The following is a 216,038-nucleotide window of genomic DNA, read 5'->3' on the forward strand; positions in this document are numbered from 1 at the left end:
GGGGGGGGAAGAGACGAATGCGCGCTTGCCCTCCCCAAAGGGGAGGGTCGGAAACGGCAAAAGGGAACGGTTCCGTTGGGGGGTAGGAACTTCACGGTTCCGGCCACCCCGGCGGCTTTCTGCGGGGCTCCAGGGTCTCCCGGGTCCAGGAATGCCTCAGGGCCCACAGCGTGTCGCTGTGGGCCCTCCGGCGAGTTCGCGGCCCCCCAGGGGCGCGAGGAAATGAGCCACAGACGGCCCGCGGGCCGCACGGCCCGCAGTCCCCGCTCTCCGGCGGAGCTATTCGCGGCGCAGCGAGGGCTTCAGGTCCTTGAGGCGGCCGAGCAGCCCGTTCACGAACGAGGGTGACTCGTCCGTGGAGAACTCCTTCGCCAGCTGCACCATCTCGTCGAGCACGACGGCGTCCGGGGTCTCGTCCACCCAGATCAGCTCGTAGGCGCCCAGACGCAGGATGTTGCGGTCGACGACCGGCATCCGGTCGAGCGTCCAGCCGACCGAGTACTGCGCGATCAGCTCGTCGATGCGCGTCGCGTGCTGCGCGTAGCCCTCGACCAGCTGCATCGTGTACTCGCTCACCGGCGGCTGCCGGGTGTCGGTCCGGGAGAGCCGGATCCAGTCCGCGAGGACCGTCAGGACATCGGCGCCGCGCTGGTCGCCCTCGAAGAGGATCTGGAAGGCACGCTTGCGGGCCGTGTTGCGGGCAGCCACGGTTAGCTGTTCACCCGGCCGAGGTAGTCGCTCGTGCGGGTGTCGACCTTGATCTTCTCACCGGTGGTGATGAAGAGCGGGACCTGGATCTGGTGGCCGGTCTCCAGGGTGGCGGGCTTGGTGCCGCCCGTGGAGCGGTCGCCCTGGACGCCCGGCTCGGTCTCCTGGACGACCAGCTCGACGGCGGCCGGCAGCTCGACGAAGAGCACCTCGCCCTCGTGCTGCGCGACGGTGGCCGTGAAGCCCTCGATGAGGAAGTTGGCGGCGTCGCCGACGGCCTTGCGGTCGACCATCAGCTGGTCGTACGTCTCCATGTCCATGAAGACGAAGTACTCGCCGTCCATGTACGAGAACTGCATGTCGCGCTTGTCGACAGTGGCCGTCTCGACCTTGACGCCGGCGTTGAACGTCTTGTCGACGACCTTGCCGGAGAGCACGTTCTTGAGCTTGGTGCGCACGAAGGCCGGGCCCTTACCGGGCTTGACGTGCTGGAACTCGACGACGGACCACAGCTGGCCGCCATCGAGCTTGAGCACCATGCCGTTCTTGAGGTCGTTCGTGGAAGCCACGGTTGCGGAATCTCCTGGACTGACGTGGACGACCCCGGCGCCCGCACCTGCCTACAGGGCGAGCAGCTCCTTGGTCGTGATGGTGAGTAGCTCTGGTCCGCCGTCCGCCTCGGGGCGGACGACGAGCGTGTCATCGATCCGGACACCGCCCCGGCCCGGGATGTGGACCCCCGGTTCGACGGTGACCGGCACGCAAGCGTCCAGTTTACCCATGGCCGAAGGGGCCAGTTGCGGGTCCTCGTCGATTTCGAGTCCGACGCCGTGCCCCGTCAGGGCCGGGAGGCCCTCGGTGTGGCCCGCCGAATCCAGCACCTGACGTGCGGCGCGGTCCACGTCGCGGTAGGCGGCACCGGGGGCCAGTGACTCCCGTCCTGCGCGCTGGGCGGCGAAGACGAGGTCGTACAGCTCGATCTGCCAGTCCGCCGGCGACGTACCGATGACGAAGGTACGGCCGATCTCGCAGCGGTAGCCGCGGTAGGTCGCGCCGAGGCAGACGGAGAGGAAGTCACCTTCCTCGACGCGCCGGTCGGTGGGGCGGTGGCCGCGTCTTCCGGCGTTCGGGCCGGTGGCGACGGAGGTGGCGAACGCGGGGCCGTCGGCGCCGTGGTCCACGAGCCGCCGCTCCAGTTCGAGGGCGAGGTGCCGCTCGGTACGGCCGACGAGGATGGACTCGAGCAGCTCCCCCAGCGCCTGATCGGCGATCTCGGCGCCGATGCGCAGGCAGGAGATCTCCTCTTCGTCCTTGACGACCCTGAGCTGCTCGGCCGCGCCGCCCAGGTCGGCCAGGCGCAGCCGGGGCACCACCGAGCGGATGGCGCGGTGCCGGGCCACCGTGAGGTGGTGCTCCTCGACGGCGAGGGAATCGGCGCGTTGGTCTTCGGCGAGATCGGCGGCGGCGACGGCGGGGTCACCGCCGGGTGAGGGCAGCACATGGGCGCGCAGCGTCTCGTCGAGGCGCCCCTGGCTCGGGCGGTCGTCGGGCGGGCTGGTGCACACCAGCAGGTCCTCGCGTTTGCCGAGCAGCAGGACGGCGCCGTGCGGGGCCGCTCCCGCGAGATAGCGCACATTGGCGGGGCGGGTCACCAGCGCGGCGGCGCTACCGCTTGCGTTGCAGCGTTCCCTCAGCCGGGTTCGGCGGGTCGTGTACACCTCTGACATGAGATGAGCGTAGGAGCTCCGCGGGGTTGGCGCGTTTTGAGCGAGGCCGACTGAGGGGCGCCCATCGGAGGACGGGGTACGGGGGGCGTGCCGGCTGCGGGCGGTGGGGGCTTGTCACGCCGTTCCCCGCGCCCCTTCAGGTCGGCGCGGTCCCCGTGCTACCAGTTCGGCGGGCTGGCTATCGAGCGTGCCAGGACGTCGTCCAGGACCTGGGCCGTCCGGGGGACGTCGAGCTGGGAGTTGTCGATGATCGGGAGGCCCGAGCCGTACCAGCCGGCCATGCGGCCGTGGATGCGGGCGACCTCCTCGTCGGTGAGGCGGCGGTTGCCGGAGCGTTCGGCGTTGCGCTCCAGGACGATCTCCAGGCCCGGCAGGAGGACGACCGGCAGCAGGCCGGGGCCCACGTGGCGTTTCCAGCCGCCCAGGCCGACGACCGGGCGGTCGGGGAAGACCGCGTCGTCGAGGATGCACGAGATGCCGTTGGCGAGGAAGTTGCGCGCGGCGAAGCCGCAGGTGCGGCGGGCGAGGCGGTACTGCGCCTCGGAGTTGTCGTTCCACCCGGACTGCGGGTCGGCGAAGCCCGAGCGGACCCATTCGCGTACGTCGTCGAGGCTTATGTGGGCGGTGGGGACCCGGCGGTGGTCCGCCCAGTACTTGGCGACGCTCGTCTTCCCCGCGCCCGCGGGGCCGATGAGCAGCACCGCGAGGGTCGTGCCGGCCGGATCGGGCGCGGCGGGCGGGGCACTGGGCATGGCGACGGGTCCGCCGGGCGGCAGCGGCACATGGCCCGTGGTGTCGGGAGCCGGCGGGGTCTGCGTGCGCGGCCCGGGCGGGGCCGGGGCGTGTTGCGGGGCGGGCGGGACCGGGCCGCCGGGCGCCTGGGTGAAGCCGTGTGCCGGCGGCGGTGGCACGGGGGCGGAAGCCCGGTGCGCACCCGGGGGATGCGGACCCGGGTGGTGTGCGGCCGGCGACCAGCCGGCGGCCGGTCCGTGCCCCGGCTGGTGGGGCGGCGGCAGCGGAGAGCCCACTGCGTCCTGCATCCGGTGCCACTCCGTCTCGTGTCTTTTGGCTCTTTCGCCTCCGGGGCGCCCCGTCGGCTCAATCGCCGCAGGCCATCGGCGTGGCAGCGGGGCGAACCCCGCTGCCTGTCGAACGGTACCGTCCCCGGCCGCCGTTTGGTGTAACGGCCGGGGGCGACCCGAAGTGCCCGTGCCCGTGAGCGAGGTCGGACGGAAGGCTGTCCGGCGGACTACTCGCCCACTTCGCCGTACGCGGCGAGCAGTACGGCGGGGTCGGGTCCCTCCAGGACGGTGGGCTTGGCCAGCCCGTCCAGGACCACGAAGCGGAGCAGGTCGCCGCGGGACTTCTTGTCGACCTTCATGTTCTCCAGCAGCTTGGGCCACTGGTCGTGGCGGTAGTGCAGCGGCAGCCCCACCGACTCCAGGATCGTGCGGTGGCGGTCGGCCGTGGCGTCGTCCAACCGGCCTGCGAGACGGCCCAGTTCGGCGGCGAAGTGCATGCCGACCGAGACCGCCGCGCCGTGGCGCCACTTGTAACGCTCGTTCTTCTCGATGGCGTGGCCGAGGGTGTGGCCGTAGTTGAGGATCTCCCGCAGGCCCGCCTCCTTCAGGTCGGACGAGACGACCTCGGCCTTGACCCGGATGGAACGCTCGATGAGCTCGGCGGTGTGCGGACCCGCGGGGGTGCGGGCGGCCTCGGGGTCGGACTCGATGAGCTCCAGGATCGCCGGGTCGGCGATGAAACCGGCCTTGATGATCTCGGCGAGTCCGGAGACGTAGTCGTTGACCGGGAGGGAGTCCAGCGCGGCCAGGTCGCACAGCACGCCGGCCGGTGGGTGGAAGGCTCCCACCAGGTTCTTGCCTTCGGCGGTGTTGATGCCGGTCTTGCCGCCGACGGCAGCGTCCACCATGGCGAGGACCGTGGTCGGGACGGCGATCCAGCGCACGCCGCGCAGCCAGGTCGCGGCCACGAAGCCGGCGAGGTCGGTGGTCGCGCCGCCGCCGACACCGACGATGACGTCACTGCGGGTGAATCCGGACTGGCCGAGTGCCTTCCAGCAGTAGGCGGCGACCTCGGCGGTCTTGGCCTCCTCGGCGTTCGGCACCTGGATGGCGACCGCCTCGTAGCCCTGCCCGGCGAGATCGGCGCGCAGCGCCTCACCGGTCTCGGCGAGTGCCTCGGGGTGGACGACGGCGACCCGCTTGGCCTTGTCGCCGATCAACCCGGCGAGTTCACCGAGGAGCTGACGGCCCACCAGGACCTCGTAGGGCTCACTGCCCGCCGTGCCGCCGACCTGGATGCGGGTGACTGCCTCGCTCATGCTTCTTTCAACTCCAGTGCGTCCAGAACTGCTTGGGCGACCTCTTCGGGGGTGCGGCCGTCCGTGGGCACGACGGCGCTCGCGACCTCCGTGTACAAGTGGCGCCGCGCCTCCATCAGTTCGCGCCACTGCTTGCGCGGGTTGACCGCGAGCAGCGGACGGGCGGCGTTCAGGCCGGTGCGCTTGACGGCCTCCTCGACGTCCATCGAGAGGTAGACGACATGCTGCCCGTCGAGCAGCGCGCGCGTGTCCGCGTCCAGGATCGCGCCGCCGCCCAGCGCCAGCACGCCGTCGTGCTCCGCCAGCGCCCGGCGCACGGCCCGCTTCTCGATCGTCCGGAAGGCCGCCTCGCCCTCGTCCACGAAGATCTCGGCGATGGAGCGGCCCTGCTCGGCGACGATGTCGTCGTCGGTGTCCCGGTAGCCGGCCCCCAGGCGCTCGGCGACCAGCCCGCCGACGGTCGACTTGCCGACCCCCATCGGGCCGACCAGGACGACCACAGGCGCTGCGTTCACCGGATGGCCAGATTGTCGAGGTACGACCGGACGTTGCGGCGGGTCTCGTTCACCGAGTCCCCGCCGAACTTCTCCGCGACCGCGTCCGCGAGGACGAGCGCGACCATCGCCTCGGCGACGATGCCGGCCGCCGGGACCGCGCACACATCGGAGCGCTGGTGGTGCGCCGCCGCCTGCTCGCCGGTGGACACGTCCACCGTCTTCAGGGCCCGCGGCACGGTGGCGATCGGCTTCATCGCGGCGCGCACCCGCAGCAGTTCACCGGTGGACAGTCCGCCCTCGGTGCCGCCGGAGCGGCCCGACGTCCGCTTGATGCCCTCGTCGGTGGCGACGATCTCGTCGTGCGCCTTCGAGCCCGGCACCCGCGCCAGGTCGAAGCCGTCGCCGAGCTCGACGCCCTTGATCGCCTGGATGCCCATCAGCGCGCCCGCCAGCCGGGCGTCCAGCTTGCGGTCCCAGTGGACGTGCGAGCCCAGGCCCACGGGCACGCCGTACGCCAGCACCTCGACCACACCGCCGAGCGTGTCACCGTCCTTGTGGGCCTGGTCGATCTCCGCGACCATCGCCTTCGACGCGTCCGCGTCCAGGCAGCGCACCGGGTCCGCGTCCAGCTTCTCGACGTCGGCCGGCGTCGGGTAGATGCCGTAGGGCGCCTTGGCGGCAGCCAGTTCGACGACATGGGAGACGATCTCGATGCCGGCCGTCTCCTTCAGGTACGAGCGGGCCACCGCGCCGAGCGCCACCCGGGCCGCCGTCTCACGTGCCGACGCGCGCTCCAGAATCGGCCGGGCCTCGTCGAACCCGTACTTCTGCATGCCCGCCAGGTCCGCGTGGCCGGGCCGCGGCCGGGTCAGCGGGGCGTTGCGCGCGAGGCCCGCCAGGATCTCCGGGGCGATGGGGTCGGCCGCCATGACCTGCTCCCACTTGGGCCACTCGGTGTTGCCCACCATGACCGCGACCGGCGAGCCGATGGTGAGGCCGTGCCGGACGCCGCCGAGGAAGGTGACCTCGTCCCGCTCGAACTTCATCCGCGCACCGCGCCCATAGCCCAGCCGCCGCCTCGCCAGGTGGTCCGCCACCATCTCCGTGGTGATCGGCACGCCGGCGGGAAGGCCCTCCAGCGTCGCCACGAGTGCGGGACCGTGGGACTCCCCCGCGGTCAGCCAGCGCAACCTGCTCAACGGTGCTCCTCAGTGCTCGCGCCCTGGTACTGCCCTGCGTACGCGCGTCCTCGCGTACCGGCGACGGCGTGGCCGGGTGCGCGGCCCCGGCCCGCCATCCCTGATCCTCCCACGTCGCACCCCCATAGCCGACCGCCGTCCCAGCAAGCGGACCACAACTCTATCTCGAAAACCTCAAACGGGACATCCAGAAGGAAAACGTCAATCGTGCAACCTATTCGTTCGGTTGACTTTACTGATCGTTCACTACTAACGTACTCGAACACGATAATACAGGAGGTAGTTCGTGCGTTCAATTAGCAGGCTTTTCCTTTCTCTCATGACAGCCATAGCGGCGATGATGGTATTCACCAGCCCCGCACACGCCATCGACGAGATGCGGTGTTCCGGCACTCAGCACCGCGAGTTCAGTACACCCGGGGAGGATGTCGACGTGTATATAAATGTATGCGTGTGGCGAACCGGATCGCGGTACGACGCAAGCGTGAGCGGGGAGTGGTTTGACGCTGGCGGTATTCGTAAATTCGACGCGTTTCGCATAGAAACAAGGCTCGAAAAAAATGACAACGCGATCACTTACAACGACTGTAATTTCCTCAGCGCCATCAACAGTGACAGCGAAAGCGGTTTCGAGTGTGGTACGACTTCGGCCACTGGCAGCGGAAGCGGTTGGACCGGGGACGGAACCGTCCTTTACAACATCGATTTGGACGGTGAAGGGGAAAAATTCTGGAACCTGACCGGGTCGCCCCAGATCTGAACCTCAAGGGGTAAGCTCCGAAACTCAGTGGCGCTCACCGCTATCGCAATGAGCGCCACTCAGGCTTTCTGAGACGCGAGGGATCGCTCACCGACCTCGCGGATCAGCTCCACAGAAACCGAATGCCCAGTCATCATTTCTACTTGCAGCACCGCCTGGTGCACCAGCAGGTCGAGGCCGCCGACCACGGCCCCGCCGTACGCCGACCAGCGGGCCGCGAGCTCGGTCGGCCACGGGTCGTACAGCACGTCGAAGAGGGTGGCGGGCCGCTCGGGCACGGCGGAGCCGAGCGCGTCGGTCGCACCGGCCGGGGTGGTGGCGACGACAAGCGGGAAGCGCAGCGCCTCGGCCGCGTCCACCCAGTCCGCCGTACGGACCTCCACGTCGAGCCGCTCGCCCCACTGCCGCATCTCGGCGGCGCGGGCCTCGCTGCGCACATAGGCGACGACCTCCCCGGTGCAGATCCGGGCCAGCGCGGCCAGTGCGGAGGAGGCGGTGGCGCCGGCGCCGAGGATCGCCGCGGTGTCGACCTGCTCGATGCCGCGCTCGCGCAGCGCGGCGACCATGCCGGGGATGTCGGTGTTGTCGCCCACGCGGCGGCCGTCCTCGGTGAACACGACCGTGTTCACCGCCTCGACCGAGGCCGCCGTCCCGGTGATCTCGTCGAGCAGGGGGATGACGGCCCGTTTGAGCGGCATGGTCAGCGACAGCCCCGCCCACTCGGGCCCCAGCTGCGCGAAGAACCCGGGCAGAGCCGCCTCATCGATGTCGAACCGGTCGTACGACCAGTCCGTGAGCCTCAGTTCCTCGTAGGCGGCGCGGTGCAGCACCGGCGAGAGGGAGTGCGCGATGGGCGAACCGAGCACGGCCGCCCGGCGGGCTTCAGTTGCCCGTGCCCGTGCTGTCATTGAACTTTTCCCTGAGCCTCTTGAATTCGACGTATGTCTTGGCGAATTCTGTCTTGTTCACACCGTCAGTCGCCACGAAGTAGAGCCAGCCGTCGTCGGTCGGATCCAGTGCCGCCTTCAGTGCCGTGTCACCGGGATTGCCGATCGGTCCTGGCGGCAGACCCTTCTGCGTGTAGGTGTTGTACGGGTCCGTGTTGCTGTTGATCTCGGACTCGCCGATGTGGATGTTACTCTCGTTCTTCAGGTAGTTGAAGGTCGAGTCGAACTGGAGCAGCTGGTTGGTCTGAGTGTTCGTGGGCTTGAGGCGGTTGTAGACCACCTCGGCCATCTTCCGGAAGTCGTCGTCCGTCTTGCCTTCGGCCTGGACGAGGCTGGCGACCGTGACGACCTGCAGCGGGCTGTCTAGATTGAGGGCCTTGGCCTTCGCCGACAGCTCGTACTCGGCGTACTGCTTGGCGGCCCGGGTCACCATTCCCTTGAGGACCTTCTCAGGCTTCATGCCCTTGGCGGCCGCATAGGTGCCGGGGAAAAGGAAGCCCTCCAGCGGGTCCTTGATCTCCCTGTCGTCGTTCGCCCACGACGGAAGTCCGAGACTCTTGAATTCCTTCTCGGCAATTTTCCTGGTGCTGCCGGACGACAGATCGAGCTTCTCGTCGATGGCCTGGTAGACCTGAATATTGCGCTGCCCGGGAGTGACCAGCACATTGTTCTGGCTCTTGGGGTCGAGCATCAATTCGACGGCACTCGCGGCAGACATCTGTTTCTTCATCAGATAGGCGCCAGCCTGGATACTGTTCCCCTTGGGATTGCTCTGCTGAGCAGCCACGAAAGCGTCGACGCTCTTGACCACTCCCGCCTCCTTGAGCTTCTGGCCGATGACCGACCCCAGTGCTCCCTTGGGGATGACTACGGTCACGGTCTCGCTCGTACCGTCCCCGGCGTAGTCGGGCGCCTCGGAGAAACGTTCCTGGTAGAACTGGTAGGCGAAGTATCCGACCCCGGCGACACCGCCGGCGAGGATCACCGTGAGCACCAGACAGGCGCATCCGCTGCGTCGTTTCTTCGGCTTCCTGCCACCGCGGCCCTTGCGGTTGGCGCGGTTGCCGCGCGGGTGGTCGGAGTCGTCGTCCTTGTCGTCACCACCGGCGAAGAAGGCGTGTTCGCCCTGGTCGGGCCCGGGATCCCAGTCGGTCTCCGGCTCCGGTTCGGCGCGCCTGCGACCGGGCGGCTCCGGCGGCGGGTACGCGTCCGGGGTGCCGTAGTGGTCGGGCTGCTGTCCCTCGTAGGCGGCGGACTGCTGCCCGTACGGGTCGGTGTACTGGATCTGCGTGTGCGTGCCCGTGGCCCAGCCGCCGTTGTCGTACGACTGCTGCCCCTGACCTGCGTAGAAGTGCTGCTGCTGACCGTACTGGTTCGGGTACTGCTGCTGCGGGTGACCGTATGCGGCCTGCTGGTCGCCGTCGGCCCAGCCGCCGTACTGCTGCTGCTGCTCCGGATAGTGCTGCTGCTGGCCGTCGTAGGCGGACGGCTGACCCATGTGGGCCTGCTGGCCGTCCCATCCGCCGTCCCCGTACAACGGGTCCTCCGGATGCCACGGTTCGGAGCCTTGGCCCCGGCCATACTCAGTCATCGATCCCCTAGAGCCGCGAGGCGGCGGTTGCGCGGCTTGTAAGCCCGGCTCCCGTTCCGCTTCTACGTTGTGCGGCGGCTGTTCGAACACCGCCGCATCGCGCGGAACGTTACCGTATCGCGATCAGATGACCATCTCGACGCCCTCGCCGGGTGCTTTGCCTGACACCCGTTCGGATTCGAGCGCCTGCTGCAGGATGATCACAGCGGCTGCCTGGTCGATGACCGACCTGCCTTTCTTGGACTTCACGCCCGAGGCACGCAGTCCCTGACCGGCCGTCACCGTGGTCATCCGCTCGTCCACGAGCCTGACCGGGACGGGCGCGATGCCCTTCGCGAGCTCCTGCGCGAAGCCGCGAACCTTTACCGCGGCCGGGCCCTCGCCCCCCTTGAGGGAACGAGGGAGACCCACGACGACCTCGATCGGCTCGTACTCCTCGACGATCTGCCTGAGCCGACGGTGCGCGGCCGGAACGTCCCGGCCCGGCACCGTCTCCACCGGGGTGGCGAGGATCCCGTCGGGGTCGCACGAGGCGACCCCGATGCGGGCGTCCCCGACGTCGATCGCGAGCCGGCGTCCTCTGCGCATCGCCGCTGCCCTACTTCGCCGTCTCGGCCACGAGCCGCTCGACGGCCTCGACGGCCTCGCCGACCGCGGCCGGGTTCTGGCCGCCGCCCTGGGCGACGTCCGGCTTGCCGCCACCGCCGCCGCCGAGGGTCTTGGCGGCCGTGCGGACCAGGTCGCCGGCCTTGAGGCCGCGCTCGCGGGCGGCCTCGTTGGTGGCGATGACCGTCAGCGGCTTGCCGTTGCTGACCGTGAACACGGCGACCACGGCGGCCCGTCCGCCCTGAATACGGCCGCGCACGTCGAGGACCAGCTTGCGCAGGTCGTCGGGGGTCGTGCCGTCCGGGACCCGGCCGGTGACCACGGCGACACCGCGTACGTCCTTGGCGGACTCGGCGAGACCGGCGGCGGCCTGCAGCACCTTCTCGGCGCGGAACTTCTCGATCTCCTTCTCGGCGTCCTTCAGCTTGCCGAGCATGGCGGAGACCTTCTCCGGGAGCTCCTCCGGACGCCCCTTGATCAGCTCCTGGAGCTGGGCGACGACCGTGTGCTCACGGGCCAGGAAGTTGTAGGCGTCCACGCCGACGAGGGCCTCGATGCGGCGCACACCGGAACCGATGGACGACTCACCGAGCAGCTTCACCAGGCCCAGCTGGGCGGTGTTGTGCACGTGCGTGCCGCCGCACAGCTCCTTGGAGAAGTCGCCGATGGTGACCACACGGACACGCTCGCCGTACTTCTCGCCGAACTCGGCGATGGCGCCCTGCTTCTTGGCCTCGTCGATGCCCATGATGTCGGCGCGCACGTCGAGGTCCCGGGCGAGGACCTCGTTGATCTTCTGCTCGACGTCGGTCATCACGGCCGTCGGAACGGCGGACGGCGAACCGAAGTCGAAACGGAAGCGGCCGGGCTGGTTCTCGGAACCGGCCTGGGCGGCCGTGGGGCCGAGGGCGTCGCGCAGCGCCTGGTGGGTGAGGTGCGTGGCCGAGTGGGCGCGGGCGATGGCCGTGCGGCGGCGGCCGTCGATCGAGGCGTGGGCCTTGGCGCCGAGCGTCACCTCACCGACCTGGACGACTCCCTTGTGGACGTAGACGCCGGGGACCGGCTTCTGGGTGTCGCGGATCTCGATGACGGCACCGGAGTCGGCCCTGATGCGGCCGGTGTCACCGATCTGGCCGCCGCCCTCGGCGTAGAACGGGGTGCGGTCGAGGACGATCTCTACCTCGTCGCCCTCGGTGGCGGCCGGGGACGAGAGACCGTCGACGAGGATGCCGACGATCGTCGACTCGCCTTCGGTGTCCGCGTAGCCGATGAACTCCGTCTCGCCGGCGGAGTCGGCGATCTCGCGGTAGGCGCCGGCGCCGGCGTGGCCGGTCTTCTTGGCCCGGGCGTCGGCCTTGGCCCGCTCCCGCTGCTCCTTCATCAGACGGCGGAAGCCGTCCTCGTCCACGGAGAGGCCCTGCTCGGCGGCCATCTCGAGGGTGAGGTCGATCGGGAAGCCCCAGGTGTCGTGGAGCAGGAAGGCCTTGTCACCGGCGAGGACCGTGCCACCGGCCGACTTGGTCTCGGTGACGGCGGTGTCGAGGATGTTGGTGCCGGCCCTCAGCGTCTTGAGGAAGGCGTTCTCCTCGGCGAGGGCGACCTTCTCGATGCGCTCGCGGTCGGTGACGAGCTCGGGGTACTGCTGGCCCATCATCTCGATGACCGTGTCGATCAGGTCCTTGACGACCGGCCCGGTGGCGCCGAGCAGGCGCATGTTGCGGATGGCGCGGCGCATGATGCGGCGCAGGACGTAGCCGCGGCCCTCGTTGCCGGGGGTCACGCCGTCGCCGATGAGCATCACCGAGGTACGCATGTGGTCGGTGACCACGCGCAGGGACACGTCCGAGTCGTGGGCGTCGCCGTACTCGACGCCGGTCAGCTCCGTGGCCTTCTTGATGACGGCCATGGAGGTGTCGATCTCGTACATGTTCTGCACACCCTGCAGAATCATGGCGAGCCGCTCCATGCCGAGGCCGGTGTCGATGTTCTTGCTCGGCAGCTCGCCGAGGATCTCGAAGTCCTCCTTGCCGGTGCCCTCGCCGCGCTCGTACTGCATGAAGACGAGGTTCCAGATCTCCACGTACCGCTCGTCGTTGACGGCGGGGCCGCCCTCGGCGCCGAACTCGGGGCCGCGGTCGTAGTTGATCTCGGAGCACGGGCCGCAGGGGCCCGGGACCCCCATGGACCAGTAGTTGTCCTTCTTGCCCAGGCGCTGGATGCGCTCGGCAGGCACGCCGACGACGTCGCGCCAGATGCGCTCGGCCTCGTCGTCCTCCAGATAGACGGTGATCCAGAGCTTCTCCGGCTCCAGGCCGTAACCACCCTTGTCCTGGGGCGTGGTGAGCAGCTCCCAGGCGTACTTGATGGCGCCTTCCTTGAAGTAGTCGCCGAAGGAGAAGTTGCCGCACATCTGGAAGAACGTGCCGTGCCGCGTGGTCTTGCCGACCTCTTCGATGTCGGGCGTGCGCACGCACTTCTGCACGCTCGTGGCGCGCGAGAACGGCGGCTTGACCTCGCCGAGGAAGTAGGGCTTGAACGGCACCATGCCGGCCGGAACGAGCAGCAGAGTCGGGTCGTCCGCGATGAGCGACGCCGAAGGGACGACGGTGTGACCGCGCTCCTCGAAGAAGCTCAACCAGCGGCGGCGAATCTCAGCCGACTCCATCAGTGGTCCTCATTCCGGTTGTACGAGTACGTCGTCCTGTCGCTGCCGACGGACTTCGGGTTGTTGCGGTCCTCGATGGCGGCGTGCCGCCGGGGTGCGGGGAGTTCGGGGTCGACGGGTGCGCTGATCCCCAGCGCGTCGCCGAGTTCGGCCTCCCGCTGTGCCATGCCCGCCCGGACGTCGAGGGCGAAGCCCACCGCGCTGTCCTTGATCCGGTGGCCCGCCTCGATCGCCTTGTTCGCCGCCTGCGCGGCGAGGTTCTCGGGGGTGAGCTGCTTCAGCTTCCGGTTGACCTTGGTGGTGGCCCACACACCGGCGGCGACGCCCGTGGTGAACCAGAACGTACGGCGGAACATCGCTCGGTCAGTCCCTCTTTCCCGGGTTTCCCCGGTTGTTCCGCTTCTCCCGCCGCTGGGCAGGGACGGTGCGGCCCACGATCACGGTACGCCGGGGTGCCTTGGCGGGCGCGTCCTCCCGGCGGCCGCCGAGGGCACGGCGCACGCCGTAGCCGAAGGCGGCGACCTTGACCAGGGGGCCGCCGAAGGTGGACGCGACGGTGGTGGAGAGCGCGGATGCGTTCGACGTGACTTCCTGGACGTCCGACGCGATGGCGTCGACCCGGTCGATCTGGGTCTGTGCGGAGCGGACCGCCGCCGAGGCGTCGGCCAGCAGCGGGACGGCCTGGTCGGTCACGTCCGCGACGAGCTTGGTGGTCGCCTTGAGCGTCTGGGCCAGCCTCGCCAGGGCGACGGCGAGGAAGGAGACCAGGATCGCCCAGAACACGGCCACCAGGATCCCGGCCACCTCTCCACCGGACACTGTGTGCACCCGCTCCCTGAAACGTCCTTCAACATCGAAAAAGTCGTGGCACGAGCCTATCGCGCCGGGGGTGCCGCTCCGCACCGGTATTACCGCCCGGAGCGGCTGTACGGAGTGAGTACGGTTCAGTACGCTCCGTGTTCCATGCGAGCTCATCAGCCCGGCGAGGCCCCCGGCGGCGGCAATCTCCCCTTGGAGACCGACGCGTTCGTGGGTCGCTCGGCCGAACTCGCCTGCCTGCGGCAGGCGCTCGACGTTTCCCGGCTGGTGACCTTGACGGGCGCCGGGGGCGTCGGCAAGTCGCGGCTGGCGGCGCACGCGGCCGCGCGGTGCGCTCCGCGTGACGGGGCGTGGCGGGTGGAGCTCGCTGCCGGTGTGCGATCCGCAGTTGGTCGACCACGCCGTCGTGGAGGCCCTGGGGCTGACGGACCACACGACGCGGCCGCCGCGCGACAGCCTGCTCGCTCATCTCGCGGGGCGACGGCTCCTGCTGGTCCTGGACGGGTTCGAACATCTGGTGGACTCCTGCGCCGCGTTGGTGACCGACCTGCTGCGTCAGGTGTCCGGCCTCCAGGTGCTGGCTGTCGGGCGCAGGCCTCTCGCCCTGGCCGGGGAGCGGGTCTTCCCGCTCGCGCCCCTCGGCGAGGACGAGGCGGCACAGCTCTTCGTGGACCGGGCGGCACAGCAGGGGCCGCCAGTCGAGGACGGCCGGGAGGTACGGGAGTTGTGCCGGCGCCTGGACGGGATCCCCCTGGCGGTCGAACTGGCCGCGGGACGGCTGCGGGCCCTGTCTCCCGCACAGCTCCTCGATCGGCTCGACGACCGGTTCCGGCTGCTGACCGGCGGCGGGCGGGACGTCCTGCCGCGCCACCGGACGCTGCGCACGGCGATCGGCTGGAGCCACGAACTGTGCACGCCCGAGGAGCGGCTGCTGTGGTCGCGGCTGTCGGTGTTCACCGGGCGGTTCGAGCTGGAGGCCGCGGAGTACGTGTGCAGCGGCGGCGGCCTGGACTCGGACGACGTCCTCGACGTCCTCTCCGAGCTGCTCGCGCAGTCCGTGCTGGCCCGCGAGGAGACCGCGACGGGTGTGCGCTACCGCATGCTGGACACGATCCGGGCGTACGGAGCCGACTGGCTGGAGGCCACGGGGGACGCGGCCCGGCTGCGGCGTCGGCACCGCGACTGGTACGTGGGCCTGGCCACCTGGTGCGAGCTCGAGTGGTTCTCGCCGCGGCAGAAGGAGGTGGCCGCACGCGTCGAGGCCGAGCTGCCGAACCTGCGCCACGCCCTGGACCACTGCCTGACCGAGCCGGACGGGGCATCACTGGGCCAGTACCTCGCGGGGTCGCTGTGGTTCTACTGGGCCGGCTGCGGCCGGCTGTCGGAGGGGCGGCACTGGCTGGAGCAGGCCGTGCGGCTGGAACCGGAGAGGGCGGCCGGCGAGCAGCCCCGGCTGAAGGCCCTGTGGGTGCTCGGCCATGTGGCGATCCTGCAGGGCGACACCGTGCCCGCGCTGGCGGCGCTGCACAGGAGTGCCGGGAAGAGGCGGAACGGGTCGCGAACGCCACGGCGGTGGCATACGCCGAACACCGCGCCGGCTGCCTGGCCCTGGTCACGGACGACATGGCGCGCGCTGAGACGCTGCTGCGGTCGGCGCTGGAGCGCTACGAGGAGATCGGCGAGCTCAACAGCAACGTGCTGATGGCTCAGGTCGAGCTGGCGATGGCGCGGGCGTTCCAGGGCGATCTGCCGGACGCCGTGCGGCTCTGCGAGGACGTCCGCCGGGTGTGCGAGGACCACGGCGAGCGGTGGGCGCGCGGCTACGCGCTGTACGTCCTGGCCTACGCGGCCTGGAGCGAGGACGACCCGGCGCGCGCCCGCGAGCTGCTGACGGAGTGCCTGGGCGCCGCCCACGCCTTCCGCGACCTGCTCGGCTCGGTGCTGACGATCGAACTGCTCGCCCTGGTGACGGCGACCGAGGGCGACGCCGCGGAGGCCACGGTGCTGCAAGGCGCGGCGGCCGCGATGTGGCCCTCGGTGGGCCTGCCGCTGTTCGGGTCGGCGTACTTCAACGCCCCGCACGAGCGGTGCGAGACGACGGCCCGCGAGCGGCTGGGCGACGAGCGGTACGAGGAGTGCGTACGGCAGGTCGCACGGCTCGGCCGGGAGGCGGCGGTGTCCCGGGCGCTGGGGCGGGCACGCGAAAGCCCGCCGCCCCGCCCGCCCGGAAGGGCGGGGAGGCAGCGGGCTGATGCGCAGGTGGTGCTACGCCCCGGGAATCAGCGGGCGTAGTACTCGACGACGAGCTGCTCGTCGCAGATCACCGGGATCTCCTTGCGGTTCGGCTCGCGGTCCAGGCGGAACGCCAGGGCCTTGAGGTTCACCTGGAGGTAGCGCGGGGTCTCGCCCTCGGGGGCGAAGCCGCCCTCACGGGCGATCGAGAACAGCGTCTTCTCACGGCTGCGCTCGCGCACCATGACGACGTCGTCGGGACGGACGCGGAAGGACGGCTTGTCGACCTTCTGGCCGTTGACCTCGATGTGGCCGTGGACGACCATCTGGCGGGCCTGGTAGATCGTGCGGGCGATGCCCGAACGCAGGACCAGCGCGTCGAGACGGCGCTCGAGCTCGATGATCAGGGCCTCACCGGTCTTGCCCTGGACCTTGGAGGCACGCTCGTAGGCGCGGACGAGCTGGCGCTCGGACACGTCGTACTGCGCGCGCAGACGCTGCTTCTCCAGCAGACGGACCTTGTAGTCCGAGTTCTGCTTGCGGCCGCGGCCGTGCTCACCCGGCGGGTAGGGACGGGCCTCGAAGTACTTGACGGCCTTCGGGGTCAGCGCGATGCCGAGGGCACGCGACTTCTTGACCTTGGGGCGGGACTGATTCGCCACTGTCTTTTCTCTTTCCTGGGTTTCGGCTCACCAGAGTTAGAGGAGGTCGCATCCGCAGCCTGGGAAACCCGCTGTCGTCCTTGCGGACGTGGCGGGCAGCCGCTCCCTGGTCTGGGCACATACGTGCAGCACGCGAGTGGCCCACCGACCGTTCCCGGAGACCGGGTGGTGGTGGGCTGCCCGCGACACCTTCGGAGGTGCGCGACGCTCCTGGAGTCCCCTGTGAGGGGGATTCCGGCTGCATGTCCCGTTCTGGTGGTGCCGGCCGGAGCCGGACACGGGACGCAGCGCTTCGCGCCATCTTACAGGCTGCTCAGGACCGCCTGCGCCCGAGGTGCTTCCTGGTCCATTCGACCGCGTCCGCGTACCGGGCCTCGGCGCCGTGCCGGGTGGGTTCGTAGTACTCGCGGTCCTTGAGGGCGTCCGGAGCGTACTGCTGGGTGGCGATGCCCTCGGGCAGGTCGTGCGGGTACACGTACCCCTGCGCGTGGCCCAGTTCGGCCGCGCCCTTGTAGTGGCCGTCGCGCAGATGCGGCGGCACCGGGCCCGCCAGTCCCTTGCGTACGTCCTCCATGGCGGCGCCGATCGCCATGGTCGCGGCGTTCGACTTGGGGGCCAGGGCGAGGGCGATGGTGGCGTGGCTGAGGGTCAGCGCGGCCTCCGGGAAGCCGATCAGGGCGACGGCCTGGGCGGCGGCGACGGCTATGGGCAGGGCGTTCGGATCGGCGAGGCCGATGTCCTCGCTGGCGGAGATCATCAGACGGCGGGCGATGAAGCGGGGGTCCTCGCCGGCCTCGATCATCCGGGCCAGGTAGTGCAGGGCCGCGTCCACGTCGGAGCCGCGGATGGACTTGATCAGGGCGCTGGCCACGTCGTAGTGCTGGTCGCCGTCGCGGTCGTACTTCACGGCGGCGCGGTCGACCGTCTCCTCCAGGGTCCGCAGGCCGATCTCCGTTTCGCCCTTGTCGAGCGCGGCCCCTGCCGCGGCCTCCAGGGCGGTCAGCGCGCGGCGGGCGTCGCCGCCGGCGATCCGCAGCAGGTGGCTCTCGGTGTCGTCGGGGAGGGTGACGGCGCTCCTGAGGCCGCGCTCGTCGGTCAGGGCGCGCTTGACGAGACCACGCACGTCGTCGTCGGTGAGGGGTTCGAGGGTGAGGAGGAGGGAGCGGGAGAGCAAGGGGGAGATCACCGAGAAGTACGGGTTCTCGGTGGTCGCCGCGATGAGCGTCACCCAGCGGTTCTCGACCGCGGGGAGCAGTGAGTCCTGCTGGGCCTTGCTGAAGCGGTGGATCTCGTCGAGGAAGAGGACGGTCTCCTTGCCGAAGCCGCCGGTGGCACGGCGGGCGCCCTCGATGACCGCGCGGACCTCCTTCACGCCGGCGGTGATCGCCGAGAGCTCCACGAAGCGTTTGTTGGTGGCCTTGGAGACGACGTAGGCCAGGGTCGTCTTGCCGGTGCCGGGCGGGCCCCAGAGGATCACCGAGGACGGTCCCGCCGGGCCGCCCGCGCCCTCGCCGACCAGTCTGCGCAGCGGCGAGCCCGGCTTCAGAAGGTGCTGCTGGCCCACGACCTCGTCCAGGGTGCGCGGGCGCATCCGGACCGCCAGGGGGCTGCCGGTCGGATCCTTCTCCTGGCGTTCTTCTGCTGCGGCGGTGAACAGATCGGGCTCCACGCTGAAACCCTAAATCACGGCACCGACAATCCCGTCCGGGCCGTCGGACGGCCCGGTTCCGGGGGCTGTCAGCTGGTCCAGAAGTCCCACCAGCGCGTCATGATCAGGACACCGATGATGCCGATGTGCAGCACGGGCAGCACCCAGGTGAACTCGCCGAAGAAGCCCTTCATCCAGCGCGGGGCGGGCAGGAAGCCGTTGCGGACGTTGAACGACGTCACGTACCAGAACATGATGATCGTCGCGACCCACGCCAGGGAGCACCACAGGCACAGTGCGCCGATCCGGTACAGGGACTGGAACTGCAGCCAGGTGCAGAAGCCCACGCCGAAGAGCGTGCCGAAGTTGAAGGGCAGCCAGTACCAGCGGGGGAACCGGGCCCGGCCGAGCAGGCTGATGCCGACACAGATCACGATGCCGTAGCAGACCAGGCCGAGCATCGGGTTGGGGAAGCCGAAGGCGGCGGCCTGCTCGCTCTCCATGACGCTGCCGCAGGAGACCACGGGGTTGAGGCTGCAGCCGGGCGTGAACGTCTTGCCGTCGACCTTGGCCTCTAGCAGCTTGAACTTGTCGATCGTGATGACCCACGCGGCGAGCAGCCCGGCCGCGCCGGTGATCACCAGGAGCAGTGCGAACGCCAGGCTGCCGCCCGCCGTGCGCGGCTCGGCGGCGTCGCGCTCCGGCTCGGGCTCGGTCGAGACGTCCTTGACTGTCGTCTTGCTCATCACGCCGATTCCGTCACTTGAGAGGTGGACCTTCTTCGGGATGGGGCCATTGTGCCGCACCCACGGGCTCGTCCACCGTTCGGCGGACACAAGGAGGTACGAACAGCCGCCCCGGAGCGTTCGGTTCAGGACACGGAATCATCCGGCAGGACGAATCCGCGCCTGCGGAGTTGACTGAACACCCGGCCTTTCCGGCGTTTGAGGAGCGGGGCGGCGGGGGCGAGGACAGCCCGGTTCACCGCCCCTGCACCCTCAGCCCAGCCTCGACTCCAGCTCCGCGACGATCTCGTTGACGCCGATCGCCGTCTGCTCGCCGGACTCCATGTCCTTCAGCTGGACGACCCCCTCGGCGAGGTCGCGTTCACCGGCGACGATCGTGTAGCGGGCACCGCTGCGGTTGGCGTTCTTCATCGCGCCCTTGAGGCCCTTGGCGCCGTAGGAGAAGTCGGCGGCGATGCCCACCTTGCGCAGCTCGGTGACCTTCCCGAACAGGATCCGGCGGGCCTCCTCGCCCAGCGGAACCGCGAACACGCTGGTCGTGGAGGGGAGTTCGAGTTCGACGCCCTCCGCCTCCAGGGCCAGGACCGTGCGGTCGACGCCCAGGGCCCAGCCGACGGACGGCAGCGCGGGGCCGCCGATCATCTCGGACAGGCCGTCGTAGCGGCCGCCGCCGCCCACCGCGGACTGGGAGCCCAGCCCGTCGTGGATGAACTCGAAGGTCGTACGGGTGTAGTAGTCCAGGCCGCGGACCAGCTTGGGGTCGTCCTCGAAGGCGACGCCCGCCGCCGTGATCAGCTCGCGCACCTCCTCGTGGTACGCCTTGCAGGCGTCGCAGAGGTAGTCGCGCAGCAGCGGGGCGTCCCCGAGCTGCTTCTGGACCGACTCACGCTTGTCGTCCAGGACACGCAGAGGGTTGATCTCCGAGCGTCGCAGAGTGTCCTCGTCGAGGTCCAGGCCGCGCAGGAAGTCCCGCAGCGCGGCCCGGTACACCGGGCGGCACTCCTTGTCGCCCAGGCTGTTGAGGAGGATGCGGAAGTTGCGCAGTCCCAGCGTGCGGTACGCCTGGTCCGCCAGGATGATCAGTTCGGCGTCCAGGGCCGGGTCCTCGGCGCCGATCGCCTCGGCGCCCACCTGGGAGAAGTGGCGGTAGCGGCCCTTCTGGGGGCGCTCGTAGCGGTAGTACGAGCCTGAGTACCAGAGCTTTACGGGGAGGTTGCCGGCCTTGTGCAGGTTGGCCTCGAGCGCGGCGCGCAGGACGGAAGCGGTGCCTTCGGGGCGCAGCGCCAGCCTGTCGCCGCCCTTGGTCTCGAAGGCGTACATCTCCTTCGTCACGATGTCCGTCGACTCACCGACGCCGCGCGCGAAGAGTTCCACGTTCTCGAAGCCCGGCGTCTCGATGTAGCCGTAGCCCGAGTTGCGCAGGGGCGCGGCGATCGCCTCGCGGACGGCGAGGTACTTGGCGGAGTCCGGCGGGATCAGGTCGTAGGTGCCCTTGGGGGCCTTGAAGGTGCTCACGGAAGGTCTCTTGTCACATTCCTCGTCGGGGAGCGTCGACGCCGCTGCGATCTCGGCGGCCTGCGGCCACTTGTCGCAGATACGGGTTGGTGGCGCGCTCCTGGCCGATGGTCGTCTGGGGGCCGTGGCCGGACAGCACCACGGTCGAGTCGTCGAGCGGCAGGCACACGCGGGCCAGCGAGTCGAGCATCTCGTCCATGTCACCGCCGGGCAGGTCGGTGCGTCCGATGGAGCCGGCGAAGAGCAGGTCGCCCGAGAAGAAGACCGACGGGATGTCTGATCCGTCGCGGGCTTCAGGCATCCTGAACGTCACCGACCCCTTGGTATGGCCGGGCGCGTGCGCGACGGACAGCTCCAAGCCGGCCAGTTCCAGCTTCGCGCCGTCGGTCAGCTCCTTGACGTCGTCCGGCTCCCCCACGGTCAGCTCGCCGATCAGCGGCATCCCGATGGAACGCCCGAGCGCCTTCTCCGGGTCGTTCATCATGAACCGGTCCTCGGGGTGGATCCAGGCCGGTACGTCGTGCGCGCCGCACACCGGGACGACCGAGGCCACGTGGTCGATGTGGCCGTGGGTGAGGACGACGGCGACGGGCTTGAGCCGATGCTTCTTCAGCGCTTCCTCGACTCCCTGGGCGGCCTGGTGGCCGGGGTCGATGATCACGCACTCCTCACCGGCGGCGGGGGCGACGAGATAGCAGTTCGTCCCCCAGGCCCCGGCGGGGAACCCGGCAATGAGCACGATCGTCCTTCGTTTGTATCGGTACGGGTGGCTTCGAAATGGCTGCGCCTGTGGTCAGAGACTACCGGCGCTGCCGATTCCTCAGCGAACCCATATACGGTACGGGGCACACGCAGGCGGTCGGCTCACAAGACGCACGCGTCCCAGTCGGCGTACGAGACGCACGAGGAGAGAACCCGGTGGTCACCCAGGAACAGCGGAAGCGGCAGCTCGCGCGGGAGAAGTTCTTGCGGCAGCAGCAGCGGCGCACGGCCGCGCGGCGCAAGGCGCGCATGCGCAACTCGGTGATCGCGTCGGTTCTCGGCGTGATCCTGGTCGGCAGCGTGGCGCTGTACACGACCGGGGTCCTCAAGGACGACGACAAGGCCGACACGAGCGCGGAGGCGACCCCGAGCGCGGAGGTGCCCAGCGAGGCGCCGGACCCGTGCGAGAAGCCCGCGTCGGGCAAGGTCAAGACGCTGAGCTGGAAGAAGGAGCCGGCGGTCACGATCGACAAGTCGGCGAAGTACACCATGAACCTCGCGACGACGTGCGGTGACATCGGCATCGCGCTGAAGGCGTCGGCGGCCCCGCACACCGTGAACTCGTTCGACTTCCTCAGCGGCAAGGGCTACTTCGACCACACGAAGTGCCACCGGCTCACGACCAACGGCATCTACGTGCTGCAGTGCGGCGACCCGACGGGCGCGGGCAGCGGCGGCCCCGGCTACACGATTCCGGACGAGAATCTGAAGGACAAGAGCCTCAAGGACAACGTCTACCCGGCGGGCACGGTCGCCATGGCGAACACCGGGCAGGCGCACACCGGCGGCAGCCAGTTCTTCCTCGTGTACCAGGACAGTCAGCTTCCGCCCAGCTACACACCGTTCGGTACCGTTTCCGAATCCGGCATGAAGGTCCTGAAGAAGATCGCCGCCGCAGGCGAGAGCACGGGCGCGGGCGACGGGGCTCCCAACGCAACGGTCGTGATCAACAAGGCAACCGTCACGAAATCCTGACCCCCCAACTGCGAAATTTCGGTCGCGCGGGATGCGGACAGGCAACCCGCCGGTCGCCTATGTTGGCCGTGACGAAACTGTGGACGATGCTCGGGGGCGCTGGAGCCCTCGCAGGCATCATGTGGAGGAGGCGCTGTGAGCAGCGACCCGTGGGGCCGCGTCGACGAGACGGGGACCGTGTACGTGCGTACGGCCGACGGCGAGCAGGTCGTCGGTTCCTGGCAGGCCGGCTCCCCTGAGGAGGCGCTGGCCTACTTCGAGCGCAAGTACGAGGGCCTGGTTGTCGAGATCGGCCTCCTCGAGAAGCGAGTGAAGACCACCGACCTGTCCGCGAAGGACGCCCAGGCCGCCATCGACCATATTCGCGAGCAGGTGGACGCCCACCACGCGGTCGGTGACCTGGACGCGCTGCGGAAGCGGCTGGACAAGCTCGTCGAGACGGTCGAATCGCGCCGCGAGGAGCGCAAGGCGCAGCGTGCGAAGCAGTCCGACCAGGCGCGGCACGCCAAGGAGGCGCTGGTCCAGGAGGCGGAGGAGCTGGCGCAGTCCGATCAGTGGCGGGCGGCCGGTGAGCGGCTGCGTTCCCTGGTGGACACCTGGAAGGGCCTGCCACGGCTCGACCGCAAGTCGGACGACGAGCTGTGGCACCGCTTCTCGCACGCGCGCTCGGCGTTCTCCAAGCGCCGCAAGGCGCACTTCGCGTCGCTGGACGCTCAGCGCGAGGAGGCCCGCCGGACCAAGGAGCGGCTGGTCTCCGAGGCCGAGGCGCTGTCCGGTTCGACGGACTGGGGTCCGACGGCCGCCCGCTACCGCGAGCTGATGGCTGACTGGAAGGCCGCCGGCCGCGCCCAGCGCGAGCACGAGGACGACCTGTGGAACCGTTTCCGCGGCGCCCAGGACATCTTCTTCGCCGCCCGCAGCTCGGTCTTCGCCGAGCGTGACGCGGAGCAGTCCGAGAACCTGAAGCTCAAGGAGGAGCTGGCCGGGGAGGCCGAGAAGCTCCTGCCGGTCACGGACCTGAAGGCGGCCCGCGCCGCGTTCCGCTCGATCAACGAGCGGTGGGAGGCCATCGGCCACGTGCCGCGCGACGCGCGGCCCAAGGTCGAGGGCCGGATGCACACCGTCGAGCGGGCCATCCAGGAGGCCGAGGAGTCCGAGTGGCGCCGGACGAATCCGGAGGCACGCGCGCGTGCCGAGGGTCTCACCGGCCAGCTCCAGGCCGCCGTGGACAAGCTGAAGGGCCAGATCGAGCAGGCGCGCGCCCAGGGCAACAACGCCAGGGCGGACAAGCTCGAGCGTGAGCTGGAGGGCCGCCAGGCGCTCCTGGACCAGGCGCTGAAGGGCCTGCAGGAGTTCGGCGGCTGACGGCCGCACGAGCCAGGCATACGACGAGGGGCTCCCGCGCTTTCCGGTGCGGGAGCCCCTCGTCGTGCCGTGCGGCCGCTGCTCCGCTACCTGCTGCGTGCGGACGTCACCCGGTACACGTCGTAGACGCCCTCGACGCCCCTGACCGCCTTCAGGACGTGCCCGAGGTGCTTGGGGTCGCCCATCTCGAAGGTGAAGCGGGAGGTGGCGACGCGGTCGCGGGAGGTCTGGACGGCCGCGGAGAGGATGTTGACGTGCTGGTCGGACAGGACGCGCGTGACGTCGGACAGGAGCCGGGAGCGGTCCAGTGCCTCGACCTGGATGGCGACCAGGAAGACCGAGGACTGCGTCGGCGCCCACTCGACTTCGAGGATGCGCTCGGGCTCGCGGGACAGTGACTCCACGTTCACACAGTCGCTGCGGTGAACCGATACTCCGCTACCGCGAGTGACGAAACCGATGATCGGGTCACCGGGGACGGGCGTACAACAGCGGGCCAGCTTCACCCACACGTCGTCGACGCCCTTGACCACGACTCCCGGGTCGTTGCTGCTGCGCCGCTTGCGCCCACGGCCGCGCGCGGGCGGTACCGCCTCGTCGATCTCCTCGGACGCGGCCTCCTCGCCGCCGAGGGCCTGCACCAGCTTCTGCACCACGTTCTGCGCGGCCACATGGCCCTCGCCGATCGCAGCGTAGAGCGAGGAGATGTCCGGGTAGCGCATCTCGTGGGCGAGTGTGACGAGCGAGTCGCCGGTGAGGATGCGCTGGATCGGCAGGTTCTGTTTGCGCATCGCGCGCGCGATGGCGTCCTTGCCGTGCTCGATCGCCTCGTCGCGGCGCTCCTTGGAGAACCACGCCCGGATCTTGTTGCGGGCGCGCGGCGACTTCACGAAGCCGAGCCAGTCGCGGGAGGGGCCCGCGCCGGCCGCCTTGGAGGTGAAGACCTCCACCAGGTCGCCGTTGTCCAGGGTGGATTCGAGCGGTACGAGACGGCCGTTGACCCGCGCTCCTATGGTGCGGTGGCCGACCTCGGTGTGGACCGCGTACGCGAAGTCGACGGGGGTCGCGCCCGCCGGGAGCGCTATGACGTCGCCCTTCGGCGTGAAGACGAAGACCTCGTTACGGGAGAGGTCGAAGCGCAGGGACTCCAGGAACTCGCTGGGGTCCTCGGTCTCCTTCTGCCAGTCCAGGAGCTGCCGCAGCCACGCCATGTCGTTGATGGCGTCCTTGTCCTTGCCTGACGTCCTGGGGACGTCGGTGCGGACCTTGGAGGCACCGGCGACGGCCTCCTGCTTGTACTTCCAGTGCGCGGCGATGCCGTACTCGGCCCGGCGGTGCATGTCGAACGTTCGGATCTGGAGTTCGACGGGCTTGCCGTTGGGGCCGATGACCGTCGTGTGGAGCGACTGGTACATGTTGAACTTGGGCATCGCGATGTAGTCCTTGAACCGGCCGGGGACCGGGTTCCACCGCGCATGGACCGTGCCGAGAGCGGCGTAGCAGTCCCTGACCGTGTCCACGAGGACGCGGATGCCCACCAGGTCGTAGATCTCCGCGAAGTCGCGGCCGCGGACGATCATCTTCTGGTAGACGCTGTAGTAATGCTTCGGGCGTCCGGTGACGGTCGCCTTGATACGGGCCGCCCGCAGGTCGGCCTGGACTTCGTCGGTCACTATGGCGAGGTACTCGTCGCGCTTGGGGGCGCGCTCGGCGACCAGGCGGACGATCTCGTCGTACATCTTGGGATAGAGGATCGCGAAGGCGAGGTCCTCCAGCTCCCACTTGATGGTGTTCATGCCCAGGCGGTGGGCGAGCGGCGCGTAGATCTCCAGGGTCTCGCGCGCCTTCTTCTCCTGCTTCTCGCGCTTGAGGTAGCGCATGGTGCGCATGTTGTGCAGACGGTCGGCGAGCTTGATGACCAGGACGCGCGGGTCCTTGGCCATGGCCACGACCATCTTGCGCACGGTCTCGGCCTGCGCTGCCTCGCCGAACTTGACCTTGTCCAGCTTGGTGACGCCGTCGACGAGCAGGCCGACCTGGTCGCCGAAGTCGCGGCGGAGCTGGTCGAGGCCGTACTCGGTGTCCTCGACCGTGTCGTGCAGCAGGCCCGCCATCAAGGTCGCCGGATCCATGCCCAACTCGGCGAGGATCGTGGTCACCGCGAGCGGGTGGGTGATGTACGGGTCGCCGCTCTTGCGCTTCTGGCCGCGGTGCCAGCGCTCGGCAACCTGGTAGGCCTTCTCGATCTGGCGCAGCGTCGCCGTCTCGATCTTCGGGTCGTTGCTGCGCACTATCCGCAGCAGCGGCTCCAGGACCGGGTTGTACGGGTTGGAGCGCTGGACGCCGAGGCGGGCCAGGCGGGCGCGGACACGGTTGGAGGAGCCGGAGCGCGCGGGCTGGCCGGTGTTCGGGCGGACCGCGGGAGGCGCAGGCGTGGGGCCGGTGGGCTCAGGCTTGGGGCGCGACTGCTCGGCCGACTTGTCGACGGGCGCGGACTGGGCGTGCTCGACCGGCCCGCGGGTGTCGTTCTTCGCGTGCGGCGCGGTCGGCGCGGGCTTGGCCGCGGCTGCCGAGGCGGACTCGGGCTTGGCGGCGGTCAGGTGCTGGGCCTCGTCTGGCAAGAGGGCTCCTCGTGCGCGATCCGGGTCCCCCGGTCAGGCTCCGGAGACCCCATGGTAGCGAGCCTGGGCCCCAGGATCGCCTTCAGGCCACTGTGAGGGCCGTCCACCGGAGAAACACGAGAGGCGGGCGCCGGATTCCTCCGGCGCCCGCAAGCGCGGTGTCCTGCGGGTGGCAGACGTCTTGCGCAGGGCTTTCGCGGGGATGCTCAGAGACTGAGCAGCGCCTCCAGCGGGGCGCCCGCGAGGGCCGGTTCCAGGCGGGCGCGGCCGCCGAGGAAGCCGAGCTCCATCAGGACGGCGACGCCCGCGACCTCGGCGCCCGCTCTGCGGATGAGCTGGATCGACGCCTCGGCGGTGCCACCGGTGGCGAGGACGTCGTCAACGACCAGAACACGGTCGTCACCGCTCAGGTCCTCGGCGTGCACCTCGATCTCGGCGGAGCCGTACTCCAGGTCGTACGCCTGGCCGAGGGTGGCTCCCGGTAGCTTGCCCGCCTTGCGTACGGGGATGAAGCCGACGCCGGCCCGGACGGCGGCCGGGGCGCCGAGGATGAAGCCGCGGGCCTCCAGGCCTACGACCTTCGTGGCGCCGGAGCGCTCGGCGATCCCGGCCAGGGCGTCGGTGAGCGCGGTGAACGCCGCCGGGTCGGCGAGGAGCGGGGTGATGTCCTTGAACATCACGCCCGGCTCCGGGTAGTCGGCCACGTCGCGGATGCGGCTGAGGAGCAGCTCTTCGATGCCGGTCATCGGCGCTTCCCCGACGGTCGGCCACGGCCCCGGCCGCGGGACGCGGGCTGGCTGCGCGGGCCGACGACCGCGGGGGCGCTGTCCTCCTGCTCGTGGTCCAGCGGCTGGCCGGCGACGTCGGTCTGCAGCTGTTCACCCTTCGCGCCGGCCTGGGCCCTCTTGGCGAGGACGCGCTTCCTGAGGGCCTTCATCTGCGGCTCGCGCTCCTTGAGGTCGGCGACGAGCGGCGTGGCGATGAAGATCGAGGAGTACGCGCCGGCCGCGAGGCCGACGAACAGCGACAGCGAGATGTCGTTGAGCATGCCGGCGCCGAGGACACCGCCGCCGATGAACAGCAGGGCCGCCACCGGCAGCAGCGCCACCGCTGTGGTGTTGATGGACCGCATCAGGGTGCTGTTGATCGAGCGGTTGGCGACGTCGCTGTACGTCCAGCGGGTCTGCTTGGTGATGTCCTTCGTCTGCTCCTTGAGGCTGTCGAAGACGACGACCGTGTCGTAGAGCGAGTAGCCGAGGATGGTCAGCAGACCGATCACGGTGCCCGGCGTGACCTCGAAGCCGACGAGGGCGTAGATGCCGGTGGTGATGGTGATGTCGTGGATCAGGGCGACAAGCGCCGCGAGCGCCATGCGCCACTCGAACGCGATGGCCAGGTAGATCACGACGAGGATCATGAAGATCGCCAGACCCTGCCAGGCCTTGTTGGCGATCTGGTCACCCCAGCTGGGGCCGACCAGGTCCGCGTTGATCTGCTCCGAGTCGACCTTCAGGTCCTGGGAGAGCTCGTCCTTGATCTTGTCGGACGTGTCGGTGTCGATGCCCGCGATCTGGATGCGCAGGCTGCCGTCGCCGAGCTTCTGGACGATGGCGTCGTGACCGGACGCCTCCTCCGCGTACGTCTCGGCCTGGGCGACCGAGACGGACATGTGCTTCGGGGTGGTGAAGACCGCACCGCCCTGAAACTCGATGCCCATGTTCAGGCCGCGCACCGCCAGGCCGAGGATGGCCGTGATGGTGATCAGGATCGAGATGCCGTACCAGATCTTGCGGTTGCCGACGAAGTCGTACCCGACCTCGCCTCGGTGCAGTCGGGCGCCGAGGTTGCCGAGCTTCGACATCTCACGCCTCCTTCGGGTCGACAGGGCCAGCGGCAGGGTGGGCGGGACGGCGCGTGCGGCGAAGCGGCGGCTTGGCGCCCAGAGCCTTCGGGTCGAGTCCGGACCACTTGTGGCCGTTCGCGAAGAACTTCTTCCGCGCGAGAAGCGTCATCAGCGGCTTGGTGAAGAGGAAGACGACGACGACGTCCAGCACGGTGGTCAGACCGAGCGTGAACGCGAAGCCCTGAACCTTGCCGACGGTGACGATGAACAGCACCGCGGCGGCGAGGAACGACACGAAGTCGGACACCAGGATGGTGCGCCGGGCGCGCGGCCAGGCCCGCTCGACGGCGGGGCGCAGCGAGCGGCCCTCGCGGATCTCGTCCCGGATGCGCTCGAAGAACACGATGAACGAGTCCGCCGTGATGCCGATCGCGACGATCGCACCGCACACGGCCGGCAGGTTCAGCGCGAAGCCGATGGCCGGGCCGAGCAGCGCCATGATCACGTACGTGAGCATCGCGGAGACCAGCAGCGAGGGGATGGCGATGACCGACAGACCGCGGTAGAAGATCAGCAGGTAGACGACGACCAGCGCGAGGCCGATCGCGCCCGCGATCAGACCGGCGTGCAGCTGCTCGCCACCGAGCGCGGCGGTCACCGTGGTGACGCTGTCCTCCTTGAAGGTCAGCGGCAGGGCACCGTAGGACAGCATGTTGGCGAGGCCCTGGGCCTCCTCCTGGTCGAAGCTGCCGGAGATCTCCGCGTTGCCGCCGGTCAGCGCCTGGCTGACGTACGGGTCGGAGACGACCTCGCCGTCCAGGACGATGGCGAACTGGTTCTGCGGGGACTGGTTCTGGGCCAGTTTCCCCGTGATGTCAGCGAACTTCTTGCTGCCCTTGGACGTGAAGTTCATGGTGACCGTCCAGCCCGCAGCGGTCTGCGTGTTGAAGACGGCCTGGGCCTTCTTGACGTCCGTCCCGTCGACCGCGGCGGGGCCGAGGACGTACTTCTGCCACTGGCCCTGCGAGTTCTGGCCGCAGGCGACGGTCGAGTCGCTGGGCTTGGAACCCTTGCCGGCGGTGGAGCGGGCCGACTTCTTGGTGCAGTCGAGCGCGGCGTACTGCGCCTGGAGCTTGGTGGCGGCGGCGTCGGCGGCGGAGCTGCTGCTCGCGGACGGGGAGGCGCTCGCGGAGGCCGAGCTGCTCGCGGACGGCGAGCTGTCGGCCTTCAGGGCGTCGGTGACGGCGCGGCCCTGCGTGGTGGAGGTCGCCGACGGGGTCGCGGAGCCGGAGGGGGACGAGGACGAGGTCGCCTTGTCGGTCGCCTTGTCGGTGGCCTTGCCCGAGGCGCTGCTGGAGGCGCTCGGCGAGGGGCTCGTGGTGGCGGCCGCGCCGGACGCCTCGGTGGCGATCACCGGGCGGAAGTACAGCTTGGCGGTGGTGCCGACCTGGTCCCGGGCCTCCTTGGAGTTTGTGCCCTTGGGGATGTTGACGATGATGTTCCTGGTGCCCTGGGTCTGGACCTCGGCTTCCGAGACACCGAGACCATTGACACGGCGGTTCATGATGTCGACCGCGGTGTCCATGTTGGTCTTGTTGATCGCGGATTCCTGGCCCGCCTCCGGGACCGCCCGGAGCGTGATACTCGTACCGCCGGCAAGGTCGATGCCGAGGCGCGGAGTGGTGTGCCCGGAGGCGAACATCCCGCCGGTGAGCGCCACGATGGCGATCAGGATCAGGGCCAGCGAGCGCCCCGGCTTGCTCTGGGCGCTCGCGCTCCGGCCCTTTTTAGGTGCTGCCACCTTCTCGTACTCCCTCTCGGGCCGCCGCGCCCCGGTCTGCGGGCGGGGCGGCCATCACATGGTGTCGGGATCCCGTGCGAGCTGCGCATGCCCCGGGGCGCGGGGAGCCGGCCCGCGCGCCCTGGAGTGCGGCTACTTCGCGTCGGGGTCGCCGTCGGTCTTCTTCGGCTCGTCGTCCGTCTTCGCCTCGGCGGCCTCGGCCGGCGCCTCGGCGGTCTCCTTCTTGCCGAGGTCGACGGACTTGTCGTCGGAGGCGGCGGCAGCGTCGTCGACGGAGTCGTCGGACTCGGTGAGGGAGGAGGCGTCGTCGGGGACGACGTCGGTGTCGGACTTCAGGTCGTGCTCGATGCCGTGGACGATGCGGTTGTACTCGTCGTCGCTGAGGACGGCGCCGATCGCGTTCTTGGCGAAGAGCAGCTCGACGCCCGGGCCGGCGTCGACGAGGACCGTGTCCTCGTTGACCTCCTTGACCGTCGCGTACATGCCCCCGATGGTGCGGACGCCACTGCCGGGCTGCAACTGGTTCCGCATCTCACTGGCCTGCTGCTGCTTGCGCTTGGCCGACCGGGTCATCAGGAACATGGCCCCGATGAGCACGATGAAAGGGAGGAGCATGCCGATGTTATTCACGGGACGGAATTTCCTTCGCACGACCGCGGAGGTGAGCGGCCTGTTGGATGGGGGTTTGTTTGCCGCCGACAACGGCGGCATCGGCGGAGTCTAAGCGAGTCCACGCGCATGGAACAACGCTCAGCATGGCACCTGGGTTCCTGACCGGGCCAATGCCCTCGCCGTCACGCCCCGAACAGGTCCTGTTGTCCGTTTCCCCCGTTTGACGCGCCGGGCGGGGTGAGACCGAGATGCGCCCATGCCGCTGGGGTGGCGACGCGCCCGCGCGGGGTGCGGGCCAGCAGCCCCTCCCGTACGAGGAACGGCTCGGCGACCTCCTCCACGGTCTCGCGCTCCTCCCCCACCGCGACGGCGAGCGTGGAGAGGCCGACGGGACCGCCGCCGAACAGCTTGAGCAGGGCCTCCAGGACGGCCCGGTCGAGCCGGTCGAGGCCGCGGGCGTCGACCTCGTAGACCGCGAGGGCCGCCGCCGCGATGTCCTTCGTGATGAGCCCGTCGGCCTTGACCTGGGCGTAGTCGCGTACGCGGCGCAGCAGGCGGTTGGCGATGCGGGGCGTGCCGCGGGAGCGGCCGGCGATCTCGGCGGCGCCGTCGGCCTCGATCTCCACGTCGAGCAGGTTCGCGGAGCGGTGGATGACCCGCTCCAGCTCGGCGGGCTCGTAGAACTCCATGTGCGCGGTGAAGCCGAAGCGGTCGCGCAGCGGGGGCGGCAGCAGGCCCGCCCGCGTGGTGGCGCCGACCAGGGTGAACGGGGGCAGTTCGAGGGGGATGGCGGTCGCCCCCGGGCCTTTGCCGACGATGACGTCGACGCGGAAGTCCTCCATCGCCATGTAGAGCATCTCCTCGGCGGGCCGGGACATGCGATGGATCTCGTCGAGGAAGAGAACCTCGCCCTCCTGGAGGGAGGACAGGATCGCGGCGAGGTCGCCGGCGTGCTGGATGGCCGGGCCGCTGGTGATGCGGATCGGGGCGCCCATCTCGGCCGCGATGATCATCGAGAGGGTGGTCTTGCCGAGGCCGGGGGCGCCGGAGAGCAGGACATGGTCGGCGGTGGCGCCACGCGCGCGTGCGGCGCGCAGGACCAGGTCGAGCTGTTCGCGGACCCTTTCCTGACCGATGAACTCGTCCAGGTCCTTGGGCCGCAGCGCGGCCTCGACGGCCTGTTCCTCACGGTCGGCGACAGGGCCCACCAGCCGCTCCGCGGCGGGGCCGACGAGCCCCTCGGACGCGGAGGTCTCGGTCGTGTCGTCCCAGTTCATGTGTGCCTCGGGGGGATGGTGGGTCAGCGGGCGCGGTTCATGGTCTGCAGGGCGGCCTTCAGCAGCTGGCCCACCTGGGGCGTCCCGCCGGCCGCTTCCGCCTGGGGGGCCACGGCGGACAGGGCCTCGTCGGCCTCGCGGGTCGCGTATCCCAGGCCGATCAGGGCGGCGTGCAGCTGGTCGCGCCAGCCCTGGGTGACCGGGACGCCGACCACGGGAGCGCCGACCGGCTCGCCGAGCCGGTCCCTCAGCTCCAGCAGGAGCTTCTGGGCGCCCTTCTTACCGATGCCGGGGACGGCGGTCAGCGCCTTCTCGTCGTCGGTCGCGACGGCTCTGCGCAGGGCGTCCGGGCTGTGCACCGCAAGCATGGCCTGGGCGAGGCGGGGGCCGACGCCGCTGGCGGTCTGCAGCAGCTCGAAGATCTGGCGTTCGTCGTCGTCCGCGAAGCCGTAGAGCGTCAGCGAGTCCTCGCGCACGACGAGGGACGTGGCCAGCTTGGCCTGCTGCCCCATGCGCAGCGCGGAGAGCGTGCCCGGCGTGCACTGGACGGCGATGCCGATCCCGCCCACCTCGACCACGACGGAGTCCGGGGCGAGGGCGGCGACCGAGCCGCTCACGAAGGCGATCATCCCGTACGGCCTTTCGATGTGTGCAGGGCGACGGCCTGCTGGAGTCGGCTCTGGGCGGGGGAGCGCCAGATGTGGCAGATGGCGAGCGCGAGGGCGTCGGCGGCGTCGGCGGGCTTCGGCGGTGCGCTCAGCCGCAGCAGGCGGGTCACCATCGCGCCGACCTGGGCCTTGTCGGCGCGCCCGCTGCCGGTCACGGCGGCCTTGACCTCGCTCGGGGTGTGCAGGGCGACGGGGATGCCGCGCCGGGCGGCGCAGAGCATGGCGACGGCGCTGGCCTGGGCGGTGCCCATCACGGTCCGTACGTTGTGCTGGCTGAACACCCGCTCCACGGCCACGAATTCGGGCCGGTGCTCGTCCAGCCACGCCTCTATGCCCTGCTCGACGGCGACGAGGCGCAGCGCCAACTCGGCGTCCACCGGCGTCCGTACGACACCGACTCCGAGCATGGTGAGCGGCCGTCCGGGGACCCCCTCGACGACACCGACACCGCATCGCGTGAGTCCGGGGTCCACCCCGAGTACCCGCACGCGCCCCCTCCCTTCGATCGCCTGTTTGTGCAGGCTATCGGGTGCCACCGACAACGGCCGCCACCGACGCCCGGCAACGCGACGGGCCGACGGGTGTGTCCCGTCGGCCCGTTGAGCCGTGCAGCCCGCGGCAGCGTTACGCGTCGACCTTCTCCATGATCTCGTCGCTGACGTCGAAGTTGGCGAAGACGTTCTGCACGTCGTCGCTGTCCTCGAGCGCGTCGATCAGTTTGAAGATCTTCTTGGCGCCCTCCTCGTCCAGCTCGACCTGCATGGTCGGGACGAAGTTGGCCTCGGCGGAGTCGTAGTCGATACCGGCGTCCTGGAGGGCGGTGCGGACCGCGACCAGGTCGGTGGCCTCGCTGAGCACCTCGAAGGACTCACCGAGGTCGTTGACCTCCTCGGCACCCGCGTCCAGGACGGCGGTGAGGACGTCGTCCTCGCTCAGCTCGCCCTTGGGGACGATCACTACGCCCTTGCGGTTGAAGAGGTACGACACCGAACCCGGGTCCGCCATGGAGCCGCCGTTGCGGGTCATGGCGACGCGGACGTCGGAGGCGGCGCGGTTGCGGTTGTCGGTGAGGCACTCGATCAGCACCGCGACGCCGTTCGGGCCGTAGCCCTCGTACATGATCGTCTCGTAGTCGGCGCCACCGGCCTCGAGACCGCCGCCGCGCTTGATCGCGGAGTCGATGTTCTTGTTCGGAACCGACTGCTTCTTGGCCTTCTGGACGGCGTCGTAGAGCGTAGGGTTGCCGTCGAGGTCGACACCGCCCATTCGCGCCGCGACCTCGATGTTCTTGATCAGCTTCGCGAAGAGCTTGCCGCGCTTGGCATCGATCACGGCCTTCTTGTGCTTCGTCGTGGCCCATTTAGAGTGGCCGGACATCTGCCTGTCTCCTTCGCGTAACCCATCCAGATACGAACGCCAGAGATCCTACAAGGACTCCGCTGTCCGGTTGGCGCGCACCATGTCGACGAACAGGGAGTGCACGCGGTGGTCGCCGGTCAGTTCCGGGTGGAACGACGTGGCGAGGGCGCTGCCCTGGCGGACCGCCACGATGTGGCCCTCGTGCTCGGCGAGCACCTCGGTCTCGGCGCCCACGGACTCGACCCAGGGAGCGCGGATGAAGACACCCTCTACAGGATCGCCCTCGACGCCCTTCACGTCGACCGCCGCCTCGAAGGACTCGTTCTGACGTCCGAAGGCGTTGCGGCGCACGATCATGTCGATGCCGCCGATCGTCTCCTGGCCCGAACGCGGGTCGAGGATCTTGTCGGCGAGCATGATCATGCCCGCGCAGGTGCCGTAGACGGGCATGCCTGCCCGCACGCGCGCGCGGAGGGGCTCCATCACGCCGAAGAGGACGGCGAGCTTGGAGATGGTGGTGGACTCGCCGCCGGGGACCACGAGGCCGTCCACCTCGGCGAGCTCTTCGGGGCGCCGTACCGGCCTGGCCACGGCGTCCGCCGCGGCCAGGGCGATGAGGTGCTCCCGTACGTCGCCCTGGAGTGCCAGGACGCCTATGACAGGTGCGTCGGTCATGTAGGTGCAGTCCTCAGGGGGTGACTTACCAGCCGCGGTTGGCGTAACGCTCGGCCTCGGGGAGGGTGTCGCAGTTGATGCCGACCATGGCCTCGCCCAGGTTGCGGGACGCCTCCGCGATGATCTTCGGGTCGTCGTAGAACGTGGTCGCCTTGACGATGGCGGCGGCGCGCTTGGCCGGGTCGCCCGACTTGAAGATGCCGGAGCCGACGAAGACGCCCTCGGCGCCGAGCTGGCGCATCAGCGCGGCGTCGGCAGGGGTGGCCACGCCACCGGCGGAGAACAGCACGACCGGCAGCTTGCCGAGCTCGGCGACCTCCTTGACCAGCTCGTACGGAGCGCGCAGCTCCTTGGCGGCGGCGTACAGCTCGTGGTTGTCGAAGCCGCGCAGCCTGGCGATCTCGTTCTTGATCTGGCGCAGGTGGCGGACGGCCTCGACCACGTTGCCGGTGCCGGCCTCGCCCTTGGAGCGGATCATCGCGGCACCCTCGGCGATGCGGCGCAGGGCCTCGCCCAGGTTGGTGGCGCCGCAGACGAACGGGGTGGTGAAGGCCCACTTGTCGGAGTGGTTGACCTCGTCGGCCGGGGTGAGGACCTCGGACTCGTCGATGTAGTCGACGCCGAGGGACTGCAGGACCTGGGCCTCGACGAAGTGGCCGATGCGGGACTTGGCCATGACCGGGATCGAGACGGCCTCGATGATGCCCTCGATCATGTCCGGGTCGGACATGCGGGCCACGCCGCCGTCCTTGCGGATGTCGGCCGGGACCCGCTCCAGGGCCATGACGGCGACGGCGCCCGCGTCCTCGGCGATCTTCGCCTGCTCCGGCGTGACGACGTCCATGATCACGCCGCCCTTGAGCTGCTCGGCCATACCGCGCTTCACGCGCGCGGTGCCGGTCTCGGGGGCCTGGTTTTCGGAGAGCGTGCTGGACACGGGTGACCTCACTGGAGTGGAAGAGGATTACTGCAGCATCGAGGAAACGTGAGGGGACCAGGCCACAGCAAGGGCCAATGGGAAGCCGGTGGATCGTTTTGCGGTCGCCGCGGGTACACCGGGGGTTCAGGCAGCCCGGTCCGCCAGCGCCGCCGGCGGCTCGTCGTCCATCTCGAACGCCATCGGGAACGGCGCGTGGCCGGCCAGCCTGAACCAGCGCACCTTGCGGTGCTCACGCAGCCTCCGGGCGGCCCCCACCGCGTCGTTGTGGAAGCGCCGGGCCATCGGCACCCGGCGTACCGCCTCGGTCAGCTCCCGGGCGGCGGCCTCTCCCCCGGGCGCCTCCCGCACCGCCTCCACCTGCTGCGGCTCCGCGAACACCGCACGCAGCGCCTGGCTCAGCTCGCTCTCGGCGACCTCCCGCTGCTCCTCCTCGGCCTGCCGGGCGGCGTGCGCGGCCTCGTACAGCACGATGGAGGCGGCCGGGTCGAGCACCCCTGAGGTGGCCAGTTCCTGGGCCACCGAGGCGCGGCGCAGCAGCTGGGCGTCGAGTGCGGCGCGCGTCGCGTCGATACGTGCGTGCAGCCTGTCCAGCCGCCCCGCAGTCCAGCTCAGGTACAGGCCGATCGCGACGAGGACGACGACGGCGACGAGGGTCCAGATGAGGGTTGCGGTCACGGGCGGCAAGGCTACCGGGACGTTCCACCGGGTCAGCCGGGTCCCCATTGGCGCGCCGTCGACCGGGGGCTGCCGCCCCCGGACCCACCCCCGGACCCGCGCATCGGCCTGGACGGCCTCGTCCTCGAACGCCGGACGGGCTGCCGGTGCCCGGCGCCCTCCGAAGTCCGTCGCCCTCGGCTCAGTCCCGCGCCAGTCCCAGCCGCGCCATCAGGCCCGGCGTCCGCTCGTCGGCCGCCGCCACCGCCGTCGTCCCGTCGGTCACCGTCTCGTACACCGACAGGATGTCCGCGCCGACCGTGGACCAGTCGAACCGCCGGACGTGGACGCTGCCGCGCTCACGGAGCTCGGCCCGGCGCTCCGGGTCGCCGAGCAGCCGTACGGCGGCCTCGGCGAGCGCGTCCGAGTCCTCGGTGGCGAACAGCTCCCCCGCCGCGCCCCGGTCGAGCACCTGCTCGAAGGCGTCCAGGTCGGAGGCGAGGACGGGAGCCCCCGCCGACATGGCCTCGACGAGGATGATCCCGAAGCTCTCGCCGCCGGTGTTGGGTGCCACGTACAGGTCGACGCTGCGCAGCAGGCAGGCCTTGTCCTCGTCGCTGACCATGCCGAGGAACTCGACGCGCGCGCGCAGTTCCTTCGGCAGGCTCTCGACGGCCTCCTCCTCGTCGCCGCGCCCCGCGACGAGCAGCCGGGTCTGCGGGCGCTCGGCGAGGATCTTCGGCAGGGCCTTCATCAGCACGGGCAGGCCCTTGCGGGGCTCGTCGATGCGCCCTATGAAGCCGATCGTGTCGCCCTGCCACTCGGCCTTGGGCTCGGCCTCGGCGAAGAAGTCGACGTCGACGCCGTTCGGGATCACCACCGCGTCGCCGCCGAGGTGTTCGACGAGCGTGCGGCGGGCGTACTCGCTCACGGCGATCCGGGCGCTGATCTTCTCCAGGGCCGCCTGGAGGATCGAGTACGCGGCGATCATGGCACGGGAACGAGGGTTCGAGGTGTGGAAGGTGGCGACGATCGGGCCCTGTGCGGCCCAGCAGGTCAGCAGGCCGAGCGACGGCGAGGTCGGCTCGTGGATGTGGACGACGTCGAACGCGCCGTCGTGCAGCCAGCGCCGCACCCTTGCCGCCGACAGGAAGCCGAAGTTCAGACGGGCCACCGAGCCGTTGTACGGCACCGGCACCGCGCGGCCGGCCGAGACGACGTACGGCGGGAGCGGGGTGTCGTCGTCGGCGGGGGCGAGGACGGACACCTCGTGCCCCAGGCGGATGAAGTAGTCGGCGAGATCGCGGATGTGGAACTGGACGCCGCCCGGCACGTCCCAGGAGTACGGGCAGACGATGCCGATCCTCACGGCCGCTCCCCGTCCGCTCCGTGCGCCGGGCGCGGTTCCAGGTCGGCGAGCCACAGGCGCTGCAGCATGTGCCAGTCCTCCGGATGGTCGGCGATCCCCGTGGCGAAGGCATCGGCCAGTGCCTGTGTCATGACTGACGTCTTCTCCGCCCGCGTGCCTGTCTCGGGCACCTCGACCGGGGGATGCACCCGGCCCTGCATCACGGGTGAGTCGTCGTACCAGAGGGTGACCGGGAGCAGCAGTGCGCCGGTCTGCTGGGCGAGCAGCGCCGGACCGGCGGGCATCCGGGTGGCCTCGCCGAAGAACGTGACCTCGACGCCTGAAGCGGACAGGTCGCGCTCGGCGACCAGGCAGACCAGGCCGCCGTCGCGCAGCCGCCGGGCCAGGGTGCCGAAGGCGGAGCCGCCGCTGTGCGGCAGGACCTCCATGCCGAGGCTCTCGCGGTAGGCGACGAACCGGTCGTACAGCGTTTCCGGCTTGAGGCGTTCGGCGACGGTGGTGAAGGGCGTCTCCAGCTTGGTGGTGACCCAGGCGCCGGCGAGGTCCCAGTTGGCCATGTGCGGCAGCGCGAGGATAACGCCCCGGTCGGAGGCGAGGCCGTCGGTGAGGTGGTGGACGTCCTTGGCGTAGAAGCCCGCCCTTATGCGTTCGGGGCTCCACGCGGGGAGCCGGAAGGACTCCATCCAGTAGCGCAGGTAAGAGCGCATGCCGGCGCGGGAGAGTTCGGCCAGGCGCTCAGGGGTCGCATCGGGCTCCACGCGCGCGTAGTTGCTCTCCAGCCGCTGCACGCCCTTGCCGCGCCGCTTCCAGACGAGGTCGGCGATGCCGCGGCCGAGCCGTACGGCGACCGGCTCGGGCAGCTTCTTGACCGCTGTCCAGCCGACGCCGTAGAGCGCGTCCGTAAGCCGCTCCCGGGCACTCACTTCGCCGCCTCGCTCCCCCGGGAGGCGTTCGGCTGCGTCTCCGCGGCCTCGGCCTCCGCGGCCTCCACCTCGGCGGACTCCCGGCGGACCGTGACGACCCGCTGGATCAGCGTGACGAGGCTGCCCACGGCGACGATCCACAGGGCGACCGGCAGCAGGTACTGGATACCGGGCACGCCGAACTTGTGCAGGCCCGCCAACCCGGCCGCGACCAGCGAGACCACGAGCCGCTCGGCGCGCTCGACGAGGCCGTTGACGGCGACCGGCAGGCCGATCGACTCGCCGCGCGCCTTGGTGTACGAGACCACCTGGCCGCTGGCCAGGCAGAAGATCGAGACGGCGCACAGGACGTTGTCGTCGCCGCCGCCCGCGTACCAGAGGGCGAAGCCGCCGAAGATCGCCCCGTCGGCGACCCGGTCGAGCGTGGAGTCCAGGAAGGCGCCCCATCGGCTGGTACGGCCCAGCTGGCGGGCCATATTGCCGTCGACGAGGTCGGAGAACACGAACAGTGTGATCACGACCGTGCCCCAGAAGAACTCGCCCCGGGGGTAGAAGACCAGCGCGCCCGCCATCACGCCGGCGGTGCCGAGCAGCGTGACCGTGTCGGGGCTGACGCCCCGCCGGATGAGAAACGCGGCGAACGGTGTGAGGACACGCGTGAAGAATGCACGCGCGTACTTGTTCAGCATGGCCTTCCCGAGGGTCGGTGTAGCCGAGCGGCCCCTGCTGGCCGTCGGCTGGCCCATCGTAGCCACGCGCGCGCGTGGGCGGCGGCCGGGCACCGTCGGCCCGGAGCCACGGCAGGACAGCGTCCGGGACACGGCGCGATCACGTCCCTCGTATGGACGCACCGTGACGGGAGTGGAAAGCTCGAAGGACCGCGGGCGTCACCGGAGCCGCCACCGCACGCGGACCGGTATGTCCGCGCCCACAGTGACCTCACCGTGCACGGGAGGCAAGGCCATGGGCGACAAGGCGAACACACACCCCGGAGCCGCCGGCAGGGCAACGGCGGCCGACCACCCCGCGTCCGTACGGAATGTGGTGCTGGTCGGCCACAGCGGATCCGGCAAGACGACCCTGGTGGAGGCTCTCGCACTCACAGCGGGAGCGGTGAACCGGGCGGGCCGCGTGGAGGACGGCGGCACCGTCTCCGACTACGACGACATCGAGCACCGGCAGCAACGTTCGGTGCAGCTCTCCCTGGTCCCCGTCGAATGGGACGGGATCAAGGTCAATCTTCTCGACACCCCCGGATACGCCGACTTCGTCGGGGAACTCAGGGCCGGTCTGCGAGCGGCGGACGCGGCCCTTTTCGTCGTCTCGGCCTCGGACGGCGTGGAAGGCTCGACCCGCATGGTGTGGGAGGAGTGCGCGGCCGTCGGCATGCCGCGGGCCATCGTCGTCACGCACCTGGAGGCCGCGCGCGCGGACTTCGAGGAGATGACGCGGATCTGCGCGGAGGCCTTCGGCGGGGACGACCCCGACGCCGTGCTGCCGCTGTACCTGCCGCTGCACGGCCCGCAGGGGCCGGACGGGCACGCGCCCGTGACCGGGCTGACCGGGCTGCTGTCGCAGAAGCTGTTCGACTACTCCTCCGGGGAACGCAAGGAGTCCGAGCCGGGCGAGGACCAGCTGCCGGGGATCGAGGAGGCCCGCAACCGGCTGATCGAGGGCATCATCTCCGAGAGCGAGGACGAGACCCTCATGGACCGCTATCTCGGCGGTGAGGAGGTCGACGTCAAGACGCTCATCGAGGACCTGGAGCGGGCCGTCGCGCGCGGCGTCTTCTTCCCCGTCCTGGCCGCCGCCCCCGCAGCCGAGGGCGCCCGGCAGGGACTGGGCACGGTGGAGCTCCTGGAGCTGATCACCGGCGGTTTTCCGACACCGCTGGAGCACGAGGCGCCCCGCGTGACGACGGTCGACGGCAAGCCGCGGGAGCTGAAGACGTGCGACCCGGACGGTCCGCTGGTCGCGGAGGTCGTGAAGACGGCGTCCGACCCGTACGTCGGCCGGGTCTCGCTCGTGCGCGTCTTCTCCGGCACCCTGCGCGCCGACGCGACCGTACACGTCTCCGGGCACGGGCTCACCGACCGCGGGCACGAGGACCACGACGTGGACGAGCGCATCGGCGCTCTGTCCGCGCCGTTCGGCAAACAGCAGCGGACGCTCACCCACTGCATCGCCGGGGATCTGGCGTGCGTGGCGAAGCTGAACCGCGCGGAGACCGGCGACACGCTCTCGGCCAAGGACGACCCGCTGCTCATGGAGCCGTGGGAGATGCCCGACCCGCTGCTGCCGCTCGCCATCCAGGCGCACAGCAAGGCGGACGAGGACAAGCTCTCCCAGGGCCTCGGCCGACTGGTCGCCGAGGACCCGACCATGCGGCTCGAACAGAACCAGGACACACACCAGGTGGTCCTGTGGTGTCTGGGCGAGGCGCACGCCGACGTCGCCCTGGAGCGGCTGCGCACCCGCTACGGCGTCCAGGTCGACGTCGTACCGCACAAGGTGTCCCTGCGGGAGACGTTCGCGGGCAGGTCCGCGGGGCGGGGCCGGCATGTGAAGCAGTCCGGCGGGCACGGGCAGTACGCCATCTGCGAGATCGAGGTGGAGCCCTTGCCGGGCGGCTCGGGCATCGAGTTCGTGGACAAGGTCGTCGGCGGTGCGGTGCCGCGTCAGTTCATCCCGTCCGTCGAGAAGGGAGTGAAGGCCCAGGCCGCCAGGGGAGTTGCCGCGGGCTATCCGCTCATCGACGTCCGTGTCACGCTGCGGGACGGAAAGGCGCACTCCGTGGACTCCTCGGACGCCGCCTTCCAGACCGCCGGCGCGCTCGCGCTGCGGGAGGCCGCGGCCGACGTGAAGATCCACCTGCTGGAGCCGGTGGCCGAGGTGACGGTGCTGGTCGGCGACGAGTACGTGGGCGCCGTGATGAGCGACCTGTCCGGTCGGCGCGGCAGGGTGCTCGGCACCGAGCAGACCAGCGGCGGCCGCACGCTGGTGCGGGCCGAGGTGCCGGAGATCGAGATCGGCCGGTACGCCGTCGATCTGCGCTCCCTCTCGCACGGCACCGCGCGCTTCAACCGCTCGTACGCGCGGCACGAACCCATGCCACCGCAGATCGCCGAAAGGATCCGTGAAGAGGCGCGCGACGCCTCATAGTTGGCGCCGGGCGCCACCAAGTGGCGTTCGTGGAACGCTCCCCTCCGCGTCGGCGGGCGGCTGAAGGGCACCGAAGAGGGTGCATTCGGCCGTCCGCCGACGAGCCGTCAGTGCCTGCGGATACGCTGATGACCTGATCAACATGTGTGCCAAGCACGGAAGTCGGGAAAGCCGCAGAGCGAGAGCAGCGGCGATCGGGGGCGGGAATGACCGTTGAGAGCGGTTACGCGGACATCTTCGGTCCGCAGGTGCCGCGCACGGGCGACGAGGGGCAGACGGCGACGTTCGCGCTGGCCTCGGCGGCGTACCGGGACAATCCGGTGGAGGACATCCTCAAGGCCAACAGCGAATGGCACCAGTCCGCCGTCAAGGGCGGCAAGATGGCGCTGTTCAAGCCGAACCTCGGCGAGGCCTTCTCGCGGGCGGTCGTGGACCGGATGCTGGGCGCCGGCCGCAAGCCGCTGATCCAGTCGTTCGGCACCGAGCCGCAGGCCGTCGTCGAGCACTGTCTCGCGGCCAACCGCATCCGCAGGGAGCGCGACAACTGGCTGAGCGCGGTCATGGTGCTGTGCGGACTGCTGTTCCTGCCGGGGCTCGTGGTCTGGCTGCTGATCTTCCAGATCCGCACGACGGTCGCCAAGCGCGAGGACAAGCGGGCCGGTGCGCTCGCCACGACGCTGCTCGTCGCGGCGGGCGCCCTCGCCGTGATCTTCCTGATCCGCATGCCGTTCTCGGGCTTCTGGGCCTGGTATGCGCGGGGGGCCGTCGTCGCCCCCGTGGCCGGATGGTTCTGGGCCAGGCAGATCTGCGAGCGCACGGCGAAGGACCTGCGGGAGCGCTGGGACAGCCTGCTCTCCGGCAGCAGTGTCGGCGCCAAGGTTCCCGAGGCGGTGCCGAGCAGCCCCGGCGAGACCGCGGCCGAGGCGCTGCGCCAGTCCCTGGCCAAGCTGAGCGCCGAGCAGCAGTCCAACTCCGTCTTCTACGCAGGCCCCAAGGGCGTGCTCGGCATGGGCACCCGCTGGGGCAGCTGGCAGCTCGCCGAGGACCTGGTGCCCGCTCAGGCCGGCCGGGAGATCCACCCCTTCCGCAGCTGGGACGTCATACGCTCGGTCCACGACAAGCTGCGCATGCTGGAGCGCGGCCCCCTGAACACCGGCGGTTTCCCGAAGGCGTCCATACGGCACTGGATCGTCACGCCGATCGGGGAGAACGCCGACGCCGTGTCCCGGCCCGAGGGCACGGACGTGGACGCGTACCAGGTCAAGTCGCACGCCATACAGGACATCTGCAACAAGCAGCAGTTCGGCGCCGGTGACCGGCACTACCTGGGCGTCCAGTGGACCCTGTGGGACGGCCAGCTGGTCATCACCATGATGATCACCGTGACGGTGCTGCACGAGACGCTGCGCATCGAGGTCACCGGGCATGCGCTCGGGCCGGTGCACTCCCTGTTCACCTCGAAACCGGAGGCGAAGGAGAAGGAGGTCCAGAAGTCGGTCAGGTTCTGGGAGACCCGGAAGGTGAAGCTCCCGCTGGTCGATGCCGACGAGGTGGTCCGCCTGGCCGCCCGCGCGCCGCTGACCTGGTATCCCCCGCTGCTGAACTGGCTCGGCGGCACCGTGGCGCTGCCCGAGCCGTTCGGGCTCAGGCACGCCTGGGCGGACAAGCCGTGGCGCCACCGCTTCATGGCGGACGACGCGCTGCGCGCGGCCACGCCGGTACTGCGCGTGGTGCACGCGGCGGCGATCAGGGTGCTGGCGGAGAACGGCGTGGACACGGAGAAGTTCGGGACGCGTTCGGCGTTCCTCAGCACGGCCGTGCAGGACGCGTCCCCCAGGAAGGCGGACGTCTACGACGCCTAGGCCTGCGGCGGTCGGGCCGGGTGTGTGCGGGTGGTCCGACCGCCCGGGGGCAGTGCCCCCGGGCCTCCCGTTCGGCCTGAACGGCCTCGGCCGCAAACGCCGGACGGGCTGACTCTCGCCGGCCCCGACCGGAAGTCAGCTCGCCGGCCAGGCCTCCGCCAGCATCTTGCGGGTGTCCGCCAGCAGCTGCGGCAGCACCTTCGTGTGGCCGACCACCGGCATGAAGTTCGTGTCGCCGCCCCAGCGGGGGACGATGTGCTGGTGGAGGTGGGCGGCGATGCCGGCGCCGGCCACCGTGCCCTGGTTCATGCCGATGTTGAAGCCGTGGGCGCCGGAGGCGGTGCGCAGGGCCGTCATGGCCTGCTTGGTCAGCGCGGCGAGCTCGCTGGTCTCCGGGGCGGTGAGGTCCGTGTAGTCGGCCACGTGCCGGTAGGGCACGACCATCAGGTGGCCGCCGTTGTACGGGTACAGGTTGAGCACCGCGTACACCCGCTCACCGCGCCGGACGATCAGCCCGTCCTCGTCGGACTTGGCCGGGATCGAGCAGAAGGGACAGCCGTCGTCGGCACCCGGGCCACTGGGCTTGTTCTCGCCCTGGATGTAGGCCATCCGGTGGGGTGTCCACAGACGCTGGAACGCGTCCTGCGTCCCCACTCCCAACTGCTGCTCCGGCTCACTCGTCATGCAGTGCAGCATATGGCTTCGCCCGTTCGCGGCGTGTCGCCGGGGTTGCGGGAGAGGCCTCCCAGGCCAAGCTGGGCCGATGGACGACGACAACCGGACGGCACGCTGGGAGAGGCGGGCCGGGACCCCGCTCGCGGTGGCATCGCTGCTCTTTCTCGGCTCGTACGGGGTGCGGGTTCTGGGAGAGGGGCTGCCCGATGCTGTGCTCGATCTGTGTCTGGCGGTCCTGTACGGGGCCTGGGCGCTGTTCATCGTGGACTACGTGGTGCGCTGGCGGCTGAGCGGCGAGGGACCGGGTTTCGTCCACCGGCACTGGCTGGACTCGCTGGTCGTCGTGCTGCCCCTGCTGCGGCCGGTGCGTATCGTGCGGGTCTACGACGCCATGCAGGGCCGCCGCCAGGGCGAGCCCCGGCTGGCCCTGCAGGCGCGGGTGATGCTGTACGCGGGCCTGTCGTCCACACTGCTCGGTCTCTCCGCCGCCCTTGCCGTGTACCACTACGAGCACACCGCTTCGGGCGCGACGATCCGCACGTTCGGCGACGCGCTGTGGTGGGCGGCCGCCACGCTGTCGACTGTCGGCTACGGCGACGTCGTCCCCGTGACGCCGCAGGGGCGGCTGGTCGCGGCGGTCCTGATGGGCTGCGGGCTCGCCCTGCTGGGTGCGGTGACGGGTTCGTTCTCGTCGTATCTGATGCAGCGGTTCGCACGTGCAGGGGACGACGTGGGGCCCCCGGAGAGGTGAAGTCCCCGGCGGCCCCACGTCACCCGCGCATCAGACCTGCGCCCGCTCCGCCACTACCTTCTCGATCTTCGCGATGGCGTCCTCGAACGGGATGCCGTTCTCCTGCGAGCCGTCGCGGTAGCGGAACGACACCGAGCCGTTCGACATGTCCTCGTCGCCCGCGATGACCATGAAGGGCACCTTCTGCTTCTGGGCGTTGCGGATCTTCTTCTGCATGCGGTCGGAGGAGGAGTCCACCTCGACCCGCAGCCCCTTCCTCCTGGCCGCCGCGGCGAACTTCTCCAGGTACTCGACGTGCCCGTCGCCGATCGGGATGCCGACCGCCTGGACCGGGGCCAGCCACGCCGGGAAGGCACCCGCGTAGTGCTCCAGGAGCACCGCGAAGAACCGCTCGATCGAGCCGAACAGAGCCCGGTGGATCATGACCGGGCGCTGCTTGGCGCCGTCGGGGCCGGTGTACTGAAGGTCGAATCGCTCCGGCAGGTTGAAGTCCAGCTGCACGGTCGACATCTGCCAGGTGCGGCCGATGGCGTCCTTCGCCTGCACGGAGATCTTCGGCCCGTAGAAGGCGGCGCCACCCGGGTCCGGGACCAGCGGGAGACCCTGCTTCTCGGCCACCTGCCGCAGCGTCTCGGTGGCCTCCTCCCAGACCTCGTCGGAGCCGACGAACTTCTCCGGGTCCTTGGTGGACAGTTCCAGGTAGAAGTCGGTCAGACCGTAGTCGCGCAGCAGGTTCAGGACGAAAGTGAGCGTCTTGTCGAGCTCGTCGGCCATCTGCTCGCGCGTGCAGTAGATGTGCGCGTCGTCCTGGGTGAAGCCGCGGGCGCGGGTCAGGCCGTGCACGACGCCCGACTTCTCGTACCGGTACACGGTCCCGAACTCGAAGAGGCGCAGCGGCAGTTCACGGTAGGACCGACCGCGCGCGTCGAAGATCAGGTTGTGCATGGGGCAGTTCATTGGCTTGAGGTAGTAGTCCACGCCCTCGTCGAGCTGCATGGGCGGGTACATGCCCTCGGCGTACCAGTCGAGGTGGCCCGAGGTCTCGAAGAGCTTCCCCTTCGTGGCGTGCGGGGTGTAGACGAACTCGTAGCCCTCTTCCTCGTGGCGGCGCCGCGAGTAGTCCTCCATGACCCGGCGGACGATGCCGCCCCTGGGGTGGAAGACCGCGAGGCCGGAGCCGATCTGCTCCGGGACGGAGAACAGGTCCAGCTCGTTGCCCAGCTTGCGGTGGTCGCGCTTCTCGGCCTCGGCGAGGAAGTCGAGGTGCGCCTTCAGTTCGTCCTTGGACGGCCAGGCGGTGCCGTAGATGCGCTGGAGCATGGGGTTCTTCTCGCTGCCGCGCCAGTAGGCGGCGGCGTTGCGCATCAGCTTGAACGCCGGGATGTTCCGGGTGGTGGGCAGGTGGGGACCGCGGCAGAGGTCCTTCCAGCACAGCTCGCCGGTCCTGGCGTCCACGTTGTCGTAGATCGTCAGCTCGCCGGCGCCGACCTCGACGTCCGCGCCGTCGGCGCCATCCTGAACGGAGGCCGAGCCCTTGAGGCCGATCAGCTCCAGCTTGTACGGCTCGGCCGCCAGTTCCTCACGGGCCGCATCGTCGGTCACCACGCGGCGCGAGAAGCGCTGACCGCGCTTCTGGATCTCCTGCATCTTCTTCTCGATGGCCTTGAGATCCTCGGGCGTGAACGGCTTCTCGACGTCGAAGTCGTAGTAGAAGCCGTCCTTGACCGGCGGGCCGATGCCCAGCTTGGCCTCGGGGAAGAGCTCCTGCACGGCCTGGGCCATGACGTGCGCGGTGGAGTGGCGCAGGATGTTCAGGCCGTCCTCGGAGGAGATCTCGACGCCCTCGACCGTCTCGCCGTCCTGGACCGCGTACGCGAGGTCCTTGAGCTCGCCGCCCACGCGCGCGGCGATGACCGAGCGCTCGCCGGCGAACAGCTCGGCGGCCGTGGTGCCCGTCGTCACCGTGCGCTCTTCCCGCTCGGAATCGCGTTGGATGATCACACGGACGTCTGACACCGGTCTCTCCTGACTGAAGGTGGGTGCGGCGCCGTACGAAGAGCGCGCGCATGACTGGGATCGTACCGACCCCGGGCCGCCCACCGCGAAATCAGTCCCCGCCGCAGGCCTCCTCGAAGAAGGCCGTGATCTCCGCCGTCTCCTGCACCGACTTCATCAGCCGGTCCCGCTCCGCCTCGTCCACCTGCACGGGTACGACGCCGGAGGCGCCGGTCAGCCGCCGGAAGCCGCCCCGGCTCTCCAGCCGGCCGTGCACCCGCACCGGCAGGCCGACGAGGTGCGCGTGCCCGGCGATCCGGTACGCCTCCTCGTCCAGTGTCAGCCGGACGTGCGGGACCTCGGCGCCGGCGAGCACCCTCAGCCGTACCGCGCCCTCGCCACGCGGGCCCGACCTGCGCATCCGCACCACCGTCCCCGTGATCCGCACGGACACGGAGGGTTCCGCGCGCAGATAGCGGGCCCCGGCCTCGCGCAGGACGGGCAGGTCGCCGGGGGAGAACTCGACGGGGCCGGCGGCGGCGCAGTCGTCGGGTACGCCCGCGGCGGGAGCCCACTCGACGCCGATCCGGGCGCCCTCGGTGCCGCGGACGAGCGTGATCAGCGCCTCGGTGAGCTCTCGGCTGACGCCGGCCTCGACGGCGCCGTCGAAGGCGTCCATGCCGCCGGTGGCCCGTTGGTAGTCGATGGCCTCGCGTGCCGCGTACAGGGCCTGGTGGAGACGTACGGCGAGCGGACGCGCCGCGCTGACGGGCACGAAAGCGGTGAGGCGGTGTCCGCCAGCCGCGGAGCCGACCAGGAGGCTGTCCAGCGACGCGGCGGCGGGCCTGCGGTACCGGGCGCCGTAGTAGCCGGCACGCGCGCGCGTGGCGAGAGCGGCGGCGAGCAGCGTCTGCCGGGCGGCGCTGCGCAGCTGTTCCTCGGCCGTCCAGGACGCGGTGGCGGCCGGTCCCGTCGGGACGTCGCGCCACCAGCGGATCTCGTCGCTGGGCACGGAGAGCCCGACCAGCACCTCGTGCGCGGAGGCCGTGCCGGTGCGGGCCAGCGCGAGGAGCGCCTCGCCGAGCAGGTCGTCGCTGTCCGGGAAGGCGCGGCTCTCGGGCACGAGCAGACTCGTCCCCCCGCCGCCCGGTCCGGGCGGGGTCCAGCGGCCGTAACGTCCGGCGGCTCCCCCGCGCCGCTGCCAGCCGTGCCGCAGCAGCAGGGCCCCGAGGACGGCGGGGTCGACCTGGTCGGGATCGGGGGGACGGTTCCAGCGGGCCTCGTCAGGGTGCGGCCTGACCGGCCGCAGCGGTTCGCCGAGCGGGCGGTGGGTCATGGTCTGCCTCCCGTCCCGACCCGCGTCATGATCTCGCAGAGCGCCCGGTCGTCGAAGATGCGCGAGGTCGGTATCCGCACGGTGGTCCGGGTCCGGCCGGTTACCGGGTGACCGGCGAGATTGGTCCAGTAACAGCAGTGCCTGAGGTCGAGCCGGTCGTGGCTGGCGCGCAGCCAGTCGTCCTGGGACCGCGGGACGAGCATCACGACGAGGATCTTGTGGACCGAGACCGGGGTGCGGGCGAGCTTCCGCAGGTGGTCGTTGTCGAGGGTGAAGGAGAAGGAGCGGCCGGGCGGGTTCGGCGCGATCTGGTACGTGCACTTCAACTGCACCTTGATGGTCACCTCGTCGTCGACGGTGTGCCCGGGTGCGCTGTGACTGACGTGCCAGTCGATGCCGTTGTCCGGAAAGGGCTGCGACAAAGAGCAGCCGGCGGCGGCCGCGACCGCGTGCAGGTAGCCCACCTGCAGTGTCTCCATGCACGCGGTGGTGGCGAGTGTGCCGCGATGGGGTGCCGTCCGCTCGGGCAGCAGCCCGCCCCGCTCGGGCTGCGCTATCGCCATGACCAACAGCCTTCCAGACCGGATGTTTCCTCGCTCCGGGCCGCTGAACTGCAAAGACCCGTACTCCTGTTGTGTCCTTCCGGCGTACGGCGCAAACAGCCCGGGTATCACCAAACGGGGCAGAAGACGGTGCGTCAGCTGCCGTGGCTGAACGAGGAGTTGTGTAGGTATGACGTGCTGGTACGAGGGCCCGCTGGCCGCGTTCGACACCGAGACCACGGGCGTGGACGTCGAGACCGACCGGATCGTGTCGGCCGCCGTAGTCGTCCAGGACTCCCCGGGCACCCGGCCGCGGGTGAGCCGGTGGCTGGTGGACCCGGGTGTGCCGGTGCCCGCCGCGGCGACGGCGGTGCACGGGCTGACGGACGAGCATCTGCAGCGCAACGGCCGCTGGCCGGCGCCGGTGATGCACGAGATAGCGGAGGAACTGGCCGAACATGCCGCCGCGGGCCGCCCGTTGGTGGTGATGAACGCGCCGTTCGATCTGACGCTCCTGGACCGCGAGTTGCGCCGCCATCGCGCCTCGCCCCTGGACCGCTGGTTCGAGACGACACCGATGCACGTGCTCGACCCGCGGGTCCTCGACAAACAGCTGGACCGCTACCGCAAGGGCCGCCGCACCCTCACCGACCTGTGCGCGCACTACGGCGTCACGCTGGACGGCGCGCACGACGCGGGCGCGGACGCACTGGCCGCGCTGGACGTCGTACGGGCGGTGGGGCGCCGTTTCGCAGCCCGGCTGGAGCGGTTGTCCCCGGCCGAGCTGCACACCCTGCAGGCGGTGTGGCACGCGGCGCAGGCGCGGGGCCTGCAGGCGTGGTTCGCGCGCAGCGGCACCGAGGAGGCGGTGGATCCGGCGTGGCCGCTGCGTCCGGATCTTCCGGCGGCAGCATGAAGAAGGCCGGCCCGCCTGCTGGCGGACCGGCCTTTCCCGGTGGGCGATACTGGGTTCGAACCAGTGACCTCTTCGGTGTGAACGAAGCGCTCTCCCACTGAGCTAATCGCCCGGGAACGCACTGAACAATACAGGTCCCCGCGGCCTTCCTTCAAACCGCTTCCAGGTACTTCACGAGGCCGCGCCGTCCGGCCCGCATCATCAGCCAGTGGTTGGCGCGGAACACCGGCCGTCCCGGCACGGCGAAGAGCCTGAGCAGCGGCTTGCTGACGTCGACGACCTGCTCGTAGCTCGCCAGGCTGCCAAACCGGTCGCGGGTGATCGTCCACCGCGCCCATCCGTCGATGTCACCGGACAGGACGACCTCCAGCACCCCGGCCGCCGGATCGCGGCGCACTTCCCGCGCGGTGAAGGTCACGTCGTAGGGCAGGAGGGAGCGGACGCGGACGACACCGGCTGTGTCGTCGGTGCGCCGCACCCCGCGCACCTGGCGCCACCAGCGCGGGTAGTCCTCCACCCGCTCCAGGGCGTCGTACACGGCGGCGGGCGGCGCGGGCAGGGCCCACCGGCTGCGGAAGCGGTAATGGGTCCAGTCCATGTTTCGAGTCTGCCCGTACGCAGACGTGAAACGCCGCATCTGAGTACGTTCTGAGTAGCCGGACTCATGCCGTGCCAGGTGACGCCGACCACACTCCAGGGCATGACGCACATCCCGCCCCCGGCCGAGGAGTTGCGGCTCCTCGACACTGAGCTGTGGCACCTGGACGCCCGCCGAACCCAGCTGCTGGCCCGGCGCGCCTGGCTGGTCACCGCGCTTCAGCCGGTACGGCCGCTCCCTCCGGCGCCCGCGGGGCCGCCCCGCCCGGACGCCACTGCCCCGGGCGTGCAGAACGTCCTCCTCCTGCTCGGGGGCGTTTTGCTCACCATCGCGGCGATGGTGTTCACACTGGTCAGCTGGGGTCATCTGGGGATCGCCGGCCGGGCCCTGGTGCTCGGCGCCGTCACCCTGGCGGCGCTCGCCGCGCCCGTGGCGCTGCTGCGCCGGGGCCTGCGTTCGACCGCCGAGTCGGTGGCGGCCCTCGGACTCGCGCTGACGCTGCTGGACGCGTACGCCCTGTACGAGGTCGCGTTCACGGCGGCGGACGGCGTGACGTACACGGCTGCCGCGGCGACGGTGCTGGCCGCGGTGTGGGCGGCGTACGGCATGGCGCTCGCCGCCCGCCCGGCCGCGGTCACCCTGCGTCTCCCGCTTCCCGCCGCCGTCGTCGTCGGACAACTCCCGCTGCCGCTTTGGGTGTTCGCCGCCGGGGGCGGGCCCCACACGATCACGGCCGCGGTGCTGCTGACTGCCGCGTTCGACACGGTTGTCGCGCTCCGGGTGTCCGTGCGGTCCGTACGTCTCGTCGCCGTCGGCGGCGCGTTCGGCACGGGCGGCGTGGGCGCACTGGCGACCGGCCTCATCTCCCTCGATGCGGCCGGTCCGAGCGCCGCCGCCCGTGCGGCGGCGCTCTTCTTCCTCGCGGCGGCGATCGCGCTGGGTGCCGCGTGGTTCACCCCTCGGCCGGGGCTCGCGACGGGCACCGCGGTGGCGGGCGGCGTGCTCCTGGTCGCCGGGGCCGGGGGTGTCCTGCGCGCCTCACTGCCCGGCGAGTGGCTGGTGCCCGCGTATCTGGCGTGCGGGATCGCGCTGTTGGGGGCGGTGCGAGGCATCCCCGCACCGGCGGCCGTACGGGGCTCGCTCCCGGAACCGGTACGCCGGGGTGTCACCGGGGCCTCCGGGGCCGTGCAGGCGTGCGCGGTGCTGTGGACGCTGCCGGTCGTCGGTGTCGCACTGCTGGGGCCGGCCACGTGGGTGTGGCGCGCATGGTCCGGTGCTCCGGCCGACGCCCGCGACGCGGCGACGGCCGACGCCCTCTGGCCGCCGCACGCCGCGACGGCTCCGCTCGTCCTCGCCGCGGTCGCCGCGCTGGCGGCCCTGGCGTTTCGCGGCACGGAGCACCGGCCCCGGGCGCTGACGGCCGCGCTGACCCTGGCCTGGGCGGGGGTGATCGTCGTCCCGCCGGCGCTGGAACTGCCGTACGCCGTCGGCCTGGTGACGTACGGGCTGTCAGCGGTGGCTCTCCTGGGGTTCGTGACACGGACGGCGACGGGGCTCGCCCTGCTCACCTCCGTCTGCCTCGGCTTCCTCTCCCTGGCCGCCGAACCGGCGACCCTCGCCGTGCTCGCGTCGCTGACCGTCCTGTTCGCGGTGGCCGCGTGGCGGCAGCGCCTCGCCCCCGTCTCCGCCGCCGCCTCCCTCATGTACGCCACCGGGCTCATGTGCGCCGTGGGTGCTTCGCTTGACTGGCCGCCGCAGCACACCGCGCTGCTGGTGCTCGCCGTGCCCGTGGCCGCGGCCCTGGTCGCACCGCGGGGCGGCGGGGCCGCCGTCACGGTGGCCGTCGAGGCGGCGGGAGCGGTCGCGGCCCTTGTCGCCGTGGGCCTCGCGGCGGTCACCGACCCGCCCGTGCTGGCGCTGGTCCTCGCCCTGTGCGGCGTGATCGCCGCCGGTACCGCCGTACGCGCCGACCGCCGCCCCGTCGGCTACGCGGCCGCCGCCCTCTTCCTGTCGGCCACCTGGGTACGGCTGGCGGCCTGGGACGTGGGGACCCCGGAGGCCTACACATTGCCGGTCACGGTCCTCGCGCTGCTCGTCGGCGCCCTGCGCCGGCACCGCGATCCCGCGGCGTCGTCCTGGACGGCATACGGCCCCGGTCTGGCCGCCACCCTGCTGCCGAGCCTCCTCGCGGCATGGGGCGACGCCCACTGGACGCGCCCGCTGCTGCTGGGCACCGCGGCACTGCTGGTGACGGTGCTGGGCGCCCGGCACCGCCTCCAGGCCCCGCTCCTGCTCGGCGGCTCGGCGCTCGCGCTGGACGCGCTGCACGAACTCGCCCCGTATCTCGTCCAGGTGACCGACGCACTCCCCCGCTGGGTTCCCCCCGCCGTCGCCGGACTGCTGCTGCTCGCCCTCGGCGCGACGTACGAGCAGCGGCTGCGGGACGTCCGCCGGGTGCGGGAGGTCCTCGGGAGGATGAGCTGACGGGCGGTTACCGCATCCTGCCGCCCGGCAGCGGTCGGCCTTGGTGGCGTTGCCACCTCGCCGCCTTCGTGACCCCGGCACGGAAGTTGTCCAGGCTCAGGTTGCCCGCGTCCACCCGGGACTTGAGGCCGAGAAGGATGCCTCTCTCGTCGTACTGCCGAGGAAATCCAACGGCGTTCCGGAAAACGCCCGGGGGATTTCCACCGGCCGCGTGTGTCTGGAACTTCTCCCAGAAAGACACATACTCCTGGAAGTCCGTCTTCACCTTGATCTTCGGGTACTTCTTCTCGAAGAGCGCGATGGCCGCGTTGATCCTTCGCCCGCTCGTCGGCACCTCACCACGGGTAACGGATCGTCACCGTCCCGTGGGCCCTCCCCCGCAGTGTCACTGCCGCTTGCCATGGATCGTCGTCCGGGCGGTGGGGACTTGGGAGTGCGGGCGCGGTGATACCCGGTGGCCGGAGGAGGACTGCCTCGCCCACCTCGCCGGCCGGCCCTTCCTCCTGCGCCGACGGGACCTGTTTCCACACGCGCCGACCGCGCGCGCACGACGACGGCCCGCCTGCTCTCTCGCAGACGGGCCGTCGCATCCGGGTGGGCGATACTGGGTTCGAACCAGTGACCTCTTCGGTGTGAACGAAGCGCTCTCCCACTGAGCTAATCGCCCGGGCGCAGGAAGAACATTACCCCATGTCAGGGGGTGCCTGTGACCAGCGACGACCGGCCGGGCAACCCCCTTGGCGGGTCACTGGTCCTTGATCTTCCACGGCATCTCGAAGCCGAACTTCCACACGTAGACGCCGACGAGTACGGCCACGATCACGAGGCCGATCACCGTAAGGGTGATGTTGCGCCGACGCACCCTGGGATCGAGGGCGCGCTGGGCCGCCTCGGTGACTTTGCGCTTGGTCCAGCGGAGCACCAGCTGGGCCCAGACGAACTCGGTCGCCCAGATCGCCATGCCGCCGAAGATCACCACCCAGCCGGGCCCGGGCAACACCAGCATGGTGACGCCGGCGGCGACGACCGCGAGCCCGATGATGAAGACGCCGACCTGCCAGCTGACGTGCAGCATCCGGCGCGCCTTGATGAATTCCGGCGCTTTCGAGCCGAGCCCCTGCTCGCTCTTCGCCCCGTCCGTCTTCGTCTCGTCCGACGCCACGGCCACCTCGCCCGGCTCGTCACTCCCCGTATTCATACGGCCAAACCCTACCCGACGGAAACCAGTCACCGGAATGGTCGTACCGTGCGAACGGGTTCTCGGCCGGAAGAGTTACGTAAAGACACGCAAAACACTCAGAGGGGTTTACAACGGCACCGTAGGTGGCATGTCGATTTCGCCGACGTGCGAATCCCCGAGCGCACACTGAGCGAAAGGCCCTGGCGCTTATGAACACCACGGTCAGCTGCGAGCTGCACCTGCGCCTCGTTGTGTCGAGCGAGTCCTCCCTGCCTGTCCCCGCAGGCCTGCGGTACGACACGGCCGACCCCTACGCCGTGCACGCCACCTTCCACACCGGAGCCGAGGAGACCGTCGAGTGGGTGTTCGCCCGCGACCTCCTCGCGGAGGGCCTCCACCGGCCCACCGGCACCGGCGACGTCCGTGTCTGGCCCTCGCGCAGTCATGGCCAGGGCGTCGTGTGCATCGCCCTGAGCTCTCCTGAGGGCGAGGCCCTGCTCGAAGCCCCGGCGCGGGCCCTGGAGTCCTTCCTGAAGCGGACGGACGCGGCCGTGCCGCCCGGCACGGAACACCGGCATTTCGACCTTGATCAGGAACTCTCGCACATCCTGGCGGAAAGCTAGGGCGAGACCCCACAGAGCCGCCCGGCGCCGTCCACTCGGGGAGACGGCTCGGGCCCAGACAGCCGGAATACGGCACCCGGCCGACGCCGTCACCGCGGGATCGCTCCGCGGGGGCGGCGTCGGTTGCGTCAGGTGGGGGTGCGCGGGTGTGCGGACTGCCCGGCCCGGAGTTGTGGATGCGCCGTCGGAGGTGGCTGGGGGCAGGTCGCGCAACCCGGCGTCGGCGGGGTGCCGCCCTCTGCGGGACAGGCGCCGCCCCAGCGGCACGCCTGCCCGTGGCTGGAGGAGCGCCGGCCGTCCAGGGCACGGCGAGCAGCAGCCGCCCCGGCACAACAGGCACCAGCCGCCCCGGCAGGAGGGCACGAAGCGCCCCATCAAGCAGGACCCCGGTCGTCGGACTCCAGCCCCGCCCGGCACAGCCGCCACCAGCCGACCCCGGCCGGGGCGGTCACCGGCGGTCCCGGCACGACGGCCACGAGGCGCCCGCGGCGCAGCCGGCACGAGCCGGCCCCCGGGCACGACGGGCGGCGGCCGTCCCGGCACGACAGGCACCAGGCGCCCCACCAAGGTGCCGACAGCACACCCGGCTGCCCGCGGCACAGCGGGCAGGACCAGCCGCCCCCGGGCACGACGGGCGGCGGCTGTCCCGGCACGGCGGGCACCAGGGGCCCCAGGAGCCCGGCCCCCCAACCGGACCGGCGGCTGCCCGGCACGGCGGGCACCAGCCCGCCCCCGGCAGGGCGGGCGCTCTGGCCGGTGGGTGGAACGGCCACCTGTCGGCCGTGGACGCGCGAGGCGCGGGTGTCGGCGCGGTGTGTGCAGGGGATCCGGACCGCCGGGAACCCCCGTGTGGTCCGTGCCGTTGTATCGGCAAGCGCGGGAGGGCCGGTGTCGGGGGTTCGGGAGCCACTACCATCGGCCAGCATCGGCGGGCGCCCGCCCGTCCCCCAGGCCAGGGAGCGAAAACGTGCTGATCACCCACGACACCCGGTGCGCACTCGACACCGTGGTGGATCTGGTGAACACCGCACCGGAGGACGACGCGACACCGGACGCGCTGCCGGACGTGGCGGCCCTCGAGGATTTTGTACGAAACCACGAAGTCAGTGATGTCAGGACGCTTTCGGAGTTCGACCTCTCGGCGGTGCGCAAGATCCGCGGGCGGTTCGCCGCGGTCTTCGCGGCCCCGGACGCCCGGGCGGCCGCCGGGCTGATCAACGAACTGGTCGCCGCCGCGGGCACCACCCCCCGGCTCACGGACCACGACGGCTACGACTGGCATGTGCACTACTTCGCACCCGGCGCCTCCGTCGCCGACCACCTGGCCGCCGACTGCGGCATGGCGCTGGCGTTCTTCGTGGTGGCCGGTGAGCAGGAGCGGCTGCGGCGCTGCGAGGCCCCCGACTGCCGGCGCGCGTTCGTCGATCTCTCCCGCAACCGCTCGCGGCGTTACTGCGACAGCCGCACCTGCGGAAACCGCCTGCACGTGGCCGCGTACCGGGCCCGGCGCAAGGAGGCGGCGGGCTGACGCCCGCGAGACGTCGGTGTGTCGTGGCCCCCGGCGGGTGGCGCCGGGAACCACGGGTACGGCTCACAGCATCAGCAGGTCGTGCAACGAAGCCATGAGCAGCAGACACCCGATCACCGCAAGGAAGATCATCAGCGGTGGCTGGGAAAGGGCGAAGAGGCACCCGCGCGGCTCGTCCTGCGGCGGCGCGGGCTCGCTCTGTGTCGTGTCCAGCATCTCGCGGCGATGATGACGCAGCGGGCGCTCATGGCGCGATCAACACGCCCGGGAGGAGGGGGAGTTCGTTGGAATCCGTGAGTTTCGGTTCAGCTCGTGATCGTTTGCGGACGCGCGCCGACCCGCTGTGTCGTTTCGGTCCGTTCCCCGGCCGTCATATGCCGTGCTTCTTGAGAATGGCCTCGATGTCGCTGAAGTCGTCGGCGGACTCGGCGCGCGGTGGGGTCGTGGGGCGGGCCGCCGGACGAGCGCCGGACCCCAGCGAAGGCGCCGAGGCCGCGGGAGCCACCGCGTCGCGCTGCGCGGCGCCCTTGGCCTCCTTGCGCTCCTTGCGGGTGACGCCGCGGCGGCGCTCCACGGCGCGCGTGGTCGCGAACAGCGCCCAGGCCGCGCCGAGCACGCCGAAGCCGGCCCAGGCCGTGGGGCTGAAGGCGGTGTCGGCGGCCCACTCGACCACCCCGGTCATCACCAGCCCGAGGGGGACGAGGGCGTAGGCGGCGATACGGGCGGCCGCCAGGAAGCGCTTGCGGTACGCCGTGACCGCCGCGATGCCCAGGCCGGCCGCGGACACGGCGGAACAGACGGTCTCGGCAATCATCCGGTCCTCCAGGCAGGGCTCGGTCGGGCAGGGACCACTTCGTCCCCTCCATCCTGCACCGCCCGGTGCCCGCCCGGCCATGTTCCGACCGGACATCAGGGACATCTCCGGGTCGGCTCCTCCGCAGGTGCCGGTCGGGACCGTACCGATTCGGTCCTCCGAGCCCCGGCTGGGAGACTGTGCCCATGAGTGACTCCTCCCCCGGCCGTTCCGCAGCGCCGGTCCTCGACGTCTGGTGCGAACTGCAGTGCCCGGACTGCCGCAGCGCCCTGGACGACCTTCGCGCCCTGCGCGCCCGTTACGGCGACCGTCTGGAGCTGCGGCTGCGGCACTTCCCACTGGAGAAGCACAAGCACGCGTTCGCCGCGGCGCAGGCCGCCGAGGAGGCCGCGGAGCAAGGTCAGGGCTGGCCGTACGTGGAGGCCGTGCTCGGCCGGGTCGAGGAGCTGGAACGCGGGGGCGAACCCTTTCTGATCGAGGTGGCCCGTGAACTCGGCCTGGACGCCGAGGAGTTCGACACCGCGCTGATCGACGGCCGGCACATCCTGATCGTCGACGCCGACCAGGCCGAGGGCAAGGCGATCGGCGTGACCGGCACCCCGACGTACGTAATCGGCGGCGAGCGCCTCGACGGCGGCAAGAGCCAGGAAGGGCTGCGCGAGCGCATCGAGGAGATCGCGGACCGGCTGCTGGCCGAGCGCGCGTGAGGTGAGCTCAGAGCAGGTTCTTGTACATCGAGTACCCGACGGTCACATACCCCAGTGACTCGTACAGCCGTTCGGCAGGGGTGTTGCCCGCGAAGACGTTGAGGCCGAGGACATGTCTGCCGGCGGCCAGCGTCTGGGCCTCGGCCAGCAGCATCAGGGAGCGGCCGTGGCCCCGGCCGCGGTGGGGCTCGTCCGTCTCGACGCCGAAGACGAACGCCTTGTCCCCGATGACGGCCAGCCAGAGGCAGCCGACTCGGGTGCCCTCGTGCTCCAGGACGCTGAGCAGCATGTCCTCGGTGGCCAGGCCCCGCGGCAGCAGCAGCGCGTGGTCCCGCTCCGCCTTGGCCCACGCCTCGTCCTCGGGCACGCCGCGGTCGGTCCAGTCCCGGGCGTAGTCCGCGATGCCGTGCTCGTTCCACGGCCCGTACTCCGCCTCGGTCATGGGTCTGCCCCGGCTGCCCCGGGGCAGTTCGGGCACGGTGGAGCCGAGTCGCTTCTCCATGCCCCGGTTGCGATGGACGTAGCCGAGCGCTGTGGCGAGCCGCAGCGCGGCCTCGGCCTCGGCCGGCACCCTGATCTCCAGCTGCCGGCAGCCCCAGCCCCGCGCGACCTCCTCGGCGGCGAGAGCGGCGACGGCGCCTCGCCCGCGCCCGCGGTCCGGCTCCTCGATACGCAGGTCCTCGATCCGGGCGACGGCAGGCCCGAAGGAGGGGTGCGTCGCGAGGTGTATCGCGCCGACGGGACGGCTGTTCACGCACACCTGGTAGTGGCGCGACAGCGCCCCGTCGGCGGCACGCTGGAGCGGCTCGTTCGGCCGCAGGGTCGTGGTCATCACCGATGTTCTACCCATTGCCGCGCGCCAGGTCAGTCCAAATGTTCCGGGCCTTCACGGATCGAGGTCGTCCCCGGCCCGCTCGTCGAAGATCCGCATGGCCTTGGCGGTCACCGGGCCCGGCGCACCGGGCAGTTCGCGGTCGTCGGCCCGGTGCACGGCCTGTACGTCCCGCAGCGTGGAGGTCAGGAAGACCTCCTCCGCGCGTTCCAGGACGTCCAGCGGCAGGTCGGTCTCCTTGGCGCCGGTCCACTCGACGGTCAGTGCACGGGTGATGCCGGCGAGGCAGCCGGAGGCGAGCGGCGGGGTGTGGATCTCGCCGTCGAGGACGACGAAGACGTTGGACCCGGTGCCCTCGCAGAGCTGCCCGACCGTGTTGCCGAACAGCGCCTCGGAAGCGCCGTGTTCGTGGGCGCGGGCGAGTGCGACGACGTTCTCGGCGTACGAGGTCGTCTTCAGGCCCGTGAGGGCTCCGCGCTCGTTGCGGATCCAGGGGACCGTGATCACGGCCGTGGAGTCCGGGCGGCGGGCGGTCTCGCCGAGGGCGACCACGAGGGTGGGGCCGTGTTCGCCGCGGTCGGAGCCGAGCGGGCCGTGCCCGCCGGTGTACGTGATCCGCAGCCGGCCGAGCGGCATCGGGTTGGCCTCGAGGACGGCGGCGCAGGCGCGGCGGACCTCGTCGTGGTCGGGGTCGGGCAGGCCGAGACCACGGGCGGAGCGGGTCAGCCGGTCGAGATGGCGGGTGAGCGCGAACGGCCTGCCGTGCACCGCCTTCACCGTCTCGAAGATGCCGTCGCCCACGGTCAGCCCGTGGTCGAAGACGGAGACACGGGCGGACTCGGTGTCCTGCAGCCCGCCGTCGAGCCATAGCTTCACTGGTCTTTACCTCGTGATGTTGCGCCAGACACGTCCGGCACGTCTTTTCGGCCGGGGGTCCGTGGGTCGTCCCCCGGATGGGCACGGCACGTCAGTCCGTCTTCAGTCACCTCGTACGCTCCCGACGCTACCGCGAGCAGCCGGGACGCCTTCAGTTCGGTCTCCCGCCACTCCCCCTCGGGATCCGAGCCGTAGGTGATACCGGCGCCGGTGCCGAACCGCAGCGTCCCTTCCGCGCGGTCGATCCAGAAGGTGCGGATCCCGACGGCGAGCGCACCCGTTCCCCGGTCCGCGTCGACCCAGCCGATGCCGCCGCAGTAGGGGCCCCGGGGCGCCGTCTCCAGCGCGTCGATGATCCGCACGGCGCTCGACTTGGGCGCGCCGGTGACCGAGCCGGGCGGGAACGCGGCGGCGAGCAGCTCGGGCCAGCCGGCGTCCGCGCGCAGCTCGCCGCGGACGAGCGACACGAGATGCACCAGTCCCGGATGCTTCTCGACCACGCACAGGTCGGGCACGGTGACGCTGCCCGTCACGCAGACCCGTCCGATGTCGTTGCGGACGAGGTCCACGATCATCACGTTCTCGGCGTAGTCCTTCTGCTGAAGGTCCGCCTCGGTCCGCCCGGTGCCCTTGATCGGGCCGGACTCGACGGTCCGGCCGTCCCGGCGCAGGAACAGCTCGGGGGACGCGGTGGCTATCTCGACGCCGTGCTCGGGCAGGCGGATCGTTCCTGCGTACGGTGCGGGGTTGCCGCGCGCCAGGAGGGCCGTCAGTGCGTCCACGTCGGCGTCGGGTGCCACGGGCGCGGAGAGGACCCGGCAGAGGTTCGCCTGGTAGACCTCGCCGGCCGCGATGTGCTCGCGGATCCGCCGTACGCCCGCCGTGTACTCGGCACGGTCGAGGGACGTCGTCCAGTCACCGGCCGCCGGCCCGCGCCACCTGCCCGGCACCGGGGCGGGCACGGGCTCTCGCCGTACGTCCCTGAAGCGGGCGCAGGTCAGACCGCCCTCGTAGTCCGCGCAGACGGCCCAGAAGCCGGTGGAGTCCAGGGCCGAGGGATCGCTGGTGACGTCGAGGAGACCCGTGGCGACACGGTCGCCGAAGCGGGCGAGAGGAGGGAGGCGGAGCACGCCTCGAGTCTATGGCGAGTGTCCGGCACATGGTCTGACCACGTCCTTCCCGGTGCCCTGACCACGTCGGTGAGCAGGTGCAGCGCAGCACGCTGCACAAACGCGTTTTTGTGCTGGCCCGGGAATCCGCTAGAGTTCAACACGTCGCCGGGCCGCGCAAGCGGAACGGAAACGACAAGCGGACGTAGCTCAGTTGGTAGAGCGCAACCTTGCCAAGGTTGAGGTCGCCAGTTCGAACCTGGTCGTCCGCTCGCAGGAAGTGGGGGATCATCCCGAACCCCTGCGCTCCTGGTGGAGTGGCCGAGAGGCGAGGCAACGGCCTGCAAAGCCGTCTACACGGGTTCAAATCCCGTCTCCACCTCCAAGGACGATTAGCTCAGCGGGAGAGCGCTTCCCTGACACGGAAGAGGTCACTGGTTCAATCCCAGTATCGTCCACTGGCCCGGCTCACCGGGTCCCCGCGCGATTAGCTCAGCGGGAGAGCGCTTCCCTGACACGGAAGAGGTCACTGGTTCAATCCCAGTATCGCGCACGCAGTACGCACGATCAGCAGGTCCGACCTGCGCGATTAGCTCAGCGGGAGAGCGCTTCCCTGACACGGAAGAGGTCACTGGTTCAATCCCAGTATCGCGCACCAGCCGAAGCCCCCGGCCGTCTTGTACGGCCGGGGGCTTCGTCGTCCCTCCGGTCAGGAGGAGAAGAGCATGTGGCCGAAGCTCTTGTGGCGGTGGTGGCCGCCGTGGTGACCTCCGTAGTGGCCGCCACCGTGCTGGGCGCCCCAGGCGGGGGCCTGAGGAGCCGGGTACGCCTGCGGGGCGCCGGGGGGCGGCGGGGCGGGCTGGGACCACTGGGACTCCAGGCGGGTCAGCGCCTCCAGCTCGCCGTAGTCGAGAAAGATGCCGCGGCAGCCGCTGCACTGCTCGATCTGGACGCCGTTGCGGTTGTAGGTGTGCATCGGCGCATGGCACTTCGGACACTGCATGTCGGCTCAACTCCTCGCCGGTAGGTCCTGCTTCGTGTTTCGCCAGGACAGACTCTGTCCGGCTGTGGTCGGTTGCACCCTACTTCGCGAGTCCGGCAGCCAACTGCGGCGGGGCCGAACCCATTCGGTCACAGGCGTCGACGACGGCCTCCTCCACCTCGTCCAGGGGCCGGTCGGCCGCGACGGCCTTGGCGACGGCCCGTGCGGCGGTCTGCGCGGTGAGGGCGCGGGCCGGCACGTCCAGGGCGGGCCAGGGGTCGCCGTCCGCGGGCACCGCCGGGCCGCCCGCGGCGCGGTAGGCGGCCAGGAAGCGGGCCCACTCCTCGGGCGGGAGCAGGCCGCAGGCGTACCAGGCCGCCGGGCGGGCCAGGTCCCAGGCGGGGACGCCGGTGCCGAGGTCGTCCACGTCGATGAGCAGCCAGGATCCGTCGGGGGCCGGGTGGCGGACGAGCTGGCCGAGGTGGAGATCGCCGTGGCAGAGGGTCGTGGTGTCCGGCATGGGGGCCATCGCGCGGGCCCAGCCCGGGAGGGCGGACCAGGCGCGCAGGACGGGGGCGGTGGCGGGGTGCGCGGCCGCTGCCCCGCGGAGCCGGGAGACGGCGCGGGCCGCCTTGGCGGGGCCGCGCATCGGAGGCAGGGCGGCCGGGGCGGGGGTGCGGTGGAGGACGGCGAGGAGCGTGGCGGCCTCCTCCCAGGGAGCCGCGTCCGGGTCGTCCGGATCCACGGGGGCACCGTACGGCCAGAACGTCACCGGGCGACCGTGCAGGTCGAGCGGCGCCGGGCTGAGCGGGGGCAGGAGGATGCCGGGGAGGCGGGTGGCGGCGGTGAGGCGCAGGGTGAGCTCGGTGAGAGGCGTGTCCGGGGCGTGGGCCTTGGCGACGGTGTCCGCGTGGCGGACGACGGTGGCGTCGGGGCGGTCGGCGAGGGTGGTTGCCCCGCAGGGGCAGGCCGCGGCCGCCGAGTGGGCCTTGGCCTCGGCTCTGGCGGCCAGCTCGGAGAGGAGGGGGTCGGCGGTCACGGGGCTCCCTGGAGCGTGCGGGTGTGCTCGCGAGGGTACGCAGGGGCTCGGCCGGGGTGTCAGGCACCCGGCGCTGTGGCTGCGGGGGTGGAGCGCGGCCCGGCGCTGGCGGGGTGCCGCCCCCCTTTGAGACGTGCGCCGCCGCAGCGGACGCCCGCCCGCAGTCGAGCGGGCCCGGCTGCCCGCAGCCTGACGGCGCCGGTTGCCGACAGCCGGACGGATCGACTGCCCGCAGCCTGACGGCACGACTGCCGCAGCATGCCGACGCCGACCGCCCACAGCCAGACGGCACGACCACCACAGCCAGACGGCGCCCACGGCCCACAGCCTGACGAAACGACCACCCACAGCCAGACGAAACGACCACCCACAGCCAGACGGCACGACTGCACGAGCATGCCGGCGCCGACCGCCCACAGCCTGACGGCATCGACCACCCACAGCCAGACAGCACGACCACCACAGCCAGACGGCATCGACCACCCACAGCCTGACGAAACGACCACCCACAGCCAGACGGCGCCGACCACCCACAGGCAGACTGCGTGAACCCACAGGCAGACGGCGCCGACCGCCCACAGCCAGACCGCGTCGGCTGCGCACCGGGGCCGACCTGGCGGCGCAGAGCGGAGGCAGCTGCGCCCGCAAACGCCGGCCGCCGCAACGACCCCGTATGCACCGCAACCATCGATGGAGCAGCCCCCACAGCCGACAGCCACCTCCGCGAGAGCGGCGCTGGTTCAGGCGCGGGACACAGCAATGCCGGCGCAGCTCCCCAGCTGCGCCGGCATTTGTGCCGTCCGTCGCACCCCCGTCCCCACGGGGTTTCATGGGTGGATGTCCCCGCCCGGACCGCTCTTCCGGGCCTGGGGTCGCCGCTCAGCGCCCCAGCATCACGCCCACGGACGACGCCTGTGTGGCCACCGTCTCCCAGCCGTCGAAGACGAGGAGGAGCAGGGCCGCCAGGGGGAGAGCCATGAGCGTCGCCACCAAGGGGTGGCGGCGGCCCTGCCGGCGGGGGCGGAGCACGGGGGCGTACGCCTTGCGCTCCTGGGTGCGGATCAGTGTCCGCGGTGCCGTGTGGGCCATGGTCCCTCTCCTGACCTTTCTCAGTTGTCGTTGGCAGCGGCGGGCGTCTGACCTCGGGGGACGAGTGCTGCCACCCGCCGCTTGACCTCAAATCTAGGCGTCCGGCGCCCGACGCACGTCATGCCCTCGTACCGATTGGCGGGCCTCCCCGAGGATGAGCCGTGACCTGCGATGTACTCCCCTGGGTGGAGACGGGGTCCTAGGTCTCGGGGTCTTCCCGGAGGGGGCGTCCGGAGTGCCCCGATGTTTCCGAGCCGTCCTCGCGCGGCACCGGCTGTTCGACCAGGGCCAGGACCCGCGTGGCCATGAAGCGGGCCGTGCGGACCACAGAGCCGCTGCGGGTGACTTCGCTCACTTCCACGACACCTCGGCGTACCGCCGTCTCCACCCGGCGGCCCGCTCTGCTCGCCACCACCTCGTATGTGCGCGTCGTGTCCCCTGCGTCAACGACTATCTCCACGCGGTCACCCTTCACGGGTTTAATCCCCCTTCTGCGACTGGTGGTTGGGATCACAGACAGACCAAACCCCGCCTGTACCCGGGCTCCCTGACCACCCTTCAAGTCTCCCACCCGGCACTGACAATCGATCGGGCCGAGAGGGCGCGGCCTCTGCGCGCGGACGGGCGTGGAAACGTAAGCTGTGCCACGTCACACGGACCGGGCAGCGGGGATGAACATGGCGATGATGCGCCTGAGGCGCGAGGACCCGCGCGTCGTCGGCTCGTTCAGGCTTCACAGACGGCTCGGCGCGGGCGGGATGGGCGTGGTCTATCTCGGCTCCGACCGCAAGGGGCAGCGGGTCGCGCTGAAGGTCATCCGGCCGGACCTGGCTGAGGACCAGGAGTTCCGTTCGCGGTTCGCCCGCGAGGTCTCGGCGGCGCGGCGGATTCGCGGCGGGTGTACGGCGCGGCTCGTCGCGGCGGATCTCGACGCGGACCGGCCGTGGTTCGCCACGCAGTACGTGCCCGGCCCCTCCCTGCACGACAAGGTCGCCGACGAGGGTCCGCTGGGCGCGGCCGATGTCGCCGCCATCGGGGCCGCCCTGTCGGAGGGGCTGGTCGCCGTCCACGAGGCCGGGGTCGTGCACCGTGACCTGAAGCCGTCGAACATCCTGCTCTCGCCCAAGGGCCCGCGGATCATCGACTTCGGCATCGCCTGGGCGACGGGGGCCTCGACGCTCACGCACGTCGGCACGGCGGTCGGCTCGCCGGGCTTCCTGGCGCCGGAGCAGGTGCGCGGCGCCGCGGTGACGCCCGCCACGGACGTGTTCTCCCTCGGCGCGACCCTGGCGTACGCGGCGATGGCCGACTCGCCCTTCGGGCACGGCAGTTCAGAGGTGATGCTGTACCGCGTGGTGCACGAGGAGGCGCAGCTGCACGGCGTGCCGGACGCACTGGCTCCGCTTGTCCGGGCCTGTCTGGCGAAGGACCCCGAAGAGCGGCCCAGCACGCTCCAGCTGTCGATGCGCCTCAAGGAGATCGCAGCCCGGGAGGCTCAGGGGGTCGCCGACACGCGGCCGCCCGCGCCGCGTTCCGGCGAGGCGGACCGGCACACCGGCCGGCTCGCCGACCCGTACCCGGAGCGGTCACCCCAGCGCCGTCCGCAGGGACAGCAGGGGGCGCCGGGAACCACCCCCCCGCCGCGAGGTGCCGCCCCACCGTCTCGCAGTCCCTCTACTTCCAGAGGCAACAGCAGCACGTCACGGGGCGGCAGCAGCACGTCACGGGCCGGCACGCCGTCCCGGTCCGGGGCGCGTCCCACGCCGGCATCGCGGAACACCACCCGCTCCGGCAGCGGGAGCCGGCCCGCGCAGCGCAGCGGGACGGGCCGTCCGGCGCCCAGAACGACGGGGACCGGGCGGCGGCCCGCCAATCCGCGGTTGCTGCGTCAGCGGCTGTTCGTCTTCGTGGTGGTGACGCTGCTCGTGGCGCTCGGCATCGCCGCGGCGCAGGGCTGCCAGGGGCCACCGCGGGGGCTCGGGGGCGACGGGGACCTCGTACGAAAGCAGCAGGAGCGGACGGACGTGCGGCCCGATCGCGGCTCTTTCGAGGACGCGAAGCTGATGTCGGAGCGGTTCACGTCGACGTTCCAGAAAACGGATCAGCTCTCGGGCCCGGCCCGTCCGACCGCGCAGATCCAGCTCCTGGAACGAGACCCCGGTGGCCAGTAACAGCGAAGGCAGCCTCGTGTTCTCGTCATGAGTCGCGTCACCTCTCATGGTGTAACAGCGATCTTCGCCGCAGCTGTGCCGGGCGGATGTCGCTCTGCGCGTTGGTGGTCCATTGCCCGAGCTCACGGGTCAGCCGGCGCCGTACGTCGGCCCGCCGGTACCACCGGTCCAGCGTGTTGCCGTGGTTGCCCCTGTAGCCCTCGTACTCGGACTGGCAGGGCGTCAGACTCGTGTTCGGGGTGGTGGCGCACACCTCGTAGTCGCGGACGTGCAGCATCTCCTTCGCCCCGGCGAGTGCCGGCACCTCGCGTCCGGCCACTGCCGGTGGTGTGACCCGGTCACTCCACCGACCGGGCGGCGTACGGGGCTACAGCCCTCAGCCGGCGGCCTTCAGCGCGCCGGCGGCCCGGAGGCGGGCGCCGTTCGCCTTCTTGAGGCCCGTCAACTGCTCGGAGTTCTGGTCGATCAGCTGCTTCTGGTAGGCGGACTCGACCGCGAACCAAACGCCCACCAGGTTGGTCTTCTCCTTGCACCGGATGTCGGTCGTGGCGGTGTCGATCGTCCGGGCGCTCGTACTGCCGGAGAGACCCGGATCGGCCAGCGGGGCGAGCGGGTCCCTGTAGTCGTATCCGCTGTCGGCCATGCAGTCGGACCACGCACGGGTCACTTTTCGCACCCGGGAGTCGGACTTCGACCGGTCGAAGGACTGGAACGACAGCTGCTGGGCCAGGCCCGGGTCCGTTCCGGCGGGAGCGGCGGTGCCCAGGGACTGGTCGGCCTGGGCCACGCAGCCGCCGTCGGGGACCTTGAGCCCCTTGATGCTGGACCTTCCCTTGCCGAACAGGACGGTCTGCGCGTCGACGCCGAGGCTCGGTTTCGCGGGGGGTTTCTGCAGCGCGGGGTCACGGTTTCCCAGCCCGTAGCCGTATTCGGCCGCAGCCGACGCGTCGGTGATCCCGTACCGCCGTTCAGTTGCGCTGCGCGGCCCGTAGTTGGCGGCGGGCTGCTGGACCGAATAGCCGAATCCGAACCTCCGCATGCACCGGTCGATCAGGACGACCCGGGCCCGGTCCAGATCACGCAGTTGGCGGTCGGTGAGCAGATAATCCTGTAGCGGGAGCCGGAGATCCGCCGCGGCGACGATCCGGGGAATGGTCGGAACCGCCGGTTCGGAATTGTTCTCGCTCCCTGGGCCGGGGGAGCAGGAAGTGATCGCGCTGAGCGCGAGAAGGGCGGTGCACACTGCCGGCCCGGACCGTCCTAACGCTGAGCTTACGAGTGGCTTGCGAAGGTAGACAGGCATAGCGAACTCCGCGAATCTCGGTTAGGAACAAACAGTCGGGTGCCCTGCCCAGCTGCAATGGGCAGGGCACCTGGCCTTGTGCGGTGTTTCCTGTTGTGCGGCGGTGACGCGTCAGTTCGGTGTCGGGATCAGCGTCAGCTGAAGTACGCCGACGACACCGTGTTCTTGTACGTCGCGTTCAGGTTGCCGTACCCACCCGGCGAAATGTAGCCGCAGGAACCGCCGTAGTTGTAGCCGGTGCACACCCACCAGGTGTAGGTGTCGCGGTTCCAGTCCGACTCGGTGTTGTTGTCCGCCCTGATCGTGGTGCCGGGGAAGTAGTCGTTGCTGAAGTCGGAGTCGGAGAAATACAGGTCGAAGACCGGCGTCCCGTAGTTGCTGAGGTAGTAGAGCCCCAGCTCGCCGACCTCGACGACGCCGTTCTTGTGGGTGGCGGCGGACGCCGATCCGGCACCCGCCATTCCGATTCCGCCGAGTGCGGCGACCGCCGCGCCGGTCGCGACGGCGCGGCGGAGCTGCCGCCTGAAGTTGGTTCGCACGATTGTTCCTCCAGAATTCGAGCCCTGCTGGCGTTGTTCCGTCCCGTCCCGTCCGGGACGGCCAGGCATAGCAATGGCACCAGATCGTGCAGCGGCCAGCTATTGGCCGTTGGGACAGTTCTGCACGTGGTAGACGTAGGACACCAGTGCGGCCTGAAATCGTCCGGCGACGCCAAGCTTTGACACGATGCTGGCAATATGGGCCTTGACTGTCCGCTCGGTGATGTAAAGAGCGCGGGACACCTCACGATTGGACGACCCCGTGGACAACAGCCGGAACACATGCCACTCGCGTGCGCTCAACAACTCGACTCTTTCGAGCACGGACACTCTGTCGGCCTTGGCGCAATGCAACCGAAAGAGCGCACAGCTCTGGCACCCGTAAGAGACGTCCATTCTTCCCCCCGGTTCTTCGGTTCCTTGGGATCCACACCGGGTCTGGGCTGCCCCACAAAGCCACCGGGCTCCCTGCGACGCCGGCTGAATGAACCCCATTCAGGCTACAGGCAGGGGATAAGGGCGCGCCAGAAGAATGTAATAGATCTACGAATTCCGCTGTTTTTAAGCTATTTTTCGTCACCATCAGGAGGCTGTGCGGGCAACGCGACCCGGACCGTAAGCCCTCCTCCGGTACGCGCCACGGCGCTCGCCTCGCCGCCGTGCCCGCGGGCCACCGAACGCACGATGGACAGTCCCAGGCCCGTGCCCTGCGCTGATCCGACCCGGTCGTCGAGCCTTCGGAACGGTTCAAAGAGCGCGGGGACCTCGTACGGCGCCACTTCGGGCCCGCTGTTGTCCACCGTGAGGCGGACGGTGTCGCCGCCGTGGCCGCCGCAGACCACGCGTACCCACCCGCCGTCGGTGTTGTACCGGATGGCGTTCTGCACCAGGTTCAGCGCCAGGCGCTCCAGCAGCACCGGATCCCCCTCCACCGGTGCCGGGGCTGCCTCCAGAGTCAGCGTCACCCCGGCCCGCCGGGCATCCGGCTGGGCCAGGTCCGCCACCCGGCGCACCACCGCGGTCAGATCGACGGGCACGGGATCGGCCACTGCGTGCTGGGACCGGGCCAGGGTGAGCAGCCCGTCGATCAGCCGCTCGTGGCGGGCATTCACCGCCAGCAGGTTCTCGCCGAGCTGGGCGACCTGGGGCGGGGCGTCGGGGCGGCCCATCGCCACCTCCAGCAGCGTCCGGTTGATCGCCAGCGGGGTCTTCAGTTCGTGGGAGGCGTTCGCGACGAAGCGCTGCTGCCCTTCGAAGGCGGCGTCCAGCCGGCGCAGCATGTCATCGAACGTGTCGGCGAGTTCGCGCAGCTCGTCGTGCGGACCGGTCAGCCCGATCCGCTCGTGCAGGCTGCGGTCCGCGACCCGTCGGGCGGTGGCCGTGATCCGGCTGATGGGGCGCAGGGTGCGGCCGGAGACCAGCCAGCCGATCAACAGTCCGCCGGCCGCGAACAGGCCGAGGGCCACCGAGCCGCCGACGATGAGCGGCTTGAGCGTCCGTTTCCGGAAGTCGGCGCGGAGCTGCTGCGCGGCCTCTCGCGCCTCCTCTTTGTACGCGGTCAGGTCCTCGTTCCCTGCGCTCCCCGACGGAGCGCCGCTCAGCACGGGACTGGGTGCGGAGCCCACGTCGGCACTCGAAGGCGGGGTGGCGTCCGGCATCCTCGCGGGAGCGGTGGCGGACGCCCCGGGCGGCGGGTACACGGACGAGATGTCGATCGGCTGGGTGGCGATGATCCGATCCAGCATGACGTACGTGACCAGCAACAGCGTGACGCCGGAGAGCATCACCAGCCCGCCGTACAGCAGGGTCAGCCGGACGCGGATGGTCCGCTTCGGCGGATCCACCACGCCCGAGGCCACACCCGGATTCCTGCCCCGGCCGGAACCCCTCACGGAACCACTCACGGGATCCGGTATCCGAAACCCGGAACGGTCTGCACGACCTGCGGCGCGCCGAGCTTGCGGCGCAGAGTCATCACGGTGACGCGTACGACATTCGTGAACGGGTCGATGTTCTCGTCCCAGGCCTTCTCCAGGAGCTGCTCGGTGCTGACCGCGCTGCCTTCCCCGCGCAGCAGCTCCTCCAGGACGGCGAACTCCTTGCGCGACAGCCCCACGTACCGCCCGTCCCGGTAGACCTCCCGGGGCCCCGGGTGCAGCGAGATTCCGGCCCGCGCGAGCACCGGTGGAGTGGCGGGGCGGGCCCGCCGGCCCAGTGCCCGGACACGGGCGACCAGCTCGCCGAAGGCGAACGGCTTCGGCAAGTAGTCGTCGGCGCCGAGGGAGAGCCCGGCGATTCGGTCGGCGACCTCGCCGGCTACGGTGAGCATCAGGATCCGGGTGTCGTAGCCCTTCTCGACCACCGTGCGGCAGACCTCGTCGCCGTGCACCCGAGGCAGGTCCCGGTCCAGCACGAGAACGTCGTAGTCGTTGACGCCCAGCCGCTCCAGGGCCGCGGCGCCGTCGTAGGCGACGTCCACCGCCAGCGACTCCCGCCGCAGCCCTTCCGCAATCGCCTCGGCGAGCAACTCCTCGTCCTCGACGACGAGTACGCGCACGGCGGCCCACCTCCCCCTCAGTCCCGGGCGATGCTGCCCGAGCGCGCATAAGACGCCCATAAGCACCAGTCCTGACAGTGGACTTATATGCCGTCGGATGTCCTCTTCTACCCACGCACCGAAAGCACGGGGAGAGATCTTGACATGACCGGACAAAGCATGGACCGCGTGCGCCACGCCGGACTCCTCACAGCCGTACCGCTACTCGTCCTCGTCTTCGGGGTCGTCGGCTGCAGCGGGTCCGACGACGGGCCCGGGGTGGCCACCGCCGAGAAGTCGGACGATGCCGGCCGCTCGCAAGCCGACGACGACGAGCAGGCCCAAAAGTACGCCACGTGCATGCGGGAGCAGGGCGTGGTGATGAAGGAGACGTCCGAGGGCACGGCCGAGGTCGACAAGGAGAAGACCTCGATCGAGAAGATCATGTCGGCGACCGAGAAGTGCCGCGCGCTGCAGCCCGCCGCCTCCGCGCCGCCCCGGCTCTCGCCCGACGAACTCGAGAAACGCGGCCGGTACGCGGCCTGTATGCGCGAACACGGCCTGCAGGCCTACCCGGACCCGGACCCGCAGACCGGCGAGTCCGCGCTCAGCGATGCCCTCGCCAGGCAGATCAAGACCGACCCGAAGGCGCACAAGGCGCTCGAAGCCTGCCGCAACCTCCTGCCGCGGACCGGCGGCGGGTCGGTGAACGGCGGATGACCGCAGTCGGACGGCGCCACCGTCATACGCGAGTCCTGGTCGGCGGGACGGCGGTGGCGGCCATCGTAGCGGCGGTCACGACCGCGGCCCTCGGTTTCGGGGGCGGGGAGTCCGGTGCCACGCCGCCGCCCCGCGACACGCCCGCCGCCACCGCCCATGTCGTACGCCGCACCCTCACCGACGCGACGAGCCTGTCCGGTCGGCTGGACTACGGCGCCGCCGCCCCCGTCGTCTCCCGGGCGACGGGCACGGTGACCTGGCTGCCGCCGGTCGGCAGCCTTGTCGGGCGCGGCGGCGTGCTGCTCCGCGCCGACGACAGACCGGTGCTGCTGCTCTACGGAGCGCTGCCGATGTACCGCGCGCTCGCCGAGGACGCCAAGGGCCCGGACGTGCTCCAGTTCGAGCGCAATCTGCAGGCGCTCGGCTATACCGGGTTCGACGTGGACGAGAAGTTCACCGAGTTCACCGCCGACGCGGTGAAGCGCTGGCAGCGCAACCTGGGACTGCCCAGAACCGGTTCCGTCGGCATGGACCAGGTGATCTACGGGCCTGGCCGGGTGCGTATCGCGCAGCATTCCGTCCGCCTCGGCGCGTCGGCGGACGCCCAGGTGCTCACCTGCACCAGCACCACCAAGGTCGTTACGGCCGATGTCCAGACCACCGACGCCGGCTGGGCTGTCAAAGGAACGAAGGTGCAAGTCAAGCTGCCGAGCGGCGCGGCGCTGGCGGGGACGGTGACGGCGGTGGGTGACGGGGAGACGGAGGGACTGGGGGATTCGGGGGAATCTGTCGGCGGGACGTCGGGCGGGCAGGGCTCGGACGGCGAGTCAGGGTCCGGGAGCGGGTCCGGATCTCAGGACGACACCGTCACGGTCACGATCGACATCACCAAGCAGAAGGCGCTGCGCGGGACGGACCCGGGAACGGTCGACATCCGCTATACGGCCGAACGGCGCGAGAACGTCCTGGCCGTTCCGGTGGTGGCACTGCTCGCGCTCGCGGAGGGCGGCTACGGCCTTGAGGTCGTCGAGAATTCCGGTGCCGGCACGGGACCCCGTACGCGCATCGTGCCCGTACGGACCGGGCTCTTCGCCGAGGGCCTGGTCGAGGTGCGCGGCCCGGGGATCACCGCCGGTGCGACCGTCGGGATGCCGGAATGAGCACCGGGACGAGCCCCGGGCCGGACACCGTGACGAACGTGGCCGAACTACGCGGCGTGTCCAAGACCTACGCCGGCGGCGTTACCGCACTGCGCGGCGTCGACCTCGACATCGGTTACGGCGAACTACTCGGCATCGTCGGCCCGTCCGGCTCCGGCAAGTCCACGATGCTGCACATCATCGGTACTCTCGATCAGCCCTCGTCCGGCATGGTGCGGATCGACGGGTACGACGTGTCGCGCCTGACGGACCGTCAGTTGTCGGCGTTGCGGGCGGAGCGGATCGGCTTCGTCTTCCAGCAGTTCCACCTCGCGGTGGGGGTGCCGGTGCTGGACAATGTCGCGGACGGGCTGCTCTACGCCGGCGTGACGCTGCGCGAGCGCCGCGCGGCCGCCGATGCCGCGCTGACCCGGGTGGGCCTCGGCCATCGGCTCGGCCATCTGCCGCACCAGCTTTCCGGCGGCGAGCGGCAGCGGGTGGCGATCGCCCGCGCGGTCGTCGGCGAACCCGCCCTGCTGCTGGCCGACGAGCCCACCGGCAACCTGGACTCCGCGTCCGGCGCCGGGGTGATGGAGGTGCTGCGGGACCTGCGAGCGGGCGGTACGACGGTCGTCGTCATCACCCACGACCGGGAGATTGCCGCGGATCTGCCCCGTCAGGTGCATGTACGTGACGGCCTGTTGACGGACAGCGCCAACGCACTCGCGCCCGGCGGGGAAGGCAGCGCATCATGACGAAGACACCTCGCAAACCGCAACGGGAGCCAGCACGCACCCCCCCATCCCACGCCCGGCTGCGCCCCGCGGACGTCGCCCGGGTCGGCGCTGCCGGTCTGCGCGCCCGGCCGCTGCGGGTCTTCCTCTCCGCCGTCGGCATCGCGATCGGGATAGCGGCCATGCTCGCGGTCGTCGGCATCTCCGCCTCCAGCCGTGCCGACCTCGACCGCACCCTGGACCGGCTCGGCACCAACCTGCTCACCGTCAGCCCTGGCAGCACCATGTACGGTACCGACGCCCAACTGCCCAAGACATCGGCCCTGATGCTCGACCGCATCGCCCCGGTCCGTTCGGTCTCCGAGGTCGGCCGGATCGACGCGCATGCGTACCGCAACGACCACGTCCCCAGCGGCCAGACCGGCAGCATCGAGGTCTTGGCGACGCGCTCCGACCTACTGCGCACCCTTGGCGGCAAGGTCACCAGCGGCACCTGGCTGAACGCCGCGACCGCCCGGTATCCGGCAGTCGTCCTCGGGGCAAAGGCCGCACGGCGGCTGGACGTGCGCACGCCGGGGGTGCGGATATGGCTGGGCGACGCGTGGTTCGGCGTCGCAGGGATCCTCGACCCCGTACCGTTGGCCAAGGAGTTGGACACGGCGGCGCTGGTCGGCTGGCCGGCCGCTCAGCGCTATCTGGGGTTCGACGGGCACCCGACCTTCGTCTACGTCCGGTCCGCCGAGCCGTCCGTGGAGGCCGTACGCTCCGTGCTCGCCGCCACCACCAATCCCGAGGCGCCCAACGAGGTGCGCGTCTCCCGGCCTTCGGACGCGCTCGCCGCCCAGCGCGCCACCGACCGGACGCTGGGCGCCCTGCTCCTCGGGCTCGGCGCCGTCGCCCTGCTTGTCGGCGGCATCGGGGTGGCGAACACCATGGTCATCTCCGTGCTGGAACGCCGCCCGGAGATCGGCCTGCGCCGCTCGCTCGGCGCGAGCCGCGGCCAGATCCGGCTGCAGTTCCTCACCGAGTCACTGCTGCTGTCCGCGCTGGGCGGGGTGGGCGGCGTACTGCTCGGCGTCGCCGTGACCGCGGGATACGCCGCCACCCAGTCCTGGCCAACCACGGTCCCGCCCTGGGCGGTGGCCGGCGGCCTCGGCTCGACCCTCCTGATCGGCGCGGTCGCCGGGCTCTATCCGGCAGTCCAGGCATCGCGACTCTCCCCGACGGAGGCGCTGGCCGCGCCGTGAGCGGACGAGCTCCTGGTCGGCCGGTGGACCGGCCGACCAGGGCACCGGGCCTTGACGGTCCCTGCCGCTCTGCTGTGCTTGTTCGCGTCAGAGCCTGTGTCACATCCCCGGCCGGACGGCACCCGGCCGGGGATGTGACAGGGGCTCTCGGTCCGTGCGCCGCAGCTGCCGTCGGGCAGGACGCCCTCAGGGAGGCGACCGTCGATGGGGCTACCGGAGCCTCGTCGCATAGAAGGCCACGGCGGAAGCTGCGGCGACGTTGAGGGAGTCCACTCCTGCGGCCATCGGGATCCGGGCCCGCTCATCGGCTGCGCGCAGGGCGTCGATCGACAGTCCGTCGCCTTCGGTACCGAGCATCAGGGCCAGCTTCTCGTACCGGCGAGCGGCTAGTTCGTCAATCGTGATCGACTTCTCGGAGAGGCACAGGGCAGCCGTCACGAAACCGTGCTGACGCAGCACCTCGATGTCCTTCGGCCAAGAGGTCAGCCGGGTCCAGGGGACGTGGAAGACAGCGCCCATCGACACCTTCACAGCCCGCCTGTAGAGGGGGTCGGCGCAGCGCGGCGTGAGGAACACGGCGTCCACGCCCAGAGCAGCCGCGTTGCGGAAGGCAGCCCCCAGATTCGCGTGATCGACCATGTCCTCGAAGATGGCGACGCGCTGACCTGCAGTCCTCCGCAGACCCGAAGGCAACATCGCGCCGACGTCGGTGTGGTCGTTGGCCGACTCCATGGCCACGACCCGGTGAGCCGTCTGCAGCAGTTCGGCAGCCGTCGGAAGCGGCTTGCGCTGCATGGAGGCAAGGGCGCCGCGGTGCACGTGGTAGCCGGTGACCCGCTCGGCGAGTTCCGGGCTGACCGCGTACACCGGGGCCGGGAGCTCGTCGATGACGTCGCGCATGACGTCGACCCACTTCGCCGACAGCATCATCGAACGCATCTCGTATCCCGCGTCCTTGGCCCGGCGGATGACCTTCTCGCCCTCGGCGATGAACAGGCCCTCGGCGGGTTCGCGTCTGCGGCGCAGCTCGACGTCGGTCAGGCCCGTGTAGTCGCGCAGGCGTGGGTCGTCGGGGTCCTCGACGGTGATGAGATCGGCCACAGGGTGATACTGCCTTGTCCTCGGTGCGGTGCCAACGGCCGTGAACGGGTTGGAGTTACCCGGGGTTACTCGGCCGGTTGCGCGGAACTCGGCACACCCACGTTGACGACCTCGCCGATGACGATGACCGCCGGGGGCTTGACCTCCTGCGTCCGCACCGTCTCGGCGACCGTGGCGAGGGTCGCGTCGACGCGGCGCTGCGCGGCCGTCGTGCCCTCCTGGATGAGCGCGACCGGGGTGTCCGGGGACTTGCCGTGGGCTACCAGGGTCTCGGCGATCCTGCCGATCTTGTCGACGCCCATGAGGACCACGAGCGTGCCGGTGAGCTTAGCCAGGGACGGCCAGTCGGCCAGGGACCGCTCGTCGTCGGGGGCGACGTGACCGCTGACCACCGTGAACTCGTGTGCGACCCCGCGATGGGTGACCGGGATACCGGCCGCGCTCGGCACCGAGATGGAGCTGGAGATGCCGGGCACGACGGTGCACGGGATGCCTGCCTCGGCAAGCGCCAGAAGCTCCTCCATGCCGCGGCCGAAGACGTAGGGGTCGCCGCCCTTCAGCCGTACGACGGACTTGCCCTGCTTGGCGTGCTCGATCAGGGCGTTGTTGATGGCCTCCTGGGCCATGTACCGGCCGTACGGGATCTTCGCCGCGTCGATCACCTCGACGTGCGGCGGGAGTTCGGCGAGCAGGTCGCGCGGGCCGAGGCGGTCGGCGATGACGACGTCGGCCTCGGCGAGCAGGCGGCGGCCGCGGACCGTGATCAGGTCCGGGTCGCCCGGGCCGCCGCCGACGAGGGCGACGCCCGGGGTGCGGGTGCGGTGGTGGGGGGCGACGAGGGTGCCGTCGCGCAGGCCCTCGACCACGGCGTCGCGGATGGCGGCGGTGTGGCGGGGGTCGCGGCCCTTGGCGCTCGTGGTGAGGACGGCGACCGTGACGCCCTCGCTGTGGCCCGTCGCCGGGGTCCAGGCCGTTGCGGCGTCGGCGTCGTCGGAGCGGACGCACCACACCCGGTGCGTCTCCGCCTCGGCGGAGGCGCGGTTGTTCGCCTCCGGGTCGCTGGTGGCGATGAGGGCGTACCAGGCGTGCGCGATGTCGCCGTCGGCGTACGGGCGCCTCTCCCAGGTGATCTCGCCCGCGTCCGCCATCGCCTCGACCGAGGGGGTCGCCTCCGGAGACACGAGGAGGACGTCCGCGCCCGCCGCGATGAGGGCCGGGAGCCGGCGCTGGGCTACCTGGCCGCCGCCGAGGACGACGACGCGGCGGCCGGTGAGGCGGAGGCCTACGGGGTAGGCGGGGTTTTCGGCCATGAGGTGCGGCTCCTCGGACAGGCGTGAGTGGGCGCTGCGGCTCTGGAGCGGCCCTGACGTGCGGATTTTAAGCTGCGGGTTCAGCGTACGGCGGGGGGTGGGGGGCACGCGGGAACGCCTGCCCGGTCCACCCCCCGGTTCCGGCCTACTTCTCGGTGACTCCCGCCGAGTCGAACGTCGCCACCTCGTGCATCGCACGCGCCGTGCTCTGCACCAGCGGAAGCGCCAGCAGCGCGCCCGTTCCCTCCCCGAGGCGGAGGTCGAGGTCGACCAGGGGGCGCAGACCCAGCTTGTTGAGGGCGGCCACATGGCCCGGCTCGGCGCTGCGGTGGCCCGCGATGCACGCGGCCAGCACCTCGGGGGCGATCGCTCGGGCGACCAGCGCGGCGGCGCCGGCGCTGACCCCGTCAAGGATCACCGGCGTGCGCAGTGAGGCGCCGCCCAGCAGCAGGCCCACCATCGCCGCGTGCTCGAAGCCGCCGATCGCGGCCAGGACGCCGATGGGGTCGGCCGGGTCCGGCTGGTGGAGCTCGATCGCGCGGCGGACGACCTCCGTCTTGCGGGCCAGGGTCTCGTCGTTGATGCCGGTGCCACGGCCCGTCACCTCGGAGGGGTCCGTGTCCGTGAAGACCGAGATCAGCGCGGCGGACGCCGTGGTGTTGGCGATGCCCATCTCGCCCGTGAGCAGGGCCTTGTTGCCGGCCGCCACCAGGTCGCGGGCCGTCTCGATGCCGACCTCGATGGCCTGCTTGGCCTCCTCGCGGGTCATCGCGGGGCCGGTGGTCATGTCGGACGTGCCCGCGCGGACCTTGCGCGGCAGGAGGCCGGGGGTGGCGGGGAGGTCGGCGGCCACGCCGACATCCACGACACAGACCTCGGCGCCCACCTGGCCCGCGAAGGCGTTGCAGACCGCTCCCCCGCCGAGGAAGTTGGCCACCATCTGGGCGGTGACCTCCTGCGGCCACGGGGTGACGCCCTGGGCGTGCACGCCGTGGTCGCCGGCGAAGATGGCGACGGCCGCGGGCTCCGGGATGGGCGGCGGGCACTGGCGGGACAGGCCGGACAGCTGTGCGGAGATGATCTCCAGCATGCCGAGCGCGCCGGCCGGCTTCGTCATCCGCTTCTGCCGCTCCCAAGCCTCTCCGAGCGCCTTGGCGTCCAGCGGACGGATCTGCGAGACGGTCTCGCCGAGCAGGTCGTGCGGCTCCTCGCCGGGCAGGGCGCGACGGCCGTACGTCTCCTCGTGGACGACCCAGGACAGCGGGCGGCGCTTGGACCAGCCGGCCTGCATCAGCTCGGGCTCGTCCGGGAACTCGTCGACGTATCCCACGCAGAGGTAGGCGATGACCTCCAGGTGCTCGGGCAGGCCGAGGGCGCGGACCATCTCGCGCTCGTCGAAGAAGCTGACCCAGCCGACGCCGAGGCCCTCGGCGCGGGCGGCGAGCCACAGGTTCTCGACGGCGAGCGCGGCGGAGTACGGCGCCATCTGCGGCTGGGTGTGCCGGCCAAGGGTGTGGCGGCCGCCGCGGGTGGGGTCGGCGGTGACGACGATGTTCACGGGGGTGTCGAGGATGGCCTCGATCTTCAGTTCCTTGAACTGCTTCGCCCGGCCCTTGGGGAGGGACTTCGCGTAGGCGTCGCGCTGGCGCATGGCCAGTTCGTGCATGCTGTGCCGGGTCTCCGCCGAGCGGATGACCACGAAGTCCCAGGGCTGGGAGTGGCCCACGGAGGGCGCGGTGTGCGCGGCCTCCAGAACCCGGAGCAGCACCTCGTGCGGGATCGGGTCGCTGCGGAAGCCGTTGCGGATGTCCCGGCGCTCGCGCATCACCTTGAGGACGGCCTCGCGCTCGGCGTCGTCGTAGGCGGGCGCGGCCGGACCGGTGGACTGTCGTACGTCTTCCACTGCGGCCGTGCTTTCTTCCTGGTCGGCGGCCCGGCTGTCCAGGTCGTCCGCGTGCTGTGCAAGTTCGGGGTCGTGCTCCGTGTCCGGCGCGGCCGGTACGGAAGCGGGGTCGGCCGCACGGGGGGCGGGCACCGCGGCGACGCCGTGCTCCTCCACGGGGAGGACGATCGGCTGCGGCGGGGTCGGCGCCAGGTGCGGGGTGGTCGGCACCGAGCCCTCGACCGGGACGAACTGGCCCAGCGGCTGGCCGGGGTGGGGTTCCAGGGGGACGCCGGCCGGGAGGGGCGGGATGGCTTCGCCGTGGCCGTGCTCGGCGGGGGCCGCCACGTCCGCGGGCGGTTCCTCGGCGCCGGGCTCGGCGAACTGGGTGCCTGTTCCGGCGAGTTCGGCGGGCTGGGGGGCGGCGTCCGCGGGTGCGGTCGCGTCCTCGGATACGAGCGGGGTGTCCGCGGCCGGGGCGAGCGGCTGGGCCTCGGTCTGCGCAGCCGGGGCGACGAGTTGGGAGGCGGCGGCCGGGGTGAGGTGCGGCTCAGGAGCGGGGGACGCGGGGTCCTGGTCCGCTGCGTGGGTGGCCGGGGCGGCGGAGGGAGCGGCCGGGTCCACGGCGACGGCCACGTCCTGCGGTGCGTCCACGGTCCCGGGCTGCGCGACGAGGTTGTGGTGCGCGTCCGGGGCAGGCTGCGGCGCCTGCACGGGGTGCGGACCCGGGACGAGTTGGGGGCCCTGTTCCGGCTGCGGGCTCCGGGTGTGCTGAGTGTCCGGGGCGGGGGCGAGTCGCGGTTCCGCGACTGGCTCCTGCCCCGCAGGCGCGTGCTCGGCGTCCAGTTGCTGAGGGCTCGCCTCGGCGATGACCTCGGCGGAGGCATCGGCTACGGCCGCTGATTCTTGCGTGAGCTCGGCGGCCTGCGGGACGGGCACGCCTTCGGAACTCTCCGGCGCCGGAACGGATACGTCCACCGCCGGAGCCTGCGCGGTACCGGGTACCGCTGCCGTGCCGGAAGGCTGCGCGCCGTCGGGCACGGGGGCGCCCTGCGCCACCTCCGGGCCCTGCGGGGCGTCGGGAGCGTGCGCGGCCGCGGGAACCGGGGCGGTGTCCGGGATGGGCGTGCTGACGGAAGCCTCGCCCGCGTCGGGCACGGAGATGCTGTTGGCAACCTCTCCGGCCTCGGAGGGGACGGTCGCGGGAGCCTGGCCGGCCTCGGAAGCGGAGTCGGCCGCGGGGACCTGGCCGCCTGGTGTGGGTACGGCGTCCAGGACGGAGTCGGCCGCGGGAACCTGGCCGGTGTCTGCGTCGGCGGGGGTGGCCGGAGGGGGGCCGGCGTCTGCGCCGGCGACGGTCGCGGGCTCGGGCGCGGGTCCGCCAACTGAGTCGGCAGGGGTGGCCGGGGCGGCTCCGGCCCCTGCGTCGGGGGGAGTCGCCGGGGCGGCTCCGGCTACCGCTTCGGTGGCAGTCGCGGCGACGGGGCCGGCATCGGCACCGGCGGGGGTGCCGGCAAGGTTTCCGGCATCAGCGCCGACGGGTGACACCGGAGCGTGCCCGGCATCGGGTCCAACGGCGGTGACCTGGGCGGGTCCGGCATCTCCACCGGCGGACGGCACCAGAACCCGCCCGGCATCAGAACCAGCAGACGTGACCTGGACAGGGCCGGCATCACCACCAGCAGACGCTTCGGGAACCCGCCCGGCATCAGAACCAGCAGACGTGACCTGGACAGGCCCGGCATCACCACCAGCAGACGGCACGAGAACGTGCCCGGCGTCAGGTGAAGCACCGGTTGGCGAAACCTGGCCTGCGTCCGTGACGTGGGGCGCTCCGGGGCCGGCCTGCGCGGTCCCGTCGGCGAGGGAGGCCCCGTCGGCCGGCCCGGCCTCCCGGCCCGGCCCGGCGTGCCCAGCGTCCTGACTTGGCGCCGCCTGCCCGGCGTACCCGCCCTCCGGGCCCTGCGCCGCCTGCCCGGCGTACCCGCCCTCCGGGCCCTGCGCCGCCTGCCCGATGTACTCGCCCTCCCGGCCCTGCGCCGCCTGCCCGGCGTACCCGCCCTCCGGGCCCTGCGCCGCCTGCCCCGACTCCGCGAGCTGCGGGCCGTTCGCGGCAGCGTCCTCGGAGGTCATCGGGGCGTTCGCGGCGCCTGCCTGGCTCGCGAGCCGGGCCATGGCGGCCTGCGCCGCGCCCCCGGGCTCGGTGGTGGGCCCTTGCGCCGGAACAACCGTTTCCGCAGGGGGCGCCCCGAGCCCGACCGGGGCGCCCCACGGTGCCGCGCTCTGGGGATGTGTGTCCTCGCCCTGGAGATGCGTCTCCCGCGGTTGCGGAACGTCCAGGTACTCGGGGCCGCCGGTCGTCGGCGGGCCCGGCTGCCGTACCGGCGCGCCCGCGGGCCCCCGGTCGGCGAGGGAGCGGACGGGGCTGGCGGAGGCGTCGGGGATGGGCGGGCCCAGGTGCAGCGGGCGGCGCGGCGAGGGCGGAGGCGTGGGGGCCGGGGCCTGGTTGAGGAGGCGGACGCCGGCGAGGTCGACCGAGCCGCTGTCGCGGCCGGACATCTCGTGCGGGCCCGGCTCGTGCACGGTCTCGACGACCGGCTCCGGCGCGGGCGGGGCGACCTCGTTGCCCCACGCGCCCTGGGCGCCCGGCAGCAGCAACAGGTCTTCGTCCTCGGCGGTGGTCTCGGAGAGGTAGGTGTACGCGCCGTGCGCAGGGACGCCCGGCTGTTCCACCATGCCTGCGCTCTCCGGCAGTCCCTCGCCCGGGACCTGGCCGGTGTCGGTCATGCGTACCCCTCGCCCATCGGTTAGTGCTCCTACGACCAGCTCACCCGGAACGGCGCACCGACCGCCCCACAGTCAAGAACGAGCGTGCGTGCCCAGCGGCACGAACGGCCTGCCGACAAAGACGACAAAGCCATTAACTGGCATTGTCGCGGCCGTTGCTCCGTCACGACAGCTTGATCCGCGACGGTCCGCTGTGGACTGCGCCACGTTGCGCGTCCTCCGGTTCTGCCGTACCACGTCCACCCCAAAACAGGCGGGTTTTCCGGACATTGACCGGCGAACCGCCGGGCGTCCGAGTGCGGCACAACGGTCGGCCAGCCTACCGCGCGCGGTACGACAACAGGATCAAGGGGGCCGGGAATGGACTTATCGCGCTCGGTCCGGCAACAGGCCGCTGAGCAGGAACGCGACGCTCCGTTCCGTCTCCGTCCAGGCCCGCGTGTCGAGTTCGACGGACTGGAGGAGGGCACACTCGACCCGGTAACCGTGTTCCGTGAGGTCCCGGCCGACGAGTTCGGCCGCGTCGCGGGTCGCCGCGTGCGCGACGACCCGCTGCGGGCGCCGGTCGGCGACCGCGGAGACCACGGCCGCTCCCCCGCCCCCGACGCGTACGACGTCCGGCTCGGGGAGGTTCTCCAGGACGTGCGGGGCGCTGCCGTGCACAATCTGCAGCTGGACCCCGAAGCGCCGGGCCGCCGCGTCGGTGCGGGCGCAGGCCTCCAGGTTCCGGTCGACGGCGATGACTGCGGCCCCGGCGCGCGCGGCCTCGACGGCGAAGGCGCCGCTGCCGCAGCCGATGTCCCACACGAGGTCGCCGACGCGAGGACCGAGGCGGGCGAGTTGGGCCGCCCGGAGGAGATCCGTCTCGCCCTCGCCGAGCGCGCCGCCGTACGTCTCGGCGGGCAGCGCCCAGCCGCGCTGTCCGGCGGCAGGGTCGCGGCCGGCGATCCAGCCGCCGCCCTCTCCGGCCCCGGCCGGCGGGCCGGCCGGGCCGCCGATGACGATGACGACGTTCGGGTCACGCCAGCTGTGGTCGGCCGCCTTGTCGGAGGTCACGACGGTGACCTGCTCGCGTTCGGTGCCGAGTTCCTCGCAGATGACGAAGGTGCGGTGGACGCCCTCCAGGAGCAGGCCGAGTTCGGCGGGGCCGGCGCCCGGTGAGGTGAGAACGGCGACTTTGGTGTGGGCGCGGCACACATTCACCGCGCGTCGCAGGGTGCGCCGGTGTGCGACGACCACCTGTGCGTCGTCCCATGGCATGCCGGCCCGCGCGAAGGCGGCGGCCACGGAGGAGACGGCGGGGACGACTTCGACCTCCAGGCCGAATTCCGGTGCGCGCAGAGTCCGTACGACGCCGAAGAAGCCCGGGTCGCCGTCGGCGAACACGACGGCGGTGCCGCGGTGGGCGGCGATGCGCCGGGCGGCGAGGGCGACGCTGCCGAGGCGGATGCGCTCGGCTGCGGCCGGCACCTCGGGGAGCGCCAGGTGGTGGGCGGCACCGGCCACGAGGGTGGCGGCACCCAGGGCGGAGCGTGCCGCGGCGGTCAGCGGAGAGCCGTCCCAGCCGATCACCGTGACCCGGTCGGCCATCGTCGTCAGTCTCCAGGGGGTTCGCGCGGGTTTTGTCAGGGGTCGCCCGGGATGCCCTCGGGCTCCGTGAGGGTACCTGGTGGAGCCGGCCGGAGCGGCAACCCCCCGGGCCCCCCGGTGTCAGTTCCAGTCCGAGAACGACGTGAAACCGCCGGTGTCGGCCAGCTCCTCCCCCGCCCCGTCGAGGTCCTCGGGCAGCAGGCTCCACACGATGAAGTCGGTGCGGACGTCGGTCCACGTGCCGTCCTCCGTGCGGATGCGGACTATGCAGGCGTTGCGCAGGACACCCTCGCTGATACAGCCGATCTTCTGGGCGACCTGCTGGGATGCGGTGTTGTCGGCCGCCGTACGCAGCTCGATGCGCTCGAACTTCTGGTCGCCGAAGAGCCATTGGGCGGTGGCGAGGGCCGCCTCCGAGGCGTAGCCCTCGCCGCGCGCCCAGGGGGCGATCATGTACGACAGCTCGGTGGACCGGATGTGCCAGTTCGTCCTGCCGAGCTGGACGATGCCGACCAGGCGCTGGGTGAGGAACTCGGTGACCGCGAGGTCGAGGCCGCGGCCGGCAGTGCGTTGGGTGGGCGCGTACTCGGTGATCCAGGTGCGGGCCCCGTCCTCGGTGAAGGGCTGGGGGACGTCGGTCCAGGCCGCGACCTGTTCGTCGTTCATCATCTCGGCCAGCGCGGGCACGTCGTCCTCGTCGAGGGGCCGCAGCACCAACCGCTCCGTGTTGATGGAGATGTTGGGGAAGGTGCTAGTCATGCGCCGCTCCGTAACCTTCGGAAAACCTTCAGGACCTGCTGAACTGCCCAGCATGCAGCATGAGAGCACCTGACCGCACTGCGGGGTCCACTCCCTGTGAGGAAGTGGACCCCGTGCGTGGCGATACGCCGTATACGCGCGGTCAGCCGCGGGCTCGTCCTCAGAAGGACGGGATGACCGAGCCGTCGTACTTGTCCTCGATGAACTTCTTGACCTCGGCGGAGGTGAGGAGTTCGGCGAGCTTCTTCACACGCGGGTCGTCCTCGTTGCCGTCCTTGACCGCGAGGAAGTTGCCGTACGGGTTGTCCTTCGCGGACTCCAGGACGAGGGCGTTCTCGGCGGGCGAGAGGTCGGCCTCGATGGCGTAGTTGCCGTTGATGACCGCGGCGTCCACGTCGTCCAGGGAGCGCGGGGTCTGAGCCGCCTCCAGCTCCTTGAACGTGAGGTTCTTCGGGTTCTTCGCGATGTCGGCGGGGGTCGCGTCGTTGCCCACGCCGTCCTTGAGCGTGATGATCCCGTTGGCGTCTAGGAGATGGAGCGCACGCGCCTCGTTGACACTGTCGTTCGGGACGGCGACGGTCGCGCCGCTCTTGAGGGCGTCCGCGCTCTTGACCTTGTGGGAGTAGAGGCCGAGCGGCTCCAGATGAACCGTGACGACGGGCACGATGTGGGTGCCGTTCTTCTTGTTGAAGTCGTCGAGGTACGGCTGGTTCTGGAAGTAGTTGGCGTCCACCGAACCGTCTTCGGTCGCCGTGTTCGGCGTCACGTAGTCGGTGAACTCCTTGACCTCCAGGTCGAGGCCCGCCTTCTTCGCCAGGTTGTCCTTGACGTAGGTGAGGATGTCGGCGTGCGGGGTCGGGCTCGCGGCGACGACCAGCGGGCCGCTGGTGTCGGCGGAGCCGGAGTCCTTGTCCGAGCCGCAGGCGGTGAGCCCGAGGGTGAGGGCTCCGGCGGCGAGGACTGCGGTGGTGATCTTGGCGGTGTTACGCACGAAAAGTGCCTTTCCTTGGGTGGTGCGACCCCGCTGTCGGGTGTGCGGGGGGTTCTTGGGAGGGTGGGCGGCTCAGGCGGCCTTGCCGGCGTCCGGGGCCGCGGGCTCCTTGGCCTTCAGCAGGCGCAGCCTGGGCGCGGGGCCGGAGCGGCCGCTGCGGCGGTGCAGGGAACGGGCCGCCCAGTCGCCGGCGAACTGGATGGCGGAGATGACCACGGCGAGGATGGCCACGGTGATCCACATCAGCTCGGTCTCGAAGCGCTGGTATCCATAGCGGATGGCGATGTCGCCGAGGCCGCCGGCGCCGACCGTGCCGGCCATGGCCGAGTAGCCGATGAGCGCGACGATCGTGGTGGTGGTGCCGGCGATCAGCGAGGGCAGGGACTCGGGTACGAGCACCTTTCGGACGATGGTCCAGGTGTTGCCGCCCATCGACTGCACGGCCTCGACGAGTCCGCCGTCCACTTCGCGGACAGCCGTCTCGACCAGTCGCGCGAAGAACGGGACGGCGCCGATGGCGAGCGGCACGATGGCGGCCTCACGGCCGATCGTCGTACCGGTGATCCAGCGGGTGAAGGTCATCAGCGCGACCATCAGGATGATGAACGGCATCGAGCGGGCGATGTTCACGACCTGCCCGATGACTTTGCAGGCGACGACGTTCTGCAGCAGTCCGCCCCGGTCGGTGAGGACGAGGAGGACGCCGAGCGGGAGCCCGCCGGCGACGGCGATCAGCGTGGACCAGCCGACCATGTGGAACGTGTCCCGACACGCCTGGGACAGCAGCGGCTGCATCGTCGACCAATCGGTCCAGGTCACTTGGCACCTTCCCTCACCGGTACGGGCTCCTGGACGGCGTCGAGCACATCGATCTGCAGGCCCTGTTCGCGCAGGAAGCCGATCGGCACGACGTTGTCCTCGTAGCGGCCGGGCAGTTCGATGCGCATCCGGCCGACCTGCAGGCCGCCGACGGTGTCGATGGCGGCGCCGAGGATCGAGATGTCGATGTTGTACGTACGCGAGAGCCGCGAGATGACGGGCTGGGTGGCGGCCTCCCCTTGGAAGGTGACGTCGACGACGGTTCGGTCGTCGCCGGAGGCCTCGCCGCCCACCGGGAACAGGGCGGTCGCGAGCTCCGAGCCCGGGGTCGCGAGCAGCTCGCCGACCGTGCCGGACTCGACGATGCGGCCGTTCTCCATGAGGGCGGCCGAGTCGCAGACGCTCTTGACGACGTCCATCTCGTGGGTGATGAGCAGGACGGTCAGGCCCAGTTGCCGGTTCAGGTCGCGCAGCAGCTGGAGGATCGAGCGGGTGGTCTCGGGGTCGAGGGCGCTGGTGGCCTCGTCGGACAGCAGCACCTTGGGGTCGCCGGCGAGGGCGCGGGCGATGCCGACACGCTGCTTCTGCCCGCCGGAGAGTTGGGCGGGGTACGCCTTCGACTTGTCGGCCAGGCCGACGAGGTCGAGGAGTTCGAGCGCCTTGCGGGAGCGCTCCTTGCCCGACTTCCCGAGGATTTCGAGCGGCAGCTCGACGTTGTCCTGGACGGTCCGCGAGGACAGCAGGTTGAAGTGCTGGAAGACCATGCCGATCCGGCTGCGCGCCCGGCGGAGCTCCTTGCCGGCACGCTGTCCGCGTCCCGCGAGGGCGGTGAGGTCCTGGCCGGCGACGGTCACCGTCCCGGCGGTGGGCCGCTCCAGCAGGTTGACGCAGCGGATGAGCGAGGACTTGCCGGCGCCGGACTGGCCGATGACGCCGTACACCTCGCCTTCGCGGACGTGCAGATCGACGCCGTCGAGGGCGGTGACCTCCCGGCCGCGGGAGCGGTAGACCTTGGTGAGGCCCGATGTGGTGATCACGTGGGTTTCCGTCACTGTCGAGTGCGCGGGCGTGGGTGTGCCCGGGCACGGGTGCAGATCGTTCAGGGACGCGACACGGTTCTCGCTGAGGCGCTGAACCGGGGAGAACAGGTGCGCGATGGGGTCCCCACGCCGTTCAGGCAGGGGGAAGGCGTCCGTCACGTACGCCTACGGCGCACGGACATGCCGCGGCGGCTCGCTTCGGGGCGCGAGGCTCAGGGTGGTGCAGGGGCCCTCTAGAAGGCGCGCATTCGACACATACAACAAGCACCGGGCGTCATGGTCGCCTCGGTCGCAAGGGTGCGGCTGCTCGTCGTGGTCATGCGATCAGTAAAACAGACCTACGGTCCTTACCGGCCGCCGCTGTCCGCATGCTGGACAGCGGCGGACCCTCGTCAGCCGCGGACGGAGATCTCCAGTCGCCCGTCGGTGACCAGTGCGTACAGGGCCGACAGGTCCTTCACGACCAGGTCCGCGACCAGCTCGTGTGCCTCGTGGGTTGTGGCCAACGCCACGGTGGTCATTCCGGCCGCACGGCCGGCCTGGAGCCCTGCCGGGGCGTCCTCGAAGACGACGCAGCGGGCGGGGTCGACGCCCAGCTCCCGGGCGGCTAGCAGGTAGGGCTCGGGATCGGGCTTGCCGCGCCTCACGTCGTCGGCGGCGATCAGCGTCTTGGGCAGGATGCCGACCGCGTCGAGCCGGGCCTCGGCGAGCCGCCGGGTGGCAGAGGTGACGACGGCCCACCGGTCGGCGGGCAGCGGGTCGAGGAACTCCCTGGTGCCTGGCAGCAGGTGCACGCCACCGTCGGGTACGTCGTCCACCTCCAGCTTCTCGATCCGCGCGAGGGCCTCCGGCACCACGTGTGCGGGCAGCAGGTCGGCGGCTATCTCCACGGCCGGCCGCCCGTGCAGTTCGACGCGGGCGAACTCCTCGGCTGTGATCCCGTACTCCCCGGCCCACCGTGTCCAGCAGCGGTCCACGGACGCGAGGGAGGAGACGAGGGTGCCGTCGTTGTCGAACAGGAGGGCTTCAGCGCGGATCTTCATGCCCTCGACCCTACGGTCCGGGCCGGGGTCGGCGGCCTCGCGCCCTTTGGCCCGTAATAGGGTCGCGGCATGCTTGATGCCCTGACGCTCGTGACCGGCGTCGCCGCACTTCTGCTCGCCGTGTGGTGCGGCTGGGCCGCGTACCGTGACCAGCCGACGAAGGACTGGCACTTCATCGGGATGGCCGTGGTGTCGCTGCTGGCCGTGGTCCAGCTGGTGATCGGGATCGTGCAGCTGGCGCGGGGCGAGAAGCCGGAGCAGGGCACGACGATCTTCGTGGCGTATCTGCTGGGCGCGTTCGCGTGCGTGCCGGCGGCGGGGTTCATGTCGCTGGCGGAGCGCACACGGTGGGGCTCGGCGACGGTGGCCGCCGGCGGTGTGGTGCTGGCCGTCCTCGAGGTGCGGCTCTACGACATCTGGGGAGGCTGAGGTGACCGTGACGGAGGAGAAGCGTGCGAAGCCCGCGAGGACCCGGCTGATCGGCGGGCCGGGGATGCTGCTCGTGTGGCTGTACGGCGTGATGGTCGTCGGTGCGGTGTCACGGTCGGTCGTGCAGATCTCCACGGAGTTCGACCGGGCACCGCTTGCCTACTCACTGTCGGCTGTGGCGGGGCTCGTCTACGGGTTCATCACGTATTCGCTGGTGCGGGGCGGAGAGACGGCTCGCAAGGCGGCGTTGGTGTGCTGTGCGGCGGAGCTGGCGGGGGTGCTGACTGTCGGCACCTGGACGCTGGTGGAGCCGTCCGCCTTTCCCGACGCGACCGTGTGGTCGGACTTCGGGATGGGGTACGTCTTCATCCCGGTGCTGCTGCCCTTGTCTGCCATGTACTGGCTGCGGAGAGCACGTACGCGGTAGGGGGTACGGCCCGAGGTGCGTCGGCGGTGTGGCCGGCGGTCGTCGGCGGCTTGTCGCGCCCACGCGGTGGAGCCGCATGTCGACACGGCCGCGCGCCCCTTCACGTCGGCTGTCACGCCGTCGCAGCGTAGGTTCCCGCGGGCTTTTCGAGGACGATCATCGGAACGCCGTCGGCACCCTTGGACGTGCCCACCGTCTCGTAGCCCACGCGGCGGTACAGGCGCAGGTTGCCCTCGCTGCGGTGGCCCGTGTGGAGGCGGAACCTCGTGGCGCCGCGCTCCTCCGCCAGGGCCGATTCGGCGGCGCGCAGGAGGCGGGCGCCGATGCCATGGCCCTGGAGACGGGGGTGGACGCAGAGCTTGCCGATGGCTGCGGCACCGTCGTCGGTCACGCTGCCGCGGACCGAGCCGACCACCTCCTCGCCGAGCCGCGCCACGAAGACGCAGTCGCCGACGACCTCCTCGCGGACCGAGTCCAGGCTCTGGACGAGCGGGTCGATGCGGTAGTTGCCGTACAGCGCCGCCTCGCTCTGGAAGCACAGGTACTGCAGCCTGAAGATCTGCTCCGCGTCCTGCTCGGTCGCCGCAGAGATGGTCACGCTCATGCCCATGTGCGCACGCCTCCCGCTCACCTGATGACCTGTCGTCCCCACTCCTATCCCCGCGCTCCGCGGGTCGCAACCTCCGGTGCAAGCAATCGGCGAAGACATCCCAGACATCTGGAGCGTTCCGGGCCAAGACTGCCCTGTGAGATACCCAACTCCCCCGCGATTTCCCGGTATGTGAGGTCCTTCGGCGAGAGAAGGGCCTCCATCAGGCGCGGGCAGCGGCCGGGCAGCCGGCGCACGGCGTTGCGCAGGGCGCGGCCGCGGGCGGCGGCGAGGGCGGCCTGCTCCGGGTCGGGGTCGCCGTCGTCGGCAGGTTCGGTCTCGTACGGTCGTTCCAGGCGGACCGTACGGCGGGTGCGGCGCACCTCGGTGCGGACGGTCCTGCGCAGCCAGCCCTGCGGGTCGAGCGGCGGGCCGTCGGAGTCGAGACGCTCCAGGAGGCGGAGCCAGACGGCCTGTTCGAGGTCGCTCGGATCGGTTCCGGAGGCATACGCCTCGGCGGAGGCCTCTGCGGCGAGCAGCGGGCGCAGGGAGGCGACCAGGTCATGCGTCATACGCAGCACGACGCGGCCGCCCTGGCGAGGGTTGCCCGGACGGCCGCACTGTCACCCCGCCCAGGGAATGGGCGCTCAGCCGTTGACGAAGTCCGCGCGGGCCAGCAGGCCGGTGTCCGGGTTGTCGGTGAAGACGCCGTCGATGCCGGTGGCGAAGTACGTCGCGAAGGCGCCGAAGACGTCGCCGTAGGCATCCGCGTCCGTACCCATGCGGTGGTTCGCCGGCAGAAAGGGGTTCTCGTTGCGCATGGTGTACGGGTGCAGGACCAGGCCACGCTTGTGCGCGTCGGCGACCAGGGTGGTCGGCGTGGTGAGGTTGCCGTTGGCGTCCCTCGGAATGATCAGGTCGAGCGTCGGGCCGATGCCCTGGGCGTAGCCGGCGATCTCCCGCAGGCCCTTCGGGGTGATCAGGTCGGCGACCGTGCGCGGGTCGCCCGCCTCGACGAAGTCCCAGGGACGGCTGGTCGCGGTGGAGAGGAGGACGACGAGCGGGTTGTCGACGAGTTTGTTCAGGCGCTGGATGCTGCTCGGCTCGAAGGACTGCAGGATGACCGGCGAGTCCCGCTCGTCCTTGCCGTACTTGTGCAGCAGCTTGGCGACCCGCTCCTCCAGGCCCAGGCCCAGCTTGCGGAAGTAGGTGGGGTGCTTGGTCTCTACCTACCGTGGGAGGACACCTATTAGTATGAGAATCCTCCTGAACAGGAAGGTCACCGTTGAGCCCGTCGGCCAGACCACGACCGCGGTTGAAGGCAATCGTCTACATCCGCGTCAGCATGAAACGCGAAGAGATGTACTCGCCCGAGCAGCAGCTCTTCGCATGCGAGCAGTACGCCAAGCAGCACAACATCGAGATCGTTCCGAACGGTGTCGTCGATGACCTCGACCTGTCGGGCCGGAACTTCGCCAAGCGCAAGGTCTCTAAGATTATTGAGCGCGTTCGAGCTGGCGAAGCTCAGGTTGTCCTGGTGTGGAAGTGGTCCCGCTTCGGGCGCAACATCCTCCAGAGTCAGGTTAACCTCGCCGAATTGGAGAAGGCCGGCGGTCAGCTTCGCGCGGTGACCGAGGACTTCGACACGACCACCTCGGCCGGCAAGTTCTCCCGCGACCAGATGCTTCTCATCGCCGACTTCCAGTCGAACATGATCGGCGACGTCTGGAAGGACACGCACAACCGTCGCAAGCGGGATGGCAAGACGCACCACGGCCGGCAGCAGTTCGGCTACATGCGCTGCCCGAAATGCCAGCGGAGCCCTGAGAACAACCGCCAGTACCTGCCGTGCAAGGCATGCAATGGCATTCCCGTCCATGACCCCGTTCGCGGCCCGGCGCTCGTCGAGGTTTACAAGCGGTGGGTTGGGGGCGAGCCGATGCGGTCCATCGCAAAGGACATGTCCAGTCGCGGGATCACGTCGGTGAACGGCAAGCCGATGTCGGGCACCAAGTGGTACCAGACCATGGACACCGGCTTCGCGGCCGGCCTGATCCGCTTCCGGAACGATCCGAGTCACGGACCGACGAAGCAGACCGCCAGCAGCAAGCCCGACACCTTCTACGGATGGTACGAGGGTAAGCACAAGCCGCTCATAACCATGGACCTGTGGAAACAGTACAAACTGAAGCGCGGCCTGGGAGCCTCACAGGCGGCTCGCGAGTCGAGGGCGAAGTACGCCTACTCCTCGCTGGTGGTCTGCACGCGACTGGACCGCTCTGAGAAGGTCTGCGATAGCACGATGACGGCCGCGACCATCAACCGGAACCAGAAGGGCTTCCGCTGCTCTCGTGTCCACGAGGACGGCGGGTGCAAGGGCCTGAACGTGTCGATGCTGAAGCTCGACCGCGAGACGCGGAAGTGGCTCGTCGAGCACGCCACGGGCGAGGGCGCCGGCCGGGCCGCGATGCTCCAGGCTGCTGCCGCCGAGAAGGCCGTGGCGGACGTGAGGCAGATTCGCGAGGAGATCAACCGCATCCATGGGAAGCGGGACACGCTGCTGGAGATGCTGTCGGAGGCAGTGATCTCGAAGGAGGACTTCCGGAGGAAGAACGACCAGTTCCAGACTCAGATCGAGGTACTGGAAGGGCAGATCGCTCACCTGGAGGCGGAGAGCGCGGTTAACACCGTGCCGCCCCCGGAGTTCTTCTCCACTCTCCTGGACATCTGGGATCGCATGGAGGAGCACGAGAAGCGCGCTGCGCTGAAGACGGTGCTCCGGCGGATCGAGGTTCACATGACGGAGTGGAAGAAGCCGAACAAGCTCGTCTTCGTGCCGCGGTGGGCGGAGACGGGGCCTGGCCCTTCGGATCAGGCTGCCTTGCCCTCCGGCGCCGAGGTCGTGCCCTTGAGCGCGGCGAGCTGATCCTCTCGCCAGATTCGGTACGCGGCCGTCCCGACGACCTCCCAGAAGTCCTGCCAGCAGGCGGCCTGGGAGGTCTCGTCGTCCCCGTCGGGGACAGCCTGAAGGTGTCGCATGTGGTGGCTCGCTGTCTGTCGTGGGAGCCGCCGGCTGGGCATGCCGGCCACGGGCTGGGGTGGGCGCCCCAGCTTGTTGCTCATAGTCTCTGAACTTGTTGCTCAACTTATGCCACAAGTCTTACGTGGTCAACCGACAGGGCCCCGACCTTCTCGGTCGGGGCCCTGCGCATGCGTGCTAGACGATCTCCACGGTGCCGTCACCCTCGCAGATGACGCAGGCGTCCATCTCGGGCCAGCGCCCCTTGCAGTGCGGGCAGGGGCGCTCGGTCACACGACCGTCGTTGCTGGTGTCGTCCATGGCGGTCCAGTTACTCCTGTGGTTCATGCGGCTTCGTCCTCGATCACCTCGGCGTCCATGAAGCCGGTCTCGATGGCGGCTCGCTCGACGGTGATGGGGTGGGGCAGTGAGCGGGCCTGTTCGCCTTCGTCACGGCCGAAGAGCCGGCTGATGAGGCCGGTCTCGGCGGCGCCCTTCTGGGTGGCGGAGATCTTCACCGAGAAGCCGGTCTCCTCGGACTCCTCGACGGTCTTGGCGATCTTCATGTACCGGTCGATCTCACCTGAGAGCACCGGATTGATGATCCCGCCCTCCAGCTCCTCGGCGTATCGCAGGCCGAAGAGGCGTCCTGCCTGCATTTCCAAGATGGCGGCGTTGACGTCGGCGCGCTGGTCCTTAGTGCGGATTTCGACGGGGAGGCTGAAGGCGCAGGCGGATCCGGGCTGTGCGGCGGGGCAGCTACTGGAGAGGTAGCAACGGTCGCAAGTGCGGACGCCGGGGTCGACGGTCTTGAGGACGGGCCGGCCAACGGTGCCGTCTTCGGCGGTCTCCTGGACGACCGCGAGGCCGGGGAAGGGGATCTTCTCCCGCTGCTTCACGGTGGCTGGAGTTACTCCTGCGTGCCGCACCTCCTGGGGCAGTCGATCAACTGCCTCGGGGGTCGGATCCGCGTTTTCGCCTGTATGCGGATTCGCGGGAGCAGTTACTCCTCTGCCGCTGATGTGGTCGGTGAACTGCTGCCAGGACCACACGGACAGCCGGAGGACCTCGGTGGGGTCGTCGTTTATGACGGCCTCGGCGTCGAAGCCGGCGTCTGCGATGGCGTGCTTGTGCCGGGCGCGGGCCATGTCCTTGTACCGGCGCGGGTAGCGGTGCAGCTCTTTGCCGGCCCAGACGATGGTGTCGCCGAACTGGCTGGGTGAGATCCACGAGGTGGAGGCGGCGCCGTACCAGTGGCCGTGCTCCAGGGCCGCTGTCTTGGTCATGCCGAGACCGAAGAGCTTGGTGTCGGTCGTCTTGGCCAGGTGGGGCAGCAGGTGGGCGACGTCGAGGCGGTCGGTGCCGGCCTGGGTGATGCCGACGTTGGGCCACTCACCGCAGAGCTGCTCCAGCCCCTCGCGGCCGGTGTCCGGGTTCCAGACCACGATGGCCTTGTTCTTGAGTGGCTCCAGGTGCTCGCGCTGACCGCGGATCCACTCTTGGCCGAGCTGCTGGGCGTCGAACTCGACGAAGTAGTCCAGCCGGCTGAGGTTGTCGGCGATGAAGACGCTGTAGTAGTGCTCGGCGATGTCGCGTAGCTCTGCGTCGGTGATGTCGCTGTTGGGCTTGGAGTTGATCGAGTGGCAGCCGGAGTCGATGAGGATCTCCGGGGTGTCCCCGAACTTCTCGGCCAGGTCGTAGGGCTTGGTGAACTTGGTGCGCCTGCGCAGGCCCCAGTAGCTGAGGGCCACGGTGGTGTAGCCCTCCTGGGCGAGCAGGCTGCGGTAGGCCGGGATCTCGCACCCGGCCAGGTACAGCTTCACGAGGGGGTCTCCTACAGGGGGCCGGCGGTGCGCCGGGCGTCCTGGGCGTAGTGCTGGTTCTGGGTCTCGATCTCGGCGACGAGGTCGTCCCAGGCGCGTGGCTCGCCGCGGTAGTCGGGCTTCCACTGGGGGCGGCTGTAGCGGGGATGGGTGAAGCACACGGTCGTGTAGCCGGCGGCGAGGAGGTCGCTGGCCTGGGTGGGGTCGGCGACGACGACCAGGTCGACGTGGAGGTCGGGGCGGAGCTGCTGGATGCCGCCGAGGAGGCCGTAGCGGTCGCTGGCGTAGGGCTTGATCAGCCGGATGTGCCGAGTGAAGCCGTTGCGCTTGAGCCACTGCTCGGCGAGAGCCTTGGAGGAGTTGAAGGTGTCGGGGTCGTCGGCCAGGTGTACGACGTGGGTCTCGGCGAGGCCCTGGTAGAGCAGTAGGCCGGCGGGGATGACGGCGTCGCTGTCGGGGCGCTTGAGGACACCGTCGATGGCGATGACGACGTTCACCTGGACCGCCACAGGGCTGCGTTGCGCAGGGCGAACTGGGCGTTGCTGATGGGCTGGCCCCAGGCGTCGCTCTCGACCTGGTCGTGGGTGGCGACCTGGATGTCCTTGATGCTGCGGAGCATCTCGACGGCGCCGGATTCCTTGGCGGCCTGCCAGCGGTAGTTCGCGAAGTCACCGTAGCCGGAGCCGCCGGGGGCGAAGGCTGCGCGCCGACCGAGGTGGATGTCGTCGAAGAGCTGGGCGGCCTGGGCGACGATGGTCTTGAGCTGGGAGCCGAGGGTGACCCACTGGCCGCTGCCCTGCGGGGAGTGCTTCATCTCCTCGGAGGTGGCGTTGTAGGCCGTGATCAGGCGGTGGGCTTCGGTGGTGTCGCGGGCGGCTGCGTCCTTGAAGTCGTCCGAGTACAGGTCGCGTGGGTTTGCCGGCAGCTCGGGCGGGCGGACGGTCCATTCGTCCTTGGCCAGGGAGTAGGCCGCGTACGGGTTGATGTTCCGGATATCGCGGCTGTTCGGGTTGACGTAGTAGGTGACCTCATATACCCGGTCCCCGATTTGCGTGGTGGCGGTGTCGGGCCAGAGTTCAGCCTTGAGTTCCTCGTCGAAGAGGTCGGCGATTTCCTGGCTCGTCATTCCCGCGTAGTCGGGGTTGTACCAGCCGAATGCAGAGAAGTCGACGCCGATGAGTACGTCGAGGTCACCGTTTCCTCGGTCGGCGGCCCACTGGTAGCTGATGCCGGAGCCGGCGAGCCACACCTCGCTCCACTGACCTGGGGCGTTGTAGCGGGTTCCCCAGAAGGCATAGAGAGTGTCGAGGAGCCACTTGCGGACGTCGGGAATGATGCGGTCGCCGATGAAAAGGTTCGGGTCAAGGTGGTCAGCCGGGCTGGAGAAATAGCCGGAGGCGCCGACGGCTGCCTCCATGATGGGCTGAGCGTTTTCCCCGAGACGACGGTAGAAAGAGTTCGTCTCCATAGCCCAGACTCTACCGGCGATATGGAGAATTCAAAGGGGCTGCAAACCTGGCCCAGGAAAAGGCGAAGGCCCCCCTTTTTGATGGAGATTGGTGGTCTCCGGGGGGCCTTCCCTTGAGAGGAGAGAGCATCTCTCCGAGGAGGAAGCTCAACTCACGTACGAGCTTACATCAAGATCACAGCTTGAGGCTCTGGACGAGGGCGTTGGTGCGCTGCTGGTCGACCATGGCGGCGGTCATCTGCATCATCTGCTGGCCGGTGATGCTGGCGGTCTTGATGGCGATGGCGTCGTCGACCAGGACGTGGCCGGCTCGCTGGAAGTCGTCGAGGTTGGCCGGCCGGCGGGTGCGGATCGGGGCGTTGATGTCGGGCTCGGCGAGGACCTGGCCGTCCGGGGTGATGACGACGAGGAACGCGGTCTCGGCGAGCTTGCCCTGCTGCTCCTCGGTGATGCCGGCCTCCTCCCCCATCTTCTTGAGCTGCTCGCGCTGGTCGTCGGTCAGCTCCTCGACGGTGTCGGAGGCGGTCTTCGCGAGGGTGGACAGGTCAAGGGTCACAGTGGTGCTCCTGGTGGTGGTGTGGGTGGGTCAGGCGGCGCGGCGGGAGATGCGGCCGTGCGTGCTCTTCAGCTCGCGCTGCCAGGCCGGCATCTGCTCGCCGAAGACGTTGGTGACGCGGCCTTCGGTCATGCGGACGACGTAGCCGCCCTTGCGAAGGGCGAAGGGCTTGGTGATCGTGGCGAGGTAGTTGAGCTGCTCGCCGGCCTCCTGGGCGTCGAACCAGGCGGGGGTGACGAAGTCGCTGACAGCGACCTTGGTGCCGTGGATGACGATGTCGTAGCTGTCGCCCTGGACCGGGTCGCAGACCTCGTAGGCGACCTGGGCACCGCGGTCGTCGCTGGCCCAGAGCTGGACGCGGGGGTCGCCGAGGGTCTCCAGCACCTCGTGGGAGAGGCAGGCGGAGACCGAGACGGGACCGGTGAGGGCGGTGCCGCCGTTGTCGAGGATGACGCCGGCGAAGACCTTGCCGTAGACGACGCCCTTGTCCTCGGTGTGGTAGCCGAGGGCACCGTCCACGTCCGGGGCGTCGTAGACGGTGATGATCGCGGTGCCGCGGGCCGGTACAGGCTGCTTGGTGAAGGCGACGACCGGCGTCTTGATACCCCACAGCGGGGCGAAGTGGTCGCGGACCTGATGGGCGACGGCCTGGGTGGCGAGGTCGACGTCGTGGTCGGTGACGCGAGTGGAGGCGTTGACGACGAAGACCTTGGTGATGGTCTGGGGCATGGGCGGTCCTCAGCGGTGGTTCAGGGGCGGGGTCCGTGCCCGTCGTACGGCTTGGCGAGGCCGGCGATGACGAGCGCGTCGTTCAGGGAGTCGCTGGCGGAGGAAGCGGTGATGGTGCCGAGGTACCTGCCGTACTTCTCGCGGGCGTCGGAGTCCTTCGGGGTCTGCACCGTGGTGAGGGTGAAGGCCGGCCCATGGACCATGGCCCAACTGATGACGAACTGCCGGGCGTCGCGGCCAGGCTGGGTGTTCTTCTCGGCGGCGTTGATGCCGTAGAGGCGGATCCGCTGGTGGGTGGTGACCTCGAAGCCCAGGTCGATCTCCATGTCCACGGTGTCGCCGTCGACTATGTCGAGGATCTTGGCGCGGTACTGGTGCATCAGCCGGCCTTGTCGTAGGCGGCCCGGCGCACCGCGTTGGCGACCGGGCAGAAGTGGCAGAGGTAGATGTCCTTGGCGCTGCGGTACTTCGGCAGGCCGGCCGCCTTGCGCTCGGCTGCGGTGTCTGGGGTCAGCCGCTTCTTGTCGGTGCACCAGTCGGAGCAGGTGATGGACCTGTTGTGCTGCTGCCAGCACGTCATCGCGTCTTCCTGGAAGGTGTTCTTGCTGTCGTAGAACGCGGGGTCCAGGCCGGTGTGACCGGTCGAGTCGCGGATGCGCTTGATGATCTCCTCGCGGGTGGACGGGGAGTCCCAGTGGCGCTTCTCGACGCGGAGCATCGGGTGGGCGATGTGGGCGCTGCCGTCGGGGAAGCGGTGCCGCTTGACGAGGGTGTCGAGGAGGAAGTCCTGGCGGGGGTCGCCCTCGTAGTCGGGCAGCTCTTCCATGGACCCGCACGTCTTGCACAGCAGGAGCCGGATCTGTTCGGCCATGTAATGGTGTTCCTTGCTCAGTACCAGTGGTTTGCTTGCCAGAAGGCCCAGGCGCCGCAGGGGCTGCCGTACCGCGAGTTCATGTAGGAAAGGCCCCAGCGGACTTGCGTCACGCCGTTGGTTCGCCAGTCGGATCCTGCGGAGGCGTATTTCCCTGCGGGAAGCGCCTGGGCAATTCCGTAAGCCCCGGAAGTGGGGTTGGTGGCGTAGGGGTTCCATCCGCTCTCGCGGGTGAAGACGGCGTCGGCGCAGAAGAATTGCGTGGCGCTCAGCACGGACCTCGCGTACGCCTTGGGTGAGACGTAGGAGGGCCGGGCGGCGGCCGTCGCGGAGCGGGAGACTCGCGGGGTGGTGCGGGTGGCCTTGGGCCGTGGAGTCTTGCTGGCCTTGGGCTTTGGGACCTTCTTGGTCTTCTTGGGCTTCGGCGTCTTCTTGGCCGGCTGGCTGCGGGACGGCGACGGGGATGCCGTCGGCGTGGGAGCCGGGGCTGCTTCTGTGGCCTCGCGTCGTGCACTGGATGCGAGCGGCATGAGTGCCAAGACCAGCAATGCCGATATGCACGACAATGGCCTGCGAGTCACACGGGAGTCCTCACCTCGGGGGCATTCCCGTCCGACGTTCCTCGCAGGCCATTCAGACGCTTCGTGAATAGTAACACGAAGGCCCCGAGAAACAGTTCCTCGGGGCTTCGCGGTGAATTGGCTGTCAGCCGTAGGCCAGGGTGAAAAGAAGTGCCCAGCCCTTGGGGCCGATGGCGGGGTCGTAGGTCTTCCCGGCGGAGTTGAGGCCGTGCTTGGCGTTGAAGCCGGCGACGCCCTTCTGGGTGACCGGACCGTAGTTGTCGGACAGCTCGACGTCCTTGCCCATCCAGCCGGTGGCCTTCAGCGCCTTCTGGAGCGACTTCGCCGACGGCGTGGATCGGTTGGGCGCCAGGCCCTTGGGGAAGGCCGGCGGGGTGTACTTCGGGGTCGGGGCTGGCGTCTTGCCGCCGCCCGAACCGGTCGAGGTGCCCGCGCTCTTGTAGGCCGGCCGGCCGAAGCCGAGGATGTCGGAGCGGTACCGGGTCCGCTCGTAGACGCCGTCTCCGTTGGACTGCGAGCCGGCCTTACCGGAGCTGGTGTTGCCGCCGATGGTGGCGACGGTGGCGCCGGGGGCGGAGTCGGCTCGGGCGATCTCGACGTGGTCGGCGACACCGTCGTCGTTCCAGTCGAAGAAGAGGATGTCGCCCTTCTTGATCGCCTCGGTCGCCTTGTGCCACTGGCCGCGGTTCTTGAACCAGTTGACGTGGCTCGGGCAGTAGGCGAACTCGCCGACGATGTCGGCGTTGCCGGAGGCGTAGCCGCAGTACGAGACGTACTCGTCGCACCAGGAGGCATAGGCGAAGGACTTGTCCTTGACGAGGGTGGCATACCACTCGCCGAACTGGGTGTGGTTGTTCGCGCCTTCCTTGTAGCCCAGCCACTTCTCGGCTTCGGCCAGTAGGGCGGCGGCGGTGCTTGCCATCGGAGTGCTCTCCCGAGGGTGAGTGCTCCGAGTGGTGGTGCCGTGTCAGTGCTGCGGGTGGTGATCCGGTGTCGTGTGTGCGGTCAGTAGCCCTGGACGGATTCCCGGCGGCCCTGGACGGGCGAGCAGCCGTGGAGGGCGTTCCAAGTGCGGTCCATCGAGTCGAGGTCGTTGGAGGTGTCGCCGCCCCAGTTGGGGTTGATCTGGCGGGAGCGGCCGTCGTCGAGACCGGAGTCGAGGTTGTGGTTGAGGCTTCGCTGGGTGGGCAGGCCCATCAGATCAGCGCCTTTCCGCCGAGCTTGACGGCCTTGCCGCCGAGCTTCGAGCTGCGGTCGCGGAACAGCGACGAGAGGCGGTCCTCTGCCGACGCGCCGGCCATGTTGCCGCTGTCGCCGACGGTGAACTTCACGTTGTCGCCCCGGCCGGCGCGGCGCCGGTCGAACAGCGACATGGGCTCGTTAGCCACGCGGTTCTCCCTTGCTTATGCCGAGCACGTCGTAGATGGTCGGCTGCTCGGTGCGGGTGTTTGGGGCTGGCCTGGGTGGGGTCCAGCAGGCGGGTGCCTGGCTGGCGAGGTAGGCGAGGACATCGCTGACCTGGCGCTCGGGGAGGCTGGCCCATGGGCTGGTGCGGTTGTAGACGCCGTCCTGGTTGAGCACGTCACTTCCAGGGGGATCGGAGGTTGCGCAGTGCGGCCAGGCGGTCGGCGTCGGTCTGTTGCATGGCCCCGGTTCCGACGAGGCGGGTGTCAGCCGGCTGGGTGCCGTGCTGGGTCCACTTCTTGCCGCGGGCCTGGTGCTCCAGCGCGGTCATCGGGTTGAAGTCGGCCGGCCACAGGTAGTCGCTGGGGTCCATGCGCTCGCCCTTGTGGACGCCCGTCGTGTAGTTCTTCTGAGCCGACCGCATGGGCCTGCTCTGGAGGGACTGGTCGCCGAGGCGTTCGCTGCGCCGGGTGTTGAGGGTGCCGAGGTAGCCGTCGGGGTACTCGGCGGTCGGCGTTCGGCCGGTGGCCATCATGCGGCGGGCGTCGAGGATGTTCCGGGCGCCGACCAGGTCGGTGCGTCCGCCGCCGCCGTAGGTGGGCGTGCCCGGCTGGGGGACGCCCATGGGTGCGACGTAACTTACGTTGCTCACTTCGCGTCCCCCGCGGGGTTAGTTGAAGACCGGTGGGGTCTGCTGCATGTAGCCGGAGGGGGCGGATCCGCCTTCGCCTCGGGACTCGCCGTGGCCGCCCGCGAAGTGGGACGCGAGGCCGGTGCCCGCGACGTTGGCGACACCGCTGGAGAGCCCACCGGCAGCACCTTCGGCGGCGGCGCCGCCAGCCGCGGCAGCCCCACCGGCAGCAGCCGCTTCACCAGCTCCTGCGGTAGCAGCAACGGCTCCGCCGGCTGCGGCTCCCTCGACGGCGGCTCCGCCCACGGCGGCTTCGAGCAGCGGTGCGGCAAGAAGGAACGCCATAGGTCACCGCCCGTCCGTGGTGAACTTTGACGGCAGCGTCTTGACGTTGCGGCCGGTGGCGGTGGCGGAGGCGGCGTTGGTGTACTCGCGGTACACCTTGACGCCCCGGCCGCCGAGCGCGTCGCGGTTGAGGACGTTCGTGCGGTGGTTGGCCGTGGCCGGCTCACCCGAGCCGCCCTTACTGTTGCCGGACTTGCTGACGAGCGTGCCGGCCTCGGGCTTGCGGACGACGAAACTGGTCGCAGCGGACGTCCCCATGGTGGGGAACTCTCCGCTGGACAGGACATTCTCAGACACTGTGCTCCTCGCGAGATGCCGTGTGACGCAGTCCGGGCAGAGTGCGAGTGAGCTACGTGTGGAACTGCCTCATCAGTTTATGGGCGATTCCGTGCCGGGTGTTATGCGGCCTCGTCGAATACGACGAAGGAAAGGCCGGACACTTCTCCCTCGGGGACGGTCGCGGTGAAGAACGCCGGACGCATGGCGAGGCGGTGACCTCGGGAACCGGCGTAGCCCTGGGCGATCGGCACGGACTTCACGGCCTGGTTGATGGCACCAGCGCCGATAGCTCGCAGCGTCACGTTCTTGCGGGCGTAGACGGCGTGAGCGACGGCGGCACCGAGGTCGGTGGCGCTGGTCGAACTCTTGACGAAAAACACGGCGTCGTCGGCGCCGGACTCCTTCTTGGTGTCCATATGAGGTTCTCCTTGAATTGATCTCCTTTCGGAGGCTAAGGGCATTTATCCGCATTGTGTTAATGCATGAAGAGCCCCACCGGATTGGCGGGGCTCTTCGTCAGATGAAGTGGGTTTCGTGTTTGAAGCGCTGGAGGTCCTTCAGGGTGTCCAGCTCGCCCTTTGTGCCGGTGCGGGTGAACCAGGTGTTGGCGGCTCGGGCGAGGCTGTAGGCGTCGGCCAGGTTGTCGTCGGCGTAGGTGACGCCCCACTTCTTGTAGACCGCCAGCAGCATCTCGGCCTTGGCTGCGGTCCCTTTGCCGGTGGTGTACTTCTTGAGCTTGGTCGGGGCGACGATCAGGGGGTAGCAGGCCGGTTTGTTCAGGCAGTCGAGGAGTGCGAGCTTCACTGCTCCCCCGAGTTCGCCGGCCAGCTCCCGTCCGAACTTGGCGCCGGCCGCGTAGCCCTCCATGGCGACGATGCTGATCGGACCGAGCGCTGCCTCGACGTCGCGGACGTTGAGTCCGATGCGCACCTGGACGGCGTCCAAGCGGTCGGCCTGGGTGCTGTACTTCTCGGCGGGGAAGGCGAAGAGGTAGTCGCGACGGATCTGTGCCTCGCTGTGGTAGGCCACCATCGCCAGCCCGGAGTAGGACTGGTCGATGCCGAGGCAGACGGTCACGGCTCCACCCCGAAGATGTCGTGCATGAAGAGCCCCACCATGTCGGGCAGGTCTTCCAGCTCGTCTTCGTTGAAGAACCCGAAGTCGAAGTCGAGGCGGCCGAGCTGGTTCTCGGAGGTGTGGCTGTTGAGCGGGCCGATGCCGGGGCGGGATACCCAGATGCTGTAGTGGTCCAGGCCGGCCACGGCCTCCAGCTCGTTCTTGTGTCGGACGTCGGTGTAGACGACGCGCGGGTGGCCTTCGGCCTTCTTGAGCGCGGCCCGTATCCAGGCGTCATCCCCGATGTTCTGGCGTACGCCTTCGCCGAGGCGCTGCATCAGCCGGCGGACCTCCGGGTACTCGCGCTTGGCGACGTCCCAGCCGACGTCCTTGAGGACCCAGGCGAGGTTGACCGCGCCGTAGGGCGTGGGAACGAGGGGGTTCATCTCCTCCAGCAGGTCGCGTACGGCGTCACCGAAGGCGATGCGGGTGTAGCCGTAGCGCTCGACGAGGACGTTGGCTACGGAGTCCTTGCCGGCGTAGGCGTATCCGCCGAGCGCGAGGACTTCGGGCAGCGGGCTCATGCGGCGAGGTCTCCAGGGGTGCTCGGGGTGGGGATGCGCGTCGAGGGGAACTCCGTGTGGGTCCAGCACTTGGGGCAGACGGCGACGACCACGTAGGCGTCGGGCTCGGCCGGGCGGAAGAACATCGGCCTGGCGGTCTGGCTGTAGGTGACGGTGACCGGCACCCACCTGTGCTTGGAGAGGTCGGTGCAGGCGCTCGGCAGCCGGGAGACGTTGCCGTAGTGCGCGACGCTCATGGCCTGGAGTTCGTCCGGGTCGCACAGCCGGTACTTCTCGTCGTAGAAGCGGGACAGGCCGATGCGTGTGGTGGTGCCGCGGCGGTCCTGGGCGGCGCCGAACCCGAAGGTGTCGATCTGCTCCTGGACCTCGTAGGTGTTCTGCAAGACGGTGCAGAAGGCGAAGTTGGCCTTGACGTCGTCGATGCGGAGCTTGCGGCCGGCGCGGCGGGGGTCGTTGTCGGCCCAGATCTGGCCGGCCTCAACTCGCTGAGTCATGGATGATCTTTCTGAGTCGCCGGACCTCGTCCAGCAGGGCACGGATGTCGGTGGGGGCGTGGGCGAAGGCGTGGGCGGTGAGCCAGTAGAAGCCGTGGACCTCGGCGATGCGTCGGCCGTCACCGTCCACGACCCAGGCCATGGATCCCTCGTCGAGCCAGAACTCGTACGGGGCTGGTACGGCCTTCGCCCACCGCTCTTCGATCGCCCCGAGATCGGGGCCGTCCACTACTTGCAGGAGGGGTCGAGGACCGTCGCCACGCTGCCGTAGTCGCCGTCCTGGTGGTACAGCGTGGTGACGCGGACGCCAGTGCCGGCGAGGCACTTCGTGGCGCCGTTCCCGAAGCCGTCGGGCATCGTGAAGACGTCGGCGGGCCCGTTGTCGGTGTTGGCACGGGGTGCGTCGCGGAAGGGTTCGCTGTACTTCTCGCTGATACCGCAGCCAGCCAGGCCGCCGGCCAGGAGCGCGGCCAGTGTGATCAGAGCAGCCTTGCGCCGGTTGACGCCGCGGGTGCTGATGGTCTCAGTCATGCGAGTACTCCTCGACTTCGATCTTGTCCTTGTAGACCACGACCTGGCAGTGGTCGCCGAACAGGTCGAGGAGCACGTGGTCGCTCTTGCCGGACTGAATGGCCCCGTCCAGCGCGTTGGCGGCGTCGTAGAGCGCCCGGTGCTCGCCCTGGTAGTCCTCGTAGACCATCCGGCGGTTCTCGTCGTCCCAGTGGTAGGGCCGACCGCCCAGGGTGGGGTGGCGCTCGCTGCCGACGGCCAGGTCTTCCTCGACCATGTACGGGTCGTTCTCGACGAGGTACTCGTACTGCTCCAGGTCGTGCGTGGTCACTAGCCACACCTCGTGGGCCGAGAACTCACACGTGTCGCCGTCGTTGAAGTACGGGGTGTACTGACGCCAGCCGATGCAGTGGACATCAGGGTGGTCCAGGACGGGCTTGAGGATCTCCGCGAACTCCTCCTTGGTGATCTGGGGGACGCGGGTCGAGCCCTGGGCGATGTCACCGGTGATCGGGATGCCCAGGAAGTTACGGGTCTCGTCGGTCTTGGTGAGGATGTCGGTCACTGTGCGGCTGCTCCGAGGAGGTGGGAGAGAGGGAGTTCCTTGCGCTTGGCCCCGGACATCCACGGCGCGATGGCCATGCCGTCGATGTAGTCCTTGGGGCTGGGGAGCCAGCCGAGGTCCTCGATGATGTGGCGCTCGGCTATGAGGCGGACGGGGATCTCCTTGCGGCCGACCTTCAGCGTCTTGCCGAAAATCCGCTCGCAGAGGTAGACCCCGAGCGTGTGGTGGTACATGGCGCGGTGGCGGACATCGCCGATGACCTGCTTGGAGCTGTCGATGAACTCGCTGATGGGCAGGTAGTCGTCCGGGCTTCCGCCCCACTTCCTGGAGGCCGACCGGGCGTGGTACCAGGAGTTCACAGGGACTTCTCCTCGTGCCGGCGGGGGCGCAGGAGCCAGGCGAGGAGGACCAGGGGCCAGACGGCGCTCGCGACGACGACGAACATGCCGGCGATGACGAACTCGTCGGTGTCGCTGTGGTCGTCGATGTCCATGGCCTGGGCGATCGGCCGGCGCAGCACGATGGCGGCGATGACGACCGTAACCAGGTAGGCCAGGGGTGCGTAAACGGAGAGGTAGTAGCCGGTCACGCCACCAGCCCCTTGGGGAGGTCGTCGTTCTCCAGCAGGGCCTTGTAGCACTGGTTGGCCTCGACGCTGTAGATGACGATGCCTTCCGCCTTGGCCCCCGCTTCGGCGACGGAGCCGAGCGTGCGCAGCAGGCGCATGGAGTCGCGGATGGCCTCGTTGAGGAGGTGACCGCGGACGCGAGCGAGTTCGGGGACGACGGTCAGTTCAGCCGGCGAGCCGTCGGGCAGGCCCTGGCCGGTGGTGCCCCAGCGGGTGGTGTTGAAAAGGGCCCACTTGCGGCCGGTCATGCCGTATCCGTGCTGGATGCCGCGGCCGTACCACTCGCCGAAGTGCGTGCCTTCACCGAGGTTGGCCAGGGCGTTGGCGTTCTCGGCGACCCAGGCGGCGAAGCCGAAGTTGTCCTGGGCCGTGGTGCCGTCGAGCTTCTGCCGGTTGGGGGCGATCCATCGCTTCCTGCTGCCGGCGCGCAGGACGTACAGGCCCTCTTCCTTGGACACGACGTTGTAGCCGTGCTCGTTGAGGTATCGGGCGGGGTCCTCGTCCTCCGTCAGGCGCTTGATGGCGACCTGGCTGTTGGTTCCGTCGATCTTCTCCGTCAGGACGAACTCTCGGTTGAAGCGCGGGATCTTCGGCCACGGGCGGAAGTCGGTGACGTCGGTCAAGTGGGTGCTCCGGGTGGTGATGTCAGAGGTAGTCGAATGCGTTGGCGTAGTCGTCGTCCCAGTCGGGGGCCGCGCAGACTTCGCAGACGGTGTGGCCGTCGACCTGGCCCGCGTACTCGTCGGCTTCGATGTGCCGGCCGCAGGCGCATCGGGTGGCGTGCGGGGCGGGGCTGAGGGTCACTTGCTGCTCAGCCGGTCCAGGAGGCTGGAGTACATCTCGGAGACCTGGGCGAGGCGGGCCTGGGCGTCGCGCAGCTCGTTCTTGTGCCGGCCGGCTTCCTGGATGAGTACCTGGTTGCGGTTGCGGGCGTCGTCGCGCTCCTGCTGGGCCGCGGCCAGGTCGCTGTTGGCGGTCTTGAGCTGCTCTTGGAGGGCGGCGTCCGGCGTCTTGCCGAGGGACTTGCCCAGCTCCTCGTGGAGGGTGGTGACCTCCTGGCGGGTGAGGGTGAGGACGGGCTCGTGGATGAAGCTCGGGGAGCTGTAGTCGACGATGCGTCGGTTGGTGTTGAGGCTGCCCTGGTGGATGGCGGCACCGCTGCTGGGGTCGACCTTGGCGAAGTGGATGTTGTAGACCCGGCTGCGGACGTCCGGGGCGACGCGGGCCTTGGTGGGGAGCATGTCGAGGATCGGTTCGAAGAGGCCGGCCATGTGTTGCCTTTCGTGGAGGTCAGACCTTGCGGTTGTCGGTGAGCCAGGCGCCCGTGTCGTCGATGACGTAGTCGGCGAAGAGGGCGGGGACTTCGGTGGCCATCAGCTCGCCGATCTGGTTGGCGACCAGGCGCACCTCTTCCTCTGCGGCTTCGTCGGTGCGGGTCTCGACGACGTGGCGGAGGGTGCGGATGTTGGCCGACCAGACCAGGACCGTGGCGACGCCCTCCGGAGCGAAGCGCCGCATGAAGCTGGTCTTGGCTTTCTTCTCGTGGAAGGGCACCCCGGCGACGTCGAGCTGGAAGTGGTCCGCCATCCACGTCTGGAAGTCCTCCAGCGCGGTGAGGAGCTGCTGCCCGCGGCTGATCAGCTCCGGGTCGTTCTGTGCCCACTCGGGGTACCAGAACGGCAGGTCCGTCAGGCGTACGTACCGCAGTGACTCCTGCGAGATCGCGACGCCCTGCCGGTGGCGCACCCATTCGTGGGTGAAGACTCGCGAGACGTTCTGGAGGATGAACGTGTACTGGGCGTGCTCCAGGACGCTGCCGTGACGGTGCTCCACGATGTTGCCGAGGTATGCCTCGGGGTCGGTGCGGACGCGGGTCACGTTGGGGTTCAGGCCGGCTGCGAAAGAGCGGTAGCAGGTGCGGCCGGCTACCTCGATGAGGTCCTCGGCGTCGTTGTAGTCGGTGCGCTGGGCTGACCAGTCCTGGCCGCCGATCTCCGCCAGGTAGCGGTTCAGCTCCTCGCGGTCGAGATTCGGCCGGCTGATGATGCGCACGGTGGGAGTGACGGGGATGGGCACGGGTTGTTGCTCCGGGGTCAGGTGGCGAGGCAGCGGAACTGGTTCTGGAAGCCGGCGAGCTTGATCTGCGTGTACCTGCGCGTGTTCTTCGCGAAGTTGTAGGAGATGCAGTTCGCGTAGCCCCCGAAGTTCGGGGTGACGGACTGGATGTAGACGACGCGCTCGCCTTTGGACTGCTTGTCGAGCCAGAGTTGGCCCTGGTCAACGGGCTGCATGCTTCGGGCCTTTCTTCGGGTTCTCGACGATCTCGGCGGCGATGCTGAAGCCGAACGCGGCGGCGGTGACGAAGGCGAAGAGGAGCGGCGTCCAGGTGATGGCGCCGACGGTGACGAGCGCGAGGATGGCTCCGGCGCCGGCCGCGCACCCGTTGGCGATGACCGTCAGCACGGTGGCGAGCAGCCGGCGGAGGTTCAGGCGGCCCATCGTGTTGCCCTGCTTTCTCGGTCGCTCCGGCCGATGCGCCGGGTGAGTTCTCGGGATACGACGGCGGCCTTTCGGTCGGCGCCGCTGTAGATGGCCTCGGTGAGCTTTCGGACCGCGTAGGTCTGGCGGTACTCGTCATCCGCTTCGAGGACGTCCTCGTCGGAGGCGGCTGCGGCCTTCTGGGCTGTCACGGACTTCTCGTGCTTGGCCTTGACTGCGGCCATCGCCCTGCACCGCTCCAGGTGGGCTTCAGCGGCCTTCTCGTCGACCGCGGCTGCCGCTAGCTGTGTTCCGGCGTACTCGGCCCACCTCGTCAGCTCGACGAACAGCTCCATCAGCTTGTCGTCGTTCAGCTCCGTGAGGTTCGCCGGCAGATCCGGCATGTCGTCCTCGGGCCTGCTCCGCATCTTCAGCCCGCGGCGGCCGAGATTCTGCGTCGTCCTCGTCGAGAGCTTGTCGTCGTCCTCGTCGAGGGGCTTCCTCGCCATCGCTGCTCTCCTGGTAGGGCTTGCACTGCTTGCAGACGTCGCCGTTGACGCAGTCGGGGGCGTCCTTCTTGGCTTCGATCCGCTCCTTGATGTCGAGTGCCGTTTCGAGGAGCGGGTCGACGATGTCGGGGTTGAAGCGGACGACGAACTGGCGCACGTCCTGGTTGAATTTCGACTCGTAGACGAAGGTCATCCGGTCGACGTCGAGGCCCCGGTTCCTGGCCATCCAGAGGTAGATCTGCCCCTGGCGGATGTGGCTGGGGAAGGGGACCTTGATGCTGGACCACATGGCCGGCAGGTCGACCATGTCGCGGCCGTCGGGGAGCTTGACCTTGTACTTGGCGAGCCGCTCGGGCTCCTCGTAGCGGACCGTCCCCTCGCCCACGGTCTTGATCTCCAGCAGGCTCCGGGCCGGGGTGAGCATGCCGTCGCTGTGGCCGGCGATCAGGTGGGTGCCCTCGGCGGACAGAGGTACCTCGGCGTACTCCAGGGCCTTGCTCTTGCAGTCCGGTGTGGGGCAGTTCTTGGGGCTGCGGTCCCACCAGGTGACCCAGCAGTGAAGGCACTTGAACGTGCCCTCCAGCCAGCCGATGTCCCAGGCCCGGTTCTGCCACTTGCGGTGCGACTCGTGTCCGGTGTCGAAGATGTTGAGGCTCTGGAAGCCGAAGGACTGCTTGTGGTGGATGCCGGTCGAGATCCGCAGGAACGTGGCCTTGGGGCACCAGTCGGACTTGGCCATCTCCGAGGGGTGGATGATGTCCTGCCGGCGGGAGTTGTCGGCCTTGTTCTTCTCGACGATGTGGGTGCGGACGGTGCCGAGGAAGTTCTCTTCGCCGGCTCCCCGCTTCTCGGCGAGGAAATCGGAGAGGTTGGTGGGTATCGGGGCCCGGCGCTTTACGGCTCGGGGAGCCTTTCGCTTGGGGGCTGCCATGGCCACGTCTCCGGTTTCTTCTGGTTGCGGTACTTCTTGCGGAGCTTGGCTCGGTCGTTGGGGAGCATTCCGCCCCAGACGCCGTACCGTTCGCAGTTCTTCATGGCCCAGTCCAGGCAGCGCTGGCGCATCGGGCAGATGTTGCCGTCGGTGTCCCCGTTACAGATGGCGGCGGCTTCCCGGAGGTCGTCGAACCACGGGTCGTTGTCGCGCGAGGGGGTCTGGAACTTGCGGCACTTCGCCTCGTATTCGGGGTCGTCGCCGCCGGTCCAGTCGGGGGCCGAGCATCGGGAGAACAGTGCCACTAGGTCTCCAGGATGGTGTCGAAGGTTTCCTGGGAGAGCACCATCCAGTTCCTCCCTCCCATCTCGATGACGAAGACCATTTCTCTCCCGGAGAGCAGTGCGTGTTGTTCAGCGAGTTTGAGGTCGTCGAGCTTGAGCGTGTACTGGCGCTTCTCGGTGGTCTTGGCTTCGAACGAGAACGTGTCGTTGCGGACGTCGTTCTTGTGAATCCAGCCGTTTCCCGAGCCGGGGCTGACCTTGCCGTCGTATTTGGTCGCCAGTCCCTTTTCCTGCTTCTGGGATCTTTTAAGGCCCCGGTTCGTCACCTGTGAGCCTCTTTCGGATCATGTCGAGGAGCTGGTCGATCTCGTCGGACTTGCGCCGCAGATAGCGGCTGGCCCGCCAGGACACGAAGAGGATGTAGACCGCTTCGGCGAAGGCGAGAGCGGCGAGGCCGGCGATCACGCTGCGGACTCCAGCTCTTCAGGAGTGAAGGCGGCGTGCAGGACGGCTGCGGCGACATCGTCCTGGAGGTCGAGTTCGCCTCGCAGGGCGTCGATGATCGCGTCCTTGGTGTCCCAGGTGCGGTCGGCGAAGTCGAAGTACCTGCCGCGGCGCCGGATGACGTCGTAGTAGACGCCCCAGGTCATGAGGTCGCGTACGACGTCCCAGGAGCCGGCGGAGATGCCGCGCGAGGGCGAGTCCGTCCAGTAGAAGTGCGTCTCAGCCGTCTTCTGCGGGCCGGCGGCCTTGTGCTTGACGGTCTTGAGCTTCATCGCCTGGCCGACGCGGGCCTTTCCCTTGCCGGGGATCGGCTCGTCGAGGAACTCCGCGCGGGAGACTTCGAGCCGCGTCCAGTACGCGAAGTTCTTGCCGATGCCACCGGGCGTGGTCTTGGGGGTGCCCTGCGGGGAGAAGCCGCCGACCTTCTCTCGCCACTGGTTGATGACGATGCCCATGAAGGCACGTTCGTCGGTGAGGTGGCTCCGCTTGGACGCCTTGCCGGCCTTCCGCCAGAACTTGTTGCTGACCTTGGCGCCGGCCGAAACGGTCAGCTCGTCCATGGCCTTGGCGTCCTCTTCCGAGGGGATCAGGGCCGGGTAGGAGTCGAGGACGATGGCGTCGACCGAGCGGGAGGCGGCGAATTCGAGCATGACCTCGTACGCCTCTTCCATGGCCCGGATCTCCGCGACCATGACCTGGTCGGTGTTGACGCCGAGCTGCTGGGCCCACTCCCTGTCGTAGTCCTCGGCCGCGATCCACAGGGTGCTGAACTCGGGGTTCTTGGCCTGCTGGTGGGCGATGGTCTTGTGCACGACGGTGGTCTTGCCGGACGACTCGAAGCCGATGATCTCGGTCCACTTGTTCGCCGGGAACCCGCCCCCGAGGATGATGTCGAGCGGCAGGCAGCCGGAGGCGAACGGCGGCATCTGCCGCATCTGAGAGGCCATGATCATGGTCTCGGGCCCGTACTTCTTGTTGAGCTGGGCCATGAGTGCCAGTGCCTCGGCTGACGGCGCCACAGGGACCCCCCTTCTTGTTCCACAAGTTCGTCGAACTTGTTGCTCAAGTAGGAGATTAGGTGTCGACCCAGATCAGAGACAGGGAGTCGAGTTGGTCATGAGCATCACGGCTTGATCACAGCTCCGGGAACGCAAAAGCCCCCGGTCACCAGGGGGGTGATGACCGGGGGCTGGCCCCGTACCGCCGAGGGGGGGAACGGCGGCAGGGACGACTGTGTAGCTATACGACGGACGCGACCTCGGCGGCGAGTCGGTAGGTGACCATGCCGGTACCCAGATGCACCATGCACTTAACGAGGCCATCCTCGACGAGTCGTGCGAGAGTCTCACTCGTGAGCGCGTCATCCATCAGCTCTGCCACTGATGCCGGCACTCGAAGTCCCAGCCCACCGTCGATGTCCATGCTCGCTCCATGCCCCGCTGCGGACGTCGCAGACCGCACCCCGCCTACGGGGGGACCAGCCGGCGCACATCCCGACGGTCAACGTCCGTGTATCGAGCATGCGGGGCCCCCTGGCTGAATGTCAACTAAACTTTCCAAACACTGGACAACGTAAGGGAACGGGGTAGGTTGCGGTGATCCAAAAACTGGCTCTGGGTTACAACGGCGGACATGACCGGCCGCCGACCAGGGGGGAGACGACCACTTGAGCAGCAGATCCCTGGGCGCGAAGGTGTCCTGGCTGATGGCTCACACGCCCGACCCTGACGGGCGTCCGTGGAGCGACCGATCACTATCGGCCGCCACGAAGCGAGACGGAAGCAAGGGCCTGTCGCACACGACCGTCGGCAAGACCGCAGAGGGCGACAACGACAACCCACGCTTGGACACCTTGGAGGCTTTGGCCAGTGCTTTCGGCATTTCGCCCGGTTTCTTCTTTTCCATGTACGATGTGACAGATCTGCCTGCGGTTCGCATGTTCGGAGACCCCGACATCCGCGAAATGCTCAAGGACATGGAGCGCCTACCTGCGGAGGACCGTGCGGCCGTCATCGCCCACGTCAAGGCGAGGGTCGAGGCAGCAGGCAAGCCGGCGGAGGAGACCCCTCCCCTACCGACAGATGAATCCAGACGTCCTGGCAGGCGCCGCAGATCGGAGGCTGCCCGACGCGCTGCGCAGTCCCTGGAGCCCTAGTCCCGTGAAGTCCCTGTTCTACACAGCCGCACTGATCCTCGGAATCCTGGCGACACTCGAACTGCTCAGACGTGTGCGCAGCAAGGCGGACAGTCGCACGCACATGGTGGGTACCGGCCTAGCAGCCGCCGGCATGGCTCTGGCCACCGTAGCCATGGCGTTCGCGGACCCACTGATCGTCAAGCCGTTCTCGGCGGCCACAGTGGTCGGCCTGGCCACCTTCATATCCAGCACGGCTGTGGTCGCGTTCCTCGCCTGCGTCATGATCATGCTGGCCTGGTGGATCTTCCGTGGGCCCTCCTTCAGCGGCGCATTGGCGGCTACCTGTTCCGTTGCTTCAGCCACCCTTGCTTTCATGACCACGCTCTTCGCTCAGGGAGCGGACGCCAGCCGGTACGCAGGCACGAGCCTGGTGTTCCTCGTGCACGACGTCGCCATGGGGGGCCCTTTTTGCGACCGGCCGATCACCTACGCATACACCTACTTCGGCTACGTCGACCTCGCCTCCGTGGTCATCGCTGCCGGGTTCACGTTCCTCGCGCTGGGGGCCCGTGAGCTGGGTCTGCGGGTGCGCCTCGGGTTCTGGTCCGCAGCCAGCGCCGGCGGTTTCGGCATCATCTACGCGACCATGAGCCTGGTCGCCGTCGCTTCCGCTGCACACAACCACCTGGTTCTGCCGTTCCACGGCACGGAGACGGCCACCGTCTTCTCGGTGTGCGGCGCACTGGCCTTCGGCTGCGGGATCCTCATCCCTCACATGCCAGCCAGGAGCCAGCGAGCCTGCTGATTACCACCAGGCAGGACAGAGGGGCCACATCCGCATCGGGTGTGGCCCCTCTGTGTGACGGCGGTCAGGCGACCAGGTCGACGACCTCGCACGCGCCGGCCGTGCACGCCAGTTCCTGGCTGCCCGTCGTGGAGTCCTCGATCTCCCAGAAGGGCAGGTCCTCCCAGTGAATGTCCGCCGGCATGCGAGCCAGCAGCTCCTCGTACGCCTCGCGCGAGCACTCCTCATACGGGGCCTGCTGGTACGTGTGATCCGAGTGGGGCAGGAAGCTCACACCGCTGATCTCGTCCAGGTGGGCCCACACCCACTCCCCGACTTCGCCCCACTCCTCGTTGCGCACCGAGATGGTCACCGACGGCTTGTGGTCGCACCAGTGCCGCTGGACGTCGAGCCAGAGCTTGAGGTGGTCGACCGCGGTGATCTGGTCGCGGGTGATCGCGCCGGCCGGCGCCTTGATCGGGAAGGAGAAGACGTTGTTCGAGGGGCTCATGACGTCGTCCTCGCACGGCACGCCGTAGGTCTGCATGAGCTGGGACAGCGGGTCCTTCTTGTCGGCCCGGACGCGCCGGATGTAGTACTCGCTGTGCCAGGTGTGCAGGCCCGAGGAGACCCCGGTGAGCTGGGAGACGGTGCCGGAGGGCTTGACGCAGGTGATGGCGTGCGAGTGGTTGATGCCCAGCTCGTCGGCGTAGACGGCGTTCACCGCGGTCGCCAGTTCCCGCAGCTCGTCGAGCAGGTCGTTGCGCTTCTCAGCCGGCTGGGTGACGAGCAGGTCGGAGCCGAAGAACCCTGTGAGGGAGACGCCCAGGAGGCGCTCGCGCTCGGCGTTCTCGCGCCACTCGTCCCGGAGGAAGGGGTAGTCGGTCAGGGTGCTCTGCCAGGTTCCCAGGATTGTGGCCAGCTCGACCTTGCGGGCGAGCGTGTCCTCGGTGTCGTCCTCGCGGACCACGACCTCGCTCAGGTTGCAGAAGCTGAACGGACGCAAAATGATCTCGCTGCACGGGTTTGTCCCGTACACGACATCTGCGTCACGTCGTCCGTATTTGGCCGCCTGTCGCTGGGCGGCGCCGCGGTGGAAGATCCCTCGCTCACCGGAGCCCGACGCCACGAGGTTGGCCCACTCCATGTCGAACGCCTGGCGGTCCATGCCGTCGTGGTAGACGGCCGAGTTGTTGGCCAGCGCGCGGTAGGAGTGCTCGACCCACCACTCCCCCGACTTGGCCTCGGCCATCTCCTGGTCGGAGAGGTCGGACAGGGAGATCATCGCCGAGCGCCGGACACCGCCGACCACGATCACGGAGGCGATCTTGCACGCGAGGTCGTGCGCCTCGATCGGCCGGAGCCGCCGACCCTTCGCGCCGTGCAGGAGCTGGATGGCGAAGGTGAACAGGTCCTCCAGTGGCTCGGGGCCGCTGGCACGGCCGCCGAAGGTCCGGAGACGGGCGCCGGCCGGCCGTACGCGCGAGTAGTCGACGACCGGCACGTGGCCGTCGAGCCAGACCATGCGCAGCAGCTCGTCGAACGCCTCCGCCCAGCCCAGCTTGGAGTCCTCGACGACGAGCACGCGGCCTTCGGGGTCCGCGCGGATGTCGGCTGGCACGGGAGGGAGCTGGTCGACGTACTGCCGTTCCACGCTGTAGCCGACGCCTGTGCCGTTCATGAGGATGAAGAGCAGCTCGGAGAAGGCGCGCAGGTCCTGCAACGGGAGGTAGGAGCAGTTGAAGCCAGCGATGTTGGACAGCTCCAGCGCCTGGCCGGCCGTCATGACCGCGCGCATGCTTGGCATGATGTCGTGGTGGAGCACGGCGTGCCGCATCGCGTAGAGCAGGTCCTTGTCCGGGCGATGGTCGAACTTCTCCGCCAGGTGCTTGGTCATGAAGCTGAAGTACCGGTCGACGGTCTCCGCCCACGTTTCCCGTCGCTCGTCGAGTTCGAGGTAGCGCGCGTATCGGGACAGGGCGATGTAGTTCCGGTACGGGTCCTGGAGGGTTCCGTCCGGGTTGAGGATGGTGCTCAATTGCTCTCCGGTTATCCGAGGCGGCCGACGATCGTCATCGAGAATCCGCCTTGTTTGTTCGCCGCTGTCTGTCGCGCAGGGGTTGCCTTGCCCTCGGACTTGATGTTGAGCCCGGAGGTGCTGTGGAGCTTGGGGTAGCCGCATTCGTAGCAGCGCTTGCCGGCCCGAGGTTCTGTGGGGATGGCGAAGTAGTTGCTGCCGCCGCATTCCGGGCACATCTCGGAATTCCTGGCGTGCGTGGCCTGCCGTGGCGGCGGGGCCTGCTGCTCGTACTGAGGCTGATACTGCGGCGCCGGCTGCTGATGCATCGGTGCCGGCGGCTGGTAAGCGGGCGCAGGGGCGCCGAGGTGCTTGTTCCAGAAGTTGCTCACTACACCACTCCGCTTTGAATGAGGCCCTTGTCCTGGAGGTTGGAGATCACCGCGATGACGGAGGCGGTCAGAATGGCCTGATAGTCCGTGCGGAACGCCGAATACTCAGCCGGGTCGTCATCCAAATCAGAGGTGTCCAGGATACCCCCGAAAAGGATGTCGGTGATGAGTGCGCCGTACAGCGCCAGCAGCGGGAAGAGTGGCTCAACTGCCTCCAGCCGCTCAGCGGATTCGAGCTGCTCCATTTCGAGCACTTCCTCGCTGCGACCGACCTGTCCGCTCTTGACGAGCAGCTCGTTTTCTGCTCGGCCGGCGTTGAGGTCCTGCGCCAGTTCGGCCTTGAGGACCTCAAAGGGAATCGTTCTCAATTTCTCAATCCTTGGCGTCGGACCAGCGGTCGCAGACGGCCACGTCCGCGGTGAGGGGAACATTGATGAGGTGCTGGATTCCCTCGCCGATCATCGCCTCCTGGAGGATCTTGGAGCCGACGTCGACCTGGTCCTCCGGGCAGATGACGACGAGTTCGTCGTGGACGGTGAGGGAGAGCTTGATGCCGGTGTGGCCGCTCTCCTTGATCGACTTGTTGAGCCGGATCATGGCGAGCTTGATGAGGTCGGCCGAGGAGCCCTGGATGAGGGAGTTGACGGCACGGCGCTCGCCCTTGGAACGCAGCCAGCCCAGGTTGGAAACGATCTCTGGCAGCCGGCGCTTGCGGCCGAGCAGCGTGGTGAGGTCGTGGGTCTTGCGCTTGCGGACGGTCGCGACGACCGACTTCTTGAACTCGTAGATCTCCGGGAACTGCTGCTCGTGGACGGCCATGATGCGCTCGGCCTCGCGCACCGGGATGTTGGCCATGGCCGCGACGGTCTCGGGGCCGGCGCCGTACACGATCGCGAAGTTGAGGCCCTTGGCGACCTGGCGCATCTCCTTGGTGACGTCTTCCCAGGCGACGCCGTACACGAGGGCTGCGGTGGCCGTGTGGGCGTCCACGCCGGCCAGGAAGCCTTCGTAGAGGGCACCGCGGCCGAGGTAGTGCGCGAGGACGCGCAGCTCGATCTGGCCCCAGTCGGCGACCAGGAGCTTGTGTCCCTTGGGTGCGACGAACAGGCTGCGGACCTTGGTACCCAGCTCGGTGCCCGGCCTCGGCACGTTCTGGAGGTTCGGAGCCGAGCAGGAGAAGCGGCCGGTGCGGGCGCCGTACTGCTTGAAGATCGGGTGGATGCGCCCGTTGAAGATGCGTCGGGGCTGGTTGGCCTTGCCGAGGTAGCCGTAGACGTACGTGGAGAGGAGCTTGTCGACCTCTGCGTACTCCAGGAGGATCCGGCAGACCTCGTTCTCTGGGTACGTCTCCAGCGTCTCGGCGTCCGTGCTCCAGTCCCGGAAGCCGGGCTTCTCGCCGTTACGCTTCTTGGCCTTACCGCCGTCGGTGAGCTTGATCGGCTTGAGGCCCTGGCCGCCCTTGGACTTGGGCCCGAAAAGGATGTCCTGGCGCTGGGGCGGGGAGCCGACGTTGAAGACCTTGCCGGCGGCCCGGAAGAGCCGGGTCTTGATCTCCTCCAGCTTGATGACGAGTTCGTGCTCCAGCTCCAGGAGCCGGTCCTCGTCGATGTGGGCACCCGTGGGGTGCATGTCGAGCAGGACCTCGGTGACGCCGAGTTCGAGCGCCATGATGCGGGAGAGGTCCTGCTCGACCAGGTCGCCGCACATGGCCCGCCACAGCAGCCAGGTGTATTTGGCGTCGAGGTAGGCGTAGCGGGCGACCGTGCCGAAGCCGTACTTCTCGACTTCCTTGCCCACGTTCTCGGTGTCGTACTTGTGCTTGTAGCGCTTCTCGACGAGGGACTTCAGGCCGTTGAGGCGGTTCTCATCGAGCAGCCAACTCCCCACGAGGGTGCATCCGTAGGGCTTGGGCGGGATCCTGCCCCCGTAGTACTTCGCGAGGGAGCCGAGGTCGAAGGTGGCGCTGTGGGCGACCTTGCGCCGGCTGGAGAAGATCAGGGGCTCCAGCGCCTTGAAGACCTGGCTCGGGCGGAGCTGCTTGGGCGGAGCGCTCCACACGGCGGGGACGGTCTCCCGCTCCCCCGTCGTCTTGTTCTTGCGCCAGGTCGCCTTCGAGATCAGGTGGTCGCCGTTGGGGTGACCCATCGGGATGACGACCGCACGGCCGTGGGTGGCCAGGGCTATCCACAGGATCTCGTTGGCGACCGGCACGCCACGGTGCTCACCGACGGTCTCGATGTCGATGACGAACTCGTCGAACCGCTCGAAGTACGCGACGGCCTCTTCGAGGTCTGCCATCGTGAGGATGACGTCACGCACGTCTCGTGGTCCTTCCGGTTCAGGCTGCGAGTTGGAGTGGGTCGGTGAGCAGAAGCTCGATGAGGATCAGTCGGTAGGCCGTGTACGCCTGCTGGGGCACCACGCCGTTGCCGATCTTGTGGAGCTGCTGTGAGCGGCTGATGCCGGGCACCGAGGTGATGCGCTCGGGGACGCCCATGAGCCACTCGGCGAAGGCCGACGTCAGGCGGCGTCCGCCTCGGGTCCCAATTTCGGTCGGGTACGGCGCGGGGACTCCGATGACGGTTTCCCAACGGCGGATGGCTGGTGCGTACTCTCCCCACCACTCGGGAGGAGAGTGACGACGGTGCGCAGGTTCATCCCCCCAGTCGAGCTGGGGGCGTGTCCCGCTCCGCCCATGCCGTCGCGGGCTGTCGGCGTCGGCAGCAGGTGCCTCACCGCATCCGTCAGTGTCGGGCGCGCACGCGTTTCCGTGTACGGACTCCCGTCCGCGCTCCAGCTCGCCGACGATCGGGAATCGGCTGCCAGCGGGGTCGGCAGAAGGTGCGTCACCGCTCCCGGCAACGAGGTGTAGTTTCCGCTGCTGTCGCGCTGGTTCGGTCCGCCCTTGGGACCGTCGCTGGCCCGAGGTGTCGGAAGGAGCGGCAGCGGCTCCGCCGGCAGCAGCAGCGCTACCTCGCTCAGCGGTCGGCTCATCTTCCCGTGCGGCGCCCCCGTTCCCGCCTTCCAGTCCCGCGCGAGCGGGGTCGGCAGGAGCGGCATGTCCTTCTGGGCCGCCGTGCTCCTCGGCCGCGGTGGTGGGGGCTCCTCGCCCGTCATCCGGACCACCACCCCCGGCAAGTAGTACGAGCCGTGGCTGTTCCTGCGGTGCACTGCCTCCGGCAGGTCCGACGCCTTCGGTGTCGGGAACAGAGGGGAAGGCGACGCAGAACCATCGGTCACGTCGGTGTGCGGCTCCAACCTCGGAAGCTCGTAGGCACGTCCACCGCGCGTCATACCCGATCTCGGCCAGGTCCCCGAGTACTCGGTCGAGTCCTCGCCGGGAGATGGCGGCGACGTTCTCCAGGAAGAGGAGTCGCGGTCGAATTGTGCGAACGGCTGCGGCGACGTTGTACCAGACTCGCGACTTCTCGCCATCGATGCCCTTCCTGTGGCCGGCGTTGCTGATGTCGGTGCACGGAAAACCGGCACAGATGACGTCGACCTGGCCGATGAGTTCGGTCCAGTCGATGCTTGTGATGTCCCCCAAGTTCGGGACGTCGGGATAGTGGTGCGCGAGGATCTTCGAGGCGTACGGGTCGATCTCAGCTACGTAGGCGACGTCTTCGCCCGTGAGTTCCTTGACCGCGATTTCCAGGCCGCCGAAACCCGCGCACAGGCCGAGTATCGGCATGCGTGTTCCTTAGAGAGCGGGGTGGCCGCTCCCCACCCGGAGGAGAGGGGGTACAGGTGGGGAGCGGCCGGTCGGGTGGTCTAGTCGTCGTCCTCGTCGTCGTCCACGCCGTTGAGGACCTTCTGTACGGCGGCCTCCAGCTCGGCGCGGGTGCAGTGGCGCTCCCAGGCATCCGAGTACAGGGACTTGGACAGGCGCTCGTGGTCGTCGTCGCTCAGCTCGTTGGCGTCCCAGTCCGACTCGACGTCGCGGGCCTTGACTGCCTCGACGTGGTACTCGGTCTTGGTGCCCTTGCCGGTCTTGTGGACGGCGATGTAGAGCTGCGGCGAGGTGAGGTCGCCGACGTGCTCCTTGCCGACCTTCTTGGGGTCCTTGGCGATGGCCTGGAGGGTGCGGGCGGCGCGGATGCCGACCTCCCACACCTTGTGGACCCACCTCTCGTCGTCCTCGTCCCACAGGCCGACGTTGAAGACGGCGACCTTGCGGCCGTAGTGGTCGAGGTCGTCGCACAGCGGGCAGTCGTCGGCCGGCGCGAGCCCGCGGAAGGACCGCTTGCCGCTGGTGATCTCCCGGACGTAGTGGTACTCGTAGGAGTCGAAGGGGGCCGGCTCCAGGAGGCGGATGAGCTGGGGATCCTTGGTGATCTCCAGGCGCATCTCGTTCTTGGCCTCGTAGTTCTGGCCGCCGCTGCCGGCTACGTCGTCGAAAGCGTCCCATCCGGCCGAGGCTGACTGCTTGCGGGCGGAGTTGGTGCGCTGGCGTCCCTTGCTCGGTGCGGCGTCGTCGTCGTCCTCGTCGAACGCGTCGCGGCCCTGAGCCTGTCGACCGCGGCGCGTCTTGGGGGCGTCGTCCTCACCGAGCGAGCTTCGCCGGCTGCGGCCGGCTCGCCTGGTGTCGGGTGCGTCTTCCTCGAAGATGTCGTCGAGATTGCCTCGGGCCATAGATCAGTCCTCGTCGTTGATGGCGGGGTGCTCGTGCACGAAGGAGTTGTCCTCGGTGGTCAGGTCGGCCGCCATCTTTCGCTCACGCGCGAGAAGGTCGTCGATGGCGTCGTCGAGGACTCGCGGATCGGTGGCTCGGACGCGCGCCGTTACCTTGATCTGCTCGTAGGAGCCCAGGTTGAAGGTCTCCTGGACTTCCTTCTCGTAGAACTCCACGACCGGCTTCACGCCGCCGCCTCCCTCTGCCTGAGCTGTTCGAATGCTTCCTTGACCCGCTCGGTGAAGCGGGTGTCGGTGATGCGGATGCCTCGGGGGTCGCCGTCGAAGAGCCCTTCCTCTTCCGCGATGCGGACGATGGCTTCGATCTGCTCGCGGGTGTAGAGGCGGCGGTTTCCGTTCGCGGTCTTGCCGCTGATGACGAAGGTGGCCCTCGGGATGACCCCGCTCGACTCCCACTTCCGCATGGTCACGGCGTCGCGGCGCAGAGCCTTGGCGAGGTCTCCGATGCCGAAGAATTCGCGGTACCCGCCGGCATACGGCTTGACCTGCGGCTTGGCGTCCCATCGGTCCGGGCTGTCGTACTGGGCCTGCTCCGCTGTCTGCGGGTCGACCTGCGAGCGCACCGGCCGGCGGGAGATGCGGCGGGTGGAGCCGGGGTAGAACTGCGTGGGCGGTTGGCCGGCGATCGTGGCGAACTCGCGGTCCCAGTCCTTCATGCTGCCACCCGCTTGAACCGGAAGCCCTCCGTCTCCGGGAAGATCCGGTCCAGGTGGTCTTCCGTCAGCAGCCCTTCCTGGTAGAGGACGTACGCCTCCTGGGGGTCGAACTGCCGGACCTGCGGGAAGAGCCGGTCGTAGATGACGGCGTCCTGGCCCTGCTCTGCGGCCTCGGTGTCGAGGTCGTGGGCGATGGCCTCGGCTTCGTCCTCGTCGGTCCCCTGGGTGGTGTACCGCTCCAACTTCATGCCCTTGTAGGACTTCTCGCCGAGGCGCAGCGGTCGAGGCAGCTCGATGATGTAGCTGCCCTTCTCGTCCTGGACCCCGAACGCCCGCAAGTCGTCGGACATGTCGTCGCGCAGCTTGTTCAGCAGGGTGGTCTGGGTGTCGACGCGGTCCTTGATCAGGAACCACTGAGCGGCCTTGCGTTCGAATGCGGATTCCGGCGTGTTCGCGGTCAGTACGGACCCTGCCGGGGCGTCAGAGAATTCCACGCCGTCTCCTCAAGTACGAGTAGGTGAGCAGTCGCCAGGGCGGCTGACTGCGCGGTACAAGCCGACCGCCGCAGATCGGGGGCTCGCCCTGGCGACTGATCACAGACTAACACCCTTGTTGCTCAAGTTGAACAACAACTTGAGCAACAAGTTCGGGAGACGGCAGTGAGCCCCAGCCAGCGCAGGCCGGCCGGGGCTCACGGGGTCGGGTCAGGCGTTCAGCGCCTCCTCCATGCCCAGGATCTGCTCGTCAACGTTCGAGGAGTTCTCCTTGGCCTGCCCCCACAGCTTCTCGATCTTGGCGAACTCCTCCCGCATGATCTGCCGGCAGCGCTCGACGGTCGGGGCCTCCGCCCCCATCTGCGCGACCAGTTCCTTGTGCCAGGCGGCAGCCGGGTGGTCGTCGTAGGTCTTGCCGTTGTTGAGCCAGGTCCAGATGAACTCGCGAGCGGTCGGCCGCAGCTTGGACTGGCGACGGCCGCGCGGCTTCGGCTGGTCACCCTGCTCCAGGTCCCTGGCCCACGCCTCGGCGAGCAGCTCCTCGAACTTGCGGTGCAGGTCCTCCACCTCACTGCGCAGCTCCTCCTGGGCACCAGCCTCGGTGACAGCCGGCTCAGCAGTCTGGGCGTCGGTGTACTCGGTGCGCGCGAAGTGCACCTGCCTCATCAGCCACGGCCCGATCTCGCCCCAGATCAGCAGGAGGGTGGGCATCACCATGTCGAAGAGGCCCTCACCGATGGCACCGCGCATGAAGGCGTCGGCGCAGTTGAGGCCGTAGGTCATGACGCCCATGAGGCCGAGCCAGATGCGGGGTCGCCGGAGTTCGGCGTCGCTCCAGCCACGCAGACCGAGGTACTGCTGGCCGACCATGAGGCCGAGGTAGGAGAGGCTGACCGCGGGGGCGACGAGGGCCTGGACGTGCTCGGGGACGCCGAGCCGCGCCGCGAGTGCCCAGACGTTGCCGAAGTCGAAGAGGAAGGCCAGGAGGATGGCCGCGACGGTCATCGTCATGACGAAGTACACGGTGAAGCGCTCGCCGGGTACGCGCTCAGGCTTCTTGGCCTCCGGCTTCGGCCGGCGTCGCTTAGGGTTCTGCATGGGAGTCACGGCTCCTGTCTCCGACGGCTCTGGGTGCGCGCCCAGGGCCGTCTTTTCGTGTGTGAGTACATGTCGTCTGGGACTGAAATACTTTCAGACCTTCCAGACCTTACAGAACTGCCAGGCCGGTACGCTACCGACATGGCGAAGATCGAGACCGTTGGTGTGCAGCAGGCGCGCGACAAGCTGCGGGACCACATCGACGCTGCGGTGGAAGACGACCAGATCACGGTCATCACCAGGCATGGGAAGCAAGTGGCAGTGCTGGTGCCGGCCGAGTGGTACCAACGGGCTCAGGCTGCGCTGGATGCTCAGGCGGCCAGCGGGAGCTGACGCAGGGAGCGCTCCAGGTTCTCGCGCAACGTCTCCACGTCGTTGACCACCCGGCCGTCGTCGTCGGCTCCACGGCCGTCGAGGATGGCCGAGGTGGTGCGTGTCTTGAACTGGCGGCGCTGGCTGCGCCGTTCCTCGACCGTGCCGGCCGCCATGAGGTCGATGACCTGGACGGTGTCGTGCTGGCTGGAGGCGCGGACGTGCCGGGTGTCCTGCTGGTCCTGGGCGCCGGCGCTGTCCCTCTGGTCGAAGTTGATGAGGATGCGGGCTTCCGGTAGGTCGAGGCCGTAGCCGCCGGCACCGGAAGCCAGGAAGAGCCGCACGTCCTTCTCGTAGGAGAAGAGTGCCTTGGCTTCCGCCTTCTGGAGTGCGCTGTGGTCTCCGGTGAACGAGACCGAACGGTACTGGGGCATGGCCTCGGCGATGAGCCGGAGGACGCCCTTGAAGAACGAGAAGACCACGACCTTCAGGGCGGGGTCCCGCATCAATTCCTTCCGGAGAAGCCGGCTGAGTTCCTCCAGCTTGGGCGAGTGGTCCAGGCCGTCGAGGATCCCCGACTCCGTGAGCGTCAGGCAGTACTTGCTGCCGCCCTTGCCGGCCAGGTAGCGCTCGGCCGAGTCCCTGATGAGTGCGGGGTGGTCGACGAGCATGTGCACGGCCAGCAGCCGGCCCATCACACGTCCCTGCGCGGTGTCCTCGGTGGGTTTGGCCTTGCCCGAGTAGAGCGCGGCCAGGTCGATGCTTCCGGAGCCGTGGCCGGCCGCCTTGGACAGCTCGAACAACGTGTCCTTGGCGATGCGGCGGTAGACCTTGGCGGTGGCCTGGTCGAGGTCGACGAGGACGCTGCTGCGCTCCACCCGCGGCATGTACTTGGCCACCTCGGGATCCTCGCGGGTCTTCCTGACCATGGCGGTCGAGACCTTCTGGTGCAGAAGGGGAAGGTTCTTGTAGGCCACGGGGAAGCCGGTCCTTCCCTTCCCCTTGCTGCGGACGATGAAGGCAGGGTCGAAGTACTCCCAGGGCCCCAGGACTTCCGGGTCGACCCACTGGAACACGGAGAACAGCTCTTCCGGGTTCCCGTTGTCCATGACGGTTCCGGTCAGCCCGATGCGGTGGTCGGCCTTGATCCGCTTGATCTTCCGGGTGCGCTCCGCGTTGAAGGTCTTGATCAGGGACGCCTCGTCGGCGACCACGATGCCGGGCTTGATCTTCCGGACGTCGGTCCAGTCGTGGACCAGGTTCTCGTAGGCGGTGATGATGTAGTCCGGCTGCTGTTCCTGGATGTAGGCGAACTGCTTCCGCTTCTGCTGCGGTGTTCCGTCGATGACGGTGCAGTGGTGGTCGGCCGGCACGACGATGTGGGCCTTGCCGACCTTGCGCTGCTTGGTGTCGACGTCGGTGAACTGGGCGATCCTCTCCGCCCACTGCCACTTCAGCGCGGCTGGCACGACGATCATGCACGTGATGTGCTTGTCGGCGTCCATGAGCATCTCGGCGGCGGCGATGGCCATGACGGTCTTGCCGGTGCCCATGCCGTAGGCGGCGAGCATGGAGCCGCGGTCGACGATGCGGTCGACGTCGTCGGCCTGGTAGGGGTGCAGGACTCCGGTGAACATCAGCGGCTCCCGAAGGCGGCCAGCCGGCGCATCATCGGGTGGTAGGCGCCCTCGTACGCGGCCCGGTTCTGCTCGGGTGTCATCTCGCCGGGGTCCTTCACGTCCAGGTCGCCGTAGTCGAAGTAGCGGACGAGCAATCCGGTGCCGTGGAAGTGGTCGAAGACCTTGCGCCGCTCGCGCTTGCCGTCGTGGTCGTTGTCGTGGGCGTCGACCAGCCGGCTGAGACGCCCGCCGATGATGTAGAGCTGCTTGGGCGTGAGGATGGCGCCGTAGCTCGCGAGTCCGCCGGCTATGCCGGCCGTCCACAGAACGGCGGTGTCGATGGGCGACTCGACGAGCACGCCTTCCTCGCCGTCCAGGGCCTGGAGACCGAAGAGGGAGTCGCCCTTCTGCATGCCTTCCGGGACGTTGAGGAAGTGGCCCTTGCCTTTCTCCTGCCAGCCCAGGAGCTTCCCCTTCTCGTCGCGGACGGGGAAGATCCAGTACTTCCGCTTCGGGTCCCAGAGGATCTCGAAGCGGAGCGCCGCCTCGGCGGTGATGCCCTTGGAGGCGAGGGCCTTGGCCGGCGGCTCGGTGAACAGGGCGAGGTGCGCCTCGGTGACCTCTTCCGTCTCCCGCTTCTTGGCGTACGTCTCACCGGCCAAGAGGCGAACGGCTCGGTCGATGACGCCCTGGTCGCTCACCCACTGGACGGCGTCGTCTTCTCCCTCACCGCGGATCTCCTCGGCGAGCCGGACGAAGGGTCCCTTGAATGCGCAGGAGAAGCAGAGGAAGACTCCGGTGTCCTTGTGCACGTAGCAGGAAGGGTTGCGGTCTTCCTTCCCCTTCCGCCGCAGGTGTGCGGGGCAGGGGATGCGCCAGTTCTCGGAGTCTTCCCCCACGATCTCGATGCCCAGCTTGCCGAGCGCTGAGAGGACGTCGCCGGGGATGGGCGCGTCGAAGAGGTCTTGGTTACCAACCCGCGTACGCCGGGACATCGTCGTCCGCCTCCTCACCGAAGGGGTCGCCCTGCTGCTCGATCAGGGATCCGGACTCCCAGTCGAGCTTGACGAACCACTCGTCCTTGGGGACGTTGCGGCCGGCCAGGACCTTGAGCTTGTAGAACATGGGGTCGTCGGTCTGCTCGACACCGAGCGCGAGGGTGGCGTCCTGAGCGAAGGCGGAGGTGTAGCCCATGGAGCCGGAGTTGAGGCCGTTGGAGCCGAGCTTGCTGCGCAGGGCCTGCGTGGTGACGACGAACGGGAGGCCGTTGCGGGCGGCCATGCGCTTGATGCCGCGGCTGATGTTGGTCATAGCCAGCGGGGTCTGCTGCTCGCCGGAGACGGAGTCCACGAAGAAGTACGCGCCGTCGATGATCACTGCGTCCGGCTTGTACTCGTCGATCTTGGCCTGGACGTTGTCGAGGGTCATCCGGGCGGAGGGGTCCTCGGCGATGATGTAGTCGCCCATCCCCTCCAGCTTCCGCATGGCCTTCTCCAGCCGCTTCCACTCCAGTTCGTTGAGTTCGCCGGCTCGGAGCTTGCGCTGGCTGATGCCGGCCAGGAAGGCGTCCAGGCGTTCGGAGATCTCCATGGCGCTCATCTCGAAGGAGAAGAGCAGCGGGCGTGCGCCGACGGCGTGCATGGCTCGGGTGATGGCCAGAAGGGTTGTGGTCTTGTTGGACTTCTCCAGTCCGGTGAGGGTGACCATCTGGCCGGCCTGGAGGCCGAGGGTGAGTCGGTCGAGGGAGGGGAAGCCGGTCGGAAGACCTATCAGTTCCCCTTCCTCCCGCTCGGCATACGAGCGGTAGGTGGCGAGGCGGTCGTCGACCGTGCGGGCCCAGTTGAAGTCGTTGCCGACGGGGGTGTCTTCGGCGACCTTGCTGATGAGGGCGCGAACGATGTCGAGGGCGTGGTCGGTGTCGCCCTGGGACACGAGCGCCTCAACGGCGGCGTTGAGGCCGCGCTCGGTCAGTGCGGTGCGGCGCCGGTCGCGGATCCGGTCGATGAGGTACTCGATCGGCTCGTCGACCTCGGTGACCTCGAACGTCGGGTGGTCGGCGCGCACCGCGTCGAGGGTGGGTGCCGTGCCGTACTCGGCGTTGTAGGCGATCATGTCCTCGAACACGCGCCGGACGTCGCCGTTGGTGATGTGCCTGGGCTTGATCTTGGCGTTGAGGACCGAGGTGATGTCCCCGGTGGCGATGACCTTGCACAGGAGCTTGTGCTCGTGCGACAGGACCGCGGTCACTGGCTTCCCCCCTTCAGGGCCTTGATGATGGTGTTGATCAGGACCGTCTTGCCGGTGCGCCGGGGCCACTCGACGTGGAGCTGGAGGGTGGACCAGTCGGGCTCGACGCCGTCGAGGCGCATCTGCGCGAGGATGACCGCGAGTCCGGAGCGCTTGATGTGGCGGATCTGGTGGCGGGGCATCCATGCCGGAAGTTCGAAGCTGTGCTCGTAGAGGTGGGCGCCGCCGCATGTGTCAGCCACGGCGGTGGTCCCTTCCGGCCATCGGGACGACCTCGCACGCCTCGGTGAGGAAGGACTGCATGGACGCGTTGTAGACCTTGTCCCAGTCGCCGGGCTTGTTGTTGCTGGTCAGGATGGTGGGGCGGCCGTTGCGGTGCCGGCCGCGGATGAGCGCGTCGAAGACGTCGGCTGCGAAGCCGCTGGCGGTGTGGTGCTCCTTGCCCATGTCGTCGAGGACGACCAAGGCACAGGTCAGCACCTTGTCCAGGAGCTTCTGGAGTGCCAGGAACTTCTCGCGGGCGTACTCGTCCCCGGTGGCCTGGTAGAGGTCCCGCATGTTGCGGTGGTCGATCAGGGCCTGGACGTAGTCCGCGAAGGGGACGAAGAACACGACGGCGCCGTAGGTGCGCCGGATGGTGGTGAGGAGCGCCGAGGCGGTGGTGGTCTTGCCGGTGCCGGCGTTGCCGAAGAGCAGCAGGCCCTTGCCGACGAGGCTGCGGTCCTCGGGGAGCTGCGCCATCGTCGAGTCCAGCGGGATGTAGCGCTGGTGCCAGGTGGTGATGAAGCGCTCGACGACGGCCTGGACGTCGGGGTGCATCTGGTCGATGGCGTCGACTCCGTGGCCCCAGTGCTTCACCGGGATGCGGGCGGTGCGCCAGACCAGGCTTTCGTCCCTGGTCTGCTCGGCGGTCTGCACGGTCCTCCTCCTTGCGGTTGATCGAGGACCACATCTAACCACAACTTGTTGTTCAACTTGAAGCACAAGTTGTTGCTCACCATGACCAGTCGTCAGCCGGCTGCTGATCCGCCGGGCCGTCCCAGCCGTCGTAGACCTCGTCCGGACGCTCGCTGGCGGCCCTCGCGTCGCGCTCCTTGCGCACCGCGTCGATGAGCAGCGCACGCTTGCCGATGAAGTCCTGCCAGGCGAGCGCACGCGGGTTCCGCAGGCCCTCGGTGGTGGCGTACAGCTCCGACATGGCCCGCAGCTCGTCCGGGGTGAAGCCGGCCTGCTTGAGCTTCACGAAATGGCTGGCGAGCGCCCTCACGTTGGCCTCCAGGCCGAACGCCCACGGCTGCGCGCCGACCGTCTCGCGCCAGTGTCGGGCCAGCCCAGGACCCGTGTCAGGACCGGGCCTACGGCCGCTGGAGCCCTGATCACGGCGGCCGGCACCCCAGGATCCGTGCGGGGCCTCGGAGCCGTCCTGAGCAGGCGCCTCGTCGTCCCACAGACCCATGGCCTTGGCCGGGTCGTAGGCGTCCTCCTCGGCCGCCCGGCGCTCCTCCTCGGCTCGCCGGGAGGGCCTACGCGACGCCGTGCGCGGAGCGTGCGGCCCTTCCGAAGGAAGGAGATTCTTTGAATCTCCTTCTTGTTGCGCCACATTTGGCGTGACCCCTACGCCAGATTTGGCGTAACCCATCTCCTCCGGGGTGGCCAGGAAGTAGTTGCACGGACCGCCCGACCAGCGCCGCTCGCTGCGCAGCCAGCCGCTCTCGCGCAGCTCGGTGATGCGCCGGGAGACCGTGCGAAGGGACCAGTTGAGGTCCTTGGCGAGCGTCGACTGCTTCGGGAAGGCGCAGCCGTTCGCCCCGGCGTACTTGGCCAGCAGGCAGCCGAGACGGAAGGCCGCGTCGGAGATCTTGTGATCGAGGATGAAGACGTGCGGGGTCTGCACCCACAGCTCGTGGGCCTGGAGCCGGTCCTGCTGCTCTTCGGTCACCGGCCACCCTCAGAGATGATCAGGCCGGCAGACTTCAGCTCGACCCACCAGCCGTTGATCTTCGGCAGGGTGTCGGACAGCTCCTCGGCGAGGGCGGCCGGCGTCAGTTCGGCGCCCTCCTCGCGGGTCAGCAGGTACAGGTATAGGCCGCGTGCGCCGCTGGACATGCGGACGTCGGCAGCGATTTCGCGGGGGACGCTCACGGGCGCGTTGGCCCAGCCCTGGAGCGTCCCGGTGGGGAAGTCGTCGTGGCTCATCTGGTCACCTCGGAAGAGCGGTGGGGCAAGGGGAAGCGGGGCGGCCGGGGACCGCCCCGCTCGGTGGCCTTCTCAGGCCGCGACTTCGCGGATCTCGACGTCCTTGCGGGGCCGGCCGCGCAGGGGCTCCCACTGCTTGGTCTTGGGGTTGAGCCACTCCTTGCGGACCTTGCCGGTGGCCCGCTTCGCCGGCTGCTCCACGACCTCGACCGGCTCAGCCGCCTGCACGGCGCTGGCCTTGACCGACTCCAGGCCCTTCATGGCCAGGGCGGTGATGGGGCGGTAGCGGACCTCGGCCAGATTGGCAGCGGCGTTGGACTCGTCGACCAGGCGCAGGTGCCTGACGACCGCTTCGAGAACCTCGACGACGTCGGCGTTCGGCGGCCGGTAGCGCTCGATGTGGACGACATCGCGGTGCGCCGCGGCGACCTCCTCCTCCAGCGTCTCCTCCGGCTCGTCGGCCGACTGCTCGGGGAGCGGTACGAGGGTCTGGGTGCCGCCCTTGCACGGCTCCTCCTCGGCCTCGGGCTCCTCCTGGGAGGTGTCCTCGTCGACCTGGTCCTCGTCCTCCTCCGCCGCGTCGTCCGCCTCGACCTCGGGCTCGGGCTCGGACGGGGTGATCTGCTTGAGGGCGTCGCGCAGGTCCAGGACGGTGATGTCCTCGTCGTGGGCGTAGTCGACCAGGTCGCGAAGGTCGTCGTCGCCTTCGTCGGCGGCTACCAGGAGGTAGCGGTCTCCGTCGCGCTCGGCGAGCGTGCTGCCCAGGACGGTGTAGATCTCCTCATCCCGCGCGGGGACCGCCGACTCGGCGTTGTCGCGGATGACCTTGGACGCCTTGTCGAGGGTCTGGGCGACGACCGCGGTGTAGGGGACCTCCGGGTCGACCTCGCCGCTCCAGTTGTAGACCGCCTTGACGGCCGGAGTGATGTGGTCGGCGGCGGCGGGGAGGACGAACTGCACTTCGTCGTCGTTGGTCGGCCGGCCCTTGCTGTCGATGCCGAGCCAGTCGTCGAGCAGCTCGGTGACGGTGCCCCTGTCGACGGGGCCGGAGCCGGCGACGGCTATGTGGATGGTGGCCAAATGTGCTCCTTGTACGGGCACGTCGCGCCGTCCGGACGGACGCGCCGGAGGATCAAGACTTGTGGAACATCTTAACGTACAAGTTCTTCAACTTGTGAAACAAGTTGAGCAACAAGAGAGCCCGCACCGATGATCGGGACGGGCTCTCTGGCCGGCAGGGTGGATCAGCCGTTGGCGTCCGCCGTGGTGGGCGCCTTGTAGAGCGCCTTGGCGAGCAGCTCCTGGAGGGTGGTGTCCTTGTAGACGCCGAAGTGCGCGGCGACACCGAACACGAAGGCTGCGGCGGCGCTCCAGCCGGCGACGGTCAGGTTGAAGGCAGAAGGGTCGGAGACGTACTCGGTGCCCAGGCCGCCGGCCGCGGACAGCGCGGCGAGGAGGGCGCCCTTGACCCAGCCGGCCCAGGTCTCCTTGGAGACGAAGGCGACGAGAAGGGGAAGGACAGCGCCGACCAGAAGGTTGACAAGGCTTACTCGGTCCATTGACACTCCGGAATTCTTACGAGAAGACGAGATTGAACGTTGTTCCCCACGGAACATTGTCCTGGAGAATTTCCGTGAGACGTTGTGCGTGCCGTGCTCTTCCGGGGAAGTAGAGGCTTTTGGAAGAGTCGCTGGTGCCCTGCCACAGGTAATCGGCAGAAGGGTCCGATCCGTCGAAGTAGTCCCCCAATTCCGTGCCCTCTTCGACGAGGATGTCGTCTGCCCAGAAGGCGATTCCGTTGCTGCTCGCCGCGTACGTCGCCTTGGGCACGAGGACACCCGCATAGATCTGGCGCGTGCTGGTGTCCGGCGGCGTCCAGGTGTAGAAGACGCGCACCCAGTCGCCATCGACCAGGTCGGGCCTGTTGGCCTTGATCCAGTCGGTGTCAGGGCCGTAGCGGTAGGTCGCGGCGATCGGGTCCCAGGCTGCGGCGCTCACGGCTGGATAGCCGGCGGGGACGTTCACCCAGGCGGAGACCGTGTGCGGTACGCCAGTCCGGAGCAGGTCGCCGCCCTTGGTCCCCGGATTGATGCCGCCGAGAGTGGCGATGCCCAACTGGTTGGGCGTCGAGGTGCCACCAGCGGGCGCCTGGTACTTCAGAGATCCCGGCTTCGTCCTCCCGACGGTGCCGTCCCACGTGAATGTGTTGGTCACTCCAGTCGCGCCGTGAAATCCCCAGCGAGAGGTCCCCACATTCATGCCGGGATTGTTGACGAGGTTGGCGCGCTTCGGCTTGACGCGGATGGTCAGCATTCGCGGCGCCAGCCAATCCGGGACCTGGTAAGCAGGGTCGGCCGAGTCGTAGGCGATGTAGTGCGCGTCGGCGTAGAAGTACCAGCCGATCTGAGGGGATCCGCTTCCGTAGTAGACGTACGGCGTCACGCAGGCGTACCTGGCGGTGCTCGGCGCGGTGACGCTGACCTGCGCGGTGGACCAGATGCCGTTTGGCTGGCTGGTGTTGTCGGGTGCCGCGGAGAGGCCGTCGTAGACCAGGTTGTAGTTGGCGTCGTAGCAGCGCACCCAGACCCGCCACTTACGGGACACGTCCGTCGACACCGACACGCGAGCGGTGATTCGGCCGCTGCCAGCCTTGAGCGGGGCGAGCGCGTCGGTGTGCGGGTCCAGGCTCCATCCGGTGGAGCCGTTGGGGATGTAGAGGATGGTGGACTTCGCCGAGTAGGCGCCGACCATCGCCCGTTCCTGGGTGCGTGTGGCGACGGTGCCGTTGTAGGACTCGTAGCACATGTGGTCGTCGTGGAAGGCGGCCGAGCGGTCCAGGAGGTTGCTGGAGGGTGCTCCGGTGAACTGGATGCGGTCGAAGGCGACGACGCTGGCGGCGGGGAGGCTGTCCCAGTGGAAGCCGACGCTGGCGTAGGCGGCGCCGTTCCACAGGGTGCCGGCTTCGCCGCGGTTGTAGTCGATGGGCGCGGTCGCGGTGAGGCTCATTCGCTTCCAGGCCGAGGTCACGCTGGTCAGCAGCTCCGAGCCGCTGACCCACGACATGGCCGGGTCGGGCGAGGTGGTGTTGGCGATGCCAAGGTCGGCAAAGCCGCCGGCCGGTGCAAGGGTGTTGATGGCTGCGGTGCCGCTGGAGGTGCTGGTGGCTGCGGCGCTGATGATCAAGGAGTACTCGGTGACGGGGTCGCTTCCGGTTGCCGAAACGGTCGTCTGGATGGGCTGGGTGGACAGGACCGGGGCCATCACAGGCTCCTTTCGAGCAGACCGAAGTACGCCCCGTCGGGGGTGGCCTGGGCGACCGAGGCGAGCTTTCGGGGAGCAACGCCGGGGCCGACGTACTGGTAGACCTCGATCAGGTTCGTGGCGTGGTTGATGAAGATGCGTCCGCCATCGGGGATCTCCGGCCAGGTCGCCATGACGGTGATCGTGCCGCTGACGGTCTTGGTAAGCCGGGTTCGCGATGCCATCCAGAAACTGCTGGCGTCGCTGTTCGAGCGGATGACGAAGCCATGCTCGGCTCCGGAGCCGAGGCGGGGCCGGCTCATGAAGGTGATGTAGAAGCGCAGGTCGCCGATCGGGAAGCCCCAGGGGATCGTGTTCAGGGCATAGAGCTTGTAGGGCGTGGTGCTCGGGGTGATCGGCGAGAGCATGCCGTCGGAGACGACCCAGGTGCCGCTCGTCCGCCAGGCGTTGGATCCGTCCCAGGTCCACCTGCTGGAGAAGCTCTTGTCTCCAGCGAGCGTGGGGGTGGGCTCGTTGAAGCGCTGGAAGAACCCCTGGTTGTAGCTACCTCCGTCGTTGATGGCCGTGATGAAGTTGCCCTGCTCGTCGTACCACTCGACGAACGGACCGGCGAGGGTGCTGCTTCCGCCGGACAGCAGCTTGGTGTAGGCGGAGGTGGTGAAGCTCTGCTGAGCGGGGCCGGCGAAGGACCAGTAGGTGTTGTCGGCGGCGTCGCCGTCCGGCTGCTTGTTCCGGGAGTCGACGCGAGCCACGTAGGCGAAGTTGTTGAACGCCACACGGTCGCCGGCTACGTAGCCGACCTGGGGACTCCACTGGGGGATCCGGTTGAGGGGCACGCCCCACTGCCGGACCATGGTTGCCATGTCCAGCGGGTCGACGCCTTGGGTGTCTGCGACTTCCCAGATGTTGCGGTTGGTGCCCGGCTGCACGCCCTGGTTCTTGACGAGTGCCCGCCAGACCGTGCCGCTTGCGTCTCGGACGAGGTTGTCGAGGCGGTAGACGGTGCTCGACGACCAGGCGGTGGCGACGGGTGTACCGACTGAGCGGACGCCGAGGGTGGCCGCCGAGCTTCCCTGGTTGGTGACGATGCCGGAGTTGTTGTCGGTGTTGGTACCGGTGACGGCGGTCAGGCCGGCGGCCACGCTCAGCCCGCCGGGGTAGGCCCCGGTGATCAGGTTGCGCAGGCTCCAGGTCGAGGGGGATCGGGTGATGGGGTTGGTCAGCGCGCTGCCGACGTCGATCCTGGAGCCTTCGGTGACCTTGCTCCACCAGCCACTGCCGACCACGGGCTCCTGGCCGTGCGACGGGTCGACGGTGCCGGTGACCGAGAAGGTGTTCATGCCGGCGTTGTAGGCCGTCGCGGCGGCGTTCTTGCCGACCACCTTCGTCATGAACGTGTGCGTGCCGGCGGTGAGGGTGTAGCGCCCCAGGTAGCGAGTCGAGTACCAGATGCGCGGCTTGCCTGCGAGCGGGGCCAGGTAGTGGTCGACCGTGCCGATGCTGCTCTTGACGCCGTCGATGTAGTAGTCGGTCTTACCGTAGGCCGTTCCGTCGATGGCACCGATGGACAGGTCGTACACGCCGTCCGCAGCGATGGTGAAGTTCAGCGTGACGTAGGAGTTGACCGGGCCGCTCAGCGCCAGGTTCGGGCTGACGCTCAGGAGCATCGTCCCGCCTGGCCCCTGCTGAAAGCCGCCGTTGGGGTTCTTCGTCACGGTGCCGGAACTGGCCGCGACGGTGAGGAGGTCGGCCCGCGTCTGGTTGCTGACGGACTTCACCGCTGTCCAGAGCGCTCCGTTGTAGGCCACGACCTCGCCACCCTGGTAGGTGAGGTCCTTGTTCCATGCGGGGTACTGCGGGTTCGCGAATGCGCTCTGGTCCTGGTTCAGCATGAGGTTGCTGCTGTCGCCGATCTCGACGTCCCAGCCCGTGAGGGTGTTGATGAGGTCGCTGATGCCCGCGTCGGTCCCCCGGTTCCGGGCGAGCCCGACGGCCTTCTTGGTGTGCAGCCGGCGGCGCAGGGGCTCGTCGCTCACTTCGTTGGACACGCCGAACTGGTGGGCCAGGTGCTCGACTGCGGTGTTCGGTGCGGTGCCGATGCGACGCAGGTCCCGCAGGATGCCGGTCTCGGTGGCGATGGTGTCGAGCTGGTGCCCGAAGATCCGGAGGAACTTATACAGCTCCGGATTGGTGACGCCGTCCTCGTACCCGGTGACCTCGGTGGTGTCGAGTCGGTAGGCGCGAGGGATCGACTCGTACAGGCGCAGCGCGTAGCCCTGGTCCAGGACGGACAGGCCGGCCGCGGCACCGGCTCGGACCCAATCCTCGGTGAGGGTGGCAGGCTCCCAATAGCTGCTGTCGCTGCCGGGGGTGATGCCGGTGCTGCCGGCCATGGCACCGTAGTTGATGCCGTTGTAGCTGACGACGTCGCCGGCTGCGTATGCCGTCGTGCTCGACCAGGTGGTGACGCCGAGGAAGATGGCGTAGTAGAACACCCGGCCCGTGGGGAGCCCCATGTCGTCCCAGGTACGGCCAGGGGCGCTCTTGGGTATCTCGGCGATGACGGTGCCGTCTTCACCGTGCGCCGGCACACCGAAGGCGTTGCGGACGATCCGCAGGACGCTCCAGGTGTTCTGCGACGCGGCGCCCCACGCGAGCTGGATGTGGCCGGGAGCGACCGGCGTCGCGGTGACGGGCTCGACGCTGTACTGGACCGCCGTCTCGGCTCCGTACAGGCTCTTGCCGTAGTAGTCGTAGCCGTACACGGCCATGTGCATATCTCCTGGGGGTGAGCCGTGTTCAGGCCGACGGCAGCGCCGGGTCGATGTCGTCGATGGGGCGCGTGTTCATGTCGCCGGGCAGCGCGCGGATGTAGGTCATGCCGCACCACGCCCAAGCGGTGATGTTGCCGACCGGGTTTGGGTAGCTCGCGCGGTTGTGGACCCGCATGGAGTCCATGTGCCGGATCTGGAGCTGGAGCCGCTCGCCCTGGAACCACTCGCCGCTGTAGGTCAGGTCTGCTCGGTGGTAACCGTGCGTGCCGCGCGGGTTGGTCGACATACCCGTCGCGACGTCGGTGTCGTGGTCGGACAGGTACATGCGCGCGTAGCACATGTGGTCCAGCGAGTTGGGCCCGGTGGGGATCGTGGCGATCAGTCGCATGGTGATGATCCACCAGCCGGTTTTCGGGCAGGTGATCGTGGGGCTGCTCAGCCAGGGGAAGAACTTCGTCGGGATGCCCAGGTCGGTGATCTTCCGGTTCCACGTCACCGGGTGCCAGTCCTTCGTGATGTCCACGTCGAGCTGGTCCTTGGTCGGTGCGATGGACGTGCCGGTGCTCCGGGCGGAGGCGACGGGGAGGTTCCAGCCGGTGGTGCTGGCATCGACGAGTTGGTTGACCGTGGAGGCGACCTGGTCGTCGTAGCGCTGCATGGCGTCCAGCCGGCTGGCGACGTCCTTGTACGCGTGCGTCTTGCCGACTGCGTCGGTGTAGATCTGCGGCTTGGTACCGATGGCCGTCTCGACACCCGTCAGCTCGTCTTGGATCTCGTTGACGTCAGCGGCCAGGACGAAGTCCCGGCCATCCTGGTGGGTCGGGAACGTACGGACTGCGTTGGGGTAGACCTTGCTCATGGGTGTCCTTACTGGCCGCCGTCTGCGGTGATGTAGATCTGGCCGGCCACGGGGATTTCCCAGTCGCGGCAGATGATGTCCTGGGCTCCGGTCTGCTGTCCGTCGGCTCGGGCCAGGAGGGGGATGCTCACGTACTCCACGCCGGGGATGCCGTCGAGCAGTGCGTAGACCTTGGATGCCGGGATGCGCTGACCGAACGTGGAGCGCTGGCTGGAGAGGAGGTCCTGCAACGCCTTCTGCGCGGCCAGGACCACTTCCGAGGCCCGGAAGTTGGCGTAGATGCCGAGGACGACAGGGTTGGCGGCCGACCCGACGTTGACGCCGACCAGCGTGCCGGGCACCACATCGACGTAGACACCCGTGAGGGTGCGGTCCTGCACATAGCGGGCCGTGGCGGTGAGCTGGTCGTCGGACGGCACGGAGTTGTCCGCGCCGACGGTGGCGATGGTGATCGCGCTGTAGTGGGCGCCGATGGCCTTTGCCTTGGCGTTGCCGGGGACCGCGAGCGCCAGGTCCTCGAAGTCGCGCAGGCTCACCGCGCGGTCCTGAGCGCGGAACGCCTTGGGGGCGTTCGTTCGGATCGACTCGGTGGACTCGACTTCCCGGCCGCCCGTCATGGCGGAGGAGCTGGCGATGTAGAGGCCGGCGATACCGATGCCGATGTCGACGACCTGGTTGGCGTCGATGTTTCCTCGGACCCCGCCACCGACTCTGTACGCGGCGTACACAGGGACGGCCAGATCCGGGATCGCCCCGAGCGTGCCGTCTCCGAAGGTGATCGTCACGACGCCGCTATCGGTGCTGTTCACCGTGAAAACCTGGTCGGTGGCCGCGGCGGTCAGGAGGTCGTTGGTGGGCTGCCACTCGACCACGACGTCGCTGCCGACGAACACACGGACGCTGTCCACGAGAGCCGGAGCGGCGGGCAGCGTGAAGGACTGGCCGGCCGTGCCGTCCGAGGTCCCCAGGCTGTCGACGAGCACGAGGGTCTCCGTCGCGGTGCCGGCGTTGAGGGTCAGCGTCTGGGAGCCTGCGGTCGCACCTTCGGTGACGGAGACGGTGGCCGTGCCGCCCTGAGCTGGCACGGTGACCGCTACGTCCGTCTCGAAGGTGAGCGGCGCGTCGAGGCTCTCGATGAACGCGGTCGTCACCTGCGTACCCGCGGGGATGACGACGTCGGTGGGCTGGGTGGAGTCGGTGACGAAGGTGACGCTGCCGGTCGACGGGGCCGCCGCTGCCGGCGTGTACCCGAGCAGGGCTGCATGGGCCAAGACCGAGGAACGCTGAGTTGCCGTCTCCAGGAATGCTTCGCGGGCGGCGGCGTCCTGGTAGTACGACAGGATGTCGCCCATGTAGGCGAAGAGGTTGACCAGCAGCACACCGAAGTCGGCCGTGTTACGCCCCGACCATTCTGGATAGACGCGGGCAGCATGGTCGAGCATTGCCTGCCGGAAGCCGTCGAAGTCCTTCGCGGTGTAGTCGATAGCCGGCGAGCTGGACGTAAGATCCGCCACGGTGAGTTTCTCCTGAATTGGGACAGCGGAAGGAATCCCAATTCGTGCACCGTATGTGGATCAGTTTATGAGGCGCGAAAGCCCGAGTGTTATAGGGAGCTTCCGATGACCTGCCCGCCCGGCATGATGCGCACGCTTTCCGTCTGCACCACCTCGACGGTCGGGGTGTTGGTCAGGGCGACATCCACCTCGACGTCCACGATCCCCTCCTGGTCGTCGTCGACGACTGGCCGGATCGCGGTGATGGTGGCGTCCGGCTCCCAGCGGGCCAGCGCATCCCGTACAGCCTCGCCGAGGAGTGCCGGCGCGATGGGATCGCTGGGCCTGAACAGCGCGGCCGAGACGTTCGAACCGAAGGACGGCTCACCCACGTACTCGCCGGGCATGGTTGCCACCACGGCGCGCGACCGCTGAACGAGCATCCTGTCGGGGTCGGTGTTGACCGCGATGCGGCCCATGGCGTCGAGTTGGAAGGGCATGCGCATCTGCACCGTACCGGCGCCGGGGTAGCCGGCGACGCTGGTCACGGTGTGGGCAGGGGGCGCAGTCTGCGGGACCTGCCCGCTGTCCGGCCGGCTCTGCGGCCAGGTCTCCGCCACGGCAGCCATGACGGCGCTGGTGTAGGCGTAGAACGCGTCCGTGCGCCGCGAGGAGTCCGCGATGGACTTCAGCGTCAGGTCGGCGCTGATGTAGAAGGACTCGCGCAGCCCACGGCTGAGTTCGAGCTGCACGCCCTGACCGCGGCTGTTCCGGTTGGCGACGTTGAGCGTGTCGTTGCCGTCGATCTCGGTGGGCGCGGTGGGGGCGACGTTGAAGCCTGCGGCGACCAGCCGCGTCCTGATCGCGTCCCCGAGTTCGGTGTCGATGCCCCCGATGTAGGTCGTCAGGTCGCTGCCGCTGGTGCCGTGCCAGGAGACGGTCCACTCCGCAGATCGCAGGACCTGGAAGATCGTGGGCTCGTCGAAGTGCGTCGCGGTGACGTGCAGCGTCGAGTTGCCGCTGCTCATCACGCCTTGGAACGAGTAGAAGTTGTTCCCGGTCGTCGAGGCGCAGTAGTCGGCGAGCTGTGTGGTGGGTGCCTCGATGCCGCCGCCATGGATGGCGATGTGCGCACCGCGCGCTCCGGTGACGACGCGCGAGGATATGAGGTAGTCCGTGCCGAGCGTCTGGTGCGCGGCGAGGTCGGCGTAGTTTGCGTAGGTGTCGGCCAAGGGACTGGTCCTTACGTGATGCTGCCCAGGTGGACCCGCGCGTTGACGTAGAAGGCGTCCCCTGCGTTGCGGGTGAAGCCAGCCGGCTTGTCGAAGTGGACGGCGCCGGTCGCGTTGACGTAGCCCCACGAGGTGATGAAAGTGCCGTCGGTCTTCTGCTCGACCACCGGGTAGCCGACGCGGTAGTTGGGGTTGTAGTAGCCGTCCGGCACGGTGAAGGCCGTGGACGCGGCTGTCGAGTCGGTGACGGTGATGGCTCCGCAGATGTGGAGGTTGCCCCAGGAGTCCCTGCGGTACTGGATGGCCTGCACGCCTGTCGTGCCGCCGAAGGCGGTGGTGGTGGCCCAGCCGGCAGCCAGGACGGGGTTGGTCCAGTGGTCGCTGCCGAGCAGCGGATTGGCGGCGGACACGGTCATGCCGTCGAGGGCGTTCGGCGCGAGCTGTGTCTGTGTGATGGTGCCGGTGGCTATCTGGGCTCCGGTGATCAGGCCCGGCTCGGCGGTCCAGTACACCAGTCGGGTGCCTCCGCCATCGAACGCGGCCCAGACCCGCTCCCCCACTGCCGCGCCTCGGACGACGGTTCCGGAGGGGTAGGCCCACCCAGTGACTGCATTTCCCGCCACCTGGGGGATCCGCAGTCGCACCCGCCCCAGGTTCTGGGGGTCCTGGGCGTGGGTGACGACGGCGGCGTAGACATCGCTGTTGGTCGGGGTCAGTGCCATGGTCACGCCCTTCCGATGTGGCGAGCGCGCCAGCGTCCGTCGATCAGCGCCGTGCCGGTCTCGATGTCACCGACCAGTCCGGCTTTGGGGGTGGAGTCGAGCCCGCCGACGCGGTTGCGGCCGAGGGTGACGTCCGTCCAGAAGACGCCCGCCTCTGGCCGGTTGGGCATGACAGAGATGCGGTGCGTGCTGGAGCGGACCATCCACAGGCCCGAGTCGTCAGGGCCCAGCGAGCTTCCATCCATGTCCAGCTCGGTGCCGGGGCGTAGGCGTGAGTCGCCGCGCACCGTGGCTTCCGCGTGCACCCACAACCGTTCCCGCCGAGTCTCGGCCGCGAGGACTTCAGCAGCCTCGGCCTGGTTCGCGAACGGCCGGCCGGTGCTGTACTGCGTCACCGTGCTGTCCTGTGTGCCGTCGGCGACGACCCGGACCAGGGCCTTGGTGGTCGGGTTGAAGGAGAACCCCTCGCGCCGGGTCCGTCTGCCGCCGAGCGGGTCGAGCTGACCCGCAGTCGACTTCCACGTCTTCACGGTGTCGGTGAGGGCCTTGGAGTACTGGAACGTCGGCCGGTCCTCACCTGTCTCCCGCAGTGACACCAGCGGGTCGGTGACCGCGATCGTTGTGCCGGCGGCGACCAGCCGGTAGCCGACCTCGTCGGCCAGGTCGCGCAGGAAGGTGAAGTCGCTGGCCGCCTGCTGCGGGAGGTTCTCGAACAGCCGACTGTTCTGCTGGACCTGGGCACGCAGGCCGGCGGCGCCGATGATGGACCGCGCCACGTACGAGGCGGTCGACGACGGCCACAGGCGGTTGGCCTGCGACTGCATGTAGTACGTCGGTCCGATACAGGTGTAGACAACGGGGACCCTGACGGAGGGAGCGAGCGGCTGGTGCGTGTCGCTGCCCTGGACCGCCACTGACGAGACGTACCCGTAGAACGTCGTCGAGCGAACGGTGTCCCCGAAGCGCAGCGCGATGGGCGTGCCCTCGGGAAGCGCGCCTGTGGCGTCCAGCGACCAGCCGGAGCTGCTTGAGGCTCCGCGCTGCACCTCGTGCAGCACGGTGATCTGCGCGACCTCATGCAGCGACTCGCCCTGAGAGATCACCGCGTCGGTGACCCATTTCCTCCCGCTCAGAGCGGGAGTCTCCAGGGAGATGGTCGGCCACTTGCTAGACAATCGGAATCCTAATCCTTGTCCCGACGGGCAGGTTTGTCCAGTTCTGAATGTTCGGGTTGACGTCTGCTATCCGCCACCATTGAGTGGCATCGCCGTAATTGCGGTAGGCCAGCAGATCTACCCTGTCGCCTTCCGCCCAGGTGTATACCTGCACGGTTGCCGACAGGGCCCCCGGACTCTTCGGAAGGATCACGTTACGGGATTTCCCGTCACTTCCGGTAATGATGGTGGTGACGTTGGATGCGTATCGAGAATTCGCGGGAATCACGGCTACACCTCCTTTGTCGCCAGGTCCACCGTGAGGCTGAGTCCGCAACGCTGCGGAATCATCTCCCGCGAAAAGTGGGTGTACGCGACGGTCAGTCCAGTCACGGTCCCGTAGTAGGACAGTTGGTTGTTGGCCAGGAGGCCCGCCCCGGACGCCGAACCGCCAAAGAAGAACGTGCAGGGATTGGGCTGCATAGCCCGGAGCACCTTGTTGTTCGCTCCCTTGGCCGTGACGTCGTAGGCGCCGGTGACGTTGTAGAGCGCCTCCACATCGGCGAGTACGCCCTTGTAGGCGGCCTCGTCTCCGGGGCCTATGTCACCGGGAAGCACGCCTTGCGTCCCGCCGTACATCTCGTACGTCCTGTCGAAAAGCAAGTCGAACGAGAGGGTGCCGATACCCTGCGCCCCGATGATGTTCCCGTCCGTCGACATCTGATCTGCCGACAGGTTGTATCCCTGCTGGTGGCTGATGTTGATGGTCGAAGGGTTGAACAGGAAATCCAGGTACAGGTAGCCGCCCGTGACAGATTTCTCTTCACGGTAGATCGAACCGCGCCAGAACGCCGGATCCTTCTTTGCGGCCAGCCCGAGTGCCGGAATTCCCCGCATTCTGGAGTCGAACTTCGGGTTTCTCGCGTTTACCATCAGACACCTACCCCGAGTTGCTTGATGCGGTTGTCTGCGGCGATGCAGTCGACGACCTTCTTGGCGGCATCGGAGGCCGCACGGTCGGACATGACGCCGCTGACGGTGATCTGGATGGCGCCCTGAGCGAAGGTGAGGGCGACGCCTCCCCCGCCGACAGCCCCTCCAGCGGCTGCGCCGGCTGCGGCGCCGGCCGGGGAGATGACGTTGACCGAGTCCTTGATGAGTGCCTGACGGATCGTTTCTGCCTTGGCGGCGGGGATGATCATCTCGCCCTTGTGGACGCGGGCGTCGAGGTCCTGCGGGATCTCCCAGGCACCGGAGGCGTACCAGTGCGGGCTACGCCGCTGCCACAGGTCCCACGCCTTGGAGGGCTTCCCGTAGTCCGGCCGGCCGGCGATGTAGTCGAGGCCCCACTCGATCTGCGTGGCGGGGTTTGTCCGCCAGTCCTTGCCCTTGGAAGCCATCTTCGATCCGGGCAGCGCCTGCGGGATGCCGTAGGCGTCGGAGCTTGGGTTGTCAGCCTTCTCGTTCCACCCCGACTCGTGCTGCCAGAGCTGGTAAAGGGCGTTCCACTCCTTGCCGGTCCAACCTCGCTTGGCCGCGAGCTTCTTGCCCAGGGCTGCGTTCCCCTTCGGGTTCGAGGGCGCACTGGAAACCGTGGTTTCGCTGTCTGCGTTGACCGACTGGCCCGTGCCGCTGGTCTGGGGGCCCATGGTGTAGCCAGCGCCGCCGGACAGGGCTGCGGCCAGGGCGTCGACCTCTTCCTGGCTGACGCCGTTGCCCGCGCCGCCGAAGTAGCCGGCATTGCCGGCGCCTGCCTCGGTGTCGGTCTGCTTCGTGTCGGTGTTGTAGCCGTCCAGCGCGCCGACGCCGCTGGCCACACGGCGGACGGTTTGGATCTCGCCCAGGCTGTAGGAGCGGACCCGGATGGGGACCCTGGGGTTGGCGGCCTCGACGACCTTGCCGTCTCCGATGGCCATCATGACGTGGCCCTCGTTGGGGAAGAGCAGGTCGCCGGGCTGGATGTGCTGTTTGTCGACCCCCACACCGACCTTGATCTGCTGCTGCGAGATTCGGGGCAGCGAGATGCCAGCTTGGCGGTACGCCCACTGGACGAGGCCGGAGCAGTCGAACGCCTCTCCGGGCGCCTCGGCACCGTAGATGTAGGGCAACCCGACCTGGGTCAGGGCAGCCTTGATGGCTGCTGCGGCGTTTCCGTGCCCCGTGTGGCCGGCGGTGGCCGCGGAGCCGTCAGCCTTCTTACCGGACTTTTTCTTCGGAGAGGAGTCGTGGTCGGCACCGCCGCCGATGTTGATTGGCAGCAGGCTCTTACCGAAGTTCCAGATCGACTTGAGCTGGTTAACCGGCTCCTTCGTAGCGGTGGCCCACGCGCCAGAGGCACCGACGACCTGCTTGACGCCCGGCAGTTCGAGGAAGTGGTTGATGGCGCTCTCGAACTTCTGGACGGCGTGAGTCGCGGTCTCCAGGTTGTGCGCGAAGCTGTCGCCCATGTTGGCGTCGTGCTGGCGTTCCTGGGCCTCGAAGTCCTTTCGGGTCTGCCCCAGGCTTTCCGAGACCCCGTACTTGCTCAGCTTGCTGCGGGCCTTGTCGCCCTTCTTGCCGGTCTGGGACGCGTCGGCGATGAGCTTGTCGGCATCGGCCGACGACATCTTGGAGTTCTTCAGCAGGGTGTTCCGGCCCCGCATGTACTCCTTCAAGTTGTCGATCGTCTCTTCGTCCCAGCCGGCTGCCTGGCCGAGCTGGTCAACGTTGTAATCGAGCACCTGGCCGCTGGCGGTGGCCGCCGCGAACTTCTTGCTGTCGATGCTCGTCGACCCGAAGGTGCGCTGCATGATGTTGTCGGCGAGGGTGCCGATGCCGGTCGCCTTTCCGCCCTTGCCGATGAGCCGGCCGTAACCGAGGCGGGTCGCAGCGAGTGACGCCTGCGGGTTGTAGAGGCTGGAGGACAGCTTGGCGCCGCTCTCCGCGTCCAAGCCGGCGACGAAGGCAGCACCGAACGTGTTACCGCGGACGGTGGCCTGCGCCTGGGTCCCGTAGGTGAGGCCGAAGTTCTTGTCCAGCAAGAAGTTCGCGTTGCTCGCGTCCTCGGTGGACTTGGCCACGACCATGCCGTAGCTGTGGTCACGGATCGCGTTCTTGAGGCCCCACTTGTCGTAGCCCGGATTCGCCGGCACACCACCGGAGGCGATGGCCGCCCAGTTGGTGTACCGGTCCATCTCCTCCATCTGCGGCTTCATACGGTCGCCGTACTTGACCGCCTGCTGGTAGATGGCGTTGACCGGCCCCTTGCCGAGGGTGGGTGCCGGGCTGCCGTCCACCGAGCCCATGGCCTCGTCCGCCGGGACGGTAGAGGAGAAGCCCTGCGGCGGGGGCGTGTTGTACTGCTGTTGCTGCCGGCCCAGGTTGAGGACCGACCCGTTGCGCGTCGCGTATACACCGCCGCCGCTGACGCGGGCACTGGACAGCCCTGCGCCGCGGTTATACGCCCACATCCGGCCGCCGAGGCGCAGGCCGTAGGTCGGGCTGTTGGCGATGTTCTGCCTGCGTATCGCCTCGTCGAAGAGCGATCCGTAGTAGGCGTCGGCGTTCGCCTGGCGTGCCTGCGAGACCCGAGCCGGCGTGATGCGCGCTAGCAGGTCGGGGTTGATGCCGCTAGAAGGCTGCTGGGGGGAAGAACCCATCCGCCGCATGGCACGGATGCGGGCGAGCTGGTCGTCCTGTCGACGTCGGGCCTCTTCGTTGGCCTGCTGCTGCTCCTGCCGTCGCTCCTCCGCCTGGCGCCGCTGCTCGTCGCGCTGTATCGAGAGCATCCGCTGGATGTTCATGCTGCTGCGAAGCGTTGCCTGCGCCTGCGTATGGGCGTCTGCGCGGCCGACCTGGGCGTCGTAGCGCGAGGCGAGGCGCGCGCCCACAGCACCCGTGTAGACGCGCCCGGTGACGGGGTGCGTGAAGGAAGTGGCGTCGCTTGGCCCGCCGGCCTGCGTGACTGTGTTGGCCGGCGGGTGGGAGATCGGGGCCGGGTTGATGCGGGTGGTCTGGTTCGCCGCGGGGAAAGCCTGCGTCGGCATGCCCCGGAAGGCAGCCCCGCGTGTGGCCGAGTTGATCGCGCCCTGGAGAGCCTTGTTCAGCGCGGCGACGTTGGCGCCGAGCTTGTTGATGTCCTGCTCGACCTTGTCGGCCGCGCGCTGCATCCCGTTGGTGCCGAGGAGGCGGCCCCCGAAGTTGGGCTCTCCACGGTTGATCTCTTCCTCAGCCACTGGAGGCCGCCTCCCTTCTGTTCTTGACCCAGAGCGCCAGGTCCCGCCAGTACTCGCGCTCCTGGACCGTCAGTTGCTTGATCTCGCTGAGCTGCCACTCGGGGTGGGCGTAGGCGAGGGTGGTGTAGTCAGCCCGTGCTGCTCGGGCGTCAGAAATCGCGAAACAGGTCCGCCACCGAGAGCGGCAGCGGAACCTCCCCTCCGCACGCCTCGTGCTCGATCGACAGCTCCAGCAGCCGCGGTCCGGGCTGCTTGGCGGCGAGCTGGGAGAGAATGGTGCGTCGGTCGGCCAGGCCGAGGCTCTTGGCGAGGTCCGCGCCGCCGGGCTTGGCGTTGCCCTGGTCGTCGCGGGTCTCGACGAGGCACCGGGACAGGAGGACCGAGTTGTGCTCCGCGTTGGTCGCCTTGGGGTCGGCGAGCATGGCTGCCTGGTCGGCGCCGGTCGGGAAGCGGACGATGGCGTAGCCGCCCTTGCGCAGCGGGACGGTCAGCCGGCCGACCTCTGCCGTCTGGGACTTGATGTCGCCGAGGGAGATGGTGGCCGCGAAGTCGTCTCCGCAGGTGGGGCAGATGATCTCGGCGAACTCCATCTCGTCGCCGAAGGTCACCCGCCTGATCGCCAGGACCAGGGCGTCGCGGTCGCCGAGCAGGAGCTGCGGGAGGATGTCGGAGGTGGCTGGCACGTCGCCGATGCGGACGGTGCCGAGTTCCAGCAGCGTCTCCAGCAGGCGCAAGGGGTTGGAGCGGACGCGGGCGAGGGCCTCCTCGTCGGCGCCCGTCAGCTCGCGCACTTCGGCCTCGGTGATGATGTGGTCGTCTCGGACCAGGCCGGCGGGCAGGGTGACGAGACAGTCGGCGGGCGCGGGTATGGACGGCGGCTCGCCGGCTGAGTCGGTGAGGAGGGACTGGATGGTGGCGGTCGCGCCCTGGGTGTCCCCGAGGACGTCGACCTGCCGACCACCAGCGGGAGAATCGAAGGTCCAGTCGTACTGCATTTCAGACATGAGTGATTTCCTTGTGTCGGGAATTACTTGATGACCGCGTAGGAGTTCGGGCCGTAGCTGTCGGCGACCTTGAAGTCCCATCCCTCGTGCGCGAACGTGAGCTGGGAGACGGCGAAGGTGTTGCTTCCGGCGTCGAGGTCACCGAAGGCGACCGAGGTGGGCCAGGCGTTGTAGAGGCGCCATACCGCCTTTACCGCAGCCTTGCTCTTCGTGACCGGGTGGTCGATGAGCATGATGTCGATCGTGGCCCGGAATTCGTTTCCGGTGTCGGAGCCGGATCCGTTGCCCTGCATGACGTCGAAGAGCTGGTACATCCAGTTCACGAGGTTCTGGTCGCCGGGCATCATGCCCTTGGACAGCGTCACGGGACTGAAGTCGCTCTGACCAGGCATTTTCTGGGTCGTGGTGTTCATCCCGCCGGCCCTGTAGGCGATGACGTCCGTGGTCACGGAGAGGCCGGAGACCGACATGAAGCCGAGCTTCGGATAGGCCGAGGAGAGCTTTCCTACCTGGCTGATCTGGACGTGGAACTTGAACGAGCGGAGGGGGTCCGTCTGTCGCGTGGCCAGACTCTGGCTTTGCGAAACGGTCTTGAGGGTGGAGGCCATTCACTACTCCCGTAGCACGAAGTGCACCGGGTGGTTGTCCGAGTGAATTCCGAATTGAATGTCGAGAGGTTTACGACGGGGCAGGACTCGCGCCCTGCCCCGATTCCTTACGCGGACTCAGTTACCGTCGCGCCGCCGTCGTACTGGCTGATGTGGATTGCGACGAACTCGGCCGGCCGCGCGACCGCGATGCCGACGTCGATGTGCACTTCGCCGTTGTCGACCGTGGTGGTGGTGTTGTTGGTGTCGTCGCAGATCACCTGGAACGCGGTGTCCGGGGTGGTGCTCGCGAACTGGCCCGCCTGGGCCTGGGTGGTGAGCTGCTGCGTGAGCGTGGCCGCGATGGAGTGCCACAGGTCCGGCGTGTTGGGCGCGAAGACGGCAGACCGCGTGAGGTCGACGAGGATCTTGCGGGTGTAGGTCAGCAGCCGGCGCACGGCGACGTACCGGTCGGGGTAGCCGGGCTTGAGGGTTCGCGCGCCCATGATGCAGATGCCGCTCTGGGGAATCGCCCTGATGACGTTGATGCCCCAGGCGTTGAGGTTGTCGAGCTGGGCGTTGGTGAACCGCAGCTCGGTCGAGTACACCCCGCTGAGCCGGCTGAGTGTGCCGGCCGCCGACTGGTGCGGGCCGTAGAGGGTGTCCGTCTGGGAGATCTTGCCGAGGACCGCGCCGCCGGGCGGAAGGATGCGCGTGGCACCGGAGGCGACCGACGACGGGTCTGCCGTCACCAGCCAGGGACCGTAGACCGCGACATACGAGCTGGACTTCAGCGGGGCGGGGCTGGTGCTGGTGTTCGCCGCGGGCGACAGCTTGCCGTAGTTGGTCACGGCAGTGGCCGCGTCCAGGGACGCGGTCTGCGGTGCGTCGACCACGACGAAGCCGTATCCGTAGTCCTCGACCCAGGTGATGATGTTGTTCAGGATCGAGGTGTCGGTGACGCCCGGCAGGTTGATGTTGACGATCTCGCCGGTCGCTTCGAGCTGCTTGGTCGCCTCGACGAGGTCGGGGGTGGCGCTGCCGTCGATGCCGCCGGTCAGCGGCGTGCCGGTCTGGAGGGCCGGCGTGACCGAGGCAGACCAGGTGTCGGTGGCGACGTAGTCGGCCTTGACGAACGCCGAGCCGTTGACCGGCGAGTTGATCATCGCGACCAGGTTGCGGGAGTCGGCCGGGTCGAGCGAGACGTCGTTGTACCGGTCGGCGATGTACGCGTCCGTCGTGCCGCCGACCTTGACGGCCAGGTTGAAGCGGCCGGCGCCCGTGTTGGCGTCGGAGACGTCGATGTAGATCTGGTTGCCGAAGGCACCGGCCGCACGCGCGGTGAGGGTCAGCACCGGCTCGGGGGTGGTCTGCCGGTCGTTGAGAGTGACGTGCGCGGCGACCGAGTCGGACGGTACCGCGCGGCAGACGTACGCCTTGCCGCCCCCGTTGGCGAAGTAGGTGTAGACCGCGTACGGCAGCAGGTCGGTGCCGTTGCCCCAGCCGCCGTAGACCAGGTTGAACTGGTTCCAGGACGTGATCAGCGTCGGGACGGCCGGGCCGAAGTTGTGGGCGCCGACGAACGCGGCGATGGCCTCGCCGGGACTGGTGGAGATCGGGTTCGATATCGCGTCCAGCGTCTCGTCCACGTAGATGCCGGGGCGCAGGAAAGTCGCCATAGAGAAAGCTCCTTCGGGGCCTACTGGCCGAGGGGATGTGTGGTGAGTTCGACCGTCTGGACGGGCTTGATCTCGGCGATCTCGTCGAGGAGTTCAGCGCTCACGTGCAGCAGGTAGTCGACCTGCCACAGGCGCTTCCCCTGGCTGTCGCGGCCCTCGTTGAATTCGGGTCCGCCGGCAACTTCGAGACGCCTTACGGTTCCGTCCTGCGGAACTTCCAGGTAGGCCCAGCGCGGGTGGAGATAGTCCCTTGCGGACAGCATCTGCGCGATGTTCGCCGCGTGCCGCTGCTTTCGCGTATAGACGGTGACCTGGTACTCGAACAGGTACGGGATGGGATCTGCCGCCAAGTAGCTCTTGGCGGCGTCGTATCCCTCTGGGGTGTAGCCGAGTTCGACGGTCCCGCGGTGCTCCCGGTTGTGGTCGGGCTCTACGCGGGTGCGCTCGATGACGATGAGCGGGAAGGTCGCTGTCGCCAGTTCGTTCTCAGGAAGACGGAATCGGACGTCGACCGGAATGCCCTCGGCGGGTGCGTTGGTGTCCTTGACAACCAGCCCTTGGAGCTTCGCCTTGATGGCGGCGTCCTCATTGGCTATCCAGGGCATTACGTCGGGCCTTCCGGTGATTACGTCATGATTCCTCCGAATTCAGGATTGCAGCATTCAGAGGAATCTGTTACAGGCCCGGATTTACGCGACGGCGGCCCAGACGTTGTTCGCGTCCGGCGTTGCGTTCGTCATCGTGTAGCTGGTCGGGAGTGCGGTCTGGCCGGAGGCGGACCGGCAGAATCGGTAATTGCCGGAAGCGAGGTGGGCGTTGCCGGGGGTGAAATTGCCCAGCGTGCTGCCGCACGCGAATGTCGGACTCGTGGTCCCGTTGACGAGGAAGCCGATGTAGTACTTGCCGGCTGCGGCCGAGTACGACGAGGTGAGTGCCAGCGTCTTGTCGCCCGCGCTGTTCCACACCGTCGACAGGTCGTTGGTGACGGCGACGCGGGTGCCGCTGGCGGTGTAGAGGCCAGCCAGGCACTGTCCCGCGGTGAGCCCCGAACCCCCGGCACCGAGATTGACGCAGATGCTGCTGATGGTGGCCGCGTTGCGGAGTACGACCTCGACGAAGTAGATGTAGCCGACGCTGAGCGTGGTGCCCGTTGTCGAGCAGCACGCCGGGTCGAAAGTCCAGGCCGTCAGACCGTGGTCAGTGGGACGCCACTCGTTTCGCGGAACAGTGGACAGGTCGACGACCGCGCCGGCCGAGGTGCGCATCTTGAGGACGCCGCCCTCGGAGTACAGCAGCGAACCGCCCGTCGGGTTGGTCGTGGGGGCTGGTGATGCGTCCTTGATGCCGAGCACACCGCCGCCGCCTCCGAGGTCAGGGGTGGCGGAGCCAATCTGGACGCTGCTGGTGTGGAGTGACTGGCCACGGTGAACGATCTGACCCGTGGTGTTGATCTCGAAGGCGACGTTGCCGTTGGTGTCCCGGAACTTGACGAGGGACTGGTTGGGCGACGACGCCGCGGTGACCTCCAGGCCGACTGTGTCGGGGTCGTTCTGCTGGATGGACAGTCGGCCGCTGTTGATCGGACCGTTGACGGCCATCGTCCCGGTCACCAGGTGCTCGACCAGCCAGGCGCCCTGACGGAGGGTCGCGGGTCCGGGGCCGGTGTGGGCGGTCGCGTAAATGTAGCCCGGCAGACCCTTCAGGGAGGAGTCGGCCGTGATGACGCCCTCGGCGTAAGCGGGCAACCCGTACCCGTATACGGCGGCGTCCGAACGCTTCCGCTTTCGCAGATAGACGCCGTCGCCTTCGTCCGTGCCGTTGACGTTTCCATTTCCTTCGATCGTGTATATGAAAACGGAGTCGAAGGCGTACACGAGGCCAGTGTGGTCTGCGCCGGAATCGCCCAGCATAACTTGCGCTCCCACCGCGGGATACCAGCTCCAGCGGCTATTGCTCTGCCACCAGGTGACGGAGGCGGAGCAGTCTGCCGTGCGGGGGAAGAGGTTGGCGACGCCGGCACGCATAGCCACCCACGAGACGAATGTGTCGCACCACGATTGGCCGTCGGCCCAGGCAAGTGTGGGGACTTCGTAGGCGTAGCGGGTGAGGTTGTTCCAGCCGCCCTCCGCGTATCCTTCGTGTACGCCGACCTGGCTCTTGGCTACCGCTATGACAAGCGGCATCTGGGGAATGACCATGGGAACTCTCTGTCAGCTCGAAAGGAGCGCGTTGATGACTCCTGCGACGTAGGAGTGGCCGGCGTCTGACATGAAGAATGCGTCCGTTCCTGTGGCCCCCGGATTTGCCGGATCACCCCAATAGGACAGTGAGTTCCAGTAGTTCCACGAATTACGACCCAGGGCCCAGAGGTCGATGACGGCTGCGTTGTAGGCGCGGGCGAGCGCGTGGGCGCGGTCGACGAAGTCCTGGTAGCAGAAGGTGGCCGTGTCGCCTTGCCCGATGTGCGGCAGGACGATGACGATGTCGGTGGCCCCGGTTGCGGTGCCGCCGTCCCGGATGTTGCTCAGGTGCTGGCGCACGTTGGTGGCCCATGCGTCGGCGTCGCCGCCGTTGATGACGTCGTCGAGGCTGACCGCATAGATCACGACGTCGGCCGGGTAGCTCGGGCCGCCGTTCCAGGGCAGCTTGAGCGTGGGCAGGTAGTCGGCTGCGACCGTGTAGCGGCGGGCGAAGTTGTTCAGCACGACGCCGGTTGCGTTCTCGCCGGCTACGCCGCACACCGCGAGGTACTTGGTGTTGGTGCCGGTGTGGGTGATCTTGACGGTGTGCGTGCCGACCGACAGGCCGGTGATCTTGGTGGTGATGACGGCGAGCCCGCTCGTGGCGGTGTCGGTGACCGTGACCGCGGTTGCGCCGTCGATGCTGTAGGACCACTGGGCGTGGCCGCCGTCGGCGCCGAGCGTGTAGATGGTGACGCTCGTGCCTCGCACGCTGAAGGTGAGGTTGTCGTTGGGCGTCTTCGTGTAGAGGTAGCCCCAGCCGGGGCCGGCCGAGAAGCCGCCGATTGTCCAGGTGCCGCTCTCGCTGATCAGCTCGCTGGTCCAGCCGGTGGTGTTGGTGTAGCCGAGGATGCCGTGGGGGCCGAGCAGCGAGGTGGAGTAGCCGGTCCCGCCGTCCCCGTACGCGGTCTGGAGTGACGCGGTGAGCACGCCGGGCCAGGACTTGGTGCGCAGCTTGGACGCCGGGAAGCCGGCCGCTGCTGCGCCTCCGATGACGGCGACGGTGGCCTTGCCCGTGCCGGCCTTCGCGGCGTCGCGCTTCGGGCGCCAGAACTCGCCCCAGGTCGAGGGGATGGAGTAGCCCTTCGTGGCCTGGAGGGTTGTGTTGGGGTTCGAGGAGCCGCCGCCCACGTTGGCGGGGAGCTGTGCCGCGGTGAGCTTGCCGTCCAAACCGAGGGTGGCCAGTCCGCCGGCTACGCCGACCTGGGAGATGTCGAGGACGGTGTGGCCGCTCTGGCTGAGGGTGCCGTTCGTCCCGAGCAGGGCGGGACCCATCCTCTTGAGCGTGACGTCCGGGTCGTCCGTGCCCGTGCCGAAGCCGACGATGCCGTCGGGGGTGATCTGGACGCGGGGCTTCGAGTCGGTGTCCGTCTGTACGGTCAGTGCGGGCCCCTGGCTTACGGGCATGGCGAGCTGAACGGGCTGGCCGAGCTGCTGATAGCGGGCGTCGGCCTGGGCCTGCGTGAGGGCGTCGGTGGACGTGGTGCCGCCCGTGGGGAGAGTGTCCGCGTAGGTGGTCAGTCGCTCCTCGACGAAAGCGTCGGGGCGTTCGTAGGTGGCCATGTGGCTCCTTGCTGCCGGGCGTCTAGCGCTCGCCGGCTCCCGCTGCGGGGATGTACTGGGCGAAGACTGAGTCCGCGGTCAGCTCGTCGGGCTTGACCTCGACGGCGGTGATGGACACGAGGACGTCCTGCCTGCGGATCTGTCCGAGGATGGACATCTGGGTGATGCGGAAGAGCCGGCCGTCGTAGGCGATGCGGTCCCGCAGGTACTGGTCGTTGTGGATGTCGGTCTGGGTGAGGCCGATCTTCTGTATCTGGGCGAAGACCGCTGTGATCGAAAGGGTGTCGACGGTGTAGAAGCCGCGGTCGCTTTCCTGGTCCCCCGCCTCGACGTGGGTGGCGTGCAGGACCGGGACGGGCCAGGGACCGTCGTAGGCCAGGCCGCCCTCGTCGCCCTCGTCGTAGATGTCGTTGGATACCGAGCGGCTGTGGGAGAACCGCCAGTAGCCGATGACGTCCCCGACGTGGCGCTGCCACGCGCGCAGGCCCCGGTCGATGCGCTCGCCCTCTTCGGTGGCGGAGAACCTGCCCCGCTTCCAGTCAGCTCGACTCACGCGGCCCACCCGTTGTACGTGGGGTTGGGGATGCCGGAGGGGTCGACGTCGTGCTTGTCGATCTGCGGCAGGACCCTCTCCGGGTAGGCGTTGTCGTCGTACTCGCGGTCCACGTACACCGGCACGTACCGACCTGTGGTGCGCGAGACGCGTCGTAGGTTCGCCATCTCGATCCGGAAGAGCCCGATGTTGAGCTGCCGGCACAACTCCTCGTACCGGTCGGTCATCACCGAGATCTGGTGCAGCACCTGCGTGTAGCGCTGCCCGCGGTTGACGTGCGTGCCCTCGCCCGTGCTGATGTCGACATCCGACGAGGCATCGGTGGCCACGGCCCAGAGCGCGTTGACGACCGCCAGGAGCACCAGAGGCAGCTCCTCGACATCCGGCAGGTTCTCCAGCGTCAGGGCCTCGTCGGCGTAGCGTATGAATCCGTTCTGACTGCGGTACCTGACGGTGGTGTGGCGGTTGTGGCAGTGCTGGAGTTCGGCGTCTCGCAGGTGTTGGGTCAGTTCCTGGTCGGTGAACATGCCAGCGGCCGTTCCCTCGACGATGAGCGTCTGGCCGAGCGGGAGCGGGGCGTGCTGGCCGAGGAGCGTGATGCGTCCCTCGCGGCCGTCGACCTGGTAGTCGGTGCCGGCAGTCAGGTCGGTGAGGGCCTGGCCGTTGAGGAGGCTGACGCGGGAGAGGGTGACGTTGACCGAGCTGAGGTCGTAGTCGGTCAGCTCTCCTGTGCCTGCGAGGACGTCGCGGAAGCCGCTTCCGAAGTCGCCGAGTTCGGAGCGCATGCGCGCGAGGATTCGGGTCAGCTCTGCCATGAGTCGAGCCCAATCGACAGGCCGCCAGTGCTGAGCATCAGGGTCTCGTTCTGGCTGGCGGATACAGGGGTGTCGAGCTGCCAGATGGCGTTGACGGCTCCGGCCGTGCCGCTCGCGACCGTGACCAGGGCGGCGTGTGTCGCAACAACGCCCATCCCTCCGGACGCCGTGAAGGGCCCGAAGACCAGCGGCGCCGAGTTGGACACGGCCGAGCCGCCGGAAGCCGGAGCGGTGGCCAGGTTGAAGGGGATGGCCTGCCGGCTGTAGCCCGTTGCAGCCACTTCCAGCGCGGCCGTGTCCGCGAAGCTCGCCTGACGCCCCGGATCACCGGTCAGCAGCGCAAGGTAGAAGGTCGAGGGACCGTCGGTGCGCGTCCCGATGAGACCGCTCAGCCACGAGCCGTTGGTGTCCGCCTTGGCCTGCGCGGCAAAGGAGTTCAGGAAGCTCGGCGGCAGGTAGCCGGCGAGACCGGTCAGACCCTGCATCTGGTAGAGCTTCAGCAGGTAGCCGCGGATGGTCGTGCTCGTCGGAGGGTTGCTCGCCGTGGAAGTCGACGTGATGAACTGGAGAGCGGCACGCTCCGCAATCTGGTGGAGGTATCCGGGCATCAGGCCACCTTGATCGTCAGCGAACCAGCCTGGGCAAGAAGCGACTCGCCCTGGGCTGCGGTCACGGGAACGTCCAGCGGCCAGACAGCGAGGACGGCGTAGTCGGTGCCGGTGCCGGCGGTCACCAGAGCCATGTGCGACACGGCGGAGCCGGATCCCGTGGGGTCAGTGAAGGGCCCGAAAATGGCGCTGCTGATCAGGTCGACCTCCGCAGGCGTTCCCGACTGGGTGGTGAACTGGCCGTCGGACTTCGGGGCCGACAGGGAGACGGCCTGACGCTGGTAACCGGCTGCCTGTAGCTCGTCCGGCAGGCTGGTCGCAGTGTCGCCGGGGTCGGCCGTGGACAACGCGAGGTAGACCAAGCCGCTCGGGTCGTCAGGCAGAGCCTGCACCGTCTCGCGCACTGCGGCAGAGCCCTGGGCATCGACCTGGTCCAGGAGCTGGAGGAGGTATGCCTTGGGCGCCCACGGTCCCGGTGCGCTTGGGTCTCCCCCGCCCCAGTGACGCATCTGGTGCGCCTTCAGCAGGCGGTCGGCGACGGGGTCTGTGCCCGAGGTGCTGTCCTCTCCTCCCCCGGTCATGAGGGTGAGAAGGGCGTGGGCAGCCTGCCTTGTGAGGTAGCCACCTGCCACTACGCACCGCCCGTCGGAGCGGGGTCCGGGTTGGTCGGTACGACGGGCGCGTCCGGGACGGTCGGCTCGGCCGGCATGTCCGCCTGGAGCGTGAAGGACGCGTCGAACGTCGAGACCGCGATGGCGAGGGTGCGACCTACGGATACGCCGGGCACAGTGACCGTGTCCTCGTAGGTGGACAGGACGACGTCCTCGACGCTGTAGCCGACGCCGGCCGTGCCGGGCGGGACGACCTCGAACGGCGTCACCACGGCATCCTGTGGGACCGAGCCCACGCCGTTGCCATAGCCGCCTTCAGCCGTCAGCACGTAGGGCTGGCCGAGCTGGATGTCACTCACGAGTTCTCCTGGAAGGGCGCAGACGAGAAGGGGGAGAGGGAGACCCCTCTCCCCCACGGGCTCAGGGGCTGGCTCAGTGCCAGATCAGGCCCTTCTCCTCCAGGTGGTTGGCGACGAACGCCGGCACCCGGTAGGGCACGCCGACCTCGAAGGTCAGGTAGTTGCCCTGGCCGATGACGATGTCGGTGAGGTTGGTGTTCACGCGGATCTCCCGCGGAGCCTCCTCGACCACGACCGGCTGCTCCTCGACCTCCGGCGCGGGCTTCGAGACCAGGTCGATGACGGTGTTGGACTTCTCGGCCTCCGCGACGATCGTGGCCGTCGCCATGCTCTTCGCGCGCTCCTTGGCCTCGGCGTCGCGCTCCGCCGCGAGCTTCTCCGCCTGGCGGCCGGTGAGGTCTCCGGCGGGCTTGCGGGCAGTCGCCATGTGGTTCTCCTACTCAGGGAAGTGTTGTTGTGAGATCCCCACAAGCAGGCCCTGTCGAAGGGCCTGCTTGCGAGGGATGGTCGCGAAGGCGTTTCTTCGCTATGGCGAACGCCTCAGTTGGTCTCAGCGATGACCACAGACGCATCGGTGATCAGACCCAGGCCGAAGATGGAGTACCAGGCCAGCAGGTGTTCTCGTCCGAAGTCCTGGATACCGCCGTCCCGCAGCTCGACCGGGAGGGAGATCGCGTGGCCGAAGGCGTTGTCACCGATGCAAATGCTCTGGTAGACGTCGGCCGGGGTCGTACCGTTGCCGTTCGCGACCTTCTTGACCTGTGTGGTCTCGATAAAGATCACGTCGTCGATTCGGCCGATCTCGCCGAGGGAAAACGCGCCCGGCTGCGCGTACTTCGAGGACTCGATCCAGGTCGGGTCCTCACGCAGCCACCGGCTCTGGTGCGGGTGCACGAAGCACACGTAGACATCGCCGAGCCTCGGGATGTTCCGGGTGGCCAGGGTCTCGACCATGTCCTTGACCAGCGCCGAGGTGAACCGGTAGTTGCCGGTCAGGCCGGCGCGGTTCGGGGCCGGCGCACCCTTGTCGTACGGGGAGATGCGGGTGATCGCGTTGCCCGTGGTTGCGAACTTGTCGTAGCCGTACAGGACGCTGGACGCCTGGAGCAGGGTGTCCCTGGCCTGCTCATCCAGGTACTTCGCCATGTTTCGCGAGCTGTTACCTCTCCGGTTTCCCGGAGCGGGTTGGTCATTTCTGCCAACCTCTCACGCTTTCACGTGAGACCCGACCATATCTTCGCCCGCGTGGGGCGACCCGTACATGGTCTGTGAACCTTCCCGTCGGTTAGTACCAGGCGGGCTCGGCTGCTGATTTTCCCTACCCTCAGCTTTTCAAGCCTTCGCGCTCGGGCTTTCGCCCCACGCTGTGGCGCTGAGGTCTGGCAGGAGGTCCCAGCAATTCTCGGGTTTTTCACTGACGGATTGCTCTGTCAGGCGGCCAAATATCAACCGAGGAGGCGAGATCCGGAAGCGAGCACGTCGTCGAAGGACGAGTTGAGCAGAAGCTCGGAAACGGCGATGGCGTAGCCGTGCTCGGAGACCGTGATGGAGAACTGCGACGCCGTGAGCGCGTGCGTTTCCATTCGGACACCTTCGACGAGCTGGGAGGCGTCGCCGAGGTTGTCGTACCTCATGAAGTGGATCACGAGACCCGGCGAGACGCCGAGTTCGGTCTTCTTGACTGCGAACTGCTCGACAATTCGCGCTTGTTACCCGCTGGCTGCGGGGCCAGGACATTTCTGCCTGGCTCTTACGGTTTTCCATCCCGCAAGATCGGACTATATCTTCACCTCCAGTTCCAGCTCACTTCTCACCTAAGAGCTGAACCTGTTGGAGGTGCCTCGCGTGTAGTCTCTACGGAGTCCCAGGTGTTGGGTTCCCTCGGTATTCCCCGTGCTACGAATGAATGCTACGAGGAGGAGGGGTTCACCGATACAGCGTGGTTCTCACTGACCCATCACTGGGTCAGGCGGCCCGAGACCGGAGGATCGGCATCGACTGGAACAGGATCTCCTTCGACCAGAGTTCCTGGATGGCCGGGGAGAGCTGCGAGTTCGCTCCGGCGTAGTTGGTCGGAGACGCCGACAGACGCGGCGTACCGGTGATGGCAGAAGCCATGCTTTACATCCCTTACTGGTGCGGCGGATTAACCGAACATGCCCTGACGCGCCGCGTTGCCGGCGGCCGGCAGAAGCTGACCGCGGAGCTTGGCGTACTCGGACATGGACATGTTCTTGATGTCGCCAGCGGAGTACTGGCGGTAGCCGGCGTCCGTGTCGGCGGGACCGACGCCGTAACCGGTGGGGGCGGTGCCTCGCATCTGGGCCCGAGCAGCGACCTGGGTCTGCTGGATCTGGGCGACGATGGCCTGGCTCTTCTGCTTCATCAGCTCGACGGACTGGCGCAGCTCGTCCTCGGTGTTGCCCTGGACGAGGTCGACCAGTTCGGGGGCGATGTCGTCGGCAGCAGCGGCCAGGAGCTGGCTCCGCACGCCCTGGAGGCGCTGGAACTCCTGCTCGCGGGCGAAGAGTTCCTTGTCCTGCTCGTACTGGGTCTGGAGGTCGGTGAAGCGCTTCTCCCACGCTTCCTCGCGCTCCTTGAGCAGGCTCTTGGCGGACAGCTCCGCCTGGCGCTTCGCCTCTGCCTCGTCCTCGGCCTTCTTGCGGGCGGAAACCTCGGCGGCTTCCTTCTCCTCGCGGGCCTTGCGGACGGCCTCCAGCTCCTCGCGGGTCGCCTTCAGGACTTCGTCCTGCTGGTTCAGGCGGCCGTACAGCTTCTCGCGCTCCTCGCGCCGGACCTTCTCCAGGTCCTCGGCGGTGAAGCGACCCTCAGCCGGCGGAGTCGTCGGCTCCTCGGGAACGACCGGGACGGTGAGCACCGGCTCGCTCGGAGTGCTGTTGGGGGCAGGGGCGGTGGCGGTGGCGGGAACAGTCATTAGCTCGTCTCCTGGTTACTGGCATCCTCCGAATTCCGGCTCTGCGGCAGCTTTGTGCCGTACGCCATGGTCACGAATTGGTCGATCAACGATTTGGTGTCCACACCGAGGTCGATCCCGGTTGCTCCGGGAAGAACTCCGGTCTGAGCGTTGCCAGCGGGAGAGCCGGGCTGATCCGGGGTTCCCCCGCTTGACGGGGCTGGCTTACCACTTTCCTCAGTAGCAATTCCAGTCATCTGGAGAATAGCAGAGGAAATGGTCGCCTTGATAAGCTCCAGGGCGCCCTGCTCGATAACGTCCCGGCGCTGCTCGCTGAACATCTCTTCCAGGCGCTCATCGGGGAACTCCTCGCCGAGTTCGACGAGGGCGTTGCGCTTGGATTCCAGGCCGATGGCGAGCTTGGCCTGGATTTCGTTCAGCTTGACGAGGTTGTCGACCGGGAGGGGGCTCGGCCAGACGCAGTCGACGTTGTAGATTTCTGGGTCATTCGGGTCGAGCAGGTCGGGCTGGTCGTCCTCCGTCTTGATGCCCTCGGTGTACGGGTCGTAGAGAAGCGTTTCGGGCTCGTGGCAGAAGAGAGTCCGGAGGACCAGCTCGTTGATCCGCTTGATTCCGACCCCGTAGTTGAGCTGCTTCAGGGAGTTCTTGTTGATCAGCGGGTACCACTGAATGGAGAGCGCGACGCCACTGGTGTTGGAAATCGGCTGCATCTGCCCCAGAGCACTTTCCGGGACACCCGTGATCTCGTGCATAGCGAGCTTGAGGGTCTGTATGTAACCCATCGGGCCGGCCAGGTCGACGCCGTTCTCTAGGTTGTATACCTTGGCCTTCTCCGGAAGGCCGCCCCAGATTTTCCGTGGGCCACGCTCCAGGTTGGTCGCCTTCGCCCCCTGGATAATGGTCGTCGGAGATGCGTGGTAGTTGATGATGTCCGAGACGTCGGTCATCTTCTCGTTCAGCTCGCGGTTGATCGAGATGATGTCTCCGATGTCGGAGAGGCCCCAGGGCGAGCCGGACACGGATATGTTCCGGATGTGGGCGACGGGAATGACGCCGAGGGGATTCGGGCGGGAGTCGATCAGCTCATCGTTGATGAACTCGTCGATCTGTGTGTCGGTCAGCCGCTCGGTGTATGTCATGACCATCCGAGCACCGTCTGCGCCGGTCGTCCAGAACTTGTAGCGGAGTTTGAAGGCGACCAAACGATCACGGTCGTGCGGGTGGTATTCCGGAAAGCAGTGAGCCGAGTTCAACGGCAGGATCCGGACGCGGCCCGGATGGATTCCGCCGGCTGAGTCGACCCACTGCGGCTCGTACGCGACCTTGACGAAGGAGTCGCCCGTGACACCGCCCTGCTCGCCGATGTTGTTCAGCAGGGACTGCTTGTCGTTGTCGACCTCCCAGACCCGCTTGAGGAGCGCCGGCACGACGTGCTCGTAGCGCTTGGAGACCGCGAACTTCACACCCTTGGAGAAGCAGAAGTTGTTGATGTAGCGAGCGAAGGTCGCCACATAGTTCAGGGTGATCTGCGGCTCGCCGGCTTCGCGTCGGTAGGCCCAGTGGTGGCCGAGGTAGAACGCGAAGTTGGTGGCGTAGCGGTTGAGGCGCGGGCCGTGAATTTCGAAGTCCTCGTCCGACAGCTCCACCAGGCCGAGCGGGCTGATGGAGATGGTGAGGTCCGAGCCGGCCGCGCGCTGGTTCGGCGGGAAAAAGGCGAAGGACAACCGACACATCCTCGACTAAGCACCGAGTGGTGCACCTGTAGGGAGGCGCGGTGCTACGAATGGATGTGACGAATTGCGCTATGCCCAATCCTCACATGGAGAATGCGGCGAGTGTTAACACGGCAGAGCCCCCCGGCACCTGGTGCTGGGGGGCTCTGCTGCGGCGGGTCAGTGACCGAGATCGAGGTCCTGCCGGCGCTCACGTACCTCGTCGACCTCCAGGTCGTACTTCGCAGCGATCTGCTCATCGGAGAGTCCGTTGCGGTACTCGACGAGTAGCTGGGGGTTGGACAGGGCCGACATGGCGCCTCCTGCTGGTCAATCAGTGGTTCCCCACCATCTTGACCTGGGCGGAGTCTGCTGGACAGCCCTGACGGGTGTGATCTCAGTCGGTCGTCTTGGCGTAGTTCGGGCGCTCCTGGTGCCGGCCGTCACGGACGACCATCTCGAAGCGCTGCTCCGCGCCGTGGCCGGCGCCGTGGGCGAAGCCCCCGAGGAACTCCGGCGCCTCGGGCCAGGCCGCGGAGCCGACGTGGGCGCGCTCGCGCATCGTCTCTTCCGCCGGCTTCTCGAAGACGTTGACGTTGTGGTTGTTCCGGCCCGGCGCGGTCGCGTATCCCTGCATGACACCCTTGCCGAACTCGTTCGGAATGTCGGTGTCGGTCGCGATCCCCTCCTCGAAACGGAGGCGGCCCCGTCGGGCGGTGTTGACGCCGGCCTTGACGCCGTAGTCGTAGTGGCCCTTCTCCGGGAAACTCGGGTCCGGGGCGAGGTTTCCTGCCATTCGTTCCTCAATTCCTTGCGAGACGTCTCGGAATCAAGGGTGAGCGGCATTTCAGGAAAGTGTTATAGGCGCCGTGGCCGTCGGCCGCAGTCTGGTGTGGTCCCCTGGGGCTGGAGGCAGCTTGCCTGTGAGAGGGTGGCTGCCGGCAGCCGGACAACGTCACCTCTTCGGGGACGGCTAACTGCCCAACGCAGCCGCCGAGTTCCACTAGACTCTGGTGCTCTCAACGGAACCCCGAGAATTGGATGCCCCACATGGCTCATGTTGCTCGGCAAGGCGGCAAGACTGCACGCATCAAGAATCCGACCGAGCCGAGGCTGCCGCTTTCACTGCGGCCGGCCGACATGCCGAGAGACGCGCTCGAAGATGACGCGATCGTTCGAGGCGTCGTATATGACAGCGTGCCTTTCGTGGGCCTGTCTGCTGAAGCCCTTGAAGCCGAGGGGTGCCGCTTCGAGAATGCTCGCTTCACGGGGAGCCGGCTGGTTCGGAGCCAGTTCAGCGACTCCCAGTTCAGCACCTGTGACTTCGCAGAACTGAGCGCCCAGGACGTTTCCCTGATCCGGTGCTCGGTCGAGGGAAGTCGGTTCACCGGCTCCTCGTGGAAGTCCGGAACTTTCCGGGACGTACGCATTGAGAACTGCGTCATCGCCCCCGGCCTGTTTCGCCACATGAAGCTGTACGCCGTGGTGTTCAGCGACTGCAAGATGCCGGGGGCGGACTTCCAGAGTGCGGAGATGCACAACGTGAAGTTCGAGAACTGCGACCTGACCGGTGGCCAGTTCGCCAACGCCAAGAACCTCGGGGTCGTGCGGTTCGAGGGGTGCACCCTGCTGGACGTGTTCGGGACGGCGAGTCTGAAGGGCGCCGTGGTGCAAGGCCCTGGGTCGATGGAGCTTGCCCTGAGCCTTGCACGCGAGGCCGGGCTCGTGTTCGAGCCGTAGGTCCCGTCAGGCGGCGGCCGGCTGGTAGCCCGCATACTCCGGGGAGGAGATCGTGCGGGCCACCTGGGCGAAGTCGATGGCTTCGCCGAAGCCGCACAGCTCGTCGAGGAGCATCTGCCCGTACTCCGTGAAGTACCGCCGCTGCCGCTTCAGGTCCGCGCAGGCGTCTGCCAGCGACTTCGTGTAGAGGTCGACGAGGGTCGTCTTGCCCTGGTGGTGCTCCATGAACATGAGCGGGACCGTCACGATCGCCGCGTGGAACGCCTTGTCGAGCGGGCGCCGCTGGCCGATCTTCACCGCGGACAGTGCGCGGCGGTCGTCGGCCTCCAGCTCGGTGGACGGCAGCGTGAACGTGCCGTACACCTTGTCCGCCACGAAGAGGTTGAGGTGCATACCCTCGTGGACGAGGCACATCGCGTAGTCGAGGGTCTCCCAGTTCTTTCCGGGGCTCATGACCACCACCCCCGGAAGGTGGGATGCGGAGCCGCCGCCGTCCGCACCGCTGTTGAGGACGACGAGGTCGGTGACGAGCAGGTCCACCATGCGGCGCAGGTCCGGGCTGATGGACGAGATGAGAGCCAGGGCCTCGGCGATCTGGGTGTCCCACGCCTCGCGGGTGGGGCCATCGGTCGGGCCGGCGCCCTTGAAGATGTGCTCGAAGATGCCGTTTTCGGTGCAGAACTTCGCCCAGGCGCCGTCCTCGTACGTGACGTCGATGGTCTCGCTCTGCACGGGCATGGGTCGGATCGTGGAGATGGCCGCGCGGTAGGCCGCATCCAGCCCGTCGGCGTCCGGGCACGCTCCGGTGAGGGCGCGGATCAGCCGGGCCGTGGCCTCGTACGTGTGGCCGATGTTCATGAAGTGCATGAGGTGCCTCCCTCGTCAGGTCTGATGACGTGTGCCCGGAGCGGCTCCCAGCCGCTCCGGGCACAGTGCTGCGTCAGCGCGTCAGCGCTTCACAGCGGTCGGTCAGGAGGTCCAGCCGCCCATCATGCAGGAGTTGGCGTCCTGCTGGGACCGGTCGACGGACTTCTTCACACCGGCGACCACGGCCGGCGAGTCCTCCTTCACGGCCGCCACGAGGTCGGCCAGGACGGTGCGAGGCATCGCCGCGGTCTGGGCCAGGTCGGTCTGCGTCGGGCTCATCCGTTTACCCCTTCTCGAATACCGAGGAAGCCAATTGCCCCGCCAACGACCCCAAGATATTGACGACTTGAGGCCGTTTGCTGTGGAGCGAACTTCCGAGAAGGAACGTACAGCGCGCACACCGGGACAGGAAAGAGGGAATTGCAAGGTCATCAAAGATGGAATATGCCAGGAATTCATAGCCGGAAAAGGGCATGCCTATATCCCGATCCGACTTCGCGAATAGCAAAGAAAGGATCGGGTATGCAATTCGCCAATCAGCGAAGGCGTGGCCGGAAATACCATTGAGCGGTGCGGGTTGAAAACGGCTGTCCAGTCGCGTCTCCTCCCAGGGAAGGGGATTGCGCCCTTGGCCGACTGCCGGCTCTTCGTGTGAGCCGACCGGTGAGTCTGGCCCCGGCGCGGGGCGTGACCTGCCGTGGGGGAACGTCGGGTTCCGTGCCCCGCGCCGGGAGTTGGACCTGCTCGACGGCTGTGGTCCCGGTCGGCCGCCGAGCAGGGGTCTAGGCGGCGGCAGCCTCCAGGGCGTGCGTCAGCTCATCCAGGGTGATGAGCTGGAACGTCTTCAGGCGCCTTATCAACTGGGAGGCGAGGAAGGTCGGCAGGTTCGGGTGGCCGTACGGCAGCGGGTGCTCAGGGGTGTCGATGACGTGGACGCCGTGCTGGGCGCTGAAGCCGTACATGGTCCCCTGCACTCCGAACAGCGGGGCCGCCTGAGCGAGGTACACCAGGGGCCGGCCATCGAGGTGCGGGCACAGAAGCGCGGCGGCTCGTGCATGCCTGGCGCAGACGGGCGGCTGCGAGGTGAGCACCAGGTCGTCTTCGGTGCGCAGCTCGTCCGGTCCCGCCATAAAGATCCATCCCAGTGGCGTCTTCGCCGGCTGCACGCAGACCTGGCAGCGCAGCTCCTGCATGGTCTCCCGCTGCCGGGACGGGTGCACGAACTTCCAGCGGGGCTGGCCCGTCGGCATGTTCGATTCGTTCCTGGTCGTCTGCGAGCAGCGTCCCCACAGGACCTCGCGCACGTCTCGGTCCAGGGGCGTCTCGTCGCGGTATCGGAGCCGCGGCCAGGACGGAATGGAGAGGTCGATGACCAGGTTGTCCGGAGCGTTCTCCTCACCCTCGCGAAGGGTGATGTAGGGAACTAAGCGCGGCATGGTCGCGGATCGCACGGCAGGGTTCTTCTCTCTCGGTCGTTCGGTGGGTGTGGGCTTTGCCATCGGTCACGCCGATCTCTTCAGGCACTGGAGGTCGCCCAGCCGCTCGTGCAGCTCGTTCGCGGACCAGGCCATGCGGCGCAGAAATCCGACGGCTCGGCGATAGTCGCCTGGCATCTCCTCGGAACGCACGGCGCGGGCCTTCTTGATCAGGCCGGCCGCCTCTTCGTCCTTCTGGTCTGCCTCGTTGGCACTCGCTATGTCGACGAGTTGCATGAGGTGACCGCGGAGGCGCTGGGCGAGGTCTTCGAGGTCCTCTTCCTGCGGTGGGACCTCGTCGATGACGGCGCCGACGTCGTCCAGCAGGGCGGCGCCGTTGAAGGGCGTCCACCTGCGAACTGCTTCGAACACGTTTTGCAACTCTGCTACGGAGAGGGGCGGATCCCACTTCGCCGGCTGTCGCGTCATCATGCCGGGCACTCCACGCGCTGGGGCTCGCCCTCGGAAGGGATGCGGAGTGCGCACTGCACGTCCTTGCCGTCCGCTGTCGGCTCGGCCTTCCACCAGACGGAGGTCTGTTCGACGAGCCACATACCTCGGCCGGTACTGCTGTCCCAGTCCGGCTGACGAACGGTCGGGACGACGGAGGAGTTGTCGTGCACGGTGATGGTCAGAATCTCGGGCGTCGCCCGGAGAATCAGGACTGCCTGCCCGTCCACGTGCCGGTGCACGTTGGTGAGCAGCTCGGTAACGATCATCAGGGAGTCGTCGACTAGAGGGCTCAGCTCCCATAACCGCAGGTGGGCGCGGACGATGCGACGCACTCGGTGCAGGTGGTGCGGATGGACGACGATCGGTGCGCGCCACTCGCGGTTGCCGTCGTACATGCGGGTCATCACACCGCCTCCAGAGTCGGGCTGTCGGCACCAAGGCAGGCCCCTGCTCCGGGAGTTGACTCTCCGGGTCGAGGTCGCGTCGCTGTGTGTCCAGACTGGGCTGAATGCATGCCCGGACGCAACATGCTTGCGGGAATAAATGCTCGGAAGCCAAAATTCCTAGTGCCGGTGGCATATGCCAAGCTGGGGGGATCTTCCATGCGCCTACTGCCGTACGTCAGACTTGGCCCAGCTCAAGGAGGGGATGTGGCGAGTCGACAAGGCCCAACGCTCAGGCAGAAGAAGCTCGGGGCCGAGATGAAGCGACTGCGGGAAGCCGCAGGCGTCGGGCAGAAGGATGCCGCGGCAGAGATCGACGGCACGCAGAGCAAGATTTCGAAGATCGAGGGCGGGAAGGTCAGGCCCCGCCGGCTGGAGCTGCTCGCCCTACTGACGCTGTATAAGGTCGACGATCAGAAGCTGACCGAGGACCTCCTCACCCTCCTGCGGGAGAGCGGGCAGACTCAGTATCTACCGGACTACGACCTGCGCGCAGACATGCGCGAGATGGTGGAACTGGAGTCGCAGTGCACCCGAGTTGAGGCGTTCGCGACCATGCATCTGCCGGGGCTGCTCCAGATAGCGGAGTACGCCAGCGCGATGATCGAGGGTCTTGAGCCGTCACTGACCGAGGAGGAGGTGGCCCACTACGTCGGTCTTCGTCTGGAACGGCAGAAGATTCTCGAACGCGACCAGCCTCCGCAGGTGGTCTGCATCCTGGACGAGGGCGTGATCCGCCGTCCTGTCGGAGGGGCCGCGGTCATGCGGCGACAACTCGCCCAGTTGCTGGAGTTGGCGAAGAAACCGCACGTCACAATCCAGGTCGTGCCGTTCGAGCAGGCGGTCTACGCTGGACTTCACGGGAGCTTCCGCACGCTCGTCAACGAGGACGCGAACACCCTCGATGTCGTGGAGGTCAGTACCTGGTCGAAGGCGCTATACATGCAGGATGCTGCTGATGTCGAGGTCTACCGCAAGCTCTTTGACGAGATCCGCTCGTCCGCCCTATCGTCACGCCAATCCGCTGAGTTGATCACCGACGCGATGCGGGACTACGAGAAGTCGAGGGAAGCAGATGATCCGCAATGACCTCCCGGCCAGTGGCTGGAAGAAGTCGAGCTACAGCGAGGGAGGCAACGCCCAGTGCGTTGAGACCCTGTCTATCGGTGCCGCCGAGCTGGCAGTCCGGGACTCGAAGGCCCCCGAGAAGGGTGCCTTCGTCTTCCCAGTCTCCTCGTGGACGTCCTTCGTCGCCGCGCTGAAGGACAACGCACTGCCGGGCGCCTGACTCGCTTCCGCGCGTAAGGACCCCCCAACTTGCTGGTTGGGGGGTCCTTACGTCTGCTCAGAAACCGCCGGCCTGCGGGGTGAGGGCATAGATCCGAGGCGGCTGGATCTCCTGGTAGTCCATGTCGACGACCAGGTCGTGGAGTTTGAGCGGTCCGGTCGCGTTGTACGGGACGCTGATCATGAATTTGCGGCCACCAGGTACGACCTCGTGCACGCTGTAGAAGTACGGCTCGTCGAGATCCGGGTCGTCGCTGGCCGGCAGGTCGACGCTGAGGGACCCGTTGACCACCTTCAGCCGGCGAGCGTTGGGCACGACCAGGTCCCCGGTGGCCTTGTCCCGGTAGCGGCGGTCGGCCTGCACGAGGACGGAGCCGGGCAGGGGCTGGCCGCCCTCGGCCATGTAGGTCGCCACGACCGTCTGCACGGCGATGTCGGCCGGGAAGGGTGCCGGCGGGTTGGTCGTCGGGGTTCCGGGGCCGGGGAGCTGGTTGATCGCGGTCCAGCCGGGGATGTTGTACGGGTCGTCGGGGTCGTAGCTGTGGTAGTTGGGGTCGATCGTCACGCTGGCTCCTATGCGGCCCGGCCGTAGAAGAAGTTGCTCTCCTCCTGGACCTCGGGCATGGACAGGTCGGCGGTCATGTAGACGGCGTTGGCGAGGGAGTCGACGTAGTCGTCGTGGGCGCCGGCCTCCTCGGGCGCGTGCACGATCACGTTGGGTCCGGCGAACTCCAGCTCAGCGTCTTCCATCTGGGTGCGGAAGCGCTGGAAGGTCTTGGTGCGCTTGACCTTGCTGTGTGCGGGCCAGGCGATGTTGTCGGTTCGCATGACCTCCATCAGGTGTTTCCACCGCTTGGACTGGGCGCCGCGGTCGGAGGGGAGGTCGATGATGTCGACACCGGGCATGAGCACGCGCAGCCGGCTGGCCACGACGTCTCCGATGCCACCAGCGTCGATACCGACGGCGAGCACGTTGTAGTTCGCGAGGAAGTCAACGATCCGGTAGTACTGCTCCTCCCACCCGAGCCCGCTCAAGTCGAGCCAGTTGAGAATGCGGTGCTCGTACTGGCCGAACTCGTCCGGGTAGTCCCAGTTGACCCACACGACCGTGACGATCGTGCTGTCCTGCTTGCGGGCGGGGTCGATCCCGACGATGACGGGGGTGCGGTGCCATGCCGGCACGAGCTGCATCGACTTGTCCCCCAGGTCCTCCATGCGCTCGGAGGTGGTGAACATACCTCTGTCGAGGAGCCACTGGAGGCGGTAGGAGAGGCGGAACTCGTCGCTGTCCTCACCGATGGTCAGCATCTCACCGCGGATGTAGATGCCGTAGTCCGGGTGCGCCTTCGCGACGTCCTTCCAGGTGGCCTCGAAGTGATTCGCTCGCGCGCCCCGCTTGGTGGCGAACCGCTTGTTCTGCTGGATGATCTTGTAGAAGATGCCCTTTGTGTAGGTTGGGGTCCCGGTCAGGATCATGGTCCCTCGGGTCGAGGCCAGCATCGGCGAGATGCTCTTGTTGACGACCTTCTCGTCGGCAACCTGGGCCTCGTCGATCAACACGACATGGTAGGTGCGGCCTTCGATCTGGGCCCTGGGGTGACAAGTTTGCTTGCGCACGAGGCTGCCGCACTTGACCAGGCGCAGCTCCTTGCCCTTGCCGACCACCTTCTCGTCGATCTCCGGGTCGGCCATCAGCTCCAGGGCGCGCTCGGAGGTGAGCCGGCTGACAATGCGTCCGTAGATGTTGTCCGCCATGTCATCCACCGGCGCAAAGGCGCCGAGCCAGACACCCTCGCGGAAGCGGCCGAGGAGGTTGGGGAAGATCGGCGCCAGGCGGGGGAACATGATGCACACCGCGGCGAGGGTGTTCGCGAGTGTCTCCGACTTCCCGCTCTGACGCGCCCAGCAGGCGGTGATCTTGGCGGTGTCGCCGAGGATCAGCGACTCTAGGATCCGCCGGGCGAGCGGCACCTGGTAGTCACGCAGCGGGTGTCCGCTCAGTTCGTCGATGACGAGCAACATCTTCTCGATGATGCGGTCGACGGTTTCCTGGGACACCTCGGGATTGACAGGGAGCTGGAACTCCTCGTCGTCCTCTATTCGAGTCCCGTCTTCAGCCGTCGATGTCATGCACTACCCCACATTGCTCCAATTCGGTGCAATCAGGGTAAAAAGGCACGGTGAAATTGTGTTAGTGCTCAACAACCACTTCAGCGCTACGATCCATTCACACACCAAGCACATACGCAGGGGGCGGGCATGGACTGGGAGAGAGAAGACATCCTGGCGGGGGCGATAGCCCGCGAAGCCGACGCGGTGCGCTCGGTACCAGGACACAACCTCAGCGACGGCCAGGCGTACATGGTCGCCGCCGGCCGCGTCGCCGAGCGCTCCCTCGTCCGTGCCTACCGCATCGGCATCTGGGCCGGCACCATCCTCGCCGTGTACGTCGGCGCCGAGACCTGGTACGACTCCGGCAACTTCAGCGACTCCCTCGCACCGATGGCCATCACCATGCTGCTGGTCTCCGCGATTCTGCTGCGCCTGACCCGCCGCATGCGCTGGGACGGCTTCAACGTCGGTCCCTACGCCCGCGAGGTCGAGTCCTCTCTGCGCCGCGCCCAGGGCGGCGTCCACCTGCTGCGCATCTCGGGCTACTGCGTCGCGGCGAGCTTCGTCGTCTACATCCTCTGTGTGTCCTGGGCGTTCCCGCTCACCTAGGCTTAGCAGCACAAAGCCCCAACCCACTGCTACCGGGTTGGGGCTTCGTCATGCCGCCTGGCGTTCCTGTAGCTCTTGGACGATGACCGCCAGGGCAACCACGCCGTCCACGGCCTCCGCGAGGGACTCCTCGGTGGGCTGCTTGCGGTGCCGGTACAGCGCTGCGGCGATCGTCGAACCCGTGTTGTCGGCCGCGTCGAGCAGCTCGACGACCGGGAGCCGCTTGACCCGCCGTTGCGCCTTCTCCAGCAGCCGGTGTGCCGGCCACAGCTTCTCCAGCAGTCGTCCCAGGTTCATCGGTCCAGCCCCAGCATCTGTAGCAGCTCCCATTCCTCGTCATCGTCCTGGCTCCTGCGGGCCACCTGCCGGCGGGCCAGGTCCTCGTCAGTCATCGCGGCCGGGGATGTAGGGCTTCGGCGTGCCCAGAACCGCCACCAGGGCGTGGTCCTCACTCGGAAGCCTTTCGGTCCACCAGCCGAATCCGACACCCTGCTTGAAGGGGAGCCGGAACACTCGCGCGTTGCCCCGGCGAAAGGGGTCGCGCATCTCCTGGGTCCAGGTCTTGTAGGTGAAAGGCCATCCCCGGAGAGTGGGTACGCGGCGTATGAAGAAAGGCAGTCTGATCATGCGCCGCACCCTAGTGTCGATTTCCAGAATGTGTTAACGGATGCGCCGGTAGGGGTGCCCTTCGAGGGCCTTGTTGATGATGTTCCGGCCTTCGGATCCGGTACGGCGCACGTTCTTCCACACGTTCGGAGAAACGCGGTAGTACTCGTAAATGGGGCCACCGTGACTGCCGCGGCCATGCTCGCCATTTCGGAACTCGACTCGCATCGTGTGGCTCTTGGAGTCGTAGCCGGCGGACACGGTGCGGGGACGGTTCCGGTCGATGGTGTGGTTCGGCCAGGTGTTGAACGTCAGCAGCTTGTCGGTGTTGCCGGTCGCCCGGAACTCCTCCAGCGCGGCGCGGGTCTTGGGACGCATGTCCCGCTCGTCGTACGCCTGGAGGCGGTCGACCTGGCGCTTGGAGTACCGGGTACCGCCGAGTGCCGGCTCGGGCAACGCTTTGACCGGCGGGGGCTTCCATCCGCGGTTAGGCATCCTTGCCTCCAGGGTTCTGTACGGTCCAGCCGACGGGGTGCTCCTGGCCTTCGGGGTCGATGTCGACGCCCGGCTTGTGCGGGCAGAAGCGGCCGGCCTGGACGTGCCGGCCCTGCCACCACACACACGTGGAGACCTGCATCAGTACCTCCCGGCCGCTCTGGCGCAGTCCTTGCACAGGTGGATCTGGCTGTGGGCACCGCCGCTGGTCGTGGACAGGGCCGCCGTGCGCGAGGGGTGGTTGTCACAGTGGTGCCGCGGCTCGGCCTGCTCTGCCGGCTTGGCGGGGGTCTTACGGGTGGTGGTCATGCTGCTCCCTGGTTCTTCACGATCTGGGTCTCGACGCGGTCGCCGAACTGATGGGCGGCGCTGGTGGCGTGTCGTGCCTTGATGGCGGTCAGGCGCAGTGAGACTGCTGCGCTCTTCATGCGAGCTGAGGCGTCCGCGAGGTCGATCGAGTTGTGCTGAGGACGCTTGGTGCTCCAGAAAGCCACGGTCGCCCCTTTCAGCCGTCGCGGCGGGGGTCGGCCAATGTATTGATGACACGGTCCATGACATCCGTGACACGGGTTGTCGCCGTGACCATTTCCTGCGCGGTAGTCGTCATCGACTCCGCGAGCGGGATGACTTGCTCCACGAGATCTCTCAGTCTCGCGTTCTCGTCTACCTCCCGGCGATAGGTCTTTCCGGGGACGACGACTTCGCTGACGAAGATCGCGAAGACAAACGCAGCAAGCGGCCCCAGAATCAGCGGGTTGTCGAAATTGACACCGCCATCTGGGGCCGCTGCTGCGAGCAACTGGTGAAGCATTCAGACCGCCTTCAGCGTCAAGGACTCATGCCCTCAATGCTAGGCGGGGAGCTTCACATTGTGTTATCTCAGAACTTCTGGGAGAGGTAATTGACGAGAACGTCGGTGCCAATGTCACCCATGTCCGCCGGCTGGTAGTTGGGGCCCTTCAGCACCTTGCCGTCTTCGCGGAGAACGGGCCTCCCGTCGTCCCCCAGCTTCGACATGTTGCTGTCGTGGACCCTGGCGAACGCCTTGCCCAGCGGGATCCCGAGGAGGTCGGCGCTGCCGAAGACCACGTACAGCAGGTCCGCCAGCTCCTTGGCGAGATGCTGGAACTCCTCCACCGGGAACTCCTGGCCGCCGACCTTCTCCTGGGCGGCTCCGACGGCGTCGAGGACCTCCTCGAACTCCTCGCGGATCAGCGTGACACGGCGTTCCAGCAGGGCGCGCAGCGTCTCGGGGTCGGTGATGCGGTCGCTGACACCGAAGGCGTGGTGGAACTGGGCGACGGCGCCCTCGTAGTCGACGAGGGTGGTGTTAGGCGACATGAGCAACTTCCGGATGGGTGGGGATGATGGGCCAGGAGCCGTTGACGACGGCCCTGGGGTTCTTGGTGCGGCGCAGCCAGTCCTGATAGCCGGCGGACTGGGCGGCGAACCAGAGCTTCTGCTTGCCGTACAGGTCGGCCAGGTCCTGGCCGTGGACCTCGTGGTGGTAGGTGCTGCGGTTGAAGGCGCGCTCGTCCTCGGCGGTCTGGAGGATCCGCTGGGTGACCTGGACGGCGGCCAGGGCGTCGGCGCCGGCCTCGTGGGCTCCGTTCAGCGTCACGCCGTAGTAGTCGGCAAGGGCCTCCAACTGCCGCTTGCCGGGGCGGAAGGGGTCGACGCGGCGGTCAAGGACGTAAGGGTCGAGGATGACGGCGTCCTTGGCGGAGGCGATCATCTCGCTGATGGGCGTGACATCGTGGCGCCGGCACTCGCGGTCGAGGAGGGTCAGGTCGTAGGGGGCGTTCATGATGACGAGGGGGATGCCCTCGCTCAGGGCGCTCCAGATCCGCCCGGCGAGCTGGGCGGTCGCCCTGATGGGGTTCATGCCCTCGGCCTGCGCCATCTCGGTCGTGATGTTGTGGACGGCTGTCGCGCCGGCCGGGATCGGGATGCCGGGGTCGACGAGCCACTTCCGGGAGCGGCGCAGGGAGCCGTGGAGGACCTCGACCCACGCGCCCGTGACGATGCGGTCGTTCTCGACGTCGACTCCGGTGGTCTCCAGGTCGAACCCGATGAAGGTGTCCGGGATCGGGCTCACGCGGCCTCCCGCACCGGGACGACGCTGACGGTCTTGCCGGAACGTTCCTGCATCTCGGCCAGCAGGCCGCGGTAGGCGTTGAGGAGCGCCGGCATGGCGTTGCGGGCGACAAGGTAGAAGGTGAGGTCCTCGCCCTCCTCGTCGTCGAACAGCTCGATGCCATGGAACTCCTGCATCCCACGCGCGGCGTTGAACCGGCCGCCGTACAGGGGCCCGGTGGCGTCGCAGACGCTCTGGAGGAAGTCCAGGTCGGACTCGCTAAGCCGCTCCAGGGGCTCGTCGGGGTGCGGGATGAAGCAGTCGGCGCAACTGACGTTGCCGTACTTCGTGCGCTCCCAGATGTGGTGCTGGGTCGGGTCGTCGATGGCCTTGGCGGGGCACGTGCCCGAAGGCGCGTAGGTCTCCCGGAAGAGCCGGACCGTGTCCGGCGTAACCTCGGGCATGCTGTCTCCTCTCACGGATCAGGCGGCGACGAGTTCTGCGGTGGCGAGCACCTCGCGGAGCGCCTCGTCGACCAGGACCTCGACGGCCTCGTCCAGGACCACTTCGGCCTGCCGGCGGGCGGCCACCGCGCGGAGCTGCTCATCCAGCGCGTAGGACGGGGACTCGTCGAGGTTCTTGCGTGCGCGGTCGTACCGGCGGGTGGTGCGCGGGTCCGCGTGGCCGGCCATGTCCTGGACGGACTCCAGAGACTTGCCGCTCTCCAGCGCCAGGGTGATGGCGGTGTGGCGGAGGTCGTGGGTGCGGATGGTGCGGACACCGGCTCGCCGGCACAGGCGCTTGACCATGTCCCAGATGCCCTGCCGAGTGATGCGGCGACCCGTGGAGGTGACGATCAGCGCGCCGCTGGTGCGGTCGCCGAGGTACTCCTTCAGGGCCGCCCAGGCGCTCGGCGGGATGACGATGGTCTGGGTGCGACCGCCCTTGCGAGTGATGCGCAGGATCTTGTGGCCGCGCTCCTCGCCCAGGTCCTCGTAGTCGGCGTTGACCAGCTCGCTGACGCGCATGCCCGTCAGCAGGAGGACGTGGACGACTGCGGAGCACCGGAGGCTGTACGCCTCGGCACCGCGCAGGAGTTGCTCGGCCTCCTCGAAGGTCAGGCCGGTGGCCTGGCTGATGGTCGAGGCGGGCTGGCGGTCGACGAGTGCGGCCGGGTTGCGGAAGACGAAGTCCTCCAACTCGGCCATGGCGTACTTGAACAGGCCGCTGACGACGGACAGGTGGCGGTTGGTCGCGCCGTTGCCGTAGTGGTCGGCGAGCCAGTTCTTGAAGGCGTCCATCTGGACCCGCTTCTGGTTGAAGGGGTCGAGGCCGGACTCGGCGCACCAGGTGAGGTAGTGGCGCAGGTCGCGCTTGTACTCCTCGCGGGTACGGCCGGACTTGGTCAGGAGGTAGGCGCCGGCTACGGCGATCGGCTGTATACGACCGTTCTCTACGAGAGCGAGCTGAGCGCCCATGTCCGCCTTCCGTCCGTGCAGTTGGGAAGGCCCTCCGGCGCTTGGTGCCCGCCAAGCAAGAAGGCCCGGAATGTCACCCGTTGCGGCGTTGCCCAACGCCTCTTGAGTGACATCCCGAGCCTACTAGAAGAACAACTTGTTCCTCAAGTTGTTGCTCAAGTTGTTCGTCACATGACCCAGACTTCGGTGTCGCTGACGATTCTCAGCCGGCTGGCGTCCCCGCCGGCCCGCTCCATGGCCACCTTCAGCACCTCCGGCCACACCTTGACCTCGGTGCGGACCCGACTGTTGCGCGAGGCCCTGCTGGCTCCGACGGAACGATTCCTCGCCGTGCGCGCCCTGCGCGCGACCGCCTCCTCGCGATCCAGCCGGTGCCAGACGTCCGCACTGTGCCGGACCACCTTGTCGAACGCGGAGGTACGGTCCTCGAAGTCGCCCATCCGAACATCTCCTGTCAGCGATACAGCAAGAGGGGCCGGCCTCGGTCTCCCGAGCGCTCGGCCCCTCTTGAGTTAGGTTGTCCCCTGATTCGGAAGGCCGCGTACGCGGCACCGTAATAAGGTCACTGCTTCGCTCCAGCCGATCCCTCGGTCGTATGAAGCCCCAGATCCTCACGCCGCAGGCGGGCGTACAGCTCCATGAGAGGCTGCGCCGGCATACCCGTATCCGGCATCTTCACGATCAAACGCATGTCCTGCGGCGACAGCCGCGGGTCCCTGTTGTCGAACGCCGCATTGAGGTACTCGCGCACCTTGGAGGGAGTGATCTCCTCCCAGTCGTCGCCGTTGGCTGCGTCCTCGCGCCGGCGAACCGTCTTGAAGAGGTCCTCGGCCGCGAAGCTCAGCTTGCCCTTGTCCTGGAGCTTTTCGATCAGCTCGCGCTCCTCCGGGCCCTTCAGTAGCTCGTCCCGGCCCTGCAACACGTTGCGCAGGTAGTCGCGAATGTCGGACGTGGTGAACAGGTTGCCCCTGTGGTCCTCGAACAGCTTGTAGAGGGCCACCTTGGCGGCCTCAGCGCGAGAGAAGTACGGGGAGTTAACCTCGTACCACTCGCCCTTGTGCTCCGGGCAGAGGAGCAGGTTCATTGCTCGCGAACCGTTGATCATCACGTAGGTCGGCGAACCTGGGATCGGCTTCCCGCAGACGACCTCGCGACCGGTCTCGTCGTGCTCGATTACCCGGTTGCAATGCTTCGCCCCTGGCCTCTCCACCATGGTGCGCTCCTTCCGTGCCGCCCAATGCCCAGCGGCGCAATCCCTTAGCCGACCCGTCTGGGCGGACCTCACAAACATGCAGCGACGTCCGCCACTATAAACCACGAGTTGGTCAACTTGTGCGCCTACTTGTTCCACAAGTTCGAGCTAATTGGGTCACAAACCATTCAAACGTTCGATTCCTTCGTTCGAACGCTCAGTACCGTCTCCCCTGTGAGCAGGTTGATCGACCACCGCAGTCGACCAGCCTCTATGGCCTCCTCCAGCGCCTGGTCGGCCGCTAGGCCATACAGGTCCGGAATCGCGCCCTCATGTGGAACGTCTTCCTTGTCCCGCAAGAACGGCCCCCTTCGGCTATAGCCGGCTGCCGCCATGACCGGGATCGCTCCCGTGCTCTCCGGCTCGGCCACCACAGTCATGGCGCACACTCCCCAAGACACGAACGTCAGATCAGACGCTCGAACGATGCTGCTCCCGCGCCGTAGGTAACCCCCGGACCGGATGGGTCCACATCTATCACCGCCACACTTTGTTGACCATCTTGTGCCTCTTGTTGTGGATCAAGCGTGCAAACGATCAACGTCTGTTACATGACAAGGTGTACCCGCCGGTAACACCGCGCTGAAGTGCAGATATACCACTGACGGTACCTATCCGGCCACCACACAGTGATCATCGAGACGATTGAAAACACAAGAGGTTGCTGTGACGAGCGTCACACGTTTGAGGTCTCGTTCACCTTCTGTTCACCTACCAAGCAGCCCGCATACCGGCCAGTACGTGGCTCCCAACCTGCGGTTTCACACGATCGACACTCGGGTAAGGGCCCCGCCCTGTTAACCGACCTTCACGCCGCCGCCACGCGCTCCCGATACGTCTCGATCACTTCAGCGCACGTCGTCTGCACAACATCACCACGCAGCTTTCGGCCACGCATCGCCGAACGGGCCACACGGTCCACGAGAGCGAGAGATGATGTGCTGTTCCGCGGCAGCCGCTCGTACTGGACGCGGTCCACTGCCGGGCCGAGAGCCTCCAGCAGCCGGCGCAACTCGACCGGCACACGCTCCGGGAAGCCGTCCGGCGCCCACGCCCGCAGGGTCTTCAGCCCACGGTCGACCCCGTCGAGGTCCCCATAGATCAGAGGTGCCTGCGCACCGGCAGACAACGCCCGCATCGCCGTCGCGAGCACGTTGGCCACCTCGTAGTAGGGGCTGCCGGCCACGTCCCGCTCGAAACGAACAACGACCACGTGCCCGAGCGGCCGGCCAGCAGGGTCACAGCGCACCGAGGCACCCGCGGCTCCACCACCCCCTGGCCCCACCGACGCATCGCACGACCAGGTCGAGGACCAGGTCCTCACGCAGCCTGGCCCGTAGCACTCTGCGCCGGCACCCACTGATGCCGCCCGAAGCCCAGGTCGCGCCTCCTGTACTTCAGCAGATCCGCCGCAACCTCGACGGCCCAGCGCCGCTCGTCCCGATCTGCCTCCTCCCAGCGCCGCACCACTGTCGAGAGCCACGCCGCCACCGTCCAGCCGAGCCGCGGCGAGCCAACCAGCGCCAGGTGCTCCAGGACGAACTCAAAGCGAGGCGCGAACACCTCGATCACGCAGCTCGGCTGCTCGACGTTGTCGACGACCACTGGAGTCTTGCTCCCCCGCGTCTGCGACTGGACGTACCACTCGCGACCCTTCTCCTGGATAGCCGCGGCCGACGCCTTCAGCAGCTTCTCCGCAGCCAGCTCGACCAGGGCGCGGTCCTGCTCCATCTGCAACTCATCGCTCATGCGCGGAACGTACGACCAGAACCGCCGGCTACGCCTCTACAGGACTTACTCGCCCAGGCCAACCGTGACCGAACCGTCACCAGACGCACGAAAGCCCCGCCTGGGATCTAGTCAGGCGGGGCCTCGCGCCGATCCCCGATTGCTCGGGGAGCAGTAACCCTCATGTCGTCGTGCGCATCAGGGTCATATCCGCCTACGCGGATAGCAGTGTTGCGATCCATCACCGATCTCTCGGTGCCACGCGACCACTGTGTTCGTCGGTCTTGCGAACCCTCTTGGGCTTATGACGCGATCACCGTGGTACGTAGTGCACTCGGCCGAGGAGAAGGTGGCCTGCTGGCTGCCGGCATACCTGTAGTTGTTGCTGCGATGGTGCCTCGGTCGAGCAGGTCCAACTATGGCACAGGGCACCGACAGTTGGCACGCGATCCCAGTTACCCGATCGGGTGGTGCGATCGCCGGCACATCGTTCCGCGGCAACCGTTTCTGTACCCGCACGGCCGGCCGCACCGGTCGCCTCCCACGCACAGCGCGACTGCCGCCTCGTCCAGCGCGGCCCGGAAGCTCTCGTCGCGGCGAGCGAGTCCGTGCACCTGGCCGGGGGTCACCTCAGCTCGCTTCGCCGCAGCCTCGATGCTGTCGACTTCGCCGGCCGCGACCAGTTCAAGCACCAGCCGGCGCCGCTGCTCAGGGAACGCAGCGTCCGACGCCGCGCGCCTGCGCTGCCGGGTGTCCTCGTTGTGCCAGGCCAGACACTTCTCGCATCCGCACCCCAGCCGCCACAACGTCGAAGGTGCGTAGCGCGTGTGGTCGAGTGCCGGCGGCTCGGTCTCGGCAGCCGCAATAAGGGCTGCGCCAGTCCACACCTTTCGGACGCCGTCGGCGCCGGGCACCCTTTCTCGATCCTCGCCTGGGAACCATCCGCTCAGGATGAGTGTGTGCGTCGAGGAGAGCGCCAGGCCCAGCAGCTCTGCCAGGTCGGCTGCTCGGTACTTCGCGTCAGGGTCGATGCTGTCGACAACACGGGCGAGCGGGTGCTGCATACGAAAGCCTCTTCCTAGGCATGGGGTGGCTGCGCTAACCCCCACATGCGTGGGGAGCAACTGCTTGCCGCCTCGGCGCGCACATCTACCAAGGGGCCACCCCCGCGTCGGCGGGGAAGAGGTTCGCCGGCCACTATGCCACGGGCCACCGACGTTGGGGAGCCTCGACGCCGCAACCGACTCGTCAAGCCATATGTCCTGTGACCAAGCACACATGACGCTCCGTACTGCCCGACTCGACAGCTCCGCCGGCTCGTGTGCTGCAATACTGCTCAGCGTGACCATCTCGACGACTTTCGTGGCTCTCCGTCTACGAAATCTCGAAACCCACCCCAGTCACGGACGGCTACTGTCAGATTTGCTCCACCCGGTGGCTATACGAGTGATCAGGGGGCAGTAGCCGGCTTTGCCCATTTAAGGGTGGGGGTGTCCGTTTCACCCCTTCTGTTCCAACCAATATTCATACACGATCTTGCATACCTTCTCATGCACGTGCACATGCCCGTTTCGCACCCCATGTCGGCTAGGCCGGTCTCTGCACCTTTTGGGTAACTCCCAAATTCCCATTTGGGTACGCCCCCACCTGCACGGACGTCGCCGGGTCATCTGAGAAAGTGTCATCACTCCCCAGGTCAACCCCTTTGCACCACCTTTTTCTGCATAAAGTCGATAGTTACGCAGCGTGCACGGCTACTGTCAACCGAGGGTTGCGCGCCCGTGGGCCCACCCCCTGACAAACGGACCATCAGATACGCAGTGAGTTACTCAACGTGCATACATGCAGGTGAGGGGCACGGGCCGGCAAAGTGTGGCCACTAGACCAATCGGGCGCTACTTACTTAGGCTTACCTATGTCAGCAGTAGCAGAAAGTAGCGACCGCGGTTCGTCACAGAAAGTACTTACAGCGTTGCCGTACGTGCTCACAGCACGGCATGGCACAACGTAGCTACGTACTCACTGTGTGTATGGGGAGACTGCCGAGACTCCCCCTCACCCCCCGGATTCCTGCCGAGAGCCGCTGTGAGGCGCAAGGGGTGCCGAGAGCCGCTGTGAGCCGCTGTGAGCCATGCCGAGAGCCGTAGGGCACCGAGAGCCGTACGACGTACCGAGAGCCGCTGTGAGCGGCACCGAGAGCCGTAGGGCAGTGAGCGGCACCGAGAGCCGCTGTGAGCCGCTGTGAGCCATGCCGAGAGCCGTAGGGCACCGAGAGCTGTAGGGCATGCCGAGAGCCGCTGTGAGCCGCTGTGGAGCCGTGCCTAGTGCCTACGTGGTGCATGCCGTTGCGGAGCATGCCGACAGGCTTTCCGTCGCCCCCGAAAAACGGACATCAAGGGGCGCATGCCTACACAACGGACAGCCGAGGTCGCCGGCTTCTCCCGGACGGGCAAAACGGACATAGCCGGTCATGGCCGGTCAAGCCGGTCAGCGGCGAGGCTAACGAGCGGCAATGTGATGCGCGTCACATTGGAGCATAAAAGCGCAGCTCAGAAGGGGTGCCAAGTACCTGGCGAGCGCTGATTGCCAACTAGTTGGCGCGTAGGTGTGGTGCCAGACGTCTGGCACCCCCTAATGTTCTCTGTGTCGGAACAAGCGGCCACCGGAAACGGGGGGGCGCGAGTGAAGACACCAAAACAACTGAGTCACCCGGATTGAAAGCCTCGCTCCCCCCCTAGGTGGGGGGAGGGGGTGAGTAGAAAAGGCAGTGATCGTTCTTTGAGAACTCAACAGTGGAATCGCTAGCAAGTGCCCGAATGGGCAAGCGAGCGAGTGTGTGACTGGCAGTGCCGTAGGCATGTCACGTCTAGGGTCCATCTACCTACGTACCGTATTGATCATGAGTCGTAGGTGCCATTAAGCGATGGGGAGTCCGGGGACGTGTCATGGAACCAAACGCGCGCAGTCATACCCTCGCACGTTGCTTGCTAGCTGACGTGCGGAAACAGTAAGGAAAACTCTGCGCGGTGGGCGAGAGCCTGCCACTATCACGCCGACGTGCGGATAGGGCATGTATGCAAGGGGCGTTATGTACTGCGTACCTTTGCGCTGCCATTCGCTTAGTCCGATTCGTTCGGGCTGAATGGTGACCGTATGCATGTGGTCGGAAGTCCGTGACTGCCATTCGTGGTGTGTCATGGGGACGGACGGTCAGTAGAGTTTTGGCGGCAAGAGCTAACACAGAGGTACTGCCACTGTTTCCGTAACGTCACTCTCTCTCATATCGCCCCCGGAATCCGGGGGCGATCGGGGGCACCGTTCGTGGTGCAATTGGTGAGTAACACGTGCGTAATCTGCGCCATGGTTCACAGCAACATAGGTGAATAATGTCCGAATGCCGGCCTCGGCTTCGGACCAAAGCCATGGAATGAGCGCGCGGCCTATCAGCTAGTTGGTGAGGTAACGGCTCACCAAGGCGACGACGGGTATCCGGCCTGAGAAGGCGTCCGGACACAGTGGGACTGAAACATTCCCACCCGCATAGCGGAGAAAACCACGTTAGATTTGCTCCGGTGCCCCCTACCCTCTCTTAGTTCGGTCCGCCTTACCAGCGGACGACGGTGACCAGTGGAATTCGTTCTGCTGGTCCCAAATCTCATGCACTACGGTGCGGCAGGGGCAAGCCGGCTTGTCATGCGCGCTTTCCCCTGCCGTAGCCGAGAGCCAACGGCTTGGTATCCGTTGGTCGCACATGGGAGGAGAGAGTTATGGACCGCAACAGCCTCAAGGACTTCTTTTACAAGAAGGTCTGGGAGGTGAACAGCGATGTCAACGGGCAGGGTCGGTCCTACGGCTGGCATGCAACTCACTGGAATGACCTCATGAAGGCCATCGACCAGTACGCCGATACCCGTAGTGCTCTGTCCCAGTCCGTGGGGCACGAGGTGACTCGCGAGAGCTACCTGTCTGCCTTGGCTGCGGCCCGGTTCGGCGACATCGCTCCGTTCCTGGAGCGGTGCTGCCCGAGCTGCGGTGCGGGTGATGAGTCCGCATCGGACGGCGAACACGGTGTGTTCGGCGGCTGTGTCGTGATCGGCTGCGGCGGCAAGCTGCTCGTGGACCCCGCAATTCTGGGGTTCAAGGCAGCGCCGTCCAAGAGCAGCGCGCTCACGTGGGCAGGCAAGGAAGCCGTGAAGGCGGACCCGTCCATCTGGGATGACGAACTTACGTGGCGTCTCGGCAACGAGGACCGCTACATGGGAATCGGTCTGTCCGAGAAGGAGGCGGTCATCGACGCCATGCGCGGCGAGCGTCTGACCTGGAATCTGGGTCCGTGCCTGAAGCCGTCCGGCGAAGTGGACTGGACCGTCGTGGTCAAGGACATCCGCCACGGTGCCATGTCCGAGTTCATCAGCACCCCGTTCGGCGTGCTGCTCATGGACTGTGGCTGAAGTCGTCCCGGCGACTCTAAATAGGCGTTAGGCCGGGAGCGTCCGACCCATAGGGTCGGGGTCGCAGGAATGCGAATTGAGAGGAGAGAGCTATGGAGAAGAAGTTCGAAGAATCCACGGTGTTCTACTGCGTGGAGTGCAAGGACGTCTTCACTGTGCCCGGAGAAAACGTCGTCAAGGTCATGGACGGCGGTGAGGACATCCACGCTACGTGTGGACTGTTCGAGGACTTCGTGTCCGATCCGGAGTGCAGCAACTGCGGGCAGCCTTACGGGTTCCTCGCGCTCTAGTCGACTCGGCGACTCTAAATAGGCGTTAGGCCGAGAGCGTCCGCACTATCCGTGCGGGGTCGCAGCAGTGCTGCGAGGCAGGGGTGGTGCCCTGTCTATCTTGAGAGGTAGAGAGCAATGCAAGAGGAATACACGACCGTCATGGTTTCGTCCCCGGCTTTCCTCGCTGGGGAGGACAGGCGATTCGTGCTGGGAGGGTCCGTCTATCGGCAGCACTCCGCCACGAATCCTGACGGCAAGGTGTACTGGATCACGTGCACCCAGAATGGTGTCACCCGTTCCTCCCAGATCTGGAAGTCGGCTGCGACGCGCCGGAACAAGTGGAACGACATCATGATGGGCAAGGCGGTCTGATCTAGGCGGGCAGGGCTCGCCGGCTTGGGAATGCCCCTGTGCCGGCGCGCCTTGCCATGCCCAAATTCAAGTCGACTCGGCGACTCTAAACAGGCGTTAGGCCGAGAGCGTCCGCACTATCCGTGCGGGGTCGCAGGAGTGGTGTCCTGCCATCGAGAGGAGAGAGTATGAGCATCAGCCCGATGAACTGGTCCGAGCGCATCCTGCGGCCCAGGTCTGGTGCGTGGAAGCAGTGTCCTAACTGCAAGCGGCGGAACGTCTCCATGCGTTCCCCGCACTCTCGCCCCGACGGTCGTCCGTGCAAGTACGTGGTGGTCTACCGCACGTACTACACCGAGGACATGATCATCGACGGCGACTTCGGTGCGCCGCGCCTTCCGAACGGCACCTTCGGTCCCGGTCCGCTCAAGACCTTTGAGGTTTTGGACTGCACCCCGAAGGGGGTCACGGGTCCGTGGGACAACCCCGTCAAGCTCGCAATCGACGCCATTCGTGACGCCGACTGCGCGTACGACGAGGGTGCCGACTGGTTCTACAACCACGAGGGTTCCTACCTCCGTGACCACTACTCGGGAGAGCGTATCGAGCCGTCCGCGCACCTCTACGGGTTCGAGGACGAGGAGGACGCGCACATCCACCACGTCATCCAGCGCGGGTGGAAGCAGTTCTGGGCGGGCCTCCGTATGGCCGCCTAAGCAGTCGACTCGGCGACTTTAAACAGGCGTTAGGCCGAGAGCGTCCGTGCGGTTTTCCGCACGGGGTCGCAGGGGTGGTTCCCTGCCCTGAGAGGAGAGAGCTATGACCGCGACCATTGCTATCGATCCGGCGTACGTCGACAAGTTCGCGACTGCGGTAATGCACGCTGCCCTCTGGGCTGACTGCATGCCCCAGGCCGCGGGCGACGACGCCGAAACGGGGATGGATGCCGGTGAGGCCCAGTCGTACGACCTGTCGGACCTTTCCGACGACTGCCGTGCGACGTTCATGGAGGTCTGCGAGGACTTCTGTACGGCGAACGCCGTCGACCTCTCCGACATCGACCCCGGCCGTGCTGGTCACGACTTCTGGCTGACCTCTCGGGGTCACGGTGCCGGGTACTGGGACGGGGACTACCCGTACGAACTCGGTCAGCGTCTCACGGAGGCGGCCAAGGTCTACACGTTCGACGGCGTCTGGTTCGACGAGCACGGGTCCGTGTTCATCGACTACTGACGTCCGATCCGCGGCGGCCCGGATTCGCCGGCGAGGTATGCCCTCATGCCGGCGGATCCTTCCTGCCCAACTTCCAATGCCGAAACTCCCCGTCGGGAGTCGTCGTGAGGTGGTGCTCACGGCCTGACGAAGGCAGCCAAACGCTGAAGTCAGCTCTGAGAGGAGAGAGCATGCGAACCTACAAGATCGTGCGCGAGCAGGCCATGGGTACGTTCATGTGCCCGCCTGGTTTCCACGGCTTCACGTACGCGGTCCACGAGTTCGTGGGACCCAAGGGTCGCAGGGTCATCGGCGAGTACTCCCTGGAGTACCTGCTGTCCGGCGAGGCCGACGCTTCGGAGCACATCCGAAACGAGGCGGCCCGGCTCATCAGCTCGGTGAAGCCCACCGAGTCCGAGGGTTGGGTGCGCCAGGTCTACGGATACTTCAAGCACTGCTACGTGCCGGAGTCGGGCAGCCGCAACGCTTCCGACCTGATCATCCACAACCCCACGCAGATCGCCGTGGACAGGGCGTACAAGGCCCTGGACACCACCTTCGCGCGTGTTCGCGGTGAGGCCGAGGCTCTCGGCAAGAACCCGCTGAACTACCGCCGTGGGGTGACGATGCTCTATGGGAAGCGTCGCGGATACGAAGTCACGGCGAAGCGGGACGGGTCCACCGTCTACGTCTACGCCCTGGCGGACGACGGCACGCGTTACGCGGGTGCCCACCTGTCCGACTACGCCGACGTTCTGCGGAGCGACGAGCAGTTCGCCAATGTCCGTTACCAGCCCGAGTGCGACGAGCACGAAGGGCGGATCGTGGCGGACGTCCGCGACGTGCCCGAGCAGATGGACCCCGAGCGTCACGCAGCGGTCGCCTGCGTCCGGCAGTACTTCCCGGACCACCAGCCGCGCCTCGACCTGATCGAGAATCCGGCGAAGGGCTACGGCCAGTGGCCGTGCTCGAAGTGCGGCGAGAAGGTGCAGTACGAGGCGCAGTTCGACAAGTACGCCGTGGTCTCGACCCGTGTGGACGGGCGTGGCATGACGCACTGGTCGTACGGCCTGGAGTGCACCGACGGTGAGCCGCACGAAGTGAAGTAGTCCGATTCAACAATTGCCGAAACCTCCGAAAGGAGGTCGTCGTGGGGTGGTTCCCGCGGCCTGACGATGGCAGCCATTGTCGGTCTCTGTGAGAGGAGAGAGTTATGTCGCAGGTTTCCGCTCCGGCCCCGTTCTCGATCGAGGAGAAGGCCGCCCGCGGTGGCGCGCTGATCGACCTGTTCGCGGACTCCCCGGCGGAGGACGCGGAGGAGGTCCAGGAGGTCGCGACCGACCTGATCGCCGACGTGCTCCACTACGTGATGTCCAAGGGCATCGACGTCGACCACGTGCTCCGTCGGGCCGAGGAGGTCTTCGACGAGGAGCGCCACGCCTGATCTACACACATGCCGAAACCTCTGAAAGGAGGTCGTCCGCGGGTGGTGCCGTGGGCCTGACGATGGCAGCCATTGTCGGTCTGAGAGGAGAGAGTAGTGCCCAAGTACGAGCAGCGGCTTTCGGACGGTACAAGCATCCGTGTCAAGGTCGAACGAACCATCGCTGGGACGTTCTTCCGCGAGGTGCCCAGCCGAAAGCGCAAGGCCAACTCGATGATGCGCCTTGGGAACAGCATGTTCCTTCTGTTCGGTCCGCAGCAGACCATGGTTCCGGTGTCCAACCCGGACTACGACTGCGCGGCATCCGACGACGAGGGAGCGCGTAAGGCGCTGGCGATGTTCGTCGAGTGCGCCGAGGGGTGCATCAAGGAAGCGGAGAAGGAGGGCCTTCCCGTGGAGCAGATGTACGGCTCGTGATCCGCAGAAGCAGGTTCGCCGGCGAGGTGTGTCCTCATGCCGGCCGGCCTGCCATGCCCGAACGAAGGAGCGCACATGGACATTTCTGGTGACGGCCGCTTCAGCATCCGCTTGGAGTGGTGCGGTTACGAGACTCCGCGCTGGGTCGCCCGCTTCTGCGAGAGGTGGATCGGGCAGCGCGAGACGGAGTCCGAGGCGTTCGATCTGGCGACGAGCTGGAACGTCGAACGCCTGGGTCTCTGATGCCGAAACGCCGGGAGGCGTCGTCGTGGAGTGGTGTCCACGGCCTGATGAAGGCAGCCAAGTCTGAATCAGCTTGGAGAGGAGAGAGCTATGGGTCTGACACTTCAGGTCCGGTCCGCCGACGACAGCCACATTGGTGCCGTCGAGTGCGACGACAACGACATCGCCACTCTCATCGAAGAGCGGATCCTGGGCGCCCGTATCGGCGTCACGTGGGTCGGTGCCATCGACGTGTGGGACGGCGGAAGGCTCGTCGAGCGCAAGGAGGCTCACTACGACGCTCCCTGTGCTGCCTGTGGCGAGCCGGTGGCGTTGACCGAGGAGGACGTCGTCTGGACGTGCCCTGCGGACCTGTCCGACCAGAACTCGTTCAAGGAGCCCGCTCCGGAGTACATCACGGAGGAGCTTCAGGAGCAGCACGGAGTCTTCTCCAACTGCGGTGAGGACTTCGGTCACCCGTGCTACGAGCGCATGCCGCTCCACGGGGCCTGCTACGAGAACGGGGAGTACTGACGCGAGTCGCCGGCTTGCCATGCGCGCCGGCCGGCGGGTCCGTCATGCCTGATTGCCGAAACCCCTTCGGGGGTCGTCCCAGGGTGGTGCCTGGGGCCTGACGAAGGCAGCCACACGCTCCGTCAGCGTTGAGAGGAGAGACATGAGCAAGATCGCCGAGGACGACGTGGAGCCCGTGGAGACCGATTCCGGACAGGAGTCGGCCGAGGACGGGGACGACGGTACGGACGCGTTGGCGGCCGAGCTGCTGAAGCTCGGCATCCAGTGCCAGCACCTCTACACGGGTGGTGGCTGCTGGGTCGTGCAGGTCGAGTTCAACAACGACTGGCACATCATCGCGTCCCGCCCCGACGGCCCCAGGTACGGCTACAGCTACCAGATCGAGTACGAGCCTCGGGACCGACGGGACACGCAGATCCAGGGCGAGTGGGGTCCGAAGGTCGGCCCCGAGGAGGCCGCGAAGCGCATCTGGCACCTCATGAGGGGTCTGGGCACGCTCGAAAGGCTCTGACGCACAGCAATCGCCGAAACGCCGGGAGGCGTCGTCGTGGGGTGGTGCCCACGGCCTGACGAAGGCAGCCAAAGCTGAGTCAGCTCTGAGAGGAGAGAGCTATGGGATTCGAAACGGTCAAGGTCACCGCCGACGGCAAGAACGTCTACGAGGCCGTGATCGACCGGTCCCTCACCTGGAACGGCTTCCTCATGCCGCGATTCGATCTGGAGACGGTCAAGCAGATCGCTGCTGACTGCGACGAGATCATCGCCGAGGACGGCCACCAGTACGCGGAGGAGATCCGAGTCATCGAGGCACCCGATTTCACCGGGTTCCCCAACGGCGCCGACGAGCTGGAGTCCGACCCCGTCATGGCGGTCGTGGTGCTCCACATCAGTTGGCAGTGGTTCTTCTCCGACGGCCCCGACAAGTGCGCCAAGGTGCTCAAGCCGGGGGAGGACGGTCGGTACGCGATCGGGGCAGGTCTGTGGACCTGGTCCGAGGTGACCAACCCCATCGACGAGGTGCACTGGCCCACCTACATCGACGAGTTCGCCCGATGGGCGCTCGGCGAGGCGCTGTGGTTCGAGTCCAACCCGGACGAGAACGGCGTCGGTGGGGACGAGTGGGAAGCCGTCGAGCACCTGACCGTTGACGACATCGCGGACGCCAAGGCGCGCGAGCGCTGGATGCAGATGTGCCGTGAGTTCGTCGACAGGAACAAGGAGCGTCTTCTGGGCATCCCCGCTGAACAGGCGGGCCAGATGTACTGGCAGTCCAAGCGGGGGCGCTGGGGTCACCAGCCGCGCAACTTCCGCACGAACAAGGCCATCCCGAAGCAGGTGCGTCTGAAGCTGCACTCGGAGTCCGGGCGCTGGCCGGTCGGCCGTCTGTGGATCCGCGACGACCAGATCTACTTCGAGATGTGATCCAACATGCCGAAACGCCGGGAGGCGTCGTCACGGGGTGGTGCCCGTGGCCTGACGACGGCAGCCAAAGCTGAGTCAGCTCTGAGAGGAGAGAGCACATGGTTAAGACCCAGGAGCGACTGGACGTGCTCGCCGGCGAGCTGGAGAAGCGCGATGTCGCGTACTCCCACGTCGGTGACAGCGCCGGTCCGGAGGTCGCCATCGCATGGCGTCACCTCCGCCTGATGGTCGCGTGGGAGCCCGCCGACTGCGGCTACGACTGGCAACTCCTCAACGAGCACGGCCAGGTCTGCGCCGGGTCGTGGCGGGAGGAGTCCGTCGAGCAGATCGCCGACATCATCCAGGCGATGGTGAAGGAGATCTACTCCTTCGACAAGGCAGACACCCACCTCCACGCGGTCCTGATCTCCGCTGGCATTCCGGCCATCTACGAGCACACGGGCGGTGGGTGCCACAACGTGGAAGTCCACCTGGCCGAAGAGTGCTACGTCATCTTCGGTACCGAAGGTCCTGTGGACCGTCCGGTCGGCTGGTCGGTGATCGGCGAGGAGTTCCAGATCATCACGCAGAACAAGGAGGAGATGTCCCCCGAGGAGATCGCTCCGCACATCAAGAACCTGGTCGCGTTCTTCGCGCTCGGGTCCTGATCCAACACATGCCGAAACGCCGGGAGGCGTCGTCCACAGGTGGTGCTGTGGGCCTGATGACGGCAGCCGCTTGATTCAGCTTCGAGAGGAGAGAGCTATGAAGGACACTCACGATCTGCGGGACATCACGCCGGCATCGTTCGAGATCATCACGGGCAAGGACGGCGAGACCGTCTGCGCTCTGATCACGACGAGCTACGCGATGGACGCGGAGTCGATGACGGCGAAGCTCCACCAGCGCTACGCGCACACGCTCGTGAACGGCGACACGCTGGAGGAGCTGACGGTCGAGCAGGTCATGCAGGCACTGGCCGACGAGTCCGCCGGCTGCGCCGACGGCATGCACTTCTGGGTCAACGAACCCGACCAGGAGTCGTTCGACGTGGTGTACCCGTGGGCTGAACAGCAGATCCGTCGGCTGTTCCCGACGCTCACCTGGCCCGCGCCTCCCGAGGAGACGAAGGAGGAGTGGGACGAGCGCAAGGGTGCCGAGAGTCTGGTCGAACAGCTCACGCACCACGCCATCAAGTCCGAAGTGATCCCGACGGGCGGCAACTGCTGGGCCGCACAGGTCGTGCTGTCCGCCGAGGACGGCCTGTTCCTGGACCTGACCAACCCCTTCGGGGAGGGCTGGTCCTGGGGCGTCTACCACAACGGCGAACCGGTCCTGTCGGGTACGTGGACGGAGGTCAACAACGCCGTCGACACCGCGTCGCACGTGAAGTCCCTGATCACCGGTATGGGCGCGGTCCGCTGGTGATCCCTTGATTCAACTTGCCGAAACGCCGGGAGGCGTCGTCGTGGGGTGGTTCCCACGGCCTGATGACGGCAGCCGCTGAAGTCAGTTCTGAGAGGAGAGAGCACATGAGCAACGAGACCGAGGTTGTCGAGGCGCCCGAGGAGACCGTTCCCACGGAGCAGTTCACCATCTACTTCACGGGCAAGATCGTGGTCAAGGCCGCAATGCTCGACCACTACGACAAGCCGCGCTCCCCCGAGGACGTGGTCCGCGAAGTGATCGGTGGCATCGAGTCCGAGATCAACGAGCACCTGATGTACAGCGAGGAGTCCCTCGAACCTGGGGACCTCGTGCAGGCCATCGACGAGCTGAACATCTGGGACACCACGACCGCGGTCCAGTCGGCGTCCGAGACGATGCGGGACTGGGACAAGTACGCCGCGTCCGTGAAGGACGAGGAGGGCGACGTTCCCGAGGAGCGGCTCCACGAGTTCGACAGCACCAAGGCGAACTACGAGGAGGCGGCCTTCGACATCCTGGGTGCCTTCGCGGACCCCGAGTTCGAGGGCTGAGAGATCCAATCCGGTTCGCCGGCCAGGTGCACTCGCGTGCCTGCCGGCAATCCAACATGCCGAAACGCCGGGAGGCGTCGTCCACGGGTGGTGCCGTGGGCCTGACGAAGGCAGCCAAAGCTGAGTCAGCTTCGAGAGGAGAGAGTTCTATGTCTATGCAGCCTGTGCGCGTCCAGCTCGACGACTCGCCCGTGTTCGAGGCGATGGCCGTGCTGGACGACAGGTGGAACGGCTTCCTTCGGCCCCGGTTCACTCTGGACCAGGTCCGCGAGGTCGCCAAGTACACGCAGGCCATGAACCGGGAGCGCGGTGTCGACTGGGAGACGGTTCACGTCGTCGAGCAGAGCATCGCGAACCGATTCGCCGAGGAGGGCCAGCCGGCGGTGGAGAAGTCCGCTCTCGTGCTGTTGGTCTCCTGGTCGTTCACGCTGGGCTCCGAGAAGCCGTCCGAACACGTGGCGGTGATCGACCCCGACGTGGACGGTCTGTACGACATCGGCGGCGGTGGCTGGGCGTGGAACCACGTCCCGGACCCCGAGCGGATCCCGGTCGATCAGTTGAAGCCCATGGCCGGGATGCACGTTCGGTTCGTCGGTGAGCACACCGACCCGTGCGACGTCGCCACCGGCAAGGAGACCCTGCCTGACTGGCAGGAGGCGTACGTCGTGTACGGCGAGTTCGGCCTTCTGCCGGCCGAGAACTCCTACTTCTGCTTCTTCGAGGAGGTGATGGAGAAGTTCGACCGGCCCCAGGAGGCGGCGGAGTTGCTTGCCGACCTCCCGGTGTGCCTCGTGCAGACGCACGCCGACCTGGAGTTCGGCATCTGCCCCACGAGTCTCGACCGCGGGTGGCAGTGGTCCGTTGTGGAGGCGTTCACGCGCCTGGGGATCCTGCCGCCGGTCAACGAGCTGTACCTGCCGGACCGGTCCGACATCCGCCGCTCCCCCGAGTTGGTGCAGTACCTGGTCGAGGCATTCGAGGCGGGCATCCGGAAGTCCATCGCCCAGAGGAAGCGGTGGGCCAAGCGGGACATCGGCCGCCTCGCCGAGACCGCGTCCAAGGTGAACGCAAGCATGTGATCAACAAGCCGAAACCTCCTGAAGGGAGGTCGTCCACGGGTGGTGCTGTGGGCCTGACGAAGGCAGCCAAAGCTGAGTCAGCTCTGAGAGGAGAGAGCGATGAGCGAGCCCAAGACGGTCCGGGTGCACTTCGCCGGCTTCGTCGACTTGTGCGTGGACGCCGCAGCCAATCCGACGGTCCTGGCGACCGAGGTGGCTCGTGACGTTGAGTACGAGCTGACCGAGCGGTGGCGTCCGGAGGAGGACCCGTCCTCCCGTCTGGCCGGCCACATCGACGAACACCCGCTGGTGACCATCCGCCCCCTGTTCGGCCTCGACGAGACGGCCGAGGAGCGTCTGTCGGCGCTGCGGGCGAAGGTCAAGGGCTGGGAGGTCGTGGACGGCGAGTGGGTGGACGTCCGAGACCAGTACCGCGACGAGCAGGGCGACGAGACCGACTCCGAGGCTCTGGACCGGAAGATCCTCGGCGAGTACTTCCAGAGGTTCTGGGACGCGGGCGACGAGGTGAAGGCGGCGGCGGAACTGCTGCTGTCCACCCTCACCCCCCTCAAGAACAAGAACTGATCCAACATGCCGAAACCTCCCGAGAGGAGGTCGTCGTGGGGTGGTGCCCACGGCCTGATGACGGCAGCCGCTGAAGTCAGCTACGAGAGGAGAGAGTCATGGGTGTTGCGAGTCTGTCTGTGGAGCAGCGCGCGTCCAACGGGTTCGAGTTCCTGAACCTATGCGGCCCGGAGAACTGGCGCGAGCGGATCCACCTCGACCTGCTCGACATCGACCACGGGCACTTCTGCGTCCTCGGCCAGGTCTACTCCGACGAGGGGCTGGACGAAGGCTACGAGTACGCGCTCGTCGAGCTGGACTTCGACCGTAACTGGGCCAACAACGAAGACCTGGTCTTCTACGGGTTCTACTCCCTCGGCAACGAGGACGGCCCGGCGCTCACCGCGGCGTGGCGGTCCCTGCTGCGCGGCGAGACGGAGCCGGCGAAGGCTCCGATCGTCAACGACGAGGACCAGGTCAAGGAGGGACAGTGCGGATACCAGTCGGCCTACGGGCTTCCCTGGTCGGAGTACTGCACCTTCCCGAAGGGCGAGGACATGACGTTCTGCCCCGGCCACGAGCGTGACTACTACGAGCAGTACGGCCGGCGTCCGTGATGGCGACCCGGATCAAGGTCGTGTCCCGGTCCTGGTGGTACCGCGGCGAGGTCCACTCCATCCGCGAGCTGTACTGCTCGGTCGACGGTGAGCAGTGGATCCGCCTCGGCGTCCGTCTCTGAAGCCCAGTTCCAACATGCCGAAACGCCGGGAGGCGTCGTCGTGGGGTGGTGCCCACGGCCTGACGACGGCAGCCGTCAGTGTTGAGAGGAGAGACACATGAGCACGAGTGCCGTACAGCGGCCGGATCTGATGTCCGGAGCCGCAGTGGCCGCGAAGCTCGTCAGCGGCATCGTGAGGGCCCACGAGTTGCATCTTCGGCAGCTCGGGCTGATGCCGCTGGTCCGGATGGCCATGGGGTTGGAGGCAGACGTCGACAGCCTGCCACGGCCGGCCAGCGAGGGCGAAGCAGCGTCGATGCTCGCATCGGCATGCATCGTCGGAGCAACCCGGCTCTGGGAGAAGACCAAGGTCGTCTACGACATCGACCCCGATCTGTCCGCGAGCCTGATGGACATGGAGATGGACGCGGAGTTCCCCGGCGAAGTGCTGAGGCAGCTCCCGCATCCCAACCCCATGATCGTCTTCCGAGAGCCGATCGAGGTCACCAACGAGCTGGGCGAGCGCGCAGCGCTGCGGGGCTTCCTGGTGACTGGCCGACCGGCCCGCAACCAGGTCGTCACGACCGCCGAGATCTCGGAGTACGAGGGGGCGCCGTACCTGGTCGTCGCGGTCATCGACTGCTACGACGAAACGGGAAGCGTCCGTCCGTACCCGACCCACGTGGAGATGTTCGCTCCGACGGCGGCCGGCAATACGACGGTGCGGAAGATGATCGACGGGGACGCGGTGGTTCGCGAGGCGATCGTCGGGACGGAGGCGACTCCGGGCGACGAGGCACTGACCGACTACATCCGCCGGCTGTCCCTGATCATGATCTCGCACCTGCTGTACCTGTGCTGCGACAAGCCCGACATCGAGCGCACGGCCACGGTCGCTCCTCCGCGCAAGCGGAAGGGCGGTGGCCGGCCCGAGAAGGCCGCCCAGGTTCTCCGGGTCGGCTGGCGTATCGGTCCGGCGATCCGCTCCTTCCACGAAAAGGTGGAGCGGCTGCGCCAGGTGAGCGTCCGCACCGGCAAGAGCGTGATCCCTCACGTCCGGCGGGGTCACCCGCACACCTTCCGGTGGGGTCCGGCCAAGAAGCTCAAGAAGACGAAGTGGATTCCTCCGATCCTGGTGAACGCCGCGCTCTTCGGTGAGCAGGCGGAGGGCATCGTGGTGCCGGTCGAGTAGCCGGCGCACCTACCAACAAAGCCGAAACCCCTGGAAGGGGGTCGTCCCAGGGTGGTGCCTGGGGCCTGACGAAGGCAGTCAGTTGGTTGAGAGGAGAGATCTATGCAGTGCGAGTCTGGCAACGGTCTGACCGAGGACGGTACGGGTCTGTGCCTCCGGGACGCGACCCGCAAGGTCGAGATGACCTTCACCGAGCACGGTGAGCCCCAGACGTTCGAGTACGTGATGTGCCGGGGCTGCGCGTCGCACTGGTCCATCGTGTCGCCGAGGACCGTGAAGATCATCGGCGAGCTGGAGCTGGTGACGCAGTAGTCCCCCAGCGGCTCATGCCGCTCCCCCGGAATCCGTCAGGCGGATCTCCCCAGTATCCGAGGCTGGGGCGGGGGGCCATGCGGGTGGGTGCCCGCAGCAGTGAAAGAGGAGAGAGCCCATGCAGGAACTGAACAGGCTCCGTCTCGTCGAGGTCTGCGCGGACGGGGTCCGCCCTCTGGCTGACGCCGCGATCCTTCTCGGCGACGACGGTGCGACGGTGTCGCTCGGTGTCACCACCCTGGACCCCGGTGTCGTGGTGTCCTCGGACGTGGACGCCGAGCTGACCCAGGGCATGCAGCGGGAGGTCCGCATCGACGAGCTGGTCGCTGAGTACCGGCCGACGATGCCGGACGAAGCCCTGCGATCCTGGGCGGCTGAGCTGGTCATCACCCTGGCAGCACGGCGGTAGGTTTATGCCAGCCGCCGTAGCTGAGAGGAGAGCCGTGGACGAGCAGGTCGAGTGGCACCGGTCGGAGTTTCGAGGCCGCGAGTCGGAGCTGTCCACGGTCACCGAGCTGGCCAAGCGCGCAGGCGTCGACCCCAGCACGGTGAGTAGCTGGATCCGCCGGCACGCGAGCTTCCCCAAGATCGTCATGACGAGGCGTGGTGCGGTGACGACGAAGTACTACGTCACCGCGGAGTTCGACGAGTACCGGCGGATACAGGAAGAGGTGGCCCGCCAGGCGCGGACCAAGAAGTCCGCTCCTCCCCGTTCGCCGGCCACCCGCGCGAAGGAACGCCTCGATGCCCTGGCCGAGCAGGACGCACGGCTGGAGGCGGAGGAGAAGGAGCTGTCGGCGAAGCTCGCCGACGTCCTTCGCCGCCGGCACCAGCTCGACGAGGAGCGAGGCGAGCTGCTGCGGTTCGTGCAGCAGGAGATGACGAAGCTGAAAGACGCTCTGGGCACAGAGCAGCCCTGATGGTGTAGCCGGGTTCGATTCCCGGCCGGGGCACTCAGGGGCCTCCGGTCACCACACCTCTCCTCCCGGAGGCCCCGACCACTCTCCTGATCCGTTCAGGGCCTCCCCGCCGTCACCGAACTCTCTCCTCCGGCGGGGAGGACCTGAAGGGGCCAGGAGTAAGCGGTCCCGTGCGAGGTAGTTTGCCTTGCAACGAAATGCGAGGAGAGGCGAGCAAGTGGCGCAGAAGGTTCAGGTCCTCCTGGTCGACGACCTCGACGGCAGCGAGGCCGACGAGACGGTGTCGTTCGGTGTCGACGGCAAGAGCTACGAAATCGACCTGACGACCAGCAACGCGAAGGTGCTCCGAGGAGTCCTCGGCCCGTACGTGGAGGCTGGTCGTCGTCGCAAGCCGGCGAGCCGGAAGGTCTCGATGGCCATCAGGAGCGATGTGCCGGCAAGCAGCGCGACCATACGGGCGTGGGCCAGGTCGAACGGCTGGCCTGACCTGTCGAACCGCGGTCGTGTGCCCACCGAGGTTCGCGACGCCTTCGAGAAGGCGCACGCGGGCGAGTAGTTCAACGCAGCAGAGAGAGGGTCCCGCCGGGTGGTCCGGCTGGGCCCTCTGCTGTTTTGAGAGGAGAGGGAATGGAAGAGCGCAGCGACAGGAAGACGCTGGAACTGGCCAGAGGCATGGTCAAGGCCATGCAGTCGCACATTCAGGGGGGCGTGAGTCGGTACCCGGCGATGCGCGCCCTGGTGCCCTACGTGATGGCCGGAATCAAGCAGGTGCCCAACGGGCTCATCCCGGAGAACCCGGCCGAGCAACGCGAGATGCTGGCGGTGAGCCGTGACGCGGCCATCCACCAGCTCTGGCAGGGCGACAGGGCCGTGCTCGCGATGGACGAGTACCTCTTGGCCGCTCTGTCGGAGTCGCCGGCTGAGTTGCCGAAGGCTGTCGCAAGGGAGCTGCGATACCGCAACCCCCTCGTCGTCCTCAACACCCCGGACTTCTCGGACGAGGACACGCAGTACTACCGGGAGAAGATCGGCATCCCGCTCGTCGCCCACACCTTCGGGCGGTGGGACAACGGGCAGCTCCTGTGCTCGATGGCCGACGACCGGTTCGAGGACCTGGGCGTCATGTTCGTCGGGTACATCTCGACCGCGGAAGGTCTGGTGCTCCAGACGCTGCGGTGCACGGTGCCGTTCGACGGAAGGTCCACCACGGTCGCCGAGGCGGTCACCAAAACGGTGAGCGGCTTCCACTTCAGCGACGACCTGGGCGAGCGGGACATCACCCGGCTGGCGACGTGGCTGCGCAAGTACCTGACGCAGGTGCTGCACACCGTCTCGTACGCCGGCAGCAACCCGGAGGACGCTGAGGTGTACCGCCCGCCGGTCAAGCCCGCCGGCAAGAGCAAGAAGGCCCGACGACCGCGGCAGGAGGACGTGACCGAGATCGTGAAGCTCGGCGTCGGCCTTAGCCGTGAGCTGCGGGGTCTGAGGGAGTCTGACGGCTAGTGGAGCAATACCGAGTAGGTGATCGGTTCGGTTCCTGGACGCTGTTGGAGAAGCTGCCGCCCGTCAACAACAACCGCAGGTGGCGGTGTGTCTGCGACTGCGGCGTGGAGAAGACGGTCATGGCCGCCAACCTCACGACCGGGAAGAGCACACGGTGCGGGTCGTGTAGCGCGAGAGAGCGAGAACAGCGCAAGAGGCAGGGCTAGCCAGCCCAGCATCCGAGGAGCCCGTCAGTGGTGGCGGGCTCCTCTTTGAGAGGAGAGACATGCAGGATCGGAAGCCGGGACTTCGGCTGACCGAGGACGAGATGGACACGCTCCGGATCATGGTGAAGCACTCGTGGCACTTCACTCCGGACCCCCGATTCATCCGCCAGGTGCTGGAGGAGGACTCGGAGACGCAGACCACCATCCGTGGCGCCCGTCACTACGGGTGGTACACCAGCGGCGTGCCGGAGATCATCCTGAACGAGTTCGCGAGGGCTCTGATCGGTGAGAACGTCCCGGAGGTGCTGCCGACCTACGAGGCGTGGCAGTCATGGCAGGCGCGGGTCGAGGAGGCTCACGCAGAATGGGTACGCAAGAAGGATGCCGAGGGGGTCTCTGGTGACTGATACGAAGCGTGTGGCGATCTACAGCCGGACGGCCGATGCCGGCAATCCGCTGGCGCTGGAGGTGCAGGAGAAGGACTGCGCGGAGTGGGCGCAGCGGAACGGCATGGAGGTCACGGAGACATACAGGGCGGTTGGGAAGAACGACGTTCTCCTCGACCTGATGAATGACATCGCGGCCGGCAAGTTCGAGGCTGTGGTGGCCACGAAGAGCGATCGGTATAGCCGGCGGGTGTTCGCGCTGGAGGTGCTGACGGACACCGCGCGGAGGCACGGTGTTCAGGTGTTCACGGTCGAACTGGATGACCTCGACCTGACCTCTGTGACCGGTGACTTCAGGCTGACGATGCAGGGTCTCTTCGAGGACTACGAGAAGGAGCGGGCCAAGGCCGAGGAAAGGGTCCGTAAGTCGCGAGAGTAGATGACTGGAAGTACAGAAGCCCCCGGCTCCCTTGTGGAGTGCGGGGGCTTTCTGCTTTCCGGCCCGAATTGCCTCCGTTCGGGGGACCTTTGTGCCAAACTGCCGGCAAAGCCGAAGATCGTTTGGGGAGGTCGATGATGGGGGCCTTTGGTGTTCCCGAGCAGGGTGCGCATGAGAGGTACCTGCGGGATGTGAGCCGGCTTCACGCGGAGTTCGCTGCGGGTGAGGGGTCGCGGACAGCGACGCTGACGCTCAAGCAGCGGATGTGGTTGGCGGCCAAGCTGGAGGGGGACGAAAGCCTCGAAGCGGAGAGCCTGCGGCTGGTGTACGACTTGGATGAGCTTGTTTCCGCAGGTCAGGCGGCTGATATGCAAGTAGGTGTTGACTCACGGTGCGTGTCGGGGTAGACCCAGACCTGCTTGCCCCGCTCACGGGTCTGCTCGTCCTGCCACCGCAGGACCTCTTCGAAGGTGGGGATCCCCCAGCGGCCGTCGTAGAGGGTGTTGTGCGGGCGGTTGGCCGGGATGCGCTCGATCGCGCGCAGGGTCTTCAGCTCGGCGAGCGTGAAGTCCTCGGTGAACCAGCCGGTGACGGAGACCCCGTCGAGGACCTTGGTGGTCTTGCGGCCGGCGAACTCGGGGTGGTCCGCGACGTCCGTGGTGCCGCCGATCTCGGGCTCGTGGCGGCAGACGAGATGTCCGTCCTTGGTGGGCACCAGGTCACCTGCCTCCACGATGTCGGCGCCCAGGTCGAGGGCCAGCTGGTAGGAGCCGAAGGTGTGCTCGGGCCGGTAGCCGCTGGCTCCCCGGTGACCGATGACCGTCGGCACCGGCAGGCGCTTGAGTCCGCCGTTCCCGGGCCGGGCCCCGGCGGCTGTCGCGGTGGCGGACAGTCCGAGGACCGCTCCGCCCGCGCCGAGCACCGCCGCGCCGAGAAGCGCCCGGCGTCCGGTCCGGCGCGCCCGTCGGTTCGGCTCCTGCAACTCCTGCGGCTGTTCCGTACCCATGGGCGCCTCCTGCCGTCGGCTTGACCTCTTCTGCGGGGGCTCCGCCTCCGGGGCGCCCCTGCCTGTGTCGAGGAGCGTGCTCAGCCCTTCGGGCCTCCGCGCGTTCGCCTCCTCCGCACAGGCGCGCCCCTGCGGCTCCGCGCCGTGGTGCGGGTCGATCGTAGGGGCGTGTCCATGACGGGCGGGAGACCTCCGACGGAACACGCGGGTGACTCCGGATGGCGTGTGGGGAAGGACGGCTGACGGCCCGTCGGCATCGCTGCGGGGAACCCGGGTACCCGTTCGGAGGGCACGTGCGCGACTTCCCTCACATCGTTCCGGGCGGGTTACCGCCGCGCAACGGCGCGCCACCGCAGGTAAACAGGCGTCAACAGTGCGTAATACCTCGGTGAACCCGGTGTGCAAGACCCCCCGGGCCACGAGTAATGTCCTCACCTGCACAGACTCATACCGGACCCTTGACACCGGAGGACCCGTTGTCCCGCTTCGCGCTCATCAAGGCAGTGCTCGGACCGATCATGCGCCTGATGTTCCGCCCCCGGGTGGAGGGCGTGGAGCACATCCCGGGCGACGGTCCGGTCATCCTGGCCGGCAACCACCTCACGTTCATCGACTCGATGATCCTGCCCCTGGTCTGCGACCGTCAGGTGGTCTTCATCGGCAAGGACGAGTACGTCACCGGCAAGAGCCTCAAGGGCAGGCTGATGGCCTGGTTCTTCACCGGCGTCGGCATGATCCCGGTCGACCGCGACGGCGGCCGCGGGGGCGTGGCCGCGCTGATGACCGGCCGCCGCGTTCTCGAAGAGGGCAAGATCTTCGGCATCTACCCGGAGGGCACGCGGTCACCCGACGGCCGTCTGTACCGCGGCCGCACGGGTATCGCGCGGCTCACTCTGATGACCGGTGCGCCCGTCGTTCCCTTCGCGATGATCGGTACGGACAAGTTGCAGCCGGGCGGGGCGGGCATGCCCCGCCCCGGGCGGGTCACCGTCCGGTTCGGTGAGGCGATGGAGTTCTCCCGGTACGAGGGGATGGACCGGGACCGGTATGTGCTGCGGGCCGTGACGGATTCCGTGATGGCCGAGGTGATGCGGCTTTCCGGGCAGGAGTACGTGGACATGTATGCGACCAAGGCCAAGGCGGCGTAAGACCGTCTCATAGGACCGTCTTGTGTGGCTGCTCGCGCCCACCCGCGGAGCCGCCCGTCGATACAGCCCCGCGCTCCTCAGGGCCTGCCGTCGAGCCGTTGACCGCGCAGCAGGAACCACGCTGCCACTGCCGTGGCGAGCAGGACCGCCGCGCCGGCACCAGACGCGAGCGTCAGGCCGTGGACGAAGGCCTCCCGGGCCGAGGAGAGCATGGCCTGGGCCGTGTCCGTGGGCATGCCTGCCGCCGCCTCCACCGCGCCCCCCAGTGACTCGTGCGCCTCGGCCGGTGTGCCCGCCGGCGCAGTGAAGCCGCTGTAGGCACTCGTCACGATCGAGCCGAGTACGGCGATGCCCATGGCCGCGCCCAGTTCGTACGCCGTTTCCGAGACGGCCGAGGCGGCGCCCGCCTGCTCCTTGGAGACGGCGGACAGGATGACGTCGGAGGTCACGGTGAAGGAGAATCCGGCGCCGATGCCGACGACCAGGAGCGCGGCTCCGAGCAGCGGGTAGCCGGTGGACTGGTCGATCACCGTGAGCGCGGCCAGGGCCAGGCCGATCGCCGCGAGGCCGCCGGAGACCACCGCCCGCACCGAGAAGCGGCGGGCCACATGGCCCGCGACCAGGCCGGACGCCACCGCGCCCACGGCGGCGGGCAGTTCCGCCAGGCCCGCCTCGAACGGGGGTCTGCCCTGGACGAGTTGCAGGTACTGGGACAGGAAGAAGACCAGGCCGGAGAGGCCGAGGATGGTCAGCAGGTCGGCCAGGACCGCGCCGCTGAAGCCACGGTCGCGGAACAGGCGCATGTCCAGCAGCGGGACCGGAAGTGTGAGCTGACGCCGTACGAACGAGTACAGCGCCGCCGCGCCCAGCAGGCCCACGGCGAGCGTGGGCCACGCGAACCCGTGCGAGGCGGCCTCCTTCACCGCGTACACGACGCCGATCATGCCGACGAGCGACAGCACGAGGCCGGGTATGTCCCACGGGCCGGGGTTCGGGTTGCGGGACTCGGGCAGCTGCCGGATGCCGACGAGGACCAGCACCGCCATCACGGGCAGGTTGATGAGGAAGACCGAGCCCCACCAGAAGTGCTCGAGCAGGAAGCCGCCCGCGATCGGCCCGATCGCCGTGCCCGCGGAGGCGGTTGCGCCCCAGACACCGATGGCGAGGCTGCGCTCGCGCGGGTCGTGGAAGAGGTTGCGGATGAGGGCGAGCGTGGCCGGCATCAGGGTCGCGCCGGCGACGCCCAGCAGCGCCCTGGCCAGGATCATCAGCTCGGGTGTGGAGGCATAGGCGTTCAGGACCGATATCGCGCCGAACGCCGTGGCGCCGGCGAGCAGGATCCGCTTGCGGCCGATGCGGTCGCCGAGGCTGCCCATGGAGACGAGCAGACCGGCGATGACGAAGGAGTAGACGTCTCCGATCCACAGGAGCTGGGTGCCGGAGGGCTTGAGGTCCTCGCTGATGTAGGGGGTCGCGAGACCGAGGACAGTCGCGTCGACGGCCACCAGCAGCACGGCGAGGACGAGGACGCAGAGCGCCAGCCAGCGGCCCGGGCGCTGCACCGCCTCGGTCGTCGTCGCCGGCTGCAGGGTGCTGGTCATGATTCCTCTCTTCGCAGTGCGCCGCCGAGCAACAGCTCGACGATCATGTGGGTGAAGTCCTTGCGGGCGACACGGCCTTCCGTGACCGCCCAGGCGCCGGAGGCCATCAGGCCGTAGAGCGCCTCGGTGAGCCAGGCCGGGGTGAGGTCGATGCGGAACTCACCGCTCTCCTGGCCGCGCCGGAACAGGGCGCAGATACGGGCGTCGAGGCGGGCCCAGCCCTCGTTCTGCTCCTCGCCCTCGAACAGCTGGTTCTCGGTGTAGAGGAAGGCGAGCAGTCCGGCGGCCGGTTCGATCTCGCGCACCAGTCGGCGTACGGCGTCGCTCGCCGGCCCCTCGTCGGGCCGGGCCGCGTCGAGGGCGGCCTCGCACTCCGCGATGCCGAGCGACTCCAGCGCCCGTACGAGTGCGTCGCGCCCGGCGAAGTGGCGGTGCAGCGTGGCCCGGCTGATCCCGGCGGCCCTGGCGACCTCGTCCATCGTCGCGGTGGATTTGCGGGTCAGCAGGGCCGCGGCGGTGCGCAGCACATGGTCACGATCGACGGTCATGAGACGAGAATAGTCCATGTGAGACATTCATGTCTCACAATAGGCACACGTGGCTCACTCCCGTAGCCCGGGGGCGGGTCTGTCGCTCAGTGCCAGGGCAGCTGCCCGCGCCGCTCCCAGTACGCGCTCGGCGCCTCCACGAGGGTGGCGAGCCGGGTCAGCTGGTCCTCGTCGAGGTCGACGACCGCCGCGTGCAGGTTGGAGGCGAGCTGGTTGACCGTGGCGGCGCCGGAGAGGACGACGCCGGCCCAGGGCTGCCGCAGGATCAGGGCGAGCGCGACCGCGTCGCAGCCGAGGGACGTTTCCCGCGCCACGGCCTTCAGTGCGTCCGGCGCATACGGCTCGGCGAGGCGCCCGTTCGCCATGCCCTCCTTGACGATCACCGTGAGTCCGGCGTCATGGGCCTCGGCGAGCGCGGGGCCGGCCGAGGTCTCCATGGCGTTGTACGTGGACTGGACGGTACGGAAGAGGGGGTTTCCGTCGACCGTCACGGCGAGCGCGGCGCGGATGGCGTCGGCCTGCGCCGGGCCGCTGGTGGAGAAGCCGACGCTCAGCCCCTGGGCGGCGGCCTCCGCCAGCTCGGCGTGGAGATCCTTGTCGGTGAGGGCCGGGCTGTCCGGGGTCACCGAGTGGATCTGGTAGAGGTCGAGGCGGTCGCCCAGCAGTGCGCCGGTCTCGGCGCGCTGCCGCACGTACGTCTCGACCGTGTGGTCCTTCACCTCGTGCTGTTCGGCGTCGGTGGTCCAGCCGGCGGTGTAGGTGTAGCCCCATTTGCTGCCGATGACGACGTCGTCGATGTCGGGGCGGGCGTTCAGCCAGTCGGCGAGGAACTCCTCGGAGCGGCCGTAGGAGCGGGCGACGTCGACGTAGCGGACGCCCTGGGCGTAGGCGGCGTCGAGGAGTTCATGGGTACGGCGGCGCAGGGCGTCGACGGTGCGCTCGGCCGGGAGGTCGCCCTCCCGGCCGAGATTGATGTAGCCCGGACGGCCGACGGCGGCCAGGCCCAGACCGATGTGCGCGGTGGGTGTGGTCGTGGCGGCCAGGCGACTGAACGGCATGGGGCGCTCCCTGCACGATCGGCGGAGGGGGATCCGGCACCAATCTACCCAGCCCCGAGCCGTTCAGCCCGAGCTGACGCAGCGCGGACCGAAGGCCGGGTCGGCCGGTCCGCTCCGCTTGAGGGCATCCAGCACCCACTGCTGGACGAGCGGCGACTTGGGCGCCTGGTCGTGCTCGGTGGGGTCGAGCGGGCAGCGGTCCTGGAGCAGCACGTTGGTGACATAGGAGTCCCGGCCGTCGAGGAAGGCGCTGGTGTACGGCGTCACGACCTCGTCGTAGCGAGTGGCGATCGCCGTGTAGTCGGGGCCCACCGGCGTCTCCGGGTCGGCGTTGAGCTTCTTCAGGAAGTCCGAGCCTGCGGTCTGGTCGACACAGGAGGGGCAGACGGTGGCGCCGGCCACGAGGGCGAGCGGGTTGCCGGTGCCGTGGTTGGAGGGCACGATGCCGACGAGGTCGTCGACCTTGGTCGCGCCACCGAGGAACTTCACGTAGTAGCGGGGCATCATGCCGCCCTGGCTGTGGCCGACGATGTCGGCCTTCTTGGCACCGGTCGCGCCGAGCACGGCGCCCACGAAGTCGCGCAGCTCGGCCGCAGAGTCCGCGATCGGGGCGGTCTCCAGGTCGCCGTACTCGAAGGAGAAGACGCAGTAACCGGCGTCCGCGAGTGCGGGCGAGAGGGTCAGCCAGTTCTCGTACGAGGTCTTGAACGTGCCGTTCACGAGGACCACGGGCTGCGGGTGGGCAAAGTCCGGCTTGCAGGACCAGTCGTTGGCACCCGGTGGCGGGGTGTCGGCGGCGCCCGCGGGGGCCGTGAGGCCGAAGGCGCAGACCGCCGCTATTGCCGTGACGGCGAGGAGGCGGGCTGTTCGTTTTGTGCGTCTTGCGCGCATGACGTCCCTTTCATGCTCGGCTGCAACCGGCCGGCGTTCGGCCATGCCGACCAGAACCGGAATAGTTACCTCCGAGTAGGGACAAGTCAAGGTTCCGGCCAGTGGCCGAATCGCATCCGTTATCGAGAGGTGCCGCGTCGAGCGGTCCGGGACAGCGCGAAGGGCCCGGACACCACTAGAACTCAAGTGGCGTCCGGGCCCTTCGGCGACTGCTGGCGGGCCGGGCTATGCCTGCTTGGCAGTGGCCCACGCGTGCTGCGCGACCACGTCCGCCTTCACCTCGGCCAGTTGGACGGCGACGGCACTGGGCGCCGTACCGCCGCGGCCGTCACGGGAGGCGAGGGCGCCGGGGACGTTGAGGACGGAGCGGACCTCGGGGGTCAGGTGGGCGGAGATCTTCGCGAACTGCTCGTCGGTCAGGCCGTCCAGCTCCTTGCCCTCGGCCTCGGCGACCTTCACGCACTCGCCGGCGACCTCGTGCGCGACACGGAACGGCACGCCCTGCTTGACCAGCCACTCGGCGATGTCGGTGGCGAGCGAGAAGCCGGCCGGGGCCAGCTCCTCCATGCGGTCACGGTTGACGGTGAGCGTGGCCATCATGCCGGTGAAGGCGGGGAGCAGGACCTCCAGCTGGTCGCAGGAGTCGAACACCGGCTCCTTGTCCTCCTGGAGGTCGCGGTTGTACGCCAGCGGGAGAGCCTTGAGCGTGGCCATCAGGCCGGTCAGGTTGCCGATGAGACGGCCCGACTTGCCGCGGGCGAGCTCGGCGATGTCCGGGTTCTTCTTCTGCGGCATGATCGACGAGCCGGTGGAGAACGCGTCGTGCAGGGTCACGAAGGAGAACTCCTTCGTGTTCCAGATGATGACCTCCTCGGCGATCCGCGAGAGGTTCACACCGGTCATCGCGGTGACGAAGGCGAACTCGGCGACGAAGTCGCGGGAGGCCGTGCCGTCGATGGAGTTGCCGACGCTGCCGTGCTCGAAGCCGAGATCCTCGGCGACCGCCTCCGGGTCGAGACCGAGGGAGGACCCGGCCAGGGCACCCGAGCCGTACGGCGAGACCGCCGTCCGCTCGTCCCACTGGCGCAGCCGCTCGGCGTCCCGGGACAGGGACTGCACATGGGCCAGGACGTGGTGGGCGAAGAGCACCGGCTGGGCGTGCTGGAGGTGCGTGCGGCCCGGCATCGCCACGTCCGGGTGCGCCTCGGCCAGGCCGATCAGCGCGTCCTGGAGGTCGGCGATCAGACCGCCGATGATCCGGGCGTGGTCGCGCAGGTACATCCGGAAGAGGGTGGCGACCTGGTCGTTGCGGGAGCGGCCGGCCCGGAGCTTGCCGCCGAGGTCGGGGCCGAGGCGCTCCAGGAGGCCGCGCTCCAGGGCGGTGTGGACGTCCTCGTCGGCGATCGTGCCCACGAAGGATCCGTCGGCGACATCGGCTTCCAGCTGGTCGAGGCCGCCGATCATCCGGGTCAGCTCGTCCTCCGTGAGCAGGCCCGCCTTGTGCAGCACGCGCGCGTGGGCGCGTGAGCCCGCGATGTCGTACGGCGCCAGCCGCCAGTCGAAGTGGACGGACGCGGACAGCTTCGCCAGGGCCTCGGCGGGACCGTCGGCGAAACGTCCGCCCCAGAGCCGTACGTCACCGCTGTTGCTGCTCACTTGCTGTGCTCCTCGGAGATGGTGGCTGTGTTGCTTGGGGGACACTACTGCTTACGCGAGGTCCCGCTTCGCGGCGATCTTCGACGACAGGCCGTAGATGTCGATGAAGCCCTTGGCCGCGGCCTGGTCGAAGGTGTCGCCCGTGTCGTACGTGGCGAGGTTGAAGTCGTAGAGGGACGACTCGGAGCGCCGGCCGGTGACGACCGCGCGGCCGCCGTGCAGGGTCATCCGGATGTCGCCGTTGACGTGCCGGTTGGCCTCGTCGATGAAGCCGTCCAGGGCGCGCTTGAGCGGGGAGAACCACTGGCCGTCGTAGACCAGCTCGCCCCAGCGCTGCTCGACCTGCCGCTTGTAGCGGGCGAGTTCACGCTCGACGGTGACGTTCTCCAGCTCCTGGTGGGCGGTGATCAGGGCGATCGCGCCCGGCGCCTCGTACACCTCGCGGGACTTGATGCCGACGAGCCGGTCCTCGACCATGTCGATCCGGCCGATGCCCTGGGCGCCGGCGCGTTCGTTGAGCTGCTGGACGGCCTGCAGGACGGTGACGGGCTTGCCGTCGAGCGCGACCGGGACACCCTGCTCGAAGGTGATGATCACTTCGTCTGCGTCACGGGCGACGGCCGGGTTCCGGGTGTACTCGTACACGTCCTCGACCGGGGCGTTCCAGATGTCCTCGAGGAAACCGGTCTCCACGGCACGCCCGAAGACGTTCTGGTCGATGGAGTACGGCGACTTCTTGGTGGTCGCGATCGGGAGGTTCTTCTCCTCGCAGAACGCGATGGCCCTGTCACGGGTCATCGCGTAGTCGCGGACCGGGGCGATGCACGTGAGGTCGGGGGCGAGGGCGACGATGCCGGCCTCGAAGCGGACCTGGTCGTTGCCCTTTCCGGTGCAGCCGTGGGCGACCGTGGTGGCGCCGTGCTTCCTGGCGGCGACGACGAGGTGCTTGACGATCGTCGGCCGGGAGAGCGCGGAGACCAGCGGGTAGCGGTCCATGTAGAGGGCGTTGGCCTTGATCGCCGGGAGGCAGTACTCGTCGGCGAACTCGTCCTTGGCGTCGGCGACCTCGGCCTCGACCGCGCCGCACGCGAGGGCCCGCTTGCGGATGACGTCCAGGTCCTCGCCGCCCTGACCGACGTCGACCGCGACGGCGATGACCTCGGCGCCCGTCTCCTCGGCGATCCAGCCGATGGCGACGGAGGTGTCCAGACCGCCCGAGTAGGCGAGTACGACGCGCTCGGTCACGGGATTCTCCTCGGTGCGCATTTCCTGTTATGCATGAGTATGCAGAACTCTGCATGATTCGTCAATCCGGTACCGCAAACCCTCCGGTTGGAGAAGATTCCGAAGGAGGCTTGGAAAGAGCAAGGGGACAAAGATCCAGGAGGCACGTGTCGACCATCGACCGCGTCGCCCATAATCGTCAGACATGGGAAAGACCTATGAACGCATCGACGGCAGGCTGCGCACGTTCATCGAGGCGCAGCCCCTCTTCTTCACCGCGTCCGCCCCCCTCTCCGGCGACGGTACGGTCAACCTCTCCCCCAAGGGCCTCAAGGGCTCCTTCTCGGTGCTCGACGAGCACACCGTGGCCTACCTCGACTTCGCCGGCTCCAACGCGGAGACCATCGCCCATCTGCGCGAGAACGGCCGGATCACCCTCATGTGGTGCGCCTTCCAGGGCCCTCCGAACATCGTCCGGGTGCACGGCCGCGGTGAACCGGTCTTCCGCGACGACCCGCGGTTCAAGGAACTCCTCGCCCGCTTCCCGGACATCGACGCGACCGCGCACGGACTGCGCGCCGTCATCCTCGTCACCGCCGAGCTGATCCGGGACTCCTGCGGCTACGCCGTCCCGTACATGTCGTACGACGAGGACCGCGACCTGCACGGAAAGCGCTTCGCGCGCGAGGACGACGCATCGCTCGGCGAGTACTTCGCGAAGAAGGACCACATCGCGACGAGCCTGGATGGCCTACCCGGGCTGCCGCTGCCGCTGCCGCCGTCTACGGTCTGAGCCATGCGCTCCGCTGTTGCCGCCGGTCTCGTGTCCTCGTCCTTCCTCTCGCTCGGTGCCGCGCCGCCCGGCGGCCCGGCGGATGCCCCGTTGCCTGCGCGGATGGCGGACAGCGGGGGTGGCAGTCAGCTGATCACGGCGGTGGCGCCGAGGGCCGGGTCGACATCCGGCACGGTGACCTGGTGGGACCTGCGGGGTGGGACGTGGGTCAAGGCCGGTTCGGCGGCTGCCCGGTTCGGCGCGAAGGGGCTCGTCGACGGGGCCGCGCGCCGGCAGGGGACGAACACCACGCCGACGGGGCTGTACGAGCTGCCGTACGCCTTCGGTGTCAAGAGTGCACCGGGTGGGACGGCATACAAGTTCCGTGCCGTGCACCGGGATTCGTGGTGGTGTCAGGACAACGGCTCGCGGGCGTACAACCGTTGGGTCGAGCCACGTCCCGCGGACTGCCGGGCGGGTGAGGCCGAGCGGTTGATCTCGTATCCGACGCAGTACGCGTATGCGCTCGTCATCGCGTTCAACTACGAGCGGCCGGTGCGGGGGCGCGGCGCCGGCATTTTCCTGCATGTCAACGGGCGTGGGGCCACGGCGGGTTGTGTCTCGGTGTCGTCGGATGCGATGCGGCGGATCCTCGTGTGGGCCGATCCTGCGAAGGAGCCCCATATCGCCATCGGGACCGCGGGCGGGGTGACCGCGGTCACGCGTTACTGAGGCCGGGGGTGAGTGAAACCACGTAGAGCACTACGGGACTTGGGGCCGGAAAGCTGCGGACGCCTGCCGGTGGGGCAATGATCTCCATGACGGAGAGGCCGCGAGATGCGCAGGGGAGGCGGCCCGTTCTGCGCCGGCAGGGCGAGGCCGCCCGCCACTCGGCCGGCGACACCGCCGAGAGCGCGCCCCCTCGGCCCTGAGCGCCGTGACCGGACCTCCCTCACCATGACCCGGTAGTCGTCCACGGAGGAGAGGCCTACGGTCGGCCCGCTCCGTCGGGCGGGACCGCGGCCAGTCGCTTCTCGTTCCTGACGGTCAGTCGGACGTTGAGGCTGCCGGTGGGGCGGACGACCGCCGACCCGCCGGAAAGCGGGTTACCGCCGGTCACTCCAGTCCGCACCGGACTCGGCAGGCGGCTGAACACACGGGCGACGCGGCACGTACATGAGGACCGAGGGACCACGCCACCCCCCTTGCTCCCGTCCCCGGAGGAATCGTGACCACGACGCTCGCAGGCGGCCGCGCCGCCCGCCGCCAGACGATGCGCCGCATCCGCCCGCGCCGCTCACCGGCGACCATCCTGCTGATCGCCGTCTGGGCCGGGGCGGCCGGTGTGCTGTGGCTGTGGTGGCACAACACCCCGTCCATCGCCGACGACAACAGCAAGATCCTCAACGCGGGCCGGATCACCGGCCTGCTCGCCGGCTACCTGATGGCGCTCGTGGTGCTGCAGATGGCCCGGGTGCCCGCCCTGGAACGCCGGGTCGGCTCCGACCGGGTCGCGCGCTGGCACGCGATGAGCGGCCGGTACACGATCTGCCTGGTCGTCGCGCACGTCTTCCTCACGATGTGGGGTTACGCGCTGCAGGCCGGCAAGTCGCTCGGCGACATCGTCCAGCAGACGATCGACTCCATCAACCAGCTGCCGGACATGGGCAAGGCCGCCATCGGCACCGGTCTGCTGTTCCTCATCGGGCTGGTGTCGGTCGGCGGGATCCGCCGCAGGATGCCGTACGACGCCTGGTACCACGTGCACCTGATGACGTACGCCGCGGTGTTCCTGACGTTCTGGCACCAGATCACCACCGGCAATGACTTCGCCGTCGAGCCCACCGCGAAGACCGTCTGGTACGGGCTGTACGGCACGGTCACCGCGCTCGTGGTCTGGTACCGCATCCTCACCCCGATCCGGCTGAACCTCCGTCACCGGATGTTGGTCGAAGCGGTGATCGAGGAGACGCCGGGCGTCGTGTCGGTGCTGATCGGCGGGCGCAAGCTGCACCGGATGGGTGCGGAGGCCGGGCAGTTCCTCCGCTGGCGGTTTCTGGCGCCGGGCATGCGGTTCAGCTCCCACCCGTACTCGCTGTCGGCGGCTCCCCGCCCCGGCATGCTGCGGATCACGGTGAAGGCGATCGGCGACCACAGCAGCCGGCTTCGCGAACTCACACCCGGCACCAAGGTCTGGGCCGAAGGACCGTACGGCGCGATGACCGCCCAGCGCCGCAGCCGCGGCAAGGTGCTGCTGGTCGCGGGCGGTGTCGGGATCACCCCGATGCGGGCGCTGTTCGAGACGCTCCCCGGTGCGGCCGGCGACATCACCCTCCTCTACCGGGCCAACAGCACCCAGGACCTGGCCCTGTGGGACGAGCTCGCCGCCATCGCGGACGAGCGCGGCGCCCGGCTCATGTACGCGGTCAACAGCCCGGACGGGGAACGCCCGGACATCTCCCCGGACAGCCTGCGCCGCAAGCTGCCGGACATCGACGAGCACGACGTCTTCATGTGCGGGCCGACCGGTTTCGCGCAGTCCGTGTACGAGGCACTGCGCGGCGCGGGGGTTCCCGCCCGCCGCATCCATCACGAGTCGTTCGAGATGTGAGCGACGGGACTTCAGGAGCTCAGAAGAGATGAGGAAGAGTCACCCCATCCGGCGTGTCGTGCTGGCCACCGCCGCCACCGTGTCGGGAGTCGTGCTGCTGCTGTCGCTGAAGCCGGCGTCCGACCCGGGCGCCGCGGCGGCCGCGGGCGGCGCGGCCCCGCAGCAGACCGCGGCGGCACAGGAGTCGGCCCAGGGCGGCGCCGAGGCCGCCGCGAACGGCACGGTCACCGGCGACGCGGCCCAGACCCAGTACGGGGCGGTCCAGGTGCGCCTGACCGTGAACAACGGGAAGATCACCAAGGCCGAGGCGGTCCAGGCCCCCAAGGGCGGCCAGAGCGACCGGATCACCGCCGGTGCCGTGCCCAAGCTCAACCAGGCGGCGGTCGCCGCGCAGAGCGCGGACATCGACGCGGTGTCCGGGGCCACCTACACCAGCGGCGGCTACAAGCAGTCGCTGCAGTCGGCGCTGGACAAGGTCGAGGCCTCAGAGCCCGCCCCGGGCGCTTCACAGGGTTCCTCGCAGGGTTCCTCCGAGGGCTCAGAGGGCGCCCAGATCACCCGTACCGTCACCGGGAAGGCCGTCCAGACGCAGTACGGTCCCGTCCAGGTCCGGATCACCGTCAGCGGCGGGAAGATCACCAAGGCGGAGACCGTTCAGGCCCCCTCGGGCGGAACCAGCACCCAGAAGACCGAGCTGGCCGTCCCCAAGCTCAACCAGGAGGCGGTGGCGGCCGGCAGCGCCGACATCGACTCGGTGTCGGGAGCCACGTACACCAGCAACGGCTACAAGCAGTCCCTGCAGTCGGCTCTGGACCAGGCCGGTGGCTGACACGGTGGCCGAGCCCGCGCAAGCTCCCGCCGCGGTGCGTCATGCGGAGGAGGTCATGGGGACCGTCTTCTCCTTCGACGTCCGCGGCGGGGAACCCGCAGCCGTGCGGGCGGCCCTTCGGGAGGCCGTCGCCGGGCTGCACCGGATCGACGCGGTGTTCAGCACGTACCGCGACGGCAGCGACCTCTCCCGGCTGGCCCGGGGCGAGCTGTCCGTCGAGGAGTGCGATCCGCTGGTCGCCGAGGTGCTGGAGCTGGGCGCCGAGGCCGAGCGGACGAGCGACGGCTGGTTCAGCATGCGCTACGAGGGCCGGCTGGACCCGACCGGAATCGTCAAGGGCTGGGCCGCCGAACGGGCGGCACGGGCACTCGCGGCGGCCGGGGCGAGCGGCGTGAGCGTCAACGGGGGCGGCGACGTACAGCTGCTCGGCACGCCCGGCACGCAGCGGCCGTGGCGGGTGGGGGTGTCGGACCCGTTGCGGCCGGGCGGACTCGCGGCGGTGATCTCCGCGGCCGGCACGGACGAACTGGCCGTCGCGACGTCCGGCACCGCCGAGCGCGGCGACCACGTCATCGATCCGCGCACCAGCCGGTCCGCGGTGACAGACCTGGTCGCCGTGACGGTGGTGGCACCCCGACTGACCTGGGCGGACTGCTGGGCCACGGCGGCGTTCGCGATGGGGTCGCGGGAGGGCCTGGCCTGGCTGGAGTCCCTGCCGGGCGTGGACGCACTTCTGATCACGGCCGGGGACGAGGTGAGATGCACAGCGGGCTTGGCTTCTCGACTGGGCTGAGTGGAGACACCTGGGTCGCCCAGGGGCGCGGGGAACCGCGCGACCAGCCCAGACCGGCCGCGGCCAAAACGACGAGCACCCCTACGGCGCTCAGTGCCCGTTCTGAGCCAACCGCAGCAGATGCTCGGCCAGCGCCTGCCCCCCGCTCGGATCCCGGCTGATCAACAGCAACGTGTCGTCACCGGCGATCGTCCCCAGGATGTCGTGCAACTCCGCCTGATCGATGGCCGAGGCCAGGAACTGCGCAGCCCCCGGCGGCGTCCGCAGAACAACGAGATTCGCGGACGCCTCCGCGGAGATCAGCAGCTCCTGGGACAGCCGCCGCATCCGCTCCTCCTTCGCCGACCCCCCCAGCGGCGCCCGGGGGGTACGGAAACCCCCCTCGCTCGGTACCGCGTAGATCAGGTCGCCGTCGGTGTTGCGGATCTTCACCGCGTTCAGCTCGTCCAGATCCCGGGAGAGCGTCGCCTGAGTGACGTTCAGCCCGTCGTCGGCGAGAAGTTTCGCCAACTGGCTCTGGGAGCGCACCGGTTGCCGGTTGAGGATGTCCACGATCCGGCGGTGGCGTGCGGTGCGGGTCTGCGGTACGGCGGGCCCTGCGGTCTGCTCGTGATCCTGCGCCTGGCTCATCGTCGTCTCATTCTCCGGATCATCCGTCCCCGTGGGCCACGTCCAGGATGCCGGGGAGCGCCCGGAGGAGCGCGTCCACCTCGTCGTCGCCGAGAATCAGCGCCGGCATCAGCCGTACGACATCGGGGGCGGGCGCGTTCACCAGGAAACCGGCGTCCTGAGCCGCCTGCTGCGCCTGCGGCGCGAGCGGTTCGGTGAGCACGATACCCAGGAGGAGGCCCGCACCCCGGACATGGGCGATCAACGGATGGCCCAGCGACTCGATTCCGTTACGCAGCTTCTCACCCTGCCGCTTCACGTTCTCCAGCAGACCCTCGGCCTCGATGGTGTCGAGGACGGCGAGTCCGGCGGCGCAGGCGACCGGGTTGCCGCCGAAGGTCGTGCCGTGCTGGCCGGGCTGGAGCAGTTCGGCGGCGCGCCCGAAGGCGACGGTGGCGCCGAGCGGCAGCCCGCCGCCGAGGCCCTTGGCGAGCGTGACGACGTCCGGCAGGACGCCTTCGTGGGCCTGGTACTCGAACCAGTTGCCGGTGCGGCCGATTCCGGTCTGCACCTCGTCGAGAACCAGGAGGGAGCCGGTGGCGGCGGTGATCGCGCGGGCCGCCTTGAGGTAGCCGGGCGGGGGCACGACGACCCCGTTCTCGCCCTGGATCGGCTCGATGATGACGAGGGCCGTCTCCTCGGTGACCGCGGCGGCGAGCGCCTGCGCGTCGCCGTAGGGGACGTGGGTGACGTCGCCGGGCAGCGGCAGGAAGGGGCCCTGCTTGCCGGGCTGGCCGGTGAGCGCGAGGGCGCCCATGGTCCGGCCGTGGAAGCCGCCCTGGGTGGCCACCATGTGGGTCCGCCCGGTCAGCCGGCCGATCTTGAAGGCGCCCTCGTTGGCCTCGGCGCCCGAGTTGCAGAAGAACACCTTGCCCTCGCGGCCGAAGTGCTGGAGCAGCCGTTCGGCGAGCGCGACGGGAGGCTCGGCGATGAAGAGGTTGGAGACGTGGCCGAGGGAGGCGATCTGCTTGCTGACGGCCTCGACGACCGCCGGGTGAGCGTGGCCGAGGTGGTTGACCGCGATCCCGCCGACGAAGTCGACGTACTCCTTGCCGTCGGCGTCCCAGAGCTTGGTGCCCGCACCGCGGACGAGCGGGAGCCTCGGGGTGCCGTAGTTGTTCATGAGCGCGTCCTGCCACCGCGCGGTCAGTTCCTGGTTGCTCATGACTCCGCCTCTTGCTCGTCGGGCACGACCATCGTGCCGATGCCCTCGTCGGTGAAGATCTCCAGCAGGATCGAGTGCTGGACCCGGCCGTCGATGACGCGGGCGGTGGTGACGCCGTTGCGTACGGCGTGCAGGCAGCCCTCCATCTTCGGCACCATGCCGGAGCTCAACTCCGGCAGCAGCTTCTCTAGTTGGGAAGCGGTGAGGCGGCTGATCACCTCGTCGCTGTTGGGCCAGTCCTCGTACAGGCCCTCGACGTCCGTGAGGACCATGAGGGTTTCGGCGCCCAGTGCCGCAGCCAGTGCCGCGGCCGCCGTATCGGCATTGACGTTGTAGACGTGTCCGTCGTCCTGGCTACGGGCGATCGACGAGACGACCGGGATACGGCCGTCGGCGAGCAGTGCCGCGATCGCGCCCGTGTCGATCGCGGTGATCTCGCCCACCCGCCCGATGTCGACCAACTCGCCGTCGATCTCGGGCTGGTGCTTGATCGCGGTGATGGTGTGCGCGTCCTCGCCGGTGAGGCCGACTGCGAGCGGTCCGTGCTGGTTGAGCAGCCCGACCAGCTCGCGCTGCACCTGCCCGGCGAGCACCATGCGTACGACGTCCATGGCGTCCTCGGTGGTGACGCGCAGGCCCGCCTTGAACTCGCTGACGATGCCGTGCTGGTCGAGGGCCGCGCTGATCTGGGGGCCGCCGCCGTGCACGACCACGGGCTTGAGGCCGGCGTGGTGCAGGAACACGACGTCCTGCGCGAAGGCGGCCTTCAGGTCCTCGTCGATCATGGCGTTGCCGCCGAACTTGATGACGACCGTCCTGCCGTTGTGCCGGGTCAGCCAGGGCAGCGCTTCGATGAGGATCTGCGCCTTGGGCAGTGCGGTGTGCTTGCGGGTGGTGCTCATGACGAGTACGCGCTGTTCTCGTGGACGTAGTCGGCGGTCAGGTCGTTGGTCCAGATGGTGGCCGTCTCGGCACCCGCGGCCAGGTCGGCGACGATGTGCACCTCGCGGTAGCGCATGTCGACCTTCTCCCGGTCCTCGCCGACGCCGCCGTTCTTGCACACCCAGACGCCGTTGATGGCGACGCCCAGCCGGTCGGGCTCGAAGGCGGCGGACGTGGTGCCGATGGCGGACAGGACGCGGCCCCAGTTGGGGTCCTCGCCGTGGATGGCGCACTTGAGGAGGTTGTTGCGGGCGATGGAGCGGCCCACCTCGACGGCGTCGTCCTCGGTCGCGGCGTTGACCACCTCGACCTTGATGTCCTTGCTGGCGCCCTCGGCGTCCCGGATCAGCTGCTGGCCGAGGTCGTCGCAGACGGCCCGTACGGCCTCGGCGAACTCCGCGTGGTCCGGGGTGACTTCGGCGGCACCGGAGGCGAGCAGGAGCACGGTGTCGTTGGTGGACATGCAGCCGTCGGAGTCGACGCGGTCGAAGGTGACCTTGGTGGCGGCGCGCAGGGCCTTGTCGAGCGTCGCGCTGTCGAGGTCGGCGTCGGTGGTGAGGACGACGAGCATGGTGGCGAGGCCCGGGGCCAGCATGCCGGCGCCCTTGGCCATGCCGCCCACGGTCCAGCCGTCCTTGGCCACCACGGAGGTCTTGTGGAGGGTGTCGGTGGTCTTGATGGCGACGGCGGCCTTCTCGCCGCCGTGCTCGCTCAGGGAAGCGGCAGCCGTCTCCACGCCCGGGAGCAGCTTGTCCATGGGGAGCAGCATGCCGATGAGACCGGTGGAGCACACAGCCACCTCGGCGGCGTTGTGACCGAGCACGTCGGCGACCTTCTCGGCGGTGGCGTGCGTGTCCTGGAAGCCCTTGGGCCCCGTGCAGGCGTTGGCGCCACCGGAGTTGAGGATCACCGCGGACACCTGGCCGCCCTTGAGGACCTGCTCGGACCACAGGACGGGCGCGGCCTTGACGCGGTTGGAGGTGAAGACGCCCGCGGCGGCGCGGCGGGGCCCGGCGTTGACCACGAGGGCCAGGTCCGGGTTGCCGTTCTCCTTGATCCCGGCGGCGATGCCCGCCGCCGTGAATCCCTTGGCTGCCGTGACACTCACGGTGCGACTCCGATCGTGGAAAGTCCGAGCTCCTCGGGGAGCCCGAGAGCGATGTTCATGCTCTGGACGGCACCGCCAGCGGTGCCCTTGGTCAGGTTGTCGACGGCGCTGACGGCGATGATGCGGCCCGCGGCCTCGTCGTACGCGACCTGCACCTGAACGGCGTTGGAACCGCAGACGGACGCGGTGGCCGGCCACCGCCCCTCCGCGAGGAGGTGGACGAAGGGCTCGTCGGCGAAGGCCTTCTCGTAGACGGCGCGGACGGACTCGGCGGTGACCCCGTCGCGCGCCTTCGCGCTGCAGGTGGCGAGGATGCCGCGGGGCATCGGCGCGAGGATCGGCGTGAAGGAGACGGAGACGCGCTCGCCGGCGGCCGCGGAGAGGTTCTGGATCATCTCGGGAGTGTGCCGGTGGACACCGCCGACACCGTACGGCGACATCGACCCCATGACCTCGCTGCCCAGCAGATGGGGCTTGGGAGCCTTCCCCGCGCCGGAGGTGCCGGAGGCGGCGACGATCACGGCCTCGGTCCCGGCGAGCCCGGCGGCGTACGCCGGGAAGAGGGCGAGGGAGACGGCCGTCGGGAAGCAGCCGGGTACCGCGATGCGCTTGGACCCCTCCAGCGCGGCGCGGCCACCCGGCAGTTCGGGGAGGCCGTAGGGCCAGGTCCCGGCGTGCGGGGACCCGTAGAACCGCTCCCAGTCGGCCGCGTCCTTCAACCGGAAGTCGGCACCCATGTCGACGACGAGCACCTCCGGGCCGAGCTTGTCGGCGACGGCGGCGGACTGGCCGTGCGGCAGCGCGAGAAAGACGACGTCGTGTCCGGCGAGGGCCTCGGGGGCGGTCGGGTCGAGTACGCGGTCGGCCAGCGGCAGCAGATGCGGCTGGAGGACACCGAGCTTCTGCCCGGCGTTGGAGTTACCGGTCAGGGCCCCGATCTCGATCTCGGGGTGCGCCAGAAGCAGACGCAGGACCTCTCCGCCCGCGTATCCGCTCGCTCCGGCCACTGCCGCACGTACCGCCATGGAATCCATCCTCCTCTTGGATGGCATGACTATACGTTTCGCTGCACGTTTATGCAATCCCAAAGGCAGGCCCGGCCGGCGCGCGGTGATCAAGCGGGCGGGACCGTGCCGGACGGGGCTTGCGTGGCGGTGGCGACCGTCGCATAGTCCGAGGTATGGACGCGCGCGAGACGGCGCTCCGACAGGCACACGACCATGCCGTCCGCTGGCTGGCGAGCCTGTCCGATCGCCGGGTTCCCGCCGGCGCTTCGGTCGACGAGATCGTGCGCGCGCTCGGTGTCGAACTGCCGGACGGTCCGAGCGCGCCCGCCGACGTCGTCGACCTGCTGGTCACGGCCTGTGAGCGAGGGCTCACCGCGTTTCCCAGCGGCCGCTTCTACGGGTTCGTGGTCGGCGGCACCGAGCCGGCCGCGCTGGCCGCGGACTGGCTGGTCAGCGCCTGGGACCAGAACTGCGTGATGCGCGCCGTCTCCCCCGCGTACACGGCGGCGGAGGACATCGCGAGCGCGTGGCTGCTCGATCTGCTCGGCCTCCCGGGCGGCAGCGCCGTCGGCTTCACCACAGGCGCCACGATGGCGAACTTCACCTGCCTCGCGGCGGGGCGCGACGCGGTGCTGCGGCGGGCCGGCTGGGACGTCGGCCGCGACGGACTCGCCGGTGGGCCGGCCGTACGCGTCATCGTCGGCGAGGAACGCCACATGGCCATCGATCTGGCGCTGCGCTACCTGGGGCTCGGCAGACCCGAACCGGTGAAGGCGGACGACCAAGGACGCATCGCGCCCGAAGCCCTGCGGCACACCCTGGCAGCCGGCCGGCCCGGACCCACGCTCGTGGCCCTCCAGGCCGGCGAGATCCACTCCGGGGCCTTCGATCCCTTCGTCGAGACGATCCGTGCGGCTCGCGACACGCAGGCGTGGGTGCACATAGACGGCGCCTTCGGGCTGTGGGCGGCCGCCTCCCCGACGCACGCACACCTGACGGCGGGCTGCGCGGAGGCCGACTCCTGGGCGACGGATGCCCACAAGACCCTCAACGTCCCTTACGACTGCGGCCTCGCCATCGTGCGCGATCCGGTCGCGGTCCGGGCAGCGATGGGCCTGCGCGGCGACTACCTCATCCAGGACGAAGGCGGCGACCCCATCGACAAGGTCCCCGAGCTCTCCCGGCGGGGCCGAGCCTTCACCGTGTGGGCCGCACTCAGGTCCCTCGGCCGATCAGGTGTGGCCGATCTCGTCGAGCGGCTGTGCCGGCATGCCCGCGCGTTCGCCACCGGCATCGCCGGGATCGACGGCGCGACGGTTCTCAGCGACGTGGTGTTCACCCAGGTCTGCGCCGAGTTCGGCGACGACGAACGCACGGAACGGGTCCTCACCCGGCTGCTCGAGGACGGCACGGCGTGGATCAGCGGCTCCACCTGGCACGGCCGGCGTGTCATGCGGATCTCGGTGAGCAACTGGTCGACGACCGACGACGACGTGACGCGCGCGCTCGACGCGATCCGGCGCGCGGCCGTCAGCGCCTGACACGGACGCTCCCTCCCGAGTTCATGGCAGCCGCCCGCCGAACTACCCGGTCGTGGACCTCGCAGCTGAGGGCCCGTCTTGCGCAGGCAGTCGCCGGGGGCCCCGGGAGCCTGGTCGAGGCGGGCGTCCGGCGCCGTGGACGGCATGCCGGCGATCCGGCAGTCGATCAAGGCGCCGCGGCGGAACGGGCACGGCCAGGTCTTCCTTCGGGTCCTGGACTCGTCCCCAAGGCAGGCTGCAGCACGGTCCCCCAGGCAGGCTGCAGCACGGCCCTCAGGTCCAGGCCGCCGAGGGGGCGACGACCGCATGCGCGAGGCGACGGTCATGGCCCAGGTGGGCCCGGCCGTCTGCTTCCGGCGGCACGCTTACGCCAACGGGCTCCAGGGCGGGCCGCCGTACGACGTCGGCGACACGAACAGTGGGACGCCCGGTTCCCCGCGATGCAAGACCCTCCCGCCGTTCGGCACACCCGGAGCCCCGACGGCAGGTGCCCCTGGCCCGACGCCGGGCCCGCCGTACCTCCGGCTGCGGCCCCGCGCTCCGGCCCGCCCGCCCGCGGCCTCGGCTGGTTCAGGCGACGCAAGGAGCACTGACCGCACGCCCCGGCCGGTCGGCGGCTGACGACCGGGCGCGCACTTGACCTGGAGTGCGCTCCAACTCCTACGGTCCTGCCCATGACCAACGAAGAACTCCATACCGCCCCGCGAGGAACCGCCGGGAACGGACGACCCGGCATGAGCGACCGCACCACCCGCCAGGAGCGTTTCACCCACGGCCTGGAGATCCTGAGGAAGGTCGACGGCGAGGCCGGGCAGCGGGTCGTCGACTCGCTCGCCGACATCAACCCCGAACTCGGCCATCAGGTCGTCGCCTGGGCCTTCGGCGAGATCTACGACCGTCCCGGACTCGACCCGCGCGACCGCCAGTTGGTGACCCTGGGCATGCTCACCGCGCTCGGCGGCTGCGAGGCCCAGCTCGACGTGCACGTGAACGCGGCACTGAACGTGGGCCTCACCCCCGAGCAGATCGTCGAGGCCCTAACGCACTCCGCGGTGTACTGCGGGATGCCGAAGGCGCTGAACGCCACCTTCACCGCGAAGAAGGTCTTCGCCGAGCGCGGGCTGCTGCCGCTGGGACGGCGGCCCGTGACAACGACCGCCACCCCTGCTGTCTGATCCGCAGGAACGTGATCGAGTTCGCCGGGAAGATGAGGTGAACCCGCGGCGACCCCCTCG

At 68.5% G+C, this 216,038-nt stretch carries 247 protein-coding genes, 7 tRNA genes, 14 other RNA genes, 6 pseudogenes and 1 other annotated feature; of the genes and pseudogenes, 82 read left to right on the plus strand and 192 right to left on the minus strand.

What is annotated here, in order from left to right:
* Positions 1-279: 279 nt before the first annotated feature.
* The 7 genes from nusB to aroC form a co-directional block, all read right to left on the minus strand.
* On the minus strand, positions 280-708 hold the full coding sequence (gene nusB, locus ACZ562_RS10150) for a transcription antitermination factor NusB (protein ID WP_471175885.1): 429 nt from the start codon (positions 706-708) through the stop codon (positions 280-282).
* 2 nt (positions 709-710) lie between these two features.
* Positions 711-1,277, minus strand: a complete 567-nt coding sequence (gene efp / locus ACZ562_RS10155; protein ID WP_018549008.1) for an elongation factor P — start codon at positions 1,275-1,277, stop codon at positions 711-713.
* A gap of 51 nt (positions 1,278-1,328) precedes the next feature.
* Positions 1,329-2,435, minus strand: coding sequence for an aminopeptidase P family protein (locus ACZ562_RS10160; RefSeq protein ID WP_471175890.1), 1,107 nt, complete (start codon positions 2,433-2,435; stop codon positions 1,329-1,331).
* A 158-nt stretch (positions 2,436-2,593) separates the two neighbouring features.
* Positions 2,594-3,475 carry a Pro-rich N-terminal domain-containing protein gene (locus ACZ562_RS10165; protein ID WP_471175893.1) on the minus strand — a complete coding sequence of 294 codons (882 nt, stop codon included), beginning with the start codon at positions 3,473-3,475 and terminating at the stop codon, positions 2,594-2,596.
* Between the two features lie 209 nt (positions 3,476-3,684).
* Positions 3,685-4,776: a 3-dehydroquinate synthase gene (gene aroB, locus ACZ562_RS10170; RefSeq protein WP_471175896.1), complete on the minus strand. Its 1,092-nt coding sequence runs from the start codon at positions 4,774-4,776 to the stop codon at positions 3,685-3,687.
* The gene (locus tag ACZ562_RS10175) at positions 4,773-5,255 is read right to left on the minus strand and encodes a shikimate kinase (protein ID WP_471176867.1); all 483 of its coding nucleotides are present in this window, start codon (positions 5,253-5,255) and stop codon (positions 4,773-4,775) included. Before ACZ562_RS10175 ends, aroB begins: the two co-directional genes overlap by 4 nt.
* A 32-nt stretch (positions 5,256-5,287) precedes the next feature.
* Positions 5,288-6,472 carry a chorismate synthase gene (aroC, locus tag ACZ562_RS10180; protein WP_471175898.1) on the minus strand — a complete coding sequence of 395 codons (1,185 nt, stop codon included), beginning with the start codon at positions 6,470-6,472 and terminating at the stop codon, positions 5,288-5,290.
* A gap of 319 nt (positions 6,473-6,791) precedes the next feature.
* Between aroC and ACZ562_RS10185 the strand changes: the two genes are divergently transcribed.
* Entirely contained in the window at positions 6,792-7,232 is a 441-nt protein-coding gene (locus ACZ562_RS10185; protein WP_471175900.1) for a hypothetical protein, read from the plus strand.
* 59 nt (positions 7,233-7,291) lie between these two features.
* Here the strand turns inward: ACZ562_RS10185 and ACZ562_RS10190 are convergent, their stop codons facing one another.
* The 6 genes from ACZ562_RS10190 to ACZ562_RS10215 all read right to left on the minus strand — a co-directional run bounded on the left by ACZ562_RS10190 (position 7,292) and on the right by ACZ562_RS10215 (position 13,869).
* On the minus strand, positions 7,292-8,140 hold the full coding sequence (locus tag ACZ562_RS10190) for a shikimate dehydrogenase (protein ID WP_471175903.1): 849 nt from the start codon (positions 8,138-8,140) through the stop codon (positions 7,292-7,294).
* Positions 8,115-9,770, minus strand: a complete 1,656-nt coding sequence (mltG, locus tag ACZ562_RS10195; RefSeq protein ID WP_471175906.1) for an endolytic transglycosylase MltG — start codon at positions 9,768-9,770, stop codon at positions 8,115-8,117. The genes ACZ562_RS10190 and mltG overlap by 26 nt, the downstream gene beginning before the upstream one ends.
* A gap of 123 nt (positions 9,771-9,893) precedes the next feature.
* Positions 9,894-10,358, minus strand: coding sequence for a Holliday junction resolvase RuvX (gene ruvX, locus ACZ562_RS10200; protein ID WP_471175909.1), 465 nt, complete (start codon positions 10,356-10,358; stop codon positions 9,894-9,896).
* 10 nt (positions 10,359-10,368) lie between these two features.
* Positions 10,369-13,041 carry an alanine--tRNA ligase gene (gene alaS, locus ACZ562_RS10205; RefSeq protein WP_471175912.1) on the minus strand — a complete coding sequence of 891 codons (2,673 nt, stop codon included), beginning with the start codon at positions 13,039-13,041 and terminating at the stop codon, positions 10,369-10,371.
* Entirely contained in the window at positions 13,041-13,397 is a 357-nt protein-coding gene (locus ACZ562_RS10210) for a hypothetical protein (protein WP_471175915.1), read from the minus strand. The genes alaS and ACZ562_RS10210 overlap by 1 nt, the downstream gene beginning before the upstream one ends.
* Positions 13,398-13,404: 7 nt before the next feature.
* The gene (locus ACZ562_RS10215) at positions 13,405-13,869 is read right to left on the minus strand and encodes a DUF948 domain-containing protein (protein WP_471175917.1); all 465 of its coding nucleotides are present in this window, start codon (positions 13,867-13,869) and stop codon (positions 13,405-13,407) included.
* A 135-nt stretch (positions 13,870-14,004) separates the two neighbouring features.
* On the opposite strand from ACZ562_RS10215, the pseudogene ACZ562_RS10220 reads away from it, so the two are divergent.
* Positions 14,005-16,112 (plus strand): annotated as a pseudogene (locus ACZ562_RS10220) (ATP-binding protein).
* A gap of 27 nt (positions 16,113-16,139) precedes the next feature.
* On the opposite strand, the gene rpsD reads toward ACZ562_RS10220, so the two are convergent.
* The 5 genes from rpsD to ACZ562_RS10245 all read right to left on the minus strand — a co-directional run bounded on the left by rpsD (position 16,140) and on the right by ACZ562_RS10245 (position 21,402).
* On the minus strand, positions 16,140-16,754 hold the full coding sequence (rpsD, locus tag ACZ562_RS10225) for a 30S ribosomal protein S4 (protein WP_015661793.1): 615 nt from the start codon (positions 16,752-16,754) through the stop codon (positions 16,140-16,142).
* A gap of 313 nt (positions 16,755-17,067) precedes the next feature.
* A complete protein-coding gene (locus ACZ562_RS10230) occupies positions 17,068-18,423 on the minus strand; it encodes a replication-associated recombination protein A (protein ID WP_471175920.1) in 1,356 nt (451 codons plus the stop codon).
* 68 nt (positions 18,424-18,491) lie between these two features.
* Positions 18,492-19,148: a vitamin K epoxide reductase family protein gene (locus ACZ562_RS10235; RefSeq protein ID WP_471175923.1), complete on the minus strand. Its 657-nt coding sequence runs from the start codon at positions 19,146-19,148 to the stop codon at positions 18,492-18,494.
* Between the two features lie 252 nt (positions 19,149-19,400).
* Complete coding sequence (hisS, locus tag ACZ562_RS10240; protein WP_471175926.1) at positions 19,401-20,663, minus strand: histidine--tRNA ligase; 1,263 nt, start codon at positions 20,661-20,663, stop codon at positions 19,401-19,403.
* A 13-nt stretch (positions 20,664-20,676) separates the two neighbouring features.
* Positions 20,677-21,402: an MBL fold metallo-hydrolase gene (locus ACZ562_RS10245; RefSeq protein ID WP_471175928.1), complete on the minus strand. Its 726-nt coding sequence runs from the start codon at positions 21,400-21,402 to the stop codon at positions 20,677-20,679.
* Positions 21,403-21,581: 179 nt separating this feature from the next.
* On the opposite strand from ACZ562_RS10245, the gene ACZ562_RS10250 reads away from it, so the two are divergent.
* A complete protein-coding gene (locus tag ACZ562_RS10250; RefSeq protein WP_471175931.1) occupies positions 21,582-22,400 on the plus strand; it encodes a peptidylprolyl isomerase in 819 nt (272 codons plus the stop codon).
* Between the two features lie 135 nt (positions 22,401-22,535).
* Positions 22,536-23,765 (plus strand): DUF349 domain-containing protein, encoded by a 1,230-nt coding sequence (locus ACZ562_RS10255; protein WP_471175934.1) that lies wholly within the window; start codon positions 22,536-22,538, stop codon positions 23,763-23,765.
* 86 nt (positions 23,766-23,851) lie between these two features.
* Here ACZ562_RS10255 and ACZ562_RS10260 read toward each other — a convergent pair whose 3' ends face one another.
* The 15 genes from ACZ562_RS10260 to pgsA all read right to left on the minus strand — a co-directional run bounded on the left by ACZ562_RS10260 (position 23,852) and on the right by pgsA (position 39,253).
* Entirely contained in the window at positions 23,852-26,386 is a 2,535-nt protein-coding gene (locus ACZ562_RS10260) for a RelA/SpoT family protein (RefSeq protein ID WP_471175936.1), read from the minus strand.
* Positions 26,387-26,592: 206 nt separating this feature from the next.
* Positions 26,593-27,132 carry an adenine phosphoribosyltransferase gene (locus ACZ562_RS10265; RefSeq protein ID WP_471175939.1) on the minus strand — a complete coding sequence of 180 codons (540 nt, stop codon included), beginning with the start codon at positions 27,130-27,132 and terminating at the stop codon, positions 26,593-26,595.
* Positions 27,129-28,247, minus strand: a complete 1,119-nt coding sequence (secF, locus tag ACZ562_RS10270; RefSeq protein ID WP_471175942.1) for a protein translocase subunit SecF — start codon at positions 28,245-28,247, stop codon at positions 27,129-27,131. The genes ACZ562_RS10265 and secF overlap by 4 nt, the downstream gene beginning before the upstream one ends.
* A gap of 1 nt (position 28,248) precedes the next feature.
* Positions 28,249-30,030 carry a protein translocase subunit SecD gene (gene secD, locus ACZ562_RS10275; RefSeq protein WP_471175945.1) on the minus strand — a complete coding sequence of 594 codons (1,782 nt, stop codon included), beginning with the start codon at positions 30,028-30,030 and terminating at the stop codon, positions 28,249-28,251.
* 132 nt (positions 30,031-30,162) lie between these two features.
* The gene (gene yajC, locus ACZ562_RS10280; protein WP_471176870.1) at positions 30,163-30,645 is read right to left on the minus strand and encodes a preprotein translocase subunit YajC; all 483 of its coding nucleotides are present in this window, start codon (positions 30,643-30,645) and stop codon (positions 30,163-30,165) included.
* 179 nt (positions 30,646-30,824) lie between these two features.
* Positions 30,825-31,919, minus strand: coding sequence for a Holliday junction branch migration DNA helicase RuvB (gene ruvB / locus ACZ562_RS10285; protein ID WP_471175948.1), 1,095 nt, complete (start codon positions 31,917-31,919; stop codon positions 30,825-30,827).
* A 23-nt stretch (positions 31,920-31,942) separates the two neighbouring features.
* Positions 31,943-32,548, minus strand: a complete 606-nt coding sequence (ruvA, locus tag ACZ562_RS10290) for a Holliday junction branch migration protein RuvA (RefSeq protein WP_471175951.1) — start codon at positions 32,546-32,548, stop codon at positions 31,943-31,945.
* On the minus strand, positions 32,545-33,075 hold the full coding sequence (gene ruvC / locus ACZ562_RS10295) for a crossover junction endodeoxyribonuclease RuvC (protein ID WP_471175954.1): 531 nt from the start codon (positions 33,073-33,075) through the stop codon (positions 32,545-32,547). The genes ruvA and ruvC overlap by 4 nt, the downstream gene beginning before the upstream one ends.
* A 136-nt stretch (positions 33,076-33,211) precedes the next feature.
* Positions 33,212-33,964 carry a YebC/PmpR family DNA-binding transcriptional regulator gene (locus tag ACZ562_RS10300; RefSeq protein ID WP_471175957.1) on the minus strand — a complete coding sequence of 251 codons (753 nt, stop codon included), beginning with the start codon at positions 33,962-33,964 and terminating at the stop codon, positions 33,212-33,214.
* A 48-nt stretch (positions 33,965-34,012) separates the two neighbouring features.
* Positions 34,013-34,621: a pyridoxal 5'-phosphate synthase glutaminase subunit PdxT gene (pdxT, locus tag ACZ562_RS10305; RefSeq protein ID WP_471175960.1), complete on the minus strand. Its 609-nt coding sequence runs from the start codon at positions 34,619-34,621 to the stop codon at positions 34,013-34,015.
* A 25-nt stretch (positions 34,622-34,646) separates the two neighbouring features.
* Complete coding sequence (pdxS, locus tag ACZ562_RS10310; protein WP_471175963.1) at positions 34,647-35,558, minus strand: pyridoxal 5'-phosphate synthase lyase subunit PdxS; 912 nt, start codon at positions 35,556-35,558, stop codon at positions 34,647-34,649.
* A 126-nt stretch (positions 35,559-35,684) separates the two neighbouring features.
* Positions 35,685-36,236, minus strand: a complete 552-nt coding sequence (locus ACZ562_RS10315; protein ID WP_471175966.1) for a LemA family protein — start codon at positions 36,234-36,236, stop codon at positions 35,685-35,687.
* Positions 36,237-36,417: 181 nt separating this feature from the next.
* The gene (locus ACZ562_RS10320) at positions 36,418-37,584 is read right to left on the minus strand and encodes a glycosyltransferase family 4 protein (protein WP_471175969.1); all 1,167 of its coding nucleotides are present in this window, start codon (positions 37,582-37,584) and stop codon (positions 36,418-36,420) included.
* Positions 37,581-38,507 carry a phosphatidylinositol mannoside acyltransferase gene (locus ACZ562_RS10325; RefSeq protein ID WP_471175972.1) on the minus strand — a complete coding sequence of 309 codons (927 nt, stop codon included), beginning with the start codon at positions 38,505-38,507 and terminating at the stop codon, positions 37,581-37,583. Before ACZ562_RS10325 ends, ACZ562_RS10320 begins: the two co-directional genes overlap by 4 nt.
* Positions 38,504-39,253 (minus strand): phosphatidylinositol phosphate synthase, encoded by a 750-nt coding sequence (gene pgsA, locus ACZ562_RS10330; protein WP_471175974.1) that lies wholly within the window; start codon positions 39,251-39,253, stop codon positions 38,504-38,506. Before pgsA ends, ACZ562_RS10325 begins: the two co-directional genes overlap by 4 nt.
* Positions 39,254-39,470: 217 nt before the next feature.
* Between pgsA and ACZ562_RS10335 the strand changes: the two genes are divergently transcribed.
* Both ACZ562_RS10335 and ACZ562_RS10340 read left to right on the plus strand, forming a co-directional pair.
* Complete coding sequence (locus tag ACZ562_RS10335) at positions 39,471-41,669, plus strand: elongation factor G-like protein EF-G2 (RefSeq protein WP_471175977.1); 2,199 nt, start codon at positions 39,471-39,473, stop codon at positions 41,667-41,669.
* Positions 41,670-41,875: 206 nt separating this feature from the next.
* Positions 41,876-43,531 carry a hypothetical protein gene (locus ACZ562_RS10340; RefSeq protein ID WP_471175979.1) on the plus strand — a complete coding sequence of 552 codons (1,656 nt, stop codon included), beginning with the start codon at positions 41,876-41,878 and terminating at the stop codon, positions 43,529-43,531.
* A gap of 135 nt (positions 43,532-43,666) precedes the next feature.
* Here the strand turns inward: ACZ562_RS10340 and ACZ562_RS10345 are convergent, their stop codons facing one another.
* Positions 43,667-44,227 carry an HIT family protein gene (locus tag ACZ562_RS10345; protein ID WP_471175982.1) on the minus strand — a complete coding sequence of 187 codons (561 nt, stop codon included), beginning with the start codon at positions 44,225-44,227 and terminating at the stop codon, positions 43,667-43,669.
* A gap of 67 nt (positions 44,228-44,294) precedes the next feature.
* Between ACZ562_RS10345 and ACZ562_RS10350 the strand changes: the two genes are divergently transcribed.
* Positions 44,295-44,957, plus strand: coding sequence for a potassium channel family protein (locus ACZ562_RS10350; RefSeq protein ID WP_471175985.1), 663 nt, complete (start codon positions 44,295-44,297; stop codon positions 44,955-44,957).
* A 30-nt stretch (positions 44,958-44,987) separates the two neighbouring features.
* Here ACZ562_RS10350 and thrS read toward each other — a convergent pair whose 3' ends face one another.
* The 3 genes from thrS to ACZ562_RS10365 all read right to left on the minus strand — a co-directional run bounded on the left by thrS (position 44,988) and on the right by ACZ562_RS10365 (position 48,851).
* Positions 44,988-46,973: a threonine--tRNA ligase gene (gene thrS, locus ACZ562_RS10355; RefSeq protein ID WP_471175987.1), complete on the minus strand. Its 1,986-nt coding sequence runs from the start codon at positions 46,971-46,973 to the stop codon at positions 44,988-44,990.
* Positions 46,974-47,064: 91 nt separating this feature from the next.
* A complete protein-coding gene (locus tag ACZ562_RS10360; protein WP_471175990.1) occupies positions 47,065-48,288 on the minus strand; it encodes a hypothetical protein in 1,224 nt (407 codons plus the stop codon).
* Positions 48,285-48,851 (minus strand): DUF4365 domain-containing protein, encoded by a 567-nt coding sequence (locus tag ACZ562_RS10365; protein WP_471175993.1) that lies wholly within the window; start codon positions 48,849-48,851, stop codon positions 48,285-48,287. Before ACZ562_RS10365 ends, ACZ562_RS10360 begins: the two co-directional genes overlap by 4 nt.
* Before the next feature lie 169 nt (positions 48,852-49,020).
* On the opposite strand from ACZ562_RS10365, the gene ACZ562_RS10370 reads away from it, so the two are divergent.
* On the plus strand, positions 49,021-49,746 hold the full coding sequence (locus ACZ562_RS10370; RefSeq protein WP_471175996.1) for an exonuclease domain-containing protein: 726 nt from the start codon (positions 49,021-49,023) through the stop codon (positions 49,744-49,746).
* A gap of 40 nt (positions 49,747-49,786) precedes the next feature.
* Here ACZ562_RS10370 and ACZ562_RS10375 read toward each other — a convergent pair.
* Positions 49,787-49,858 (minus strand) — tRNA-Val (locus ACZ562_RS10375).
* A 39-nt stretch (positions 49,859-49,897) separates the two neighbouring features.
* The gene (locus ACZ562_RS10380; protein ID WP_471175999.1) at positions 49,898-50,344 is read right to left on the minus strand and encodes an SRPBCC family protein; all 447 of its coding nucleotides are present in this window, start codon (positions 50,342-50,344) and stop codon (positions 49,898-49,900) included.
* 66 nt (positions 50,345-50,410) lie between these two features.
* Between ACZ562_RS10380 and ACZ562_RS10385 the strand changes: the two genes are divergently transcribed.
* Positions 50,411-52,828, plus strand: a complete 2,418-nt coding sequence (locus tag ACZ562_RS10385) for an SCO7613 C-terminal domain-containing membrane protein (RefSeq protein ID WP_471176004.1) — start codon at positions 50,411-50,413, stop codon at positions 52,826-52,828.
* A 64-nt stretch (positions 52,829-52,892) separates the two neighbouring features.
* Here ACZ562_RS10385 and ACZ562_RS10390 read toward each other — a convergent pair.
* The 3 genes and pseudogenes from ACZ562_RS10390 to ACZ562_RS10400 form a co-directional block, all read right to left on the minus strand.
* Positions 52,893-53,187, minus strand: a pseudogene (locus ACZ562_RS10390) (extracellular solute-binding protein); the annotation flags it as partial.
* Between the two features lie 236 nt (positions 53,188-53,423).
* Positions 53,424-53,495: transfer RNA gene (locus tag ACZ562_RS10395), tRNA-Val, on the minus strand.
* Positions 53,496-53,573: 78 nt separating this feature from the next.
* A complete protein-coding gene (locus tag ACZ562_RS10400; protein ID WP_471176007.1) occupies positions 53,574-54,026 on the minus strand; it encodes a TIGR02611 family protein in 453 nt (150 codons plus the stop codon).
* A 191-nt stretch (positions 54,027-54,217) separates the two neighbouring features.
* On the opposite strand from ACZ562_RS10400, the gene ACZ562_RS10405 reads away from it, so the two are divergent.
* A complete protein-coding gene (locus ACZ562_RS10405; RefSeq protein ID WP_004002642.1) occupies positions 54,218-54,631 on the plus strand; it encodes an SsgA family sporulation/cell division regulator in 414 nt (137 codons plus the stop codon).
* Between the two features lie 967 nt (positions 54,632-55,598).
* Entirely contained in the window at positions 55,599-56,159 is a 561-nt protein-coding gene (locus tag ACZ562_RS10410) for a CGNR zinc finger domain-containing protein (RefSeq protein WP_471176010.1), read from the plus strand.
* Positions 56,160-56,222: 63 nt separating this feature from the next.
* On the opposite strand, the gene ACZ562_RS10415 is transcribed toward ACZ562_RS10410, so the two are convergent.
* Together ACZ562_RS10415 and ACZ562_RS10420 are read right to left on the minus strand one after the other, a co-directional pair.
* Positions 56,223-56,375, minus strand: coding sequence for a hypothetical protein (locus tag ACZ562_RS10415; protein ID WP_471176014.1), 153 nt, complete (start codon positions 56,373-56,375; stop codon positions 56,223-56,225).
* Positions 56,376-56,529: 154 nt separating this feature from the next.
* Positions 56,530-56,973, minus strand: coding sequence for a hypothetical protein (locus ACZ562_RS10420; RefSeq protein WP_471176017.1), 444 nt, complete (start codon positions 56,971-56,973; stop codon positions 56,530-56,532).
* A gap of 185 nt (positions 56,974-57,158) precedes the next feature.
* On the opposite strand from ACZ562_RS10420, the gene ACZ562_RS10425 reads away from it, so the two are divergent.
* Positions 57,159-57,680 carry a DsbA family protein gene (locus ACZ562_RS10425; RefSeq protein WP_471176020.1) on the plus strand — a complete coding sequence of 174 codons (522 nt, stop codon included), beginning with the start codon at positions 57,159-57,161 and terminating at the stop codon, positions 57,678-57,680.
* A gap of 7 nt (positions 57,681-57,687) precedes the next feature.
* On the opposite strand, the gene ACZ562_RS10430 is transcribed toward ACZ562_RS10425, so the two are convergent.
* Genes ACZ562_RS10430 through ACZ562_RS10440 form a run of 3 tightly spaced genes read right to left on the minus strand, consistent with a single transcriptional unit; the run spans position 57,688 to position 60,518 of the window.
* Positions 57,688-58,512 carry a GNAT family N-acetyltransferase gene (locus tag ACZ562_RS10430; protein ID WP_471176022.1) on the minus strand — a complete coding sequence of 275 codons (825 nt, stop codon included), beginning with the start codon at positions 58,510-58,512 and terminating at the stop codon, positions 57,688-57,690.
* Positions 58,513-58,566: 54 nt separating this feature from the next.
* The gene (locus ACZ562_RS10435) at positions 58,567-59,388 is read right to left on the minus strand and encodes an aminotransferase class IV (protein ID WP_471176025.1); all 822 of its coding nucleotides are present in this window, start codon (positions 59,386-59,388) and stop codon (positions 58,567-58,569) included.
* Positions 59,385-60,518, minus strand: coding sequence for a chorismate-binding protein (locus ACZ562_RS10440; RefSeq protein WP_471176029.1), 1,134 nt, complete (start codon positions 60,516-60,518; stop codon positions 59,385-59,387). Before ACZ562_RS10440 ends, ACZ562_RS10435 begins: the two co-directional genes overlap by 4 nt.
* 178 nt (positions 60,519-60,696) lie before the next feature.
* Between ACZ562_RS10440 and ACZ562_RS10445 the strand changes: the two genes are divergently transcribed.
* The 5 genes from ACZ562_RS10445 (at position 60,697) to ACZ562_RS10465 (ending at position 61,155) form a co-directional block, all read left to right on the plus strand.
* Positions 60,697-60,769 (plus strand) — tRNA-Gly (locus tag ACZ562_RS10445).
* 39 nt (positions 60,770-60,808) lie between these two features.
* Positions 60,809-60,882: transfer RNA gene (locus ACZ562_RS10450), tRNA-Cys, on the plus strand.
* A gap of 1 nt (position 60,883) precedes the next feature.
* Positions 60,884-60,955, plus strand: a tRNA-Val gene (locus ACZ562_RS10455).
* Positions 60,956-60,978: 23 nt separating this feature from the next.
* Positions 60,979-61,050: transfer RNA gene (locus ACZ562_RS10460), tRNA-Val, on the plus strand.
* 30 nt (positions 61,051-61,080) lie between these two features.
* Positions 61,081-61,155 (plus strand) — tRNA-Val (locus ACZ562_RS10465).
* A gap of 51 nt (positions 61,156-61,206) precedes the next feature.
* Here ACZ562_RS10465 and ACZ562_RS10470 read toward each other — a convergent pair.
* The 4 genes from ACZ562_RS10470 to ACZ562_RS10485 form a co-directional block, all read right to left on the minus strand.
* The gene (locus tag ACZ562_RS10470) at positions 61,207-61,500 is read right to left on the minus strand and encodes a TFIIB-type zinc ribbon-containing protein (protein WP_471176032.1); all 294 of its coding nucleotides are present in this window, start codon (positions 61,498-61,500) and stop codon (positions 61,207-61,209) included.
* Positions 61,501-61,579: 79 nt separating this feature from the next.
* A complete protein-coding gene (locus tag ACZ562_RS10475; RefSeq protein WP_471176035.1) occupies positions 61,580-62,518 on the minus strand; it encodes a phosphotransferase family protein in 939 nt (312 codons plus the stop codon).
* 879 nt (positions 62,519-63,397) lie between these two features.
* Positions 63,398-63,607 carry a hypothetical protein gene (locus ACZ562_RS10480; RefSeq protein ID WP_471176038.1) on the minus strand — a complete coding sequence of 70 codons (210 nt, stop codon included), beginning with the start codon at positions 63,605-63,607 and terminating at the stop codon, positions 63,398-63,400.
* A gap of 199 nt (positions 63,608-63,806) precedes the next feature.
* Entirely contained in the window at positions 63,807-64,082 is a 276-nt protein-coding gene (locus ACZ562_RS10485; protein ID WP_471176041.1) for a hypothetical protein, read from the minus strand.
* Between the two features lie 196 nt (positions 64,083-64,278).
* Here ACZ562_RS10485 and ACZ562_RS10490 point away from each other — a divergent pair, with 196 nt between their 5' ends.
* Positions 64,279-65,778: a serine/threonine-protein kinase gene (locus ACZ562_RS10490; RefSeq protein ID WP_471176872.1), complete on the plus strand. Its 1,500-nt coding sequence runs from the start codon at positions 64,279-64,281 to the stop codon at positions 65,776-65,778.
* Between the two features lie 37 nt (positions 65,779-65,815).
* Here the strand turns inward: ACZ562_RS10490 and ACZ562_RS10495 are convergent, their stop codons facing one another.
* From ACZ562_RS10495 to ACZ562_RS10520, 6 genes are all read right to left on the minus strand, one after another.
* Positions 65,816-66,097, minus strand: coding sequence for a hypothetical protein (locus ACZ562_RS10495; RefSeq protein ID WP_471176044.1), 282 nt, complete (start codon positions 66,095-66,097; stop codon positions 65,816-65,818).
* Between the two features lie 57 nt (positions 66,098-66,154).
* The gene (locus tag ACZ562_RS10500) at positions 66,155-67,021 is read right to left on the minus strand and encodes a hypothetical protein (protein ID WP_471176047.1); all 867 of its coding nucleotides are present in this window, start codon (positions 67,019-67,021) and stop codon (positions 66,155-66,157) included.
* Positions 67,022-67,215: 194 nt separating this feature from the next.
* Complete coding sequence (locus ACZ562_RS10505; protein WP_471176050.1) at positions 67,216-67,620, minus strand: hypothetical protein; 405 nt, start codon at positions 67,618-67,620, stop codon at positions 67,216-67,218.
* A gap of 99 nt (positions 67,621-67,719) precedes the next feature.
* Complete coding sequence (locus ACZ562_RS10510) at positions 67,720-68,115, minus strand: response regulator transcription factor (protein ID WP_471176052.1); 396 nt, start codon at positions 68,113-68,115, stop codon at positions 67,720-67,722.
* Positions 68,116-68,186: 71 nt separating this feature from the next.
* Positions 68,187-69,467: a sensor histidine kinase gene (locus ACZ562_RS10515; protein WP_471176054.1), complete on the minus strand. Its 1,281-nt coding sequence runs from the start codon at positions 69,465-69,467 to the stop codon at positions 68,187-68,189.
* 53 nt (positions 69,468-69,520) lie between these two features.
* Positions 69,521-70,177, minus strand: coding sequence for a response regulator transcription factor (locus tag ACZ562_RS10520; protein WP_471176055.1), 657 nt, complete (start codon positions 70,175-70,177; stop codon positions 69,521-69,523).
* A gap of 144 nt (positions 70,178-70,321) precedes the next feature.
* On the opposite strand from ACZ562_RS10520, the gene ACZ562_RS10525 reads away from it, so the two are divergent.
* Genes ACZ562_RS10525 through ACZ562_RS10540 form a run of 4 tightly spaced genes read left to right on the plus strand, consistent with a single transcriptional unit; the run spans position 70,322 to position 73,996 of the window.
* Positions 70,322-70,876, plus strand: coding sequence for a hypothetical protein (locus ACZ562_RS10525; RefSeq protein ID WP_471176057.1), 555 nt, complete (start codon positions 70,322-70,324; stop codon positions 70,874-70,876).
* Entirely contained in the window at positions 70,873-72,036 is a 1,164-nt protein-coding gene (locus tag ACZ562_RS10530) for a peptidoglycan-binding protein (protein WP_471176059.1), read from the plus strand. Before ACZ562_RS10525 ends, ACZ562_RS10530 begins: the two co-directional genes overlap by 4 nt.
* Positions 72,033-72,770 carry an ABC transporter ATP-binding protein gene (locus ACZ562_RS10535; RefSeq protein ID WP_471176060.1) on the plus strand — a complete coding sequence of 246 codons (738 nt, stop codon included), beginning with the start codon at positions 72,033-72,035 and terminating at the stop codon, positions 72,768-72,770. The genes ACZ562_RS10530 and ACZ562_RS10535 overlap by 4 nt, the downstream gene beginning before the upstream one ends.
* The gene (locus ACZ562_RS10540; protein ID WP_471176062.1) at positions 72,767-73,996 is read left to right on the plus strand and encodes an ABC transporter permease; all 1,230 of its coding nucleotides are present in this window, start codon (positions 72,767-72,769) and stop codon (positions 73,994-73,996) included. Before ACZ562_RS10535 ends, ACZ562_RS10540 begins: the two co-directional genes overlap by 4 nt.
* Positions 73,997-74,206: 210 nt before the next feature.
* On the opposite strand, the gene ACZ562_RS10545 is transcribed toward ACZ562_RS10540, so the two are convergent.
* The 9 genes from ACZ562_RS10545 to ACZ562_RS10585 all read right to left on the minus strand — a co-directional run bounded on the left by ACZ562_RS10545 (position 74,207) and on the right by ACZ562_RS10585 (position 87,318).
* The gene (locus tag ACZ562_RS10545; protein ID WP_471176064.1) at positions 74,207-75,097 is read right to left on the minus strand and encodes a TrmH family RNA methyltransferase; all 891 of its coding nucleotides are present in this window, start codon (positions 75,095-75,097) and stop codon (positions 74,207-74,209) included.
* A 65-nt stretch (positions 75,098-75,162) separates the two neighbouring features.
* Positions 75,163-76,407: a uroporphyrinogen-III C-methyltransferase gene (gene cobA, locus ACZ562_RS10550; RefSeq protein WP_471176065.1), complete on the minus strand. Its 1,245-nt coding sequence runs from the start codon at positions 76,405-76,407 to the stop codon at positions 75,163-75,165.
* A gap of 145 nt (positions 76,408-76,552) precedes the next feature.
* On the minus strand, positions 76,553-81,076 hold the full coding sequence (cobT, locus tag ACZ562_RS10555; protein ID WP_471176066.1) for a nicotinate-nucleotide--dimethylbenzimidazole phosphoribosyltransferase: 4,524 nt from the start codon (positions 81,074-81,076) through the stop codon (positions 76,553-76,555).
* 366 nt (positions 81,077-81,442) lie between these two features.
* Positions 81,443-82,666: a precorrin-6y C5,15-methyltransferase (decarboxylating) subunit CbiE gene (cbiE, locus tag ACZ562_RS10560; protein WP_471176068.1), complete on the minus strand. Its 1,224-nt coding sequence runs from the start codon at positions 82,664-82,666 to the stop codon at positions 81,443-81,445.
* A gap of 120 nt (positions 82,667-82,786) precedes the next feature.
* A complete protein-coding gene (locus tag ACZ562_RS10565; RefSeq protein WP_471176069.1) occupies positions 82,787-83,425 on the minus strand; it encodes a GNAT family N-acetyltransferase in 639 nt (212 codons plus the stop codon).
* A 160-nt stretch (positions 83,426-83,585) separates the two neighbouring features.
* Positions 83,586-84,416, minus strand: a complete 831-nt coding sequence (locus ACZ562_RS10570; RefSeq protein WP_471176071.1) for a MetQ/NlpA family ABC transporter substrate-binding protein — start codon at positions 84,414-84,416, stop codon at positions 83,586-83,588.
* A 72-nt stretch (positions 84,417-84,488) separates the two neighbouring features.
* The gene (locus ACZ562_RS10575) at positions 84,489-85,211 is read right to left on the minus strand and encodes a methionine ABC transporter permease (RefSeq protein WP_471176874.1); all 723 of its coding nucleotides are present in this window, start codon (positions 85,209-85,211) and stop codon (positions 84,489-84,491) included.
* Positions 85,212-85,231: 20 nt separating this feature from the next.
* Positions 85,232-86,272, minus strand: coding sequence for a methionine ABC transporter ATP-binding protein (locus ACZ562_RS10580; RefSeq protein ID WP_471176073.1), 1,041 nt, complete (start codon positions 86,270-86,272; stop codon positions 85,232-85,234).
* 395 nt (positions 86,273-86,667) lie between these two features.
* A complete protein-coding gene (locus ACZ562_RS10585) occupies positions 86,668-87,318 on the minus strand; it encodes an HAD family hydrolase (RefSeq protein ID WP_471176075.1) in 651 nt (216 codons plus the stop codon).
* Positions 87,319-87,387: 69 nt separating this feature from the next.
* Between ACZ562_RS10585 and ACZ562_RS10590 the strand changes: the two genes are divergently transcribed.
* Together ACZ562_RS10590 and ACZ562_RS10595 are read left to right on the plus strand one after the other, a co-directional pair.
* Complete coding sequence (locus ACZ562_RS10590; protein WP_471176078.1) at positions 87,388-87,747, plus strand: hypothetical protein; 360 nt, start codon at positions 87,388-87,390, stop codon at positions 87,745-87,747.
* Position 87,748: 1 nt separating this feature from the next.
* Positions 87,749-88,174 (plus strand): hypothetical protein, encoded by a 426-nt coding sequence (locus tag ACZ562_RS10595; protein ID WP_471176081.1) that lies wholly within the window; start codon positions 87,749-87,751, stop codon positions 88,172-88,174.
* A gap of 112 nt (positions 88,175-88,286) precedes the next feature.
* Here ACZ562_RS10595 and ACZ562_RS10600 read toward each other — a convergent pair whose 3' ends face one another.
* From ACZ562_RS10600 to ACZ562_RS10610, 3 genes and pseudogenes are all read right to left on the minus strand, one after another.
* Positions 88,287-88,784 carry a GNAT family N-acetyltransferase gene (locus ACZ562_RS10600; protein WP_471176085.1) on the minus strand — a complete coding sequence of 166 codons (498 nt, stop codon included), beginning with the start codon at positions 88,782-88,784 and terminating at the stop codon, positions 88,287-88,289.
* A gap of 44 nt (positions 88,785-88,828) precedes the next feature.
* The gene (locus ACZ562_RS10605) at positions 88,829-89,335 is read right to left on the minus strand and encodes a sigma-70 family RNA polymerase sigma factor (protein ID WP_471176088.1); all 507 of its coding nucleotides are present in this window, start codon (positions 89,333-89,335) and stop codon (positions 88,829-88,831) included.
* A 75-nt stretch (positions 89,336-89,410) separates the two neighbouring features.
* Positions 89,411-89,989: pseudogene (locus ACZ562_RS10610) on the minus strand (glycerophosphodiester phosphodiesterase family protein); the annotation flags it as partial.
* 89 nt (positions 89,990-90,078) lie between these two features.
* Between ACZ562_RS10610 and ACZ562_RS10615 the strand changes: the two are divergent.
* A complete protein-coding gene (locus ACZ562_RS10615; protein WP_471176877.1) occupies positions 90,079-91,689 on the plus strand; it encodes a recombinase family protein in 1,611 nt (536 codons plus the stop codon).
* Positions 91,690-91,980: 291 nt separating this feature from the next.
* Here the strand turns inward: ACZ562_RS10615 and ACZ562_RS10620 are convergent, their stop codons facing one another.
* The 38 genes from ACZ562_RS10620 to ACZ562_RS10805 form a co-directional block, all read right to left on the minus strand.
* Positions 91,981-92,130: a hypothetical protein gene (locus ACZ562_RS10620; RefSeq protein ID WP_471176090.1), complete on the minus strand. Its 150-nt coding sequence runs from the start codon at positions 92,128-92,130 to the stop codon at positions 91,981-91,983.
* Positions 92,127-93,605 carry a hypothetical protein gene (locus tag ACZ562_RS10625; RefSeq protein WP_471176092.1) on the minus strand — a complete coding sequence of 493 codons (1,479 nt, stop codon included), beginning with the start codon at positions 93,603-93,605 and terminating at the stop codon, positions 92,127-92,129. The genes ACZ562_RS10620 and ACZ562_RS10625 overlap by 4 nt, the downstream gene beginning before the upstream one ends.
* 11 nt (positions 93,606-93,616) lie before the next feature.
* A complete protein-coding gene (locus tag ACZ562_RS10630) occupies positions 93,617-94,114 on the minus strand; it encodes a hypothetical protein (RefSeq protein WP_471176095.1) in 498 nt (165 codons plus the stop codon).
* On the minus strand, positions 94,099-95,073 hold the full coding sequence (locus tag ACZ562_RS10635) for a hypothetical protein (protein ID WP_471176097.1): 975 nt from the start codon (positions 95,071-95,073) through the stop codon (positions 94,099-94,101). The genes ACZ562_RS10630 and ACZ562_RS10635 overlap by 16 nt, the downstream gene beginning before the upstream one ends.
* 175 nt (positions 95,074-95,248) lie before the next feature.
* Positions 95,249-95,629, minus strand: coding sequence for a hypothetical protein (locus ACZ562_RS10640; RefSeq protein WP_471176099.1), 381 nt, complete (start codon positions 95,627-95,629; stop codon positions 95,249-95,251).
* Positions 95,630-95,659: 30 nt separating this feature from the next.
* A complete protein-coding gene (locus ACZ562_RS10645) occupies positions 95,660-96,358 on the minus strand; it encodes a hypothetical protein (RefSeq protein WP_471176102.1) in 699 nt (232 codons plus the stop codon).
* A 20-nt stretch (positions 96,359-96,378) separates the two neighbouring features.
* Positions 96,379-96,738, minus strand: coding sequence for a thermonuclease family protein (locus ACZ562_RS10650; protein WP_471176105.1), 360 nt, complete (start codon positions 96,736-96,738; stop codon positions 96,379-96,381).
* Positions 96,738-97,229, minus strand: a complete 492-nt coding sequence (locus ACZ562_RS10655; protein WP_471176108.1) for a hypothetical protein — start codon at positions 97,227-97,229, stop codon at positions 96,738-96,740. Before ACZ562_RS10655 ends, ACZ562_RS10650 begins: the two co-directional genes overlap by 1 nt.
* A gap of 17 nt (positions 97,230-97,246) precedes the next feature.
* Entirely contained in the window at positions 97,247-97,759 is a 513-nt protein-coding gene (locus tag ACZ562_RS10660) for an aggregation-promoting factor C-terminal-like domain-containing protein (RefSeq protein ID WP_471176111.1), read from the minus strand.
* 175 nt (positions 97,760-97,934) lie between these two features.
* Positions 97,935-98,732: a CHAP domain-containing protein gene (locus tag ACZ562_RS10665; RefSeq protein WP_471176114.1), complete on the minus strand. Its 798-nt coding sequence runs from the start codon at positions 98,730-98,732 to the stop codon at positions 97,935-97,937.
* An 83-nt stretch (positions 98,733-98,815) separates the two neighbouring features.
* Positions 98,816-99,007: a hypothetical protein gene (locus ACZ562_RS10670; RefSeq protein WP_471176117.1), complete on the minus strand. Its 192-nt coding sequence runs from the start codon at positions 99,005-99,007 to the stop codon at positions 98,816-98,818.
* Positions 99,007-99,198: a hypothetical protein gene (locus ACZ562_RS10675; protein ID WP_471176120.1), complete on the minus strand. Its 192-nt coding sequence runs from the start codon at positions 99,196-99,198 to the stop codon at positions 99,007-99,009. Before ACZ562_RS10675 ends, ACZ562_RS10670 begins: the two co-directional genes overlap by 1 nt.
* Positions 99,191-99,391: a hypothetical protein gene (locus tag ACZ562_RS10680; protein ID WP_471176122.1), complete on the minus strand. Its 201-nt coding sequence runs from the start codon at positions 99,389-99,391 to the stop codon at positions 99,191-99,193. Before ACZ562_RS10680 ends, ACZ562_RS10675 begins: the two co-directional genes overlap by 8 nt.
* Position 99,392: 1 nt before the next feature.
* Positions 99,393-99,866, minus strand: a complete 474-nt coding sequence (locus ACZ562_RS10685) for a hypothetical protein (RefSeq protein ID WP_471176125.1) — start codon at positions 99,864-99,866, stop codon at positions 99,393-99,395.
* 18 nt (positions 99,867-99,884) lie between these two features.
* Positions 99,885-100,190: a hypothetical protein gene (locus ACZ562_RS10690; RefSeq protein ID WP_471176128.1), complete on the minus strand. Its 306-nt coding sequence runs from the start codon at positions 100,188-100,190 to the stop codon at positions 99,885-99,887.
* 3 nt (positions 100,191-100,193) lie between these two features.
* Positions 100,194-100,487 carry a hypothetical protein gene (locus ACZ562_RS10695; protein ID WP_471176130.1) on the minus strand — a complete coding sequence of 98 codons (294 nt, stop codon included), beginning with the start codon at positions 100,485-100,487 and terminating at the stop codon, positions 100,194-100,196.
* A gap of 101 nt (positions 100,488-100,588) precedes the next feature.
* Entirely contained in the window at positions 100,589-100,885 is a 297-nt protein-coding gene (locus tag ACZ562_RS10700) for a stage V sporulation protein S (protein ID WP_471176133.1), read from the minus strand.
* 100 nt (positions 100,886-100,985) lie between these two features.
* The gene (locus tag ACZ562_RS10705) at positions 100,986-101,546 is read right to left on the minus strand and encodes a hypothetical protein (RefSeq protein ID WP_471176136.1); all 561 of its coding nucleotides are present in this window, start codon (positions 101,544-101,546) and stop codon (positions 100,986-100,988) included.
* On the minus strand, positions 101,543-102,109 hold the full coding sequence (locus tag ACZ562_RS10710) for a deoxynucleotide monophosphate kinase family protein (protein ID WP_471176138.1): 567 nt from the start codon (positions 102,107-102,109) through the stop codon (positions 101,543-101,545). Before ACZ562_RS10710 ends, ACZ562_RS10705 begins: the two co-directional genes overlap by 4 nt.
* Positions 102,106-102,603: a hypothetical protein gene (locus ACZ562_RS10715; RefSeq protein ID WP_471176140.1), complete on the minus strand. Its 498-nt coding sequence runs from the start codon at positions 102,601-102,603 to the stop codon at positions 102,106-102,108. Before ACZ562_RS10715 ends, ACZ562_RS10710 begins: the two co-directional genes overlap by 4 nt.
* Positions 102,587-102,832 (minus strand): hypothetical protein, encoded by a 246-nt coding sequence (locus ACZ562_RS10720; protein ID WP_471176142.1) that lies wholly within the window; start codon positions 102,830-102,832, stop codon positions 102,587-102,589. The genes ACZ562_RS10715 and ACZ562_RS10720 overlap by 17 nt, the downstream gene beginning before the upstream one ends.
* Entirely contained in the window at positions 102,832-103,134 is a 303-nt protein-coding gene (locus ACZ562_RS10725; protein WP_471176144.1) for a hypothetical protein, read from the minus strand. Before ACZ562_RS10725 ends, ACZ562_RS10720 begins: the two co-directional genes overlap by 1 nt.
* Positions 103,127-103,678 (minus strand): hypothetical protein, encoded by a 552-nt coding sequence (locus ACZ562_RS10730; RefSeq protein ID WP_471176147.1) that lies wholly within the window; start codon positions 103,676-103,678, stop codon positions 103,127-103,129. Before ACZ562_RS10730 ends, ACZ562_RS10725 begins: the two co-directional genes overlap by 8 nt.
* On the minus strand, positions 103,675-104,037 hold the full coding sequence (locus ACZ562_RS10735; RefSeq protein WP_471176149.1) for a DUF6915 family protein: 363 nt from the start codon (positions 104,035-104,037) through the stop codon (positions 103,675-103,677). Before ACZ562_RS10735 ends, ACZ562_RS10730 begins: the two co-directional genes overlap by 4 nt.
* The gene (locus ACZ562_RS10740) at positions 104,034-104,267 is read right to left on the minus strand and encodes a hypothetical protein (protein ID WP_471176152.1); all 234 of its coding nucleotides are present in this window, start codon (positions 104,265-104,267) and stop codon (positions 104,034-104,036) included. Before ACZ562_RS10740 ends, ACZ562_RS10735 begins: the two co-directional genes overlap by 4 nt.
* Positions 104,264-104,929, minus strand: a complete 666-nt coding sequence (locus ACZ562_RS10745; protein WP_471176155.1) for an RNA ligase family protein — start codon at positions 104,927-104,929, stop codon at positions 104,264-104,266. The genes ACZ562_RS10740 and ACZ562_RS10745 overlap by 4 nt, the downstream gene beginning before the upstream one ends.
* Before the next feature lie 22 nt (positions 104,930-104,951).
* Positions 104,952-105,110, minus strand: coding sequence for a hypothetical protein (locus ACZ562_RS10750; protein WP_471176157.1), 159 nt, complete (start codon positions 105,108-105,110; stop codon positions 104,952-104,954).
* Complete coding sequence (locus tag ACZ562_RS10755) at positions 105,107-105,577, minus strand: hypothetical protein (RefSeq protein WP_471176159.1); 471 nt, start codon at positions 105,575-105,577, stop codon at positions 105,107-105,109. The genes ACZ562_RS10750 and ACZ562_RS10755 overlap by 4 nt, the downstream gene beginning before the upstream one ends.
* Positions 105,578-105,596: 19 nt before the next feature.
* Positions 105,597-106,382 (minus strand): FAD-dependent thymidylate synthase, encoded by a 786-nt coding sequence (gene thyX, locus ACZ562_RS10760; RefSeq protein ID WP_471176162.1) that lies wholly within the window; start codon positions 106,380-106,382, stop codon positions 105,597-105,599.
* 17 nt (positions 106,383-106,399) lie between these two features.
* Positions 106,400-106,597, minus strand: a complete 198-nt coding sequence (locus ACZ562_RS10765) for a hypothetical protein (protein ID WP_471176165.1) — start codon at positions 106,595-106,597, stop codon at positions 106,400-106,402.
* Positions 106,584-106,805, minus strand: coding sequence for a hypothetical protein (locus ACZ562_RS10770; RefSeq protein WP_471176168.1), 222 nt, complete (start codon positions 106,803-106,805; stop codon positions 106,584-106,586). The genes ACZ562_RS10765 and ACZ562_RS10770 overlap by 14 nt, the downstream gene beginning before the upstream one ends.
* Positions 106,793-107,029: a hypothetical protein gene (locus ACZ562_RS10775; RefSeq protein ID WP_471176170.1), complete on the minus strand. Its 237-nt coding sequence runs from the start codon at positions 107,027-107,029 to the stop codon at positions 106,793-106,795. The genes ACZ562_RS10770 and ACZ562_RS10775 overlap by 13 nt, the downstream gene beginning before the upstream one ends.
* Positions 107,030-107,054: 25 nt before the next feature.
* On the minus strand, positions 107,055-108,224 hold the full coding sequence (locus tag ACZ562_RS10780; protein ID WP_471176173.1) for a PD-(D/E)XK nuclease family protein: 1,170 nt from the start codon (positions 108,222-108,224) through the stop codon (positions 107,055-107,057).
* Positions 108,188-108,529, minus strand: a complete 342-nt coding sequence (locus ACZ562_RS10785) for a WhiB family transcriptional regulator (protein WP_471176175.1) — start codon at positions 108,527-108,529, stop codon at positions 108,188-108,190. The genes ACZ562_RS10780 and ACZ562_RS10785 overlap by 37 nt, the downstream gene beginning before the upstream one ends.
* On the minus strand, positions 108,529-108,834 hold the full coding sequence (locus tag ACZ562_RS10790; RefSeq protein WP_471176178.1) for a hypothetical protein: 306 nt from the start codon (positions 108,832-108,834) through the stop codon (positions 108,529-108,531). Before ACZ562_RS10790 ends, ACZ562_RS10785 begins: the two co-directional genes overlap by 1 nt.
* Complete coding sequence (locus ACZ562_RS10795; RefSeq protein WP_471176180.1) at positions 108,815-108,973, minus strand: hypothetical protein; 159 nt, start codon at positions 108,971-108,973, stop codon at positions 108,815-108,817. The genes ACZ562_RS10790 and ACZ562_RS10795 overlap by 20 nt, the downstream gene beginning before the upstream one ends.
* Entirely contained in the window at positions 108,970-110,031 is a 1,062-nt protein-coding gene (locus tag ACZ562_RS10800) for a P-loop NTPase family protein (RefSeq protein WP_471176183.1), read from the minus strand. Before ACZ562_RS10800 ends, ACZ562_RS10795 begins: the two co-directional genes overlap by 4 nt.
* Positions 110,032-110,251: 220 nt before the next feature.
* Complete coding sequence (locus tag ACZ562_RS10805; protein ID WP_471176186.1) at positions 110,252-110,434, minus strand: hypothetical protein; 183 nt, start codon at positions 110,432-110,434, stop codon at positions 110,252-110,254.
* 244 nt (positions 110,435-110,678) lie between these two features.
* Here ACZ562_RS10805 and ACZ562_RS10810 point away from each other — a divergent pair, with 244 nt between their 5' ends.
* Complete coding sequence (locus tag ACZ562_RS10810) at positions 110,679-111,167, plus strand: hypothetical protein (RefSeq protein WP_471176188.1); 489 nt, start codon at positions 110,679-110,681, stop codon at positions 111,165-111,167.
* A gap of 4 nt (positions 111,168-111,171) precedes the next feature.
* Positions 111,172-111,954, plus strand: a complete 783-nt coding sequence (locus ACZ562_RS10815; RefSeq protein ID WP_471176191.1) for a hypothetical protein — start codon at positions 111,172-111,174, stop codon at positions 111,952-111,954.
* Between the two features lie 64 nt (positions 111,955-112,018).
* On the opposite strand, the gene ACZ562_RS10820 is transcribed toward ACZ562_RS10815, so the two are convergent.
* The 5 genes from ACZ562_RS10820 to ACZ562_RS10840 are packed head-to-tail and all read right to left on the minus strand — an operon-like array spanning position 112,019 to position 116,839.
* Complete coding sequence (locus tag ACZ562_RS10820; protein WP_471176194.1) at positions 112,019-113,971, minus strand: glycyl radical enzyme family protein; 1,953 nt, start codon at positions 113,969-113,971, stop codon at positions 112,019-112,021.
* Positions 113,972-113,982: 11 nt separating this feature from the next.
* On the minus strand, positions 113,983-114,342 hold the full coding sequence (locus tag ACZ562_RS10825) for a hypothetical protein (RefSeq protein WP_471176196.1): 360 nt from the start codon (positions 114,340-114,342) through the stop codon (positions 113,983-113,985).
* Entirely contained in the window at positions 114,342-114,710 is a 369-nt protein-coding gene (locus ACZ562_RS10830; RefSeq protein ID WP_471176199.1) for a hypothetical protein, read from the minus strand. Before ACZ562_RS10830 ends, ACZ562_RS10825 begins: the two co-directional genes overlap by 1 nt.
* Before the next feature lie 4 nt (positions 114,711-114,714).
* Positions 114,715-116,661, minus strand: a complete 1,947-nt coding sequence (locus ACZ562_RS10835) for a DNA polymerase (RefSeq protein WP_471176201.1) — start codon at positions 116,659-116,661, stop codon at positions 114,715-114,717.
* Between the two features lie 19 nt (positions 116,662-116,680).
* Positions 116,681-116,839 carry a hypothetical protein gene (locus ACZ562_RS10840; protein WP_471176895.1) on the minus strand — a complete coding sequence of 53 codons (159 nt, stop codon included), beginning with the start codon at positions 116,837-116,839 and terminating at the stop codon, positions 116,681-116,683.
* Positions 116,840-117,247: 408 nt separating this feature from the next.
* Between ACZ562_RS10840 and ACZ562_RS10845 the strand changes: the two genes are divergently transcribed.
* Entirely contained in the window at positions 117,248-117,484 is a 237-nt protein-coding gene (locus tag ACZ562_RS10845; protein ID WP_471176898.1) for a hypothetical protein, read from the plus strand.
* A gap of 81 nt (positions 117,485-117,565) precedes the next feature.
* Here the strand turns inward: ACZ562_RS10845 and dcm are convergent.
* From dcm to ACZ562_RS10875, 6 genes and pseudogenes are all read right to left on the minus strand, one after another.
* A pseudogene (dcm, locus tag ACZ562_RS10850) lies at positions 117,566-118,033 on the minus strand (DNA (cytosine-5-)-methyltransferase); the annotation flags it as partial.
* Positions 118,034-118,113: 80 nt separating this feature from the next.
* Complete coding sequence (locus tag ACZ562_RS10855) at positions 118,114-118,974, minus strand: hypothetical protein (protein ID WP_471176204.1); 861 nt, start codon at positions 118,972-118,974, stop codon at positions 118,114-118,116.
* 3 nt (positions 118,975-118,977) lie between these two features.
* Positions 118,978-119,202 (minus strand): hypothetical protein, encoded by a 225-nt coding sequence (locus ACZ562_RS10860; RefSeq protein ID WP_471176207.1) that lies wholly within the window; start codon positions 119,200-119,202, stop codon positions 118,978-118,980.
* Positions 119,199-119,690, minus strand: a complete 492-nt coding sequence (locus tag ACZ562_RS10865; protein ID WP_471176210.1) for a MerR family transcriptional regulator — start codon at positions 119,688-119,690, stop codon at positions 119,199-119,201. The genes ACZ562_RS10860 and ACZ562_RS10865 overlap by 4 nt, the downstream gene beginning before the upstream one ends.
* A complete protein-coding gene (locus ACZ562_RS10870) occupies positions 119,687-120,184 on the minus strand; it encodes a hypothetical protein (protein WP_471176213.1) in 498 nt (165 codons plus the stop codon). Before ACZ562_RS10870 ends, ACZ562_RS10865 begins: the two co-directional genes overlap by 4 nt.
* A 210-nt stretch (positions 120,185-120,394) precedes the next feature.
* On the minus strand, positions 120,395-121,282 hold the full coding sequence (locus ACZ562_RS10875; RefSeq protein WP_471176215.1) for a hypothetical protein: 888 nt from the start codon (positions 121,280-121,282) through the stop codon (positions 120,395-120,397).
* 141 nt (positions 121,283-121,423) lie between these two features.
* Here ACZ562_RS10875 and ACZ562_RS10880 point away from each other — a divergent pair, with 141 nt between their 5' ends.
* Positions 121,424-121,615, plus strand: coding sequence for a type II toxin-antitoxin system Phd/YefM family antitoxin (locus ACZ562_RS10880; RefSeq protein ID WP_469059664.1), 192 nt, complete (start codon positions 121,424-121,426; stop codon positions 121,613-121,615).
* On the opposite strand, the gene ACZ562_RS10885 is transcribed toward ACZ562_RS10880, so the two are convergent.
* The 38 genes and pseudogenes from ACZ562_RS10885 to ACZ562_RS11070 form a co-directional block, all read right to left on the minus strand.
* The gene (locus ACZ562_RS10885) at positions 121,594-123,231 is read right to left on the minus strand and encodes a DEAD/DEAH box helicase (protein ID WP_471176219.1); all 1,638 of its coding nucleotides are present in this window, start codon (positions 123,229-123,231) and stop codon (positions 121,594-121,596) included. The two genes, ACZ562_RS10880 and ACZ562_RS10885, sit on opposite strands and share 22 nt — an antisense overlap.
* On the minus strand, positions 123,231-124,208 hold the full coding sequence (locus tag ACZ562_RS10890) for a toprim domain-containing protein (protein ID WP_471176221.1): 978 nt from the start codon (positions 124,206-124,208) through the stop codon (positions 123,231-123,233). The genes ACZ562_RS10885 and ACZ562_RS10890 overlap by 1 nt, the downstream gene beginning before the upstream one ends.
* Positions 124,183-125,460, minus strand: coding sequence for a DnaB-like helicase C-terminal domain-containing protein (locus ACZ562_RS10895; RefSeq protein WP_471176224.1), 1,278 nt, complete (start codon positions 125,458-125,460; stop codon positions 124,183-124,185). The genes ACZ562_RS10890 and ACZ562_RS10895 overlap by 26 nt, the downstream gene beginning before the upstream one ends.
* On the minus strand, positions 125,457-125,702 hold the full coding sequence (locus tag ACZ562_RS10900) for a hypothetical protein (protein ID WP_471176226.1): 246 nt from the start codon (positions 125,700-125,702) through the stop codon (positions 125,457-125,459). The genes ACZ562_RS10895 and ACZ562_RS10900 overlap by 4 nt, the downstream gene beginning before the upstream one ends.
* A complete protein-coding gene (locus ACZ562_RS10905) occupies positions 125,695-126,378 on the minus strand; it encodes an ATP-binding protein (RefSeq protein WP_471176229.1) in 684 nt (227 codons plus the stop codon). Before ACZ562_RS10905 ends, ACZ562_RS10900 begins: the two co-directional genes overlap by 8 nt.
* A 76-nt stretch (positions 126,379-126,454) precedes the next feature.
* Positions 126,455-127,399 (minus strand): helix-turn-helix domain-containing protein, encoded by a 945-nt coding sequence (locus tag ACZ562_RS10910; RefSeq protein WP_471176232.1) that lies wholly within the window; start codon positions 127,397-127,399, stop codon positions 126,455-126,457.
* Positions 127,396-127,656, minus strand: coding sequence for a hypothetical protein (locus tag ACZ562_RS10915; protein ID WP_471176235.1), 261 nt, complete (start codon positions 127,654-127,656; stop codon positions 127,396-127,398). Before ACZ562_RS10915 ends, ACZ562_RS10910 begins: the two co-directional genes overlap by 4 nt.
* A gap of 72 nt (positions 127,657-127,728) precedes the next feature.
* On the minus strand, positions 127,729-128,736 hold the full coding sequence (locus tag ACZ562_RS10920; protein ID WP_471176237.1) for a hypothetical protein: 1,008 nt from the start codon (positions 128,734-128,736) through the stop codon (positions 127,729-127,731).
* Between the two features lie 164 nt (positions 128,737-128,900).
* Complete coding sequence (locus tag ACZ562_RS10925; protein WP_471176239.1) at positions 128,901-129,215, minus strand: hypothetical protein; 315 nt, start codon at positions 129,213-129,215, stop codon at positions 128,901-128,903.
* Positions 129,216-129,231: 16 nt separating this feature from the next.
* Entirely contained in the window at positions 129,232-130,917 is a 1,686-nt protein-coding gene (locus ACZ562_RS10930) for a hypothetical protein (protein WP_471176242.1), read from the minus strand.
* Positions 130,917-133,688, minus strand: a complete 2,772-nt coding sequence (locus ACZ562_RS10935; RefSeq protein WP_471176246.1) for a carbohydrate-binding protein — start codon at positions 133,686-133,688, stop codon at positions 130,917-130,919. Before ACZ562_RS10935 ends, ACZ562_RS10930 begins: the two co-directional genes overlap by 1 nt.
* Positions 133,689-133,716: 28 nt before the next feature.
* A complete protein-coding gene (locus ACZ562_RS10940; RefSeq protein ID WP_471176249.1) occupies positions 133,717-134,550 on the minus strand; it encodes a hypothetical protein in 834 nt (277 codons plus the stop codon).
* An 8-nt stretch (positions 134,551-134,558) separates the two neighbouring features.
* Positions 134,559-136,064: a baseplate J/gp47 family protein gene (locus ACZ562_RS10945; protein WP_471176252.1), complete on the minus strand. Its 1,506-nt coding sequence runs from the start codon at positions 136,062-136,064 to the stop codon at positions 134,559-134,561.
* A gap of 89 nt (positions 136,065-136,153) precedes the next feature.
* Positions 136,154-137,275 carry a poly-gamma-glutamate hydrolase family protein gene (locus tag ACZ562_RS10950; RefSeq protein ID WP_471176255.1) on the minus strand — a complete coding sequence of 374 codons (1,122 nt, stop codon included), beginning with the start codon at positions 137,273-137,275 and terminating at the stop codon, positions 136,154-136,156.
* An 11-nt stretch (positions 137,276-137,286) separates the two neighbouring features.
* Positions 137,287-137,997, minus strand: a complete 711-nt coding sequence (locus ACZ562_RS10955; protein ID WP_471176258.1) for a phage baseplate assembly protein V — start codon at positions 137,995-137,997, stop codon at positions 137,287-137,289.
* Positions 137,998-137,999: 2 nt separating this feature from the next.
* On the minus strand, positions 138,000-139,172 hold the full coding sequence (locus ACZ562_RS10960) for a hypothetical protein (protein WP_471176261.1): 1,173 nt from the start codon (positions 139,170-139,172) through the stop codon (positions 138,000-138,002).
* Positions 139,165-139,440, minus strand: a complete 276-nt coding sequence (locus tag ACZ562_RS10965; protein ID WP_471176263.1) for a tail protein X — start codon at positions 139,438-139,440, stop codon at positions 139,165-139,167. The genes ACZ562_RS10960 and ACZ562_RS10965 overlap by 8 nt, the downstream gene beginning before the upstream one ends.
* Before the next feature lie 2 nt (positions 139,441-139,442).
* Positions 139,443-140,084 carry a hypothetical protein gene (locus tag ACZ562_RS10970; RefSeq protein WP_471176265.1) on the minus strand — a complete coding sequence of 214 codons (642 nt, stop codon included), beginning with the start codon at positions 140,082-140,084 and terminating at the stop codon, positions 139,443-139,445.
* Positions 140,084-143,365, minus strand: a complete 3,282-nt coding sequence (locus ACZ562_RS10975; RefSeq protein ID WP_471176268.1) for an aggregation-promoting factor C-terminal-like domain-containing protein — start codon at positions 143,363-143,365, stop codon at positions 140,084-140,086. The genes ACZ562_RS10970 and ACZ562_RS10975 overlap by 1 nt, the downstream gene beginning before the upstream one ends.
* Positions 143,366-143,514: 149 nt before the next feature.
* Positions 143,515-144,369: a T4 family baseplate hub assembly chaperone gene (locus ACZ562_RS10980; protein ID WP_471176270.1), complete on the minus strand. Its 855-nt coding sequence runs from the start codon at positions 144,367-144,369 to the stop codon at positions 143,515-143,517.
* 23 nt (positions 144,370-144,392) lie between these two features.
* Entirely contained in the window at positions 144,393-144,977 is a 585-nt protein-coding gene (locus ACZ562_RS10985; protein WP_471176273.1) for a phage tail protein, read from the minus strand.
* A 107-nt stretch (positions 144,978-145,084) separates the two neighbouring features.
* Complete coding sequence (locus ACZ562_RS10990; protein ID WP_471176276.1) at positions 145,085-146,635, minus strand: phage tail sheath subtilisin-like domain-containing protein; 1,551 nt, start codon at positions 146,633-146,635, stop codon at positions 145,085-145,087.
* Between the two features lie 20 nt (positions 146,636-146,655).
* Positions 146,656-147,240: a hypothetical protein gene (locus ACZ562_RS10995; protein ID WP_471176279.1), complete on the minus strand. Its 585-nt coding sequence runs from the start codon at positions 147,238-147,240 to the stop codon at positions 146,656-146,658.
* A gap of 84 nt (positions 147,241-147,324) precedes the next feature.
* Positions 147,325-148,833 (minus strand): C40 family peptidase, encoded by a 1,509-nt coding sequence (locus ACZ562_RS11000; RefSeq protein WP_471176281.1) that lies wholly within the window; start codon positions 148,831-148,833, stop codon positions 147,325-147,327.
* Between the two features lie 12 nt (positions 148,834-148,845).
* Complete coding sequence (locus tag ACZ562_RS11005) at positions 148,846-150,438, minus strand: hypothetical protein (protein ID WP_471176284.1); 1,593 nt, start codon at positions 150,436-150,438, stop codon at positions 148,846-148,848.
* 22 nt (positions 150,439-150,460) lie between these two features.
* Positions 150,461-150,991: a hypothetical protein gene (locus tag ACZ562_RS11010; protein WP_471176287.1), complete on the minus strand. Its 531-nt coding sequence runs from the start codon at positions 150,989-150,991 to the stop codon at positions 150,461-150,463.
* Positions 150,988-151,806 (minus strand): hypothetical protein, encoded by an 819-nt coding sequence (locus tag ACZ562_RS11015; RefSeq protein ID WP_471176289.1) that lies wholly within the window; start codon positions 151,804-151,806, stop codon positions 150,988-150,990. The genes ACZ562_RS11010 and ACZ562_RS11015 overlap by 4 nt, the downstream gene beginning before the upstream one ends.
* Positions 151,794-152,414: a phage tail fiber protein gene (locus ACZ562_RS11020; RefSeq protein ID WP_471176292.1), complete on the minus strand. Its 621-nt coding sequence runs from the start codon at positions 152,412-152,414 to the stop codon at positions 151,794-151,796. The genes ACZ562_RS11015 and ACZ562_RS11020 overlap by 13 nt, the downstream gene beginning before the upstream one ends.
* Complete coding sequence (locus tag ACZ562_RS11025; protein ID WP_471176294.1) at positions 152,414-152,995, minus strand: phage tail fiber protein; 582 nt, start codon at positions 152,993-152,995, stop codon at positions 152,414-152,416. The genes ACZ562_RS11020 and ACZ562_RS11025 overlap by 1 nt, the downstream gene beginning before the upstream one ends.
* A gap of 50 nt (positions 152,996-153,045) precedes the next feature.
* A complete protein-coding gene (locus ACZ562_RS11030; protein ID WP_471176296.1) occupies positions 153,046-153,384 on the minus strand; it encodes a hypothetical protein in 339 nt (112 codons plus the stop codon).
* A gap of 73 nt (positions 153,385-153,457) precedes the next feature.
* Positions 153,458-153,811: a hypothetical protein gene (locus ACZ562_RS11035; protein ID WP_471176298.1), complete on the minus strand. Its 354-nt coding sequence runs from the start codon at positions 153,809-153,811 to the stop codon at positions 153,458-153,460.
* 113 nt (positions 153,812-153,924) lie between these two features.
* Positions 153,925-154,533: pseudogene (locus ACZ562_RS11040) on the minus strand (N4-gp56 family major capsid protein); the annotation flags it as partial.
* A gap of 296 nt (positions 154,534-154,829) precedes the next feature.
* Complete coding sequence (locus ACZ562_RS11045) at positions 154,830-155,018, minus strand: hypothetical protein (protein WP_471176301.1); 189 nt, start codon at positions 155,016-155,018, stop codon at positions 154,830-154,832.
* 331 nt (positions 155,019-155,349) lie between these two features.
* Positions 155,350-155,502 (minus strand): hypothetical protein, encoded by a 153-nt coding sequence (locus ACZ562_RS11050; protein WP_471176303.1) that lies wholly within the window; start codon positions 155,500-155,502, stop codon positions 155,350-155,352.
* A gap of 28 nt (positions 155,503-155,530) precedes the next feature.
* Positions 155,531-156,319, minus strand: coding sequence for a hypothetical protein (locus ACZ562_RS11055; RefSeq protein ID WP_471176305.1), 789 nt, complete (start codon positions 156,317-156,319; stop codon positions 155,531-155,533).
* Positions 156,319-158,043: a phage portal protein gene (locus ACZ562_RS11060; RefSeq protein WP_471176308.1), complete on the minus strand. Its 1,725-nt coding sequence runs from the start codon at positions 158,041-158,043 to the stop codon at positions 156,319-156,321. Before ACZ562_RS11060 ends, ACZ562_RS11055 begins: the two co-directional genes overlap by 1 nt.
* A 168-nt stretch (positions 158,044-158,211) precedes the next feature.
* A complete protein-coding gene (locus tag ACZ562_RS11065; RefSeq protein WP_471176311.1) occupies positions 158,212-158,346 on the minus strand; it encodes a hypothetical protein in 135 nt (44 codons plus the stop codon).
* An 82-nt stretch (positions 158,347-158,428) separates the two neighbouring features.
* The gene (locus ACZ562_RS11070; RefSeq protein ID WP_471176313.1) at positions 158,429-158,827 is read right to left on the minus strand and encodes a hypothetical protein; all 399 of its coding nucleotides are present in this window, start codon (positions 158,825-158,827) and stop codon (positions 158,429-158,431) included.
* A gap of 254 nt (positions 158,828-159,081) precedes the next feature.
* Here ACZ562_RS11070 and ACZ562_RS11075 point away from each other — a divergent pair, with 254 nt between their 5' ends.
* Positions 159,082-159,771, plus strand: a complete 690-nt coding sequence (locus tag ACZ562_RS11075; RefSeq protein ID WP_471176316.1) for a pentapeptide repeat-containing protein — start codon at positions 159,082-159,084, stop codon at positions 159,769-159,771.
* A gap of 6 nt (positions 159,772-159,777) precedes the next feature.
* Here ACZ562_RS11075 and ACZ562_RS11080 read toward each other — a convergent pair whose 3' ends face one another.
* The 5 genes from ACZ562_RS11080 to ACZ562_RS11100 form a co-directional block, all read right to left on the minus strand.
* A complete protein-coding gene (locus ACZ562_RS11080; protein ID WP_471176319.1) occupies positions 159,778-160,638 on the minus strand; it encodes an aKG-HExxH-type peptide beta-hydroxylase in 861 nt (286 codons plus the stop codon).
* A 102-nt stretch (positions 160,639-160,740) separates the two neighbouring features.
* A complete protein-coding gene (locus ACZ562_RS11085; RefSeq protein ID WP_471176322.1) occupies positions 160,741-160,917 on the minus strand; it encodes a hypothetical protein in 177 nt (58 codons plus the stop codon).
* 503 nt (positions 160,918-161,420) lie between these two features.
* Entirely contained in the window at positions 161,421-162,089 is a 669-nt protein-coding gene (locus tag ACZ562_RS11090; RefSeq protein ID WP_471176325.1) for a hypothetical protein, read from the minus strand.
* 51 nt (positions 162,090-162,140) lie between these two features.
* Entirely contained in the window at positions 162,141-162,485 is a 345-nt protein-coding gene (locus tag ACZ562_RS11095; RefSeq protein ID WP_471176327.1) for a DUF6415 family natural product biosynthesis protein, read from the minus strand.
* A gap of 56 nt (positions 162,486-162,541) precedes the next feature.
* Positions 162,542-162,970: an ATP-binding protein gene (locus ACZ562_RS11100; protein WP_471176330.1), complete on the minus strand. Its 429-nt coding sequence runs from the start codon at positions 162,968-162,970 to the stop codon at positions 162,542-162,544.
* Positions 162,971-163,267: 297 nt separating this feature from the next.
* Here ACZ562_RS11100 and ACZ562_RS11105 point away from each other — a divergent pair, with 297 nt between their 5' ends.
* A complete protein-coding gene (locus ACZ562_RS11105) occupies positions 163,268-164,098 on the plus strand; it encodes a helix-turn-helix domain-containing protein (RefSeq protein ID WP_471176333.1) in 831 nt (276 codons plus the stop codon).
* Positions 164,085-164,297: a DUF397 domain-containing protein gene (locus tag ACZ562_RS11110; RefSeq protein ID WP_471176336.1), complete on the plus strand. Its 213-nt coding sequence runs from the start codon at positions 164,085-164,087 to the stop codon at positions 164,295-164,297. Before ACZ562_RS11105 ends, ACZ562_RS11110 begins: the two co-directional genes overlap by 14 nt.
* Positions 164,298-164,354: 57 nt before the next feature.
* On the opposite strand, the gene ACZ562_RS11115 is transcribed toward ACZ562_RS11110, so the two are convergent.
* Together ACZ562_RS11115 and ACZ562_RS11120 are read right to left on the minus strand one after the other, a co-directional pair.
* Positions 164,355-164,861, minus strand: coding sequence for a hypothetical protein (locus tag ACZ562_RS11115; RefSeq protein WP_471176339.1), 507 nt, complete (start codon positions 164,859-164,861; stop codon positions 164,355-164,357).
* 8 nt (positions 164,862-164,869) lie between these two features.
* Positions 164,870-166,426, minus strand: a complete 1,557-nt coding sequence (locus tag ACZ562_RS11120) for a phage terminase large subunit family protein (RefSeq protein ID WP_471176341.1) — start codon at positions 166,424-166,426, stop codon at positions 164,870-164,872.
* Positions 166,427-166,555: 129 nt separating this feature from the next.
* Between ACZ562_RS11120 and ACZ562_RS11125 the strand changes: the two genes are divergently transcribed.
* Entirely contained in the window at positions 166,556-167,017 is a 462-nt protein-coding gene (locus tag ACZ562_RS11125; protein ID WP_471176343.1) for a hypothetical protein, read from the plus strand.
* Between the two features lie 48 nt (positions 167,018-167,065).
* Here ACZ562_RS11125 and ACZ562_RS11130 read toward each other — a convergent pair whose 3' ends face one another.
* From ACZ562_RS11130 to ACZ562_RS11210, 17 genes are all read right to left on the minus strand, one after another.
* Positions 167,066-167,314, minus strand: a complete 249-nt coding sequence (locus ACZ562_RS11130; RefSeq protein ID WP_471176345.1) for a hypothetical protein — start codon at positions 167,312-167,314, stop codon at positions 167,066-167,068.
* An 87-nt stretch (positions 167,315-167,401) separates the two neighbouring features.
* Positions 167,402-167,644, minus strand: a complete 243-nt coding sequence (locus ACZ562_RS11135) for a hypothetical protein (RefSeq protein WP_471176348.1) — start codon at positions 167,642-167,644, stop codon at positions 167,402-167,404.
* A gap of 33 nt (positions 167,645-167,677) precedes the next feature.
* Positions 167,678-168,118, minus strand: a complete 441-nt coding sequence (locus tag ACZ562_RS11140) for a KTSC domain-containing protein (protein ID WP_471176350.1) — start codon at positions 168,116-168,118, stop codon at positions 167,678-167,680.
* The gene (locus ACZ562_RS11145) at positions 168,111-168,260 is read right to left on the minus strand and encodes a hypothetical protein (RefSeq protein ID WP_471176352.1); all 150 of its coding nucleotides are present in this window, start codon (positions 168,258-168,260) and stop codon (positions 168,111-168,113) included. The genes ACZ562_RS11140 and ACZ562_RS11145 overlap by 8 nt, the downstream gene beginning before the upstream one ends.
* Positions 168,260-168,427: a hypothetical protein gene (locus tag ACZ562_RS11150; protein WP_471176355.1), complete on the minus strand. Its 168-nt coding sequence runs from the start codon at positions 168,425-168,427 to the stop codon at positions 168,260-168,262. The genes ACZ562_RS11145 and ACZ562_RS11150 overlap by 1 nt, the downstream gene beginning before the upstream one ends.
* The gene (locus tag ACZ562_RS11155; protein ID WP_471176357.1) at positions 168,424-168,612 is read right to left on the minus strand and encodes a hypothetical protein; all 189 of its coding nucleotides are present in this window, start codon (positions 168,610-168,612) and stop codon (positions 168,424-168,426) included. The genes ACZ562_RS11150 and ACZ562_RS11155 overlap by 4 nt, the downstream gene beginning before the upstream one ends.
* A gap of 11 nt (positions 168,613-168,623) precedes the next feature.
* The gene (locus ACZ562_RS11160; RefSeq protein ID WP_471176360.1) at positions 168,624-168,929 is read right to left on the minus strand and encodes a hypothetical protein; all 306 of its coding nucleotides are present in this window, start codon (positions 168,927-168,929) and stop codon (positions 168,624-168,626) included.
* A 68-nt stretch (positions 168,930-168,997) separates the two neighbouring features.
* Entirely contained in the window at positions 168,998-169,459 is a 462-nt protein-coding gene (locus tag ACZ562_RS11165; RefSeq protein WP_471176362.1) for a pyrophosphohydrolase domain-containing protein, read from the minus strand.
* On the minus strand, positions 169,449-170,216 hold the full coding sequence (locus ACZ562_RS11170) for an exonuclease domain-containing protein (RefSeq protein WP_471176365.1): 768 nt from the start codon (positions 170,214-170,216) through the stop codon (positions 169,449-169,451). Before ACZ562_RS11170 ends, ACZ562_RS11165 begins: the two co-directional genes overlap by 11 nt.
* Positions 170,213-170,659 (minus strand): hypothetical protein, encoded by a 447-nt coding sequence (locus tag ACZ562_RS11175; RefSeq protein WP_471176367.1) that lies wholly within the window; start codon positions 170,657-170,659, stop codon positions 170,213-170,215. Before ACZ562_RS11175 ends, ACZ562_RS11170 begins: the two co-directional genes overlap by 4 nt.
* Before the next feature lie 18 nt (positions 170,660-170,677).
* A complete protein-coding gene (locus ACZ562_RS11180) occupies positions 170,678-171,673 on the minus strand; it encodes a tyrosine-type recombinase/integrase (RefSeq protein ID WP_471176370.1) in 996 nt (331 codons plus the stop codon).
* A 167-nt stretch (positions 171,674-171,840) separates the two neighbouring features.
* The gene (locus tag ACZ562_RS11185; RefSeq protein ID WP_471176372.1) at positions 171,841-172,113 is read right to left on the minus strand and encodes a hypothetical protein; all 273 of its coding nucleotides are present in this window, start codon (positions 172,111-172,113) and stop codon (positions 171,841-171,843) included.
* 122 nt (positions 172,114-172,235) lie between these two features.
* A complete protein-coding gene (locus tag ACZ562_RS11190) occupies positions 172,236-172,886 on the minus strand; it encodes a hypothetical protein (RefSeq protein WP_471176374.1) in 651 nt (216 codons plus the stop codon).
* A 167-nt stretch (positions 172,887-173,053) separates the two neighbouring features.
* Complete coding sequence (locus ACZ562_RS11195) at positions 173,054-173,305, minus strand: hypothetical protein (RefSeq protein WP_471176377.1); 252 nt, start codon at positions 173,303-173,305, stop codon at positions 173,054-173,056.
* 428 nt (positions 173,306-173,733) lie between these two features.
* Positions 173,734-174,138 (minus strand): hypothetical protein, encoded by a 405-nt coding sequence (locus ACZ562_RS11200; protein ID WP_471176379.1) that lies wholly within the window; start codon positions 174,136-174,138, stop codon positions 173,734-173,736.
* A gap of 107 nt (positions 174,139-174,245) precedes the next feature.
* Positions 174,246-174,674, minus strand: a complete 429-nt coding sequence (locus ACZ562_RS11205) for a hypothetical protein (RefSeq protein WP_471176382.1) — start codon at positions 174,672-174,674, stop codon at positions 174,246-174,248.
* Positions 174,675-175,108: 434 nt separating this feature from the next.
* The gene (locus tag ACZ562_RS11210; protein ID WP_471176385.1) at positions 175,109-175,717 is read right to left on the minus strand and encodes a hypothetical protein; all 609 of its coding nucleotides are present in this window, start codon (positions 175,715-175,717) and stop codon (positions 175,109-175,111) included.
* Between the two features lie 2,264 nt (positions 175,718-177,981).
* Positions 177,982-178,199, plus strand: a sequence feature (16S ribosomal RNA rRNA prediction is too short).
* Between the two features lie 221 nt (positions 178,200-178,420).
* On the opposite strand from ACZ562_RS11210, the gene ACZ562_RS11215 reads away from it, so the two are divergent.
* The 41 genes from ACZ562_RS11215 (at position 178,421) to ACZ562_RS11415 (ending at position 194,234) form a co-directional block, all read left to right on the plus strand.
* Positions 178,421-179,104 (plus strand): hypothetical protein, encoded by a 684-nt coding sequence (locus tag ACZ562_RS11215; RefSeq protein ID WP_471176387.1) that lies wholly within the window; start codon positions 178,421-178,423, stop codon positions 179,102-179,104.
* 92 nt (positions 179,105-179,196) lie between these two features.
* On the plus strand, positions 179,197-179,394 hold the full coding sequence (locus ACZ562_RS11220; RefSeq protein WP_471176390.1) for a hypothetical protein: 198 nt from the start codon (positions 179,197-179,199) through the stop codon (positions 179,392-179,394).
* Between the two features lie 186 nt (positions 179,395-179,580).
* Positions 179,581-179,748 carry a hypothetical protein gene (locus ACZ562_RS11225; RefSeq protein ID WP_471176393.1) on the plus strand — a complete coding sequence of 56 codons (168 nt, stop codon included), beginning with the start codon at positions 179,581-179,583 and terminating at the stop codon, positions 179,746-179,748.
* A gap of 167 nt (positions 179,749-179,915) precedes the next feature.
* Positions 179,916-180,443, plus strand: a complete 528-nt coding sequence (locus ACZ562_RS11230; protein WP_471176396.1) for a hypothetical protein — start codon at positions 179,916-179,918, stop codon at positions 180,441-180,443.
* Between the two features lie 103 nt (positions 180,444-180,546).
* The gene (locus ACZ562_RS11235) at positions 180,547-180,960 is read left to right on the plus strand and encodes a hypothetical protein (RefSeq protein ID WP_471176398.1); all 414 of its coding nucleotides are present in this window, start codon (positions 180,547-180,549) and stop codon (positions 180,958-180,960) included.
* Between the two features lie 77 nt (positions 180,961-181,037).
* Positions 181,038-181,102: hammerhead ribozyme type II (locus tag ACZ562_RS11240), an RNA gene on the plus strand.
* Positions 181,103-181,130: 28 nt separating this feature from the next.
* The gene (locus ACZ562_RS11245) at positions 181,131-182,048 is read left to right on the plus strand and encodes a hypothetical protein (protein WP_471176401.1); all 918 of its coding nucleotides are present in this window, start codon (positions 181,131-181,133) and stop codon (positions 182,046-182,048) included.
* Between the two features lie 14 nt (positions 182,049-182,062).
* Positions 182,063-182,127, plus strand: an RNA gene (locus ACZ562_RS11250) — hammerhead ribozyme type II.
* Between the two features lie 25 nt (positions 182,128-182,152).
* Positions 182,153-182,383 (plus strand): hypothetical protein, encoded by a 231-nt coding sequence (locus tag ACZ562_RS11255; RefSeq protein WP_471176404.1) that lies wholly within the window; start codon positions 182,153-182,155, stop codon positions 182,381-182,383.
* 10 nt (positions 182,384-182,393) lie between these two features.
* Positions 182,394-182,458, plus strand: an RNA gene (locus ACZ562_RS11260) — hammerhead ribozyme type II.
* Between the two features lie 21 nt (positions 182,459-182,479).
* Positions 182,480-182,800: a hypothetical protein gene (locus tag ACZ562_RS11265; RefSeq protein ID WP_471176406.1), complete on the plus strand. Its 321-nt coding sequence runs from the start codon at positions 182,480-182,482 to the stop codon at positions 182,798-182,800.
* A gap of 75 nt (positions 182,801-182,875) precedes the next feature.
* Complete coding sequence (locus ACZ562_RS11270; protein WP_471176408.1) at positions 182,876-183,043, plus strand: hypothetical protein; 168 nt, start codon at positions 182,876-182,878, stop codon at positions 183,041-183,043.
* Positions 183,044-183,106, plus strand: an RNA gene (locus ACZ562_RS11275) — hammerhead ribozyme type II.
* 27 nt (positions 183,107-183,133) lie between these two features.
* The gene (locus ACZ562_RS11280; RefSeq protein WP_471176411.1) at positions 183,134-183,556 is read left to right on the plus strand and encodes a hypothetical protein; all 423 of its coding nucleotides are present in this window, start codon (positions 183,134-183,136) and stop codon (positions 183,554-183,556) included.
* 53 nt (positions 183,557-183,609) lie between these two features.
* Positions 183,610-183,672, plus strand: an RNA gene (locus tag ACZ562_RS11285) — hammerhead ribozyme type II.
* Positions 183,673-183,698: 26 nt separating this feature from the next.
* Entirely contained in the window at positions 183,699-184,067 is a 369-nt protein-coding gene (locus ACZ562_RS11290; RefSeq protein WP_471176413.1) for a hypothetical protein, read from the plus strand.
* Between the two features lie 11 nt (positions 184,068-184,078).
* Positions 184,079-184,141, plus strand: an RNA gene (locus ACZ562_RS11295) — hammerhead ribozyme type II.
* Positions 184,142-184,168: 27 nt separating this feature from the next.
* Positions 184,169-184,978, plus strand: coding sequence for a hypothetical protein (locus ACZ562_RS11300; protein ID WP_471176415.1), 810 nt, complete (start codon positions 184,169-184,171; stop codon positions 184,976-184,978).
* A gap of 7 nt (positions 184,979-184,985) precedes the next feature.
* Positions 184,986-185,048, plus strand: an RNA gene (locus ACZ562_RS11305) — hammerhead ribozyme type II.
* A gap of 28 nt (positions 185,049-185,076) precedes the next feature.
* Entirely contained in the window at positions 185,077-185,625 is a 549-nt protein-coding gene (locus ACZ562_RS11310; protein WP_471176418.1) for a hypothetical protein, read from the plus strand.
* Between the two features lie 9 nt (positions 185,626-185,634).
* Positions 185,635-185,697, plus strand: an RNA gene (locus ACZ562_RS11315) — hammerhead ribozyme type II.
* 25 nt (positions 185,698-185,722) lie between these two features.
* Positions 185,723-186,385, plus strand: a complete 663-nt coding sequence (locus ACZ562_RS11320) for a hypothetical protein (protein ID WP_471176420.1) — start codon at positions 185,723-185,725, stop codon at positions 186,383-186,385.
* Positions 186,386-186,400: 15 nt separating this feature from the next.
* Positions 186,401-186,463: hammerhead ribozyme type II (locus ACZ562_RS11325), an RNA gene on the plus strand.
* Between the two features lie 26 nt (positions 186,464-186,489).
* Complete coding sequence (locus ACZ562_RS11330) at positions 186,490-186,936, plus strand: hypothetical protein (RefSeq protein ID WP_471176423.1); 447 nt, start codon at positions 186,490-186,492, stop codon at positions 186,934-186,936.
* A 57-nt stretch (positions 186,937-186,993) separates the two neighbouring features.
* An RNA gene (locus ACZ562_RS11335) (hammerhead ribozyme type II) lies at positions 186,994-187,056 on the plus strand.
* Positions 187,057-187,085: 29 nt separating this feature from the next.
* Entirely contained in the window at positions 187,086-188,015 is a 930-nt protein-coding gene (locus ACZ562_RS11340; RefSeq protein ID WP_471176425.1) for a hypothetical protein, read from the plus strand.
* 6 nt (positions 188,016-188,021) lie between these two features.
* An RNA gene (locus ACZ562_RS11345) (hammerhead ribozyme type II) lies at positions 188,022-188,087 on the plus strand.
* Between the two features lie 27 nt (positions 188,088-188,114).
* The gene (locus ACZ562_RS11350; RefSeq protein ID WP_471176427.1) at positions 188,115-188,579 is read left to right on the plus strand and encodes a hypothetical protein; all 465 of its coding nucleotides are present in this window, start codon (positions 188,115-188,117) and stop codon (positions 188,577-188,579) included.
* Positions 188,580-188,586: 7 nt separating this feature from the next.
* Positions 188,587-188,652: hammerhead ribozyme type II (locus ACZ562_RS11355), an RNA gene on the plus strand.
* A gap of 25 nt (positions 188,653-188,677) precedes the next feature.
* Positions 188,678-189,175 (plus strand): hypothetical protein, encoded by a 498-nt coding sequence (locus tag ACZ562_RS11360; RefSeq protein WP_471176430.1) that lies wholly within the window; start codon positions 188,678-188,680, stop codon positions 189,173-189,175.
* Positions 189,172-189,297, plus strand: a complete 126-nt coding sequence (locus ACZ562_RS11365; RefSeq protein ID WP_471176432.1) for a hypothetical protein — start codon at positions 189,172-189,174, stop codon at positions 189,295-189,297. The genes ACZ562_RS11360 and ACZ562_RS11365 overlap by 4 nt, the downstream gene beginning before the upstream one ends.
* Positions 189,298-189,312: 15 nt before the next feature.
* An RNA gene (locus ACZ562_RS11370) (hammerhead ribozyme type II) lies at positions 189,313-189,375 on the plus strand.
* A 19-nt stretch (positions 189,376-189,394) separates the two neighbouring features.
* Positions 189,395-190,468 carry an AcrVA2 family anti-CRISPR protein gene (locus ACZ562_RS11375; RefSeq protein ID WP_471176435.1) on the plus strand — a complete coding sequence of 358 codons (1,074 nt, stop codon included), beginning with the start codon at positions 189,395-189,397 and terminating at the stop codon, positions 190,466-190,468.
* A 19-nt stretch (positions 190,469-190,487) separates the two neighbouring features.
* An RNA gene (locus tag ACZ562_RS11380) (hammerhead ribozyme type II) lies at positions 190,488-190,552 on the plus strand.
* Positions 190,553-190,570: 18 nt separating this feature from the next.
* Positions 190,571-190,780 (plus strand): hypothetical protein, encoded by a 210-nt coding sequence (locus ACZ562_RS11385; protein WP_471176437.1) that lies wholly within the window; start codon positions 190,571-190,573, stop codon positions 190,778-190,780.
* Positions 190,781-190,898: 118 nt separating this feature from the next.
* Positions 190,899-191,189: a hypothetical protein gene (locus tag ACZ562_RS11390; protein WP_471176440.1), complete on the plus strand. Its 291-nt coding sequence runs from the start codon at positions 190,899-190,901 to the stop codon at positions 191,187-191,189.
* A 34-nt stretch (positions 191,190-191,223) separates the two neighbouring features.
* Complete coding sequence (locus tag ACZ562_RS11395) at positions 191,224-191,700, plus strand: hypothetical protein (RefSeq protein WP_471176442.1); 477 nt, start codon at positions 191,224-191,226, stop codon at positions 191,698-191,700.
* Positions 191,701-191,917: 217 nt separating this feature from the next.
* The gene (locus ACZ562_RS11400; protein WP_471176444.1) at positions 191,918-192,256 is read left to right on the plus strand and encodes a histone-like nucleoid-structuring protein Lsr2; all 339 of its coding nucleotides are present in this window, start codon (positions 191,918-191,920) and stop codon (positions 192,254-192,256) included.
* 71 nt (positions 192,257-192,327) lie between these two features.
* The gene (locus ACZ562_RS11405) at positions 192,328-193,203 is read left to right on the plus strand and encodes an AcrVA2 family anti-CRISPR protein (RefSeq protein ID WP_471176446.1); all 876 of its coding nucleotides are present in this window, start codon (positions 192,328-192,330) and stop codon (positions 193,201-193,203) included.
* Positions 193,204-193,468: 265 nt separating this feature from the next.
* Positions 193,469-193,816, plus strand: coding sequence for a hypothetical protein (locus ACZ562_RS11410; protein WP_471176448.1), 348 nt, complete (start codon positions 193,469-193,471; stop codon positions 193,814-193,816).
* A gap of 10 nt (positions 193,817-193,826) precedes the next feature.
* Positions 193,827-194,234, plus strand: a complete 408-nt coding sequence (locus tag ACZ562_RS11415; protein WP_471176451.1) for a recombinase family protein — start codon at positions 193,827-193,829, stop codon at positions 194,232-194,234.
* A gap of 394 nt (positions 194,235-194,628) precedes the next feature.
* Here the strand turns inward: ACZ562_RS11415 and ACZ562_RS11420 are convergent.
* Positions 194,629-195,240: pseudogene (locus ACZ562_RS11420) on the minus strand (glycerophosphodiester phosphodiesterase family protein); the annotation flags it as partial.
* Between the two features lie 476 nt (positions 195,241-195,716).
* Between ACZ562_RS11420 and ACZ562_RS11425 the strand changes: the two are divergent.
* Positions 195,717-196,388 carry a lysophospholipid acyltransferase family protein gene (locus ACZ562_RS11425; RefSeq protein WP_471176880.1) on the plus strand — a complete coding sequence of 224 codons (672 nt, stop codon included), beginning with the start codon at positions 195,717-195,719 and terminating at the stop codon, positions 196,386-196,388.
* Positions 196,389-196,465: 77 nt separating this feature from the next.
* On the opposite strand, the gene ACZ562_RS11430 is transcribed toward ACZ562_RS11425, so the two are convergent.
* The 6 genes from ACZ562_RS11430 to ACZ562_RS11455 all read right to left on the minus strand — a co-directional run bounded on the left by ACZ562_RS11430 (position 196,466) and on the right by ACZ562_RS11455 (position 203,387).
* Positions 196,466-197,989 (minus strand): MFS transporter, encoded by a 1,524-nt coding sequence (locus ACZ562_RS11430; protein WP_471176453.1) that lies wholly within the window; start codon positions 197,987-197,989, stop codon positions 196,466-196,468.
* On the minus strand, positions 197,986-198,537 hold the full coding sequence (locus tag ACZ562_RS11435) for a TetR/AcrR family transcriptional regulator (protein WP_471176456.1): 552 nt from the start codon (positions 198,535-198,537) through the stop codon (positions 197,986-197,988). Before ACZ562_RS11435 ends, ACZ562_RS11430 begins: the two co-directional genes overlap by 4 nt.
* Before the next feature lie 86 nt (positions 198,538-198,623).
* Positions 198,624-199,595, minus strand: a complete 972-nt coding sequence (locus ACZ562_RS11440; protein ID WP_471176463.1) for an aldo/keto reductase — start codon at positions 199,593-199,595, stop codon at positions 198,624-198,626.
* A 63-nt stretch (positions 199,596-199,658) separates the two neighbouring features.
* Positions 199,659-200,486 (minus strand): alpha/beta fold hydrolase, encoded by an 828-nt coding sequence (locus ACZ562_RS11445; protein WP_471176466.1) that lies wholly within the window; start codon positions 200,484-200,486, stop codon positions 199,659-199,661.
* 225 nt (positions 200,487-200,711) lie between these two features.
* Complete coding sequence (argH, locus tag ACZ562_RS11450; protein ID WP_471176469.1) at positions 200,712-202,142, minus strand: argininosuccinate lyase; 1,431 nt, start codon at positions 202,140-202,142, stop codon at positions 200,712-200,714.
* Between the two features lie 51 nt (positions 202,143-202,193).
* On the minus strand, positions 202,194-203,387 hold the full coding sequence (locus ACZ562_RS11455) for an argininosuccinate synthase (RefSeq protein ID WP_471176472.1): 1,194 nt from the start codon (positions 203,385-203,387) through the stop codon (positions 202,194-202,196).
* A 184-nt stretch (positions 203,388-203,571) separates the two neighbouring features.
* Here ACZ562_RS11455 and ACZ562_RS11460 point away from each other — a divergent pair, with 184 nt between their 5' ends.
* The 5 genes from ACZ562_RS11460 (at position 203,572) to ACZ562_RS11480 (ending at position 208,371) form a co-directional block, all read left to right on the plus strand.
* On the plus strand, positions 203,572-204,159 hold the full coding sequence (locus tag ACZ562_RS11460; protein ID WP_471176475.1) for a pyridoxamine 5'-phosphate oxidase family protein: 588 nt from the start codon (positions 203,572-203,574) through the stop codon (positions 204,157-204,159).
* A gap of 3 nt (positions 204,160-204,162) precedes the next feature.
* Positions 204,163-204,870 carry a L,D-transpeptidase family protein gene (locus tag ACZ562_RS11465; protein ID WP_471176478.1) on the plus strand — a complete coding sequence of 236 codons (708 nt, stop codon included), beginning with the start codon at positions 204,163-204,165 and terminating at the stop codon, positions 204,868-204,870.
* A gap of 496 nt (positions 204,871-205,366) precedes the next feature.
* Positions 205,367-206,749, plus strand: coding sequence for a ferredoxin reductase family protein (locus tag ACZ562_RS11470; RefSeq protein WP_471176482.1), 1,383 nt, complete (start codon positions 205,367-205,369; stop codon positions 206,747-206,749).
* Positions 206,750-206,777: 28 nt separating this feature from the next.
* Entirely contained in the window at positions 206,778-207,578 is an 801-nt protein-coding gene (locus ACZ562_RS11475) for an FMN-binding protein (protein ID WP_471176485.1), read from the plus strand.
* The gene (locus ACZ562_RS11480; protein ID WP_471176487.1) at positions 207,571-208,371 is read left to right on the plus strand and encodes an FAD:protein FMN transferase; all 801 of its coding nucleotides are present in this window, start codon (positions 207,571-207,573) and stop codon (positions 208,369-208,371) included. The genes ACZ562_RS11475 and ACZ562_RS11480 overlap by 8 nt, the downstream gene beginning before the upstream one ends.
* A 90-nt stretch (positions 208,372-208,461) precedes the next feature.
* Here the strand turns inward: ACZ562_RS11480 and ACZ562_RS11485 are convergent, their stop codons facing one another.
* From ACZ562_RS11485 to argC, 5 genes are read right to left on the minus strand one after another with little or no spacing between them, the layout of a single operon-like run.
* Positions 208,462-209,001: an arginine repressor gene (locus tag ACZ562_RS11485; RefSeq protein ID WP_471176490.1), complete on the minus strand. Its 540-nt coding sequence runs from the start codon at positions 208,999-209,001 to the stop codon at positions 208,462-208,464.
* Between the two features lie 19 nt (positions 209,002-209,020).
* Positions 209,021-210,205, minus strand: coding sequence for an acetylornithine transaminase (locus ACZ562_RS11490; RefSeq protein ID WP_471176493.1), 1,185 nt, complete (start codon positions 210,203-210,205; stop codon positions 209,021-209,023).
* Positions 210,202-211,107 (minus strand): acetylglutamate kinase, encoded by a 906-nt coding sequence (gene argB / locus ACZ562_RS11495; RefSeq protein ID WP_471176495.1) that lies wholly within the window; start codon positions 211,105-211,107, stop codon positions 210,202-210,204. Before argB ends, ACZ562_RS11490 begins: the two co-directional genes overlap by 4 nt.
* On the minus strand, positions 211,104-212,255 hold the full coding sequence (argJ, locus tag ACZ562_RS11500) for a bifunctional glutamate N-acetyltransferase/amino-acid acetyltransferase ArgJ (protein ID WP_471176498.1): 1,152 nt from the start codon (positions 212,253-212,255) through the stop codon (positions 211,104-211,106). The genes argB and argJ overlap by 4 nt, the downstream gene beginning before the upstream one ends.
* Positions 212,252-213,280, minus strand: coding sequence for an N-acetyl-gamma-glutamyl-phosphate reductase (gene argC / locus ACZ562_RS11505; RefSeq protein WP_471176500.1), 1,029 nt, complete (start codon positions 213,278-213,280; stop codon positions 212,252-212,254). The genes argJ and argC overlap by 4 nt, the downstream gene beginning before the upstream one ends.
* A gap of 155 nt (positions 213,281-213,435) precedes the next feature.
* Between argC and ACZ562_RS11510 the strand changes: the two genes are divergently transcribed.
* Positions 213,436-214,803, plus strand: coding sequence for a pyridoxal phosphate-dependent decarboxylase family protein (locus ACZ562_RS11510; protein ID WP_471176503.1), 1,368 nt, complete (start codon positions 213,436-213,438; stop codon positions 214,801-214,803).
* Between the two features lie 734 nt (positions 214,804-215,537).
* On the plus strand, positions 215,538-215,978 hold the full coding sequence (locus ACZ562_RS11515) for a carboxymuconolactone decarboxylase family protein (RefSeq protein ID WP_471176883.1): 441 nt from the start codon (positions 215,538-215,540) through the stop codon (positions 215,976-215,978).
* Positions 215,979-216,038: the final 60 nt, after the last annotated feature.

Source organism: Streptomyces sp. NPDC040410 (assembly GCF_055595715.1).

What these genes read in the sequence shown, in the direction of transcription:
- ACZ562_RS10160 (WP_471175890.1), bottom strand. Translation starts at nt 2,435, where the DNA reads ATGTCAGAGGTGTACACGACCCGCCGAACCCGGCTGAGGGAACGCTGC.
- ACZ562_RS10165 (WP_471175893.1), bottom strand. Translation starts at nt 3,475, where the DNA reads ATGCAGGACGCAGTGGGCTCTCCGCTGCCGCCGCCCCACCAGCCGGGG.
- aroB (WP_471175896.1), bottom strand. Translation starts at nt 4,776, where the DNA reads ATGAGCGAGGCAGTCACCCGCATCCAGGTCGGCGGCACGGCGGGCAGT.
- ACZ562_RS10175 (WP_471176867.1), bottom strand. Translation starts at nt 5,255, where the DNA reads ATGGGGGTCGGCAAGTCGACCGTCGGCGGGCTGGTCGCCGAGCGCCTG.
- ACZ562_RS10185 (WP_471175900.1), top strand. Translation starts at nt 6,792, where the DNA reads ATGACAGCCATAGCGGCGATGATGGTATTCACCAGCCCCGCACACGCC.
- ACZ562_RS10190 (WP_471175903.1), bottom strand. Translation starts at nt 8,140, where the DNA reads ATGACAGCACGGGCACGGGCAACTGAAGCCCGCCGGGCGGCCGTGCTC.
- mltG (WP_471175906.1), bottom strand. Translation starts at nt 9,770, where the DNA reads ATGACTGAGTATGGCCGGGGCCAAGGCTCCGAACCGTGGCATCCGGAG.
- ruvX (WP_471175909.1), bottom strand. Translation starts at nt 10,358, where the DNA reads ATGCGCAGAGGACGCCGGCTCGCGATCGACGTCGGGGACGCCCGCATC.
- alaS (WP_471175912.1), bottom strand. Translation starts at nt 13,041, where the DNA reads ATGGAGTCGGCTGAGATTCGCCGCCGCTGGTTGAGCTTCTTCGAGGAG.
- ACZ562_RS10210 (WP_471175915.1), bottom strand. Translation starts at nt 13,397, where the DNA reads ATGTTCCGCCGTACGTTCTGGTTCACCACGGGCGTCGCCGCCGGTGTG.
- ACZ562_RS10235 (WP_471175923.1), bottom strand. Translation starts at nt 19,148, where the DNA reads ATGAGCAAGACGACAGTCAAGGACGTCTCGACCGAGCCCGAGCCGGAG.
- ACZ562_RS10265 (WP_471175939.1), bottom strand. Translation starts at nt 27,132, where the DNA reads ATGACCGGCATCGAAGAGCTGCTCCTCAGCCGCATCCGCGACGTGGCC.
- secF (WP_471175942.1), bottom strand. Translation starts at nt 28,247, where the DNA reads ATGTCGAAGCTCGGCAACCTCGGCGCCCGACTGCACCGAGGCGAGGTC.
- yajC (WP_471176870.1), bottom strand. Translation starts at nt 30,645, where the DNA reads ATGCTCCTCCCTTTCATCGTGCTCATCGGGGCCATGTTCCTGATGACC.
- ruvB (WP_471175948.1), bottom strand. Translation starts at nt 31,919, where the DNA reads ATGAACTGGGACGACACGACCGAGACCTCCGCGTCCGAGGGGCTCGTC.
- ruvA (WP_471175951.1), bottom strand. Translation starts at nt 32,548, where the DNA reads ATGATCGCCTTCGTGAGCGGCTCGGTCGCCGCCCTCGCCCCGGACTCC.
- ACZ562_RS10300 (WP_471175957.1), bottom strand. Translation starts at nt 33,964, where the DNA reads ATGTCCGGCCACTCTAAATGGGCCACGACGAAGCACAAGAAGGCCGTG.
- pdxT (WP_471175960.1), bottom strand. Translation starts at nt 34,621, where the DNA reads ATGACCGACGCACCTGTCATAGGCGTCCTGGCACTCCAGGGCGACGTA.
- pgsA (WP_471175974.1), bottom strand. Translation starts at nt 39,253, where the DNA reads ATGGGCCAGCCGACGGCCAGCAGGGGCCGCTCGGCTACACCGACCCTC.
- ACZ562_RS10335 (WP_471175977.1), top strand. Translation starts at nt 39,471, where the DNA reads ATGGGCGACAAGGCGAACACACACCCCGGAGCCGCCGGCAGGGCAACG.
- ACZ562_RS10340 (WP_471175979.1), top strand. Translation starts at nt 41,876, where the DNA reads ATGACCGTTGAGAGCGGTTACGCGGACATCTTCGGTCCGCAGGTGCCG.
- ACZ562_RS10345 (WP_471175982.1), bottom strand. Translation starts at nt 44,227, where the DNA reads ATGCTGCACTGCATGACGAGTGAGCCGGAGCAGCAGTTGGGAGTGGGG.
- ACZ562_RS10350 (WP_471175985.1), top strand. Translation starts at nt 44,295, where the DNA reads ATGGACGACGACAACCGGACGGCACGCTGGGAGAGGCGGGCCGGGACC.
- ACZ562_RS10360 (WP_471175990.1), bottom strand. Translation starts at nt 48,288, where the DNA reads ATGACCCACCGCCCGCTCGGCGAACCGCTGCGGCCGGTCAGGCCGCAC.
- ACZ562_RS10365 (WP_471175993.1), bottom strand. Translation starts at nt 48,851, where the DNA reads ATGGCGATAGCGCAGCCCGAGCGGGGCGGGCTGCTGCCCGAGCGGACG.
- ACZ562_RS10370 (WP_471175996.1), top strand. Translation starts at nt 49,021, where the DNA reads ATGACGTGCTGGTACGAGGGCCCGCTGGCCGCGTTCGACACCGAGACC.
- ACZ562_RS10380 (WP_471175999.1), bottom strand. Translation starts at nt 50,344, where the DNA reads ATGGACTGGACCCATTACCGCTTCCGCAGCCGGTGGGCCCTGCCCGCG.
- ACZ562_RS10385 (WP_471176004.1), top strand. Translation starts at nt 50,411, where the DNA reads ATGCCGTGCCAGGTGACGCCGACCACACTCCAGGGCATGACGCACATC.
- ACZ562_RS10400 (WP_471176007.1), bottom strand. Translation starts at nt 54,026, where the DNA reads ATGAATACGGGGAGTGACGAGCCGGGCGAGGTGGCCGTGGCGTCGGAC.
- ACZ562_RS10405 (WP_004002642.1), top strand. Translation starts at nt 54,218, where the DNA reads ATGAACACCACGGTCAGCTGCGAGCTGCACCTGCGCCTCGTTGTGTCG.
- ACZ562_RS10415 (WP_471176014.1), bottom strand. Translation starts at nt 56,375, where the DNA reads ATGCTGGACACGACACAGAGCGAGCCCGCGCCGCCGCAGGACGAGCCG.
- ACZ562_RS10420 (WP_471176017.1), bottom strand. Translation starts at nt 56,973, where the DNA reads ATGATTGCCGAGACCGTCTGTTCCGCCGTGTCCGCGGCCGGCCTGGGC.
- ACZ562_RS10425 (WP_471176020.1), top strand. Translation starts at nt 57,159, where the DNA reads ATGAGTGACTCCTCCCCCGGCCGTTCCGCAGCGCCGGTCCTCGACGTC.
- ACZ562_RS10430 (WP_471176022.1), bottom strand. Translation starts at nt 58,512, where the DNA reads ATGACCACGACCCTGCGGCCGAACGAGCCGCTCCAGCGTGCCGCCGAC.
- ACZ562_RS10470 (WP_471176032.1), bottom strand. Translation starts at nt 61,500, where the DNA reads ATGCAGTGTCCGAAGTGCCATGCGCCGATGCACACCTACAACCGCAAC.
- ACZ562_RS10480 (WP_471176038.1), bottom strand. Translation starts at nt 63,607, where the DNA reads ATGGCCCACACGGCACCGCGGACACTGATCCGCACCCAGGAGCGCAAG.
- ACZ562_RS10490 (WP_471176872.1), top strand. Translation starts at nt 64,279, where the DNA reads ATGAACATGGCGATGATGCGCCTGAGGCGCGAGGACCCGCGCGTCGTC.
- ACZ562_RS10510 (WP_471176052.1), bottom strand. Translation starts at nt 68,115, where the DNA reads ATGGGGTTCATTCAGCCGGCGTCGCAGGGAGCCCGGTGGCTTTGTGGG.
- ACZ562_RS10525 (WP_471176057.1), top strand. Translation starts at nt 70,322, where the DNA reads ATGACCGGACAAAGCATGGACCGCGTGCGCCACGCCGGACTCCTCACA.
- ACZ562_RS10530 (WP_471176059.1), top strand. Translation starts at nt 70,873, where the DNA reads ATGACCGCAGTCGGACGGCGCCACCGTCATACGCGAGTCCTGGTCGGC.
- ACZ562_RS10535 (WP_471176060.1), top strand. Translation starts at nt 72,033, where the DNA reads ATGAGCACCGGGACGAGCCCCGGGCCGGACACCGTGACGAACGTGGCC.
- ACZ562_RS10540 (WP_471176062.1), top strand. Translation starts at nt 72,767, where the DNA reads ATGACGAAGACACCTCGCAAACCGCAACGGGAGCCAGCACGCACCCCC.
- cobA (WP_471176065.1), bottom strand. Translation starts at nt 76,407, where the DNA reads ATGGCCGAAAACCCCGCCTACCCCGTAGGCCTCCGCCTCACCGGCCGC.
- cobT (WP_471176066.1), bottom strand. Translation starts at nt 81,076, where the DNA reads ATGACCGACACCGGCCAGGTCCCGGGCGAGGGACTGCCGGAGAGCGCA.
- cbiE (WP_471176068.1), bottom strand. Translation starts at nt 82,666, where the DNA reads ATGGCCGACCGGGTCACGGTGATCGGCTGGGACGGCTCTCCGCTGACC.
- ACZ562_RS10565 (WP_471176069.1), bottom strand. Translation starts at nt 83,425, where the DNA reads ATGACTAGCACCTTCCCCAACATCTCCATCAACACGGAGCGGTTGGTG.
- ACZ562_RS10575 (WP_471176874.1), bottom strand. Translation starts at nt 85,211, where the DNA reads ATGCAGCCGCTGCTGTCCCAGGCGTGTCGGGACACGTTCCACATGGTC.
- ACZ562_RS10585 (WP_471176075.1), bottom strand. Translation starts at nt 87,318, where the DNA reads ATGAAGATCCGCGCTGAAGCCCTCCTGTTCGACAACGACGGCACCCTC.
- ACZ562_RS10590 (WP_471176078.1), top strand. Translation starts at nt 87,388, where the DNA reads ATGCTTGATGCCCTGACGCTCGTGACCGGCGTCGCCGCACTTCTGCTC.
- ACZ562_RS10600 (WP_471176085.1), bottom strand. Translation starts at nt 88,784, where the DNA reads ATGGGCATGAGCGTGACCATCTCTGCGGCGACCGAGCAGGACGCGGAG.
- ACZ562_RS10605 (WP_471176088.1), bottom strand. Translation starts at nt 89,335, where the DNA reads ATGACGCATGACCTGGTCGCCTCCCTGCGCCCGCTGCTCGCCGCAGAG.
- ACZ562_RS10620 (WP_471176090.1), bottom strand. Translation starts at nt 92,130, where the DNA reads ATGAACCACAGGAGTAACTGGACCGCCATGGACGACACCAGCAACGAC.
- ACZ562_RS10635 (WP_471176097.1), bottom strand. Translation starts at nt 95,073, where the DNA reads ATGGAGACGAACTCTTTCTACCGTCGTCTCGGGGAAAACGCTCAGCCC.
- ACZ562_RS10645 (WP_471176102.1), bottom strand. Translation starts at nt 96,358, where the DNA reads ATGCCCCAGACCATCACCAAGGTCTTCGTCGTCAACGCCTCCACTCGC.
- ACZ562_RS10650 (WP_471176105.1), bottom strand. Translation starts at nt 96,738, where the DNA reads ATGCACCAGTACCGCGCCAAGATCCTCGACATAGTCGACGGCGACACC.
- ACZ562_RS10655 (WP_471176108.1), bottom strand. Translation starts at nt 97,229, where the DNA reads ATGGCCGAACAGATCCGGCTCCTGCTGTGCAAGACGTGCGGGTCCATG.
- ACZ562_RS10660 (WP_471176111.1), bottom strand. Translation starts at nt 97,759, where the DNA reads ATGCCGCTCGCATCCAGTGCACGACGCGAGGCCACAGAAGCAGCCCCG.
- ACZ562_RS10665 (WP_471176114.1), bottom strand. Translation starts at nt 98,732, where the DNA reads ATGGCAAGCACCGCCGCCGCCCTACTGGCCGAAGCCGAGAAGTGGCTG.
- ACZ562_RS10670 (WP_471176117.1), bottom strand. Translation starts at nt 99,007, where the DNA reads ATGGGCCTGCCCACCCAGCGAAGCCTCAACCACAACCTCGACTCCGGT.
- ACZ562_RS10690 (WP_471176128.1), bottom strand. Translation starts at nt 100,190, where the DNA reads ATGGCGTTCCTTCTTGCCGCACCGCTGCTCGAAGCCGCCGTGGGCGGA.
- ACZ562_RS10700 (WP_471176133.1), bottom strand. Translation starts at nt 100,885, where the DNA reads ATGGACACCAAGAAGGAGTCCGGCGCCGACGACGCCGTGTTTTTCGTC.
- ACZ562_RS10710 (WP_471176138.1), bottom strand. Translation starts at nt 102,109, where the DNA reads ATGAGCCCGCTGCCCGAAGTCCTCGCGCTCGGCGGATACGCCTACGCC.
- ACZ562_RS10715 (WP_471176140.1), bottom strand. Translation starts at nt 102,603, where the DNA reads ATGACTCAGCGAGTTGAGGCCGGCCAGATCTGGGCCGACAACGACCCC.
- ACZ562_RS10725 (WP_471176144.1), bottom strand. Translation starts at nt 103,134, where the DNA reads ATGACTGAGACCATCAGCACCCGCGGCGTCAACCGGCGCAAGGCTGCT.
- ACZ562_RS10755 (WP_471176159.1), bottom strand. Translation starts at nt 105,577, where the DNA reads ATGGCCGGCCTCTTCGAACCGATCCTCGACATGCTCCCCACCAAGGCC.
- ACZ562_RS10765 (WP_471176165.1), bottom strand. Translation starts at nt 106,597, where the DNA reads ATGCAGCCCGTTGACCAGGGCCAACTCTGGCTCGACAAGCAGTCCAAA.
- ACZ562_RS10770 (WP_471176168.1), bottom strand. Translation starts at nt 106,805, where the DNA reads ATGGGCCGCCTGAACCTCCGCCGGCTGCTCGCCACCGTGCTGACGGTC.
- ACZ562_RS10775 (WP_471176170.1), bottom strand. Translation starts at nt 107,029, where the DNA reads ATGGCCGCAGTCAAGGCCAAGCACGAGAAGTCCGTGACAGCCCAGAAG.
- ACZ562_RS10780 (WP_471176173.1), bottom strand. Translation starts at nt 108,224, where the DNA reads ATGGCAGCCCCCAAGCGAAAGGCTCCCCGAGCCGTAAAGCGCCGGGCC.
- ACZ562_RS10805 (WP_471176186.1), bottom strand. Translation starts at nt 110,434, where the DNA reads ATGGACATCGACGGTGGGCTGGGACTTCGAGTGCCGGCATCAGTGGCA.
- ACZ562_RS10840 (WP_471176895.1), bottom strand. Translation starts at nt 116,839, where the DNA reads ATGGGCGTCCCCGAGCGCATCACCTCGGTGCCCGGCATCAGCCGCTCA.
- ACZ562_RS10855 (WP_471176204.1), bottom strand. Translation starts at nt 118,974, where the DNA reads ATGGCCCGAGGCAATCTCGACGACATCTTCGAGGAAGACGCACCCGAC.
- ACZ562_RS10865 (WP_471176210.1), bottom strand. Translation starts at nt 119,690, where the DNA reads ATGAAGGACTGGGACCGCGAGTTCGCCACGATCGCCGGCCAACCGCCC.
- ACZ562_RS10875 (WP_471176215.1), bottom strand. Translation starts at nt 121,282, where the DNA reads ATGCAGAACCCTAAGCGACGCCGGCCGAAGCCGGAGGCCAAGAAGCCT.
- ACZ562_RS10880 (WP_469059664.1), top strand. Translation starts at nt 121,424, where the DNA reads ATGGCGAAGATCGAGACCGTTGGTGTGCAGCAGGCGCGCGACAAGCTG.
- ACZ562_RS10885 (WP_471176219.1), bottom strand. Translation starts at nt 123,231, where the DNA reads ATGTTCACCGGAGTCCTGCACCCCTACCAGGCCGACGACGTCGACCGC.
- ACZ562_RS10890 (WP_471176221.1), bottom strand. Translation starts at nt 124,208, where the DNA reads ATGTCCCGGCGTACGCGGGTTGGTAACCAAGACCTCTTCGACGCGCCC.
- ACZ562_RS10915 (WP_471176235.1), bottom strand. Translation starts at nt 127,656, where the DNA reads ATGAGCCACGACGACTTCCCCACCGGGACGCTCCAGGGCTGGGCCAAC.
- ACZ562_RS10925 (WP_471176239.1), bottom strand. Translation starts at nt 129,215, where the DNA reads ATGGACCGAGTAAGCCTTGTCAACCTTCTGGTCGGCGCTGTCCTTCCC.
- ACZ562_RS10930 (WP_471176242.1), bottom strand. Translation starts at nt 130,917, where the DNA reads ATGGCCCCGGTCCTGTCCACCCAGCCCATCCAGACGACCGTTTCGGCA.
- ACZ562_RS10935 (WP_471176246.1), bottom strand. Translation starts at nt 133,688, where the DNA reads ATGGCCGTGTACGGCTACGACTACTACGGCAAGAGCCTGTACGGAGCC.
- ACZ562_RS10940 (WP_471176249.1), bottom strand. Translation starts at nt 134,550, where the DNA reads ATGAGCAAGGTCTACCCCAACGCAGTCCGTACGTTCCCGACCCACCAG.
- ACZ562_RS10955 (WP_471176258.1), bottom strand. Translation starts at nt 137,997, where the DNA reads ATGGCACTGACCCCGACCAACAGCGATGTCTACGCCGCCGTCGTCACC.
- ACZ562_RS10970 (WP_471176265.1), bottom strand. Translation starts at nt 140,084, where the DNA reads ATGGTAAACGCGAGAAACCCGAAGTTCGACTCCAGAATGCGGGGAATT.
- ACZ562_RS10980 (WP_471176270.1), bottom strand. Translation starts at nt 144,369, where the DNA reads ATGTCTGAAATGCAGTACGACTGGACCTTCGATTCTCCCGCTGGTGGT.
- ACZ562_RS10985 (WP_471176273.1), bottom strand. Translation starts at nt 144,977, where the DNA reads ATGGCCTCCACCCTCAAGACCGTTTCGCAAAGCCAGAGTCTGGCCACG.
- ACZ562_RS10990 (WP_471176276.1), bottom strand. Translation starts at nt 146,635, where the DNA reads ATGGCGACTTTCCTGCGCCCCGGCATCTACGTGGACGAGACGCTGGAC.
- ACZ562_RS10995 (WP_471176279.1), bottom strand. Translation starts at nt 147,240, where the DNA reads ATGCCCTGGATAGCCAATGAGGACGCCGCCATCAAGGCGAAGCTCCAA.
- ACZ562_RS11000 (WP_471176281.1), bottom strand. Translation starts at nt 148,833, where the DNA reads ATGGTCATTCCCCAGATGCCGCTTGTCATAGCGGTAGCCAAGAGCCAG.
- ACZ562_RS11005 (WP_471176284.1), bottom strand. Translation starts at nt 150,438, where the DNA reads ATGGCCACCTACGAACGCCCCGACGCTTTCGTCGAGGAGCGACTGACC.
- ACZ562_RS11015 (WP_471176289.1), bottom strand. Translation starts at nt 151,806, where the DNA reads ATGGCAGAGCTGACCCGAATCCTCGCGCGCATGCGCTCCGAACTCGGC.
- ACZ562_RS11020 (WP_471176292.1), bottom strand. Translation starts at nt 152,414, where the DNA reads ATGCCCGGATACCTCCACCAGATTGCGGAGCGTGCCGCTCTCCAGTTC.
- ACZ562_RS11025 (WP_471176294.1), bottom strand. Translation starts at nt 152,995, where the DNA reads ATGACCGGGGGAGGAGAGGACAGCACCTCGGGCACAGACCCCGTCGCC.
- ACZ562_RS11035 (WP_471176298.1), bottom strand. Translation starts at nt 153,811, where the DNA reads ATGGCGACTGCCCGCAAGCCCGCCGGAGACCTCACCGGCCGCCAGGCG.
- ACZ562_RS11045 (WP_471176301.1), bottom strand. Translation starts at nt 155,018, where the DNA reads ATGAGGTACGACAACCTCGGCGACGCCTCCCAGCTCGTCGAAGGTGTC.
- ACZ562_RS11050 (WP_471176303.1), bottom strand. Translation starts at nt 155,502, where the DNA reads ATGGCTTCTGCCATCACCGGTACGCCGCGTCTGTCGGCGTCTCCGACC.
- ACZ562_RS11055 (WP_471176305.1), bottom strand. Translation starts at nt 156,319, where the DNA reads ATGACTGTTCCCGCCACCGCCACCGCCCCTGCCCCCAACAGCACTCCG.
- ACZ562_RS11065 (WP_471176311.1), bottom strand. Translation starts at nt 158,346, where the DNA reads ATGTCGGCCCTGTCCAACCCCCAGCTACTCGTCGAGTACCGCAACGGA.
- ACZ562_RS11070 (WP_471176313.1), bottom strand. Translation starts at nt 158,827, where the DNA reads ATGGCAGGAAACCTCGCCCCGGACCCGAGTTTCCCGGAGAAGGGCCAC.
- ACZ562_RS11075 (WP_471176316.1), top strand. Translation starts at nt 159,082, where the DNA reads ATGGCTCATGTTGCTCGGCAAGGCGGCAAGACTGCACGCATCAAGAAT.
- ACZ562_RS11080 (WP_471176319.1), bottom strand. Translation starts at nt 160,638, where the DNA reads ATGCACTTCATGAACATCGGCCACACGTACGAGGCCACGGCCCGGCTG.
- ACZ562_RS11085 (WP_471176322.1), bottom strand. Translation starts at nt 160,917, where the DNA reads ATGAGCCCGACGCAGACCGACCTGGCCCAGACCGCGGCGATGCCTCGC.
- ACZ562_RS11100 (WP_471176330.1), bottom strand. Translation starts at nt 162,970, where the DNA reads ATGACCCGCATGTACGACGGCAACCGCGAGTGGCGCGCACCGATCGTC.
- ACZ562_RS11105 (WP_471176333.1), top strand. Translation starts at nt 163,268, where the DNA reads ATGAAGCGACTGCGGGAAGCCGCAGGCGTCGGGCAGAAGGATGCCGCG.
- ACZ562_RS11110 (WP_471176336.1), top strand. Translation starts at nt 164,085, where the DNA reads ATGATCCGCAATGACCTCCCGGCCAGTGGCTGGAAGAAGTCGAGCTAC.
- ACZ562_RS11120 (WP_471176341.1), bottom strand. Translation starts at nt 166,426, where the DNA reads ATGACATCGACGGCTGAAGACGGGACTCGAATAGAGGACGACGAGGAG.
- ACZ562_RS11125 (WP_471176343.1), top strand. Translation starts at nt 166,556, where the DNA reads ATGGACTGGGAGAGAGAAGACATCCTGGCGGGGGCGATAGCCCGCGAA.
- ACZ562_RS11130 (WP_471176345.1), bottom strand. Translation starts at nt 167,314, where the DNA reads ATGAACCTGGGACGACTGCTGGAGAAGCTGTGGCCGGCACACCGGCTG.
- ACZ562_RS11135 (WP_471176348.1), bottom strand. Translation starts at nt 167,644, where the DNA reads ATGATCAGACTGCCTTTCTTCATACGCCGCGTACCCACTCTCCGGGGA.
- ACZ562_RS11140 (WP_471176350.1), bottom strand. Translation starts at nt 168,118, where the DNA reads ATGCCTAACCGCGGATGGAAGCCCCCGCCGGTCAAAGCGTTGCCCGAG.
- ACZ562_RS11145 (WP_471176352.1), bottom strand. Translation starts at nt 168,260, where the DNA reads ATGCAGGTCTCCACGTGTGTGTGGTGGCAGGGCCGGCACGTCCAGGCC.
- ACZ562_RS11150 (WP_471176355.1), bottom strand. Translation starts at nt 168,427, where the DNA reads ATGACCACCACCCGTAAGACCCCCGCCAAGCCGGCAGAGCAGGCCGAG.
- ACZ562_RS11160 (WP_471176360.1), bottom strand. Translation starts at nt 168,929, where the DNA reads ATGCTTCACCAGTTGCTCGCAGCAGCGGCCCCAGATGGCGGTGTCAAT.
- ACZ562_RS11165 (WP_471176362.1), bottom strand. Translation starts at nt 169,459, where the DNA reads ATGTCGCCTAACACCACCCTCGTCGACTACGAGGGCGCCGTCGCCCAG.
- ACZ562_RS11175 (WP_471176367.1), bottom strand. Translation starts at nt 170,659, where the DNA reads ATGCCCGAGGTTACGCCGGACACGGTCCGGCTCTTCCGGGAGACCTAC.
- ACZ562_RS11180 (WP_471176370.1), bottom strand. Translation starts at nt 171,673, where the DNA reads ATGGGCGCTCAGCTCGCTCTCGTAGAGAACGGTCGTATACAGCCGATC.
- ACZ562_RS11185 (WP_471176372.1), bottom strand. Translation starts at nt 172,113, where the DNA reads ATGGGCGACTTCGAGGACCGTACCTCCGCGTTCGACAAGGTGGTCCGG.
- ACZ562_RS11190 (WP_471176374.1), bottom strand. Translation starts at nt 172,886, where the DNA reads ATGGTGGAGAGGCCAGGGGCGAAGCATTGCAACCGGGTAATCGAGCAC.
- ACZ562_RS11195 (WP_471176377.1), bottom strand. Translation starts at nt 173,305, where the DNA reads ATGACTGTGGTGGCCGAGCCGGAGAGCACGGGAGCGATCCCGGTCATG.
- ACZ562_RS11205 (WP_471176382.1), bottom strand. Translation starts at nt 174,674, where the DNA reads ATGAGCGATGAGTTGCAGATGGAGCAGGACCGCGCCCTGGTCGAGCTG.
- ACZ562_RS11210 (WP_471176385.1), bottom strand. Translation starts at nt 175,717, where the DNA reads ATGCAGCACCCGCTCGCCCGTGTTGTCGACAGCATCGACCCTGACGCG.
- ACZ562_RS11215 (WP_471176387.1), top strand. Translation starts at nt 178,421, where the DNA reads ATGGACCGCAACAGCCTCAAGGACTTCTTTTACAAGAAGGTCTGGGAG.
- ACZ562_RS11220 (WP_471176390.1), top strand. Translation starts at nt 179,197, where the DNA reads ATGGAGAAGAAGTTCGAAGAATCCACGGTGTTCTACTGCGTGGAGTGC.
- ACZ562_RS11230 (WP_471176396.1), top strand. Translation starts at nt 179,916, where the DNA reads ATGAGCATCAGCCCGATGAACTGGTCCGAGCGCATCCTGCGGCCCAGG.
- ACZ562_RS11235 (WP_471176398.1), top strand. Translation starts at nt 180,547, where the DNA reads ATGACCGCGACCATTGCTATCGATCCGGCGTACGTCGACAAGTTCGCG.
- ACZ562_RS11245 (WP_471176401.1), top strand. Translation starts at nt 181,131, where the DNA reads ATGCGAACCTACAAGATCGTGCGCGAGCAGGCCATGGGTACGTTCATG.
- ACZ562_RS11255 (WP_471176404.1), top strand. Translation starts at nt 182,153, where the DNA reads ATGTCGCAGGTTTCCGCTCCGGCCCCGTTCTCGATCGAGGAGAAGGCC.
- ACZ562_RS11270 (WP_471176408.1), top strand. Translation starts at nt 182,876, where the DNA reads ATGGACATTTCTGGTGACGGCCGCTTCAGCATCCGCTTGGAGTGGTGC.
- ACZ562_RS11280 (WP_471176411.1), top strand. Translation starts at nt 183,134, where the DNA reads ATGGGTCTGACACTTCAGGTCCGGTCCGCCGACGACAGCCACATTGGT.
- ACZ562_RS11290 (WP_471176413.1), top strand. Translation starts at nt 183,699, where the DNA reads ATGAGCAAGATCGCCGAGGACGACGTGGAGCCCGTGGAGACCGATTCC.
- ACZ562_RS11300 (WP_471176415.1), top strand. Translation starts at nt 184,169, where the DNA reads ATGGGATTCGAAACGGTCAAGGTCACCGCCGACGGCAAGAACGTCTAC.
- ACZ562_RS11310 (WP_471176418.1), top strand. Translation starts at nt 185,077, where the DNA reads ATGGTTAAGACCCAGGAGCGACTGGACGTGCTCGCCGGCGAGCTGGAG.
- ACZ562_RS11320 (WP_471176420.1), top strand. Translation starts at nt 185,723, where the DNA reads ATGAAGGACACTCACGATCTGCGGGACATCACGCCGGCATCGTTCGAG.
- ACZ562_RS11330 (WP_471176423.1), top strand. Translation starts at nt 186,490, where the DNA reads ATGAGCAACGAGACCGAGGTTGTCGAGGCGCCCGAGGAGACCGTTCCC.
- ACZ562_RS11340 (WP_471176425.1), top strand. Translation starts at nt 187,086, where the DNA reads ATGTCTATGCAGCCTGTGCGCGTCCAGCTCGACGACTCGCCCGTGTTC.
- ACZ562_RS11350 (WP_471176427.1), top strand. Translation starts at nt 188,115, where the DNA reads ATGAGCGAGCCCAAGACGGTCCGGGTGCACTTCGCCGGCTTCGTCGAC.
- ACZ562_RS11360 (WP_471176430.1), top strand. Translation starts at nt 188,678, where the DNA reads ATGGGTGTTGCGAGTCTGTCTGTGGAGCAGCGCGCGTCCAACGGGTTC.
- ACZ562_RS11375 (WP_471176435.1), top strand. Translation starts at nt 189,395, where the DNA reads ATGAGCACGAGTGCCGTACAGCGGCCGGATCTGATGTCCGGAGCCGCA.
- ACZ562_RS11385 (WP_471176437.1), top strand. Translation starts at nt 190,571, where the DNA reads ATGCAGTGCGAGTCTGGCAACGGTCTGACCGAGGACGGTACGGGTCTG.
- ACZ562_RS11390 (WP_471176440.1), top strand. Translation starts at nt 190,899, where the DNA reads ATGCAGGAACTGAACAGGCTCCGTCTCGTCGAGGTCTGCGCGGACGGG.
- ACZ562_RS11405 (WP_471176446.1), top strand. Translation starts at nt 192,328, where the DNA reads ATGGAAGAGCGCAGCGACAGGAAGACGCTGGAACTGGCCAGAGGCATG.
- ACZ562_RS11410 (WP_471176448.1), top strand. Translation starts at nt 193,469, where the DNA reads ATGCAGGATCGGAAGCCGGGACTTCGGCTGACCGAGGACGAGATGGAC.
- ACZ562_RS11430 (WP_471176453.1), bottom strand. Translation starts at nt 197,989, where the DNA reads ATGACCAGCACCCTGCAGCCGGCGACGACGACCGAGGCGGTGCAGCGC.
- ACZ562_RS11435 (WP_471176456.1), bottom strand. Translation starts at nt 198,537, where the DNA reads ATGACCGTCGATCGTGACCATGTGCTGCGCACCGCCGCGGCCCTGCTG.
- ACZ562_RS11440 (WP_471176463.1), bottom strand. Translation starts at nt 199,595, where the DNA reads ATGCCGTTCAGTCGCCTGGCCGCCACGACCACACCCACCGCGCACATC.
- ACZ562_RS11445 (WP_471176466.1), bottom strand. Translation starts at nt 200,486, where the DNA reads ATGCGCGCAAGACGCACAAAACGAACAGCCCGCCTCCTCGCCGTCACG.
- ACZ562_RS11460 (WP_471176475.1), top strand. Translation starts at nt 203,572, where the DNA reads ATGGGAAAGACCTATGAACGCATCGACGGCAGGCTGCGCACGTTCATC.
- ACZ562_RS11465 (WP_471176478.1), top strand. Translation starts at nt 204,163, where the DNA reads ATGCGCTCCGCTGTTGCCGCCGGTCTCGTGTCCTCGTCCTTCCTCTCG.
- ACZ562_RS11475 (WP_471176485.1), top strand. Translation starts at nt 206,778, where the DNA reads ATGAGGAAGAGTCACCCCATCCGGCGTGTCGTGCTGGCCACCGCCGCC.
- ACZ562_RS11485 (WP_471176490.1), bottom strand. Translation starts at nt 209,001, where the DNA reads ATGAGCCAGGCGCAGGATCACGAGCAGACCGCAGGGCCCGCCGTACCG.
- ACZ562_RS11490 (WP_471176493.1), bottom strand. Translation starts at nt 210,205, where the DNA reads ATGAGCAACCAGGAACTGACCGCGCGGTGGCAGGACGCGCTCATGAAC.
- argB (WP_471176495.1), bottom strand. Translation starts at nt 211,107, where the DNA reads ATGAGCACCACCCGCAAGCACACCGCACTGCCCAAGGCGCAGATCCTC.
- argC (WP_471176500.1), bottom strand. Translation starts at nt 213,280, where the DNA reads ATGGCGGTACGTGCGGCAGTGGCCGGAGCGAGCGGATACGCGGGCGGA.
- ACZ562_RS11510 (WP_471176503.1), top strand. Translation starts at nt 213,436, where the DNA reads ATGGACGCGCGCGAGACGGCGCTCCGACAGGCACACGACCATGCCGTC.
- ACZ562_RS11515 (WP_471176883.1), top strand. Translation starts at nt 215,538, where the DNA reads ATGAGCGACCGCACCACCCGCCAGGAGCGTTTCACCCACGGCCTGGAG.